Annotated in this window: 218 protein-coding genes, 1 tRNA gene, 3 pseudogenes and 1 other annotated feature (2 of these 223 running past the window's edge); of the genes and pseudogenes, 108 read left to right on the top strand and 114 right to left on the bottom strand. The window is 69.1% G+C overall.

Annotated elements, in window-relative coordinates; all coding sequences use genetic code 11:
• The 3 genes from ASD21_RS08685 to ASD21_RS08675 all read right to left on the bottom strand — a co-directional run.
• A protein-coding gene (locus ASD21_RS08685) for a fatty acid--CoA ligase (RefSeq protein ID WP_082554678.1) crosses the window boundary here: on the bottom strand, positions 1–1,419 show its 5' portion. The gene continues 186 nt to the left of window position 1, outside the view; only the first 1,419 of its 1,605 coding nucleotides appear in the window; the start codon lies at positions 1,417–1,419; its stop codon lies off the left edge, out of view.
• A gap of 137 nt (positions 1,420–1,556) precedes the next feature.
• Positions 1,557–2,015 carry a hypothetical protein gene (locus ASD21_RS08680; RefSeq protein ID WP_056439608.1) on the bottom strand — a complete coding sequence of 153 codons (459 nt, stop codon included), beginning with the start codon at positions 2,013–2,015 and terminating at the stop codon, positions 1,557–1,559.
• A 213-nt stretch (positions 2,016–2,228) separates the two neighbouring features.
• Positions 2,229–2,531: a hypothetical protein gene (locus tag ASD21_RS08675; protein ID WP_056439605.1), complete on the bottom strand. Its 303-nt coding sequence runs from the start codon at positions 2,529–2,531 to the stop codon at positions 2,229–2,231.
• A 256-nt stretch (positions 2,532–2,787) separates the two neighbouring features.
• On the opposite strand from ASD21_RS08675, the gene ASD21_RS08670 reads away from it, so the two are divergent.
• The 5 genes from ASD21_RS08670 to rutA all read left to right on the top strand — a co-directional run bounded on the left by ASD21_RS08670 (position 2,788) and on the right by rutA (position 7,724).
• Entirely contained in the window at positions 2,788–4,437 is a 1,650-nt protein-coding gene (locus tag ASD21_RS08670) for an HWE histidine kinase domain-containing protein (protein WP_082554689.1), read from the top strand.
• Between the two features lie 147 nt (positions 4,438–4,584).
• Positions 4,585–5,286 carry a pyrimidine utilization protein B gene (rutB, locus tag ASD21_RS08665; RefSeq protein WP_056439600.1) on the top strand — a complete coding sequence of 234 codons (702 nt, stop codon included), beginning with the start codon at positions 4,585–4,587 and terminating at the stop codon, positions 5,284–5,286.
• A gap of 140 nt (positions 5,287–5,426) precedes the next feature.
• A complete protein-coding gene (rutC, locus tag ASD21_RS08660) occupies positions 5,427–5,831 on the top strand; it encodes a pyrimidine utilization protein C (RefSeq protein WP_056439597.1) in 405 nt (134 codons plus the stop codon).
• Between the two features lie 3 nt (positions 5,832–5,834).
• Positions 5,835–6,650, top strand: a complete 816-nt coding sequence (gene rutD, locus ASD21_RS08655) for a pyrimidine utilization protein D (protein ID WP_056439592.1) — start codon at positions 5,835–5,837, stop codon at positions 6,648–6,650.
• Between the two features lie 3 nt (positions 6,651–6,653).
• Positions 6,654–7,724, top strand: coding sequence for a pyrimidine utilization protein A (gene rutA, locus ASD21_RS08650; RefSeq protein WP_056439589.1), 1,071 nt, complete (start codon positions 6,654–6,656; stop codon positions 7,722–7,724).
• A gap of 143 nt (positions 7,725–7,867) precedes the next feature.
• Here rutA and ASD21_RS08645 read toward each other — a convergent pair whose 3' ends face one another.
• Together ASD21_RS08645 and ASD21_RS08640 are read right to left on the bottom strand one after the other, a co-directional pair.
• A complete protein-coding gene (locus tag ASD21_RS08645; protein ID WP_056439586.1) occupies positions 7,868–8,374 on the bottom strand; it encodes an FKBP-type peptidyl-prolyl cis-trans isomerase in 507 nt (168 codons plus the stop codon).
• Positions 8,375–8,493: 119 nt separating this feature from the next.
• Positions 8,494–9,021: a MarR family winged helix-turn-helix transcriptional regulator gene (locus tag ASD21_RS08640; protein WP_056439583.1), complete on the bottom strand. Its 528-nt coding sequence runs from the start codon at positions 9,019–9,021 to the stop codon at positions 8,494–8,496.
• Between the two features lie 68 nt (positions 9,022–9,089).
• Between ASD21_RS08640 and ASD21_RS08635 the strand changes: the two genes are divergently transcribed.
• Positions 9,090–9,506, top strand: coding sequence for a VOC family protein (locus ASD21_RS08635; protein WP_056439580.1), 417 nt, complete (start codon positions 9,090–9,092; stop codon positions 9,504–9,506).
• A 66-nt stretch (positions 9,507–9,572) separates the two neighbouring features.
• On the opposite strand, the gene ASD21_RS08630 is transcribed toward ASD21_RS08635, so the two are convergent.
• On the bottom strand, positions 9,573–11,507 hold the full coding sequence (locus tag ASD21_RS08630; protein ID WP_056439577.1) for a M61 family metallopeptidase: 1,935 nt from the start codon (positions 11,505–11,507) through the stop codon (positions 9,573–9,575).
• A gap of 195 nt (positions 11,508–11,702) precedes the next feature.
• The gene (locus ASD21_RS08625) at positions 11,703–12,071 is read right to left on the bottom strand and encodes a response regulator transcription factor (RefSeq protein ID WP_056439574.1); all 369 of its coding nucleotides are present in this window, start codon (positions 12,069–12,071) and stop codon (positions 11,703–11,705) included.
• Positions 12,072–12,259: 188 nt separating this feature from the next.
• Between ASD21_RS08625 and ASD21_RS08620 the strand changes: the two genes are divergently transcribed.
• The 5 genes from ASD21_RS08620 (at position 12,260) to ASD21_RS08600 (ending at position 16,997) form a co-directional block, all read left to right on the top strand.
• On the top strand, positions 12,260–12,928 hold the full coding sequence (locus tag ASD21_RS08620) for a PepSY-associated TM helix domain-containing protein (RefSeq protein ID WP_442856954.1): 669 nt from the start codon (positions 12,260–12,262) through the stop codon (positions 12,926–12,928).
• Between the two features lie 11 nt (positions 12,929–12,939).
• Positions 12,940–13,473 (top strand): DUF2271 domain-containing protein, encoded by a 534-nt coding sequence (locus tag ASD21_RS08615; protein WP_056439571.1) that lies wholly within the window; start codon positions 12,940–12,942, stop codon positions 13,471–13,473.
• Between the two features lie 17 nt (positions 13,474–13,490).
• The gene (locus ASD21_RS08610) at positions 13,491–14,372 is read left to right on the top strand and encodes a DUF4198 domain-containing protein (protein WP_056439568.1); all 882 of its coding nucleotides are present in this window, start codon (positions 13,491–13,493) and stop codon (positions 14,370–14,372) included.
• Positions 14,373–14,445: 73 nt separating this feature from the next.
• Entirely contained in the window at positions 14,446–15,438 is a 993-nt protein-coding gene (locus tag ASD21_RS08605) for an FAD:protein FMN transferase (RefSeq protein WP_056439565.1), read from the top strand.
• Positions 15,435–16,997 (top strand): flavodoxin domain-containing protein, encoded by a 1,563-nt coding sequence (locus ASD21_RS08600; protein ID WP_056439562.1) that lies wholly within the window; start codon positions 15,435–15,437, stop codon positions 16,995–16,997. Before ASD21_RS08605 ends, ASD21_RS08600 begins: the two co-directional genes overlap by 4 nt.
• Before the next feature lie 94 nt (positions 16,998–17,091).
• Here the strand turns inward: ASD21_RS08600 and ASD21_RS08595 are convergent, their stop codons facing one another.
• Positions 17,092–17,634 carry an NTP transferase domain-containing protein gene (locus ASD21_RS08595; RefSeq protein WP_056439561.1) on the bottom strand — a complete coding sequence of 181 codons (543 nt, stop codon included), beginning with the start codon at positions 17,632–17,634 and terminating at the stop codon, positions 17,092–17,094.
• 200 nt (positions 17,635–17,834) lie between these two features.
• Between ASD21_RS08595 and ASD21_RS08590 the strand changes: the two genes are divergently transcribed.
• From ASD21_RS08590 to ASD21_RS08560, 7 genes and pseudogenes are all read left to right on the top strand, one after another.
• A complete protein-coding gene (locus ASD21_RS08590; protein WP_056439558.1) occupies positions 17,835–18,896 on the top strand; it encodes a LacI family DNA-binding transcriptional regulator in 1,062 nt (353 codons plus the stop codon).
• 182 nt (positions 18,897–19,078) lie between these two features.
• Positions 19,079–20,230 carry a fumarylacetoacetate hydrolase family protein gene (locus ASD21_RS08585; RefSeq protein WP_056439556.1) on the top strand — a complete coding sequence of 384 codons (1,152 nt, stop codon included), beginning with the start codon at positions 19,079–19,081 and terminating at the stop codon, positions 20,228–20,230.
• Positions 20,231–20,253: 23 nt separating this feature from the next.
• Positions 20,254–21,006 carry a D-xylose 1-dehydrogenase gene (xylB, locus tag ASD21_RS08580; RefSeq protein WP_056439548.1) on the top strand — a complete coding sequence of 251 codons (753 nt, stop codon included), beginning with the start codon at positions 20,254–20,256 and terminating at the stop codon, positions 21,004–21,006.
• 143 nt (positions 21,007–21,149) lie between these two features.
• The gene (gene xylC, locus ASD21_RS08575) at positions 21,150–22,031 is read left to right on the top strand and encodes a D-xylonolactone lactonase (protein WP_056439545.1); all 882 of its coding nucleotides are present in this window, start codon (positions 21,150–21,152) and stop codon (positions 22,029–22,031) included.
• Positions 22,018–23,799: a xylonate dehydratase XylD gene (gene xylD / locus ASD21_RS08570; protein ID WP_056439542.1), complete on the top strand. Its 1,782-nt coding sequence runs from the start codon at positions 22,018–22,020 to the stop codon at positions 23,797–23,799. Before xylC ends, xylD begins: the two co-directional genes overlap by 14 nt.
• A gap of 243 nt (positions 23,800–24,042) precedes the next feature.
• A pseudogene (locus ASD21_RS08565) lies at positions 24,043–24,489 on the top strand (GNAT family N-acetyltransferase); the annotation flags it as partial.
• 220 nt (positions 24,490–24,709) lie between these two features.
• Positions 24,710–25,126 (top strand): hypothetical protein, encoded by a 417-nt coding sequence (locus ASD21_RS08560; RefSeq protein ID WP_156390747.1) that lies wholly within the window; start codon positions 24,710–24,712, stop codon positions 25,124–25,126.
• 12 nt (positions 25,127–25,138) lie between these two features.
• Here the strand turns inward: ASD21_RS08560 and ASD21_RS08555 are convergent, their stop codons facing one another.
• Complete coding sequence (locus ASD21_RS08555) at positions 25,139–27,325, bottom strand: TonB-dependent receptor domain-containing protein (protein ID WP_056439533.1); 2,187 nt, start codon at positions 27,323–27,325, stop codon at positions 25,139–25,141.
• Positions 27,326–27,632: 307 nt separating this feature from the next.
• Here ASD21_RS08555 and ASD21_RS08550 point away from each other — a divergent pair, with 307 nt between their 5' ends.
• From ASD21_RS08550 to ASD21_RS24670, 4 genes and pseudogenes are all read left to right on the top strand, one after another.
• Positions 27,633–29,075, top strand: coding sequence for a sugar porter family MFS transporter (locus ASD21_RS08550; protein WP_056439530.1), 1,443 nt, complete (start codon positions 27,633–27,635; stop codon positions 29,073–29,075).
• Positions 29,076–29,315: 240 nt separating this feature from the next.
• Positions 29,316–30,941, top strand: coding sequence for a family 43 glycosylhydrolase (locus tag ASD21_RS08545; RefSeq protein WP_056439528.1), 1,626 nt, complete (start codon positions 29,316–29,318; stop codon positions 30,939–30,941).
• 162 nt (positions 30,942–31,103) lie between these two features.
• On the top strand, positions 31,104–31,949 hold the full coding sequence (locus tag ASD21_RS08540; protein WP_056439525.1) for a rhamnogalacturonan acetylesterase: 846 nt from the start codon (positions 31,104–31,106) through the stop codon (positions 31,947–31,949).
• Between the two features lies 1 nt (position 31,950).
• Positions 31,951–32,013 (top strand): annotated as a pseudogene (locus ASD21_RS24670) (hypothetical protein); the annotation flags it as partial.
• 70 nt (positions 32,014–32,083) lie between these two features.
• Here the strand turns inward: ASD21_RS24670 and ASD21_RS08535 are convergent.
• Positions 32,084–32,833: a YceI family protein gene (locus ASD21_RS08535; RefSeq protein ID WP_056439522.1), complete on the bottom strand. Its 750-nt coding sequence runs from the start codon at positions 32,831–32,833 to the stop codon at positions 32,084–32,086.
• 239 nt (positions 32,834–33,072) lie between these two features.
• Positions 33,073–33,672, bottom strand: a complete 600-nt coding sequence (locus tag ASD21_RS08530; RefSeq protein ID WP_056439519.1) for a TetR/AcrR family transcriptional regulator — start codon at positions 33,670–33,672, stop codon at positions 33,073–33,075.
• Between the two features lie 188 nt (positions 33,673–33,860).
• On the opposite strand from ASD21_RS08530, the gene ASD21_RS08525 reads away from it, so the two are divergent.
• The 4 genes from ASD21_RS08525 to ASD21_RS08510 all read left to right on the top strand — a co-directional run bounded on the left by ASD21_RS08525 (position 33,861) and on the right by ASD21_RS08510 (position 40,794).
• On the top strand, positions 33,861–35,021 hold the full coding sequence (locus ASD21_RS08525) for an efflux RND transporter periplasmic adaptor subunit (RefSeq protein WP_056439518.1): 1,161 nt from the start codon (positions 33,861–33,863) through the stop codon (positions 35,019–35,021).
• Positions 35,022–35,033: 12 nt separating this feature from the next.
• On the top strand, positions 35,034–38,228 hold the full coding sequence (locus ASD21_RS08520) for an efflux RND transporter permease subunit (RefSeq protein ID WP_056439514.1): 3,195 nt from the start codon (positions 35,034–35,036) through the stop codon (positions 38,226–38,228).
• Between the two features lies 1 nt (position 38,229).
• Complete coding sequence (locus tag ASD21_RS08515) at positions 38,230–39,651, top strand: efflux transporter outer membrane subunit (protein WP_056439512.1); 1,422 nt, start codon at positions 38,230–38,232, stop codon at positions 39,649–39,651.
• A 243-nt stretch (positions 39,652–39,894) separates the two neighbouring features.
• Positions 39,895–40,794 carry an aspartyl protease family protein gene (locus ASD21_RS08510; RefSeq protein WP_056439509.1) on the top strand — a complete coding sequence of 300 codons (900 nt, stop codon included), beginning with the start codon at positions 39,895–39,897 and terminating at the stop codon, positions 40,792–40,794.
• A 30-nt stretch (positions 40,795–40,824) separates the two neighbouring features.
• Here ASD21_RS08510 and ASD21_RS08505 read toward each other — a convergent pair whose 3' ends face one another.
• Positions 40,825–41,328: a lipocalin-like domain-containing protein gene (locus ASD21_RS08505; RefSeq protein WP_056439506.1), complete on the bottom strand. Its 504-nt coding sequence runs from the start codon at positions 41,326–41,328 to the stop codon at positions 40,825–40,827.
• An 89-nt stretch (positions 41,329–41,417) separates the two neighbouring features.
• Here ASD21_RS08505 and ASD21_RS08500 point away from each other — a divergent pair, with 89 nt between their 5' ends.
• Together ASD21_RS08500 and ASD21_RS24665 are read left to right on the top strand one after the other, a co-directional pair.
• Entirely contained in the window at positions 41,418–41,987 is a 570-nt protein-coding gene (locus ASD21_RS08500) for a CGNR zinc finger domain-containing protein (protein ID WP_056439503.1), read from the top strand.
• 5 nt (positions 41,988–41,992) lie between these two features.
• A pseudogene (locus ASD21_RS24665) lies at positions 41,993–42,142 on the top strand (hypothetical protein).
• On the opposite strand, the gene ASD21_RS08495 reads toward ASD21_RS24665, so the two are convergent.
• Positions 42,094–42,561 (bottom strand): Lrp/AsnC ligand binding domain-containing protein, encoded by a 468-nt coding sequence (locus tag ASD21_RS08495; RefSeq protein ID WP_082554687.1) that lies wholly within the window; start codon positions 42,559–42,561, stop codon positions 42,094–42,096. The pseudogene ASD21_RS24665 and the gene ASD21_RS08495 sit on opposite strands and share 49 nt — an antisense overlap.
• Positions 42,562–43,129: 568 nt before the next feature.
• Between ASD21_RS08495 and putA the strand changes: the two genes are divergently transcribed.
• The 5 genes from putA (at position 43,130) to ASD21_RS08470 (ending at position 51,360) form a co-directional block, all read left to right on the top strand.
• Complete coding sequence (putA, locus tag ASD21_RS08490; protein WP_056439498.1) at positions 43,130–46,234, top strand: bifunctional proline dehydrogenase/L-glutamate gamma-semialdehyde dehydrogenase PutA; 3,105 nt, start codon at positions 43,130–43,132, stop codon at positions 46,232–46,234.
• A gap of 100 nt (positions 46,235–46,334) precedes the next feature.
• Positions 46,335–46,769, top strand: a complete 435-nt coding sequence (locus ASD21_RS08485) for a YciI family protein (RefSeq protein ID WP_056439495.1) — start codon at positions 46,335–46,337, stop codon at positions 46,767–46,769.
• 44 nt (positions 46,770–46,813) lie between these two features.
• Positions 46,814–48,106: an RNA polymerase sigma factor gene (locus tag ASD21_RS08480; RefSeq protein WP_056439490.1), complete on the top strand. Its 1,293-nt coding sequence runs from the start codon at positions 46,814–46,816 to the stop codon at positions 48,104–48,106.
• A gap of 101 nt (positions 48,107–48,207) precedes the next feature.
• Positions 48,208–49,533, top strand: coding sequence for a glycoside hydrolase 5 family protein (locus ASD21_RS08475; protein WP_056439487.1), 1,326 nt, complete (start codon positions 48,208–48,210; stop codon positions 49,531–49,533).
• Between the two features lie 213 nt (positions 49,534–49,746).
• A complete protein-coding gene (locus tag ASD21_RS08470) occupies positions 49,747–51,360 on the top strand; it encodes a carboxylesterase/lipase family protein (protein WP_056439485.1) in 1,614 nt (537 codons plus the stop codon).
• Positions 51,361–51,548: 188 nt separating this feature from the next.
• On the opposite strand, the gene carA is transcribed toward ASD21_RS08470, so the two are convergent.
• Complete coding sequence (gene carA / locus ASD21_RS08465; protein ID WP_056439482.1) at positions 51,549–52,715, bottom strand: glutamine-hydrolyzing carbamoyl-phosphate synthase small subunit; 1,167 nt, start codon at positions 52,713–52,715, stop codon at positions 51,549–51,551.
• A 269-nt stretch (positions 52,716–52,984) separates the two neighbouring features.
• Here carA and ASD21_RS08460 point away from each other — a divergent pair, with 269 nt between their 5' ends.
• The 4 genes from ASD21_RS08460 to ASD21_RS08450 all read left to right on the top strand — a co-directional run bounded on the left by ASD21_RS08460 (position 52,985) and on the right by ASD21_RS08450 (position 54,591).
• Positions 52,985–53,281 (top strand): DUF1272 domain-containing protein, encoded by a 297-nt coding sequence (locus tag ASD21_RS08460; protein ID WP_056439480.1) that lies wholly within the window; start codon positions 52,985–52,987, stop codon positions 53,279–53,281.
• 120 nt (positions 53,282–53,401) lie between these two features.
• The gene (locus tag ASD21_RS25045; RefSeq protein ID WP_268761006.1) at positions 53,402–53,527 is read left to right on the top strand and encodes a hypothetical protein; all 126 of its coding nucleotides are present in this window, start codon (positions 53,402–53,404) and stop codon (positions 53,525–53,527) included.
• 99 nt (positions 53,528–53,626) lie between these two features.
• Complete coding sequence (locus tag ASD21_RS08455; RefSeq protein ID WP_056439477.1) at positions 53,627–53,806, top strand: hypothetical protein; 180 nt, start codon at positions 53,627–53,629, stop codon at positions 53,804–53,806.
• 71 nt (positions 53,807–53,877) lie between these two features.
• Positions 53,878–54,591 carry an HAD family hydrolase gene (locus ASD21_RS08450; RefSeq protein WP_056439474.1) on the top strand — a complete coding sequence of 238 codons (714 nt, stop codon included), beginning with the start codon at positions 53,878–53,880 and terminating at the stop codon, positions 54,589–54,591.
• A 131-nt stretch (positions 54,592–54,722) separates the two neighbouring features.
• On the opposite strand, the gene ASD21_RS08445 is transcribed toward ASD21_RS08450, so the two are convergent.
• Together ASD21_RS08445 and ASD21_RS08440 are read right to left on the bottom strand one after the other, a co-directional pair.
• Positions 54,723–55,838, bottom strand: a complete 1,116-nt coding sequence (locus ASD21_RS08445) for an acyltransferase family protein (RefSeq protein WP_056439471.1) — start codon at positions 55,836–55,838, stop codon at positions 54,723–54,725.
• A 37-nt stretch (positions 55,839–55,875) separates the two neighbouring features.
• Positions 55,876–57,378 (bottom strand): SulP family inorganic anion transporter, encoded by a 1,503-nt coding sequence (locus ASD21_RS08440; RefSeq protein ID WP_200941409.1) that lies wholly within the window; start codon positions 57,376–57,378, stop codon positions 55,876–55,878.
• A 21-nt stretch (positions 57,379–57,399) separates the two neighbouring features.
• Positions 57,400–57,452, bottom strand: a sequence feature (sul1 is cis-regulatory element that is thought to sense ions involved in sulfur or methionine metabolism; They are found in Alphaproteobacteria).
• Between the two features lie 100 nt (positions 57,453–57,552).
• Here ASD21_RS08440 and ASD21_RS08435 point away from each other — a divergent pair.
• The gene (locus ASD21_RS08435) at positions 57,553–57,930 is read left to right on the top strand and encodes a hypothetical protein (RefSeq protein ID WP_056439470.1); all 378 of its coding nucleotides are present in this window, start codon (positions 57,553–57,555) and stop codon (positions 57,928–57,930) included.
• A gap of 2 nt (positions 57,931–57,932) precedes the next feature.
• On the opposite strand, the gene ASD21_RS08430 is transcribed toward ASD21_RS08435, so the two are convergent.
• From ASD21_RS08430 to ASD21_RS08420, 3 genes are all read right to left on the bottom strand, one after another.
• Positions 57,933–59,315 carry a M23 family metallopeptidase gene (locus ASD21_RS08430; RefSeq protein WP_056439467.1) on the bottom strand — a complete coding sequence of 461 codons (1,383 nt, stop codon included), beginning with the start codon at positions 59,313–59,315 and terminating at the stop codon, positions 57,933–57,935.
• A 225-nt stretch (positions 59,316–59,540) separates the two neighbouring features.
• Positions 59,541–60,236, bottom strand: a complete 696-nt coding sequence (gene ctrA / locus ASD21_RS08425) for a response regulator transcription factor CtrA (RefSeq protein ID WP_056439464.1) — start codon at positions 60,234–60,236, stop codon at positions 59,541–59,543.
• Between the two features lie 433 nt (positions 60,237–60,669).
• Positions 60,670–61,443, bottom strand: coding sequence for a LytTR family DNA-binding domain-containing protein (locus ASD21_RS08420; RefSeq protein WP_056439462.1), 774 nt, complete (start codon positions 61,441–61,443; stop codon positions 60,670–60,672).
• 243 nt (positions 61,444–61,686) lie between these two features.
• Here ASD21_RS08420 and ASD21_RS08415 point away from each other — a divergent pair, with 243 nt between their 5' ends.
• The 3 genes from ASD21_RS08415 (at position 61,687) to ASD21_RS08405 (ending at position 64,509) form a co-directional block, all read left to right on the top strand.
• Positions 61,687–62,577: an alpha/beta hydrolase family protein gene (locus tag ASD21_RS08415; RefSeq protein ID WP_235524858.1), complete on the top strand. Its 891-nt coding sequence runs from the start codon at positions 61,687–61,689 to the stop codon at positions 62,575–62,577.
• Positions 62,578–62,752: 175 nt separating this feature from the next.
• The gene (gene fliI, locus ASD21_RS08410) at positions 62,753–64,090 is read left to right on the top strand and encodes a flagellar protein export ATPase FliI (RefSeq protein WP_056439456.1); all 1,338 of its coding nucleotides are present in this window, start codon (positions 62,753–62,755) and stop codon (positions 64,088–64,090) included.
• Positions 64,090–64,509: a hypothetical protein gene (locus tag ASD21_RS08405; protein WP_056439453.1), complete on the top strand. Its 420-nt coding sequence runs from the start codon at positions 64,090–64,092 to the stop codon at positions 64,507–64,509. The genes fliI and ASD21_RS08405 overlap by 1 nt, the downstream gene beginning before the upstream one ends.
• A gap of 3 nt (positions 64,510–64,512) precedes the next feature.
• On the opposite strand, the gene ASD21_RS23865 is transcribed toward ASD21_RS08405, so the two are convergent.
• Positions 64,513–64,665 (bottom strand): hypothetical protein, encoded by a 153-nt coding sequence (locus ASD21_RS23865; RefSeq protein ID WP_156390757.1) that lies wholly within the window; start codon positions 64,663–64,665, stop codon positions 64,513–64,515.
• On the opposite strand from ASD21_RS23865, the gene ASD21_RS08400 reads away from it, so the two are divergent.
• The gene (locus ASD21_RS08400; RefSeq protein ID WP_200941410.1) at positions 64,664–65,707 is read left to right on the top strand and encodes an endo-1,4-beta-xylanase; all 1,044 of its coding nucleotides are present in this window, start codon (positions 64,664–64,666) and stop codon (positions 65,705–65,707) included. The two genes, ASD21_RS23865 and ASD21_RS08400, sit on opposite strands and share 2 nt — an antisense overlap.
• On the opposite strand, the gene ASD21_RS08395 is transcribed toward ASD21_RS08400, so the two are convergent.
• From ASD21_RS08395 to fliK, 13 genes are all read right to left on the bottom strand, one after another.
• A complete protein-coding gene (locus ASD21_RS08395) occupies positions 65,704–66,117 on the bottom strand; it encodes a helix-turn-helix domain-containing protein (protein ID WP_056439450.1) in 414 nt (137 codons plus the stop codon). The two genes, ASD21_RS08400 and ASD21_RS08395, sit on opposite strands and share 4 nt — an antisense overlap.
• Before the next feature lie 124 nt (positions 66,118–66,241).
• Positions 66,242–66,640 (bottom strand): DUF4282 domain-containing protein, encoded by a 399-nt coding sequence (locus ASD21_RS08390; RefSeq protein WP_056439448.1) that lies wholly within the window; start codon positions 66,638–66,640, stop codon positions 66,242–66,244.
• Between the two features lie 138 nt (positions 66,641–66,778).
• Positions 66,779–67,318 (bottom strand): hypothetical protein, encoded by a 540-nt coding sequence (locus ASD21_RS08385; protein WP_056439445.1) that lies wholly within the window; start codon positions 67,316–67,318, stop codon positions 66,779–66,781.
• Between the two features lie 151 nt (positions 67,319–67,469).
• Positions 67,470–69,578 (bottom strand): flagellar biosynthesis protein FlhA, encoded by a 2,109-nt coding sequence (flhA, locus tag ASD21_RS08380; RefSeq protein WP_056439442.1) that lies wholly within the window; start codon positions 69,576–69,578, stop codon positions 67,470–67,472.
• A gap of 128 nt (positions 69,579–69,706) precedes the next feature.
• Positions 69,707–71,071, bottom strand: coding sequence for a sigma-54-dependent transcriptional regulator FlbD (gene flbD / locus ASD21_RS08375; RefSeq protein WP_056439439.1), 1,365 nt, complete (start codon positions 71,069–71,071; stop codon positions 69,707–69,709).
• An 85-nt stretch (positions 71,072–71,156) separates the two neighbouring features.
• Complete coding sequence (gene fliN / locus ASD21_RS08370) at positions 71,157–71,492, bottom strand: flagellar motor switch protein FliN (protein WP_035072446.1); 336 nt, start codon at positions 71,490–71,492, stop codon at positions 71,157–71,159.
• A gap of 5 nt (positions 71,493–71,497) precedes the next feature.
• Positions 71,498–72,145 (bottom strand): FliH/SctL family protein, encoded by a 648-nt coding sequence (locus ASD21_RS08365; RefSeq protein ID WP_056439436.1) that lies wholly within the window; start codon positions 72,143–72,145, stop codon positions 71,498–71,500.
• Positions 72,146–72,157: 12 nt separating this feature from the next.
• On the bottom strand, positions 72,158–73,174 hold the full coding sequence (fliG, locus tag ASD21_RS08360) for a flagellar motor switch protein FliG (protein WP_056439433.1): 1,017 nt from the start codon (positions 73,172–73,174) through the stop codon (positions 72,158–72,160).
• A 3-nt stretch (positions 73,175–73,177) separates the two neighbouring features.
• Positions 73,178–74,824: a flagellar basal-body MS-ring/collar protein FliF gene (fliF, locus tag ASD21_RS08355; protein ID WP_056439430.1), complete on the bottom strand. Its 1,647-nt coding sequence runs from the start codon at positions 74,822–74,824 to the stop codon at positions 73,178–73,180.
• Positions 74,825–75,071: 247 nt separating this feature from the next.
• Positions 75,072–75,353, bottom strand: a complete 282-nt coding sequence (sciP, locus tag ASD21_RS08350) for a CtrA inhibitor SciP (protein WP_056439427.1) — start codon at positions 75,351–75,353, stop codon at positions 75,072–75,074.
• A 169-nt stretch (positions 75,354–75,522) separates the two neighbouring features.
• Positions 75,523–77,220 (bottom strand): flagellar hook protein FlgE, encoded by a 1,698-nt coding sequence (gene flgE / locus ASD21_RS08345; RefSeq protein WP_056439424.1) that lies wholly within the window; start codon positions 77,218–77,220, stop codon positions 75,523–75,525.
• A 126-nt stretch (positions 77,221–77,346) separates the two neighbouring features.
• Entirely contained in the window at positions 77,347–78,027 is a 681-nt protein-coding gene (locus tag ASD21_RS08340; protein WP_056439421.1) for a flagellar hook assembly protein FlgD, read from the bottom strand.
• Between the two features lie 11 nt (positions 78,028–78,038).
• A complete protein-coding gene (fliK, locus tag ASD21_RS08335) occupies positions 78,039–79,739 on the bottom strand; it encodes a flagellar hook-length control protein FliK (RefSeq protein WP_056439418.1) in 1,701 nt (566 codons plus the stop codon).
• Positions 79,740–80,142: 403 nt separating this feature from the next.
• Here fliK and flgK point away from each other — a divergent pair, with 403 nt between their 5' ends.
• Positions 80,143–82,257, top strand: coding sequence for a flagellar hook-associated protein FlgK (flgK, locus tag ASD21_RS08330; protein ID WP_056439414.1), 2,115 nt, complete (start codon positions 80,143–80,145; stop codon positions 82,255–82,257).
• 9 nt (positions 82,258–82,266) lie between these two features.
• Positions 82,267–83,208, top strand: a complete 942-nt coding sequence (locus ASD21_RS08325) for a flagellin (protein WP_056439411.1) — start codon at positions 82,267–82,269, stop codon at positions 83,206–83,208.
• 12 nt (positions 83,209–83,220) lie between these two features.
• On the opposite strand, the gene ASD21_RS08320 is transcribed toward ASD21_RS08325, so the two are convergent.
• Entirely contained in the window at positions 83,221–84,240 is a 1,020-nt protein-coding gene (locus ASD21_RS08320) for a DUF1254 domain-containing protein (RefSeq protein ID WP_056439408.1), read from the bottom strand.
• Positions 84,237–85,181 (bottom strand): subclass B3 metallo-beta-lactamase, encoded by a 945-nt coding sequence (gene bla / locus ASD21_RS08315; protein ID WP_056439405.1) that lies wholly within the window; start codon positions 85,179–85,181, stop codon positions 84,237–84,239. The genes ASD21_RS08320 and bla (ASD21_RS08315) overlap by 4 nt, the downstream gene beginning before the upstream one ends.
• A 158-nt stretch (positions 85,182–85,339) precedes the next feature.
• On the opposite strand from bla (ASD21_RS08315), the gene mnmA reads away from it, so the two are divergent.
• Positions 85,340–86,563 carry a tRNA 2-thiouridine(34) synthase MnmA gene (gene mnmA, locus ASD21_RS08310; RefSeq protein ID WP_056439402.1) on the top strand — a complete coding sequence of 408 codons (1,224 nt, stop codon included), beginning with the start codon at positions 85,340–85,342 and terminating at the stop codon, positions 86,561–86,563.
• A gap of 308 nt (positions 86,564–86,871) precedes the next feature.
• Positions 86,872–87,003, top strand: coding sequence for a hypothetical protein (locus tag ASD21_RS25040; protein ID WP_268761004.1), 132 nt, complete (start codon positions 86,872–86,874; stop codon positions 87,001–87,003).
• Between the two features lie 36 nt (positions 87,004–87,039).
• On the opposite strand, the gene ASD21_RS08305 is transcribed toward ASD21_RS25040, so the two are convergent.
• Positions 87,040–87,267, bottom strand: coding sequence for a hypothetical protein (locus ASD21_RS08305; protein WP_056439399.1), 228 nt, complete (start codon positions 87,265–87,267; stop codon positions 87,040–87,042).
• Positions 87,264–87,767, bottom strand: a complete 504-nt coding sequence (locus ASD21_RS08300; RefSeq protein ID WP_056439396.1) for a winged helix-turn-helix transcriptional regulator — start codon at positions 87,765–87,767, stop codon at positions 87,264–87,266. Before ASD21_RS08300 ends, ASD21_RS08305 begins: the two co-directional genes overlap by 4 nt.
• A gap of 220 nt (positions 87,768–87,987) precedes the next feature.
• On the opposite strand from ASD21_RS08300, the gene ASD21_RS08295 reads away from it, so the two are divergent.
• On the top strand, positions 87,988–89,175 hold the full coding sequence (locus ASD21_RS08295) for an acetyl-CoA C-acyltransferase (protein ID WP_056439393.1): 1,188 nt from the start codon (positions 87,988–87,990) through the stop codon (positions 89,173–89,175).
• Positions 89,176–89,327: 152 nt separating this feature from the next.
• Here ASD21_RS08295 and ASD21_RS08290 read toward each other — a convergent pair whose 3' ends face one another.
• Positions 89,328–89,957: a DUF3617 domain-containing protein gene (locus tag ASD21_RS08290; protein WP_056439390.1), complete on the bottom strand. Its 630-nt coding sequence runs from the start codon at positions 89,955–89,957 to the stop codon at positions 89,328–89,330.
• A gap of 78 nt (positions 89,958–90,035) precedes the next feature.
• Between ASD21_RS08290 and ASD21_RS08285 the strand changes: the two genes are divergently transcribed.
• A complete protein-coding gene (locus tag ASD21_RS08285; RefSeq protein WP_056439387.1) occupies positions 90,036–90,305 on the top strand; it encodes a GNAT family N-acetyltransferase in 270 nt (89 codons plus the stop codon).
• A gap of 87 nt (positions 90,306–90,392) precedes the next feature.
• On the opposite strand, the gene ASD21_RS08280 is transcribed toward ASD21_RS08285, so the two are convergent.
• Positions 90,393–91,256, bottom strand: coding sequence for a LysR family transcriptional regulator (locus tag ASD21_RS08280; protein ID WP_056439383.1), 864 nt, complete (start codon positions 91,254–91,256; stop codon positions 90,393–90,395).
• Positions 91,257–91,365: 109 nt separating this feature from the next.
• Here ASD21_RS08280 and bla (ASD21_RS08275) point away from each other — a divergent pair, with 109 nt between their 5' ends.
• The 3 genes from bla (ASD21_RS08275) (at position 91,366) to ASD21_RS08265 (ending at position 95,718) form a co-directional block, all read left to right on the top strand.
• Positions 91,366–92,265 carry a class A beta-lactamase gene (bla, locus tag ASD21_RS08275; protein WP_056439381.1) on the top strand — a complete coding sequence of 300 codons (900 nt, stop codon included), beginning with the start codon at positions 91,366–91,368 and terminating at the stop codon, positions 92,263–92,265.
• A gap of 134 nt (positions 92,266–92,399) precedes the next feature.
• The gene (locus ASD21_RS08270) at positions 92,400–94,910 is read left to right on the top strand and encodes an MASE1 domain-containing protein (RefSeq protein ID WP_056439377.1); all 2,511 of its coding nucleotides are present in this window, start codon (positions 92,400–92,402) and stop codon (positions 94,908–94,910) included.
• A gap of 166 nt (positions 94,911–95,076) precedes the next feature.
• Positions 95,077–95,718, top strand: a complete 642-nt coding sequence (locus ASD21_RS08265; RefSeq protein WP_056439373.1) for a glutathione S-transferase family protein — start codon at positions 95,077–95,079, stop codon at positions 95,716–95,718.
• A gap of 108 nt (positions 95,719–95,826) precedes the next feature.
• On the opposite strand, the gene ASD21_RS08260 is transcribed toward ASD21_RS08265, so the two are convergent.
• The 7 genes from ASD21_RS08260 to ASD21_RS08230 form a co-directional block, all read right to left on the bottom strand.
• Complete coding sequence (locus ASD21_RS08260; protein ID WP_056439370.1) at positions 95,827–96,396, bottom strand: OmpA family protein; 570 nt, start codon at positions 96,394–96,396, stop codon at positions 95,827–95,829.
• A 328-nt stretch (positions 96,397–96,724) separates the two neighbouring features.
• Entirely contained in the window at positions 96,725–99,319 is a 2,595-nt protein-coding gene (gene clpB / locus ASD21_RS08255) for an ATP-dependent chaperone ClpB (RefSeq protein WP_056439367.1), read from the bottom strand.
• A gap of 95 nt (positions 99,320–99,414) precedes the next feature.
• Positions 99,415–100,152, bottom strand: coding sequence for a M48 family metallopeptidase (locus tag ASD21_RS08250; protein ID WP_056439363.1), 738 nt, complete (start codon positions 100,150–100,152; stop codon positions 99,415–99,417).
• 93 nt (positions 100,153–100,245) lie between these two features.
• The gene (locus ASD21_RS08245) at positions 100,246–101,676 is read right to left on the bottom strand and encodes a M20/M25/M40 family metallo-hydrolase (protein WP_056439360.1); all 1,431 of its coding nucleotides are present in this window, start codon (positions 101,674–101,676) and stop codon (positions 100,246–100,248) included.
• Positions 101,677–101,809: 133 nt separating this feature from the next.
• Positions 101,810–102,931 carry a DUF4167 domain-containing protein gene (locus ASD21_RS08240; RefSeq protein ID WP_056439357.1) on the bottom strand — a complete coding sequence of 374 codons (1,122 nt, stop codon included), beginning with the start codon at positions 102,929–102,931 and terminating at the stop codon, positions 101,810–101,812.
• A gap of 296 nt (positions 102,932–103,227) precedes the next feature.
• A complete protein-coding gene (prmC, locus tag ASD21_RS08235) occupies positions 103,228–104,076 on the bottom strand; it encodes a peptide chain release factor N(5)-glutamine methyltransferase (protein ID WP_056439354.1) in 849 nt (282 codons plus the stop codon).
• Positions 104,077–104,133: 57 nt separating this feature from the next.
• Positions 104,134–104,895, bottom strand: coding sequence for an MOSC domain-containing protein (locus tag ASD21_RS08230; RefSeq protein WP_156398326.1), 762 nt, complete (start codon positions 104,893–104,895; stop codon positions 104,134–104,136).
• Between the two features lie 103 nt (positions 104,896–104,998).
• Here ASD21_RS08230 and ASD21_RS08225 point away from each other — a divergent pair, with 103 nt between their 5' ends.
• Positions 104,999–106,264: a YihY/virulence factor BrkB family protein gene (locus ASD21_RS08225; RefSeq protein WP_056439347.1), complete on the top strand. Its 1,266-nt coding sequence runs from the start codon at positions 104,999–105,001 to the stop codon at positions 106,262–106,264.
• Positions 106,265–106,276: 12 nt separating this feature from the next.
• Here the strand turns inward: ASD21_RS08225 and ASD21_RS23860 are convergent, their stop codons facing one another.
• Positions 106,277–106,453: a hypothetical protein gene (locus ASD21_RS23860; RefSeq protein ID WP_156398317.1), complete on the bottom strand. Its 177-nt coding sequence runs from the start codon at positions 106,451–106,453 to the stop codon at positions 106,277–106,279.
• A 52-nt stretch (positions 106,454–106,505) separates the two neighbouring features.
• Here ASD21_RS23860 and ASD21_RS08220 point away from each other — a divergent pair, with 52 nt between their 5' ends.
• The 3 genes from ASD21_RS08220 to ASD21_RS08210 all read left to right on the top strand — a co-directional run bounded on the left by ASD21_RS08220 (position 106,506) and on the right by ASD21_RS08210 (position 111,068).
• Positions 106,506–107,546, top strand: coding sequence for a hypothetical protein (locus ASD21_RS08220; RefSeq protein WP_156398316.1), 1,041 nt, complete (start codon positions 106,506–106,508; stop codon positions 107,544–107,546).
• A gap of 25 nt (positions 107,547–107,571) precedes the next feature.
• A complete protein-coding gene (locus tag ASD21_RS08215) occupies positions 107,572–108,102 on the top strand; it encodes a GNAT family N-acetyltransferase (RefSeq protein ID WP_056439342.1) in 531 nt (176 codons plus the stop codon).
• 233 nt (positions 108,103–108,335) lie between these two features.
• The gene (locus ASD21_RS08210; RefSeq protein WP_056439341.1) at positions 108,336–111,068 is read left to right on the top strand and encodes a hypothetical protein; all 2,733 of its coding nucleotides are present in this window, start codon (positions 108,336–108,338) and stop codon (positions 111,066–111,068) included.
• Positions 111,069–111,203: 135 nt separating this feature from the next.
• On the opposite strand, the gene prfA is transcribed toward ASD21_RS08210, so the two are convergent.
• Positions 111,204–112,271: a peptide chain release factor 1 gene (gene prfA / locus ASD21_RS08205; RefSeq protein ID WP_056439338.1), complete on the bottom strand. Its 1,068-nt coding sequence runs from the start codon at positions 112,269–112,271 to the stop codon at positions 111,204–111,206.
• Positions 112,272–112,444: 173 nt separating this feature from the next.
• On the opposite strand from prfA, the gene ASD21_RS08200 reads away from it, so the two are divergent.
• Positions 112,445–112,957 carry a DUF1993 domain-containing protein gene (locus ASD21_RS08200; protein ID WP_056439335.1) on the top strand — a complete coding sequence of 171 codons (513 nt, stop codon included), beginning with the start codon at positions 112,445–112,447 and terminating at the stop codon, positions 112,955–112,957.
• 92 nt (positions 112,958–113,049) lie between these two features.
• Here the strand turns inward: ASD21_RS08200 and ASD21_RS08195 are convergent, their stop codons facing one another.
• From ASD21_RS08195 to ASD21_RS08185, 3 genes are all read right to left on the bottom strand, one after another.
• Positions 113,050–113,430 carry a molybdopterin-dependent oxidoreductase gene (locus ASD21_RS08195; protein ID WP_235524857.1) on the bottom strand — a complete coding sequence of 127 codons (381 nt, stop codon included), beginning with the start codon at positions 113,428–113,430 and terminating at the stop codon, positions 113,050–113,052.
• A gap of 219 nt (positions 113,431–113,649) precedes the next feature.
• Positions 113,650–114,438, bottom strand: coding sequence for a DUF3108 domain-containing protein (locus tag ASD21_RS08190; RefSeq protein WP_056439332.1), 789 nt, complete (start codon positions 114,436–114,438; stop codon positions 113,650–113,652).
• Between the two features lie 71 nt (positions 114,439–114,509).
• Positions 114,510–115,199 (bottom strand): LysE family translocator, encoded by a 690-nt coding sequence (locus ASD21_RS08185; protein WP_056439329.1) that lies wholly within the window; start codon positions 115,197–115,199, stop codon positions 114,510–114,512.
• A gap of 96 nt (positions 115,200–115,295) precedes the next feature.
• Between ASD21_RS08185 and ASD21_RS08180 the strand changes: the two genes are divergently transcribed.
• Both ASD21_RS08180 and ASD21_RS08175 read left to right on the top strand, forming a co-directional pair.
• Positions 115,296–116,678 (top strand): aminotransferase-like domain-containing protein, encoded by a 1,383-nt coding sequence (locus ASD21_RS08180; protein ID WP_056439326.1) that lies wholly within the window; start codon positions 115,296–115,298, stop codon positions 116,676–116,678.
• Positions 116,679–116,766: 88 nt separating this feature from the next.
• A complete protein-coding gene (locus tag ASD21_RS08175; RefSeq protein WP_056439738.1) occupies positions 116,767–117,153 on the top strand; it encodes an OsmC family protein in 387 nt (128 codons plus the stop codon).
• Positions 117,154–117,178: 25 nt separating this feature from the next.
• Here ASD21_RS08175 and ispG read toward each other — a convergent pair whose 3' ends face one another.
• Positions 117,179–118,318: a flavodoxin-dependent (E)-4-hydroxy-3-methylbut-2-enyl-diphosphate synthase gene (gene ispG / locus ASD21_RS08170; RefSeq protein WP_056439324.1), complete on the bottom strand. Its 1,140-nt coding sequence runs from the start codon at positions 118,316–118,318 to the stop codon at positions 117,179–117,181.
• A 132-nt stretch (positions 118,319–118,450) separates the two neighbouring features.
• Between ispG and ASD21_RS08165 the strand changes: the two genes are divergently transcribed.
• Positions 118,451–119,254: a hypothetical protein gene (locus ASD21_RS08165; protein ID WP_056439321.1), complete on the top strand. Its 804-nt coding sequence runs from the start codon at positions 118,451–118,453 to the stop codon at positions 119,252–119,254.
• 175 nt (positions 119,255–119,429) lie between these two features.
• On the opposite strand, the gene ASD21_RS08160 is transcribed toward ASD21_RS08165, so the two are convergent.
• The 7 genes from ASD21_RS08160 to ASD21_RS08130 form a co-directional block, all read right to left on the bottom strand.
• Entirely contained in the window at positions 119,430–120,524 is a 1,095-nt protein-coding gene (locus ASD21_RS08160; RefSeq protein ID WP_156398315.1) for a helix-turn-helix domain-containing protein, read from the bottom strand.
• Between the two features lie 180 nt (positions 120,525–120,704).
• Positions 120,705–122,969: a phosphoenolpyruvate--protein phosphotransferase gene (gene ptsP / locus ASD21_RS08155; protein WP_056439316.1), complete on the bottom strand. Its 2,265-nt coding sequence runs from the start codon at positions 122,967–122,969 to the stop codon at positions 120,705–120,707.
• Positions 122,970–123,170: 201 nt separating this feature from the next.
• The gene (locus ASD21_RS08150; protein ID WP_056439313.1) at positions 123,171–123,653 is read right to left on the bottom strand and encodes a glycine zipper 2TM domain-containing protein; all 483 of its coding nucleotides are present in this window, start codon (positions 123,651–123,653) and stop codon (positions 123,171–123,173) included.
• Positions 123,654–123,811: 158 nt separating this feature from the next.
• Entirely contained in the window at positions 123,812–124,768 is a 957-nt protein-coding gene (locus tag ASD21_RS08145) for a DMT family transporter (protein WP_056439310.1), read from the bottom strand.
• A 213-nt stretch (positions 124,769–124,981) separates the two neighbouring features.
• Positions 124,982–125,635 (bottom strand): glutathione S-transferase family protein, encoded by a 654-nt coding sequence (locus ASD21_RS08140; protein WP_056439737.1) that lies wholly within the window; start codon positions 125,633–125,635, stop codon positions 124,982–124,984.
• Positions 125,636–125,731: 96 nt separating this feature from the next.
• Entirely contained in the window at positions 125,732–126,193 is a 462-nt protein-coding gene (locus ASD21_RS08135; RefSeq protein WP_056439305.1) for a hypothetical protein, read from the bottom strand.
• Between the two features lie 213 nt (positions 126,194–126,406).
• On the bottom strand, positions 126,407–127,654 hold the full coding sequence (locus ASD21_RS08130) for an aspartate kinase (protein ID WP_056439302.1): 1,248 nt from the start codon (positions 127,652–127,654) through the stop codon (positions 126,407–126,409).
• Positions 127,655–127,836: 182 nt separating this feature from the next.
• Here ASD21_RS08130 and ubiG point away from each other — a divergent pair, with 182 nt between their 5' ends.
• From ubiG to ASD21_RS08115, 3 genes are all read left to right on the top strand, one after another.
• A complete protein-coding gene (ubiG, locus tag ASD21_RS08125) occupies positions 127,837–128,613 on the top strand; it encodes a bifunctional 2-polyprenyl-6-hydroxyphenol methylase/3-demethylubiquinol 3-O-methyltransferase UbiG (RefSeq protein WP_056439299.1) in 777 nt (258 codons plus the stop codon).
• 141 nt (positions 128,614–128,754) lie between these two features.
• Positions 128,755–129,792 carry a glycine zipper 2TM domain-containing protein gene (locus ASD21_RS08120; protein ID WP_056439296.1) on the top strand — a complete coding sequence of 346 codons (1,038 nt, stop codon included), beginning with the start codon at positions 128,755–128,757 and terminating at the stop codon, positions 129,790–129,792.
• 138 nt (positions 129,793–129,930) lie between these two features.
• Positions 129,931–130,242: a glycine zipper 2TM domain-containing protein gene (locus tag ASD21_RS08115; protein ID WP_056439293.1), complete on the top strand. Its 312-nt coding sequence runs from the start codon at positions 129,931–129,933 to the stop codon at positions 130,240–130,242.
• Between the two features lie 78 nt (positions 130,243–130,320).
• Here ASD21_RS08115 and ASD21_RS08110 read toward each other — a convergent pair whose 3' ends face one another.
• From ASD21_RS08110 to ASD21_RS08095, 4 genes are read right to left on the bottom strand one after another with little or no spacing between them, the layout of a single operon-like run.
• Complete coding sequence (locus ASD21_RS08110; protein ID WP_056439290.1) at positions 130,321–130,755, bottom strand: DUF1178 family protein; 435 nt, start codon at positions 130,753–130,755, stop codon at positions 130,321–130,323.
• 15 nt (positions 130,756–130,770) lie between these two features.
• Complete coding sequence (locus tag ASD21_RS08105; protein WP_056439287.1) at positions 130,771–131,604, bottom strand: carbon-nitrogen hydrolase family protein; 834 nt, start codon at positions 131,602–131,604, stop codon at positions 130,771–130,773.
• Positions 131,601–131,855, bottom strand: a complete 255-nt coding sequence (gene grxC / locus ASD21_RS08100) for a glutaredoxin 3 (protein ID WP_056439284.1) — start codon at positions 131,853–131,855, stop codon at positions 131,601–131,603. Before grxC ends, ASD21_RS08105 begins: the two co-directional genes overlap by 4 nt.
• A gap of 32 nt (positions 131,856–131,887) precedes the next feature.
• A complete protein-coding gene (locus ASD21_RS08095; RefSeq protein WP_082554677.1) occupies positions 131,888–132,691 on the bottom strand; it encodes a ComF family protein in 804 nt (267 codons plus the stop codon).
• On the opposite strand from ASD21_RS08095, the gene ASD21_RS08090 reads away from it, so the two are divergent.
• Complete coding sequence (locus tag ASD21_RS08090; protein ID WP_056439282.1) at positions 132,690–133,604, top strand: methyltransferase domain-containing protein; 915 nt, start codon at positions 132,690–132,692, stop codon at positions 133,602–133,604. The two genes, ASD21_RS08095 and ASD21_RS08090, sit on opposite strands and share 2 nt — an antisense overlap.
• Positions 133,605–133,619: 15 nt before the next feature.
• Here the strand turns inward: ASD21_RS08090 and ASD21_RS08085 are convergent, their stop codons facing one another.
• The 4 genes from ASD21_RS08085 to ASD21_RS08070 form a co-directional block, all read right to left on the bottom strand.
• The gene (locus ASD21_RS08085) at positions 133,620–133,790 is read right to left on the bottom strand and encodes a Flp family type IVb pilin (RefSeq protein ID WP_268761010.1); all 171 of its coding nucleotides are present in this window, start codon (positions 133,788–133,790) and stop codon (positions 133,620–133,622) included.
• Positions 133,787–134,191 (bottom strand): 8-oxo-dGTP diphosphatase MutT, encoded by a 405-nt coding sequence (gene mutT / locus ASD21_RS08080; RefSeq protein ID WP_056439276.1) that lies wholly within the window; start codon positions 134,189–134,191, stop codon positions 133,787–133,789. The genes ASD21_RS08085 and mutT overlap by 4 nt, the downstream gene beginning before the upstream one ends.
• Before the next feature lie 227 nt (positions 134,192–134,418).
• Positions 134,419–136,059 (bottom strand): glycoside hydrolase family 43 protein, encoded by a 1,641-nt coding sequence (locus ASD21_RS08075; protein WP_056439273.1) that lies wholly within the window; start codon positions 136,057–136,059, stop codon positions 134,419–134,421.
• A 7-nt stretch (positions 136,060–136,066) separates the two neighbouring features.
• Positions 136,067–137,350 carry an MFS transporter gene (locus tag ASD21_RS08070; protein ID WP_056439270.1) on the bottom strand — a complete coding sequence of 428 codons (1,284 nt, stop codon included), beginning with the start codon at positions 137,348–137,350 and terminating at the stop codon, positions 136,067–136,069.
• A gap of 169 nt (positions 137,351–137,519) precedes the next feature.
• Here ASD21_RS08070 and ASD21_RS24265 point away from each other — a divergent pair, with 169 nt between their 5' ends.
• The gene (locus ASD21_RS24265; RefSeq protein ID WP_056439267.1) at positions 137,520–137,870 is read left to right on the top strand and encodes a PRC-barrel domain-containing protein; all 351 of its coding nucleotides are present in this window, start codon (positions 137,520–137,522) and stop codon (positions 137,868–137,870) included.
• Here the strand turns inward: ASD21_RS24265 and ASD21_RS08060 are convergent.
• A complete protein-coding gene (locus ASD21_RS08060) occupies positions 137,867–141,028 on the bottom strand; it encodes a P-loop NTPase fold protein (protein WP_056439264.1) in 3,162 nt (1,053 codons plus the stop codon). The genes ASD21_RS24265 and ASD21_RS08060 overlap by 4 nt on opposite strands.
• Positions 141,029–141,342: 314 nt before the next feature.
• Between ASD21_RS08060 and ASD21_RS08055 the strand changes: the two genes are divergently transcribed.
• Complete coding sequence (locus ASD21_RS08055; RefSeq protein WP_056439261.1) at positions 141,343–142,782, top strand: DEAD/DEAH box helicase; 1,440 nt, start codon at positions 141,343–141,345, stop codon at positions 142,780–142,782.
• 298 nt (positions 142,783–143,080) lie between these two features.
• Here the strand turns inward: ASD21_RS08055 and secA are convergent, their stop codons facing one another.
• Positions 143,081–145,930, bottom strand: a complete 2,850-nt coding sequence (gene secA / locus ASD21_RS08050; protein WP_056439258.1) for a preprotein translocase subunit SecA — start codon at positions 145,928–145,930, stop codon at positions 143,081–143,083.
• A gap of 288 nt (positions 145,931–146,218) precedes the next feature.
• Between secA and ASD21_RS08045 the strand changes: the two genes are divergently transcribed.
• From ASD21_RS08045 to ASD21_RS08035, 3 genes are all read left to right on the top strand, one after another.
• Positions 146,219–147,244 (top strand): peptidylprolyl isomerase, encoded by a 1,026-nt coding sequence (locus ASD21_RS08045; RefSeq protein ID WP_082554674.1) that lies wholly within the window; start codon positions 146,219–146,221, stop codon positions 147,242–147,244.
• On the top strand, positions 147,241–148,746 hold the full coding sequence (gene argJ, locus ASD21_RS08040; RefSeq protein WP_056439255.1) for a bifunctional glutamate N-acetyltransferase/amino-acid acetyltransferase ArgJ: 1,506 nt from the start codon (positions 147,241–147,243) through the stop codon (positions 148,744–148,746). The genes ASD21_RS08045 and argJ overlap by 4 nt, the downstream gene beginning before the upstream one ends.
• Before the next feature lie 79 nt (positions 148,747–148,825).
• Positions 148,826–149,293 (top strand): hypothetical protein, encoded by a 468-nt coding sequence (locus tag ASD21_RS08035; RefSeq protein WP_056439251.1) that lies wholly within the window; start codon positions 148,826–148,828, stop codon positions 149,291–149,293.
• 14 nt (positions 149,294–149,307) lie between these two features.
• Here the strand turns inward: ASD21_RS08035 and ASD21_RS08030 are convergent, their stop codons facing one another.
• Both ASD21_RS08030 and ASD21_RS08025 read right to left on the bottom strand, forming a co-directional pair.
• Positions 149,308–149,715, bottom strand: a complete 408-nt coding sequence (locus ASD21_RS08030; protein ID WP_056439248.1) for a c-type cytochrome — start codon at positions 149,713–149,715, stop codon at positions 149,308–149,310.
• A complete protein-coding gene (locus ASD21_RS08025) occupies positions 149,712–150,152 on the bottom strand; it encodes a DUF2267 domain-containing protein (protein ID WP_056439733.1) in 441 nt (146 codons plus the stop codon). Before ASD21_RS08025 ends, ASD21_RS08030 begins: the two co-directional genes overlap by 4 nt.
• Before the next feature lie 242 nt (positions 150,153–150,394).
• On the opposite strand from ASD21_RS08025, the gene ASD21_RS08020 reads away from it, so the two are divergent.
• Positions 150,395–150,907, top strand: coding sequence for a hypothetical protein (locus ASD21_RS08020; RefSeq protein WP_156398314.1), 513 nt, complete (start codon positions 150,395–150,397; stop codon positions 150,905–150,907).
• Positions 150,908–150,923: 16 nt separating this feature from the next.
• Entirely contained in the window at positions 150,924–151,445 is a 522-nt protein-coding gene (locus ASD21_RS08015) for a hypothetical protein (RefSeq protein ID WP_056439242.1), read from the top strand.
• A gap of 1 nt (position 151,446) precedes the next feature.
• On the opposite strand, the gene ASD21_RS08010 is transcribed toward ASD21_RS08015, so the two are convergent.
• Positions 151,447–152,049: a hypothetical protein gene (locus ASD21_RS08010; RefSeq protein ID WP_156390744.1), complete on the bottom strand. Its 603-nt coding sequence runs from the start codon at positions 152,047–152,049 to the stop codon at positions 151,447–151,449.
• Positions 152,050–152,244: 195 nt separating this feature from the next.
• On the opposite strand from ASD21_RS08010, the gene ASD21_RS23855 reads away from it, so the two are divergent.
• The 4 genes from ASD21_RS23855 to ASD21_RS07995 all read left to right on the top strand — a co-directional run bounded on the left by ASD21_RS23855 (position 152,245) and on the right by ASD21_RS07995 (position 155,272).
• Entirely contained in the window at positions 152,245–152,421 is a 177-nt protein-coding gene (locus ASD21_RS23855) for a hypothetical protein (protein WP_156390743.1), read from the top strand.
• 273 nt (positions 152,422–152,694) lie between these two features.
• A complete protein-coding gene (locus tag ASD21_RS08005) occupies positions 152,695–153,408 on the top strand; it encodes an ABC transporter ATP-binding protein (protein WP_235523871.1) in 714 nt (237 codons plus the stop codon).
• Entirely contained in the window at positions 153,405–154,958 is a 1,554-nt protein-coding gene (locus tag ASD21_RS08000; protein ID WP_056439235.1) for a hypothetical protein, read from the top strand. The genes ASD21_RS08005 and ASD21_RS08000 overlap by 4 nt, the downstream gene beginning before the upstream one ends.
• A 95-nt stretch (positions 154,959–155,053) precedes the next feature.
• Positions 155,054–155,272: a hypothetical protein gene (locus ASD21_RS07995; RefSeq protein ID WP_056439232.1), complete on the top strand. Its 219-nt coding sequence runs from the start codon at positions 155,054–155,056 to the stop codon at positions 155,270–155,272.
• 151 nt (positions 155,273–155,423) lie between these two features.
• Here the strand turns inward: ASD21_RS07995 and ASD21_RS07990 are convergent, their stop codons facing one another.
• Together ASD21_RS07990 and ASD21_RS07985 are read right to left on the bottom strand one after the other, a co-directional pair.
• Complete coding sequence (locus ASD21_RS07990) at positions 155,424–157,691, bottom strand: PAS domain-containing sensor histidine kinase (protein ID WP_056439227.1); 2,268 nt, start codon at positions 157,689–157,691, stop codon at positions 155,424–155,426.
• 167 nt (positions 157,692–157,858) lie between these two features.
• Positions 157,859–159,253, bottom strand: a complete 1,395-nt coding sequence (locus tag ASD21_RS07985; protein WP_056439224.1) for an MFS transporter — start codon at positions 159,251–159,253, stop codon at positions 157,859–157,861.
• An 83-nt stretch (positions 159,254–159,336) separates the two neighbouring features.
• Between ASD21_RS07985 and ASD21_RS07980 the strand changes: the two genes are divergently transcribed.
• Both ASD21_RS07980 and ASD21_RS07975 read left to right on the top strand, forming a co-directional pair.
• Positions 159,337–160,041 carry an ArsR/SmtB family transcription factor gene (locus ASD21_RS07980; RefSeq protein WP_056439221.1) on the top strand — a complete coding sequence of 235 codons (705 nt, stop codon included), beginning with the start codon at positions 159,337–159,339 and terminating at the stop codon, positions 160,039–160,041.
• Positions 160,042–160,182: 141 nt separating this feature from the next.
• Positions 160,183–160,530, top strand: a complete 348-nt coding sequence (locus tag ASD21_RS07975) for a hypothetical protein (protein WP_056439217.1) — start codon at positions 160,183–160,185, stop codon at positions 160,528–160,530.
• On the opposite strand, the gene ASD21_RS07970 is transcribed toward ASD21_RS07975, so the two are convergent.
• Positions 160,527–162,380, bottom strand: a complete 1,854-nt coding sequence (locus tag ASD21_RS07970) for an ABC transporter transmembrane domain-containing protein (protein WP_162250219.1) — start codon at positions 162,378–162,380, stop codon at positions 160,527–160,529. The two genes, ASD21_RS07975 and ASD21_RS07970, sit on opposite strands and share 4 nt — an antisense overlap.
• Before the next feature lie 114 nt (positions 162,381–162,494).
• On the opposite strand from ASD21_RS07970, the gene rpmE reads away from it, so the two are divergent.
• Complete coding sequence (gene rpmE / locus ASD21_RS07965; protein ID WP_056439210.1) at positions 162,495–162,722, top strand: 50S ribosomal protein L31; 228 nt, start codon at positions 162,495–162,497, stop codon at positions 162,720–162,722.
• A 231-nt stretch (positions 162,723–162,953) separates the two neighbouring features.
• Here rpmE and rcdA read toward each other — a convergent pair whose 3' ends face one another.
• Positions 162,954–163,463: a protease adaptor protein RcdA gene (gene rcdA / locus ASD21_RS07960; RefSeq protein ID WP_056439207.1), complete on the bottom strand. Its 510-nt coding sequence runs from the start codon at positions 163,461–163,463 to the stop codon at positions 162,954–162,956.
• Positions 163,464–163,639: 176 nt separating this feature from the next.
• A complete protein-coding gene (locus ASD21_RS07955) occupies positions 163,640–163,846 on the bottom strand; it encodes a DUF1192 domain-containing protein (RefSeq protein WP_056439204.1) in 207 nt (68 codons plus the stop codon).
• An 88-nt stretch (positions 163,847–163,934) separates the two neighbouring features.
• On the opposite strand from ASD21_RS07955, the gene ASD21_RS07950 reads away from it, so the two are divergent.
• The 4 genes from ASD21_RS07950 to ASD21_RS07935 all read left to right on the top strand — a co-directional run bounded on the left by ASD21_RS07950 (position 163,935) and on the right by ASD21_RS07935 (position 166,937).
• Positions 163,935–164,909 (top strand): NAD(P)H-quinone oxidoreductase, encoded by a 975-nt coding sequence (locus ASD21_RS07950; RefSeq protein WP_056439201.1) that lies wholly within the window; start codon positions 163,935–163,937, stop codon positions 164,907–164,909.
• A 39-nt stretch (positions 164,910–164,948) separates the two neighbouring features.
• Positions 164,949–165,677 (top strand): DUF72 domain-containing protein, encoded by a 729-nt coding sequence (locus ASD21_RS07945; protein ID WP_056439198.1) that lies wholly within the window; start codon positions 164,949–164,951, stop codon positions 165,675–165,677.
• A gap of 80 nt (positions 165,678–165,757) precedes the next feature.
• Entirely contained in the window at positions 165,758–166,123 is a 366-nt protein-coding gene (locus ASD21_RS07940; protein WP_056439195.1) for a hypothetical protein, read from the top strand.
• 94 nt (positions 166,124–166,217) lie between these two features.
• Positions 166,218–166,937, top strand: coding sequence for a DUF1013 domain-containing protein (locus ASD21_RS07935; RefSeq protein ID WP_056439192.1), 720 nt, complete (start codon positions 166,218–166,220; stop codon positions 166,935–166,937).
• 138 nt (positions 166,938–167,075) lie between these two features.
• Here ASD21_RS07935 and ASD21_RS07930 read toward each other — a convergent pair whose 3' ends face one another.
• Positions 167,076–167,249, bottom strand: a complete 174-nt coding sequence (locus tag ASD21_RS07930) for a YdcH family protein (RefSeq protein ID WP_035072566.1) — start codon at positions 167,247–167,249, stop codon at positions 167,076–167,078.
• Between the two features lie 130 nt (positions 167,250–167,379).
• Here ASD21_RS07930 and ASD21_RS07925 point away from each other — a divergent pair, with 130 nt between their 5' ends.
• From ASD21_RS07925 to ASD21_RS07915, 3 genes are all read left to right on the top strand, one after another.
• Positions 167,380–167,991: a UbiX family flavin prenyltransferase gene (locus ASD21_RS07925; RefSeq protein WP_056439189.1), complete on the top strand. Its 612-nt coding sequence runs from the start codon at positions 167,380–167,382 to the stop codon at positions 167,989–167,991.
• 22 nt (positions 167,992–168,013) lie between these two features.
• Complete coding sequence (locus ASD21_RS07920) at positions 168,014–168,463, top strand: TIGR02444 family protein (protein WP_056439186.1); 450 nt, start codon at positions 168,014–168,016, stop codon at positions 168,461–168,463.
• A 79-nt stretch (positions 168,464–168,542) separates the two neighbouring features.
• Complete coding sequence (locus ASD21_RS07915; protein ID WP_056439183.1) at positions 168,543–168,764, top strand: YdcH family protein; 222 nt, start codon at positions 168,543–168,545, stop codon at positions 168,762–168,764.
• Here the strand turns inward: ASD21_RS07915 and ASD21_RS07910 are convergent.
• The gene (locus tag ASD21_RS07910; RefSeq protein ID WP_056439180.1) at positions 168,754–169,242 is read right to left on the bottom strand and encodes an OsmC family protein; all 489 of its coding nucleotides are present in this window, start codon (positions 169,240–169,242) and stop codon (positions 168,754–168,756) included. The genes ASD21_RS07915 and ASD21_RS07910 overlap by 11 nt on opposite strands.
• A gap of 74 nt (positions 169,243–169,316) precedes the next feature.
• Positions 169,317–170,036, bottom strand: coding sequence for a GGDEF domain-containing protein (locus tag ASD21_RS07905; RefSeq protein WP_056439177.1), 720 nt, complete (start codon positions 170,034–170,036; stop codon positions 169,317–169,319).
• A 283-nt stretch (positions 170,037–170,319) separates the two neighbouring features.
• Here ASD21_RS07905 and purE point away from each other — a divergent pair, with 283 nt between their 5' ends.
• Positions 170,320–170,823: a 5-(carboxyamino)imidazole ribonucleotide mutase gene (gene purE, locus ASD21_RS07900; RefSeq protein WP_056439175.1), complete on the top strand. Its 504-nt coding sequence runs from the start codon at positions 170,320–170,322 to the stop codon at positions 170,821–170,823.
• The gene (locus tag ASD21_RS07895) at positions 170,823–171,920 is read left to right on the top strand and encodes a 5-(carboxyamino)imidazole ribonucleotide synthase (protein ID WP_056439172.1); all 1,098 of its coding nucleotides are present in this window, start codon (positions 170,823–170,825) and stop codon (positions 171,918–171,920) included. The genes purE and ASD21_RS07895 overlap by 1 nt, the downstream gene beginning before the upstream one ends.
• On the opposite strand, the gene ASD21_RS07890 is transcribed toward ASD21_RS07895, so the two are convergent.
• Complete coding sequence (locus ASD21_RS07890; RefSeq protein ID WP_056439169.1) at positions 171,917–172,552, bottom strand: hypothetical protein; 636 nt, start codon at positions 172,550–172,552, stop codon at positions 171,917–171,919. The genes ASD21_RS07895 and ASD21_RS07890 overlap by 4 nt on opposite strands.
• Positions 172,553–172,776: 224 nt before the next feature.
• Here ASD21_RS07890 and ASD21_RS07885 point away from each other — a divergent pair, with 224 nt between their 5' ends.
• Positions 172,777–173,163, top strand: coding sequence for a VOC family protein (locus ASD21_RS07885; protein WP_200941408.1), 387 nt, complete (start codon positions 172,777–172,779; stop codon positions 173,161–173,163).
• 132 nt (positions 173,164–173,295) lie between these two features.
• Here the strand turns inward: ASD21_RS07885 and ASD21_RS07880 are convergent, their stop codons facing one another.
• On the bottom strand, positions 173,296–173,682 hold the full coding sequence (locus ASD21_RS07880; protein WP_056439166.1) for a RidA family protein: 387 nt from the start codon (positions 173,680–173,682) through the stop codon (positions 173,296–173,298).
• A 93-nt stretch (positions 173,683–173,775) separates the two neighbouring features.
• Between ASD21_RS07880 and ASD21_RS07875 the strand changes: the two genes are divergently transcribed.
• On the top strand, positions 173,776–174,483 hold the full coding sequence (locus ASD21_RS07875) for an aspartate/glutamate racemase family protein (protein WP_056439163.1): 708 nt from the start codon (positions 173,776–173,778) through the stop codon (positions 174,481–174,483).
• Here ASD21_RS07875 and ASD21_RS07870 read toward each other — a convergent pair.
• On the bottom strand, positions 174,480–175,148 hold the full coding sequence (locus ASD21_RS07870; RefSeq protein WP_056439160.1) for a COQ9 family protein: 669 nt from the start codon (positions 175,146–175,148) through the stop codon (positions 174,480–174,482). The genes ASD21_RS07875 and ASD21_RS07870 overlap by 4 nt on opposite strands.
• 180 nt (positions 175,149–175,328) lie before the next feature.
• Between ASD21_RS07870 and rpsU the strand changes: the two genes are divergently transcribed.
• Entirely contained in the window at positions 175,329–175,568 is a 240-nt protein-coding gene (gene rpsU / locus ASD21_RS07865; RefSeq protein ID WP_155856916.1) for a 30S ribosomal protein S21, read from the top strand.
• Positions 175,569–175,765: 197 nt separating this feature from the next.
• Here the strand turns inward: rpsU and ASD21_RS07860 are convergent, their stop codons facing one another.
• Together ASD21_RS07860 and ASD21_RS07855 are read right to left on the bottom strand one after the other, a co-directional pair.
• Positions 175,766–176,707, bottom strand: a complete 942-nt coding sequence (locus tag ASD21_RS07860) for an alpha/beta fold hydrolase (RefSeq protein WP_056439155.1) — start codon at positions 176,705–176,707, stop codon at positions 175,766–175,768.
• A gap of 68 nt (positions 176,708–176,775) precedes the next feature.
• Positions 176,776–177,564: a M23 family metallopeptidase gene (locus tag ASD21_RS07855; protein WP_056439152.1), complete on the bottom strand. Its 789-nt coding sequence runs from the start codon at positions 177,562–177,564 to the stop codon at positions 176,776–176,778.
• Between the two features lie 328 nt (positions 177,565–177,892).
• Here ASD21_RS07855 and ASD21_RS07850 point away from each other — a divergent pair, with 328 nt between their 5' ends.
• The 4 genes from ASD21_RS07850 (at position 177,893) to ASD21_RS07835 (ending at position 179,334) form a co-directional block, all read left to right on the top strand.
• Positions 177,893–178,243 carry a UrcA family protein gene (locus ASD21_RS07850; RefSeq protein WP_056439149.1) on the top strand — a complete coding sequence of 117 codons (351 nt, stop codon included), beginning with the start codon at positions 177,893–177,895 and terminating at the stop codon, positions 178,241–178,243.
• Positions 178,244–178,291: 48 nt separating this feature from the next.
• Positions 178,292–178,642: a UrcA family protein gene (locus ASD21_RS07845; protein WP_056439146.1), complete on the top strand. Its 351-nt coding sequence runs from the start codon at positions 178,292–178,294 to the stop codon at positions 178,640–178,642.
• Positions 178,643–178,789: 147 nt separating this feature from the next.
• Entirely contained in the window at positions 178,790–179,056 is a 267-nt protein-coding gene (locus ASD21_RS07840) for a DUF4160 domain-containing protein (RefSeq protein ID WP_056439143.1), read from the top strand.
• Positions 179,053–179,334, top strand: a complete 282-nt coding sequence (locus tag ASD21_RS07835) for a DUF2442 domain-containing protein (RefSeq protein WP_056439140.1) — start codon at positions 179,053–179,055, stop codon at positions 179,332–179,334. Before ASD21_RS07840 ends, ASD21_RS07835 begins: the two co-directional genes overlap by 4 nt.
• An 84-nt stretch (positions 179,335–179,418) precedes the next feature.
• Here the strand turns inward: ASD21_RS07835 and ASD21_RS07830 are convergent, their stop codons facing one another.
• The 8 genes from ASD21_RS07830 to ASD21_RS07795 all read right to left on the bottom strand — a co-directional run bounded on the left by ASD21_RS07830 (position 179,419) and on the right by ASD21_RS07795 (position 186,413).
• On the bottom strand, positions 179,419–180,837 hold the full coding sequence (locus ASD21_RS07830) for an NAD(P)(+) transhydrogenase (Re/Si-specific) subunit beta (RefSeq protein ID WP_056439137.1): 1,419 nt from the start codon (positions 180,835–180,837) through the stop codon (positions 179,419–179,421).
• A 1-nt stretch (position 180,838) separates the two neighbouring features.
• Entirely contained in the window at positions 180,839–181,729 is an 891-nt protein-coding gene (locus ASD21_RS07825) for a hypothetical protein (RefSeq protein ID WP_056439134.1), read from the bottom strand.
• Positions 181,730–181,756: 27 nt separating this feature from the next.
• Positions 181,757–182,092: an NAD(P) transhydrogenase subunit alpha gene (locus ASD21_RS07820; protein ID WP_056439131.1), complete on the bottom strand. Its 336-nt coding sequence runs from the start codon at positions 182,090–182,092 to the stop codon at positions 181,757–181,759.
• A gap of 132 nt (positions 182,093–182,224) precedes the next feature.
• Positions 182,225–183,367 carry a Re/Si-specific NAD(P)(+) transhydrogenase subunit alpha gene (locus tag ASD21_RS07815; RefSeq protein ID WP_162250218.1) on the bottom strand — a complete coding sequence of 381 codons (1,143 nt, stop codon included), beginning with the start codon at positions 183,365–183,367 and terminating at the stop codon, positions 182,225–182,227.
• 120 nt (positions 183,368–183,487) lie between these two features.
• Positions 183,488–183,718, bottom strand: a complete 231-nt coding sequence (locus tag ASD21_RS07810) for an aa3-type cytochrome c oxidase subunit IV (RefSeq protein WP_056439128.1) — start codon at positions 183,716–183,718, stop codon at positions 183,488–183,490.
• A 59-nt stretch (positions 183,719–183,777) separates the two neighbouring features.
• On the bottom strand, positions 183,778–184,797 hold the full coding sequence (locus ASD21_RS07805) for a glycosyltransferase family 9 protein (RefSeq protein WP_056439125.1): 1,020 nt from the start codon (positions 184,795–184,797) through the stop codon (positions 183,778–183,780).
• A 215-nt stretch (positions 184,798–185,012) separates the two neighbouring features.
• Positions 185,013–185,936: an alpha/beta fold hydrolase gene (locus ASD21_RS07800; RefSeq protein WP_056439122.1), complete on the bottom strand. Its 924-nt coding sequence runs from the start codon at positions 185,934–185,936 to the stop codon at positions 185,013–185,015.
• Positions 185,937–185,939: 3 nt separating this feature from the next.
• Complete coding sequence (locus tag ASD21_RS07795; protein WP_056439119.1) at positions 185,940–186,413, bottom strand: PaaI family thioesterase; 474 nt, start codon at positions 186,411–186,413, stop codon at positions 185,940–185,942.
• A gap of 142 nt (positions 186,414–186,555) precedes the next feature.
• Here ASD21_RS07795 and ASD21_RS07790 point away from each other — a divergent pair, with 142 nt between their 5' ends.
• Together ASD21_RS07790 and ASD21_RS07785 are read left to right on the top strand one after the other, a co-directional pair.
• A complete protein-coding gene (locus ASD21_RS07790) occupies positions 186,556–187,068 on the top strand; it encodes an RNA polymerase sigma factor (RefSeq protein ID WP_056439115.1) in 513 nt (170 codons plus the stop codon).
• Entirely contained in the window at positions 187,058–187,642 is a 585-nt protein-coding gene (locus tag ASD21_RS07785; RefSeq protein ID WP_056439112.1) for a hypothetical protein, read from the top strand. Before ASD21_RS07790 ends, ASD21_RS07785 begins: the two co-directional genes overlap by 11 nt.
• 4 nt (positions 187,643–187,646) lie before the next feature.
• Here ASD21_RS07785 and ASD21_RS07780 read toward each other — a convergent pair whose 3' ends face one another.
• The 5 genes from ASD21_RS07780 to ASD21_RS07760 all read right to left on the bottom strand — a co-directional run bounded on the left by ASD21_RS07780 (position 187,647) and on the right by ASD21_RS07760 (position 192,904).
• Positions 187,647–188,501: a pirin family protein gene (locus ASD21_RS07780; protein WP_056439727.1), complete on the bottom strand. Its 855-nt coding sequence runs from the start codon at positions 188,499–188,501 to the stop codon at positions 187,647–187,649.
• Between the two features lie 129 nt (positions 188,502–188,630).
• Entirely contained in the window at positions 188,631–190,013 is a 1,383-nt protein-coding gene (locus ASD21_RS07775; RefSeq protein ID WP_056439110.1) for an ABC1 kinase family protein, read from the bottom strand.
• Between the two features lie 3 nt (positions 190,014–190,016).
• On the bottom strand, positions 190,017–190,379 hold the full coding sequence (locus ASD21_RS07770) for a nuclear transport factor 2 family protein (protein ID WP_056439107.1): 363 nt from the start codon (positions 190,377–190,379) through the stop codon (positions 190,017–190,019).
• Between the two features lie 13 nt (positions 190,380–190,392).
• The gene (locus tag ASD21_RS07765; RefSeq protein ID WP_056439104.1) at positions 190,393–192,183 is read right to left on the bottom strand and encodes a M3 family oligoendopeptidase; all 1,791 of its coding nucleotides are present in this window, start codon (positions 192,181–192,183) and stop codon (positions 190,393–190,395) included.
• A gap of 70 nt (positions 192,184–192,253) precedes the next feature.
• On the bottom strand, positions 192,254–192,904 hold the full coding sequence (locus tag ASD21_RS07760; RefSeq protein WP_056439726.1) for a hypothetical protein: 651 nt from the start codon (positions 192,902–192,904) through the stop codon (positions 192,254–192,256).
• A 173-nt stretch (positions 192,905–193,077) separates the two neighbouring features.
• Between ASD21_RS07760 and ASD21_RS07755 the strand changes: the two genes are divergently transcribed.
• Positions 193,078–193,482 carry a hypothetical protein gene (locus tag ASD21_RS07755; protein WP_056439100.1) on the top strand — a complete coding sequence of 135 codons (405 nt, stop codon included), beginning with the start codon at positions 193,078–193,080 and terminating at the stop codon, positions 193,480–193,482.
• A gap of 6 nt (positions 193,483–193,488) precedes the next feature.
• On the opposite strand, the gene ASD21_RS07750 is transcribed toward ASD21_RS07755, so the two are convergent.
• On the bottom strand, positions 193,489–193,701 hold the full coding sequence (locus tag ASD21_RS07750) for a hypothetical protein (RefSeq protein ID WP_056439097.1): 213 nt from the start codon (positions 193,699–193,701) through the stop codon (positions 193,489–193,491).
• 188 nt (positions 193,702–193,889) lie between these two features.
• On the opposite strand from ASD21_RS07750, the gene ASD21_RS07745 reads away from it, so the two are divergent.
• Complete coding sequence (locus ASD21_RS07745; RefSeq protein WP_056439094.1) at positions 193,890–195,365, top strand: sigma-54-dependent transcriptional regulator; 1,476 nt, start codon at positions 193,890–193,892, stop codon at positions 195,363–195,365.
• A 13-nt stretch (positions 195,366–195,378) separates the two neighbouring features.
• Here the strand turns inward: ASD21_RS07745 and ASD21_RS25035 are convergent, their stop codons facing one another.
• The 6 genes from ASD21_RS25035 to ykgO all read right to left on the bottom strand — a co-directional run bounded on the left by ASD21_RS25035 (position 195,379) and on the right by ykgO (position 198,683).
• The gene (locus tag ASD21_RS25035; protein ID WP_056439091.1) at positions 195,379–195,873 is read right to left on the bottom strand and encodes a winged-helix domain-containing protein; all 495 of its coding nucleotides are present in this window, start codon (positions 195,871–195,873) and stop codon (positions 195,379–195,381) included.
• Positions 195,874–196,136: 263 nt separating this feature from the next.
• Positions 196,137–196,496: a hypothetical protein gene (locus tag ASD21_RS07735; RefSeq protein ID WP_056439088.1), complete on the bottom strand. Its 360-nt coding sequence runs from the start codon at positions 196,494–196,496 to the stop codon at positions 196,137–196,139.
• 145 nt (positions 196,497–196,641) lie between these two features.
• Positions 196,642–196,911: a DUF2312 domain-containing protein gene (locus tag ASD21_RS07730; protein WP_018112952.1), complete on the bottom strand. Its 270-nt coding sequence runs from the start codon at positions 196,909–196,911 to the stop codon at positions 196,642–196,644.
• Between the two features lie 74 nt (positions 196,912–196,985).
• A complete protein-coding gene (locus ASD21_RS07725) occupies positions 196,986–197,861 on the bottom strand; it encodes an NAD(P)-dependent oxidoreductase (protein WP_056439086.1) in 876 nt (291 codons plus the stop codon).
• 79 nt (positions 197,862–197,940) lie between these two features.
• Positions 197,941–198,558 (bottom strand): HAD family hydrolase, encoded by a 618-nt coding sequence (locus tag ASD21_RS07720; protein ID WP_056439083.1) that lies wholly within the window; start codon positions 198,556–198,558, stop codon positions 197,941–197,943.
• Positions 198,558–198,683 carry a type B 50S ribosomal protein L36 gene (gene ykgO / locus ASD21_RS07715; protein WP_018061125.1) on the bottom strand — a complete coding sequence of 42 codons (126 nt, stop codon included), beginning with the start codon at positions 198,681–198,683 and terminating at the stop codon, positions 198,558–198,560. The genes ASD21_RS07720 and ykgO overlap by 1 nt, the downstream gene beginning before the upstream one ends.
• 249 nt (positions 198,684–198,932) lie before the next feature.
• On the opposite strand from ykgO, the gene ASD21_RS07710 reads away from it, so the two are divergent.
• Positions 198,933–200,219 (top strand): lytic murein transglycosylase, encoded by a 1,287-nt coding sequence (locus ASD21_RS07710; protein WP_056439078.1) that lies wholly within the window; start codon positions 198,933–198,935, stop codon positions 200,217–200,219.
• 125 nt (positions 200,220–200,344) lie between these two features.
• Positions 200,345–201,361 (top strand): SphA family protein, encoded by a 1,017-nt coding sequence (locus ASD21_RS07705; RefSeq protein WP_082554673.1) that lies wholly within the window; start codon positions 200,345–200,347, stop codon positions 201,359–201,361.
• A gap of 4 nt (positions 201,362–201,365) precedes the next feature.
• On the opposite strand, the gene ASD21_RS07700 is transcribed toward ASD21_RS07705, so the two are convergent.
• Complete coding sequence (locus tag ASD21_RS07700) at positions 201,366–202,724, bottom strand: MFS transporter (protein WP_056439075.1); 1,359 nt, start codon at positions 202,722–202,724, stop codon at positions 201,366–201,368.
• Positions 202,725–202,912: 188 nt separating this feature from the next.
• On the opposite strand from ASD21_RS07700, the gene motA reads away from it, so the two are divergent.
• The 4 genes from motA (at position 202,913) to ASD21_RS07680 (ending at position 206,571) form a co-directional block, all read left to right on the top strand.
• Positions 202,913–203,782: a flagellar motor stator protein MotA gene (gene motA, locus ASD21_RS07695; RefSeq protein WP_056439073.1), complete on the top strand. Its 870-nt coding sequence runs from the start codon at positions 202,913–202,915 to the stop codon at positions 203,780–203,782.
• Between the two features lie 135 nt (positions 203,783–203,917).
• Complete coding sequence (locus ASD21_RS07690) at positions 203,918–204,238, top strand: hypothetical protein (RefSeq protein ID WP_056439070.1); 321 nt, start codon at positions 203,918–203,920, stop codon at positions 204,236–204,238.
• An 86-nt stretch (positions 204,239–204,324) separates the two neighbouring features.
• Entirely contained in the window at positions 204,325–206,145 is a 1,821-nt protein-coding gene (gene mnmD / locus ASD21_RS07685; protein WP_056439068.1) for a tRNA (5-methylaminomethyl-2-thiouridine)(34)-methyltransferase MnmD, read from the top strand.
• A gap of 30 nt (positions 206,146–206,175) precedes the next feature.
• Positions 206,176–206,571 (top strand): DUF6491 family protein, encoded by a 396-nt coding sequence (locus ASD21_RS07680; protein WP_056439066.1) that lies wholly within the window; start codon positions 206,176–206,178, stop codon positions 206,569–206,571.
• Between the two features lie 261 nt (positions 206,572–206,832).
• Here ASD21_RS07680 and ASD21_RS25030 read toward each other — a convergent pair whose 3' ends face one another.
• From ASD21_RS25030 to cpdR, 3 genes are all read right to left on the bottom strand, one after another.
• Positions 206,833–208,032 carry an OmpA family protein gene (locus ASD21_RS25030; RefSeq protein ID WP_056439064.1) on the bottom strand — a complete coding sequence of 400 codons (1,200 nt, stop codon included), beginning with the start codon at positions 208,030–208,032 and terminating at the stop codon, positions 206,833–206,835.
• Between the two features lie 387 nt (positions 208,033–208,419).
• Positions 208,420–208,494: transfer RNA gene (locus tag ASD21_RS07670), tRNA-Val, on the bottom strand.
• 111 nt (positions 208,495–208,605) lie between these two features.
• Positions 208,606–208,962 (bottom strand): cell cycle two-component system response regulator CpdR, encoded by a 357-nt coding sequence (gene cpdR, locus ASD21_RS07665; protein WP_012284930.1) that lies wholly within the window; start codon positions 208,960–208,962, stop codon positions 208,606–208,608.
• A gap of 178 nt (positions 208,963–209,140) precedes the next feature.
• On the opposite strand from cpdR, the gene ASD21_RS07660 reads away from it, so the two are divergent.
• Both ASD21_RS07660 and typA read left to right on the top strand, forming a co-directional pair.
• Positions 209,141–210,073 carry an N-formylglutamate amidohydrolase gene (locus ASD21_RS07660; RefSeq protein ID WP_056439063.1) on the top strand — a complete coding sequence of 311 codons (933 nt, stop codon included), beginning with the start codon at positions 209,141–209,143 and terminating at the stop codon, positions 210,071–210,073.
• A gap of 566 nt (positions 210,074–210,639) precedes the next feature.
• Positions 210,640–212,475 (top strand): translational GTPase TypA, encoded by a 1,836-nt coding sequence (gene typA / locus ASD21_RS07655; protein ID WP_056439060.1) that lies wholly within the window; start codon positions 210,640–210,642, stop codon positions 212,473–212,475.
• A gap of 75 nt (positions 212,476–212,550) precedes the next feature.
• On the opposite strand, the gene ASD21_RS07650 is transcribed toward typA, so the two are convergent.
• Positions 212,551–212,808, bottom strand: a complete 258-nt coding sequence (locus tag ASD21_RS07650; protein WP_056439057.1) for a GlsB/YeaQ/YmgE family stress response membrane protein — start codon at positions 212,806–212,808, stop codon at positions 212,551–212,553.
• A gap of 155 nt (positions 212,809–212,963) precedes the next feature.
• Here ASD21_RS07650 and ASD21_RS07645 point away from each other — a divergent pair, with 155 nt between their 5' ends.
• Positions 212,964–214,115: an aminotransferase gene (locus ASD21_RS07645; protein ID WP_056439055.1), complete on the top strand. Its 1,152-nt coding sequence runs from the start codon at positions 212,964–212,966 to the stop codon at positions 214,113–214,115.
• A 108-nt stretch (positions 214,116–214,223) separates the two neighbouring features.
• On the opposite strand, the gene hmpA is transcribed toward ASD21_RS07645, so the two are convergent.
• Complete coding sequence (hmpA, locus tag ASD21_RS07640) at positions 214,224–215,447, bottom strand: NO-inducible flavohemoprotein (RefSeq protein ID WP_056439052.1); 1,224 nt, start codon at positions 215,445–215,447, stop codon at positions 214,224–214,226.
• A 32-nt stretch (positions 215,448–215,479) separates the two neighbouring features.
• On the bottom strand, positions 215,480–215,887 hold the full coding sequence (locus ASD21_RS07635) for a group III truncated hemoglobin (RefSeq protein WP_056439049.1): 408 nt from the start codon (positions 215,885–215,887) through the stop codon (positions 215,480–215,482).
• Between the two features lie 113 nt (positions 215,888–216,000).
• Between ASD21_RS07635 and ASD21_RS07630 the strand changes: the two genes are divergently transcribed.
• Entirely contained in the window at positions 216,001–216,441 is a 441-nt protein-coding gene (locus ASD21_RS07630) for an RrF2 family transcriptional regulator (RefSeq protein ID WP_056439046.1), read from the top strand.
• A gap of 90 nt (positions 216,442–216,531) precedes the next feature.
• Here the strand turns inward: ASD21_RS07630 and ASD21_RS07625 are convergent, their stop codons facing one another.
• Entirely contained in the window at positions 216,532–217,293 is a 762-nt protein-coding gene (locus ASD21_RS07625) for a LytTR family DNA-binding domain-containing protein (protein WP_056439721.1), read from the bottom strand.
• Between the two features lie 136 nt (positions 217,294–217,429).
• Here ASD21_RS07625 and ASD21_RS07620 point away from each other — a divergent pair, with 136 nt between their 5' ends.
• The gene (locus ASD21_RS07620; protein ID WP_056439043.1) at positions 217,430–218,056 is read left to right on the top strand and encodes a DUF2306 domain-containing protein; all 627 of its coding nucleotides are present in this window, start codon (positions 217,430–217,432) and stop codon (positions 218,054–218,056) included.
• Here the strand turns inward: ASD21_RS07620 and ASD21_RS07615 are convergent.
• Positions 218,053–219,284 carry the final stretch of a response regulator gene (locus ASD21_RS07615; protein WP_082554672.1) on the bottom strand. Its footprint extends 1,333 nt past the window's final position, so only the last 1,232 of its 2,565 coding nucleotides appear in the window; the start codon falls outside the window, past its right edge — the gene reads right to left on this strand; its stop codon occupies positions 218,053–218,055. The two genes, ASD21_RS07620 and ASD21_RS07615, sit on opposite strands and share 4 nt — an antisense overlap.

Raw genomic sequence — 219,284 nt, 5'->3', positions numbered from 1 at the left:
GGCCACCACCGCCTTGACCGCCTCGCCCCAGGTGTCGTCGGGCACGCCGATCACCGCCACCTCGGCCACGTGCGGATGGCCGTAGACGGCGCTCTCGACCTCGGCCGGATAGATGTTCTCGCCGCCGCTGATGATCATGTCCTTCACGCGATCGTGGATGAACAGGTAGCCGTCTTCGTCGAGGTAGCCCGCGTCGCCGGTGCGCAACCAGCCATCGGAGCCGATGGTGTCGGCCGTCGCCTGGGGCAGCTTCCAGTAACCGGCCATGTTGGCGGGCGAGCGGACCGCCACCTCGCCCACCGCGCCCGGCGGCAGGGTTTCGCCGTTCTCGCCGAGGATCTTCAGCTCCGCGCCCGGCATGGGCAGGCCGGCCGAGCGCATGCGGGCGTTGCCCGCCGGGTCGTGGTCCTGCGGCGGCAGATAGACCACCGTGCCGGTCGTCTCGGTCATGCCGTACTGCTGGACGAAGCCGCAGCCGAACACCTCGATGCACTCGCGCAGCAGGTCCAGCGGGATGGGCGCGGCGCCGTAGAGGATGTGGGTCAGGCGGCTGTAGTCGACCTGGCGCGCCCGGGGCAGGCGCACCACGATCTGCAGGGCGGCCGGCACCATGAACATCTTGGAGACCCGGTCCTTCTCGATGAAGTCCAGCACCTTGGTCGGGTCGAACTCGCGCGCCACCACGCCCTTGGCGCCGTTGACCAACCCGACCACGCCCCAGCCGGTGCCGCCGATATGGGCCACGGGCATGGCCACGAGGCTGACGTCGTCGGGGCCCCAGCGGTTCCAGTCCATGTCGGCCAGGGCCGCCAGTTTGCGGGTGGCCAGGATGTTGGAATGGGTCAGCATCGCGCCCTTGGGCCGGCCGGTGGTGCCCGAGGTGTAGAGCTGGACGGCTATGTCGGCCGGAGTGACCACGCTCGTCGGCGGATCGCAGGCGGCGGCGTCGCGCCAGTCCTCGAACTCCGGATGGCCGTAGTCGTTGGCCTCCATGGCGATCAGCGTGGGCTGGTCGAGGATCAGCTCGGCCACGTCGCGGACATGGGCCAGAAGCTCGGGGCCGACGAACACCATGCGGGCTTCGGCGTCGCCCAGGATGTAGGCGATCTCGCGCGGGGCCAGCCGCCAGCCGATCGGGGCCAGCACCACCCCGGCCTTGGCCGCGCCGAACAGCAGCTCGAAATAGTGGTCGCTGTTCTTGCCGACATAGGCGATGCGGTCGCCCTTGGTCAGGCCCTCGGCCAGCAGGGCGTTGGCCACGCGGTCGGTATCGCGGTCGAAGTCGGCGAAGGTCGTCGAGCGGCCTTCGAACACCAGGGCCGTCGCGCCCGGCCGGACCTCGTGGTGGTAGCGGGCGACGTCGCCCAAGGTCGTCATGCGATCGAAATCGACGGCGGGTCCAGGGGCGGGTCCGGGCATGGTCGACGTGTCTCCTCGCGCTGTCCGAGGCGGTCTGGCGCCGCCTTCGGCTGGGTGGAACGTCAGGATGAGGGGCATTCCCGCCGCGCGGCTAGGGAAAAACGCGCTTTCCGTCGCGGCGGACACGGTCCTTCCGGTCAAGCCTTGGCGTCGAGGCGACGGGCGTTGGCCGTCGCGGCGGCGTGCACCGGGGCCAGCATCGCCGACTGCCAGGCCACGCCCAGCGACATCATCCGCCCCCAGAACGCCACCGCGCCGAGCGAGGCGGTCATGGCCGGCGCGACGCCGTAGCTGGGCGTCTTCCAAACCTGGGCGAGATAGCGGTTGGACTCCGCCGCCATGGCCAGCCAGGCCGGTCCGCCCGCCGCCGCGCCCTGGGCGAACGCCAGGGGCTTTTCCGAGACCATGCGCGTCAGCTCGGCGTAGTTCCCGCGCATCGGGTCGTTCAACGCCTGGGCGATCATCGGCGTGCGGGCGTTGACCACGCGAAGCGAGGCCAGGGCCAGTTCGGCGCCGGCCGTCGCCAGGGCGAAGGCGTCGGAAGAGGTCGCCGCCTTGCGGCGGGTGCGGGGGGTCGTCTTGCGGGGTTTGGCCATGCGGGGACAACGCGCCCGAGGAGGCCTTCGCTCCGCTTCCATGAAAAAGAGCCGGCTTCGGAGGCGAAAACCTCGTCCTTCGACAAGCTCACGATGAGGTTTTCTACTGCCGCCTCAGATGATGCCCTCTACCGCCACGGCCCGTGGAATGGTCCTCATCCTGAGCTTGTCGAAGGACGAGGACCACGCACCAGACTTGAAGGTTGATCGCGCCTAGTGCGCCGCGTCCTTGGCCTTGTCGCCGGCCTTTTCGGCCTGATCGCCGGCCTTCTCGGCCTGGTCGCCCGCGGCGGCGGCCTGGTCGCCGGCGGCCTTCTGCGTGGCTTCGTCGCCGGTGGAGGCGGCCGTGGCGCTGGCCTGGGCGGCGGTCTCGGCGGCGTCGGCGGCCTGTTTGCTCGAGGCGGCGGCGGCGTCGCTGGCGGCGGCGGCTTCCTGGGCCTTCTGGGCCTTGTTTTCACCGCAGGCGGCGGCGGTCAGGGCGAGAGCGGCGACGGCCGCGATGGTGACGATACGCATGCTGTGAAGTCTCCCAAAATCCCCGACATCTTTGCCGTGGGCTGAGCAAGAGAACCCGGAGGCGCGTCGAAGGTTGCCCCGCCGTCGGACGCCCGCCCCGGTCGGCCTAAGCGCTTGACCCGGCGCGGCGGTCGCCGTCTCTTGAGGCCGATCCGCAGGATGAGCCCGTCCCCCCTTGCCCAACCCGGTCACCCCCGACCCCGCATCGAACCCGCCCTCGCCCGCCGCCGGCACCGTGCGCCGGCGCCTGCTGCTGATGGCCCTGAGCCTGGTCGTTCCGGCCACGATCTTCATGGCCCTGCTGGCCCGCGCCGAGTTCGGCGAGAGCCGGGCGCGCTACGAGCGGCAGCTGATGGCCACCACCCGGGCCCTGGTGCTGGCCACCGACCGCCAGATCGGCCAGGGCCAGAGCGTGCTGCAGACCCTGGCGGTCTCCCCCGCCCTGATCTCCGGCGACATCCCCGCCTTCGAGCGCCAGGCCCGGGCGGTCGTGCAGGGAACCGACGGCTGGATCGTGCTGCTCGACAACGAGCGGCAGCTGGTCAACACCCGGCGCCCGGCCGGCGCGCGCCCGCCCAAGGTCGGCCTGTCGGACCTTCGCTGGCAGACCATCCGCGCCGGCCGCGCGTCGGTGTCGAACCTGGTGCTGCCCAAGCAGGCCGACCCGGTCCCGCCCTTCGTGTCGATCGACATGCCGGTCATCGTCGACGGCAAGCTGTACGACCTGGCCTATCAGCAGTCGCCCAAGGCCTTCTCGTCGATCTTCGCCGCCCAGACCATTCCGCCCAGCTGGACGGCCAGCATCGTCGACCGCGAGGCCTCGATCGTGGCGCGCTCGAAGAATGTCGACCGCTTCCTGGGCCGCAAGGTCACCGAGGACATCCGCAAGGTCATGGCGCACGGCAATGAAGGGGTCACGCTGAGCCACACCCTGGACGGCACGCCCAGCCTCTCGGCCTTCAGCCGGTCGTCGACCAGCGGCTGGTCGTTCATCGTCGGCGTGCCGCGAACCGAGCTGAGCCGGGCCAACTGGTCGTCGGTGGGCTGGCTGACCGCGGCCAGCCTGTTGCTGCTGGTCATCGGCGCGGCGGTCGCCCTGGCGGTCTCGCGCGACATCTCGGCCTCGGTGCGCGGGCTGGGCGCCGACGCCAAGGCCATGGCGGCGGGCGAGGAGATCGCCCTGTTCCCGGACCGTTTCCGCGAGATCGCCGAGGTGCGCGCGGCCCTGCAGGACGCCGCCGCCCAGCTGCGGGCCCGCGAGGCCGAGGAGCAGCGCGCCCACCAGCGCCAGCAGCTGATGATCAACGAGCTGAACCACCGGGTGAAGAACACCCTGTTCACGGTGCAGTCCCTGGCCCGCCAGAGCCTGGGCCGTCCCGCCGACACGCCCGGCCTGCACGCCTTCAACGAGCGCCTGATGGCCCTGGCCCGCGCCCATGACCTGCTGACCCAGAGCGTCTGGGAAGGCGCGGACCTCAAGGAGATCCTGGAGGAGACGCTCGAACCCTATCTGGACCGGACGGTGCTGGCCGGGCCGCGGGTGGCCCTGACGCCCAACGCCGCCCTGGCCCTGTCGATGGTGTTCCACGAGCTGGGCACCAACGCGGTCAAGTACGGCGCCCTGTCGCTGCCCGAGGGCACGGTGACGGTGGTCTGGCACGTCGATCCCGGCGCGCCGCATCGCCTGACCCTGCACTGGGAGGAACGCGGCGGCCCCACCGTGTCGCCGCCGGCCCGCAAGGGCTTCGGCTCGCGCCTGATCGCCGCCAGCTTGAAGGCCGACGTGGCCGGCGAGGCCCGTGTCGACTATCGCCCCAGCGGCCTGGTCTGCGTCCTGACCCTGTCGCTGCCCCAGACCGGCAAGGAAGAGGCCGAGGGACAGAGCGCGGGGCCGGACGCTATTTAGTAAGTCGTTTCTGAATTAGCTCAAGACTTAGGCGCCGCTCGGGGCAATCGCGGTTCAACGACCATCGATCGATTGCGCCCCGCTTCGCGATGGTCTTACCTGCGTCGCTCACCCCTCCGGGCCACGCCCGGCAAGAGATCGAGCCCGATGACGACACCCGACACCCTGATGCTGCCGGCCCGGCCCGAGCCGATCGCGCTCCCCGTCGACAAGACAGCCGTGATCGTCATCGACATGCAGAACGCCTACGCCTCGCCCGGCGGCTATCTGGACCTGGCCGGCTTCGACATCAGCGGCGCGGCGGCGGTGATCGACAAGATCAAGGGCGTGTTGGACGTGGCCCGCGGCGCGGGCATGCCGGTGATCTATTTCCAGAACGGCTGGGACAGCGACTATGTCGAGGCCGGCGGCCCCGGCTCGCCCAACTGGCACAAGTCCAACGCCCTGAAGACCATGCGCGCCCGGCCCGAGCTGCAGGGTAAGCTGCTGGCCAGGGGCGGCTGGGACTACGAACTGGTCGACGAGCTCAAGCCCGTCCCCGGCGACATCGTCCTGCACAAGACCCGCTACAGCGGCTTCTTCAACAGCCAGCTGGACAGCGTGCTGCGCTCGCGCGGCGTGCGCCACCTGGTGTTCGTGGGCATCGCCACCAATGTCTGCGTGGAGTCGACGCTGCGCGACGGCTTCTTCCTGGAATATTTCGGCACGGTGCTGGAGGACGCCACCCATCAGGCCGGCCCCGACTTCGTGCAGCAGGCGGCGCTCTACAACATCGAGAAGTTCTTCGGCTGGGTCTCGACCACGGCGGACTTCAAGGGGGCGGTGGGGCAGCGGGAAGCAAGCGCGTGAGCGGCGCCCTGCGTCCTTCGAGGCTCGGCTGCGCCTCGCACCTCAGGATGAGGACCTTTTGAGCCAGCTGAATTCCTCATCCTGAGGCGCCGCGAAGCGGCCTCGAAGGACGCAAGGCCTCGCAACCAAGGAGACCACACATGCCCAAGACCGTCATCCTCCCGCCCGGCACGGGCACGCCCATCGCGCCGTTCTCGCCGGGAACCCTGGCCGACGGCGTGGTCTATGTCTCGGGCACCCTGGCCTTCGACAAGGACAACAACGTCGCCTTCCCCGAGGACGCCGAGGCCCAGACCCGCCAGGTGCTGGAGACCATCAAGTCGGTCATCGAGACCGCCGGCGGCACGATGGACGACGTGACCATGAACCACATCTTCCTGACCGACTGGTCCAATTACCAGACGATCAACAAGGTCTATGCCGAGTACTTCCCCGGCGACAAACCGGCCCGCTACTGCATCCAGTGCGGCCTGGTGAAGCCCGGCTTCGTGGTCGAGATCGCGTCCGTCGCCCACATCGGCCAAAAAGACGGGGGCAAGAAGTAGACGATGCACAGCGGAACCGTCGACGGCCTGTACTACGAGGTCCATGGCGGGCCGGCGGCCGATCGCGGGACGGTGATCCTGTCGGCCGGCCTGGGCGGTTCCGGCGCCTTCTGGGCCCCGCAGATGGCGGCGCTGACCAGCCGCTTCCGCGTGGTGCTGTACGACCATCGCGGCACGGGCCGCAGCGTTCGGACCCTGACCAACCCGCATTCGGTGGCGGCGATGGGCGACGACATCGTCCAGGTGATGGACGCCCTGGGCCTGGAGCGCGCCCACGTGGTGGGCCACGCGGCCGGCGGCAACGCGGGCCTGGCCCTGGCGCTGGACCATCCGGACCGCATCGACCGGCTGGTGGTGGTCAACGGCTGGTCGCGTCCCGACCCGCACATCAAGCGCTGCTTCGACACCCGCCTGGCCCTGCTGAACAACACCGGCATCGCCGCCTATGTCCACGCCCAGCCGCTGTTCCTGTATCCGGCCGACTGGCTGAGCGCCAACAACGCCCGCCTCGAGGCCGAGGAGGTCCACCACATCCAGGGCTTCCCGGACCCGGACGTCATGCGGGCCCGCATCCAGGCCCTGCTCGCGTTCGACATCGACGACGCCCTGGAAAGAATTCGATGCCCGGTGCTGGTCAGCGCCAGCGCCGACGACATGCTGGTGCCGTCGGCCTGCTCGCGCCGCCTGGCCGAGCGCCTGCCCAATGCGGTGCTCGACATCGCGCCCTGGGGCGGCCACGGCTTCACCGTCACCGCGCCTGAGGCCTTCAATTCACGCCTGCTGAGCTTCCTCGGCGGCGACCTTCAAGAGGGGGAATAACCCATGGAAATCGGCGTCTTCATTCCGATCGGCAACAACGGCTGGCTGATCTCCGAGGCGGCTCCGCAGTACATGCCGAGCTTCGCGCTGAACAAGGAGATCGTGCAGAAGGCCGAGAAGTACGGCTTCGACTTCGCGCTCTCGATGATCAAGTTGCGCGGCTTCGGCGGCAAGACCCAGTTCTGGGAGCACAATCTCGAGAGCTTCACCCTGATGGCCGGCCTGGCGGCCGTGACCGACAAGATCAAGATCTTCGCCACCGCCGCCACCCTGACCATCCCGCCGGCCATCGTGGCCCGCATGGCCTCGACCATCGACTCCATCGCCCCGGGCCGCTTCGGCATCAACCTGGTGACCGGCTGGCAGAAGGCCGAATACGACCAGATGGGCCTGTGGCCGGGCGAGCAGCACTACACCGACCGCTACAACTACCTGGCCGAATACGCGACCGTGCTGCGCGAGCTGCTCGACACCGGCGTCAGCGACTTCAAGGGCAAGTACTTCCAGATGACCGACTGCCGGGTCAGCCCGCACCCGGAAGACACCAAGCTGATCTGCGCCGGCTCGTCCAACGAGGGCCTGGCGTTCACGGCCCAGTACGCCGACTACAGCTTCGCCCTGGGCAAGGGCGTCAACACCCCGACCGCCTTCGGCGGGGTCAACGACCGCCTGAAGGCCGCCGCCGACAAGACCGGCCGGGACGTGGCCTCCTACATCCTGTTCATGATCATCGCCGACGAGACCGACGAGGCGGCCATGGCCAAGTGGCTGGCCTACCGGGCCGGCGCCGACCAGGAAGCCCTGGCCTGGCTGACCAACCAGGCCGCGCCGAACGCCGCCGCCGGCTCGACCACCAACACCGCCCAGCTGGCCGCGCCGGAATCGGCGGTGAACCTGAACATGGGCACCCTGGTGGGCTCGTTCGAAAGCGTCGCGCGGATGCTGGACGAGGTGGCGGCCGTGGAGGGCACGGCGGGCGTGCTGCTGGTGTTCGACGACTTCGTGGCCGGGGTCGAGAACTTCGGGACGAGGATCCAGCCGCTGATGACGAGGCGGAAGGGCCTAGGGGGCTAACACTTGCCCCCACCTGGCGGCTTCGCCGCCTGTCCGCCCCCACAGGGGGCGGAGGACGAGAACGCGGCGCCCTCTTCCCCCTTTGGGGGAGGAGCGCCGAAGGCGCGGAGGGGGCAAGTGTTCGCCCGCTCCGCGCCTTCAATTCAATCCACCGCCAGCATCCCGATCAGCCGCAGCCTGAACACCAGCACGCTGTTGGCCGGGATGGGGCCCGTGCTGCGTTCGCCGTAGGCCAGCTCGGCCGGGATCCACAGGGTCCATTCGTCGCCGACGTGCATCATCGGCAGGACCTTCAGCCAGCCCGGGATCAGACCCTCGGCCGGCATGATCGCCGCCTGGCCGCGCTGGAACGAGCTGTCGAACACCGTGCCGTCCAGCAGCTTGCCCTCGTAATGCACCTTGACGATGTCGCCGATCTTCGGCGAGGGGCCGGTCTTCGGACCCGAGGTCGTCACCTTGTACTGCAGGCCCGAGGCCGTGGTGACGACGCCGGACGCCTTGGCGTTCTTGGCCAGGAAGGCCTGGCCCTCGGCCAAGGTCTTGGCGGTGTCGACGGCGGCCGACAGCTGGGGCGGGCTCGAAGCCTCCTGCGCCAGGACGGGGCTCGACAGCAGGGAAAGGCCCAGGATCAGGCCGGCGATGCGATTCATGCGGACACTCACAGCGGAATTTGAGACAGAAGACATCCGAGCGGACGTCTGGATGGGCGCAAGCGTGAAGCTTGGATCGTCTTCCACGGAACCCGTGGCGGCATCAAGACCGGACGCGCTCAGGCGGGCGGAATGATGTCGTCTTCGAGCGACCGGGCCAGCTTGCGAAGCAAGGTCGCGAGCCTTGCACGTTCCTCGTCATCGAGCACGTCCAGGATCCGGGCTTCCACCTCCATGTCCCGCCGAAACGCCGCCTCGGCCACACGGCGACCTTCCGGCGTAAGCTCGACGAGCAAGCCGCGGCCGTCCGCTTCGTCCGGTGGACGACGAATGAGGCCGGCCTTGGTCAATCGCTTCAGTCTGTCGGTGAGCCCTCCGGACGAGATCATCAGCGAGCGGTAGAGTTCGGTGGGGCGAAGACGATAGGGCTGTCCCGATCGCAGCAGGGTCGCGACCACGTCGAATTCGCCGGTGTCCAGGCCATGTTCGGCGAACACGGCTTCGATGGCCGGCCGCGCTTGGGTCGCGATAAGACGCGCGCGGCCCAAGATCGCCATCCCGACCGTATCAACGTCGGGCAGTTCAATGGCCCATTGGGCCCGACGGGTGTCGATGCGATCCAGCCGCCCGTCCACATGTCTTGACATCAAGATATCTAACCCGCATTTATCTCGACATCGAGATACATCCGTTTCGACGCTTTTGGAAAGACCCGATGCCCAAGATGCTTTTCGTGAACCTGCCGGTACGGGACCTGGCGGCGGCGACCCGGTTCTATCAAGCGATCGGCTTTGAGAAGAACGCCCAGTTCAGCAACGAGCAGGCGTCTTCCATGGTCTGGTCCGACGCCATCACCTTCCAGCTGATGGTCCACGACTACTACGCGACATTCACCACCAAGCCGATCGCCGACGCCCACCAGACCAGCGCGGCCCTCTTCGCCCTGTCGCGCGACAGTCGCCAGGACGTCGACGCCATCGTCGAGGCCGCCGCCAAGTCCGGCGGCAAGGCGGACGTCCGCGAGGCCCAGGACCTGGGCTTCATGTACATCCGGACCTTCGCCGACCCGGACGGCAATGTGTTCGAGCCAGCGTGGATGGACATGTCGTCCATGACCGGCGGGCAGGCGTAGCGTCGCCAAGGAAAAGGGCCGCCGGCGTCTCCGCCGGCGGCCCCTTCACTGTCTCCGCACCAGCGCCTATTTGCGCGCGGTGTAGATGTCGTCCAGCCGCGCGGGCGTGCCTTCGATGCGCTCCAGGCGCGGGTAGCGCAGGCCGCCGTGATAGTCGATCTTGACCGTCCGGTAGCGCTCGCCGTCCTTGACCAGCAGCTCGACCGCCGGGGCGTCGGCCTTGGCCGTGGCCTTGACCGCGTCCTTGATCAGGTCGTCGGAATAGGCCGTGCCGTTGATCGCCACGATGGTCTCGCCGGCCGTCAGGCCCGCCTTGAAGGCCGGGGTGTCCCAGTTGACCGCCGACAGCACGCCTTCCTTGCCGATCGTCACGCCCAGCGAGTAGCTGAGATTGACGACCTTGCCCCGGGTTTCCGCCGCCTTGTAGAACTCGGTCGGGGTGTCGGTATAGACCAGCTTGTAGCCGCCGCGGGTCAGGCCATCGAGCGGCGCGTGCTCCGAAAGCCCCTCGATCCGGGTCTTCAGGAAGGTGGCCCAGTCGTTGGCCACCACGCCGTTCAGCGTCTGGACCACGGTGTCGAAGTCGTAGGTCAGCGGCACGTAGGAGCCGTTCTCGACGCCGAAGAAGGCCTTGGCGAAATCGTCGAGCGACTTCTTGCCGCCGGTCTTCTCGCGGATCAGCGTATCGGCGTCGAGCCAGACCAGCTGGCCTTCCGAATAGTAGTCCTCGCTACGCTGCCAGCTGGTCCACGAGGCCGGCTTGCGGTTGGCGATGATCGGGTCGTTGGTGGTGTCGAGCACGTTGCGCCAGTTGCGGCCGGCGCGGGTGTCGTAGAGCGCGGCGGTCATGGCCAGGGAGTCCAGGCCCTGCTGCTTGGTCTGCAGGCCCGAGCGGGCGGCCAGCACATTGCCCCAGTACTGGGTCTGGCCCTCGTAGACCCACATCAGGCTGTCGCGCATCGGCTCGTTCAGCGTGGGGGTGTAGAGGTCGGCGGCGCGGCGGAACTTGCCGTTCCACGAGTGGGTGTATTCGTGCGCCAGCAGGTCGCGGCCGACATAGGTCTTGTCCCAGTCGGTGAAGTATTTGGGCACGACGCCGTTTTCGCTGGAGCGGTGATGCTCCAGGCCGATGCCGCCCATCTTGTCGGTCAGGGCCAGCAGGAAGTCGTAGTGGTCGTAGTGGTGCGCGCCGTACAGCTTGTAGGCCTGCTGCACCAGGTTGCGGTGGATCTGCAGCTGCTCGGGCTTGATCTCCAGCAGCTCGGGCTTGTCGGCGACGATGTTCAGGCGCACCGGCGTGGCCGCGCCCGGATCCAGGTCGACCTGCTTGTAGTAGCGGCCGGCGAACATCGGCGAGTCGACCAGGGTCTCGAAGGTGGTGGTCTTGAAGGTGGTGGTCGAACCGCTGGTCGAGGCCTTCTCCAGCGCGGTGCCGAAGCTCCAGCCTTCCGGCAGCTTGACGGTCGGCTCGATCTGGATGCGGCGCGTGTAGTAGCCGGCCGGGTAGAAGCCCAGCTGCAGCCATTGCACGTTCAGCATGTCGTCGGTCACCAGGATGCGGCCGACGTCGGCCTTCACCGGGGTGAGGAACTGGAAGCTGACCTGAACCTCGGTCGCGCCTTCGGGCACGTCGAAGTGGAAGGCGTGGACGGCGACCGGGTCGCGGGTCCACGGCAGGGGCTTGCCGTTGGCGGTGATCACCAGACCGGCCATCTTGTCCAGGTCGTTGCGCGGCGAGTGGCCGCCGGGAACCCACTGCGGATAGAGGATGGTCATCGGGCCGGACTTGGCGACCGGGATCGTCTCGCGGACCTGGAAGATCTTGCGGTCCAGGTCGGTGGCGTCGACCGACAGCTTCAGCACGCCCGGATAGGCGACGTCCTGGGCGGCGGCGATCGCCGGGGTCGGCGGCGCCTGGACCGGAACGCGCTCCTGGGCGAAGGCGCCGGAGAAGCTGAGCGAAAGAGCGAGGGCGGAGGCGGTAAAGAACAGCGTTTTCAAGAAACGACCCCAATGCGACGCGCAGGCATGCTCCCGCGACGAAAGGCGGCATACTTCTCCTCTAAAGCGGTGCTTGTCGAGGTCGCCTGTCGCATCGACGGATCGATTGGTCGAGTTTTTGGGTCAAGCCTGCCGGGCAGGCGCCCCGTGACTCCGACCGAACCGCGTTCGCCGGCCTGTTTTCAGGCCGCCCCTTCAGGCCGCGTGCGGCCAGCGCGCCTCCAGCGCCCGCACCGCGCCCAACAGGCGGGCCGGCGAGATCGGCTTTTCGAGGCGGGCGTCGCCGCGCTCGTCTTCGGTCAGCAGGCGGTCGTCGCGGGCCGAGGCCAACAGCACGGCCGTGCGCGCGCCCCGACGACGGCGCGTGGCCTTGATCAGCTCGCCGCCGGTCATGCGCGGCATCCAGAAATCGGTGATCAGCAGATCGGGATCGAAGGCGTCCATGGCCGCCAGGGCCTGCTCGCCGTCGCGGCAGACCAGCACCTCGAAACCCGCCTCGCTGAGGGTGATCTCGTGGATGGTGGCCAGGAGGATATCGTCCTCCGCGACTAGGATCCTGCGCAACGCTCGCCCCCGACGTGCTTAACAACTGGTAAACAGAACTAGCCGCCCCCGAGGCGCGCGTCCCCGTGCGCTATCGTCGCACTCGGCATTGTCGCACTGGCCGATCCAGAATTCCTTAATCGCGGAAGAAAGCCCGAACGGGCGCCGCGTCGCGCGGGAAGGCTTGCTTTTGCAAGTCGTTCTCAAGTATGGCCTTGGCTCAGCTCAAGCCCTCGCCCCCGGATTCCGTGAAAACCGCACCCGTCCAGCAAAGCCGCTCGTTCTGGCTCAAGCAGTTGCACCAGTGGCACTGGATCAGCGCCGCGCTGAGCCTGATCGGCCTGCTGCTGTTCGCGATCACCGGCTTCACCCTGAACCACGCCGGCCAGATCGAGGCCAAGCCCAAGATCGTGAGCCGCAAGGCGACCGTGCCCCCCGAACTTCTGTACCTGCTGGCCTCGGGCCCGGTGGAGGGCAAACGCCCCCTGCCGATGGAGCTCGAGACCTGGCTGGACAAGGCCGTCGACGCCGACATCGCCCGCCGCGAGGGCGAGTGGTCGGAGGAAGAGGTCTATATCGCCCTGGCCCGTCCCGGCGGCGACGCCTGGATCAGCATCGACCGCCAAACCGGCGCCGTGGAGCACGAGAAGACCACGCGCGGCGCGATCTCGCTGCTCAACGACCTGCACAAGGGCCGCAACGCAGGCAAGGCCTGGGGCTGGTTCATCGACATCTTCGCCGCCGCCTGCGTGATCTTCGCGGTCACCGGCCTGATCCTCCTGCAATTCCACGCCCGGGCCCGTCCCCTGACCTGGCCCCTGGTGGCCGGAGGCCTGGTGATCCCGCTGCTGCTCGTCATCCTTTTCGTCCACCTGTGAGGCGTCCCGTCATGAAGCGCTCCCCCCCGAAGCTGTCGCTGTCCTTGCTGACCTTCTCGGCCCTCGGCGCCGGCGCGGCGACGCCCGCCCTGGCCGCCGATCTCAACGTCACCGTCGAGGTCCCGCGCCTGACGGTGGCCGAGTACCACAAGCCCTATGTCGCCATCTGGGTGGAGGCCCCCGACGCCTCGACCGCCGCGACCCTGGCGGTCTGGTACGACGCCGACTCCAAGGAAAACCACGGAACCAAGTGGCTGAAGGACATGCGCCAGTGGTGGCGCAAGGCCGGCCGCGCGATGAGCTTCCCCGCCGACGGGATCAGCGGCGCGACCCGCGCCCCCGGCCCGCAGAAGCTGGTGTTCAGCGGGGCCAAGGGTCCGCTGAAGGACCTCAAGCCCGGCCAGTACAACCTGGTCGTCGAGGCCGCCCGCGAGGTCGGCGGCCACGAAGCCGTCCGCGTGCCGTTCACCTGGGGCAAGCCGGGCGCGCCCGCCACCGCCAAGGGGACGGCCGAAGTCGGCGCCGTCACCGTCGCCGTCAAATAGATCGAGAGAGAAACGCCATGACCTTCAAGAAGCGCCTTCTCGCCGTCGCCGCCCCCCTGGCCATTGGCGTCGCCCTGTTCCTGCCCTCGGCCGCCAGCGCCCACCGCGGCTGGATCGTGCCGTCGTTCACGGTGCTGTCGGGCGACGGCGCCTGGGTGACGCTCGACGCGGCGATCTCCAACGAGCTGTTCTACGCCGACCACAATCCGATGCGGCTGGACGCCGTGGTGGTCACCGCGCCGGACGGCTCGGTCGACAAGATCCAGAACGCCCTGACCGGCAAGTACCGTTCGACCTTCGACGTCCAGCTGGCCAAGCCGGGCACTTACAGGATCGGCTCGGCCACCAGCTCGATCATGGCCAGCTGGACGCAAGACGGCCAGGTCAAGCGCTTCCGCGGCACGCCGGAAGAGTTCGCCAAGCAGGTCCCGGCCGGCGCCGCCGACCTGAAGACCATCAAGAGCTTCAACCGCAACGAAACCTTCGTCACCCGCGACGCGCCGACCACCACGGTGTTCGCGCCGACCGGCAAGGGCCTGGAGCTGGTCCCGGTCACCCATCCCAACGACCTGGTGGCCGGCGAGGCGGCGACGTTCAAGTTCCTGCTCGACGGCAAGCCGGCGGCGGACCTGGACGTGACCCTGGCCCCCGGCAATTCGCGCTACCGCGCCACCCCCGGCGACTTCAAGGTCAAGACCGGCGCCGACGGGTCGTTCAAGGTGACCTTCCCGGAGGCCGGGATGTACTGGCTGAACGCCGTGGTGCGCACCGGCGAGACCGGCCGCGGTCCCGGCGGCGGCATGGGCGGCCCCGGCGGCGCTCCGGCGCCCGCCACGCCCCTGGCCGGCGACGGCATGAGCGCCAGCTACACCGCCACGCTCGAAGCCCTGCGGCCGTAGAACTCAAAACGTTGTCATCCCGGACAGCGCTCCGCGCTTCCGGGATGACAACCTCATTTGATTTGCGCCCCCCATGACCCGCGTCCTCGTCCCCCAACTCGCAGAACCGCCCGCCCGCCCGATCGGCGGCGCGGTGCTGGCGCTCGCCGGCCAGACGATGGGCACGACGTGGTCGGTCAAGCTGGTCGCGCCGCCGACCGCGAACGCCGACGCCCTGACCGCCATGGCCCAGCGCGAGCTGGACGGCGTCGTCCGGGAAATGAGCCCGTGGGAGCCGCTGTCGGACCTGTCGCGCTACAACCGCGCCGCCGCCGGACGCTGGATCGCCCTGCCCCCGGCCTTCGCCCAGGTGCTGCGCTGCGCCCTGGAGGTCGCCGAGGCCACGGACGGCGCGTTCGACCCGACCCTGGGCGCGCTGGTCGACCTGTGGGGCTTCGGCCCGCGTCCGTTCTCGGGTTCGCCGCCGCCGGCCGACGCCGCCGCCAGGGCCCGCGACGCGGCCGGCTGGCGCCGCCTGACCTTGGACGGCGACAGCCTGTTCCAGCCGGGCGGCCTGCGCCTGGACCTCAACGGCGTCGCCAAGGGCTTCGCGGTCGACCAGGTCGCCGCCGCCCTCGACCGGGCCGGGGCGCGCTCGTACCTGATCGAGGTCGGCGGCGAGCTGCGCGGGACCGGGGCCAAGCCCGACGGCCAGCCCTGGTGGGTCGAGCTGGAACGCCCGCCCACGGCCAATGACGGCTTGCGCACCCTGGTCGCCCTGCACGGCCTGTCGGTGGCCACCTCCGGCGACTACCGCCGGTTCTTCGAGCACGACGGCCGCCGCTACGCCCACACCCTGGACCCGGCCACCGCCGCCCCCGTCGCCAACCCCACGGTCAGCGTCACCGTGCTGGATGAAAGCTGCATGCGCGCCGACGCCTACGCCACGGCCCTGACCGTGATGGCGCCCGACGCCGCCCTGGCGTTCGCCGACGCGCACGGCCTGGCCGCGATGATCCTGGCGCGCGGCCCGACTGGCCTGGAGGAGCGCCTGTCGCCGGCCCTGTCGGCGATGCTCGACGCATGAGCCTCCTGAATCCGTTTTGGGAAAGCCTGACGCCCGAGGCCCGCCGCCTGTGCGCCGCCGGCCTGGTGCTGGCGGCCTATGCCCTGTTCTGCCTGGCCGTCGCCGTGCGCGAGGCCCAGCGCCGCCGCGCCGCCAGCCGCGCGGCCCAGGCCCTGTCGACCGGGACCGGCGCCGGCGTGCTGGTCGTCCACGCCAGCCAGACCGGCTTCGCCGAGGAACTGGCCCTGGCCACCGCCAAGCTGCTGGGCGACGGCGCGCGGGTGACGCTGAAGAGCCTGGCGGACGTCACCGCGCCCGATCTCGCCGCCGCCAAAAATCCCGAGAGGGCCCGCGCCCTGTTCGTGGTCAGCACCACCGGCGAGGGCGACGCCCCCGACGACGCCCGCCGCTTCATTCGCGACGTGATGAGCGGCGAGCCCGCCTTGCACGGCCTGAGCTACGGCGTGCTGGCCCTGGGCGACAGCACGTACACGCACTTCTGCGCTTTCGGCCGCACCTTGGACGCCTGGCTGGCCCGGCATGGCGCCGCGCCGCTGTTCGACCGGGTCGAGGTCGACGACGGCGACCCGGCCGCCTTGCGCCACTGGCAGTCGCATGTCGGCGTGCTGGCCGGCGTCACGGACGCCCCCGACTGGACCCGGCCGCGCTACGGCCGCTGGCGGCTGGCCGAGCGCCGGCGACTGAACCCGGGCAGCCCGGGCGACGCGGCGTTCCATATCCGGCTCGAGGCGCTGGAGGCCGCGACCTGGGAGGCCGGCGACATTCTCGAGGTCGGGCCGCGCAACGATCCGGCCGAGACCGCGGCCCTGCTGGCGCGGCTGGGCCTGGACCCCGCCGCCCCGGTCGTCGCCGAGGACGGCGCAACCCTGGCCCAGGCCCTGTCCTGGCGGCGCCTGCCGCACGACGACGGCCTGGCCTCCGCGACGCCCCAGGCCCTGGTCGACCCCCTGCCGCCCCTGCCCCACCGCGAATACTCGATCGCCTCGCTGCCGGCCGACGGCGGCGTCGAGCTGCTGGTCCGGGCGATGAAGCGGGCCGACGGCAAGCCGGGGCTGGGCTCGGGCTGGCTGACCGCCCACGCCGCCGAGGGCGCCGAGATCGCCGCGCGGGTGCGGACCAACCGCGCCTTCCACGGCCCCGAGGACGACCGGCCGCTGATCCTGATCGGCAACGGCACCGGCCTGTCCGGCCTGCGCGCTCACCTCAAGGCCCGCGCGGCCGCCGGCCATCACCGCAACTGGCTGGTGTTCGGCGAGCGCATGGCGGCCCACGACTACTTCCACCGGGACGAGATCGAGGCCTGGTTGGCCGACGGGGTGCTGGCCCGCCTGGACCTGGCCTTCTCACGCGACCAGGACCGCAAGATCTATGTCCAGCACCGCCTGATGGAAGCCGCCGAGCCCCTGCGCGCCTGGGTGGCCGACGGGGCGGCGATCTATGTCTGCGGTTCGCTGGAGGGGATGTCGGGCGACGTCCACGCGGCGCTGACGGCCGTGCTGGGGGCCGGGACGATGGAACGGCTGGCGGATGAGGGGCGGTATCGGCGGGACGTGTACTGACGATCTCCGTGGATGAAGGTGGGGACACACACTCACGGCAAGACCCTGCCCAATGATCCGAGACCATGGGGTTGAGTGTGTGTCCCCCTCTTGATCAGCGGTCTGACAACGCCGCCCGCTCCTCCGGCGTATTAGCCCCGCGCAGCCGCGCGGCCACCGCCTCATCGCAAGCCAGCGCCACAAGCCTCGCCCGCTCGACTAGCCGCCGCAGCGGCCAGCTGTCCTCGGCCTCAACCGGCAAGGCGGCCAGGGTCAGAACCATCGGCACCGGCAGCCCCTCGTAGAACGCCCCGGGCCCCTCCACCGCCAGCAGCGGCGCCAGGTCCTCGGCCGTCACGGTCGGCGCGTCGACCGCCAGCACCAGGACCCGCGCCAGGCCGTGCGCCGCCAGGGCCCGCGCGCCGGCCAGCACACCGCCGACCGGTCCCCCGCCGGGCGCCGGATCGTCGACATGCTCCAGCCCATGATCGCTTCCCGCCGTCAGCACGCGGACGGCGCCGACCGCCGTCGCCAGGGCCGCCACGCGATCGACCGCCCTGCGGCCGCTCCACTCCAGCACGGCCTTGTCGGCGCCCATGCGACGCGAGGCGCCGCCGGTCAGGATGATCGCCCCGAACGGGGTCGTGCATGGGGTCATGGCGCCAATCTAGGTCAGACAAAGTTCGCCGTCTGCATCGCGTTGGCCGCAACGCGTTCGGACGAAAGCCTGAAAGGACAGGAGACGGCGGGCCGTGATCGCGCTGCCGGACCCTGTGCTCCATCAAAGACTTGCGGCTCGTCTTCCAAGACACGACCAAAACGGTCTAGTGTCCGCCGCGATTAAGGGACGGAACATCGATGAACGACCGCAACGAGCGTCAACGCCGCCGCACGACCCAGAGCGCGACCATCCGCGACGTGGCGGCCCTGGCCGGGGTGTCGCCCATGACGGTGTCGCGGGTCATCAACCGCGAGACGACGGTCAAGACCGAGACCAAGGCCCTGGTCGAGGCCGCGATCAGCGAGCTGAACTACGCGCCCAACCCCGCCGCCCGCAGCCTGGCCGGCTCGGCCCCGTTCCGCATCGGCCTGCTCTACGACAACCCCTCGACCGGCTATCTGTCCGAGTTCCTGGTCGGGGCGCTGGACGAAAGCAGCCGCACGGGCGCGCAGGTGGTGATCGAGAAGTGCGCCGAACCGGAGCTGGCCGGCGCCACCCTGACCCGCCTTCTGAAGACCGGCGTCGACGGCCTGATCCTGCCCGCGCCGCTGTGCGAGAGCGCCCAGGTCCTGGCCGAGGTCAAGGCGGCCGGCGCCGCCGCCGTCGCCGTGGCGCCCGGCATGCCCAGCGCCGACATGGCCACCATCCGCATCGACAACGAGGCGGCCGCCTTCGAGCTGGCCCAGCACCTGCTGGCCCTGGGCCACAAGCGGTTCGGCGTCATCAAGGGCCACCCCAACCAAACGGTCAGCCAGCAGCGCCTGGACGGCTTTCTCTCGGCCTTGAAGGGCGCCGGCATCCCGGACGAGAACGTCCGCGTCGAGCAGGGCTATTTCACCTACCGCTCGGGCCTGGAGGCGGCCGAACGGCTGCTGGGCGAGGACGACCGCCCCACCGCCATCTTCGCCGGCAACGACGACATGGCCGCCGCCACCGCGGGCGTCGCCCACCGCATGGGACTGGACGTGCCCGAGGACCTGTCGATCGTCGGCTTCGACGACACCTCGATCGCCGCCAACATCTGGCCGGCCCTGACCACCGTCCACCAGCCGATCGCCGCCATGGCCCGCGCCGCCGTCGACCTGGTGCTGGAGGAAATCCGCCGCAAGCGCGGCAAGGCCGGCGAGCCCAGGCAGCTGATGCACCCGCACACCCTGATCGTGCGCGATTCGACGGGGCCGGCGCCCAGCGAAGGCTGAGCGCGATCTACCGGGATTCCGGCCGCCTTTGACGCATGGCGCGCCCAATCGCTCGCAATTCCGTCAATTGTATTATCAAATCACCGACTTGCGCGACCATGCATGTTAGCGCTAACAGATGTGCCGACGTGAACGAGCGTGACCGTGGTTTGGTCGTAAAGCTCGGCTAGGGAGAAGACGTGGTGGGCATTGTGGAGTTCCTTCCCGAGGATTGGCGCGAGGCGACCCTGCTGGGCCGCATCGACTTCGGACAAGGTCCGACGCCCGTCCTGATCCGCGACGGGCGGATCGAGGATGTCAGCAAGATCGCGCCCACCACCTCCGACCTGATGAACGCCTTCGCCCCGGGCGCGGCGATCCCGCGGGGCGAGGACCTGGGTCCGCTGGACGCGCTGGACGTCCGCCCCGTCTGGGCCGATCCCGAAGGCGCGGCCGCCAAGCTGCTGGCTCCGGTGGACCTGCAGGTGCTGAAGGCCGCCGGCGTCACCTTCGCCGTCTCGACCCTGGAGCGGGTGATCGAGGAACGCGCGCGCGGCGACGCCGCCGCCGCCCTGAAGATTCGCGAGCAGCTGTCGGCCAGCATGGGCGGCGACCTGCGCAGCGTGAACCCGGGTTCGGACGGCGCCGCGCGCCTGAAGGCCACCCTGATCGCCGACGGCCTGTGGTCGCAGTATCTGGAAGTCGCCATCGGCCCCGACGCCGAGATCTTCACAAAGGGTCCCACGCTGTCCTCGATGGGCTGGGGCGACCACGTGGGCGTGCGCAGCGACAGCCACTGGAACAATCCCGAGCCGGAAGTTGTGCTGCTGTGCGACGGCCAGGGCCGGATCCGCGGCGCCTCGCTGGGCAACGACGTCAATCTGCGCGACTTCGAAGGCCGCTCGGCCCTGCTGCTCAGCAAGGCCAAGGACAACAACGCCTCGTGCTCGATCGGCCCGTTCTTCCGCCTGTTCGACGACGGCTTCTCGCTGGATGACGTCCGCTCGGCCGAGGTGACGCTGAACATCACCGGCCGCGACAACTTCGTGCTCGACGGCCACAGCAACATGAGCCTGATCAGCCGGGACCCCGCCGTTCTGGCGGGTCAGGCGTTCGGCAAGCAGCACCAGTATCCCGACGGTTTCGCCCTGTTCCTGGGCACGATGTTCGCCCCGATCCAGGATCGCGACGCCGCGGGCCAGGGCTTCACCCACAAGGTCGGCGACCGCGTGCGCGTGGCCACCCCGAAGCTGGGCGTTCTGGAGAACGAGGTGACCACCTGCGATCTCGCCGCCCCGTGGACGTTCGGCGTCTCCGCCCTGATCCGCAACCTGGCTGGCCGAGGCCTCCTGTGAATTTTGAAGTAAAGCGCCCGCAAGTGAGCACCTCCTCCGCCATCTATCCCAGCCTCAGGGGCAAACGCGTCGTCATCACCGGCGGCGGCTCAGGCATCGGGGCCGGCATCGTCGCCGGCTTCGTGCGCCAGGGCTCCGAGGTGATCTTCCTCGACGTCGCCGACGAGGACTCCAAGGTCCTGGCCCAGCAGCTGTCGGGCGCGGACATCGCGCCGGTCTATATCCGCTGCGACCTAACCGACCTGGAAGCGGTGGCCAAGACCTTCGCCCAGATCGGTCCCATCGACGTGCTGGTCAACAACGCCGGCAACGACGACCGCCACAAGCTGGCCGAGGTGACGCCCGCCTACTGGGACGAGCGCATGAACGTGAACCTGCGCCACATGCTGTTCTGCACCCAGGCCGTGGCCCCGGGCATGAAGGCGCGCGGCGGCGGGGCGGTGATCAACTTCGGTTCGATCAGCTGGCACCTGGGCCTGGAGGACCTGGTCCTCTACGAGACCGCCAAGGCCGGCATCGAGGGCATGACCCGCGCCCTGGCCCGCGAGCTGGGCCCCGACGACATCCGCGTCACCTGCGTGGTGCCCGGCAACGTCAAGACCAAGCGCCAGGAGAAGTGGTACACGCCCGAGGGCGAGGCCGAGATCGTCAAGGCCCAGGCCCTGAAGGGCCGCCTGGTCCCCGACCATGTTGCCTCGCTGGTGATGTTCCTGGCCTCGGACGACGCGTCCCTGTGCACCGGCCACGAATACTGGATCGACGCCGGCTGGCGTTGATCGGCGCGTAGAGTCCCCTCCCGCCCTTCGGGCCCGCCCCAGGACGGGGAAAGATCCGGCGTCGCGCCGATCCTCGACCTTTGGAGGAGCTGTCGCGAGGCGATGGAGGGGATATACCGCTGTGAACTGAGAGGACGTCGCGCATGCCCGAACCCACCTGCGTCTGGGATCTGAAGGCCACCCTCGGCGAGGGGCCGATCTGGTCCGCCGAGGAACAGGCCGTGTGGTTCGTCGACATCAAGGGCCACAAGGTCCACCGCTTCCATCCGGCCAGCGGCGAGACCAAGAGCTTCGACGCCCCCGACCAGGTCACCTTCCTGGCGCCGCACGCCGGCGGAGGCGGGTTCGTGGCCGGCCTGAAGAGCGGCCTGCACCGCTTCGATCCGACGACCGGCGCCTTCGTCTTCCTGGCGCGGATCGAGCCGCCGGAACTGAACAACCGTCCCAACGACGCCACGGTCGACGCCGAGGGCCGCCTGTGGTTCGGCACGATGCACGACGGCGAGGAGACCCCGACCGGCGCGCTCTACCGCCTGAGCGCCGACGGCAGGCTGGTCCAGCAGGACGAAGGCGTCTGCATCACCAACGGCCCCTGCGTGTCGCCCGACGGCAAGACGTTCTACCACACCGACACTCTGGAAAAGGTCATCTGGGCCTACGACCTGGGCGCGGACGGCGCGCTCTCCAACAAGCGCCTGTTCTTCAAGCTCGAGATCGCCGACGCCTGGCCCGACGGCTCGGTGGTCGACAGCGAGGGCTTCGTCTGGACGGCCCTGTGGGGCGGCCATGGCGCCCTGCGGATCTCGCCGCGAGGCGAGGTCGTCGACCGGATCATCCTGCCCGCCGTCAACGTCACCAAGCCCTGCTTCGGCGGGCCCGACCTGAAAACCGTCTATTTCACCACCGCCCGCAAGGGCCTGAGCGACGAGCAACTCGCCGCCAATCCCCTGTGCGGCGGCCTGTTCGCCCTGCCCGTCGCCGTCGCCGGCCAGCCCCAATACGAGGTGCGTCTTGACCTCCCCTAACAGAACTCCCCGCCGCTTCCGCTCGCGCGACTGGTTCGACAATCCGGACCACATCGACATGACCGCCCTCTATCTGGAGCGGTTCATGAACTACGGGATCACCCCGGAGGAGCTGCGCAGCGGCAAGCCGATCATCGGCATCGCCCAGACCGGCAGCGACATCTCGCCGTGCAACCGCATCCACCTGGACCTGGTCACCCGGATCCGCGACGGCATCCGCGACGCCGGCGGCATCCCGATGGAGTTCCCGGTCCACCCGATCTTCGAGAACTGCCGTCGCCCGACGGCGGCCCTGGACCGCAACCTGTCGTATCTGGGCCTGGTCGAGACCCTGCACGGCTATCCGATCGACGCCGTGGTCCTGACCACCGGCTGCGACAAGACCACCCCGGCCGGCATCATGGCCGCCACCACGGTCAACATCCCGGCCATCGTGCTGTCGGGCGGGCCGATGCTGGACGGCTGGCACGACGGCGAGCTGGTCGGCTCGGGCACGGTGATCTGGCGCTCGCGCCGCAAGCTGGCGGCCGGCGAGATCAACGAGGACGAGTTCATCCAGCGCGCCGCCGACAGCGCCCCCTCGGCCGGCCACTGCAACACCATGGGCACGGCCTCGACCATGAACGCCGTGGCCGAGGCCCTGGGCCTGTCGCTGACCGGCTGCGCGGCGATCCCCGCCCCCTATCGCGAGCGCGGCCAGATGGCCTATCGCACGGGCCAGCGGATCGTCGACCTGGCCTATGAGGACATCAAGCCCAAGGACATCCTGACCAAGCAGGCGTTCGAGAACGCCATCGCCCTGGTCGCGGCGGCCGGCGGCTCGACCAACGCCCAGCCGCACATCGCGGCCATGGCGCGGCACGCGGGCCTGGAGATCACCGCCGACGACTGGCGCGCGGCCTACGACATCCCGTTGATCGTCAACATGCAGCCGGCCGGCAAGTATCTGGGCGAGCGCTTCCACCGGGCCGGCGGCGCGCCGGCGGTGCTGTGGGAGCTGCTGCAGCAGGGCCGCCTGCACGGCGACGTCCTGACGGTCACCGGCAAGACGATGGCCGAGAACCTGGAAGGCCGCGAGACCAAGGACCGCGAGGTGATCTTCCCCTACGCCCAGCCGCTGGCCGAGAAGGCCGGGTTCCTGGTGCTGAAGGGCAACCTGTTCGACTTCGCGATCATGAAGTCCAGCGTGATCGGCGCCGACTTCCGCGCCCGCTATCTGAGCAAGCCCGGCCAGGAAGACATCTTCGAGGCCCGGGCCATCGTGTTCGACGGTTCGGACGACTATCACGCCCGGATCAACGACCCGGCCCTGAACATCGACGAGCACTGCATCCTGGTGATCCGCGGCGCGGGTCCGATCGGCTGGCCCGGCTCGGCCGAGGTGGTCAACATGCAGCCGCCGGACGCCCTGCTGAAGCGCGGCATCATGAGCCTGCCCACCCTGGGCGACGGCCGCCAGTCGGGCACCGCCGACAGCCCCTCGATCCTCAACGCCTCGCCCGAAAGCGCGATCGGAGGAGGTTTGTCCTGGCTCAGGACCGGTGACGCCATCCGCATCGACCTGAACACCGGCCGCTGCGACGCCCTGGTGGACGAGGCGACGATCAGCGAGCGCCGCAAGGAAGGCATCCCGGCCGTCCCCGCGACCATGACCCCCTGGCAGGAAATCTACCGCGCCCACACGGGCCAGCTGGAAACCGGCGGGGTGCTGGAGTTCGCGGTCAAGTACCAGGACCTGGCCAGCAAGCTGCCCAGGCACAATCACTGATCTGGAAGGCCCTCGGAGCGATCCGAGGGCCTTTTTGGTTTAGGGATCGGCGGCTAACGCTTGCCCCCTACGGACCGCTTCGCGGTCGTCTTCCCCCAGAGGGGGAAGAGGAGTCGCGCTTTCGTCCTCCGCCCCCCTATGGGGGCGGACAGACCGCGAAGCGGTCAGGTGGGGGCAAGCGAGTGTGATCCCACGCGACGGAGCGACGCGATGACAGCTGTGCGAGACGCCGAACCCGCCGACCTCAAGCCCCTGGCCCACCTGTGGTGGACCGGCTGGCGGGACGGCCATGAGGGGCTGCTGCCCGATGCCTTGAAGCGTCTGCGCACGCTCGAAAGCTTCGAGGACCGGATGGCCGCCGCCCTGCCGAAAGTGCGGACCCTGGGCCCGGTCGGCGCGCCGCTGGGCTTCCACCTGCTGAAGGACGACGAGCTCTATCAGTTCTACCTGGCCGCCGAGGCGCGCGGGACCGGCGCGGCGGCGGTGCTGATGGCCGACGCCGAGGCGCGGCTGGCCCAGGCCGGGGTCGCCACCGCCTGGCTGGCCTGCGCCATCGGCAACGCCCGCGCCGCGCGGTTCTACGAGAAGTCCGGCTGGACGATGGCGCGGATCGAGACCGTGCCGACCGAAACCTCCGAAGGCCTCTTCCCGCTGGAGGTCTGGCGCTACGAGAAGCACCTGGCCGGTTAGGCGACTAGGGTCGACCAACCTCAAGCCTGGTGTGTGATCCTCGTCCTTCGACGAGGTTTTCGCTTCTGAAGCCGAACGTCGATCAACACTAGGGGATTTGCTCGGGGCGCCCTGCGGCTTCCCCCCGATGGCGGCGGCCCCAAGCGACGCGCAAAGCTGCCTCTCACCTGGCTCGGCCCGCCGCGACGGCGGGCGCGGGCCTCATGATGGGAGGCGTTCCATGGCGGCCAGGATTCGAGCGACCTTGGCGATCGTGCTGCTGGTCGGCGAGCTTGCGGCGGCCGGTTCGGCCTTCGCCCAGACGCAGGACGAGGTCGAGTGTTCGCGGCAGGCGACCCAGCAGACCGGCTACGACCCGATGAACCCGCCCGTTCCCGCCCAGGCCACCGCCGCCGGCGCGACGGGCAGCGGGGCCAGGGTCAAGGGCGCGGCGGTCGGCGCGACCATCGGCGCGGTCTCGGGCGGCGACGTGGGCGACGCGGCCGTGGCGGGCGCGGTGGCAGGCGGGGTCGCCAGGCGGTCGAAGAACCGGCGCGCGGCCCGCTCTCAGAACGAGGCCAACGCCCAGGCCGTGGCGGCCGGCCAGGCCGCCTACGAGCAGGCGCGCGCCGCCTGTCTGGCGAGCCGCGGCCACTGAAATCGTCCGCCGCTAGCCGCCGACGGCGCCCGAGCCGAAGTCGAACTGTTCCGGCCGCGCCTTGCCGCCGCCGAGCGCGTAGGTGAAGCCGAAGAACACCGCCCGCACCTTGGCCCGGCGCTCGACGCGCTGTTGCAGGGTCGGCGTGTCCAGAACCATGTCGTCCTGGAACGAGTTCAGCACGTCGTTGGCCGTGACCACGAAGTTCAGCTTGTCGTTGACCTTGCGGCGATAGCCCAGGTTCAGCAGCGAGATCGGCTCGCGATAGCCCTGCGGCGCCAGGCGCTTGCCCGAGGTGAAGCCGTTCAGCTGGAAGAAGTCCTTGGGCGTGGCCTGCCAGCTGAGGCTCCCGCGCCCCGTCAAGGTCGTGCCCGAACGCGTGCCCGCCGCGCCCAGGGTTGTCGACTGGATCTCGTTCCAGAAGGCGTTGCCGCTGACATTGTAGCTGAGCTTGGGCGTCAGCTTGCCGTTGGCCACCAGCTCCAGCCCGCCGTTGCGGCTCTTGGCCAGGTTCTCGCGGGTGGTCAGGAAGACGCCGTCGCCCAGATTTCGCACCACGTCGACCACGCCGTCGTGGCTTTCACGATAATAGGCCGTGGCCAGGTATGACGCCGGTCCCTTCCGGTACTGCCAGCCCAGCTCATAGGAGTCGGTGACCTGGGGCTTCAGGTCGGGATTGCCGGCCCGGTAGTTCTTCGGGTCCTGGTAGATCGGATAGGGATTGAGGTCCTGGGCCTGCGGGCGCTGGACCCGCTTGCTGTAGTTGGCGGTCAGCGTCTGGGTCTGGCTCAGGGTGTAGCCCATGTGCAGCGACGGATAGACGTGGAAATAGGCGTTGTCGTCCTTCTGGCCGGTCGTCACCTGGTTGGTGCGGATCTCGACCTGCTCGGCGCGCAGGCCGCCCAGCACCGTGAAGTCGCCGAACGGCCGCTCGTAGGTGGCGTAGCCGGCATAGACGTCCTGGCTGTAGAGGAAGCGGTTGGTCCGACGCGGATCGACGGTCTGGTCGGCGGCCGTCGGGCCGGTCGAGCCGTGGTTGTCGTAGTCGTTGTCGACGACCTCGAAATCCAGCCCAGTCTTCAGCTTGGCCTCGTCGGGCATCGGGCGGGTGTAGTCCAGCTTGAAGTTCAGGCGGTCCTGGTCGGAGCCGAAGCCGAACGACTCGTGGACGTCCGCCCCGGAGGTGTTGTCGATGAAGGCCTTGCCGTCGCGCGCGAAGTCGGTGACCTCGTATTCCAGGTGAGCGTCCAGTTCGTGCTCGGAGCCCTTGAACTGGTGGCGCCAGGCGCCGCTGACCGCGCCGTTGTCGCGGCTCATCGTGGCGCTGGAGGTGCGCAGATAGACGGGCCCGGCCGGCGTGGCGCCGAGGTCGGTGAAGCGCTCCTCGCCGTCGGTGTCGTAGTCCATGCCCCGGAAGCGGACCTCGGCGCTGAGCCTGTCCTTCGGGGTCAGGTTGTAGTCGAGGCCGCCGCGCAGGTTCATCGCGGCGCCGGCGTTGGTGAACGCCCCTTCCTGCAGGGTGTGGGCCGGCGCGCCGACGACGGGCAGGGTCTCGCGCTCGTCGGTCGTCCAGAACTTCTGGCGGTCGTAGCGGTAGCCGGCGTCGCCCGACAGGGTCAGCTTGCCCCTGACCAGGTTGCCGGTGACGCCGGTGTTGTAGCGGCTGTCGGGGCCGACGTTCAGCTTGATCGAACCGGTCGCCCCCGGCTTGTGGGTCCTCTTGGTGATCAGATTGATGATCCCGGCCGTGCCGTCGGGACGGTAGGCGGCGGAGGGGTTGGTCATCACCTCGACGCGGTCGATCTGGTCGGCCGGCATCTGCTGCAGGGCGTCGGCCTTGCCGTCGCCGTTGAACATGCTGGACGGCTTGCCGTCGATCATGATCGTGACGTTTGGATCGCCGCGCAGGCTGACATTGCCCTGCACGTCGACCTCGACGGAGGGGATGTTGCGTAGGGCGTCGGCGATCGAGCCGGTCTTGGCCGACAGGTCGTTGGCGACGCTGTAGCTGCGGCGGTCGATCGAGGTGCGCATGGCCGTGGAGTCGCTGGTCACCGTCACGCCCTCGACGGCGGTCGGGGCGTCGGCCGGCTTGGCCGGCTTGGCCGGCTGGGTCGCCGGCGCGGGCTTCGTCTGGGCCTGAACAATGTTCGACGAGAGAAGCGCCGTGGCGGCGACCAACAGAACTTTGAAACGCAAGGACGTCCCCCGACGGATACTTGTGCGGCAAGGTGAAGCTTGCCCATGACTTAGAGGCGCGAAAGAGGCCAAGTCGCGAGCCGAGGCAAATGTCTTTTCGGCAATGTTTCGCGGATCGACGGTTGCGGCGTCATGACAGCGTTGACATGATCCCCTCGCGTCGGCCGATCGGGGAGGCGGGCGGGGGTCTCGAACCGCCGCTTGCGCGCTGATACCGGTAACACTAAGGTCAGGCCAACCAAAGCCCCGCTTCAGGGGCTCGTTAGGGATCAAACGCGGCCTTCGGGCCTCATGGGGAAGACAGACAGTGGCATCTGTAGCAAACGCCGGACCGAGTCCGGGGATGAGCGCCGACGGCGCCAAGGTCAACATGGCCTTCATCGCCGCCATCGTGGCCGTCGCCACCATCGGCGGCTTCATGTTCGGCTATGACAGCGGGGTCATCAACGGCACCCAGGAGGGCCTGGAGAAGGCTTTCAGCCTGAGCAAGCTGGGCACCGGCCTGAACGTCGGCGCCATCCTGATCGGCTGCGCCGTCGGCGCCTTCGCCGCCGGCCGCCTGGCCGACGTCTGGGGTCGCCGCACGGTGATGATCATCGCCGCCCTGCTGTTCCTGGTCAGCGCCATCGGCACCGGCGCCTCGGACACCTCGCTGGTGTTCATCGCCTTCCGCCTGCTGGGCGGCCTGGGCGTGGGCGCGGCCAGCGTGCTGTGCCCGGTCTACATCTCGGAAGTCACGCCCGCGAACATCCGCGGCCGCCTGTCGTCCGTGCAGCAGATCATGATCATCACCGGCCTGACCGGCGCGTTCGTGGCCAACTACATCCTGGCCCACACCGCCGGCAGCTCGACCGCCATCTTCTGGCTGGGCTTCCCGGCCTGGCGCTGGATGTTCTGGATGCAGACCATTCCCGCGGCGGTCTTCTTCTTCAGCCTGCTGTCGATCCCGGAAAGCCCGCGCTACCTGGTGGCCAAGGGCAAGGACGCCGACGCCGAAAAGGTGCTCTCGCGCCTGTTCGGCGAGGGTGAAGGCGCCAAGAAGGTGGCCGAGATCCGCGCTTCGCTGGCCGCCGACCACCACAAGCCCAAGATGAGCGACCTGATCGACCCGATCACCAAGAAGCTGCGTCCGATCGTCTGGACCGGCATCGGCTTGGCCGTCTTCCAGCAGCTGGTCGGCATCAACATCGTCTTCTACTACGGCTCGGTGCTGTGGCAGTCGGTGGGCTTCTCGGAGGACGACTCCCTGAAGATCAACATCCTGTCGGGGTCGCTCTCGATCCTGGCCTGCCTGCTGGCCATCGCCCTGATCGACAAGCTGGGCCGCAAGCCGCTGCTGCTGATCGGTTCGGCCGGCATGGCCATCACCCTGGGCACCGTGGGCTACTGCTTCTTCCGCGGTTCGATGATCGACGGCGCCCTGCATCTGCCGGGCAATTTCGGCCTGATCGCCCTGATCGCGGCCAACGCCTATGTGGTGTTCTTCAACCTCAGCTGGGGCCCGGTGATGTGGGTCATGCTGGGCGAGATGTTCCCCAACCAGATCCGCGGTTCGGGCCTGGCCGTCGCCGGCTTCGCTCAGTGGATCGCCAACTTCGGCATCTCGGTCAGCTTCCCGGCCATGGCCGCGGGCCTGGGCCTGCCGGTCACCTACGGCTTCTACGCGGCCAGCGCCCTGGTCTCGTTCTTCTTCGTCCAGAAGATGGTCCGCGAGACCCGCGGCCAGGAGCTGGAAGACATGCAGGGCTAACGAGCTTCTTTCCCTCCCCCTCGCGGGGAGGGACGAGCGACTATGAGAACGCCCGGGAGGTTCCGCCTCCCGGGCGTTTTCTTGTGCGGTTTTGCCTTTGCCGGACGTCGCTTTCGGCGCCAGTTTCAGACCGGCCTCCGGCCCCGAAAACCGCAAATGACACCGGTGGACAAGGCCGTATCCTTGCCGCTAAGTGGCCGGCAACAAGCGTACGACGCTTAGGGTCGGGAGGAGTTTTTCATGGTCGATGTCAGCCGTCGCGGCGCCCTGGGCTCCCTGCTGACCGGAGCCGCCGTCGCCGCTGTTCCCGCCGCTTCGCAAGCCGCCCAAATGGGGGCGCTGCCCAGCGCGCCGGCCGCCGGCGCCGGGCCGACTTGGGCCAAGGGGATCGAAGGCCAGCGCAAAGCCGACCTGGGCGACGGAACCTTCCTCAATCCCATCCTGGCCGGCGACCATCCCGACCCGTCGATCCTCAAGGACGGCGACGACTACTACATGACCCACTCGTCGTTCGACGCCTATCCGGGCCTGCTGATCTGGCGCAGCCGCGACCTGGTGAACTGGACGCCGGTCGGCCCGGCCCTGAAGACCAACGTCGGCTCGATCTGGGCCCCCGAGCTCTGCAAGCACAAGGGCCGCTACTATATCTACCTGCCGGCCAAGTTCCCGGACAACAACACCAGCTACGTGATCTGGGCCGACAAGATCGAAGGGCCGTGGAGCGAGCCGGTCGACCTGAAGCTGACCCGCTATATCGACCCCGGCCACGTGGTCGACGAGAAGGGCGTGCGCTGGCTGTTCCTGTCGGGCGGCGACCGCATCCAGCTGGCCCCCGACGGCCTGTCGACGGTCGGCCAGCCCGAGCACGTCTACAATCCGTGGCGCTATCCGGACGACTGGGACGTCGAGGGCTTCTCGCCCGAGGGCCCCAAGGTGATGAAGCGCGGCGAGTACTACTATCTGGTCACCGCCGTGGGCGGCACGGCCGGCCCGCCGACCGGCCACATGGTCATCGTCGCCCGCGCCAAGTCGCTGGCCGGCCCTTGGGAGGACGATCCCAGGAATCCGGTCGTGCGCACGACCAACAACAGCGAGAAATGGTGGTCGCGCGGCCACGCCACCCTGGTCGAGGGCCCGACCGGCGACTGGTGGACCGTCTATCACGGCTACGAAAACGGCTTCTACACCCTGGGTCGCCAGACCCTGCTGGCCCCGGTCACCTGGACCAAGGACGGCTGGTTCGAGGTCGGCGGCGGCGATCTCTCGAAGCCGCTCGCCAAACCCAACGGCGGCAAGGCCGTGCCGCACGGCATGGCGCTGTCGGACGACTTCACGACCGACAAGCTGGGCGTGCAGTGGAGCTTCTTCGACCCCAAGCCGGGCGAGCGCGACCGGATCAAGCGCGAGGGCGGCGTCCTGACCCTGAAGGGCGCGGGCGAGGCCCCCTCGACCGGCGCGCCGCTGATCTTCGTCAACGGCGACCAGGCCTACGAGATCGAATGCGAGATCGAGATCGATCCCGACACCCGCGCCGGTCTGATCCTGTTCTATGACCGCCAGCTCTATTGCGGCCTGGGCTTCGACGAGAAGAACTTCGTCACCCACCAGTACGGCATCGAACGCGGGCGGCCGCCCAATCCGCATGGCGCGAAGATGCTGATGCGGCTGCGCAACGACCGCCACATCGTGGCCTTCCACACCAGCGGCGACGGCGGGGCGACCTGGAAGCGGTTCGACCGCGGCATGGAAGTCTCGGGCTACCACCACAATGTGCGCGGCGGCTTCCTGATGCTGAAGCCGGGCCTCTACGCGGCGGGCAAGGGCTCGGCGCGGTTCAAGGGGTTCAAGTACCGGGCGCTGGCTTAGTCTCGTTCACGCGCACCCAACAGTTGTCATCCCGGAAGCCTCGTAGAGGCTGTCCGGGACCCACGTGAGTGGGCTGATACGGTGCGGCCGCCCTGGGTCCCGGACAAGCGCTGCGCGCTTTCCGGGATGACAACGAAATAGGTTGGGAAGATCAGGCACGACATGCTCAAACCCCTCCTCCTCGCAGCCCTGTTCGCGACGCCGGCCCTCGCCCAGGCCTCCGCCGATCCGCCGCCGTTCAAGGCGACCAAGATCGTGCTGGTCGGCGACTCCACCACCGCCGTGAACAGCGGCTGGGGCGGGGCGTTCTGCGGCGTGCGGGTGACCTCGAACGTGGCCTGCGTGAACCTGGGGCGCGGCGGGCGCAGCACCAAGACCTATCGCGGCGAAGGCTCCTGGACCCTGGCCCTGGGCGAGATGAAGGGCGGCCCGTTCGCCGACACCTATGTGCTGATCCAGTTCGGCCACAACGACGCCTATGGCCGCGCCGAACGGATGACCGACCTGAAGACCCAGTTCCCGGCCAATCTGAAACGCTATGTCGAGGAGGCCCGCGCGGCCGGCGCCCATCCGGTGCTGGTCACGCCGCTGTCGCGCCGCCAGTTCAAGGACGGCGAGCTGATCGACGACCTGATCCCGTGGGCGGAAGCCGTCCGCGCCGTCGCCGCCGAGACCGGGACGCCGCTGGTCGATCTGAACGCCCGCAGCGCCGCGGCCGTCCAGACGATGGGTCCGCTGAAGGCCGCCGATTGGGCCGAAGGACCGCCCTCGCCCGCGCTGGCCCAGGCCCTCGCCGGCGGCACGACGGTGGGGGTCAAGTTCTACGAACCGCCGATCCCGGGGGCCGCGGCCGTGCCGATGGACCCGCCGGGCCAGCCGCCCGCCACGCCGCCGTCGAAGTTCGACTACACCCACCTGGGCTCGACGGGCGCGGCGGCGTGCTCGGAGATCGTCGCCGAGGAACTGATGAAGGCGGTTCCGGCCTTGGCCCGGAATTTGGTCCCGTAGGACGCCCCCTCCGTCACGCCGCGTATTCGCGGCGCGCCACCTCCCCCGCTGCGCGGGTGAGGAGGAAGCGGCGTCCCTTCTCCTCCCCCATGAAACGGGGGAGGTGGCCGCGAAGCGGACGGAGGGGCGTTCCGCTACTGCGCCGCCGGAGCCGTCTTCGGCAGGGCCGGACCGCTGAACTCGGCGTCGATCTGGACGTCCACCTGGTCGCCGACGCCCATGGTCGAGCCGGGCGCCGGAACGCCGGCGCCGATGCCGAACTCCGAACGCTTGAACGCGCCGTGGGCCGAGAAGCCGATGCGAGCGTGCGGGTCCATCGGGTGGCCGGCATAGCCGCCGTTGAACGTCGTCTCCAGCACCACCGGCTTGGTCACGCCGTGCAGGGTGAAGTCGCCGGTGATGTTGGCGGTGTTGGGGCCGGTGACCTCGACCTTGGTCGAGCGGAAGGTGATGGTCGGATACTGGCCCGCGTCCAGCCAGACCTTGCCGGTCAGCTCGTCCTTGAAGCCGGCCGGCGGCCTGTTCAAGGTCAGCGACCTGGGATCGACGGTCGCCTCGACGGTCGAGGCCGAGGGATTGGCCGGATCGAAGTGCAGCTTGGCGTCGAAGTCGCTGAACCGCGCGGTGTAGTGCGAGAAGCCCAGGTGGTTGACCCTGAACTCGAGGTTGGCGTGGTACGGGTCCAGCTTGTAGTCGCCGGCCGGAACCTGCGGCATCACGAACTTGTCGGCCGCGGCTCCCGGCGCGGCGGCCGAGGGCGCGGCGGCGGGGGCCTCGGCCTTCTTGACGGCCGGCGGCGCGCAGGCCGCCAGGGCCAGGACGGCGGACGCCGCCAGCCAGGAAGCCGTGCGAAGGGCGTGCGGAGGAACGGTCGAATAGGTCATGGCGTCTTCCCTGCTGTGTCGGCGGCCTCCAGCGGCCGTCCGCGCCGTTCCCGGTTAAATCCGAGGCGTGCGATCCCACGAAGGACGCAGGACGGCGCCAGGTTCCGACATCGGGCCGGCCATTTTCTCGTCTCGACTTGACGTTACGGAAGGCGCGGTGATGCTGTCCACCGCTACCTCGGCCCAGTCACGCCCCCTGGCCCGCCCCTTGGAGACGGTTCTTGAGCAGTCTCGCGACCTCAGCTCAGCAGTTGCCGGATCGTCGCGATCAGCACGCGGGCCAGGGGCTCGCGATCGGTGTCGGGGTGATTGACCGCCCGGATGATCATGCCGTCGAACAGCAGCCCCACGACCTCGCAGCGGGCCTGGAATTCGGCGTCGCTCCACTCGGGCTTGCGGCTGCGGTTGAGCATGGCCTGGGCGTAGACCCGCTCCTGCGCGTCGGCGGCCTGCAGGATCGCGGCGACCTTGGGATTGCGGCTGGCCTCGGCCAGGACCTCCAGCGTCAGGGACGCGCGGCCCAGGTCGAAGCACTTGTCGACGGCCTCGGGCAGGTGGTCGGTCATGGCGTCCAGCAGGTCGCCCGGCCGGCTTTCCATCTCGGCGAACTTCTCGCGCATCTCGGCCAGGTCCTGGGCGACGATGGCGGCGATGATCGCCTCCTTGTTCTCGAAGTAGCGGTAGATCTGGCCCACGCTCAGGCCCGCGGCCTTGGCGATCTCGGCCATGCTGGCCCCGTGGAACCCCGCCTGCCGCACGCAGTCGCACGCGGCGTCCAGGATCTGCTGCCGCCGCGCCTCGGGCGTCGGCCGGCACGCCGTGTTGGCCTCATCGCTCATCGAAAGCTTCGCTTCCCAATTAAATTTCCGTCACGTCAAGCTGGACGGAACCCCCGAGGTTGACTTGCGACAACCTCGGACCTATGTCCAGCCCCGTTGAGAATGAACGTTCATTCTCATGTTGGTCACCAACAGGGCGTCGTCAAGGCTGAAGGCCTGCGACGCCCTGTCGCTCCTGGGGTTTCCGTATGTTTTTCGACCGTTCTCGCGCCGTCCTGTCGGCGGCCTCCCTGGCGGCCATCGCTCTGACCCTGGGAGCCTGCGGCCAAGGCAAGGGCGGCGCCGGCGGCATGGGCCCCGGCGGTCCGACTCCGGTCGGAGTCATCGTCGCCAGGACCGAGCCGGTCACCCTGACCACCGAACTGACCGGCCGCACCTCGGCCTATCTGGTCTCGGAAGTGCGCCCGCAGGTCGGCGGCATCATCAAGGCCCGCCTGTTCCAGGAAGGCGGCTATGTCCGCGCCGGCCAGCCGCTGTACCAGATCGATCCCGCCACCTATCAGGCCGCCTACAACAGCGCCGCGGCCGGACTGGCCCAGGCCCAGGCCACCGCCACGGCCGCCCAGCTGAAGGCCGAGCGCTACAAGGGCCTGGTCGAGATCAACGCCGTCTCCAAGCAGGACAACGACGACGCCCGGGCCGCCGCCCTGCAGGCCGTCGCCAATGTCGCCGCCCAGAAGGCCGCCCTGGACAGCGCCCGCATCAACCTGGGCTGGACCAAGGTCGTCTCGCCGATCTCGGGCCGCATCGGCAAGAGCTCGGTCACCCCGGGCGCCCTGGTCACCGCCAGCCAGGCCAACGCCCTGGCCACGGTCCAGGACCTGTCCAGGATCTATGTCGACCTGACCCAGTCCTCGTCCGACATGCTCAAGCTGCAGTCGGCGCTGAACAGCGGCCAACTGGGCCGCTCCGGCTCGGCCCAGGTGACTTTGAAGCTGGAGGACGGCTCGACCTATCCGATCTCGGGCCGCCTGGAGTTCTCGGACGTCACCGTCGATCCGACCACCGGTTCGGTCGGCTTGCGCGCCACCTTCGACAACCCCAACGGCGTGCTGCTGCCGGGCATGTACGTCCGCGCCGTGCTCGGCAAGGGCGTCGCCAACGGCGGCATGCTGATCCCGCAGGCGGCCGTCAGCCGCGATCCCAAGGGCAACGCCACCGTGATGGTGGTCGGCGCCAAGGGCGCGGCCGAGCCCCGCGTGATCGTCACCACCCAGACGGTGGGCGACAAATGGCTGGTGACCTCGGGCCTGAAGCCCGGCGACCAGGTCATCGTCGAGGGCCTGCTGAAGGTCCGCCCCGGCGCTCCGGTGAAGCCGGCCGTCATCACCGCCACCGCTGCTCAGTAAGGCCGGCCCGTCATGCTTTCCCGCTTCTTCATCGACCGGCCGATCTTCGCGTGGGTCGTCGCGATCGTCGTCATGCTGGCCGGGGCCCTGGCCATCCGCACCCTGCCGATCGCCCAGTATCCCAACATCGCCCTGCCCCAGGTCTCGATCAACGCCAACTATCCCGGCGCCTCGGCAAAGACCGTCGAGGACAGCGTCACCCAGGTCATCGAACAGAAGATGAAGGGCCTGGACGGCCTGAACTACATGTCGTCGACCAGCGACAGCTCGGGTTCGGCCACCACCACCCTGACCTTCAAGGCCGGCACCAACATCGACATCGCCCAGGTGCAGGTGCAGAACAAGCTGCAGACGGCCACCGCGCTGCTGCCCCAGGAAGTCCAGCAGCAGGGCCTGACGGTCGCCAAGTCGGCCCGCAACTTCCTGCTGATCGTCGGCATGTATTCGGATGATCCGACGACCACCAACACCGACCTGGCCGACTACATCGCCAGCAACCTGCAAGACCCCCTGAGCCGTGTCGACGGTGTCGGCGAGGTCCAGCTGTTCGGCGCGCAATACGCCATGCGCATCTGGCTGAATCCGACCAAGCTGGCCAGCTACAGCCTGACCCCCGCCGACGTGATCGCCGCCATCCGGGCCCAGAACGCCCAGGTCTCGGCCGGCCAGCTGGGCGGCGTGCCCAACCTGCCCGGCATCGGCCTGAACGCCACGATCACCGCCCAGTCGCGTCTGACCACCCCGGCCCAGTTCCAGGAGATCATCGTCAAGAACAGCCCCGGCGGCGCCATCGTGCACCTGCGCGACGTCGCGCGCGTGGAGCTGGGCGCGGACAGCTACGGCTTCGGCGCGAAGTTCAACGGCAAGCCGGCCGCCGGCCTGGCCATCCGGCTGGCCCCCGGCGCCAACGCGCTGGACACCGCCGACGCCATCAAGGCGCGGATGGCCCAGCTGGAGAAGAACTTCCCGGCCAGCTTCAAGTACGTCATCCCCTACGACTCCACGCCGTTCGTGAAGCTGTCGATCGAGGAAGTGGTCAAGACGCTGATCGAGGCCATCGTCCTGGTCTTCGTCGTGATGTTCCTGTTCCTGCAGAACTGGCGCGCGACCCTGATCCCGACCATCGCCGTGCCGGTCGTCCTTCTGGGCACCTTCGGGGTGCTGGCGGCCTTTGGCTATTCGATCAACACCCTGACCATGTTCGGCCTGGTGCTGGCCATCGGCCTGCTGGTCGACGACGCCATCGTCGTGGTCGAGAACGTCGAACGGGTGATGAGCGAGGAAGGCTTGTCGCCGCTCGAGGCCACCCGCAAGTCGATGAACGAGATCACCGGCGCCCTGATCGGCATCGCCCTGGTCCTGGCCGCGGTGTTCGTGCCGATGGCCTTCTTCGGCGGCTCGCAGGGCGTGATCTACCGCCAGTTCTCGATCACCATCGTTTCGGCCATGGCCTTGTCGGTGATGGTCGCCCTGATCCTGACGCCGGCCCTGTGCGCCACGCTGCTCAAGCCGGCCGCTCATGGCCAGGGCCACCTCCGCAGGACCGATCACCAGGGCCCGCTGGGCGCGGTGGCGAACCTCGCCAACCGCTTCTTCAACTGGTTCAACCGCAACTTCACCGACGTCAGCCAACGCTACCAGGGGACCGTCCGCGGCCTGCTGGGCAAGAGCGGCCGCTGGATGGTGGCCTACGGCGTGATCATCCTGGTGATGGGATTCCTGTTCATCCGCCTGCCCAGCGCCTTCCTGCCGGAAGAGGACCAGGGGATCATGATCACCCTCGTCCAGCTGCCGCCCGGCGCGCCGGAACACCGCACCCAGGCCGTGCTCGACCAGGTCCGCTCGCACTTCCTGGTCGACGAGAAGGACGCGGTGAAGTCGGTCTTCACCGTCGCCGGCTTCAGCTTCAGCGGCGCCGGCCAGAACGCCGGCCTGGCCTTCGTCCGCCTCAAGGACTTCGACGAGCGCAAGGCCGCCAACCTCAAGGCCAAGGCCGTGGCCGGTCGGGCCATGGGCAAGTTCATGCAGATCCGCGACGCCATGGTCTTCGCGGTCGTGCCGCCGGCCGTGCCGGAACTGGGCACGTCCTCGGGCTTCGACTTCCAGCTGCAGGACACCGGCGGCGTGGGCCACGACGCCCTGACCGCGGCGCGCAACCAGGTGCTGGGCATGGCCGCCCAGGATCCGACCCTGGCCGGCGTGCGTCCCAACGGCCAGGACGACACCCCGCAGCTGAAGATCGAGATCGACCAGGCCAAGGCCGGGGCGATGGGTCTGACCACGGCCGACATCAACGCCGCGCTCAGCGCCGCGTGGGGCGGCGCCTACGTCAACGACTTCATCGATCGCGGCCGGATCAAGAAGGTCTATGTCCAGGCCGACGCCCCCTACCGCATGCGTCCGGAAGACCTGGACAGCTGGTACGTCCGCACCAGCAGCGGCACGATGGCGCCGTTCAGTTCGTTCGCCACCAGCCACTGGATCTACGGCTCGCCGCGTCTGGAGCGCTACAACGGCCTGTCGTCGATGGACATCCAGGGCGCCCCGGCGCCGGGCAAGAGCTCGGGCCAGGCCATGGCCGCCATGGAGAAGATCGCCGCCAAGCTGCCGCCGGGCATCGGCTTCGAATGGACCGGCCTGTCGGCCCAGGAGCGCGAATCCGGCAACCAGGCGCCCGCCCTGTACGCCATCTCGATCCTGGTGGTGTTCCTGTTGCTGGCGGCCCTCTACGAAAGCTGGTCGATCCCGCTGTCGGTGATCATGGTCATCCCGCTGGGCATCGTCGGCGCCTTGCTGGCCACCTTCCTGCGAGGCCTGTCCAACGACATCTACTTCCAGGTGGGTCTGCTGACGACCATGGGCCTGGCGTCCAAGAACGCCATCCTGATCGTCGAGTTCGCCAAGGACCTGCACGAGAAGGGCCTGGATCTGGTCGAAGCGACGGTGGAAGCGGTCCGCATCCGTCTGCGCCCGATCATCATGACCTCGCTGGCCTTCGTGTTCGGCGTGCTGCCCCTGGCGATCTCCAACGGGGCCGGATCCGGGAGCCAGCACGCGATCGGCACCGGCGTGATCGGCGGCATGATCTCGGCGACCATCCTGGCGATCTTCTTCGTTCCGCTGTTCTTCGTGATCGTCGAACGGATCTTCAAACCCAAGCCGCGTCGACACGATGATGTCGTCACGACTCCGGCCGAGAGCCACTGAGATGCTTGCGCGTAACCTGACCCTCACCCTGCTCGCGGCCTCGGCGCTGGGCGCCTGCACCCTGGCGCCCAAGACCGAGCGCCCGGTCCTGCCGGTGGCCAACGCCTGGCCGATCGCGCAGTACAACACGGCTGGCAACACCGGCTCGACGGTCACCGCCGCCGACCTGGGCTGGCGCGAGGTTTTCATCGATCCGCGCCTGCAGGGCGTGATCGACCTGGCGCTGACCAACAACCGCGACCTGCGCGTGGCGATGCTCAACATCGAGCAGTCCCGCGCCCAGTACCGCATCCAGCGGGCGGCGCTCGCCCCGCGGATCGACGCCGCGGCGGCCGGGACGAGGGGCGAGAGCTCGTCGGCCCAGGTCGTCACGGGCGGCGACCGCTCGGTCGAGCTCTACACCGCCAGCGTCGGGATCACCGCCTGGGAGATCGACCTGTTCGGGCGCATCCGCAGCCTGAAGGACGCGGCCCTGCAGAACTATCTGGCCACGCGCGAGATCAGCCGCTCGGTGCAGATCAGCCTGATCGCCCAGACCGCCGGCGCCTGGCTGAACCTGGCCGCCGACCAGGACCTGCTGGCCCTGTCGCAGGAGACCCTGCGCACCCGCCAGGAGACCATGAACCTGGTGCGCCGGCGCTTCGAGGCGGGCGCCATCTCGCAGCTGGAGGTCAGCCAGGCCCAGACCCTGGTCGAAAGCGCCCGCAGCGACGTGGCCACCGCGATCGCCCTGCTCGAGCAGGACAAGAACGCCCTGCGCCTGGCGGTCGGCGCCGACGTGCCGGCCGACCTGCTGCCGGCCGGCGGCCTGGTCACCGCCCAGATCCTGCGCGACCTGCCGGCGGGCCTGCCGTCCGACGTGCTGACGCGCCGTCCCGACGTGCTGGCCGCCGAGCACCAGCTGGCCGGGGCCAACGCCAATATCGGCGCGGCCCGCGCGGCCTTCTTCCCGACCATCAGCCTGACGGGCCAGACCGGGGTCGCCAGCAACAGCCTGGGCAGCCTGTTCGACAGCGGCAACGGCGCCTGGACCTTCACGCCGCGCATCAGCCTGCCGATCTTCGCCGGCGGGGCGAACCTGGCCAATCTCGACAGCGCCAAGACCGGCCGCGACATCGCCGTGGCCAATTACGAGAAGGCGGTCCAGAGCGCCTTCCGCGAGGTCTCCGACGGCCTGGCCGTGCAGTCGACGATCCAGGAACGGGTCGGCTCGCAGGAACGGCTGGTCGCCGCCGCCAACGACACGGTCCGCCTGTCGCAGGCCCGCTACGGCGCGGGGATCGACAGCTCCCTGGCCGTGCTGGACGCCCAGCGCACGCTCTACACGTCGCAAAAGACCCTGATCGTCGCCCGCCTGGCGCGGGAGACCAATCTGGCCACGCTCTACAAGGCGCTCGGCGGCGGGGCTCCCCCCGCTCGCTGAGCCCACCAGATCCCCCGTCCCCAGCGGGGGAGTGCTAGCGGCGTCGCCCCCCGACGCCGCCAAGCCGGAAGGGGCGCGCTCCCCCAATCCCGCGCGCCCCTTCCAACCTGGGGATGGCCGCTCGTCGCGCGCCGCGCGCGGTTCGCCGCGAACGACCGCGAGTTCACTTTACCGCGACCCGCGGAACAGCGACCAAAAGCTCGGAAGGCGCGGCGGCGCGCCCACATCAGAGGGGGTGGCGACATGCCGGCGATCTTGCGTTCCTTGGGCGGCTTCGCCGCGTTCGGTTGGGCCGCGTTCGGTTGGGCCGCGATCGGCCTGGCCCTGGCGGCGGCGCCAGCCCTTGCCGTGACCCCGCGCCCCGCGCCGCCGGCCCAGCCGGTGACCATCCCGCTGGAGCCCTATCTGGGCGTGCTGTGGTCGTTCCAGGCCGAGGTCGACGGCAAGCCGCGCCGCTTCCTGCTCGACACCGCCGGCGGCATCACCGTGATCTCGCAGCCGTTCGCCGACTCCATCGGCTGCAAGCCCTGGGGACGGGTCACCGGCTTCCGGATGCGCGGCGACCGGGTGGACGCGCCCCGCTGCGACGACGTCGGCCTGACGGCGGCGGGCGTGCCGCTGAAGGCCCCGACCGCCGGGGTCATCGACTTCTCGACCCTGCTGCCCAAGGACGCTCCGCCGCTGGACGGCTCGGTGGCGATGGACGCCTTCGCCGGCCGCGCGGTCACCCTGGACCTGTCCGGCCGCCGGCTGATCGTCGAAACGCCCGACAGCCTGAAGGCCCGGGCCCGGGAGGGCGTCGAGGTGCCCGTCCGCTTCAGCCGCGAGGCCATGGGCCTGGCCCTGACGCCGTTCGTGGCCGCCCCGACCGCCAAGGGCCGGATTTGGCTGGAGCTGGACTGTGGCAGCACCGGCGCCCTGGTGATCGGCAAGCACGTCGCCGACCTGCTGGGGCTGGATCCGGCGGTCCAGAAGGGCCAGACCGTGGAGATGACCCTGGTCGGCGGCCCGAAGATCAGCGGAAAGGTCCTTGTCGACGACATGATCCTGGACGGCAATATCGGCGTCCCGGCCCTGTCGGCCTGGATCGTGACGCTGGATCTGGCCAACGAGCGGGCGTGGATCGCGCCGGCGAAGCCTTAGACTCACGGGGACATGTCCCCCGCTTCTTCCCTAACGCTCGCGCCGCCACTCCGAGATCGGGATCGAGCCGTCGGGACGCGGCGTGGGCACCTGATAGCTGAGGCTGTCGGCGGTCAGGACGTATTTGCGCCGCTGCTCCGTCCCTTCCCAGTTGGCGAACGACGCGCCCTCGATCCGGAACACCAGCGCGTGGGCGGCCGCGTCGATGGCGACGGTCCCGTAGTGGGTGGACGATCCGAGCACCGCGCCGGCGTTCTCCTCCGGGGTGGCGGTGCGCTTGTCGCCCGAGGCGACGCGGGGGCGGTCGCCGTCGAAGATCTGCAAGCTGTAGCGCCCCTGGGCGTCGATGATCAGCCGCCCCTTGGGGTGCTCGCCGTAGTCGCGGGCCCGCGCGCCGTCCGGCTTGAGGCGGTCGGCCGCCGTCAGGGTCCAGGTCCCGGCCAGGGCGGGCTCGGCCGCCGTCGCGACGGTCGTCGACAGCGCGCTCGCCAGCGCCAGGCCGGCGCCTAGACAGGCTTTCAGGGTCAATCTCATCTCACGCTCCTATATGTAACCTGTTTATCAGGTTAGCTTGCTAAGCATCGGCGAGGCATTGTAACCTGTCAATCCAGTTTGGAGGACGCATGACGGCGAAGGCGGAGGTCCGCGACGGTTTCAAGTTTCGCGGCGGCAGTCCGGCCCTGGACCTGGCGGCGACGGTCGTCGGGCGGCTGGGCTCGGCCCCGCGCGACCTGCTGGCGACGCCGGCCGACCTCGACCGCTGGCTGGTGGCGGCGGAGTTGGTCCAGGCCCCGCCGGGCGCCACCGACGGCAACCTGGTCCAGGCCCGGTCGCTGCGCGAGGCGCTCTACCGCCTGGCCCTGTCGCGGGCCGAGGGCGCCGCCCTGCCCGACGCCGACCGCGACCTGCTCAACGGCTACGCCGCCCTGCCCGCCGCGCCGCTGCAGCTGGGCGCCGACGGCCGCGCCCACCTGTCCGGCGACGTGCGGGGCCTGCTGGCGGAACTGGCCCGCGAGGGCGTGTCGCTGCTGGGCGGCGACTTCGGCGACCGCATCCGCCAATGCGAGGGCCCGCCCTGCGCGGTGCTGTTCGTCGACACCTCGCGCAAGGGCGACCGCCGCTGGTGCTCGATGAGCGCCTGCGGAAACAAGGCCAAGGTGGCGGAATATCGGAAGCGGGAGAAGGGCGGCTAAGCCGTGTGTCCTTCGAGGCTCGCCTGCGGCTCGCACCTCAGGATGGAGGTAAGTGAGTTCCTCATCCTGAGGCGCCCGCGCAGCGGGCCTCGAAGGACGCACCGCGCTACAACGGCAGCTGCACCGTGCTCTTGACCTCTTCCAGCACCGCGTAGGTCCGCGTCTCGCGCACGCCCGGCATCTTGACGAGGATGTCGCCGAGGAAGTTGCGATAGGCCTCCATGTCGCGCACCCGAGCCTTGATCAGATAGTCGAAGCCGCCGGCCACCATGTGGCATTCCAGGATCTCGGGGGCGCGGCGCACGGCCGCCCCGAACTCCTCGAACACGTCGCCGGTCGTGCGGTCCAGCACCACCTCGACGAAGATCAGCAGGGCGCGGTCGACCTTGGCCGGATCGAGCAGCGCCGCGTAGCCGGTGATGAACCCCCGCTCGCGCAGTCGCCGCACGCGGTCGAAAGTGGCGGCCGGCGACAGGTTGCAGCGCTTGGCCAGTTCGGCGTTGGTGATGCGCCCATCGGCCTGCAGAACCCGCAAAAGCCGGCGATCGGTTTCATCCAGAGCAGACATGGCGATTCCCAAGCTTCACCGAAGATAATTCGGAAATTTGTACCAACAAACAAAGCACCTTCACAAGAACCAGGATTATACCCCCCATCGTTCTAGCGAGCTCGGCCGCCACCTCCCCCCTCGGCGCCCCGGCGGACTTCGACCAGCCTCCGCCATTCCCCCCGGCGGAGCGCAGGCGCGGCGCCCTCTCCCCCGTAGGCGCCGCGTGAGAGCGGAAGGGACGCGCGACCTCCCCCCGTATCGCGTCCCTTCCCACCTCTCCCCTTCCCCATCATTGTTCTGATTTGAGGTTGGCGCCCGGTGCGTGGCCCTCGTCCTTCGACAGGCTCAGGATGAGGACCATTTACAGGCCCGATTACCTGCTCGAGCCGTAGAAAAACCTCATCCTGAGCTTGTCGAAGGACGAGGTTTTCGCCACTGGGCCGAATGTCATCGCGACAGGGTGACGCAGCCGTGGAGCGAACAACGAAATCTGGCGCTTTCGCCGAAGATCATCCTGCCTGAGCACTCAACAAACGAAGCACCTTCGAACAAGCCGGCGATATAGCGACGATATACCTATAGCGAGGCGACCATGACCGATTGGGACTCCCTGGACGACGGCAAGTATCGCGACGAGGCGACGGTGATCGCCGACCTGCTGGCCGCCCAGGCCCTGAGCAGCGAAGACCGCGCCGCGGTCCGCGCCGAGGCCGAGGCCCTGGTCCGCGGCGCCCGCCGCAGCGTCCGCAAGCAGGGCGTGGTCGAAAGCTTCCTGCAGGAGTTCAGCCTGGGCACCCGCGAGGGCCTGGCCCTGATGTGCCTGGCCGAGGCCCTGCTGCGCACCCCCGACGACGACACCCGCGACAAGCTGATCGCCGAGAAGATCGGCTCGGCCGACTGGGCGTCCCACCTGGGCGGCAGCGACAGCCTGTTCGTCAACGCCTCGACCTGGGGCCTGATGCTGACCGGCAAGATCGTCGAGCCCGACGATCAGGCGCAGAAGGACCTGCCGGCCTTCATCAAGAAGGTCGCCGGGCGCCTGGGCGAACCGGTGATCCGCGCCGCCGTCGGCCAGGCCATCCGCATCATGGGCGAGCAGTTCGTGCTGGGCCGCACCATCGAGGCGGCCATCAAGCGCGCCGCCAACGACGGCGACATCTGCAGCTTCGACATGCTGGGCGAAGGCGCCCGCACCGCCGCCGACGCCGCCCGCTACGAAAGGGCCTATGCCGACGCGATCGAAACCGTCGGCAAGCTGTCGAGGGCCAACGGTTCTTGGGCCGGCCCCGAAACCGGCCACGGCGTGTCGGTCAAGCTGTCGGCCCTGACCCCGCGCTACGAGGCCACGCAAGAGGCCCGCGTCTGGGACGAGCTCTATCCGCGCATCCTCCGCCTGGCCCTGATCGCCGCCAGGCACGACCTGAACTTCACCATCGACGCCGAGGAAGCCGACCGCCTGGCCCTGTCGCTGAAGCTGCTGGACCGGCTGTGCCGCGAACCCGAGCTGGGCGCGTGGCGGGGCCTGGGTCTGGCCGTCCAGGCCTATCAGAAGCGCTGCCCCGAGGTGATCGCCCGCCTGACGGCCCTGTCGCAGGAAACCGGCCGCCGCCTGATGGTCCGCCTGGTCAAGGGCGCCTACTGGGACAGCGAGATCAAGCGCGCCCAGGTCGCCGGCCGCCCGGACTATCCGGTCTACACCACCAAGCCGGCCACCGACCTGTCGTACCTGGTCTGCGCCAAGGCCCTGATCGCGGCCGCCCCGCACCTCTACGCCCAGTTCGCCACCCACAACGCCCACACCCTGGCCGCCGTGGTCCGGATGGCCAAGAACGCCGGCGTCAAGATCGAGCACCAGCGCCTGCACGGCATGGGCGAGGCCCTCTACAAGGCCGCCGACGACCTCTATGACGGCGTCACGCTGCGGGCCTACGCCCCGGTGGGCGGCCACGAGGACCTGCTGCCCTATCTGGTTCGCCGCCTGCTGGAGAACGGCGCCAACACCTCGTTCGTCCACGCCCTGCTCGACGAGCGGGTGCCGGTCGAGAAGGTGGTGGTCGACCCGATCACGGCCGTCGAGGCCCATCCCGACCGCCACGCCAAGATCCCGACGCCGACCCATGTCTACGGCCCCCGCCGCCAGAACAGCGCGGGCCTGGACCTGTCGGTGAAGGCCGACCGCGACCGCCTGGCCGCCCACGTGGTCGAGCTGGACGGCCTGACCCTGGCGGCCGGCCCGCTGATCGGCGGCAAGCTGACGGCCGGCGCCCCGCCGACGCCGGTGCGGAGTCCGACCGACCACGACCGCGTGGTCGGCGAGGTGTCCGAAGCCCAGCTGCCGCAGATCGATCAGGCCTTCCGTCTGGCCCGCGCCGCCCAGCCCGCCTGGGACCAGGCCGGCGGCCCCGCACGCGCTGAAGTTCTCCGCGCCATGGGCGACGCCCTGGAGGCCAATCTCGAGCGTCTTTGCGCCCTGCTCTCGCGCGAAGCCGGCAAGACCTTGCCCGACGCCATCGCCGAGGTGCGCGAGGCCGTCGACTTCTGCCGCTACTACGCCAAGCTCGCCGAAGAGCAGTTCGGCCTGGCCGGCGAGGTCCTGACCGGACCGGTCGGCGAGACCAACACCCTGCGCCTGGCCGGGCGCGGCGTCTTTGTCTGCATCAGCCCGTGGAACTTCCCGCTGGCCATCTTCACCGGCCAGATCGCCGCCGCCCTGGCGGCCGGCAACGCGGTGCTGGCCAAGCCGGCCGAGCAGACCCCGCTGATCGCCTTCGAGGCCGTGAAGCTGTATCACGCCGCTGGCCTGGACCACCGCCTGCTGGCCCTGCTGCCGGGTCGCGGCGAGACGGTCGGCGCGGCCCTGACCGCCCATGAGGGCGTGGACGGCGTGGCCTTCACCGGCGGCACCGACACCGCCTGGCGGATCAACCAGACGCTCGCCCAGCGCCAGGGTCCGATCGTGCCGTTCATCGCCGAGACCGGCGGGCTGAACGGCATGTTCGTCGACACGACGGCGCAACGCGAGCAGGTGATCGACGACGTGATCCTGTCGGCCTTCGGCTCGGCCGGCCAGCGCTGCTCGGCCCTGCGCCTGCTGTTCCTGCCGCAGGACACCGCCGACCACATCATCGACGGCCTGAAGGGCGCGATGGACGCCCTGGTCATCGGCGACCCGGCCCTGGCCGTCACCGACGTCGGCCCGGTGATCGACCCCGACGCCAAGGCGGCGCTGGACAAGCACCTGAAGCGCCTCAAGCACGAGGCCAAGGTTCTCCACACCCTGCCCGCGCCGGAGACCGGCACCTTCTTCGCCCCGGTCCTGGCCGAGATCCCCGCCGCCGACTTCCTGGAGCGCGAGGTGTTCGGCCCGGTGCTGCACGTGGTGCGCTACCAGCCCGAGGATCTCGAGCAGGTGGCCGGCGCCCTGGCGGCCCGCCGCTACGGCCTGACCCTGGGCGTCCACTCGCGGATCGAGAGCTTCGCGGCCGACGTCCAGCGCCTGGTCCCGGCCGGCAACTGCTACGTCAACCGCTCGATGACCGGCGCCGTGGTCGGCGTCCAGCCGTTCGGCGGCGAGGGCCTGTCGGGCACCGGTCCCAAGGCCGGCGGCCCCCACGCCCTGCTGCGCTACGCGGTGGAGCGGGCGCTGAGCATCAACATCACCGCCCAGGGCGGAGATCCCACGCTGCTGAATCTGTAAACTCGGGCAAACTCGCGGGGCCATGTCGATTTCCGACGAGCTCGTTCGTCGTCCTGACGGAGACGCCATAGGGGTCGGCTCAAAACGAGGAGACAGGACCATGCGGGTTATGGTGTTCGTGAAGGCCGCCGAGAACGTGGACATGGACGCGGCGCCCACGCCCGAGCAGCTGGAGGCCTTCGCGGCGATGGACCGGTTCACCGAGGAGCTGGTCCAGGCCGGCGTCTTCATCGCCGCCGCCGGCCTCAAGGCCGGCGCCGAGGCCAAGCGCGTCGTTTTCGACGGTCCCGCCCGCACGGTCACCGACGGGCCGTTCGCCGAGAGCCGCGAGCTGGTCGTCGGCTTCTCGATCTGGGAGGTCAAGGACATGGACGAGGCCGTGGCCTGGGCCAAGCGCAGCCCCAATTGCATGCCCGGCCGCAGCGAGGTCGAGATCCGGCCGTTCTACGAGGCCGAGGACCTGGCGGCGTTCATGCCCCCCGAGGAGCTCGCCGCGCCCCGTGACGGCGCGCGCGGCAAGCTCGGCGTCGCCTGACGCCGGCGGCTTGTCTCCTCCGCGGCCTTGGTCGAAAAGGCCGTATGACCGCGGGCGAGACGCACACTTCGGGCGAGACGCATCGGGCGATCGAGGCGACCTTTCGCATTGAACGGGCCCGACTGATCGCGGGCCTGGCCCGCATGGTGCGGGATGTCGGCCTCGCCGAGGAGCTGGCGCAGGACGCGCTGGTTGTCGCCCTGTCCGAATGGCCCAGGACCGGCGTTCCGGCCAATCCGGGCGCCTGGCTGATGGCCGTCGCCAAGCGGCGCGCCATCGACGCCCTCCGGCGCGACAAGATGCGCGATCGCAAGCACGAGGAGATCGCGCGGACGCTGGACGAGATGTCCCACGGCGCGGTCGAGTCGATCGAGGCGGCCATGGACGACGATCTCGGCGACGAATTGCTGGGCCTGATCTTCACGGCCTGCCACCCCATCCTGTCGCCCGACGCCCGGGCGTCGCTGACCCTGAAGGTCATAGGCGGCCTGACGACCGACGAGATCGCCCGCGCCTTCCTGTCGAACGAGGCGACGATTGCCCAGCGCATCGGTCGCGCGAAGAAGACGATCGCCAAGGCGGGACTGAACTTCGAGGCGCCGCGCGAGGCCGAACGGGCGGCGCGGCTGCCCTCCGTGCTGGAGGTCGTCTATCTGATCTTCAACGAAGGCTACGCCGCCACGGCGGGCGATGATCTGGTCCGGCCCGGCCTGTGCCTGGAGGCGCAGCGGCTGGGCCGCATCCTGGCGGGGCTGATGCCGCGGGACGCCGAGGTGCTGGGCCTGCTGGCCCTGATGGAGATCCAGGCGTCGCGCATCGCGGCGCGCGCCGGGCCGGACGGCGGCGTCGTGCCGCTGACCGAGCAGAACCGGGCCCGCTGGGACCATCTGCTGATCCGCAGAGGCCTTGACGCCCTGGCCCGCGCCGAGGCCCTGGCCAAGGCGGTCGGCGGCGATGGTCCCTACGTCCTGCAAGCCGCGCTCGCGGCCTGCCATGCGCGGGCGCGCGGCGCGGCCGACACCGACTGGCCCCGCATCGCCGCGCTCTACGATCGGCTGCGCGCGGCGATGCCCTCGCCGGTGGTCGATCTCAATCGGGCGATCGCCCACAGCATGGCCTTCGGGCCCGAGACGGGCCTGCGGCTGGTCGACGAGATCGCCGGCGACGCCTTGCCGAACTACGCGCCGCTGCCGGCGGCGAGGGGCGATTTCCTGTTTCGGGCCGGCCGACTGGCCGAGGCCCGCTCGCAATTCGAGGCGGCGGCCAAGCTCACCCGTAACGGACGGGAACGGACCTTTCTCCTCGCACGGGCGGAGGCCTGCGGCCGCGAGCCCTGAAACCTGTTTCCGAGCGTCCCATTCTGAAAACAAATTTATTTAATCCCTTCCCCCGCGCCCTCGCCGTCCGCTAGGCTGCGTCAAAACACGGGGAGGCAAACATGCTGTCGAGACGCCATCTGCTGGTCGCGGGCGCCGCCGCCATGGTCGCCGGCCAGGCCCAGGCCGACATCACGCCCTCTTCCGCCTTCGTGACCGTCAAGGACGGCCGCCTCAGCCTGGACGGCAAGCCCTATCGCTTCGTCGGCGCGAACCTCTGGTACGGGGCCTGGCTGGGCTCACCGGGGGTGTCGGGCGACACCGCGCGGCTGGAGCGCGAACTGGACCGGCTGAAGGCCCTGGGCGTCACCAACCTGCGCATCCTGGGCGCGGGCGAGAAGTCCCCGGCCAAGGTGGCCATCGACCCCACCTTCCGCGGCCCCGGCGAGGACTACGACCAGGACCTGCTCAAGGGCCTGGACGTGGTGTTGGCGCAGATGGCCAAGCGCGACATGAAGGCGGTGATCTACGTCAACAACTTCTGGGACTGGTCGGGCGGCATGCCGGCCTATCTGCGCTGGACCGGCAACGGCGAATGGTTCCAGCAGGGCGACCCCGCCCATCCTTGGCCGGAATTCGCCGACTACTCCGCCCGCTTCTACGGCGACGCCAAGGCGCAGGACCTGTTCCGCCACTATCTGCGCGCCCTGGTCGGCCGGGTCAGCAGCGTCACCGGCCAGCCCTATCGCGACGACCCGACGATCATGGCCTGGCAGCTGGCCAACGAGCCGCGTCCGGGCGGCAGCGAGGCGTTCGGCGTTGCGAACCTGCCGACCTATTATCGCTGGATCGCCGAGACCTCGGCGCTGATCAAGGCGCTGGATCCGCGCCATCTGGTCACCACCGGCAGCGAGGGCGCCATGGGCTGCTTGGAGCGCGAGTCCTGCGTGGTCGAGGCCCACAGGCCGGCCAGCATCGACTACATGACCCTGCACGTCTGGCCCAACAACTGGGGCTGGATCGACCCCAAGAACCAGCCGGCGACCTATGCGGCCGGCGAGGCCAAGTGCCGCGACTACGTCACCCGCCACATCGCCATCGCCAAGCGCCTGGGCAAGCCGCTGGTGATCGAGGAGTTCGGCCTGGTCCGCGACGGCCGCGCCTTCGCGCCCGGCGGTCCCACCACCGACCGCGACCGCTTCTACCGCATGATCTACGGCCTGGTCCTGGCCGACATGAAGGCCCGCGGGCCGCTGGCGGGGACCAACTTCTGGGCCTGGAACGGCGAGGGCCGCGGCCAGCACGCCGACGCCTGGTTCAAGATGGGCGACCGCGCCTATGTCGGCGATCCGCCGCAGGAGGAGCAGGGGCTGTTCGGCCTGTTCGACGCCGACGCCTCGACCCTGGCGGTGGTGCGGGCGCACGCCACGGCGGTGAGCGCGCTTTAACTCCTCCCCCCGTGGGGGAGGCGGCGCGAAGGCGCCGGTGGGGGGAGCAGACCCACCTCGGCAAACTCCCCCCTCCGTCGGCTTCGCCGACACCTCCCCCACAGGGGGAGGAACTCAGGCCCATCGCACGGCCCAAAAAGTGGATGTCACCGGTGTCATGATCCGTGGTAGCGATTCCACCGAACGCGAGCCCAACCGCGTCGGAGGAAGCTCATGGATCACCCTCACGTCGATCGTCGCGGCCTGATCGCCGGCGCGGGCGCGGCCCTCGCCCTGGCCTCCACCCCCGCCCTCGCCGCCAAACCCGGCCCGGTCGTGGCCACCACCCACGGCAAGGTGCGCGGCGCCGGCGGCGACGGCGCCCAGGTGTTCAAGGGCCTGCGTTACGGGGCCGACACCGGTGGAGCGGGACGCTTCATGCCGCCCCAGCCGCCCAAGCCCTGGACCGGCGTCGCCGACGCCCTGGCCTACGGCGCGGCCTGCCCGCAGGGCAAGGGCGAGGACGGCGAGGCGCAAAGCGAGGACTGCCTGTTCCTGAACGTCTGGACGCCCGCCAAGGCCGGCAAGACGGGCGGGCTGGCCGACGGCGTGAAGCGGCCGGTGATGTTCTACATCCACGGCGGCGCCTATAACACCGGCTCGGGCGCCAGCCCCTGGTACGACGGGACCAAGCTGGCCAAGCGCGGCGACGTGGTGGTGGTCACGGTCAACCACCGGCTCAACGCCTTCGGCTACCTCTATCTGCCCCGCCTGTTCGACGATCCGTCGGTGGCCGACAGCGGCAATGCCGGCCAGATGGACCTGGTCCTGGCCCTGCGATGGGTGCGCGACAACATCGCCGCGTTCGGCGGGGATCCGGGCAACGTCATGCTGTTCGGCCAGTCGGGCGGCGGCGCGAAGATCGCCACCCTGATGGCCATGCCGACCGCCAAGGGCCTGTTCCACCGCGCCGCCACCATGAGCGGCCAGCAGGTCACCGCCGCCGGTCCGTTCAACGCCACCAAGCGCGCCAAGGGCTTCATCGACAAGCTGGGGATCAAGGACCTGGCCGCCCTGCGCGCCCTGCCCGCCGAGACCTTCCTGGGCGGCCTGAAGGCGGTCGACCCGATCGCCGGCGGCGGCGGGGTCTATATGGGCCCGGTGCTGGACGAGCGGACCCTGACCCGCCACCCGTTCTTCCCGGACGCCTCGCCGGTGGGCCTGTCGGTGCCGATGATGTGCGGCAACACCCATGACGAGGTGCGCGGCTTCGTGGGTTACGACAAGAGCCTGCTGGACCTGACCTGGGAACAGGTGATCGCCAAGCTGCCCAGCCAGTTCAACGCCCGCGTCGACATCGACCCGGCCACGGTGGTGGCGGCCTACCGCAAGATCTATCCGAACTACTCGCCGTCGGACGTCTATTTCGCGGCGGCGACCGCTGGCCGCTCGTGGAAGGCGGCGATCATCCAGGACGAGGAACGCGCCAAGGCCGGCGTCCCCGCCTGGGCCTACCAGCTGAACTGGCGCGCGCCCAAGGACGGCGGCGTCTGGGGCGCGCCCCACACGCTGGACATGCAGCTGGTGTTCGGCAATTTCGACGCGCCCGGCGTGATCACCGGCTCGGGTCCGGACGCGGTGGCCATGCACGAGCGCCTGGCCGACGCCTTCATCGCCTTCGCGCGGACGGGCAACCCCAACACCTCGTCGCTGCCCAACTGGCAGCCCTATGAGCTGCCGAGACGGCAGACCATGGTGTTCGACAATGTCTCGCGCCTGGAGGACGACCCGCGCGGCGCCGAGCGCGAGCTGTTCAACAAGGTCCCGTTCATCCAGTTCGGGACTTAAAAGAAAACCCTCTCCCAGAGGGAGAGGGCGGGGCCCGCCGCGCAGCGGTGGGAGGGTGAGGGGCTACGCCCTCACCGATTTCCCGCGAACGCCCTGCCGGCACGCCGTCGGACGGTTTACCCCCTCACCCTCCCAAGCTTCGCTTGGGTCCCTCCCTCTCCCCATGGGAGAGGGTGAGAAGAGACGTCCTACTTCGCCGCGTCCATCAGGCCGGCGAAGCGCTCGAACAGGTACAGGCTGTCCGTCGGCCCGGGCGAAGCCTCCGGGTGGTGCTGGACGCTGAACACCGGCTTGTCGGTCAGGGCGATGCCGGCGTTGGTGCCGTCGAACAGCGAGACGTGGGTCTCGGTGACCGCTTTCGGCAGCGAAGCGCTGTCGACGGTGAAGCCGTGGTTCATCGAGACGATCTCGACCTTGCCGGTCGTCAGGTCCTTCACGGGGTGGTTGGCCCCATGGTGCCCCTGCTCCATCTTCACGGTCTTGGCGCCCACCGCCAGGGCCAGCATCTGGTGTCCCAGGCAGATGCCGAACACCGGCTTGCCGCTGGCGACCAGTTTCTGGATTTCGGGCACCGCGTATTCGCCGGTCGCGGCCGGATCGCCCGGGCCGTTGGACAGCAGCACGCCGTCAGGATTGCGGGCCAGGATGTCCTCGGCCGAGGTGTTGGCCGGCACCACCGTGGCGCGGGCGCCGACATGGGCCAAGGCGCGCAGGATGTTGCGCTTGACGCCGTAGTCCAGGACCACGACCTCGTACTTGGGCTTGTCCAGCTTTGCGTAGCCTTCCGGCCACGACCACAGGCCCTCGTCCCAGGTGAAGGTCTGGGTGGTCGAAGCGTCCTTGGCCAGGTCCAGGCCTTCCAGCCCGGCCCAGGCCTTGGCCTTGGCGACCAGGGCGTCGAGGTCGAACTTGCCCTCCGGCGAGTGGGCGATCACGCCGTGCGGCATACCGGTCTCGCGGATCTTGCGGGTGAGGGCGCGGGTGTCGACGCCGGCCAGGCCGATCATGTTGCGACGCTTCATCCAGCCGTCGAAGTCACTGTCGGCGCGCCAGTTGGCCTGGTCGGTCGGGGCGTCGCGGAAGATCGCGCCGCGGGCGGCCGTCTCGGCGCCGCCGGCCATCTGCTCCAGGTCCTCGACGTTCGTGCCGACATTGCCCACGTGCGGGAAGGTGAAGGCGACGATCTGGGCCATGTAGGAGGGATCGGTCAGGATCTCCTGGTAGCCGGTCATGGCGGTGTTGAAGCACACCTCGCCGACCGCGTCGCCGACCGCGCCGCAGCCGACGCCTTGCAGGATCGTGCCGTCGGCCAGGGCCAGAACACCAGTGACGCCGGGGAGAAGGTCTTGGGACATCTCGGAAAGCGCCTCCAGAAACGCGGGGCCGGAATAGGCCGATCATTGTCGCAAAAAGGCGGGCTGGGAGTAACCCCCACCCGCCGCGCAAACGGCGGCGTGTCTAGGGGTCTAAAGGTGGGGGGTCAACCCCTTCGATCACGGGAGTCGGGGCGCCCGCCCACATTCCCGTGATCGGTGAAAGAGTCCCCTCGCGCGGGAAGCCCCGGAGCCCTTATGCTGGAAGGGTTAAGCGCCACAATAAGCATTAGAACACGGGAGGACGGCCCATGCTCGAACTGCGCCCCAATTGCGAGTGCTGCGATCGCGACCTGCCGCCCGACAGCCCGGACGCGCGGATCTGCACCTTCGAATGCACCTTCTGCGCCGACTGCGTGGAGACGCGATTCTCCGGGGTCTGCCCCAACTGCGGCGGCGACCTCTCGGCCCGGCCCATCCGCCCCGCCGCCGCCCTGCACCGGTTCCCCGCCTCGCTGAAGCGCGTCTACAAGGCCCATCCGGCCTGCGCCAGCGTGCGGCCGCCGCCGTCCAGGCCCTCGCAGCCCGCGCCGCCCTCCTGGGCCTGAGGGGCGCTTAGTCTCTTCGGCGCCCCGGCTGGAACAACTTGTCGCAGGGCCGCATCCATCGGCGTCGGCGGCGCGTTAATTCCTTGAAGCTCATGGTCAAGCTTCAAAGGAGTCGATCCCATGAGCACCCGCGCCGCCCGCATCGCCGCCGCCCGCTGGCCCGGCCTGGCCGAGACGAGCCTGCGCGTCCTGCTTGTGGTCACCGCGTCGGTCGCCGCGGCGATCTTCGTCGCGCAAAGCTTCTAGGCCCGCAAAAACCTATCTTGGCCTTAGGAACGTCGGGAAGCCGACGCCGTTAGGACGGTGTGGGGAGGGGGCGCTTTCCAACTGTGCCTGTACCTTTGAATGTCCAATTCCTTTGATGATCCCGCCGAAGAACCGGCCACGACCGTTTCGGCGAACCTGACCGAGCAGATGCTCCACCTGACCAACCGGTTCGAGGAGGAGCGCCTCAAGCTCGAGGAGCGCACGTTCCGAACCGACACCGAAGACGAGGAGCAGAGCGAAGGCGGCAAGAAGGACTGAGCGCCTTCCCTCGAGCCTTTGCCTAGGGCCGCGACGCGGCGTATCACCCGGCCGAGACCGGAGAGCCTTTCATGCCCGTCACCACTGTCGGCCCCGTCACCACCGTTGGTGTCGACGCCGACGACACCCTTTGGCACAACGAGACCATCTTCCGCCTGACCCACAAGCGGTTCGTCGAGCTGCTGGCGCCCTATGGCGACGCCGAACAGATCGACGCCAAGCTGGCCGAGACCGAGAAGCGCAACCTGCGGCTCTACGGCTACGGGGCCAAGGGCTTCACCCTGTCGATGATCGAGACGGCGATGGACCTGACCGACAGCCAGGTCAGCATCGGGGTGATCCGCCAGATCCTGGCGGCCGGCCGCGAGATGCTGACCGAGCCGGTCGAGCCGCTGCCCGGCGTCGAAAAGGCTTTGGCCACGCTGTCGGAACGCTATCGCCTGGTGCTGATCACCAAGGGCGACCTGCTGCACCAGGAGCAGAAGCTGGCCGCCTCGGGCCTGGGCGACCTGTTCGCCGCCGTCGAAATCGTCTCGGAAAAGGACGCCGACACCTATCGCCGGGTCTTCGCCCGCCACGGCTCGGGACCGGAGCGGGCGGTGATGGCCGGCAATTCGGTGAAGTCCGACATCATCCCGGCCCTGGAGGCCGGCGCCTGGGCGGCCCTGATCCCCTACCCGCTGGTCTGGGCCCACGAGGCGGCGACCGCGCCCAAGGACCACGGGCGGTATGTGGAGCTGGGGTCGATCGGGGAGTTGCCGGCGTGGGTGGACAGCCTGAGCTGAAACCCTCTCCCGTGGCGAGAGGGAGGGGCCCGAGCGAAGCTTGGGAGGGTGAGGGGGTTCTGCGTTCGACGGCGTGCCGGCAGAGCGCCCGTGTGAAATCGGTGAGGGTGTAACCCCTCACCCTCCCCCGACTACGCGGCGGGCCCCTCCCTCTCCCTCTGGGAGAGGGTTTTCTTCGCGCCCAACCCCGAGATCCAGTCCCGCGCCGGCCGCTCGAACAGCACCAGCGACAGATAGGCCGCCGGGATCAGCGCCAGCACCCAGAGCAGCACCCACAGCCGCAGGGCATCGCCGTTCAGGTGCAGGCGGGCCACGCCGACCCAGTTGATCCCCATCTTCAGGGCGATGGGATGCAGCAGATAGAGGCTGAAGCTCAGCTGGGCCCACGGCGCCAGGCGGCGGCTGACCCCGCCTTGCGAACCGGCCGCGTCGGCGGCGACCCCGGCCAGGCCCAGGGCGTAGACGATCAGCAGCAGCAGGGTCCGCTCGATCCGGAAGGTCGAGGCGACCAGGAAGACCGCCAGCAGACCCCACATCCAGACCCGCGCGAACGGCAGCCGGCCCAGCGGCGCGCGCAGCTGGAAGGCCAGCATGCCCAGCAGGAAGCCCGGCACGGCGCGCAGCACCCCGAAGTTCCAGGTCCACTGGTGGAAGGGCATCTGGCCGTCCGGGTTCAGCAGCAGGATCACGAAGCTGGCGACCGCGACCAGGGCCGTGACGACCCGCCCGCGCCCGGTGATCCAGAACAGCAGCGGCAGGGCCAAGTACATCCCCATCTCGGCGCTGATCGCCCAGCTGACGAAGTTCCAGGTCTGGGCGTGGCAGACGCGCCAGGCGTGGACGAACAGCACGTTCGGGGCGATGCACGACAGGTCGTAGCGCTTGGGATCGACGTCGCCGCCCCAGCCCATCACCCCGGCCGCCCAGACGCCGACGAACACCAGCATGGTCGCCCAGTGCAGCGGCCCCAGCCGGGCCACCCGCTTCTTCAGGAAGGTCCCGTACTTGTCCCAGCCGGTCAGCCGGCCGGTGTAGATCGCGGCCATGACGTAGCCGGAGATCAGGAAGAACAGGTCCACGATCAGGCTGAAGCCCTTGATCATGTCGTCCGCCACCTGCCAGCGCCCATCCAGGTTGATGTAACGGTTGAAGTGGAAGACCACGATCATCAGCGCCCCGACGATGCGCAGGGCGTCGAGGTGCAGCATCTCGTCGGAATCGGGCTTGAGGGCGGGCAGCGCTTTCATCGCCCAGGGATGGGACGGGCGACGGCGATGGTCAAGCTCAGGCCGAGTGCCCCGCGCCCTCCGGCAGGTGGGTCTTGTCGTGGCGGCCCACCCGCTCGACCAGGGTGGCGGCGGCCTGGTTCATGCCGATGACCTCTACCTCGGCGCCCTGGCGGCGGTAGCGGAACACGACCTTGTCGACCGCCGCGACGGCGGTCAGGTCCCAGAGGTGGGCGCCTGTCAGGTCGATCTCGACCCGGCGCGGCTTGCCGTGAAATTCGAACGCGGCGGCGAACAGGTCGGCCGAGACGAAGAAGATCTGGCCAGTGACCACATAGCGTCGCACCGCCCCTTCTTCCTCTGAGGATGGGCCGGCGTCGATCTCGCGCACGGCTAGCACCTTGCCGACCTTGCGGGCGAAGAAGATCACGCTGAGCACCACGCCCAGAACGACGCCCTTGGACAGGTCGTGGGTGGCCAGCACGGTCAGGGTGACGGCCAACATGACGATCGTGGACTGCGCGGGGGTCGAGCGGATGTTCGTCACCGAACCCCAGTCAAAGGTCTTGATCGACACCATGATCATCACCGCCACCAGGGCGGCCATCGGGATCCGGGCCACCCAGTCGCGCAGCACCAGGATCAGAATCAGCAGGAACAGGCCGGCCCAGAAGGTCGACAACCGCCCGCGTCCGCCGGAGGTGACGTTGATCATCGATTGGCCGATCATCGCGCAGCCGGCCATCCCGCCCAGCAGAGGCGAGACGATGTTGGCGATCCCCTGGCCGCGCGTCTCGCGGTCCTTGTCCGACGGGGTGTCGGTGATGTCGTCCAGCAGGTTGGCGGTCAGCAGGCTCTCCAACAGGCCGACGAAGGCCAGGGTCAGCGAAACCGGGGCGATGAGCCTCAGAGTCTCCCAGGTCAGGGGCACGGCGGGGAGGTGGAACACCGGCAGGGTGGTCGGCAGCTTGCCCATGTCGCCGACGGTGCGGACGTCGACGTGGAAGGCGATCGCCACGGCGCTGAGCGCCAGGATGGCCACGAGGGGCGAGGGCACTGCCTTGGTCAGACGCGGAAACAGATAGATGACCGCAAGGCCCGCTCCGACCATGGCGAAGGTCTGCCAGTTGCCGTGCAGCAGCTGCGGCGTCTGGGCCAGGAAGATCAGGATGCCCAGCGAATTGACGAAGCCGCTCATCACCGACTTCGACACGAACCGCACGTAGCGGCCCAGGCGCAGCACGCCGATCGCCACCTGGATCAGGCCGGTCAGCAGGCTAGCGGCGAACAGGAACTCGATCCCGTGGTCGCGCACCAGGCCGCCCATCAGCAGCGACATCGCCCCCGTGGCGGCCGAGATCATCGCCGGCCGGCCGCCGACCACGGCGATGGTCATGGCGATCACGAACGAGGCGTACAGGCCCACGGCCGGGTCCACGCCCGCGATGAACGAGAAGGCCAGGGCCTCGGGGATCAGGGCCAGGGCCACGACCGTGCCCGACAACAGGTCGGCGCGCGGCTGGCCCAGCCACTCGCGACGTAGGGTGGTCAGGAAGGTCATGGTGTTTGAGCGCGGTCTCTGGAGTTTCCGAGGGATAGGCGCCCGGACGAGCCACCCGGAAGACCGGGTCCGACGAAGGCCGCCCTTGTGCCGTCCAGCCTTCGTTCGGGCAAGGAGGAACTCATATCGGGCTCGACCACTTGGCGTCGTGAAGCTGCGCCCTATGCTGCCGAAATGATCTACGCCTATCTCGCTCTGTCGATCCTATTGGCCGTCGCACTGATCACGCGCCTTGCCTGGCCGCGTCTTGCCCGAACTCTTGGCCGCATCCCGTCGGACGACAAGGCCGCCATCGACCTCTTCCTGGCCAACCGCGACGAAGCGGCGGTGACGATCAAGAAGGAAATCCTGCGCGGCGGCTTCGAGGGACGCTTCGGCGAGGCCAACATCTACGGCGTGCCGAACCGGGGACGCTTCTACGCCGTCCTGGCCTCGGACGCCGACGGGCGGCGATATCGCCACACGTTGGCCGTGGCGGGCGACAGGGGGCGGCATGATTTCACGCTGCTCCAGCAAGGCCCCGAAGGTTATTGGACGCGCGTCCTTCAGTAGCGCTACCGCAGCGTCGGGCCTTTGCCCTTGTCCAGCGAGGCCAGCGCCATCTTCGGCGCCGACGGATCGGCCGGCGCGTCGCCGCCGGCGGCCAGCATCTGGTCGATGTGGTTGCGCTGGGCCTTGAAGCGCGACAGCTCGCCGCCGGCCAGGATCGTGCCCTGGGGCACCTTGGCGCCGATCGGGTTGACCCGCTGACCGTTCAGCCAGACCTCGTAGTGCAGGTGCGGGCCGGTCGCCAGGCCCGTGGAGCCGACATAGGCCACCACCTGGCCCTGGCGCACGCGCACGCCCGGCTTGATGCCCTTGGCGTAGCGCGAGATGTGGCCGTAGCCGGTGTCCCACTGGCCCGAATGGCGGATGCGCAGCCAGTTGCCGTAGCCGCTCCAGCGGCGGGCCTCCAGCACCACGCCGTCGCCGGCCGCCAGGATCGGGGTGCCGGTGCCGGCCCCGAAGTCGACGCCCTTGTGGCCGCGGGTGTAGCCTAGCACCGGGTGCTTGCGCATGCCGAACGTGGAGGTGATGCGGGCGCCGTCGACCGGCGTGCGCAGCAGGAAGCCTTTGATGTTCTTGCCCAGCTCGTCGAAGAACTGCGGCTTGCCGTCCTCGCCCGGCCGTTCGAAGGCGTAGAACTTCTGGCCCTTGACCTCGGCGTATTCCAGGTCGCCGGCCTCGACCGTGCGGCCGCTCTCGGTGACCTTGCGGCCGAACACCAGGCAGAACTTGTCGCCCTCGTGGATGTCGCGCGAGAAGTCGATCTTGTGCGAGAACAGCTTGGCCGCCTGGCTGATCACCGCCGGGGTGCCGCCCACGTCGGCCACGCTCTCGTAGAACGACCCCTTCATCTCGCCGCAGGCGACCTTGGTCTCGTCGGTGACCTTTTCCTCGAGCTCGCGCAGCTTCATCGCGCCGTCGAAGGTGCGCGAGACGGTCAGGGTCGAGGATGGGCTGGTGCGCATCGACAGGCCGATCAGGCGGGCCGAGCCGGCGCGGCCGTTGCGGCGCTCGGCGACAGCGGCCTCGAAAGCCATGCCGGCCTTGATGTTGACGGTGTCGATCGCGCCTTGCAGGGCGGCCACCACCTGATGGGCGTCATTGGGAGCGATGCCGGTGCGCAGCACCGCGCCTTCCAGGGTCTCGCCTGGACGCACCTTGACGGGGATCGATTCCGGACGCTCGAAGCCGGGCTGGGCCTCGGCGCTGGCGAAGGCCGCGTGCTGCAGGGCGGCCAGGGCGCCGGCGTCCAGCGGCGCGCTGACCACCTGCACCGGCGCGTCCAGCGCGGTCAGCTTCCAGCCCAGGCCAAGAGCGGCCAGACCGGCGATCGCGGTGAAGATTTTCGGGGCCAGACGCAAGGTCGGCCGTCTCGGATCGAATTCCTGCATCAAGCCCCCGACTGGTAGCGATGCCGCGTATGTTCAAAATGACACGGCTGGGATGCCCCCCAGCAAACCTCGCGCCGGAAAATGGCGGATGACGCCACCTTCGGGCAAGGACTATTCGGTGCTTCGGGCGATTTGTCACGGACAGGGTTAAGTCCTTGTCCGTAAAAAAGAAAACGCCCGCCTCCTTCGAGGCGGGCGCTCTGATTTCGGGCTTCCAGCCGGCGATTAGGCCGCGGCGACCTGCTCGTTCGGGTCGCGCAGCACGTAGCCGCGACCCCAGACCGTTTCAATGTGGTGCTTGCCCTGGGCCGAGGCCGCCAGCTTCTTGCGCAGCTTGCAGATGAAGACGTCGATGATCTTCAGCTCGGGCTCGTCCATGCCGCCGTACAGGTGGTTGAGGAACATCTCCTTGGTCAGGGTCGTGCCCTTGCGCAGGGAGAGCAGCTCCAGCATCTGGTATTCCTTGCCGGTCAGATGCACGCGGTTGCCGTTCACTTCGACGGTCTTGGCGTCGAGGTTGACGACGATGTCGCCGGTCTTGATCACCGACTGGGCGTGACCCTTCGAACGACGGACCACCGCGTGGATGCGGGCGATCATCTCGTCCTTGTGGAACGGCTTGGTCATGTAGTCGTCGGCGCCGCCCGAGAAGGTCTTGACCTTCGTGTCGATCTCGGCGCTGCCCGAGAGGATCATGATCGGCGTGTTCACCTTCGCCACCCGCAGGGTGCGCAGAACGTCCAGCCCGCTCATGTCCGGCAGATTCAGGTCCAGCAGGATCAGGTCGTAGTCATAGATCTTGCCCAGATCCACGCCCTCTTCGCCAAGATCCGTCGTGTAGACGTTGAAGCCTTCAGACTTCAGCATCAGCTCGATGGTCTGCGCGGTGGCGCTGTCATCCTCGATCAACAGTACGCGCATGCAGCCCTCCCCGCCCTTAGGCGGCAATATTCGACAGCTAGGCGGAATCCGCCGGTGAAACCCGTCCTGCACTCTGCCGGACAGTTAATTTAAGACAGGTTAATGGTGAATGATCTCGTCGAAGAAATGGTTAATCTGATTTGCGAATCGGGCGCAAGCGGTCTGCGACTCATTTGGCGCAATGGTCGCAGGCGCCTGTGGACAGTTCGTCAAGCCGATTCCTTTTGGCCCAGAGGCCCGGAATTGCGGGTCCGTAGAGGCCAGATCGCCCACCCGAAGACGCCTTCAGGCGGCTCGCCATTCATCTTTGAGGCGCGATTGCGGCGTTCTGTCGCGAGAAATTTACAGCCTTGACCGTACGCCCGAAGCCCTGTCGGCGAGCCCGCGCCGCTCAAGGTCCGCGACGTCCGGTCGCGGCGGATTCAGCTCGGACCTAGCCGTCGGATTCCGGCGGCAGCCAGCCGGCTTCCCGAAGCTTGGCCACGGAGGCGCGGGAAACCGGCGCGGTGAGGTCGCCGCGCAGGGTCAGACGCAGGTTGCGGCCGTCGGCGACCACCCCGATCACGGCCGCCCGGGCCACCCACCACGAGCGGTGCACGCGCATCCCCTCCTGGGTCATGCCGGCGATCACCCGCTCGAACGGTCCGGCGACCAGGCGCGAGCCGTTCAGGGTGTGGACCCGCACATAGTGATCCTCCATCCGCAGGCACAGGACCGGACCGGCCTCGGCCTCCCCGGCGGGGCCGGAACGTGTGATCGGCGTCGCAACCGCGGGCTCGCCGACCGGTCCCTGCAGGCGCGGCCGCATCAGCAGATAGGCGCTGACCAGCGGGATCGAGATCGCCAGGCACTGGCTGTACCAGATGAGCGGCGTGAAGCTCGCCAGTTGGGGCCACAGCGCCACCGCTATCCAGGCGACGATCACCGCCTGCACCGCCGCGCCCAGCAGGGCCGCCACCCCCGCCATGAACCACGGCGGCATGCCCAGGCGTCGACCCGCCGCCAGCGACAGCCGCACGATCACGCCGAAGATCGCCGTGCTGATCCAGATGACCCCGATCCAGTAGGCCAGGCGGACGCCGAGCGGACCGTTGAAGAAGCTGCCATACGGGCCAACCACGCCCAGGAACGCGCCCACCCCGGTCGCCACGGCGAAATCGATCGCCCAGTCGCGCGGTGAACCCAGAAGTGCGGCCTTGGAGGTCATGGCTCTCGTATAGCGGCGGTTCGCCGGTTCGCGAACCCGTTCGCCCGTTCGCGCAACAGCACTGGAAGATCGGCGTTCGCCGCGTCATCGCCGGACATCCTTCATTCCAGGAGCTCGCTGATGCGACCACGGTTTTCGATCCTTTCCCTCGTTCTGGCGCTCCTCGCCGTCCTGAGCTTGGCCCCGGCGTCCGCCTTGGCTCGGGCGCCTGGCCCGGCGACCGACGTCGGGTTCCGAGTCGTCATGGCGCCCGACCCGAAGGGGCCGCCGATCACGGTCGGGATCTGGTATCCGACCATGACTCCCGCCACCGCGCCGGAACGCGGCATGGACGACCTGCCCGTGGCCTCCAACGCGCCGATCGTCGGCGACCGCCTGCCGCTGGTGGTGATGTCGCACGGCAACGGCGGCTGGTTCGGCGGCCACTACGACACCGCGATCGCCCTGGCCAAGGCCGGCTTCGTCGTCGCCGCCCTGACCCACACCGGCGACAACTACCAGGACCAAAGCCGCGCCACCGACATGGCCAACCGCCCCCGGCAGCTTCACGTCCTGATCGACTACATGCTGAAGGACTGGGACGATCACGGTCGCCTGGACCCTGACCGCGTCGGCGCCTTCGGGTTCTCGTCCGGCGGTTTCACGGTGCTGACGGCGGCCGGCGGCGAGCTGGACGGAACCCGCATCCAGCCCCATTGCCGGGACTATCCCACCCACTACGACTGCCAGCTGATGCTGCGCGTGTCCCCGCCGCCGGGCGGGCTGGCCAACTGGGTCCACGACGACCGGATCAAGGCCGTGGTCTCGGCCGCCCCCGCCCTCGGTTACGCCTTCAAGGCCGAGACGCTGAAGGGCCTGCGTCAGCCCATCCAACTGTGGCGCGCCGAAGACGACGAGATCCTGCCCGATCCCTTCCACGCGACCGCCGTCCGCGCGTCCCTGCCGAACGCCGACTATCACGTGGTGGCCAAGGCCCGGCATTTCGACTTCCTGACGCCTTGCAACGACTACACGCGCAAGACCCTGGCCTTCCTGTGCAACAGCGATCCCAGCTTCGACCGGGCGGCTTTCCACCGCGATTTCGACGCCTCGGTGACGGCCTTCTTCAAGGCCAATCTGGCGGCCAAGCCCTAACGTCCAGGTCCGCTCATCCCGAAGGCCGGGATGAGCGGAAACGGGGGATGGTCATAAGGACGCAGGCGGCGACGTTAAGGCCAATCCTCAAGAGCCGATTAACCATGTCGGTCTACTTCACTCCCCATTAACGCACGGGGTTCAAAGCTTGACCTCGAGCCGTCGGGAGTTGTGCTTGCGTAGCCTGATCGCCGCCGTCGAACGTATCGATCCGCTGACCGTCTTCGGTCGCGTCGCCGCCGTGAACGGCCTCCTGATCGAGGCGCGCGGCGGCCTGACCCGTCTTGCGGTCGGCGCGCGGGTCGAGATCGAGCGGCTGGGCCTGCCGGTCCTGCCGGCCGAGGTGGTCGGCTTCCGCGAAACCCGCGCCCTGCTGATGCCGTTCGGCCCCGTCGAGGGCGTGGCCCCCGGCGCCGTGATCCGCATCATGCCCGAAGGCGCCGTGGTCCGCCCGACCAAGGCGTGGCTGGGCCGCATCATCAACGCCTTCGGCGAACCGATCGACGGCCTGGGTCCGCTGCCGCAGGGCGAGGTCCCTTACCCCCTGAAGACCGCCCCGCCGCCGGCCCACGCCCGCGGCCGGGTGGGCGAGCGCCTGGACCTGGGCGTGCGGTCGATGAACGTCTTCACCACCACCTGCCGCGGCCAGCGCCTGGGCATCTTCGCCGGCTCGGGCGTGGGCAAGTCGGTGCTGCTGTCGATGCTGGCGAAAGAAGCCACCTGCGACGCCGTCGTGGTCGGCCTGATCGGCGAACGGGGCCGCGAGGTCCGCGAGTTCATCGAGGAGACCCTGGGCGAGGAAGGCCTCAAGCGCGCCATCGTGGTGGTCGCCACCTCGGACGAGCCGGCCCTGACCCGCCGCCAGGCCGCCTACATGACGCTGGCGATCTGCGAGTACCTGCGCGACCAGGATCAAGAAGTCCTCTGCCTGATGGACTCGGTGACCCGCTTCGCCATGGCCCAGCGCGAGATCGGCCTGGCCGCCGGCGAGCCGCCGACCACCAAGGGCTACACCCCCACCGTCTTCACCGAGCTGCCCAAGCTGCTCGAGCGCGCCGGCCCCGGTCCGATCCGCGCCGACGGCACCACCGCCGGCCCGATCACCGCCCTGTTCACGGTGCTGGTTGACGGCGACGACCACAACGAGCCGATCGCCGACGCCACCCGAGGCATCCTAGACGGTCACATCGTCATGGAACGGTCCATCGCCGAGCGCGGGCGCTTTCCGGCGATCAACGTCCTCAAGTCCATCAGCCGGACCATGCCCGGCTGCCAGACCCCGGAAGAGCGCGAGGTCGTCAAGATGGCCCGCCAGACCATGGCCGCCTATTCCAACATGGAAGAGCTGATCCGCATCGGCGCCTATCGCGCCGGGGCCGACCCGGTCATCGACCGCGCCATCCGGCTCAATCCCGCCGTCGAGGCCTTCCTCGGCCAGGACAAGGACGAGGCCACCAGCCTCGACGACAGCTTCGGTTATCTCGCCCACATCTTGCAGAGCGACGCCGCCTAATGACCAAGTGGGCCGACTCCCTGATCCGCATCTCGAACCACGAGGTCGAGACCCTGCAGAAGCGCCTGGCCGAGATCGTCGAGCGTCGCCAGACCGCCGAGATGAAGGTCGCGACCCTGGACGCGCAGTCCGAGCTGGAGGCGATGCAGGCTCAGGGCGACGTCGAGGCCGGCTGGTACATGATCGGCTTCCGCCAGGGCTCGAAAATCCGCCGCGACCAGGCCCTGCTCGAGATCGACCAGATCCTGATCGAAGAGGCCGGCGCCCGCGACGCCCTGGCCCAGGCCTTCGAGAACCTCAAGAAGTACGAGCACGTGGCCGAGGCGGCCAAGGTCGCCAGGACCAAGCTGATCGGCAAGCTGGAGACGGCGGCCCTGGACGAGCTGGGCCTGCGCCGGGCGGCGGTCGGTGGACGGTAGTCTCTACTCCTCACCCGTGAAACGGGGGAGGTGGCGCGATGCGAATACGCATCGTGACGGAGGGGGCGTCCTGCCGACACCTTGCCCTTCCGACGCCCCCTCCACCGCTTCGCGGTCCCCCTCCCCCGTTACGCTTCGCTCCACGGGGGAGGAGATATCCCGTCGCGCCGTCGTCGCCTCGGCCCTCGCCCTGACCGCCTGCGGCCCCAAGACCGCCCAGAGCCAGCCCGCCGACCTGCCGCCGCTGAAGAGCCTCGCGCCGTTCCGGATCGGAAGCTGCGTCCAGGCGCTCCATCTGGACGATCCGGCCCTGACCGCCGTGCTCGCCCGCGAGGCCAGCCAGCTGACCCCCGAGTGGGAAATGAAGATGGAGTACATCGTCCGGCCGGACGGCTCCTTCCGCTTCGACGCTCCGGACCGCATCGCCGCCTTCGCCCGCGCCCACGGCATGGGCCTGCTGGGTCACACCCTGATCTGGTACGCCCAGGTCCCGCCAGCCTTCGAGCGGCTTGACGAGAGCCGCATCGGTTTCGCCGACGCCTATCGCAACTACATCCTGGCCGTCGCGGGCCGCTATGCGGGCCAGGTGGTCGGCTGGGACGTGGTCAACGAGGCGGTGGCCGAGGACGGCGCCGGCTGGCGCGACAGCCTGTGGTCCCGCCGCCTGGGCGACTTCGAGCACATCGCCCTGGCCTATCGCACGGCGCGCGAAGCCGATCCGCACGCGACCCTGCTGCTGAACGACTACAATCTCGAATACAACCCGACCAAGCGCGCCACCTTCCTGAAGCTGGCCGAGCGCCTGCTGGCCTCGGGCGCGCCGCTGACCGGCCTGGGAACCCAGATGCACGTGGCGGCTGACATCGCGCCGGGCCAGATCACCCGGATGATCCGCGACCTGGCCAGCCTGGGCCTGCCGATCCACGTCTCCGAGCTCGACGTCTCGCTGGTCCGGTCGGAAAACAAGCTCCTGTCCGGCGCCGAACTGCGACGCCGCCAGACGGCCGTCTACGCCGAAACCGCCGAGGCCTTCATGGCCCTGCCCGAACGCCAGCGCTTCGCCTTCACCCTGTGGGGCCTGCGCGACCAGGACTCCTGGCTGAAGAAGGAGAACGCGGCCGATGCTCCGGCGCCGTTCGACGACGCCGGACGGCCCAAGACCGGTGCGGCGGCCCTGGCCAGGGCGTTCAGGACCTAGCCCGCGGCCCGCTCCGCCTCGTCGTCCATGCTCAGCGTCTTGGCCAGGGCCAGGATCTGCAGGCGCTGAGCCATCGGCAGCTGCGGCACCAGCGAGGCCAGCTCCACGCCCTCCTTGGTGGCCATGAAGCGAAAGACGGCCTGGGTCCGCGGGTCGCTCTCGCCCGAGTCCTCCAACGACGCCATCCCTTCGAAGAACCAGGCCACCGAGATCTGCAACGTCACGGCCATGCCGTAGAGCTTGGACGCGCTGACGCGATTGGCCCCGCGTTCGTACTTCTGCAGTTGCTGAAAGGTGATGCCCACGCTGTTGGCCAGCTGGGTCTGCGTCAGCCCCATGGCCTTGCGACGCAAACGGATGCGCGCGCCCACGTGGATGTCGACGAGGTGAGGTTCATGATCGGCGGTCAACAGGCGTCTCCGGCAGGAGACTCGACACGCCTCCTGCGGCTTAGACGCCGACAACGACCTCCGCCCTCAAGGCTCGTGGTGAATTTTCGTGGACCGCGCTATTTGGTCACAGAGGACGCGGGGCTCAGTCGAGCGGCTTGGGCGCCTGAGTCGGCGGGCGGGTGACGGCGGCCACGGCGTGGTCGGCGTCGCTGGCCTGGCGCAGGGCGCGCAGATCCTCGCTGATCCGGAAGATGGCGACGTAGAACTCGCAGAAGGCGCGCCACAGCAGCACCATGGCGGCGGCGACCAGCAGGCCCGCGACCAGCACCGGGAAGGCCAGCAGCAGCGACTGGAGACCGGGCTCCTTCAGCGCCAAGCCCACGGCGGCGCCGACCACCGAGAAAGCGAACAGCGCCACGACGCCGAGACCCGCCCAGTAGATCAGGTGAATCACCGGCCCCGTGACGAGACGGTCGAACGTCAGCAGGTCCCAGAACAGACCGCTCGCGCCGCTCGCCTTGGAATTTCTGGCCGGAGCCATCCGACACCCCTCATGTCAGCGGGAGCTCCGCCGGGTACTGGCCCATCGCTAGCAGCGCGAAGCCCGCTCGGCAATGCCGAGCGGGCTTGCGGATCGCCAGAGAACTGTCAGGCGGACGATCGTTGGTTACGTCGCCCGTTACTGGGGCTTGGCGCCGGCCAGGGTGGCGTCGATCTGCGCCTTGGTGGCCGTGGTCTGCAGGCCGCCGGTGGTGGCGGCGCTGAAGCTGGCCTTGGGCAGGGCGAACTTCTTCTCGCCGCTGGTCACGACCACGTTGGTCGAACCGTCGGCGCCCGTCGTGGTGCCGGCGATCGTGCCGACCACGGCGCCCGAAGGATCCTTGACCTCGGAGCCGACCTTCAGGTCCAGGGCAACATTGGCCGAGGACGGGGTGCCCGCCGCGTCGGCGTCAGCCGCCGTGCTGGTGGTGCTGGTCGTGCTGCTGGTGGTCGACTGGGTCGGCGCGCCCGGCAGGGCGCTGGTCGGCGCGGCCGGGGTGGTGGCCGGAGCCGCCGTCGACGGCATCGTCTGAGCCGGCGCGGTGGTCGTGGTGGTCGTCGACGAGGTCGTCGCCGGGGTTTGAGTCGGCTTGGCGGCCGGAGCCGTCGATTGGGCGAAAGCCGCGCCCGTCAGGGAAAGAGTCGCGGCGGCCGCGAACATGGCGATCTTGGTTTTCATCAGTAGCGCTCCGTCGTGAAGGCCCCCGCCTTGCAAACCGAACGCGACCTATCGGCAACGGTTCCGAAATAGTCGGTAACAACCCGTGACCATTTCGGGGCGTTTCCAGGCTTTTTCTGGGCGGAAGCCCTGAGCGCGCCCTGGTCGAAGCCTAGACCATCCCCACGGTGCGCAGGCGCGCGCGCGGATGGATTTCGTTCTGGCTCATCACCACGGTCTGGCCGCGGAAGCGCTCGATGATCGAGCGGACATAGGGCCGCACGCCGGGGCTGGTCAGCAGGACGGCGCTGTCGCCGGCCATGGCGGCCTGGTCGAAGGCGTCGCGCACGCCGCGGATGAAGTCCTGCAGGCGCGAGGGCGCCAGGGCCAGCTGCTTGTCCTCGCCCGGACCCACCAGGGCCTCGGCGAACGCCTGCTCCCACTCGGCCGACAGGGTGATGATCGGCAGCGAGCCGTCCTCGCCGCGGTTGGCCCAGCACAGCTGGCGGCCCAGACGGGCGCGGACCTGCTCGGTCAGCTGGATGACCGAAGCGGTGTGCGGCGCGGCCTCGCCCATGCCTTCCAGGATCTGCGGCAGGTCGCGGATCGAGACCCGTTCCTTGAGCAGGGCCTGCAGCACGCGCTGGATGGTGGCGGCGCTGACCACCGACGGGATCAGGTCGTCGACCAGCTTCTTCTGGCCCTCGGGCAGGTCCTTCAGCAGCTTCTGCACCTCGGCGTAGGAGAGCAGGTCGGCCATGTTCTCCTTGAGGATCTCGGTCAGGTGCGTGGTCAGCACGGTGGCCGGATCGACGATGGTGTAGCCGCGGAAGGTGGCCTCCTCGCGCATGGCTTCCTCGACCCAGGTGGCGGGCAAGCCGAAGGCGGGTTCGCGCACGTGCTCGCCGGGCAGTTCGACCTGGCCGCCGCGCGGGTCCATGGCCATCAGGCAGCCCAGGCGAACCTCGCCGGCCCCGGCCTCCATCTCCTTGATGCGGATCGCGTAGCCCTGGTTGGCCAGGCGCATGTTGTCGAGGATCCTGACCGGCGGCATGACGAAGCCGAACTCGGTGGCAAGGGTCTTGCGCAGGGCGCGGATCTGGTCGGTCAGCTTGCGGCCGTCCAGGTCGTTGATCAGGGTCAGCAGGCCGTAGCCCAGCTCGATCTTGACGTCGTCTATGGCCAGCGAGGCGCTGATCGGCTCCTCTTCGGGCTCGGCGGCGGCCGCGGCGGCCTCCAGGGCGGCGGCGCTCAGCGGCTCCGGCTCCTTGGCCTTGGTGGCGCGGCGATAAGCCAGGTATCCCGAGCCCACCGCAAGCGCGGCGAAGGGGATGATCGGCATGCCCGGGATCAGGGCGATGACGCCGGCCGAGGCCGAGACCATGCCCAGGGCGACCGGGTTCATGGCCAGCTGAGTGGTCAGGGCCTTGTTGGCGCTGCCTTCGACGCCGGCCTTGGACACCACCATGCCGGCCGCGATCGAGATGATCAGGGCCGGGATCTGGCTGACCAGGCCGTCGCCGATGGTCATCAGGGTGTAGGAGGCCGAGGCCTCGCCGAGCGGCATCTTGTGCTGGACGACGCCGATCAGGATGCCGCCGATGATGTTGATCGCGGTGATGATCAGGCCGGCGACCGCGTCGCCCTTCACGAACTTGCTGGCGCCGTCCATGGCTCCGAAGAAGGTGCTTTCCTGCTCCAGGTCCTTGCGGCGCTGCTTGGCGGTGTCCTGGTCGATCAGGCCGGTCGACAGGTCGGCGTCGATGGCCATCTGCTTGCCGGGCATGGCGTCCAGGGTGAAGCGGGCGGCGACTTCGGCGATCCGGCCCGAACCCTTGGTGACGACCATGAAGTTCACCACCACCAGGATGATGAAGACGATCACCCCGATGACGAAATTGCCCTGCATCATCAGGTTGCCGAAGGCGGCGATGACCGCGCCGGCCCCGTGCGAGCCCTCCTGGCCGTGGCCGAGGATCAGGCGCGTGGAGGCCACGTTCAGGCCCAGGCGATAGAGGGTTGCGACCAGCAGGACGGTCGGGAACGAGGTGAATTCCAGCGGCTTCTTGATCAGGATCGCCGTCATCAGGATCAGCACGGCGCCGGTCAGCGAGATGGCCAGCAGCAGGTCCAGCATGATCGCCGGAACCGGGATGATCAGCAGGACGATGATCCCGACGACGCCCAGGGCCAGGCCCATTTCGCCGCGCAGGATCCCTTCCCACAGCGACTTGGCGCTGGGGACCGAGGAGGCGGTCTTGGGGACGGCGGCGTCAGTCATTCAAATCTTCGATCCCGTAGCCTGGCTTTCGGATGGAGCGATTTGCGCGCCGTCACCAGGGTCTTAATCGAAATTAGCCATGTCCGGCGCCGGACCGATGGTCGCGGGCGCCGGTGCACAAGACGGTCCTAGGCCGCGGCCACCCCGCCCTGCGGCGGCGGCACCGAGACGCCCGCGTCGGAATATTCCTTCAGCTTGTTGCGCAGGGTGCGGATCGAGATGCCCAGGATGTTGGCCGCGTGGGTGCGGTTGCCCAGGCAGTGCTCCAGGGTGTCGATGATCAGCTGCTGCTCGACCTCGGCCACCGTCGAGCCGACGAAGGTGCGCGAGACGGCGTCGGCCGCCATCTGGGCGCCGCGGGCCACCGCGACGTCCGGAGCCGGGGCCAGGGGCTGGCCGTCGGGCAGGCGGATGGCGAATTCCTCGATCTCCGCGCCCGGCGACAGCAGCACCGCGCGGTGCATGGCGTTTTCCAGCTCGCGGACGTTGCCCGGCCAGCGGTGGGCGATCAGGCGGCGCTTGGCCTCGGCCGAGATCGGCTTTTCAGCGACGCCGTTGGCGGCCGAGTACTTCTTCACGAAGTGCTCGCACAGGGTGAGCACGTCGCCCGGACGTTCGCGCAGCGGCGGCAGGCGCAGGTTCACGACGTTCAGGCGGTAGAGCAGATCCTCGCGGAACGTCCCGTCCTTCACGGCCTGGACCAGGTCGCGGTTGGAGGTGGCCAGGATGCGGATGTCGACCTTGACCGGTGTGCCGCCGCCGACACGGTCGATCTCGCGTTCCTGGATGGCGCGCAGCAGTTTGGCCTGCAGGCGGGTGTCCATCTCGCTGATTTCGTCCAGCAGCAGGGTGCCGCCGTTGGCTTCCTCGAACTTGCCGACCCGGCGGGCCACGGCGCCGGTGAAGGCGCCCTTCTCGTGGCCGAACAGTTCGCTTTCCAGCAGGTTCTCGGGGATGGCGGCGCAGTTGACGCTGATGAACGGCGCCTTGGCCCGACGCGACTTGGCGTGGACGTAGCGAGCCATCACTTCCTTGCCCGAGCCGCTCTCGCCGGTGATCAGGATCGAGGCTTCCGACGCCGCGACCTGGTCGGCCAGGCGGATGACGCCTTCCATCGCCGGATCGCGGACGATCATCGGTCGGTTGTCGTCGGTGACGGCGGCCAGGACGGCGGCGATCAGCTCGGCGTCCGGCGGCAGCGGGATGAATTCCTTGGCTCCGGCCTTGATCGCCGCGGCGGCCCGCATCGGGTCGGCGTCGACGCCGCAGGCCACCACCGGCACCCGGATCCGCTCGGACTCGTTGGCGGCGATCAGGCCCGCGATGTCGAGCGTGTACTCGACCATCATCAGGTCGGCCCCCTGCCCGGCCCGCAGCGCGTGGGTCGCCGCTTCGCACGTTTCGACGTGCGAGACCTTGGCCCCGGTGTTCATCGCCATTTTCACGGCGACCGAGAGCTGTCCGTTCAGTTTTCCGACGACCAGGAGGCGCATCGTTCTATCTCCGTTGGGGCTGTTTTACCCCGGCAGTTCAACTGGTTAAGCTTTACTCGACGCCCGAAAGCGCCACTTGGGGCGGTTAGCCGGCGGCGTCGCCGTCCTTGATGATTTCCGTCATGGTCACGCCCAGCCGCTCGTCGACGACGACGACCTCGCCGCGCGCCACCAGGCGGTTGTTCACATAGATGTCGATCGCCTCGCCGACCTTGCGGTCGAGTTCGAGGATCGATCCGGCCGACAGCTGCAGCAGCTGGGCCACCGACATGTGGGCCCGGCCCAGCACGGCGGAGATGTTGACGGGGACGTCGAACACCGGCGCCAGGTCGGAGGCGATCTTGTCGCTGAGCTCGACCGGCATCTCGGAGGCCAGCATCGAGCCGCCGAATTCGTCGAGGGTGAGATTGTCTTCGGACATGACGATCAGCTTTCGCTAGCGGGCAGCAGGGGTTCGGCGTGGAGACCCTCGGCCGCGATGGCGGCTTCGAGGGCTTGAGCGACGCGGGCGGCCGCGTCGGTCGGGTCGAAGGCCGCGCGGCCGTCGCCCCAGTCGAGGAGGAAGGCGGCGGCCGGCAGTTGGGCGTCGGCGCGGGCCAGGATCTGGCCGGGAAAGCCGATGGCTTGCGCCGTCTGCTCCAGGGCGGCCTGGGTGCGCTCGACCAGATGCGGCGCGACCCGGACGCTCAGCTTGGGGCTGGCCTCGACCTCGCGGGCCAGGGCGACCAGGGCCGCCTGGGCCGGAGCCTCGGGAAATTGGTCCAGGGCCGCGTCGGCGATGGCCCGGCCGCAGGCCAAGGCCAGCATCGCCGAGCCCTCGCGATGCGCGTGGGCCACCGCGGTCAGGGTCGAGAAGGCGCCGTGGATCGCCTGGCCGATCGTGTTCAGGGCCATGGCGGCCTCGCGCTCGGCCTGGGCGACAGCCGATTGCTCGCCGGCGGCGTAGGCCTCGGCCTTGACGGCCTCCACCTCTTCGGCCGTGAAATTCTTCTTCGCGCGCGGCGGCGCGCTCACGCCGCCGTGGTCGTCGAACACGGTGTCGAAGGTGAAGCGCTTGGGGGTCATGTCGGTCATTCAGCCATCCCCCTAGTAGATCAGTTCGTCTTCGGCGCCGGCGCCGGCCAGCATGATCTCGCCCTTGGCGGCCAGGTCCTTGGCGACCTGCACCATGGCGACCTGGGCCTGGTCGACGTCCTTCAGACGGACCGGACCCATGCTCTCCATGTCCTCGCGCATGATCTTCGAGGCGCGCTCGGACATGTTCGAGAAGAACATCTCGCGCAGCTTGTCCGAGGCCCCCTTCAGGGCCAGGGCCAGCTGTTCCTTGCCGGTGGCGCGCAGCAGGGTCTGGACGCCGCCCGGATCCAGCTTGGCCAGGTCCTCGAACACGAACATCAGGGCGCGGATGCGCTCGGCGGCCTCGCGGTTGCGCTCTTCCAGCGCCGCGATGAAGCGGGCCTCGGTCTGGCGGTCGAAGTTGTTGAAGATCTCGGCCATCATCTCGTGGCTGTCGCGCTTGGACGTGCGCGCCAGGTTCGACATGAATTCGGTGCGCAGGGTCTGCTCGATCTTGTCGAGGATCTCGCGCTGCACCGGCTCCATCCGCAGCATGCGGGTGACGCATTCCAGGGCGAAGTCCTCCGGCAGCGAGGCCAGCACGCGCGCGGCGTGGTCGGACTTCACCTTGGACAGCACCACGGCGACGGTCTGGGGGTATTCGTTCTTCAGATAGTTGGCGAGCACCGCCTCGTTCACGTTGCCCAGCTTGTCCCACATGGTGCGACCCGCGGGACCGCGGATCTCCTCCATCAGCTGGTCGACCTTGTCCTGCGGCATGAACGACGCCAGCAGGCGCTGGGTCTGCTCGTAGGAGCCCATGATCGCGCCGGTCGAGCTCATGCCCGAGACGAACTCGACCAGCAGCTCTTCCACGACCGAGGCCGAGACCGTGCCCAGGCCGGCCATGGCCTGGGAGACTTCCTTGATTTCCTCGTCGTCCAGGGCTTGCCAGATCGCGGTGTGCTCTTCGCCCAGGGCGAGCAGCACGATCGCGGCCTTCTCGGGCCCGGCCAGCTTTTTGACGTCGTTGACGGAGGTCTTCATCACCTACTCCGACTCATGCAGCCAGGAGCGGAGGATCGCGACCGATTCCTCGGGATGCCGGTCGACGAACTCGGAGACGCGCTTGATCGACGAGGCCTTCACCTGGCCTTCGATCTTGGCGATGTCGATGCGCTGGTCCATGTCGCTGCCCGGACCGGCGATCGCCATGGTCTCGCCCATCTGGTCGACGACCACTTCCTGGGTCGTGCCGTCCGACAGCGTGACCATGCGCGTCACCGGGGTCGCCAGCGCCAGGCCCAGCGGGGTCGGCGGCGGGCTCATCAGGCTCTTCAGGAACGGACGGACCGCGAACAGCAGGATCAACAGGGCGACGACGGCCAGCACGGCCAGTTCGGCGAAGCGCATGATGTCGTTCTTGTCCATGCCGTCCAGCAGGCCGGCCTTGCCCAGGCCCTGGTCCTCGGGCTGCGGGAAGCGGACATTGACCACCGAGACCTGGTCGCCGCGCGTGGCGTCGAAGCCGACCGCGGTCTTCACCATCTGCTCCAGCTGGGCCAGTTCGGCGGCGGAGCGCGGGGTGTAGGCGCCCGGCTTGCCGTCCTTGCCCGGAGGGGCGGTGACGCCGTCGATGGCCACCGAGACGTCCTGGCGGATCACCGAGCCGGGCTCCTGGACGGTGGTCTTGGTGCTTTCCGAGATCTCGTAGTTGGTGACGCTCTCGTTGCTGTCCTGCTTGGAGCCCAGGGGCTGGAAGCCGTTCGGGGTCTGGCCCGGGATGTTCTGGGTCGAGGTGACCCCGCCGGTATCGTCGTTCCGGGTCTCGCTGGCGTTGTTGGCGTTGGTGCTTTCCGAGCGGATGACCTGGCCGTCCGGGTCGAACTTGCGCTCCTGGACCGTGACGCGGTTCAGGTCGAGCTTGGCGTTGACGGTGACGCGCGCCTTGCCCGGGCCGAGCACGCCGTCGAGCATTTCCTTGACGGTCTTGGCGACGCGGGCCTCGGCCTCGCTCTTGGCGTCCTGGGCCAGCTTGCCGGCCAGGCTCGCGTCATTGCCGGCGGACAGCGTCTTGCCGTGCTGGTCGATGACATTGACGGCCTCGGGCTTCATGCCGGCGACCGAACCGGCCACCAGGTTCTGGACGGCGCGGACCATGTCGCTCGACGGTTCGCGGCCGGTGCTGATGGTGACGGCGGCGGTCGGCTTGTCGGCGTCTTCCTCGAACAGCTGACGCTTGGGGATCACCAGGTGGACGCGGGCGGCGCGCACGCCGTCCCAGCCCTGGATGGTGCGCTCGAGCTCGCCCTGCAGGGCGCGCTGGCGGTTCAGCTGCTGGACGAAATCGGTCTGGCCCAGCGCGCTGCTGGTGTCGAAAATCTCGTAGCCGACCGAACCGGAGGTCACCAGACCCTTGGTGAAGATCAGCTGGCGGGCGGCGTTGACCTTGTCGCGGGCGACATAGATCGTCGAGCCGTCGCTCTTGGTCTCGTATTTGATGCCGGCGGTGTCGAGCGCCTGGGTGGCGGCGGCGGATTCCTTGGGGTCGACATTGGACAGCAGCAGCTCGTTGGGCTGCTTGCTCATCATCATCATCACGGCGGCGATCACGGCGATCCCGCCGACGACAACGCCCACGAGGGCGGCCAGACGGCCGACGCCAAACCTCTGAATCGCGCTGAGGAACTTATCCAACCGACGCCCTACCCCCTGAACGACGTTCCCGACAGAACGCCAGCCGCTGCGCGCCGAAGCACGCCTTCGCTAGGCAGGATTTACCCAGTGCAAGGTAAACGGGTCGTTTACAAAAGGCCCCTGCAAGGGGAGGCCAGGGGCGCCAAAAGGTCGCGGCCGCGTCCCTGGGGACGCGGCCGCCGATCTGTACAAATTGGGCCGGTCAGGGGTCGAAACCCTTGCGTCCCTACGCTTTGCGTCCCGCGAACTAGCGGTACTGCTGAAGCCGCGTGGTCCGAAGACCCGCCAGGCCGTGGCGTTCGATCGATTGCTGCCAGGCGAGGAATTCCTCGTTGGTCAACTTGTACCGATCGCACGCCTCGTCGAGCGAGAGGAGACCACCGCGGACGGCGGCCACCACCTCGGCCTTGCGCCGGATCACCCAACGCTGGGTTTCCGGAGGCGGCAAGTCGGAGAGAGTCAGCGGCGCGCCGGTCGGACCGATCACGTACTTCTCACCCCGGCTGTTCGTGCGCTGCTGCTGCAACATGGCTTTACGCCTTTCCCACAACCATCACTGTTGGAGAGGAATATACGCACCGGGAAATAACAGGCGCTTAATTCCAATAGTAAAGAAAGACTGAAACACGAGGCTTTCTCCCCACTCCAGTGATGTATCAATGTGACACAGGGTAATTAAGGTCAGTTAAGACCTGTAATTACCGCTTAATGCTCAGAAGCTCTTCTAGCATCTGGTCAGCGGTGGTGATGATCTTCGACGAAGCCGAATAGGCTCTCTGTGTCGTGATCAACCCCGTGAACTCGGTCGAAAGGTCGACCGTCGAAGCTTCCAGCGTGGACGGAGCAATCGAGCCCGCGCCGCCTTGTCCCGGAGTCTTCAAGCTATAGGTGCCGCTTTCATTGGTGACGCGATATGCATTTCCGTTCACCCCCTTCAATCCGTTGGGGTTCGAGAAGGTGGCGATCGCAACCTGTGCGATGCGGCGGGTCACGCCGTTGTCGAAGATCGCCGAAACATAACCTTCGTCGTCGACTTCGATGTTGGTCAGGTTGCCGAAGGCCGTGCCGTTGGTGTTGACCGACTGGACCACCGATTGGCTGTTGTACTGGGTCAGACCGCCGGCGGCGCTGGCCAGGTCGATCTGGATGTCCTGGTTGTCGATGCCCAGGCCGTCGGCCCAGCGCGGCGGAGTCACGGCCGGCGGAGGCAGGTTGGCCACGGTCGGGTCCGACGCGCCGATGTTGATCGCGGTCGGGGTGATGCCGCCGAACAGGTTGCCGACCGAGCTCAGCTTGCCGTCGGTGGTGAAGGTCACCTTGCCCGTGCTGATCAGGCCGTTGGTGTTGTTGTCCAGGTCGCCCGGCTTGGCGCGCAGTTCGGCGAACCACTCGTTGGGGCCCGGGCCCTTCAGCAGCGACAGGGTGACGGTGCGCTGGCCGCCCTTGGAATCCGAAACCGGGATCTGGATCTCGAAGTCCGGCTTGACGCCGGTGGTCGGGTCTTCGGCGTAGTCCGACATCGAGCGGGTCGTCGGATCATAGGCGCCGCTGGCGATGGCGTCGGCCTTGGTGTTCAGGCCCAGCTGGGTCTGGGTCAGGGTGACGGCGGGCGGACCGGCGGCGATCTGCACGTTCGGGGCCGTGCCCGGCAGGGTGGTGGCCGTCAGGAGGCCGGTGGCCGGGTTGTAGGTGTTGACGCCGGTGGCGACGGTGACGCCGGCCTGGCGGATCTCGACGGCGTACTCGTTGCCGTTGCCGGTCGGGCTGTAATAGACCGAGTAGCTGTTGGTCGCGCCGCTGCTGTCGAGCAGGGGGCCCTTGACCGCCACGGCGTTGGCCGCGGCCGAGACGGGCTGCTCGGAGCGCAGGTTGGCGTTGACGCCGACCCGGGTGGTCTTCTCGGCGGTGCCGCCGACCGTGCCGACATTGATCGACGACAGCTGGGTCAGGTCCGACGGATCGGGGGTGATCGTGCCGGTCACCGGATCGGCCAGCCAGCCCTGCAGATAGAGGCCCGCGTCGTTGCGCAGGTAGCCCAGGTTGTCGAGCTGGAACGAGCCGGCGCGGGTGAACGAGCGGCTGTCGGTGGCGGTCAGGCCTTCCGGCTTCTGGGTGCCCACGAAGAAGCCCGAGCCGGCGATCGACAGGTCCAGGTTCGAGGTCGTGGCCTGGGTCAGGCCCTGCTGGCTGACGAACTGGTGGGTCTGGGCCTTCACGCCGCCGGCGCTGTAGGTGGCGTTCTTGCTCTGCGAAGTGACCAGCGTCGAGAAGTTGGCCGAGCTGCGCTTGTAGCCGACCGTGTTGACGTTGGCGATGTTGTCCGAAATCGCGGCCAGGGCCGACGAGTTGGAGATCAGGCCGGAGACCCCGGCGAGCATGGCGCTGTTGATGCTCATGACTGCGATCCTGCGATGAAGTTCAAAAACGAAAGGGTTCGAGGGTTCAGCGCGGTTTGCGTTTGGGTCTCCGAAGAGACCGCGACGGCGTCATTCTGACGCCCGTTCATCGGGTGGTGACGGCCGTTACGTGGTCGTCGAGGGGGCGTTGGTGACGCCGATCACGGAGTCGAGCGGGACCTTGGTGTCGCCGATCCAGACCATGTTGACGCCGCTCTCGTTGGTGACCTTGGTGACGACGCCGTCGACGCGTCCCTTGGCCGTCGTGGTGATGTTCGAACCTTGGGAGTCGGTCGCGGTCACCTTGATGGTGTACTCGCCGCCGGCGGGCTGCTGGGTGCCGTTGGCGCTCTTGCCGTCCCACTTGAAGGTGTGGTCGCCGCCCGACATGTCGTCGGGCAGGACCGTGGCGATCGTGGCGCCGAACTTGTCGATGACCTCGACCTTGACCGCGGTGGCCGAGCGGCTCTGGGTGTAGCTCCAGGTCGCCTCGTTGTTCTTGAGCACCGACTTATCGGTCTCGGCGGTGACCTGCTTGCCCATCAGGTTGACGCCCTCGCTGATGCCGCCGCTGGTGTTCATGCCCACCAGGGCCGTCAGCAGATCGTTGGTGACCAGCTGCTGCTCGACGCCGGTCATCTGGGTGATCTGGCTGGTCATCTGGGTCGTGTCGGTGGGCGCCAGCGGATCCTGGTTCTTCAGCTGGGTGGTCAGCAGCTTCAGGAACGTCTGCTCGTTGTTGGCGAGCGAGTTCCGGGAGTTGTTGATCTTGTCGATGGTGGCGTTGCTGGTCGCGGCGACAGCCATGGCGGTATCTCCTAGATTCTGACGTCGACGCCGCTGCTGTCGGCGGCGCGGAGGCCGGGCAGCAGGACGGACGGAGACAGGGTGGGGATTTCCTCGCCCAGCGCCGATCGGAAGGCGCGGCCTTGGAAAGCCTGACGGCCGTTCTCGCCGTCCTGGAAGTTGAAAAAGGCGTTCTGGTTCTGGCCGCCGTTCTGCGAGTTCTGGCTGTCGAAGCTCAGGGCGCTGTCGGCGACGTTGAAGCCGGCGGCCGCCAGGGCCTGGCGCAGCTCGCCCGACTTGCCGCGAAGCTCGGCGGCGGCGGCCGGGTTGTCGAAGTTCAGGGCGGCGGTCAGCTTGCCGTCCTTGCCGATTTCGATGCGCACGTCGACGCGGCCCAGGCCTTCCGGCTGCAGGACGACGTCGAAGCGGCTGGTCTTGCCGACCACCGCCTTGCTGGCGATCTCGGTCGTCAGATGGCTGACCGTTTCGGGGCCGGCCTTGGGCAATTGGGCGGCGACGATCGGGGCCGGGGCGGCCGCGGTGCCGGGCGCGACCAGGGTCGGGGCGGTCGAGCCGGCGTCGGCGGCGGTCGCCACGGACGCGGCGTCCTTGAAGGCCGGGCCCTGGGCGTCGGCCTGATCCTGGGCGCCGCCCTCGGCCGAGCCTTCGCCAGTCGTCGCGGTGTGGGCCGCGGCGGGAACCTGGCCGTGAGCCGGCTCGGCGGCGTCGGCCACGGCGGCCGCGACGGCGGTCGCGGCGGCGGAGGCGGCTTTCGGTTCGACGGTCTTGGCGACCTTGCCGGTCACCGAGACGACTTCCGGCGCGGCGGCCTGGGCGGCGACGGTCTGAACGGCGGCGGGCTCGACGGCGTCGGTCGTCGGCGCGGCGGCGGCCACGGCGGCCACCGCGGCGGCATCGGCGGTCGACGGAGCCGCCGTCGGCGCGACCGGCGCGGTCACGGCGGCTTCGGCCTTGGCGACCGGAGCGTCGGAAGCGACGGGGGCGGTCTTGGTCTTGGCGGCGGCCGCGGCGGCGACAGCGAGTTCAGCGGCCGAGACCGCCGGCGTTCCCGGCAGGTCGAGGGCCGGGGCGGTCTCGGCGGCGTCCGTCGCCAGGGCGGCGGCGGGCAGGGCGGCGGCGGGAACGGCGTGGTCCAGGGACGGCGCGGCCTGGGCGACGACCGGCTCGAAGACGGTCTCGGTCGAAGCGGACTGGGCGGGGGCCGCGGCGGTCGCGTCGGCGTCCTCGGCGGTCTTCGGCGTCTCGACCGTCGGCGCCTGCATGGCGGCGATCAGGGCGGCCGCGGCCAGGGCGGCGGCGTCGGCCTGACCGGTGGTCGCGTCGGCGGCCTGGTCGTCGGTGGCGACGGTCGCGTCGGCGGCCTGGTCCTTGCTGTCGGTCTCGCCGGCGGCGGAGACGTCCGACGTCTTGTCCGTCTGGGCGGCGTCGGCGACCTTGGCGGGCGTCTTGGCGTCGGCGACCTTGTCCGGAGCGTCGGCGGCCTTGTCGGCCTTGGCGCTGGAGGCCTTGTTGTCCTGCGCTCGGTCGGCCGACTTGTCGGCGACCTTGCCGGCGTCCCGGGCCTCTCGCGTGGAGGCTTTGTCGTTCGAGGCGTTGGCGCTTCCGGTCTGGGCCAGCAGCGCGCCGAAGCCTTCGGCCGCGTCCTTGTCGTAACCACCGGCGAGCGCCGGGGTCGAGGGCAGGACGGAAGCGGGAGCGGCGATCGCGGTCATGCGTCGATGAGGTCCACGGAGGATGGCGGCCCAGAGAGGACACGCCTTGATCCGGACTTCCCTGAGCAACCGTCGGGCCAACTCGAATTTTTCAGCTAAGCGTTTGTTTTATTGGACATTAATCTTGCGTTTACGACTTCGGATAGGCCGACCACGGCGCTTTTTGCCGGGCTGAACCGGGCGAAAAGGGCCAGGCTTGCCGCGTCGTCGCGCCCCACCCCCAGTTGGCGCCCTCCTTGCGCATAGGTTTCTGTCGCTCGCTCGACGTCAGGAACGAATCGCCATGATTTTCAATGGCTTGCACATCGCCGATGGGGTCGAACCCCGCAACGCCCGGCAGTTTTCGCCGGGCAAGGTCGCGTCGTGCCGTTCCGGGTTTGCCGAGCTGGCCGGAGAATAGATCATGTCGTTGAACACCATCTTGAACGTTGCGACCTCGGGGATGATGGCGGCCCAGACGGGCCTGCGCGTCGTTTCCGACAACATCGCCAACATCAACACCGCCGGCTATGTCCGCAAGTCGATCGCCCAGTCGAACCTGGTGTCGAACGGCATGGGCGTGGGCGTCAACATCGACGCCATCAAGCGCGCCACCGACAAGTTCATGGCCGCCGCCAGCCTGAACGGCGCCGCCGACTCCGGCCGCACCGGCGCGATCGCCACGGCCATGGACAACGCCCAGAAGCTGTTCGGCGACCCGACCTCGACGACCAACTATTTCTCCACCCTGGACGATGTCTACGCCGCCTTCTCCATGGCGGTGGACGATCCGTCCTCGACCCTGCTGCGCAGCAGCGCCGTGACCAAGGTCGAGGACTTCCTCAGCGAGAGCAAGCGCATCACCTCGTCGCTGTCGAGCCAGATCACCGACACCGACAACCGCATCGGCGCCGACGTCGCCCGGGTCAACGACCTGCTCAAGCAGATCGACGCCCTGAACGTCGACATCACCCGCGCCAAGATGTCGGGCGCCGACGGCACCGGCTCCGAGAACGTTCAGAGCGGACTGATCAACGAGCTGTCGACCTATATGAACGTCCAGGTCAGCGACCGCGCCAACGGCGGCGTCACGGTGCGCTCGGCCGAGGGCGTCACCCTGGCGGGCAACGGCCCCGCCACGATCACCTATAATCAGTCGGGCCCGGCCAACGGCTACCTGACCGTCGTCACCGCCAACAGCGGCGGCCAGGTCATGCCCTTCTACGTCTCCAACGGCGAGATCCAGGGCCTGCTGGAGCTGCGCAACCAGGAACTGCCGAGCCTCTCCGACCAGCTGGGCGAGTTCGTCAGCCGCGCGGCCGAGGAACTGAACCGCGCGTCCAACGCCGCCAGCGCGGTGCCCGCGCCGAACCGCATGACCGGCAAGGACACCGGCCTGGACGCCAACACCGCCTTCGCCAACTTCACCGGCAAGACGACGATCGCCGTCACCAACGGGTCCAGCGCGATCGTCCAGCGCGTCGACATCGACTTCGGCGCCGGGACGATGACCGTCAACGGTGTCCCCGGCCCGGCCTTCACCAACACGAACTTCCTGACCCAGCTGAACACCGCCCTGGGCGGCACGGCCACCGCGGGCTTCGCCAACGGCGAGCTGAGCCTGAGCGCCACGGCGGCGACCGGCGGCGTCGCCATCGTCGACGACGCCACCACGCCCTCGAGCAAGGCCGGCAAGGGCTTCAGCCAGTTCTTCGGCCTCAACGACGTCATCCGCTCGGACGGCTATTCGCCCTACGAGACGGGCATGGTCGCCACCGACCCCAGCGGCTTCACCCCCGGCCAGACCATCACCCTGCGCCTGACCGACACCGAAGGCAGCCGCATCCGCGACGTCCAGGTGGCCATCCCGACCGGGACCGGCTCGATGCAGGAAACCATCGACGCCCTGAACTCGCGCAATTCGGGCGTGGGCCTGTACGGCTCGTTCTCCCTGGGCGCGAAGGGCGAGCTGAGCTTCACGCCCAACGGCGCCACGCCGGTCACCCTGTCGGTGGTCGAGGACCTGACCCAGCGCGGCGTGGGCGGCCCGTCGCTCAGCCAGCTGTTCGGCGTGGGCATGAGCGAGCGCAGCACGCGCGGCGGCCTCTACAAGATGGATCCGGCCATGGAGGCCGATCCCTCCAAGCTGCCGTTCGCCAAGCTGGACCTGACCGTGGCGGCCGGCGTTCCGGCCCTGGCGGTCGGCGACGGCCGCGGCGCCCTGGCCCTGGCCAAGGCCGGCGACAGCATCACCGCCTTCGCCAACGCCGGCGACACCGCCGGCTCCAGGAAGAGCGTGCTGACCTATGGCGCGGACTTCAGCGGCGCCATCGCCCGCAAGGCCGACTCCGCCACCAGCCGCAAGGAAGCGGCCGACTCCGTCAAGACCGAGGTCGACGCCCAGCGCCAGTCGCAGGAGGGCGTCAACCTCGATGAGGAACTGGTCAACCTGACCACCTATCAACAGGCGTTCAACGCCTCCGCCCGCCTGATCCAGGCGACCAAGGACATGTTCGATGTCCTCACCGGCATCATCTGAGGTTAAGCCATGACCCGCGTCTCCACCTCCGGCAATTTCGGCGTGATGACCAGCAACCTGATGCGCGCCCAGGTGCTGCAGAACCTCGCCGGCGAACAGGTCTCCAGCCAGAAGAACGCCACCGACCTGAAGGGCTACGCCAAGAACGCCGAGGTCCTGACGGCCATGAAGACCGCCCAGGCCAAGGTCACCGGCTTCCTGGACCAGACGAGCTTGGTCGCCAACCGCCTGGACGTTCAGGACATCGGCATCGGCCAGGTCGCCGACGCCACCCAGGACGCCCGCGACGCCGTCGCCAACGCCGTCGCGGCGGGCAGCGCCGAGACCCTGATGCAGCAGCTGACCGGCGCGTTCGGCGACGTGGTCCAAGGGCTCAACAGCCGGTTCAACGGCCGCTACGTGTTCGCCGGCGCCAAGTCCGACGTCCAGCCCACCACCGCCACCAGCATGACCGACCTGACCGCCGGCCCGCCGAGCGGTACGGCGGTGTCGATCCCCACGCTGTTCCAGAACGATCAGTACATCAGCAGCAACCGCATCGACGACACCACCTCGGTCGACACCGGCCAGTTGGCCGACCAGTTGGGCACGGGCGTCTATGGCGTCTTCCAGCAGGTCCAGGCCTATGTCGATGTCAACGGCCCGTTCACCGGCAAGCTGACCCAGGTCCAGAGCGACTTCCTCAAGAGCCTTCTGCCGACCTTCGACTCGGTCAAGACCGGCCTGATCACGGCCCAGGCCCAGAACGGCCTGAACCAGAAGCGCTTCGAGACCGCCCGGACCGACCTCTCGAACCAGGCCGACACCCTGACCACCATGGTGGGCGGCATCACCGACGTCGACATGGCCGAGGCGATCACCCGCCTGGAGTCCGCCAAGCTGGCCGTCCAGGCCTCGGCCCAGGTGTTCGCGAGCCTGCAGAACTCGTCGCTGCTGAACGTGCTGAAGTAGGACCGGCCGGCCTCAGCCCACGGGCTGGGCGACCGGGAAGGTCCACGATCCGTCCAGGATCGCCTTGCGCGGCCGATAGAGGCGCACCGTGTAGTTCCAGCCGGGCATGATCGCCAGGCAGTTGGCGACGCCCGCCCCGCAACCGCCGAACTGCACCCGGAACGACCCGTCGGCCTCTGGCTTGGCGGTCAGGTTGTTCAGCGAATAGCCGCCCCGCGCCCCTTGCTCCCCACCGGCTTCGAAGAAGCCCTTGGCGTTGTAGACGCTGATCGACCAGAAGCCGTCCACCGGCACGTCCTTGACGGTCAGGACGTGGACGGTCTTGCCGTCGTTGCGCGGCGGATCGACGCCGTTGTAGATCGCGGCCTCCCGCGGATTGCCGCCCCAGCCGAACGCCGTTCCGATCAGGTGGTCGATCGGATCGACCTGCGCCTTGCTTCCGAACATCTTCGGATGGCCGCCCAGCGCCGCCAGGACGGCCAGGGCGTCGCGGGCCTTGGTCTGCGAGACCGGATCCCAGGCCGGGCTTTCGAACACGCCGACCGCCGCCTGCCGGACCGCGACGCGATCCTGCGCCGCGTTGGCCGCCTTGAGATCCGCCGGATCGGCCGGATCGGCCAGGGTGCGGATGATCAGGAATAGATAGCGCGTCCCGACGGCGGCCTGGTCGTAGGTGTGGCGCCCCGGCCCGTAGACCACCTCGACCGTGTAGTGATCCTCGGACAACGCCTGCATCGACATGAAGCGCTTGCCGACGTCGGGCAGATCGATCGTCACCGGTCCCGCCGCCAGGTCGAACACCCCCGACGAATAGAGCGTGTCGCGGTTCATGCGCACGACGGTCTGGGCGTCGATCGGGGTCGGTCGCCGCGTGTGCTCCAGCTTGCCGAACGCCCCCGCGGCCGCCGTCTTGGCGAAATAGGTGTCGGTCTCGGCGCGGACGAAATTGTTGGCCGTCACGGGGATCGGATCACCCGTCGACGGCGCGGCGGCGAGCAGTCCCAGGGCGGCCAGGACGGCGGGCGTGCTCATTTGACGGCTCCCTCCACGCCCAGCTCCCGGTTCATTTCGTCCTCGAAGGCCTGGCGCTGGGCCGCGATGTAGCGACGGTAGCCTTCCGGATCGACCCATGCCGCGACGCCCTGAGTCTTGGCGCGGGTCCGCTTGCCCTCGATGTCGAAGCGCTCGGTGTGCGAGACCAGCCAGATGTCGGGCTTGAGCAGTTCCAGCCGGGCGGCGGTGCGGCGAAAGTCGTCGGCGATGCCGGGATAGGAGGGATGGCCGGCCAGCGCGTAGCCGGGATTGACGCTCATCCCGTCGGGCCAGACCACGACATAGGCCTTGCCGCCGTCGACGATCGTCGTGGTCCAGGTGGTGTCGCCCCGGGTGTGGCCGGGCGTCGCCAGGGCCGTCAACACGATGTCGCCCAGCTTGACCGTGTCGCCGTCGCGCAGCACGCGGTCGACCTTGGCGGCCGGAAAGCCCATCACCTTCCAATCGGTCCCGTAGTGGAAGTCGCTCTTGCCGCCGTCTTCCATCGAGGCGATGTCAGCCTCCATCATCGCCAGCTTTCCGCCCGACAAGTCCTTCAGATAGGCGATGCCTCCGGCGTGGTCGGCGTGGGCGTGCGACGTCACCAGCACCTTGATGTCCTCGGGCTTGAACCCGAGCTTGCGGATCGAGGCGGCGATCATCGGGCCCGACGACGGCATGCCGGTGTTGATCAGGACAAGGCCGTCCGAGGTCGTGATCAGATAGACGCCCAGCCCCTGGGTGCCGACGAAATACAGCGGCCCGGCGATCCGGACGGGCTCGGCCGGCTCCTCCCATTTCAGGGTCTTGCTGGCCAGGGTGATAAACAGCTTGTTGTCCTTGGCCAACTGGTCGCGCGTGGGCGCCTGGGTCTGGGCGCGCGGCGGGGCCGGCGCCGCCAGCAGCAAGAGAACGAGACCCAATGAGGGAAGGAGCTTCATCGCCACGTCCGCCGGATGACGCCCCTAGTGAAGCCCCGGGCGCCGGAGCCATCAATCGGTGGAATCACTAGGGTCGGGCGCGGACTTTCCCCTAATCCGACCGCCGGGCGGACGCCCGCGACACCCGCAACCTCGCAAAACCGGCCCTGAACCGCTATATGGCCGCGATGGACGCCGACACCGCTCTCTTCGCCCCCGCCGCCATTGCCCTCGCCCCCCCTTCCCTGGAGAGGGCCGTCGAGCAGGCGCGCGAGGCCGTGGGCCTGCCGGTCGGGACGCGGATCGTCGCGGCAATGTCCGGCGGCGTGGACTCCACCGTCACCGCCGCCCTGCTGGCCAAGGCCGGCTACGACGTGGTGGGCGTCACCCTGCAGCTCTACGACCACGGCGCGGCCATCGCCAAGAAGGGCGCCTGCTGCGCGGGCCAGGACATCATGGACGCCCGCATGGCGGCCGAGCGGATCGGCATCCCGCACTACGTCCTGGACTACGAAAGCCGCTTCAAGGAGCAGGTGATCGAGGACTTCGCCGACGCCTACCTGCGCGGCGAGACGCCGATCCCCTGCGTGCGCTGCAACCAGACGGTCAAGTTCCGCGACCTTCTGGACGTGGCCCGCGACCTGGGCGCCGAGGCCATGGCCACCGGCCACTACGTGCAGCGCAGCTTCGCTGCGGGGGCTAATCGACCCCAAATGCGCAGAGCCGCCGACCCGGCCAAGGACCAGAGCTATTTCCTGTTCGCCACCACGGCCGAGCAGCTGGACTTCCTGCGCTTCCCGCTGGGCGGCATGGACAAGCCGACCGTGCGCCAGGTGGCCGCCGAGCTGGGCCTGGCCATCGCCGACAAGCCGGACAGCCAGGACATCTGCTTCGTGCCCGAGGGCAAGTACACCACGGTGATCGACCGGATCCGGCCGCAGGGCGCCCTGCCCGGCGACCTGGTGCACATGGACGGCCGCGTGCTGGGCCGCCACGAGGGCGTCACCCGCTACACCATCGGCCAGCGCCGGGGCCTGAACATCGCCGTCGGCGACCCGCTGTTCGTCGTCAGGATCGACGCCGACAAGCGCCAGGTCATCGTCGGACCGCGCGAGGCCCTGCTGACCCAGGCCCTGTCGCTGAAGGAAGGCAATTGGCTGGGCGCCGAGGACAGCCTGGAAGCCGCCGCCGCCGCCGGCGCGCCGGTGCTGGCCCGCGTGCGCTCGACCCGCGAACCCGTCCCGGGCCGTCTGGCCCTGGTGGAGGGCGAACCGCGCCTGGTGTTCGACGTGCTGGAAGAAGGCGTCGCCCCCGGCCAGGCCTGCGTGCTGTACGACCCGGCCGATCCCGAGCGCGTGCTGGGCGGCGGCTTCATCGTGGCGACCGAGCGGGCCGCGCTCTAGGGCTGCTCGGCGCTTCGGCCGCTCGACTAGGCTCCGAACCCCTCTTGTCCGTCGTTGGGGGCGCGCCCGAGAACCCGGCAGGTCGAACGCCTCAAAAAGGGGCAGAATTTCCCTTTAGGTTGGGATATTTGGCGCTTCTGTCAAAAACTGATCCACATCACGTCGCATTTCGAAAAATAATTGCTCCGCGGGCCGAAAAATCACACGCCAAGCGCGTGACAACCGAAACCTTTGTGGCATGTAGGCGTATCTACTTTACGTGCGCGTCAAGTTTTTGACGCGGGCGTAGAATTCGGAGCAGAAAGCCCATGGCCACCGCCGCCTGCACCTACAAGCACCGCCCGGCCCGCCACGTGTCGCTGACCAGGCTGACCGTGATCCTGGCCAATCTCGCTGTGTGGGCCGGCCTGATTGTCGGCCTCGCGGTCATCGCGCGCTGATCTCGCCGACGTCCCGCTCCGCGTGGAACGGTCGGATCAGACGATCTCTTCGAAATCCATGCCGATCTTGAACAGGCAGTAGCCGGTCTCGTCGACCAGCCGCGCCACGTCGGGATTGGTGTCGGCACGGTCGCGGACGCGGGTGAAGCGCCAGTCTCGCGGATCGGCTCCGGCCGGAAACCCCGCCCCGTCCTCTGCCCCCATGTCCGCCGTCACCAGCCGGTAGGCCGGCTTGGCGCGATGGACGTGGAAGCGGTAGCTCACTCGGCGGCGATTTTAACCGAAGCCTCCAGGGCCTCGCCGACCGTCAGGGCCTGCTCCTCGTGCACCACACGCCCCAGGTCGCGGCCGTCGACGATCTCGCCGCAGGCCTCGCAGGCCAGCTTGGGATGGAAGTCGCAGCCGCAGGTCTTGTGCACGAAATGCACCGGTCCCTTGCCCACGCCGTAGACGTGCTGATCGCCCCATTCGGCCATGGTCAGCAGCACCGGCGACAGGGCCCGGCCTTTCGGCGTCAGCACGTATTCCTGGCGCGGCGGACGTTCCGAATAGCGGCGCGGCTCCAGCACCCCGTTGGCCACCAGGCTCTTGAGGCGGGCGGCCAGGACGTTGCGGGCCACGCCCAGGCGCTCCTGCCACTGCTCGAACCGTTTCACGCCCTGGAAGGCGTCGCGGAGGATCAGCAGGGTCCACGGATCACCGACGACCTCGAGGGTGGCGGCGATGGCGCAGCGTTCGTTGGTGTAGTCGGCGGTACGGCCCATCACGCGAAGGTGAAGCCTTCCGCCGGGGAATGCAAGGGTTGCTTTTGCAGACCGACAGCAGTAGGTTTTTTATAGCAATTGACTCTCTCGGTTGCGCACTGCGGCCCGGCGACAGCAACATCCGCATTCTGTCGTCGGCCGCTTTTTGCGCGAAAGGCTTGCGCCCGACGCGCCGGAGGGGGTTTATTCCGCCACGATTTTCCAAGGCCGGAGCTTATCCATGTCCAACGCCGATCCCGTCGTCATCGTCTCGTTCGCCCGCACGCCGATGGGCGGCTTCCAGGGGGCGCTGTCCGGGGCCAAGGCCACCGAGCTGGGGGCGACGGCGGTGAAGGCGGCGATCGAGCGGGCCGGCGTCTCGGGCGAGCTGGTCGAGCAGATCTTCATGGGCTGCGTCCTGCCCGCCGGTTTGGGCCAGGCCCCCGCCCGCCAGGCGGCGGTCGGCGCCGGCCTGCCCCTCTCGGTCGAGGCCACCACGGTCAACAAGATGTGCGGCAGCGGCATGCAGGCCGCGATCATGGCTCACGACGCCCTGGCGGCCGGCAGCGCGCAGATCATCGTGGCCGGCGGCATGGAGAGCATGACCAACGCGCCCTACCTGCTGACCAAGCACCGCTCGGGCGCCCGCATCGGCCACGACCAGATGATGGACTCCATGTACCTGGACGGGCTGGAGGACGCCTACACCCCCGGCAAGCTGATGGGGGCCTTCGCCGAGGACAGCGCCGCGACCTACCAGTTCGGCCGCGAGGCCATGGACGCCTACGCCGTGGCGGGCCTGGCCAAGGCCCAGAAGGCGGTCACGTCAGGCGCCTTCGAGGCCGAGATCACCCCGGTGACCATCACCACCCGCAAGGGCGTCGAAACGGTCAGCCAGGACGAGCAGCCGCTGAAGGCCGACGCCGCCAAGATCCCGACCCTGCGCCCGGCCTTCAGCCGCGACGGCGGCATCACCGCGGCCAATTCCAGCTCGATCAGCGACGGCGCCGCCGCCCTGGTCATGACCCGCGAGAGCGTCGCCAAGCGCCTGGGCCTGCCGATCGTCGCCCGGGTGGCCGCCCACGCCGCCCACGCCCACGAGCCGGGCCTGTTCACCACCGCCCCCGTGCCGGCCATGCGCAAGGCGCTGAAGAAGGCCGGCTGGGAGGTCGCCGACGTCGACCTGTTCGAGGTCAACGAGGCCTTCGCCGTGGTCGCGATGATCGCCCAGCAGGAGCTGGGCATCGATCCGGACAAGCTGAACGTCAACGGCGGCGCCTGCGCCCTGGGCCACCCGATCGGCGCGTCGGGCGCGCGCATCCTGTGCACCCTGATCGCGGCCCTGCAGGCGCGTGGCGGCAAGAAGGGCCTAGCGTCCCTGTGCATCGGCGGCGGCGAGGCCACGGCGATGGCGGTGGAGCTGGTCTAGAGCGCATCGACGTTCAGCGTCCGAGACGAAAACCTCGTCCTTCGACAAGCTCGGAATGAGGTTTTTCTACCGCCGCGGCCGGCAAAAAGGTCCTCATCCTGAGCTTGTCGAAAGACGAGGACCTCGCACCGAGCGTCAAATGTCGCCCGCTCCTACCCCGCCGAAACCGTCTTGGTCAGCAGATTCATCCGCCGGCCGCCCGGCATCTCGACGTCGCCGCCGCTCCACCCGGCGGGACAGGCCCCCGACCACTCGGCGGTCATGTTCATCTTGTGCTCGCCGTTCATCGCCGGCTGAGCCGCGCCCGTCGTGGTGCTGGTGACGTCCATCACGTAGCGGGTGTTGAAATCGCCCGCGACGTGAATGGTGCTGTCGGTCTTGCCGGCCGCGCCCATGTCGCAGGCCGAGACCACCGTCCAGCCGCCGTCCATTCCGCGCGTCATCGACTTGCGCTGGCAGCGCTTGTCGTCGCCCTGGCTATCCAATCCCATCTTCTCGTCGCTGGTCTCGTCGACGCAGAAGCGGAAGCTGCGCGTGAAGCCCTGCGCCTTGAGGGTCATGGTCTGGGTCCACAGGCCCGGCTTGCGCTTGGGCCAGGACGGCATGGTCGGGGCGGGCGCGGCCGGCGCGGTCGCGGCGGCCTCCCCCGTCACCGTCGACGGCGCCGGCGATGTCGCCGTCGCGGCCTTGGGCGTCTCCGCCGTCTTGGTCCCGGACTTCTGGCCGCAGGCGGCCACGGCCGCCAAGGTTCCGAACGCCACAAACACCGCTAGAGCCCGCATCGCCCACCTCTTTCGTGCGTTAGCCCCCAGGCCCATAACAACCTTGGCGCGCCGCGCCGTCCAGCCCATATGCGAGTCATGACAGACGCCTTCAGCCACAACCCCGCCAAGAGCCGCTACGAACTGGAGGTCGACGGGCGCATCGCCTTCGCCGACTACCAGCGCAGCGGCCATCGCCTGGTGATCCCCCACGTCGAGGCCGATCCCGCCCTGCGCGGCACGGGCGCGGCTGGCCGCCTGATGGGCAAGGTCGCCGAAACCGCCCGCAGCGAGGGCATGAAGATCGTGCCGCTGTGCAGCTACGCGGCGGCGTGGCTGAAGCGGAACGATCCGGAGATCATCGCTTAGGCCGACCGGGGACATGCCCTCGCGGCGTGTCCCCATCAGCATCCACGGCGCCAAGACAGGGGACACGCCGCAAGGGCATGTCCCCGGCTAAACCTGCTCGGCCAGCCAATCCCTGAACGCCGCCAGCGCCGGCGTGACCGCTCGCGACTTCAGCCAGGTCAGCCAGTACATCCCCGACCCGACCTCCAGGGCGAACGGCCGCACCAGCCGGCCCTGCTCCAGGTCGCGGGCGAACATCATCGACGGGGCCAGGGCCACGCCCGCCCCCTGCATCGCCGCCTCGACCATCACCCAGGAGCTGTCGAACACCGGCCCGCGGATCGGCGGCGGGGTCAGGCCGGCGGCGGCGAACCAGTCGGGCCAGTCGTCGGCGCGGTAGCTGCGCAGCAGAACCTCCGACTTCAACGCCTCGGGCGTCCTGAGCCGCTCGGCCACGGCCGGGGCGCACAGCGGCGTCATCGGGGCGGCGAACAGCGGCACGGCCTGGGTGCCGTGCCAGGCCCCGTCGCCGAACCGCACGGCGCAGTCCAGCCCCTCGCCGGCGATGTCGATGCGGTTGTTGTTGGTGAACAGACGCAGGTCGACGAACGGGTGGGCCTCGCGGAAGGCGGGCAGGCGCGGCAGCAGCCAGCCCACCGCGAAGGTGCCCACCACCCCGACGCTGAGCACCTCCATCACCCGGCCGGCCGAGAACCGCTCCAGCACCTCGCCCATGCGGTCGAAGCTGTCGCGCACCGTCGGCAGCAGGGCCAGGCCCTCGTCGGTCAGGGCCAGGCCGCGCGGCAGGCGGCGGAACAGGGTCGCGCCCAGCCGCTGTTCCAGACCCTTGACCTGGTGGCTGACGGCGGCCTGGGTCACGCACAGTTCGATGGCCGCCCGCGTGAAGCTCAGATGCCGGGCCGAGGCCTCGAAGGCGCGCAGGGCGTTCAGGGGCAGTTGCGCGCGGCTCATCTCGACACTCAGAATTTCTAGGGCCAAAATTTTCTAGGGCCTGCGCCGAAGTATCATCGTTTGATCCGGGGGTCACTCGTCGCTCATCCTGCGGGCCATGGAGAACCCGATGATCGACAGACGCCAAGTATTAACGGCTCTTTCCGCCGTCCCCGCCCTTTCCCTCGCCGGTCCGGCCGCCTCGGCCACGACGGCGCGACTGACCAGCGGCATTAGCCGGGGTATCGTCGCCCTGGAGGCTCGCGGCGGCGGCCGGCTGGGCGTGTCCGTGCTGGATACGGCTGACGGCAAGACCTTCGCCTATCGCGGCGACGAGCGTTTCGCCATGTGCAGCACCTTCAAGGCCCTGGTCGCGGGCCTGGTGCTCCGGCGGGTGGACCAGGGCCTTGAGCGGCTGGATCGGCGGATCGTCTACGGCAAGAGCGTGCTGCTGGCCCATTCGCCGGCCACCGAAAAGCATGTCGGCGAGGGCATGACGGTCGGAGCCCTCTGCGAGGCGACGGTCACCCTCAGCGACAACGCCGCCGCCAACGTGCTGCTCTACACTTTCGGCGGGCCGCCGGCTCTCACCGCCTTCCTCCGCGGCCTGGGCGACAAGGTCACCCGCCTGGACGGCTACGAGCCCGAGCTGAACGTGGTCCGCCCCGGCGAGATCCACGACACCACCTCGCCCAACGCCATGTTGGCCACCCTGCGCGCCCTGACCCTCGGCTCGACCCTGTCGCCGGCCTCGCGCCGGCAGCTGATCGCCTGGCTGGTCGCCAACCAGACCGGCGACGCGCGTCTGCGGGGCGGCCTGCCCGCCGGCTGGAAGGTCGGCGACAAGACCGGCAGTTGGGGCGACGACAAGATCGGGACCACCAACGACATCGCCGTGATCTGGCCGCCAGGTCGTTCGCCCCTGCTGATCACCGCCTATCTGAGCCGCTCGACGCTGGGTAACGACGGCCGCAACGCCGTGATCGCCGAGGTCGCGCGCCTGGTCACGGCGGCGGGCTTCGGGTCGTAGGCCCTCAAATACAACCTCAGGGGCGCGGCGATGAGCCACGTCGCAAGCCACTGTTCTTTAAGCCCTTTGCCCTAGTCGTGTCTGACGGTTCGCCTTAGCTTGGATGGAGCTGGGCAACCCGCGAAAGCAGGGTGATGACAGAGACGACCTTTTCGGCCTCCACCGGGCCAATCTGGAAGTGGACAGGCGGCGACTTCCTGAAGACCGCGGCCCTCGCCGTGATCGCGGCGACCGGCTACGCCCTGCTGGCCTATCTCTGCGTCGAGTTCCCCCGCAACTACGATCAGGTGGCGCCGATCTGGCTGTCCAACGGCTTCGGCGTGGCCTGCCTGCTGTCGTGCCGCAACCGCCACTGGCCGGCCGTGCTGCTGGGCTGCCTGGTCGGCGGTCTGGCGGCCGGGGCCCATGTGGGTGACCTCGCGACCGTCAACATCGTGCTGGTCAGCTGCAACATCATGCAGATCTTCGCCTGCGCCTGGGGCATGCGCCGAATCTGCGGCCCGGAAATCGACCTGGGCCGGGCCCGCGACATGATCGCCTTCGCCCTGATCTGCGGCCTGGCCGCTCCGATCGCCACCGGAGTGGTCGCCGCCACGATCCACACCGCCATGCGCGGCGGCGCGTTGCTGGCCAATATCGGCGTCTGGTCGCTGGGCGACATTCTAGGCCTGATGACCATCACCCCCTGTCTGCTGGCCCTGGTGCGCGTGCGCCGCTACCTGCGCGAGCGGCCGCTGTCGATCTCGGGCGTCGGCAGCCTGGTGCTGCTGCTGGCGGTGACCGTCTACGTCTTCACCCAATCCCGCCCCCTGCTGTTCATCGTGCCGCCGGTGATGCTGGTGGTCGCCTGGCGCCTGGAAGTGCTGGGCGCGGCGTTGAGCGCGACCCTCGTGGCGGTCGTGGCGGTGATCTTCACCATGGCCGGTCACGGCCCGATCACCCTGCTCCGGACCGGATCGTCCGACCAGGCGATCGTGCTGCAGCTGTTCCTGGCCACGGCGATCTTCATCAGCCTGCCCGTGGCTTCGATCCAGCGGCACCGTCGCCAGATGCTGCAGAGCATGACCGAGGCCAACGCCGCGATGGTCCGCAGCGAGGCGCGCTTCCGCCAGCTGGCCGAGAACGCCCAGGACATGATCATCCACAGCAACATGCGCGGGATCATCCAGTATGCTTCGCCGGGCTGCCTGCAGATGACCGGCTTCGCGGCCGAGGAGCTGGTCGGCCGCGAGGGCATGTTCATCGTCCACCAGGACGATCGCGACGCCGTGCGCGCCATTGTCGTCGAGCAGTTGGCCCAGTTGGCCGACCATCACGACGCCGGCCCCCGTCGCATCGAGTACCGCGCGCTCCGCAAGGACGGCCAGATGATCTGGCTGGAATCGCGCCCTGGCCTGCAGCACGATCCGCTGACCGGAAAGGCCACCGGCATCACCGACATCGTTCGCGACGTCACCGAGCAGAAGGCCATGGAGCGCCAGCTGCGCGAGGCCCGCAACGAGGCCGAGGCCGCCGCCGCGGTGAAGGGCGAGTTCCTGGCCAATATGAGCCACGAGCTGCGCACGCCCCTGACCTCGGTGCTGGGCTTCGCCCGTCTGGTCGACGACGAGCCGGACCTGTCGCCCGACGCGCGCCGCTTCATCGGCCGGGTCCTGAGCGGCGGCAAGGCGCTGCTGACCACCATCAACGACATCCTCGACTTCTCGAAGCTGGAGGCCGGTCAGCTGGAGCTGAAGCTGGAGCCCGTCGCCCCCGCCTCGCTGATCGAGGAGGCGCTGGACCTGTTCTCGCTGGAGACCGAGGCCCGAGGCGTGGCCCTGCGCACCGAGGGCCTTGAGGACCTGCCCGCCGACCTGCTGATCGACGGCGGCCGGCTGCGCCAGGTGCTGCTGAACCTGATCGGCAACGCGGCGAAGTTCACCGAGGCCGGGTCGATCACCGTCACGGCCGCCTATGACGACGCCGCCGAACGGCTCAGCGTCTCGGTGCTCGACACCGGCCCGGGCATCGCCACCGAGGACGTCGACCTGCTGTTCCGCCGCTTCTCCCAGGTCGACGCCGGCCTGACCCGCAAGCATGGCGGCACGGGCCTGGGCCTGGCGATCTGCAAGGGCCTGGTCGAGGCCATGGGCGGCCAGATCGGCGTCGTCAGCGTTCCCGGCCATGGGGCCTGCTTCAGCTTCGACGTCGTCGCCCCCTCGACGGCCCAGGCCGAGGCCAGCTCGGCCCAGGAGGCCGCCCCGCCGCTGCTGCCGCCCGCCTGCCGGGTGCTGGTCGTCGACGACAATCCGGCCAATCGCGAACTGGTCAACGCCATCCTGACCGCCATGGGGGCCGAGGTGGCCGAGGCCGTGGACGGCGAGGAAGGCGTGGCCGCCGCGGCCGCCCGTCCGTTCGACGCCATCCTGATGGACCTGCGCATGCCGCGCCTGGACGGCGCCCAGGCCGCCCTGCGCATCCGCGGCGAAGGCGGACCCAACGCCGCGACCCCGATCATCGCCTTCTCGGCCGACGCCCGCCCAGGCGGTCCAGGCGGGATCTTCGACGGCGCGGTGTCCAAGCCGATGACCGTCGCCGGCCTGATCGACGCGCTCAACACCGCCATGGCTTCGACGCCGGCCAGGACGCTCGAAGCCTCGGCCTGAACACCCTCGAAGAACATCGATCGTCGAGATTGCGCGAGAGGCCGCGCGCGCTAGGATCGCCACCCCGGAGCGTGACAGCCGAAGGTGGATGCCGGTTTCGGCGCCCGTCACGCTCCAGATGTTTGGACGAGCCTGTCCTTCGGACTGGCTCTTGGAGGCCATCCCCATGAGCGACGAACTCGTCTTCTACACCAACCCGATGTCGCGCGGCCGCATTGTCCGCTGGATGCTCGAGGAAGTCGGCGCCCCCTACCGCACGGTGGTGCTGGACTACGCGTCCACGATGAAGGCGCCGGAATATCTGGCGATCAATCCGATGGGCAAGGTGCCGGCGATCACCCATCGCGGCGTGACGGTCACCGAGGGCGCGGCGATCTGCGCCTATCTGGCCGACGCCTTTCCCGAAGCGGGCCTGGCCCCGCCGACCACCTCGCCCGCGCGCGGGACCTATTATCGGTGGCTGATGTTCGCCTGCGGGCCGGTCGAGGCGGCGGTGACCAACAAGTCCCTGGGCTTCGTCGTGCCGGACGACCGCAAGCCCATGGCCGGCTACGGCTGCCTGGAGGACACCCTGAACGCGCTCGAACAGGCGGTCAGCGGCAAGACCTACATCGCCGGCGACAAGTTCTCGGCCGCCGATGTCTATGTCGGCGCGCAGATCGGCTGGGGCATGATGTTCGGGTCGATCGAGAAGCGCCCGGCCTTCGAGGCCTACTGGGCCGGCATCAGCCAGCGCCCGGCGGCCAAGCGGGCCGCCGAGATCGACGACGCGCTGATCGCGGCGGCGAAGGAAGCGGCGGACGCCTGACCCGATCGCGGCCCGACAAAAAAATCCGCTCATCCCGGCCAACGTCGGGTGAGCGGACAAGGAAGCGGTGATCGCCCGGCGTCAGTCCGGCCGGGCGATGATCGCGTTCTAGGCCAGGACCTGGATCACCACGCGGCGGTTCTGGGCGCGGCCGTCGGGGGTGTCGTTCGGGGCCACCGGATCTTCCTCGCCGTACGAGATCGTCGCCATTCGGTTCAGCGGCACGCCCTGCTTGCTGAGGAACTTGCGCACCGTCTCGGCCCGCTCGTTGCCCAGGGTCTCGTTGTACTTCGGATCGCCGGAGGCGTCGGTGAAGCCCTGGATTTCGAGATAGACGTTCTTGTTGTCGCCCTTCAGCTTCGAGGCGAAGTCGGCCAGGCGCTGCTCGGCTTCCGGCGACAGTTCATGCCGGTCGAGCGGGAACTTCACCGAGTCGTCGCTCAGCACCACCGAGTACAGGAACTTGCCCTCGGCCAGCTTGTGGGCGTCGGTCGCGCGCTTCAGCGCTTCCTGGCTGGTGCGGTCGACCTCGGCCACCTTGGCGTCGGTGGCGTCGACCCGCGTGTTCACCGCGCCGACCTGTTCGTTGACGAAGCCCTTGGTCGCGCAGCCGCTGACCGACAGCCCGCCAGCCACCAGAGCGCTCACCATCATCATCTTATAATTTACGCTAATCATGGGACACCCTTCCACCTTTGCTTCAACACCGAGCACCAAGCTGGACCGTCAGACAGTCCAGCAGCGGCGCTTCGTCAGTTGAAAATCGACATTCGAAAGAGGCGAATTCTGGGCCTGTTCTGGACAGACTTGGCCATTCCCACGAACATCTCTACGCCGCTTCTTAGTAACGCGCGCGTACGCAAAACCCGGCCAAAGGTTCCCGAGAAATATTTGCGATATGTGAGGGGCGAGAGGTCATCCTGAACCTCTTTTTCGCGCTCCGCCAGACCCAAAAACGGGCGCGTCCGTGGGACGCGCCCGTATGGGATTCGCCGGCGGGCGACGCTTACTGCAGCGTCGCCTTGCCGATCGCCAGGCCGTCGGAGCCGGCGCCGACGGCGATCACTCCGCCGTCCTCCAGCTCGCCGGCCAGCAGACGCTTGGCGATCGGGTCGACCAGGTCCTTCTGGATCACCCGCTTGAGCGGGCGCGCGCCATAGACCGGGTCGTAGCCCTTGTCGGCCAGCCACTGCAGAGCCTCGGCGTCGAGCGCCAGGGTCATGCGGCGCTCGGCCAGCATCTTCTCCACCCGCTGCAGCTGGATGCGGACGATGTCGCCCATGTTCGCGCGGCTCAGCCGCTTGAACAGGATGATCTCGTCGACCCGGTTGAGGAACTCGGGGCGGAAATGACCGCGCACCATCTTCATCACCATCGGCCGCACGGCCTCCACATCCTCGCCGTCCTCCTGGTTGGCCAGGAACTCGGCGCCGAGGTTGGAGGTCATGATGATCAGGGTGTTCCTGAAATCGACCGTCCGGCCTTGCCCGTCCGTGAGACGGCCATCGTCCAACACTTGAAGCAGAACGTTGAAGACGTCCGGGTGGGCCTTCTCGATCTCGTCGAACAGCACCACCTGGTACGGACGCCGGCGCACCGCTTCCGTCAGCGCCCCGCCCTCGTCGTAGCCGACATAGCCGGGAGGCGCGCCGATCAGCCGGCTGACCGAGTGCTTTTCCATGTATTCCGACATGTCCATGCGGGTGATCGCATGCTCGTCGGCGAACATGAACTCGGCCAGGGCCTTGGTCAGCTCGGTCTTGCCCACGCCCGTCGGGCCCAGGAACAGGAACGAGCCGATCGGCTTGGACGGGTCGTGCAGGCCGGCCCGCGCGCGGCGCACCGCGTCGGACACCGCTTCCAGCGCCTCATCCTGGCCGACGACGCGGCCGCGCAGGGCGTCCTCCATCTTCAGCAGCTTCTCGCGCTCGCCTTCCAGCATCTTCTCGACCGGCACCCCGGTCCAGCGGCTGACCACGGCAGCGATCTGCTCGGCGTCGACGACTTCCGGCGTCAGGGCCTTCTGGGCCCCGGCCCCGGTCTCGCCGGCCTCGGCGTCGGCCAGACGCTTCTCCAGCGCCGGGATCTCGCCGTACTGCAGCTGGCCGGCGCGGGCGAAGTCGCCGGCCCGTTGGGCGGCGGCCAGGTCGGCGCGCAAGCGATCCAGGGCCTCGCGGGCCTGGGCGGCGCCGCCGACCTTGTCCTTCTCGGCTTTCCAGCGCGCGGTCATCTCGTCGGACTCGATCTGCAACTCGTCGATCTCGTCCTCGAGCTTCTCCAGCCGCTGCTTGGACGCCGCGTCGGTCTCCTTGGACAGGGCCTCGCGCTCGATCTTCAGCTGCACCAGGCGGCGGTCGATCTCATCGAGTTCTTCCGGCTTGGAGTCGATCTGCATCCGCACCCGGCTGGCGGCCTCGTCGACCAGGTCGATGGCCTTGTCGGGCAGGAAGCGGTCGGCGATGTAGCGGTTGGAGAGCGTGGCGGCGGCGACGATGGCGGAGTCCGAGATCCGCACGCCATGGTGCACCTCGTACTTCTCCTTCAGGCCGCGCAAGATCGAGACGGTGTCCTCCACCGTCGGCTCGCTGACGAACACCGGCTGGAAGCGACGGGCCAGGGCCGCGTCCTTCTCGACGTGCTTGCGGTACTCGTCCAGCGTGGTGGCGCCCACGCAGTGCAGCTCGCCGCGGGCCAGGGCCGGCTTGAGCAGGTTGGAGGCGTCCATCGCCCCGTCGCTCTTCCCGGCGCCCACCAGTGTGTGCATCTCGTCGATGAACAGGATGATCGAGCCCTCGGCCGCCGTGACCTCGCCGAGCACGGCCTTCAGCCGCTCCTCGAACTCGCCGCGATACTTCGCGCCGGCGATCAGGCTGCCCATGTCCAGCGACAGGAGCTTCTTGTCCTTCAGGCTCTCGGGCACGTCGCCGTTGACGATGCGCTGGGCCAGGCCTTCGACGATGGCGGTCTTGCCGACCCCGGGCTCGCCGATCAGGACGGGGTTGTTCTTGGTGCGGCGCGACAGGACCTGGATCGTACGGCGGATCTCCTCGTCGCGGCCGATCACCGGATCGATCTTGCCGTCGCGGGCCGCCTGGGTCAGGTCGCGGGCGTAGCGCTTGAGGGCGTCATAGCCTTCCTCGGCCGACGCGCTGTCGGCGGTCCGGCCCTTGCGGACGGCGGCTGCGGCGGTCTCCAGACCCTGGGCGGTGGCCCCGGCGTCCTTGAGGATCTTGGCCGCGTCGCCGCCTTCCTTGGCGAGGGCGATCAGCAGGCGCTCGGTGGTGACGAAGGCGTCGCCGGCCTTCTTGGCGCCCTCCTCGGCCGCGGCGAACACCCGGGCGGTGTCGGGCTTCATGTAGAGCTGGCCGCCGGCGCCGTCGACGCGGGGGGTCTTGGCCAACAGGGCGTCGGTCGCCGCGTCGGCCGCGTCGGGCCGGCCGCCGGCGCTCTGGATCAGGGCGCGGCCCAGGCCGTCCTTCTCCTCGAGCAGGACCTTGAGCAGGTGTTCGGGGCCGAGCTGCTGGTGCCCCTTGGCCAGGGCCAGGCTCTGCGCCGACTGGACCGCGGACTTGGCGCGGTCGGAATAGAGGTCGATCTTCATGGTATCCCCAGTTCAGGCGGATTTGACCCAGTCGCCTTGATCAAGCGCAACTCGGTCCACGGGGATTTAGGTGTGGCCGATCAGCCACACAAGGCTCACCAGCCCCGTTGGGCGATATAGTTTTCCAGGGCCGCGATCCGAGTGGCGTCCGAAGGGTGGGTCGAGGTGAATTGCGGGGCGCTGGATCCGCCCTGGGCCTGCATGTGCAGCCACAGGACCACCGCCTCGCGCGGGCGGTAGCCGGCCCGCTGCATGAAGTCGACGCCCAGGCGGTCGGCCTCCAGCTCCTGCTTGCGCGAAAACGGCAGCAGGAAGCCGTACTTGGCCGCGTCGCCGCCGTAGCTGGAGATGGCCCGGGCGGTGTCGCCGCCGGTGGCCGCGCCCAGCACGCCCAGCAACAGGCTGGAGGCCACGGTCTGCGACTGGCGCTCGGCGGCGTGATGGGCGATGACATGGCCGGTCTCGTGGCCGATCACGGCGGCCAGCTGGTCGTCGTTGTCGACGATCGTGAGCAGGCCGGTGGTGACGCCGACATGGCCGCCGGGCAGCACGAAGGCGTTGGGCGCGGTGTTCTCGAACACCGCATAGTCCCAGGGCTGCTGGCCCAGGCCGGCGGCGTCGACCACCCGTTGCCCCACGGCGCGCACGCGGGCGTTGGCCCGCCGGTCCGTACTGACCTTGCTCTTGGCCAGGGCCTGGTTCCAGGCCTGCTCGCCGGCCTGGGTCAGGCTGTCGTCGTTGACGATGGTCATCTGCTGACGACCGAGTTCGGGGTTGTAGGCGCAGGCGGACAGGGCCAGGGCGGCGGTGAGGACAGGCAGGATCGGGCGCATGACGGAGTTCCGACGGGCTATCGGGAAAACTTAGGTGCAACACCTACCATTGTCATCCTGAACGGCGCCTGTCCGAGACAACCACCGAAAGGCTCACTTCCCGTCGGCGTACAGCTTGACCACCTCGTAGAGGAACTGGCGGCCGTTCATCAGCGCCTTGACCTGGATGCGCTCGTTCAGGCCGTGGATGTGGTCGCCGTCGACGCCCGCCATCAGGCCCGACAGGCCGTAGGTCGGCACGCCGGCGGCGTTGGTGAAGCGGCCGTCGGTGGCGCCGGTCAGCATGGCCGGGACGAACGGCACCCCCGGCCAGATCTTGGCCGCGACCTTGGTGGCCGGAGCCATGATCCGCGGGGTCAACGGCGGCGGCGGGCTGACCGGGTCGGGTTCGTCCGCCAGGGTGATCTTGATGGCCGGGTCGGCGACGATCTTTTCCAGCTGGTCGCGGATGACCGCGGGATCGTTGCCCGGCAGGATGCGGCAGTTGACGTTGGCCTTGGCGCGCTGCGGCAGGGCGTTGGGCGCATGGCCGGCCTCGACCATGGTGGCCACGCAGGTGGTGCGCATCATGCTGTTGCGCCCCGGGTCGCGGGCCAGGATGGCGGCGGCCGCCGCGTCGTTCGGATCCTTGACCATGGCCCGCATGGCGTCGGCCACCTCGGGATCGGGCTCGATCTTTGCGTTCTGCTCGTAATAGCCCTTGGTGGCGTCGTTCAGGGCGATCGGGAAGTCATAGGCCCCCAGCCGCGCCAGGCCGCCCGCCAGGTGGTAGATCGCGTTGTCCTTGATCGGGCGCGAGGAGTGGCCGCCCGCGTTGGTCACTTCGAGATTGTAGTCCATGTAGACCTTCTCGCCGACCTGGATGCCCAGCAGCCGGGGCTGGCCCTTCTCGTCCAGCTGGCTGTCGTCGCCTTCGTTGAGGGCGAAGTCGGCCTTCAGGGTCTCGGGATGGTTCTCCAGCAGCCAGGGCACGCTGTTGAACGGGTCGCCGCCTTCCTCGCCGCAGGTCAGGGCCAGCTTGATGTCGCGCTTGGGCTGAAAGCCCTCTTTCTTGTAGCGCACCAGGCTGTCGGTGAAGATCGCCGCCATGGCTTTGTCGTCGCTGGCGCCGCGGGCGTAGAAATAGCCGTCCTCCTCGACCAGCTTGAACGGGTCGCGCACCCAGTCCTCGCGCTTGGCCTCGACCACGTCGATATGGGCCAGGAGCAGGATGGCCCCGGCCTTGGGGTCCTTGCCGCGCAGGGTGGCGACCAGGGCGCCGAACTTGGGATGCTCGGGCGGGAACAGCACGCGCACGTCGCTGTCGGGGAAGCCCGCCGCCTTCAGCCGCGCGCCCATCGCCTCGGCGGCCGCCGTGCAGCTGCCCACCGAGGCCGTGGTGTTGATCTCGACCAGCTCCTTGTAGAGCCCGCGGAAGGCGGCTTCGCCAGAGTCCTTGGGAGCGGACTGAGCTCTGGCCCCGGTCGCGACCAGGGCCGACAGGGCGGCCGCCGTCAGGAGAAAGGTCTTGGTCTTGCCGCGCATGGTCGCCCCCGAACTGTGAGGAGGCGAGGCTAGGCGGGGTTCGGCGCCGAGCGCAATGGGGGCGGAGCCAAAACGACGTCAGCCCCCGACAAGGTCGGGGGCTGACTGAAGATCAGTCGATGCTTGAAGAAGTCTAGACCTCTTCGGACTCCGGCGCGGCGCTGCCTTCGAAGCTGCGCGGGGCGCGGCGACGCTTGGGCTTGGCCGGAGCAGCTTCCGCGTCGGCCGCCAGCACCGACGAGGTCGAGACCGGACCGGTGTCCACGGCGCTCTCGGCGCGGGTCGACTTGCGGCCCAGGAAGGCCGGGGCGTGGCTGACGTCGCCGTCCTGGCCCCGCAGCAGCGGCGAGGCCTGGGCCTCGCTGGTCAGCGGCGTGGCCTGGGGCTCGATCACCGCCATCGGATCGCGGTCGCGCGGCGCGCGGTCGCGGCGCGGACGCTCGCGGCGGCCTTCGCCCCCTTGGTTGTCACGAGCTTGAACCTCGACGCCTTCGGCGGCGGCGGGACGATCCTCGCGCGGACGCTCGTCGCGGAAGCGGTCTTCCCGCGGGCGGTCGTCACGGGGGCGGTCGTCACGGGGACGGTCTTCCCTCGGACGGTCGTCGCGCGGGCGATCATCGCGAGGACGGTCATCCCGGGGGCGATCGTCGCGGGGCCGGTCGTCGCGGGGCCGGTCCTCGCGGTCGCGCCAACGGTCGCGGCGGCCTTGGCCCTGACCCGGCTGGCCGTCGAAGCGGTCGCGGCTTTGGTTGTTGTCGCGGGGACGGTCGTCGCGCTGTCCGTCACGGGGACGATCGTCGCGGGGACGGTTCTCGAACCGGTCGCGGCGCTGCTCGCCGCCCTGGCCGTCGCCGCCCTCGCCCTCGGCCGGAGCCTCGGTCTGGGTCGCTTCGGGGGTTTCGGGCTGCTCTTCCGGTTCGGCCTCGAAATCGATCTCGTAAGCCGAATAGGCGTCCTTGCCGATGATGTCGCTGACCGGGCGATTCGGCTGGATGGCTCGCAGGACGCGGAAATAGTGCTCAGCGTGCTGCAGATAGTTCTCGGCCAGCACCCGGTCGCCGGACGACGTCGCGTCGCGAGCCAGCTGCTGGTACTTCTCGTAGACGCTCTGGGCCGCGCCGCGCACCTTGACGCCTTCGGGGCCGTTCGAATCGAAGGCCCGGTTGGCGTTGTGCTGCTGAGGCTTGCCGCCGCTACCCGCTCCGCCGCGATTGTTGCGGCCGCGCTGGCGCTTCATGCCCTTGAAATCTCTCATCTTCTCTTCTGAACCTGTCCGGCGGCGATCTGCGCGTCCGGTGTTTGGCCTCTGGAGCGGGGTGGAACCCTGTTAGGTTCTGCCTTCGATGTTCTAGAGACGTTGGTTTCCGTAGAGCCTCCGCCCGGTTCGGGCGCGGCGATCAGCCGGGTCGGCCGTTCGCGCCTGCCGGGGGAGCCTCGCGGTCATCTAGACGACCGCTTTTCCCTTCACCCGGCGTTTTGGAAGGAGACGTTACTCGTCTACCGCCTCACGTCAGGGTTTCCAAGGAATTTTTCAATCAGGGACTTTGGCGGCTATTTGGTACCGGTGACAACGCGGTCGTTGACGGACAGATCCTTGATGGTCCGCACGTTCTGGGCGCCGGCCTGCTTGAACAGGGTCTCGACGTCCTCGGACTGGTCGTAGCCGATCTCGACGGCGAACATCGCGCCGGGCTTGAGCACCCGCAGGATCTCGCCGGCCAGGAACCGGTAAGCGTCCAGGCCGTCCGGACCGCCGTCCAGGGCCAGGCGCGGCTCGTGGTCGCGGACCTCGGGCTCCAGGGTCTCGATCACGTGGGTGGCGATGTAGGGCGGGTTGGAGACCACCAGGTCGAAGCTGTCGTCGCCCAGGCCGTTGGTCCAGTCGCCGCGCAGCAGGGCCACGCGGCCGGCCAGGTCGAGATTGGCGGCGTTCTCGCGGGCCACGGCCAGGGCCTCTTCCGAGACGTCGACGCCCAGGCCCTTGGCGGCCGGACGCTCGGCCAGCACCGCCAGCAGGATCGTGCCCGAACCGACGCCCAGATCGAGCATGTTGAAGCTCATCTGCTCGGGAAAGGCCTTGAGCACCTCGTCGACGATGACCTCGGTCTCGGGGCGCGGGGTCAGGACGTTCTTGTTGACCTGCAGCAGGATCTTCCAGAACCCCTTGCGGCCGATGATGTGGCTGACCGGCTCGCGACGCGCGCGGCGGTTCAGGAAATCATCCAGCGTCGCCATCTGCGCCTCGGTCAGCACGCGGTAGGGGTCGGTGATGATGTCGGTGCGGGTGACGTTGGCGGCCACTTCCAGCAGCAGGCGAGCGTCGATGGCCGGCTGATCGATCTGAACGTTCTTCAGACGATCCTTGGCGGCGTTCCAGGCTTTGACGAGGGTCAGGGTCATGGGCGGCGTCTTACTCCGCCTCGCGCGCGGAGGCGACCTTTTCGGGCTCAAATTTCCTCAATCGAGATTGATCTCGTCCCCCTCGGCCACCGCCCCGCCCTCTTCCACCTTCAGATAAACGCCGCACAGCATGTGGCCGTAGTGGTCGAACAGGGCCTTCACCAGGTCGATGTCGCGCTCGGCGGTGATCGGGTCGACCTGGGTGGCGGCGCAGCGGACGATCGGCTTGAGAACCTCCGCCCTCGCCTCGCCCACCCGCATCGTCCGCCCAGCCCAGTCGTTCTCGACCCAGGCCGGCCAGCCCTCGACATAAAGGTTGGCGCGGAAGCGCAGGGGATCGACCGGCCGGCCCAGCCGAGCCTCCAGGTCGCGGACGCTGGCCAGGTTGACGATGGAGACGTAGCCGCTGCGGCTGTCCATGAATCGATGGTCGCCCGGCCCCTCGACCACGCGCAGCGGCCCCTGGACCGCCTCGCCCAGCAGGTCGGCCAGCCAGACCTCGAAGCCGCGCCGCCCCTCGGCCCCGCGCAGGTCGTCGGCGAAGTCCGGCCGGCCCTCGGCCCGGGCGGTGAACACGCCGGTCGCCGCATCATAGGCGGTGCGGGCCTTGGCGACCTGCGGGATCTTGGCCAGCACCGTGAACTTCATCTTCGAGACGTGGGCCGGGGCGGCGGGATCGAAGCCGCTGGGCCCGTCCTCGACGGCGTAGAGCCGGTCGCAGGGAAAGCACCGGCCGGCCGTCAGTTCGGCCCCGTCCAGGCGCTCGGGCGTGAACCCCTTGACGGGATGGCGATAGAGGCTGGCGATCCGGGCGTGCATGGCGCGCAAGGTCGGCGACGACTCAGCGCTTGGCAAGCCAAGCTCACTGGGGCGCGCGGAACGGAGCGGCGAGCGGCGTGTTCCTCCAGCGGAGGGCCCGACCATGACCGACAACGTTCCGCGACGCCCGTTCCGGTCGTGGATCGCCTCGCGGCCCTATCACCTGGCGCCCTGGATCGCCCTGCTGGCCCTGGTCCCCTTCGTCCTGCCCAAGCCGAGACCCGGCCACGCGCCGAACGAGACGCCGCTCGACCACCCGCCCGGCCTGTCCGAGGACCGGGCCATGCCGCCGCACGACTTCGACAAGGCCGAGCCGATGCGCGGCCGCGCCGCCCGGCATCCGCACCGCATTCCCGTCCTGGGCTGGCGCGACATCCTGTGGCGCACCTTCCGCGAAATCAGCGTCGACCGCCTGCCCGCGGTGGCAGGCGGCGTGACCTTCTACACCCTGCTGGCCATCTTCCCGGCCATCGGCGCGTTCGTCTCGCTGTACGGCTTGTTCGCCGACATCGGAGCGGTCGAGAAGCAACTGCAGGAGATGTCGGGCGTCTTCCCCGCCAGCGTCGTCAACATCATCGGCGAGCAGATGCTGCGCCTGGCCAGCCAGGAGCAGGCCAAGTTGGGCGTGGCCTTCGTGCTCAGCCTGCTGCTGTCGATCTGGTCGGCCAACGCCAGCATGAAAGCGCTCTTCGACGGCCTGAACGTCGCCTATGACGAGGACGAGAAGCGCAACTTCGTCACCAAGACGGCCTGGACCTACGTCTTCACCCTCTGCGCCCTGCTATACGCCGTGGTGTTGGCCGGCGTGCTGATCGCCGCGCCGATCCTGCTGGAGCGGGTGGGCCTGAGCGCCGCGGCGGTGATCTGGATCCCGCTGCGGTGGCTGATCGTGCTGGGGGTGACGGCCCTGGCCTTCGCGATGCTCTATCGCTTCGCCCCCTGCCGCGCCCGACCGCGCTGGCGCTGGGTGATCTGGGGTTCGATCTTCGGCGCCGCGGCCTGGCTGCTGGGCTCGCTGGGCTTCTCGGTCTACGTCAACCGCGTGGCCCACTACGACGCCACCTACGGCCCCCTGGGCGCGGTGATCGCCTTCATGGTCTGGATGTGGTTCTCGATCATGACCGTCCTGGTCGGCGCCGAGCTGAACGCCGAGATCGAGCACCAGACCGCCATCGACTCCACGACGGGTCCGGAAAAGCCGATGGGCGAGCGCGGCGCGGCCATGGCCGACACCGTGGGCTTGGCCTTCCACCCCTGGGAGTTCATCCAGCGCGAGGCCGGTACGGTCAAACGGGTGTCCGGCCGCTACTGGGGCCGCGCGCTGGGGCTGGGGCGTGGCGAGACAGGAACCAAGCCGCCGCCAAGCTGAACCGTGGGGCTTTTACCGCGCCCCGGCCTCGCCTATGTCGAAAGGCGCGAACCGGGGGGAAAGCATGGCGAGCACGGGATCGAAGGTCGCGGTTGCGGACGGCGAGGTCAGGACGCCGACCAGAAGCGTCTGGACAACGACGATCGGCGGCGGAGCCCTGGCCGCGTTCATGATTTTCGGCGTGGTCATGAACCTTCTATGGCCCATGGTCCATGGCCCGTGGCTGTTTAGCGCGCTCGCGGTGATCCTCGCGCTTGGCGCCGTCTATGCGATTGTCGATGCGTGGACCAGCCGGTGGCGGCTGTTGCCCGATCGGGTCGAAGCCAAGGGGCTGTTTGGGGTGGAAAGCCTCTCGCGCGCCAAGATTGTCGGCTTTCGCGTCGAGCCGCAGGACCACATCCGCCTGGAGTCGGTCGACGGTCGTAAACACGGCCTGAGCGTCCCGATGCACGTCGCCAAGAATCCGGTCTGGGCGGCTTGGTTCGAGACCCTGGAGAACCTGGACGCCGTGGCGTTCAACCAGGAGCTGGCGATCCTGGAAAAAGACCCGCGCCTGGGCGCCAATCCGACCGCCCGCCTGGAGACCCTGGGCTCGCTGCGCAAGCTGACCGGCCGCGCCTCCCTGGTCGGCATAGGCCTGGCCTGCTGGCTGCTCTTCTATCCGCACCCCTACGGGCCGGCGGTGGCGATCAACGTCGTCACTCCCCTCATAGCCCTGGCCGTCGCCAACCGCTGGCGCGGCCTGGTGAGCCTGATGGGGGATCAGGGCGAGGAGCCGACCATCAGCCTCATGGCCTTCTGGTTCATGCCCAGCCTGATCCTGGCCCTGCGCGCCTTGCTCGACATCGACAAGATCGACTGGATCCAGCCGCTTTGCGCCGGGCTCGGCCTGGCCGCCATCCCGTTCCTCTTCGCCCTGCGGGCCCAGCGGGTGTCGCCGAAATCCTGGGCGACGCTGTTCCTCGCGCTGTTCCTGGCGGTCGTCACCTTCTGCTGGGGCTGGGGAACGATCAGCCTGGCCAACTGGTGGTTCGACAAGGCGCCGCCGGCGATCCAGCGGGCCGTGGTCGTCCACAAGGGCGGGTCGGCCGACGACGATCCGACCCTCAGCCTCCGCGCGGTCGACGCCGGGGCGAACCTCCCGCTGATCGAGGACCTCAAGGTCTCGAAAGCCCGTTTCGAGGCCTCGCGGGTTGGCGGCGTCGCCTGCGTCGCCATCTATCCGGGATGGCTGGGCTGGCGCTATGTCGCGATGGCCCGCTGTCCCGCCGCCGCCCATTGACGCCCCTCCCCTCCCAGGACCCCGCATGATCTTCGCCCCCGCCGTCGAATCCGAATTCCCCGCCATCGTCGACCTGGTCAATTCGGCCTATCGCGGCCAAGGCGCCCAGGCGGGCTGGACCACCGAGGCCGGCTATATCGACGGCCAGCGCATCGACCTGGAGAGCCTCAAGCAAGACCTGGCCGAGGCGCCCAGCGCCACGTTGCTGACCCTGCGCGACGAGCCCGACGGCCCGTTGCTGGGCTGCGTCTGGATCGAGCCCGACGCCGAGGTTCCGGAAGGCGACGCCTGGTACCTGGGCATGCTGACCATCCGCCCCGACCAGCAGGACCGCCAGCTGGGCCGCGCCCTGCTGGCCCACGGCGAGACTTACGCTCACGGGCTAGGCGCGAAGCGGGTGCGCATGACCGTGGTCCACCTGCGCGACACCCTGATCGCCTGGTACCAGCGCCGGGGCTACGCCCTGACCGGCGAAACCAAGCCGTTCCCGGTCGGCGACCGGTTCGGCAAGCCGCAACGCGAGCTGTCGTTCGTGGTGCTGGAAAAAACGCTCTAGGGCCGCCTCGGCGCGACCAGACTCCAAACCGATTGACCGCTCAACCCTGGCAAGCATAGTCTTTATCTGGGGTTGAGCTTAGGGCGCATTTCCCGCCATGACGGAAGGCCGACGCGTCGCGATCCCGCGACCGCGATCTGTCGCGCCGGTCAGGCCGCCGAACCCTCCGCCGAACCTCCACCGGAAGACCCTCGAGCACGCGATCCATCCCCAGGACACAGAGGAGCAGCGCCATGAAAACGGGCGTCACGATCAGCAAGGTCATTCTCTGCACGACGCCCCATCTGGACTGGGACTGGATCCTGCCCTTCACCGCCCTCTGCTCGAACATCCCGCCGTACCGCATCGGCGAGTACAGCTACTTCAGCTCCACGGGCGGCGACGCCTTCACCATCTTCAGCCAGGCGACAGACCTGCTGGCGCCGAACGGGACGCCCGACCCCGCCTACTTCTATTCGATCTGCGAGATGGGTTTCCTGAAGGCGTTCACCGACGCCAATCCGCAGATCGCCGGCGTGCTGAAGCAGGCGGCCAGCAACCTCGAGATCCTGGGCGGCGGGATCACCTCGCCCGACAGCCTGCTGCCGCACGGCGAGGCCTTCATCCGCAACTATCTGACGGGCACGAGCTGGGTGCAGCAGGCCTACGGCCTGTTCCCCAAGCACGCCTATGTGCCCGACGACTTCGGCCACGACTCGCAGCTGCCGGTCATGCTGGCCGCCATGGGCTTGCAGGGCGTGGCCTTCGAGCGGGTGCCCGGCGGCCAGCCCACCAACATCCCGCCCCTGAAGGGCCAGGGTCCGTCGCCCGCCCAGTGGATGACGGACAACGGCACCGAGTTCGTCTGGGGCGCGCGCGACGGCTCCACGGCGATCGCCCACTGGCTGATGGCCGGCTACGGCCAGGGCTCCGGGCTCGACCCGAGCAACGCGCTCACCCAGATCCAGCTCTATATCGACGCCAACGCGCCGTCGTCGGTGACCCCGACCCTGTACGTGCCCGTGGGCACCGACTTCGCCCTGCCGACCGACACCGCCAGCTGCGTCGAGATCTGGAACCAGCAGAGCGGCTCGGCGGTGACGGCGGTCGCCGGCACCTTCGACGACTACATCCAGGCCATCGTCGGCAGCGGCCTGCTCGGCGCGCCGCAGGCTTTCCGCCCCCAGCCGTACTATTCGGGCTGCTACCAGACCCGGCCCCGCCTGAAGCGGCTGCACTATGACGCCACGCGCGCCCTGCTGGGGGCAGAGATCTTCGGCGTCATCGCCGGGGCGCGCAACGCCCAGACCTGCGGCGGCGCGTGGACGGTCGAGCTGCAGGCGCGCACCTCGGCCTTGCGGGAAGCCTGGCTGGGCCTGGTTCCCAGCACCCACCACGACTTCATCACCGGCACCGCGGCCGACTACGTCTATCGCGGCGAGCAGCTGCCGCGGCTGACCGCCGCCCGCACCGGCGCCAACGGCCTGCGCCGCGATGCGATGCGGGAAATCGCCGCCCAGGTCACGGCCGCGCCCCAGTCCGGAGAGCAGCCGGTCGTGGTGTTCAATCAGCTGGGCTTTGCGCGGACCGGCCTGGTCGAGCTGGCGGTTCCGCCGACCCAGAACCTCGCCGCCTTCTCCAGCGTGCGCACCCCGAACGGGAGCGTCCCGTTCCAGGCCGACGCCGACGGCGGCCTGCTGTTTCCGGCGACCTGCGACAGCCTGGGCTACACGACCTGCTACCTGTCCACCGACACCGTGCAGCCGACCACCCAGGCGACGATCACCACATCGGACGACGGGGCTTCCTACACGCTGGCCAACGCCCTGATCTCGGTGGACGTCAGCGCGGCCTCGATGTGGGCGATCGACACGATCCTGGATCTGCGGTCGGCCAATCCCCAGGCCAATGTGCTGGGCGGGACCTCCAACCAGGTCGGCTTCTACCTGGACGCCGACGGCAACAACTACCGCTACAGCTGCGAACAGGGGGCCTCGTATCCGCCCCTGAAGCTCGACACCAGCGTGACCACCGTCGTGACCGGGGTCCAGGTGCTGGAGACGGGGCCGCTGCGCGTGCGCCTGCAGGCCCAGCTCACCTGCACGGTGGCCGGCGCGGACTATCCCTATCAGCTGGAGTACCTGCTGGCCGCCGACGAGCCTTTCGTGCGCATGCGCACCACCGGCAATTGCCCGTTCGGCTATTCGGCGATGACGATGTTCGACCTGAGCGCCGAGGTCGACGTGATCGCCCAGGGCACGCCCTACCACTGGGACGACGCCCGCCAGGTCCGCTACTGGACGGGCCCGTCGATGCAGGCGACCCACGATTTCCTGATCCCGGAAAACACCTCGGGCGCGCCGCTCTGCGCGATCTATCACGGCGCCATGCCGGCCTGGGGCCAGGGCGACCAGAACAGCACGCTGCTGGTGGGGGGCCTGGCCCGCAATCCGGGCGAAAACTATTTCGGCTGGTGCCCCATCCCCGCGCCGCCCGGCGGCATCGATCCCGACGTCCATACGCTGGAGTATGCGTTCCGCGTGCCCACCGGGATCACGGTGGACAGCGACGGCAAGGCCGATCCCAGCGACGGCGCCCAACTGATCGAGGCCCTGGCCTACACCACGCCGCTGACGGCGCTGATCGCCCCGCCCAATTCGACCACCGCCCTCCCCGCGTCGATCTCCCTGGCCTCGGTGAGCGCCGCTTCAGGGACGTCCACGCCGATCCTGACGGTCGCCAAGCCCTCGGAAGCCGATCCGGCCAGCTTGATCCTGCGCGCCTACCAGCCTTCGAACGCCAGCATGGACGTGACGGTGTCGCTGGCCGGGCTGCAGACCCTGGGTGGAACCGTCAACGACGCCAGCCTGGTCACGGCGCTCGAACAGTCGATCAGCGGGGGCCAGACCCCGACCGTGACGGGGGCCGACATCGCCTTCACCGCCGAGCTGGCGCTGGCGACGCTGAAGGTGGGGTGGTCGGCGTGAGATCACACCCACTTGCCCCCACCTGACCGCTTCGCGGTCTGTCCGCCCCCATAGGGGGCGGAGGACGAACGCGGCTCCTCTTCCCCCTAAGGGGGAAGACGGTCGCGAAGCGACCCGTAGGGGGCAAGTGGTCTCCTAGTAGCCCTCTTCCAGGCTCGCCAGCCGCGCGGCCTGATCTTCGGCGATCAGCGGCTTGATGATGTCGTCCAGGGCGTCGCCCTCCATCACCTTGGGCAGGTTGTAGACCGTCAGGTTGATGCGGTGGTCGGTGACCCGGCCCTGGGGGTAGTTGTAGGTGCGGATGCGCTCGGAGCGGTCGCCGCTGCCGACCTGGCTCTTGCGGGCGTCGGAGCGGGCGGTGTCGAGGGCCTCGCGCTGCATGTCGTACAGGCGCGCCTTCAGGTTCTTCATGGCCCGCGCGCGGTTCTGGTGCTGGCTCTTTTCCGACGAGGTCACCACCACGCCGGTCGGCAAGTGGGTGATGCGCACGGCCGAGTCGGTCTTGTTGACGTGCTGGCCGCCGGCCCCCGACGAGCGGTAGGTGTCGATGCGCAGGTCGCTGTCGTTGATCTCGATCTCGACGTCCTCGGCCTCGGGCAACACCGCGACGGTGGCGGCCGAGGTGTGGATGCGGCCTTGCGCCTCGGTGGCCGGCACGCGCTGGACGCGGTGCACGCCGCTTTCGAACTTCCAGCGGCCGAACACGCCGTCGCCGGTGACCGAGGCGATGATTTCCTTGTAGCCGCCCATCTCGCCCTCGGAGACGCTGTCGATCTCGACCTTCCAGCCCTGCAGCTGGGCGTAGCGCTGGTACATGCGGAACAGGTCGCCGGCGAACAGAGCCGCCTCGTCGCCCCCCGTGCCGGCCCGCACTTCGAGAATGGCCGAGGCGTTCTCGTCCTTGTCGCGCGGGGCCAGCATCAGGGCCAGCTCGCGCTCCATGACCGGCAGCTTCTCGTCCAGCGCCTGGATCTCGTCGGCGACCATGGCCGCCATCTCCGGATCGCCGGCCATCTCCTCCAGCTCGGCGCGCTCGGCGCTCAGCTTGGCCAGGGCCTGGACGGACTCGGCCACCGGGCGCAGCTCGGCGTGCTCCTTGGAGAGCTTGACGATCTCGGCGCCGTCGGTGGCCGCGCCCATGCGGGCTTCGACTTCACGGAAGCGGTCGAGAACTTGGTCGAGGCGGGCCTGGGGCAGTCGCAAGGGGGAACGTCACGCTGTGGGAGAACGGGCGGTCTCTCTACCGCTCCGGACGCGCCGCGTCACCCCTTGGCGGGCGCGGCGGGGCGGAGGACCTGTAAAGCGTCGCCTTGCGCCCCCATCTCCCGGTCGCGGCGATCTCATCCCCCGCGCCGCGCTTTCCCTCGGAGCTCTCCATGCCCCTGTCGATGCACCGCGCCTCCGTTCCCGTCTTCGTCCGCGCCCTGAAGGTGCTGGCCACCCTGCTCGAGAAGGGCGAGGCCCACGCCAAGGCCCAGGGCCAGAACCCGGACGACCTGGTCGGCGCCCGCCTGGCCGACGACATGCTGCCGCTGTCAGGCCAGGTCCAGCGCGCCTCGGACGCCTCCAAGGGCGCGGTGTCGCGGCTGACCGGCGTCGACGCGCCGGCCATGGCCGACGAGGAAACCACCCTGGCCCAGCTGAAGACGCGCGTCGCCGACACCCTGGCCTATATCGAAAGCGTCGATCCCAAGGCGTTCGAGGGCAGCGAGGAGCGCACCGTCGAGCTGAAGCTGCCCGGCGGGACCCTGACCTTCACGGGCGAGGACTATCTGCTGACCTTCGCCCTGCCGAACTTCTTCTTCCACGTGGTCACCGCCTACGACGTGCTGCGCCACAAGGGCGTGCAGATCGGCAAGCTGGACTATATGGGCCCGGTGCGGAGCTAGGGTTCAGCCCAAAGCCCACCCACCGTTGTCATCCCGGAAGCCTCGCAGAGGCTGTCCGGGATGACAACAGATTGGGCGCTCCGACTGCTCCCCTACGGAACCGCCTTGACCTCCACCGACACCAGCGCCCGGGGCGAACGTCCCGGCCGCAGGTCGCCGTCGACGACCAGGCGGTAGGGCCCTTCCTTGGCGTCCAGCGGCTGGCCGTCCTTGCTGTCGGCGATGATCACCGGATTGGCGCGATAGATCGGGTCGGTCTCGCCCAGCGAATAGGTGCTGGTGAAGCCGTCCGCGCCCTTGGCGACCACGATCTGGTTCAGGTAGCGGCCCATCAGCCGGTCGCCCGACACCACCCCGGCCTGGCGCAGGGCCGCGTTCAGCAGCGCGCCCTCGTAGGTGATCTGTTTGCCGTGGGCGGTGAACGTCGCCTTGGCGCGCGGCAGGGCCTTCAGGTCGGCCGGCGTCAGCACCACGGAGTCGCGCCCCTCGACGGCGACCTTCAGGTCCTGGGCCAGGGCGGGCGTCGCGGCTCAGACGGCCATTGGGGCGATCAGGGCGGCGAGCAGAAGCGGCGGACGCATTTGGGGGGACCTCGTGTGGAGGCCCGATCTGGGGCCGATGCGCCCCATCGCACAACCCCCTCCCTTCCGCTCATCCCGGCGAATGCCGGGATGAGCGAATTTCAAAGGGACTCAATACAGCAGGGTTTTCCCGATCACCCCCGAGCCGTCCGGCAGCGGCGAGATCTGCTTGATCATCACCTGGCTGCCCTTGGCGAACCAGAAGCGGGTCACCGGCATTTCCGGGCGGTTGTAGTCGGCGGTGACCAGCCAGCAGTCGACCTTGCCGCCGCCCGGCAGGTCCAGGGTCTCCGATCCGGCCACCTTGAACACATAGGCCGCCGGCGGGCCGCCGCCCGGGTGGGTGAAGACGATGCTGGCCTCGTAGCCCGCCGCCAGCGGCAGGGCCTGGATGAACTCCATGTCGGTCTCGAAATTGAAGCTGGGCTGCGGCGAGGCGACCTCGAAGTCCTTGGCCGCGTTGTCGGCCAGGTCCTTCAGGCCGACGATCTTGTCGGGTTGGAAAACGAAGCCCTCGACCTTGGTCACGCCGTCCTTCTGCGAGCGGCGGACATGGGTCAGGGGTCGGAAGGTGCCGACCTCGAACCAGCTGTCCAGCTGACGGTCCGACGGCGTGGCGCCCGCCCCGTCCCAGTGCTGGACGATGTGCATCCGGCGCTGGCCGTCCAGGTCCTCGAAGCGGACTTCGCGGGTCCAGACGTCGGCGACGCGGATCGTGTCGCCGGTCTGCTTGTAGCGCAGATAGCGGTGCACGCCGGGCTTGAGATTGGCGAAACGGGCCAGCGGCTGGCCGACCGGCACCGGGGTGACGGCGGCCTGCGCGGCGGTGGCGACGCCGCCGGCCACAAGCAGGACGGCGACCAGGGAGGCGGAAAGCGCGGTACGAACGGCGAGGGACATGGAAGGCTCCGGATAAGGTGGCCGCACCAGAGCTCAACCGTCCGCCGACGCCTACTTAAGTTTCCGCAATCCTAGCCGTGCGACGACCAGCGCGGCGTGGACGGCAGGTCGGCCAGCAGGCGCGGGGCCTCCTTCGACGCGCCGGACTTCGACGCCTCAGTCGGCCGGGTCTCGACCACCAGCGGGTAGAGCGAGACCACCAGCAAGGCGGCCATGGTCAGGTTGAAGGCCCGCAGCACCGGCGGCCGGTCCAGGAAGCGCCGCATGCCCTGGCCGAACCCGGCCCAGGCGGCGCTGCACGGCGCGCCGACCAGCATGAAGGTCCCCGCCACGAAGAACACCCCGATCGTCGACCCCTCGGGCGTGTAGGTGGTCGCGGCGGTCAGGGCCATGGCCCAGGCCTTGGGATTGACCCACTGGAAGGCGGCGGCTTGCAGGAAGGTCATCGGGCGCGAGCTGGCGCCCTTGTCGGCGACGCCCTTGGCCGTGGCGATCTTCCAGGCCAGCCACAGCATGTAGGCGCCGCCCACCCACTTCAGCCCCTCGTGCAGCGCCGGCCAGGCCCTGAACACCCCGCCCAGGCCCAACCCCATGGCCATCACCATCACGCCCAGACCGGCGCTGATGCCCAGGATGTGCAGCACCGTGCGGCGGAAGCCGAAGTTCGCGCCCGAGGCCAGCAGCATCATGTTGTTGGGGCCGGGCGTGCCGGCGGTGGCGAAGGCGAACAGGACGAAGGCAAGCAGCAGTTGAGCGGTCATGACGGACACTCCAGACGTGGAATGTCACGGTCATCTTGTCAATTGCATCATGAGTCAAAACCTATATTGTTCCAGTGACAATTTTGGAGAACGCCGTTGGCCGGCTGGACCCCCACCCTCTCGCCCGGCGACACGCCGCTGTATGAGCGCCTGCTGGACGCCCTGCGGGCCGACATCGCCTCGGGGGTCCTGGGGGACGGCGAGCGCCTGCCGCCGCAGCGCGACCTGGCCCATCGCCTGGGCCTGGGCCTGGGCACGGTGACCCGGGCCTATGTCGAGGCCGAGAAGGTCGGGCTGGTGCAGGCCCATGTCGGGCGCGGCAGCTTCGTGCGGGGGGCGACGGCGGCGAAGCCCGATCGAACCGGCGACGGCGGCCCGATCAACCTGTTCCACAACATCGCGCCCAGCGGCCCGGCGGACGCGCGTCTGGCCGATACGCTGACGCGTCTGCGCCGGCGGCCCGACCTGATCGAGCATCTGGGCTATTCGCCCTCGGCCGGGCTGGAGGTCCAGCGGCGGGCCGGCGCGGCCTGGCTGGAGCGCAGCGGCGGCCTGACCGGCGCGGACTGGACCCGGCTGGCCTGCACGGCCGGCGCCCAGCAGGCCCTGGCCCTGGCTTTCGGGGCGGTGGCGCGGCCCGGCGACACGGTGCTGTGCGAGGCCTCGACCTTCTACGGCGTCAAGGCGCTGGCCGAGCACGCCGGCTACCGACTGAAAGGCCTGGCCATGGACGCCGAGGGCCTGCGGCCCGACGCCCTGGACGAGGCCGCCGCGACCGGCGCGTCCAGAGTCGTCGCCATCCAGCCCACCCTGCAGAACCCCACCGGCCGGATCATGAGCGCCGACCGTCGCGCCCAGATCGTCGCCGTGGCCCGCAAGCGCGACCTGCTGCTGATCGAGGACGACATCTACGCCGTCTATGCGCCCAACGCCCCGCCGCCGTTCGCGGTGCTGGCGCCGGAGCGGACCTTCCACGTTTCGGCGGTGTCGAAGTCGCTGGCCCCGGGCCTGCGGCACGGCTTCCTGATCGCCCCGCCCGGCGACCACATGGACCGGGTGCTGCGCGCGGTCCGCGCCCTGGCCTACGCGCCGCCGGCCTTCGGCGGCCTGATCGCCACCCAGTGGATCGAGGACGGCACGGCCGACGCCATCGTCGCCGAGGTGCGCGAGGAAATGACCGCCCGTCTGGTCCTGGCCCGCCAGATCCTGGGCGACGCCATCGAGACGCCGATGTCGGCCAGCGCCCCGCACGTCTGGCTGCCGATGTCGGAACTGGACGCCGAGCGCCTGGCCGGCCGGGCCCTGCGCGGCGGCGTCGAGCTGACCCCGCCGTCTGCCCCGGTCGTCGAGCCCGGCGCGACCACCGGCCTGCGGCTGTGCCTGGGCGCGGCGCGAGACCGCGAAGAGTTGGAACGGGGCCTGAGGATCGTCGCGGCGGCGGTGTCGGACGTGGACGAGCGTTCGCGTGCGGTGATCTGAAGGTTTCCGCCGATTTGTTCTAGCGCCTTCCGTGGAAGCGCCCGACACCATCGGGATCTGTTTCAAGACCCCAGCCAAGGAGCCGCCCATGGCGACCGCCACCGCCCGCATCGGCGACGCCCGCTACGCCACCGCCATCACCACCGGCCGCCACGCCCTGACGGCCGACGAGCCCGAACGCAACGGCGGCGCCGACGTGGGTCCCGCCCCGTTCGACCTGCTGCTGGCCTCGCTGGGAGCCTGCACGGCCATGACCCTGAAGATGTACGCCGAGCACAAGCAATGGCCGCTGGAGTCGCTGGAGGTCCGGCTGCATTACCATGGCGGCGAGACCCCGCCCCGGATCGAGCGCGTGCTGGTCCCGGCGGGATCGCTGGACCCGGCTCAGCGGGCGCGGCTGGCGGATGTGGCGGAGCGGACGCCCGTGACCCTGGCCATCAAGGGCGGAGTCCCGATCCAGACGTCGCTGGGATGATCCTCCCCCCTTGGGGAGGATCTAGTCATTCGGCCGCGATCGCCTCGGCGTCGGCCGCCGCCTTCAGCTGGGCCGCGCGCTGTTCGACCAGTTCGACGATGTGGTCGATCATGCCTTCGTTGGACTGTTTGTGGTCGGGCTTGCCGGCCATGTAGACCATGCCCGAACCGGCCCCGCCGCCGGTGAAGCCCAGGTCGGTCATCAGCGCCTCGCCCGGGCCGTTGACCACGCAGCCGATGATCGACAGCGACATCGGCTGGGAGATGTGGGCCAGCCGCGCCTCCAGCGCCTCCACCGTCTTGATCACGTTGAAGCCCTGACGGGCGCAGGACGGGCAGGCGATGATGTTGACGCCGCGGTGGCGCAGGCCCAGCGACTTGAGGATGTCGAAGCCGACCTTGATCTCCTCGACCGGGTCGGCGGCCAGGGACACCCGGATGGTGTCGCCGATGCCGGCCCACAGCATCGAGCCGATGCCGATCGACGACTTGACCGTGCCGGTGCGCAGGGCGCCCGCCTCGGTGACGCCCAGGTGCAGCGGGCAGTCGATGCGCTCGGCCAACTGGTAGTACGCCGCCACCGTCATGAACGGGTCCGAAGCCTTCACCGAGATCTTGAACTCGTGGAAGTCGTGGTCCTGCAGGATGCGGGCGTGGTTCAGCGCGCTCTCGACCATCGCGTCGGGACAGGGCTCGCCGTACTTCTCCAGCAGGTCGCGCTCCAGCGAGCCGGCGTTGACCCCGATCCGCATCGAGCAGCCGTGGTCGCGGGCCGCCTGGATCACGTCGCGCACCCGGTCGGGCGAACCGATGTTGCCCGGATTGATCCGCAGGCACGCCGCGCCGGCCTGCGCCGCCTCGATGCCGCGCTTGTAGTGGAAGTGGATGTCGGCCACGAGCGGGACCTTGGCCTCGCGGACGATGGTCTTGAAGGCCGTGGTCGAGTCGACGTCGGGGCACGAGACCCGGACGATGTCGGCGCCGGCCTCCTCCAGCTGACGGATCTGCTCCAGCGTCGCCTTGGCGTCGCTGGTCAGGGTGTTGGTCATCGACTGGACGGTGATCGGCGCGTCGCCGCCGACCTCGACATTGCCGACGCGGATCTTGCGCGACTGCCGGCGCTCGATCTGGCGCCAGGGGCGGAGGTGGGTGTGGTCTGCGGACATGCGCCCAATCTAAGGGGTTTGGCGCCAGAACCCAAGAGGTCCCCAAGAGCGTCACGTAAATGTCGCGGGCGCCACGATCCTGACGCGGGCGGGTGGTCTCTAGACCCATCCCGGGACGACCTTGGAGTTTCAATGAGCGGGCGACCGCAGCCGTACGACCCCCTGGTCCCGACGCCGGTCCGCCGTCGGCGAGCGAGGGTGGACGGCTTCATCGCCGGGCTGATCAGCGTCGCGGCCCATGGCGCGCTGCTGCTGGCCCTGTGGGCGGTGCGCATCCAGCCGCCGATGACCCCCGAGCCCGATCCGATCGTCGTGGCGCTGTACGAGCCGCCCCCTCCCCCGCCCGAACCGCCGAAGCTCGCGCCCGAACCGGCCGGCGATCCGGCTCCGGCCAAGCGCTCGCCGCCCAAGCTGCCCGTCCGCCCGCCGCGCCTGGTCCCGCCGCGGGAGGTCGAGACCCTGCCCGCCAAGCCGGCCCCGGCGCCCGTGGTGGTGGCCGAACTCGGCGAGGCCGACCTGATCGGCGCCGCGACCGCCGGCAGCGGATCCGGAGCCGGCGGCGCCGGGAACGGCCCGGGCGGCGGCGGTTGCGACATGGTGCGGCTGCTGCAGGACGCCCTGCGCAAGAACCCGCGCGTCCGCGCCGCCCTCGTCCAGGTCCACCCCGAGGCGGCGGCCAAGGGCAAGGCGGTGCTGGTCTGGAACGGCGACTGGGTGCAGAGCCCGGGCCAGGAGGGCAAGGGCCTGGCCGGAGTGCGCGAGCTGATCATGCTGGAGGTGGCGTTCGCGCCGAAGGCCTGCCGCGACGACCCGATGCGGGGACTGGTCCTGATCTCGCTCAGCGACGCCCCGGGGGCGCCGCGCCTGGCCCTGGGGTCACGCCGGTGGAACTGGTCGGACCTGCTGTTCGCGAAATCGGGCGGGCGACGGGGTTAGGGCGCGCCGCAAACCTAACCATCCACCCCTCTAACTCGCCGTCATCCCGGGCCTTGTGCCCGGGACCCCTGGTTCAGCTGACGGTGAAGCGAAATGCCGCGCAAGCGCGCCACACCCCTGCCTTTGCGCGGACAGAGGGGTCCCGGGCACAAGGCCCGGGTGACGGTTGGTGGGATTAGCCCTGCGGCTTCGGCGGTTGCGTCGCGACCGGAGCAGCCGGCGCCGCCGGGGCGGTCGTCAGCTTGCCCAGCGAGGCCGTCGGGCCGGGCATGCGGCTGGTCAGGGCGCCGGCGTTGTAGACCTCGAAGGCGCCGGGGTCGGAGACCTCGGCGATCAGGCCGCTGTTGCGCGGGGCGCGGAACGCCTCGCCGGCCGCCATCCAGCGGCTGAAATAGATCGCGCCGCCGGCGTCGTGGACGGTCAGCGAGCCCGGCTTGCGGGCCTGCAGGATCAGGCCGGAGGCCTCGGCCGGGGCCGCGCCGTACATCGGGCCCTTGGCCCGGAACGGGGCGCCGACATTGAACACCTGGTTGGGATCGACGCCGCTCTTGGCCGCCTCGGACGCACGAGCCTTGGAGGCGGCGCTGACGGCGTCGGCCGAACCGCCGTTGGCGGCGGCGTCGTCGAGGCCGGGGGTCTTGTAAGGCTCGGGCGTGGTCGACTCGACCGGCGCCGGCAGCGGCGCGCCCAGCGAGACCGAGCCGGGCGCGGCGTTGGGATCGACCGGAACGGCGGCCGGCGTGTTGACGGCGGCGGTCGCCTGGGCCTCGGCCACCAGAACCGGCGGGGCGTCCTTGGCGATGGCGCGCTGGGCGACGTTCCACAGCACGATGGCGGCCACGATCAGCACGCCCAGCGCCAGGATCAGGCCCAGGCGCGGGTCGCGCTCGTGGCGCACGCCGACCGGGGCGCGCAGCGGCTCGCTGTCGTCGGGCACGTCCACCTTGAAGCGGGCCACGGCGGCGTCGCCGTCCAGGCCCAGCATCTTGGCGTAGGATTTCACGTAGCCGATGGTGAACGGGCGCGAGGGCAGCTCGTCCAGGCGCAGGTCCTCCAGCGCCTCGATATAGCTCAGGCGGATGCGGGTGGCGTCGGCGACGTCCTGCAGGGTCAGGCCGCGGAATTCACGCGCCGCGCGCAGGGCCGAACCGATGTCGACGCCGTGGTCGATCGAAGGCTGGTGCGCGGCCACGGGAGCGTCTTCACGCTCGCCGTCGGCGACCAGATGCAAGTGCGGAACCCTGCCCGTATCCAGCGGCATGGCTGCCATGAGACCCCAAATTTCGCGTCACCGGAGAATTCGACCCCACTAAGGAGAAGAACCCAGCAACCGCCCCACCCGTCCTAGCCGGGATTTGTTAATACTTTATGGTCGATATCAAAGTAAGTCGCCGGATTCAATACACTATAAAGCCGCGCTTGGTTAACCCCGCCATGTGTAGGCGGGGGTCTATATGGCGACGTAAAGCTTGCGCGCCAGGGTCTCGATCTCGCCACGGAGCGATCCGGCCGAGGTCTTGAGCAGGGCCTCGACGTTGCGCCGAGCGGCTTCACGGTCGCACGACAGCACCATCTGCTTGACCGGTCCGATGCCGGCCGGCGGCATCGACAGACGGTCGAAACCCAAGGCCAGCAAGGCGAAAGCCTCCAGCGGGCGCCCCGCCATCTCGCCGCAGACCGAGACCGGCGTGCCGGTGTCGGCGCAGGCCTGCTGGATGGTCTTCAGGGCGCGCAGGGCGGCGGGGGACAACGGATCGTAGCGGTCCGAAACCCTTGGATTGCCCCGATCGGCGGCGAACAAGTACTGCATCAGGTCGTTGGTGCCGACCGAAACGAAGTCGGTCATCGGCAACAGCGCGTCGAGATGCCACAGCAGCGAGGGCGCCTCGATCATCGCCCCGACGTCCAGGCGGGCCGGTTCTGGGCGGCCGCGCTTCAACGCCCAGGCGACTTCCTGGTCGACGAAGGCGCGAGCGGCGCGGAACTCGTCCACATTGGCCACCAGCGGGAACATGATCCGCAGCTCGCGTCCGCGCGCGGCCTTGATCAGAGCGCGGATCTGCATGCGCAGCAGGGCCGGGCGGTCCAGGCCCATCCGAATGGCGCGCCAGCCCAGGGCCGGATTGTCCTCGCGCTCCAGCTCCATGTACGGCAGCAGCTTGTCGCCGCCCAGATCCAGGGTCCGGAAGGTCACCGGCATGCCGTCGGCGGCCTCCAGCACCTTTTCGTAGAGCGCGGTCTGGGCCTCGAGCCGGGGCATCTCCTCGGCCACCATGAACTGGAACTCGGTGCGGAACAGGCCGATGCCCTCGGCCCCGGTCTCGCCCAGGATGTCCAGATCGACGGCCAGGCCGGCGTTCATCAGCAGGGTGACCTTGTCGCCGTCCTTGGTGACGGCCGGCGTGTCGCGGATCCGGACGAACTCGGCCTTGCGTTGGGCGCGGACCTCCATCCGGGCCTTCAGCGCCTTGACCACGTCGGAGCGCGGCCGCAGCCAAGCCTCGGCGGTCTCGGCGTCGACCACCACCGGATCGCCCTCGCTGACCCGGTCGCGCAGACCGGCCAGGCGGCCGACGCAGGGGATGTCCAGGGCCCGGGCGACGATGCCGGCGTGGCTGGCGGCCGAGCCTTCCTCCAGCAGGATGCCCTTGAGCTTGGTGCGGTCGTACTCCAGCAGGTCGGCCGGCCCCAGGTTCCGGGCGATCAGGATCGCGTCCTCGGGCAGCACGCGCACGGCGTGGACGTCGCCCGACAGGTGGCGCAGCAGCCGGTCGTTGAGGTCTTCCAGGTCGTGCAGGCGTTCGCGCAGATAGGGGTCGCGGGCCTGGCCCAGGCGGGCGCGGTGCTCGGAGCGCACGCGCTCCACCGCAGCCTCGGCGGTCAGACCCGAACGCACGGCTTCCTGCAAGCTGCGGTTCCAGCCCCGGTCGTGGGCGAACATCCGGTAGGTCTCGAGCACCTCGTAGGAGGCGCCGACCAGGCCGTGCTGGCCTTCCAGCATCTCGTCGATCTGGGTCTGCAGCGCCTCGATCGCCCATTTCAGCCGAGCCTCCTCGGCCAGGGCGTCGTCGGACAGCAGCTGCTCGGGGGCCACCGGCTGCTCGTGCAGCACGGCCACCCCATAGGCCAGCCCCTCGGCGAAGCGCGTGCCCTTCAGCCGCTCGGGCTTGTGCGGCGCGATCTCGACGTCCTTGAGTTCGGTCAGGCCCAAGAGCTCGCCGGCGCTGACCATCTCGGCCAGGACCATGGCGATGATCTGCAGATCCTCGACCTCCTCCTCGTCATAGACCCGCTCGGTGCGGTTCTGGACGACCAGCACGCCGATCGTCCGGCCGCCGCGCAGCAGCGGCACGGCCAGGAAGGCGTGGTAGGGATCTTCGCCGGTTTCCGGGCGGTACGAGAAGGCCGGGTGGCTGGCGGCGTCCGACAGGTTCAGCGGCCGGCCCAGGCGCATGGTCTCGCCGACCAGGCCCTCGCCCGGCTTCATGCGGGTGACGTGGACGGCGTCGCGCGACAGGCCTTCGGTGGCGAACAGCTCCAGGTCGCCCGAGGCGCGGCGCAGATAGATCGAGCAGACCTCGGCGACCATCGAGATGGCGATGGTGCGCACCACCATGTCGAGCTTGGCCTGGGCGGGGCCGCCTCCGGCCATGGCCTCGCGAATCTGCCGAAGCAGGCTGCGTGGTCCCCGAACAGCGATCCCGGACGCCGCCATGTTTGCGCGCGCACTCCCCTATGTCCGATACGGCTTAGCCTGACAGAACGCGTCAGGGGTTAAAGAAGCCGAACGTCCTCAGGCGGGCTATAGCAGATTTCGCGCGGCGCACAGCGTTCGCTCGCGGTCAAATCGTGGTTCGCGCACGAAAAAGGCGCCGCCCCCGAAGGGACGGCGCCGGTCGTTCAGGCCGGAAGGCGGTTAGCGGCGCTGGCCGTAGTAGCCGTCGCCATACTGGCCGCCGTTGGAGCGGTAGCTGGTGTTGTAGCGGTCGCTGCGTTGGTCTCGGCCGTAGCGGCTGTCGTAGCCCGTGCGGCCGTAGGCGTTGCTGTACGACTGGCCATGGCTGTTGTTGTAGCCATAGCCGTTGCCGCCGTAGCCGCTGTTGTAGCTCGAACCGTAGCCGTGGCGGGTGTCGCGATAGCCGCTGGAATAGCGGTGATCGTGGTTGTTGCCGCCCGTCGAGGCGCCGAGGGCGGCCCCGGCGACGGCGCCGATGGCGATGCCGCCCTTGTCGCCGTCCGACAGCGCCGCGCCGGCGACGGCGCCGATCAGGGCGCCGATGACGGCGCGTTCGGTCTTGTTGCTCTTGTCGCCGGCGAAGGCGGCCGAGGCGGGCAGGACCAGGGCGCCGGTGACGGCCGCGGCGGCGGCGATCTTCGTGAACTTACCAAAGGTCTTCATGGCGTTGCTCCTTGCGAGCGTCAGGCCGGAAGAAGTCCGGTGCGGCGCTGTTGGAGCCTTTGTCGCATTCCGGCTTTGAACCCGATCTGAACGCTGATGTTCAGATTACAGTCATGTTTGCGGAACGGGTTTGGGACATGCCCACCGGCATGTCCCCGTCAGTGCACGCCGCTCTCGTCCGGTCGATGCAGATGCACCGACCACAGCACCCCGGCCAGCATCAGGACGATCGCCGTCGCCTCCAGCGGTAGGGGCCAGCGGGCTTCGTGCAGGAAGCCGTAGATCAGGGCGAACAGGGTCTCGAAGACGATCAGCTGGCCCGACAGGCTGAGCGGCAGCAGGCGGCTGGCGGCGTTCCACAGGCCGTTGCCGATCACCGAGGCGCCCAGGGCCACGGCCAGGCTGACGCTCCAGAACAACACCCAGGCGTTCGGGACGTGCGGCGCGCCGCCGAAGAAGAAGGCCGGAACGATCAGCAGCAGGGACAGCAGGCCGGTGACCACCCCGGTCAGCAGCGACCATTCGTGACTGTTGAAGCGCGGCGTGGCGGCCAGGCGGCGGGCGTTCCAGACGGCGTAGGCGGTCCACATCACCAGCGCCCCGACCGCCGCCAGCAGGCCCAGCACCAGCCGCCCGACGCCCACGCCGCTGGCGGTCTGGAAGGCGGCGATGTTGATGCAGACCACGCCCGCCCCGACCATCAGCAGCGGCGCGGCCAGCCGGCGCAAGGCGACGCCTTCGCCCGGCCCCTTTTTGCTTTGTTGGGCGCCCACCAGGGTGATCGTGACCGGCAGCAGGCCGATGATCAGCGAGGCCGGGGCGACGCCGGCGATCTGCACCGACACCGCCAGGCAGACGTAATAGACGATGTTGCCCAGCAGGCTCAGGCCCGCCAGGTCGCGCCAGTCGGCCAGGGTCAGCCGCCCCAGCACCTTGCGCGCGCTCGGCGCCAGCAGCACCGCCGAGGCCAGGCCGTAGCAGAGATAGCGCCCGGCGGTCATCTGCAGCGGAGTGAAGGCGTGGAGCAGCTTGGGCGCCAGGAACACCCCGCCCCAGAACGCTCCCGCGACGAGGCCGCAGAGAAGTCCGATCGCGAGGCGCTGCTGTTGGCTCATGCCTGGGAGGTAGCGCTCCGGAAGGCTCGGCGAAAGGTCCCGGAGCCTTGGCGGGGATCCGGAGGCCTATCGACATTCAAGTTCGGTGAGTGGTCCTCGTCCTTCGACAGGCTCAGGATGAGAACCATTGTGCGGGACGCAGCGGTAGAAAACCTCATCCTGAGCCTGTCGAAGGACGAGGTTTTCGCTTCCGAAGCCGAAGGTCGGTTCGCCCTACGCCGGGACCAGCGCCTCATCGTACGACACTGCCTGAGCCGCCAGGGCGCGATGGAAGGCCGGCCGGGCCTCGCAGCGGCGGACATAGGCGTCCAGCACCGGCATCGAGGTCACCAGGTCGGTGGTGCGCGGGATGCGCAGCACGGTGGTCATCATCAGGTCGGCGGCCGTGAAGCGGTCGTCCTCCAGATATTCGCGGCCGTCCAGCCAGGCGGCCAGGCCCTCCAGGCGCTTGGCCGCGAAGGCCAGGGCGCCGGGGCGGCGTTCCTTGGCCCAGGCCTCGTCGGCGAAGAACAGGTCGATGTGGAGCAGGTTCTCCAGGGCCGGCTCGACCGAGTTGAGGGCCGCGAACAGCCAGGTGTTCATCCGCAGTCGTCCCTGAGGATCCACGGGCGCCAGGGCCAGGGAACGGTCGGCGATGTGCTGCACGATCGCGCCGGTCTCGAACATCACGAAGTCGCCGTCCTGGAAGATCGGCACCTGGCCGAACGGCTGCAGGGCGCGATAGGCGGCGGTGTCCTTGTCGGTCAGCTGCAGCAGCCGCGCGGTGTAGGGAATGCCCGCCTCTTCCAGCGCCCACCGCACGCGCAGATCGCGCACCAGACCTCGGGCGAAGGGCGGAACCCAGGCGAAAGCACTGACCGTGATCATCTTCATGCTCCTCGTGACGAGGCCCCCGCGGGGCCTTCGAGGAGAAGTCGCGCCAGGCGGCGCGATTTCGACAGGGAGCGTGGAAAATTCCGGAGGTCAGCCGTGGCCCGGCAGCGCCAGCGGCTCGCTGATCGCCTCGACCAGTTGCTTGGCCTGCTCGACCGCGCCGTCGATGTCGCGCTCGATGAACGCGACCTCGGCGTCCGTCAGCGGATGCGGGGCGGCGATGACCTCGCGCAGATAGGCGCGCTTCTCGGGTTCGGTCATGGTCCACCAGCCGACGGTGTGGCCTTCCTCGATCACCGCGTCGCCCATGGCCAGCAGGTCGTCCTCGTCGAAGATCGGCCGGCCGGGCTGCTCGGGGAACCACTGGCCGTCGTCGGGCAGGAACTGGTCCAACTGCTTGAGCAGGGCGGCCAGCCAGGGGCTGACCAGCAGGGGCTTTTCGTAGCCGTCGCCGAACTTGGCGCGCAGCAGCAGGTCGTACAGCAGATCCAGCCCGGCATCGCCCTCGAAGGTGACGGACTTCTTCTCGGGATCGAAATGGAAGACCGACATGGAGGCTCCTGGAGGGGGGACGCTTCGACGTCATAACGTCCGAAGGCGACGTTTTGCTTACGGCGTAACGCCCCCTCCGTCACGCTGCGTATTCGCAGCGCGCCACCTCCCCCGCGTTGCGGGTGAGGAGGAACAAGGCGATCTTCTCCTCCCCCGTGCAACGGGGAGGTGGCCGCGAAGCGGACGGAGGGGGCGTTCCTCCGACAGAAAATCCTACAGCTGATCCAGCCCGTAAGCCGCGTGCAGCGCCCGCACGGCCAGTTCGGTGTAGGCCGCGTCGATCAGCACGCTGATCTTGATCTCCGAGGTCGAGATGACCTGGATGTTGATGTTCTTCTCGGCCAGGGCCTGGAACATCGACTGGGCGACGCCGGCGTGGCTGCGCATGCCCACGCCGATCACCGACACCTTGGCCACGTCCTCGTTGACGGCCACGTCCTCGAAGCCGATTTCCTTCTGGGCGGCGCGGACGATCTCGACGGCGCGGGCGGCGTCGCGCTTGCCGACCGTGAACTCCATGTTGGCGGTGTCGGCGCTGCGGGCGCGCGACTGCACGATCATGTCGACGTTCACATTGGCGTCGGCCAGGCGGCCGAAGATCTGCGACGACACGCCCGGATGGTCGGGCAGGCCCAGCAGGGTGATCTTGGCCTCGTCGCGGCTATAGGCGACGCCCGAGACGATGCGCTTTTCCATGATTTCTTCCTCGTCGCAGACGATCGTACCTTGGCCGGGAGCTTCCCCGGGTTCGACGAAACTCGACAGCACCCGCACCGGGACGCGATGGGCCATGGCCATCTCGACCGAACGGGTCTGCAGCACCTTGGCCCCCAACGAGGCCATTTCCAGCATTTCCTCGTAGCTGATCTTGGCCAGGCGCTTGGCCTTGCTCTCGATCCGAGGGTCGGTCGTGTAGACGCCGTCGACGTCGGTATAGATGTCGCAGTCGCCCTTCAGGGCCGCGGCGATGGCCACGGCGCTGGTGTCCGAGCCGCCCCGGCCCAGGGTGGTGATGCGCTGGTCGGACGTCACGCCCTGGAAACCGGCGATCACGGCGATCTGGCCGGCCGCGAGACAGGCCTCCAGATTGGCCGGCGGGATCTCCTCGATGCGGGCGCGGCCGTGGGCGTCGTCGGTCAGGATCGGCACCTGCCAGCCCAGGAACGAGCGGGCGTTGAGGCCCATGTTGCGCAGGGTCATGGCCAGCAGGCCGGCCGTGACCTGCTCGCCGGACGCCACGACGGCGTCGTACTCGTCGTCCGACTCCGGCAAGCCTTGCGCCGCGCGGCCCGAACCGTCCGTCCAGGCCACCAGTTCGTTGGTCTTGCCCGACATGGCCGAGACCACCACCGCCACCTGCTTGCCCGTGGCCACTTCAGCCGCGACCAGCCGCGCCACCCGGCGGATGCGCTCCAGGTCGGCCACCGAGGTGCCGCCGAACTTCATCACCAGACGTGACACGCCCTACCCCGTAAAAACCTAAGGTCAATTCTTGCGCCGGGAGCGGACGAACCCCGCCGCTCGCGCAAGCCGCGGTCTTCTAGCGGCGCTGGGGCGCAACGGCAATGTCGCTGAGGTGTCTTTTTCGTCGAGTGTGACGCCATGCCCTGTGCCGCCCGCCGTGTCATTGCTACATGAGAGGCATGAGCCAGTCCGCCGACGCGCCCCCCTCCGCCGGAAACGCCCCCTCCTGGAGCATCGACCCCGCCGACGTGGCGCGGTTCTCGGCCATCGCGGCGGAGTGGTGGAACCCGCACGGCAAGTTCGCGCCGCTGCACGTGTTCAACCCCTGCCGGCTGGGCTTCATTCGGGAGCAGGCCCTGGCGCGGTTCGACCGCGACGGCAATGCGCGCGCCCCGTTCGAAGGCCTGTCCCTGCTGGACATCGGCTGCGGCGGCGGACTGCTCAGCGAGCCGATGGCGCGGCTGGGCTTCACGGTGACCGCCGTCGACGCCTCGGAGAACAACATCAAGACCGCCGCCGCCCACGCCGCCGAGCAGGGACTGGAGATCGGCTATCGCCCGGCCACCGCCGAGCAGTTGCTGGCCGAGGGCGCGGGACCATTCGACGTGGTGCTGACCATGGAGGTCATCGAGCACGTCGCCGATCCGGGGGAATTTCTTCGGACTTGCTCGCGCTTGCTCGCCCCGGGCGGCCTGATGATCGTCGCCACCCTGAACCGCACCTTCAAGGCCCTGGCCCTGGCCAAGATCGGCGCCGAATACGTGCTGCGCTGGGTGCCGCCGGGCACCCACGACTGGAAGCAGTTCCTGAAACCCGACGAGCTGCGCGCCTTCCTGGCCGGCGAGCCTGTGCAGGTCCACGGGCCGTTCGGCGTGGCCTACAACCCGCTGACCGGACGCTGGAGCCGCTCGGCCGATTGCGACATCAACTACATGATGACCGTGACCAAGGACTAGGCTGGACCGGGCGCTGAGCGCCCAAACGGAACCTGTACCGCTGTCGCGCCTTCTATTGGCCAGGGACACCCTACCAAAGGATTGGCGGCTCGTTTTCGGGGGCCAGACGTCGATCCGTTCGTCGGAACGGAGAGAGCTATCATGACTTCCAAGACCACTGTGTGGCTGATGGCCTCGGCCGTCGCCCTGAGCACGGCCGCGCCTGTACTGGCCCAGTCGGCGGACGCCGCCTACCAGCAGCGCCTGCAAACCTATGGCGACCAGCGCGCCGCCTATGACGAGCGCTCGGCCGACTATCGCGCCCAGCAGAAGGCCTACCAGGCCGAACGCGCCAAGTACGAGCGGGCCCGCGCCAACTACGACCGTCGCTACGGTTCGGGCGCCTATGATCGTCGCTATCCGCAATACGCGACCCGCTTCGACAGCCCCGGCTATCAGAACAGCTCGGACTATTATCGCGAGCAGACCGCGTTCGATCGCGACCGCCAGTCCTATGAGGACGCGCGCCGCGACTACGACCGTCGCAACGGCTACGGCGCCTATGACCGCCGCCATCCCGACCAGGCGCGACGCTTCAGCGTCAACGGCGGGAACTACACCACCAGCAACAGCGATTATCTGAGCCAGCGCGCCCAGTACGACCGCGATCGCGCCGATTACGAGCGGGCCCGCGTCGACTACGACCGTCGCTATGGTTCGGGTTCGTATGACCGCCGCTATCCCGACTACGCCACCCGCTACAGCGCGCCCTCTGCCGGCGGCTACGGCGACAACGTCTCGTACAACGAGCCCTGCCGGACCGACGCCAAGAAGAACGCCGTCGCCGGCGGCGTGATCGGGGCCCTGGTCGGGGCCGTGGCCGGGTCGAACATCGCCGCCCGCAACGCCAAGCCCGAAGGCACGGTGCTGGGCGCCCTGGTCGGGGCGGGCGTCGGCGCCAGCATCGGCAACGCCTCGGCCAAGGGCCGCTGCGACGCCAGCGGCCAGTACTGGACCTATGACGACACGGTCGCCTATCGCGAAAGCGACCGCTATCGCGCCAGCTCCAACACCGCCTACGGCGACTACAGCCGCCGCTGCCGCCTGGCCCCGGCCGACGCCGACTATAACGGCCGCGTCGAGACCCGCTACGTCCGCGTCTGCCCCGACAGCGAGGGCCGCTATCGCGTCCAGGGCTAGCGCCTGAACGGGGATGAACGGAGCCGTCGGAGCCGCTTCATCCCCCATTCAGGTCGGAAAGGCGACACTCGTCGAACCCAATCTTCGCCTGGGCGTTCATTGCGCTCAGGGATCACAAACCAAAGAACGGAGCTCGCCATGCGCGCCCAACTCAAGACTCTCGCCGTCGTCGTCGCTCTCGGCTTCACGGCCTCCACCGTCGCGGTGACCGCGGCTGAAGCCCAGACCCGCCACAAGGTCTGGGTCTGCAAGAGCACCAAGAGCGCTCGCAACAAGGGCACCCTGATCGGCGGCCTGACGGGCGGCACGCTCGGCGCCGTGGTCGCCGGCAACGGCGCCAAGACCGAGGGCGCGGTGCTCGGCGGCGTGGTCGGCGCGGTCGCCGGCAACCAGATCGCCAAGAAGAATTCCAAGAAGAAAAACTGCCACTACGAGTACCGCTACTACTAAGCGACTCGGCCAGGCAGGTCGGGAAGGGGACGGGAAACCGTCCCCTTTTTCACGCCCCTTTTCGGGGGTGTAGGGGGCCTAGTTGACCTCGGTCTTCTTCGGCGCGGCCGGCGGCAGGGGCGCGATCTTGATGCCGTCCTCGACCAGGGCCTTGACCTCCTGGGGCGAGGCCTCGCCGTAGATGCCGCGCTCCTCGGACTTGCCGTCGTGGATGTCGCGCGCCTCCTTGGCGAAGCTGTCGCCGACATAGTCGAAGTTCTCCTCGACCCGGCGACGCACCTCGCCCATGGCGGTCATCATCATCTCGCGCATCTGGGCGCTGGGCTCGGGCGTGGACGCCTGGGCCTTGGTCCCGGCGATGGCGGGGGCCATGATCTGCTTGCGCACCGTCTTGGAGCCGCAAAGCGGGCAGTCGAGCAGCCCGCGCGCGGCCTGGTCGTCATAGTCTGACGACGAGCCGAACCAGCCTTCGAAGGCGTGGTCGTGGTCGCAGCTGAGCGCGTACTTGATCATCTTGGATATATGGGGTCAGGGACCCGTGAAAGCACGGGCGTTCTTCAGGGCCGGGATCGCCGCGCGGGCCTTGTCGACGGCCGCCAGGTCGAGGTCGGCGATCAACACGCCCGGCTCGTCGTGGTCAAGTTTCCCAATCACCTCGCCCCACGGCCCGACCACGATCGAGCGGCCCCAGGTGCCGCGGCCGTCCTCGTGGAAGCCGCCCTGGGCCGCCGCGATCACGAACGAGCCGGTCTCGATGGCCCGGGCCCGCAGCAGGATGTCCCAGTGCGCCTCGCCGGTGGGCCGGGTGAAGGCGGCGGGCACGGTCAGGATCTTGGCCCCGCCCAGCGCCAGGGCCCGATGCAGGGCCGGGAAGCGCATGTCGTAGCAGATGGTCAGGCCGAAGGTTCCCAGCGGCGTCTCGACCACGGCGGCGCGCTCGCCCGGCTCGTAGGTCGCCGATTCCCGCGCCGTCTCGCCGGTCGGCAGGTCGACGTCGAACATGTGCAGCTTGTCGTAGGTGGCGACGATCGCGCCCGTCGGGTCGATCACCGCCTGGCGGTTCGCCGCCTTGCCGTCCTCGCGCTTGACCAGGGCCGAACCCACGTCGATCCAGACGCCGAGCTCGCGGGCCAGGTCGCGCAGGCCGCGCACCACGAAGTCGTCCTCCAGCGACACCAGGGTCGGCAGCAGCTTGGCCCGGTCCTTCTGCAGGATGTTGACGCCCTCGGGCGTCAGGATGAACTGAGCGCCCCGCGCGGCGGCCTCGCGCACCAGCGGCGCGACGTGCTCCAGCGCGGCCGCGTGCGTCGCGGGGGTGCGGGTCTGGATCAGGCCGACTCGAAGAGGCGCGTACGGGCTCATGCCGCTAGGAGAGCATCCAGCTTGCCCTCGCGTTCCAGCGCGAACATGTCGTCGCAGCCGCCGATGTGCTGCTCGCCGACGAAGATCTGCGGGAAGGTGGTGCGGCCCGAACGGTCCATCATCTCCTTGCGCAGCGCCGGGTCCATGCCCGCCTCGATCTCGGTGAAGTCGGCGCCCTTGTCGTTGAGCAGCTTCAGGGCGCGGGCGCAGTAGCCGCAGAACGGACGGGTGTAGATAGTGACCTTGGCCATGGGGAATCCGTAACAGAAGTCGTTTCCGGTCCTCATATAGGACGCGCTTGCATTTCTGTAACGCGCGCAACGACGGCGAGTGACACCTGCGCGGCGCCGGCGGCCAGCAAGGCCCGGGCGCAGCCCTCGGCGGTGGCCCCGGTGGTCAGCACGTCGTCGATCAGCAGCACCTTGCGGCCGATCACCCGACGGCGGCGGGCCTCTGGCACGATGAAGGCCGCCGCGACGTTGCGGCGGCGGCCGTCGGCCGACTTGCCGCCCTGGCTGTCGGTGTCGCGCCGACGGACCAGCGCGTCGGCCAGGTAGGTCCGCCCCGCCGCGGCGCACAGCGGCCGGGCGATCTCGGCGGCCTGGTTGTAGCGCCGTCGCAGCAGGCGCGAGCGGTGCATCGGCACGGGAACCACGGCCTCGGCCTCTTCCAGCAGGTCGGCGGCGCTCCGCGACAGCCAGCGGGCGAACAGGCCCGACAGGTCGGTGCGGTCGGCATGCTTGAGCTTGAGGATCAGGTCGCGCGAGTGCTCATCGTACAGGCAGGCGGCCCGCGCTCGTGCAAAGGCACGGGGTCTTGCTTGGCATAAGGCGCAGCGGAGTTCGCCGATGTCATAGGCGAACGGCGCGCCGCAGCCGTCGCAGACCGGACCGTCCAGGAAGGTGATCCGGTTCCAGGCGTCGGCCGACAGGCCCGAGGTCAGGGCCGCCCCGCCGTCGAAGGCGCGCGGCGGCAGGATCAGGTCCAGCAGTCCCTGAGCGAACGCCGTGACGCGAGCGGGCGGTTTCCCAAAAGGTTTCCCCAAAGCTTTCCAGGCGGCGCGAGAAGTCCCATCTTGCGCGGACATGACCACCGCTCCCCTGCTCTTCGACCGCGCCCTGCTGCGCGCCCGCCTGAACCGCGCCGCCCCCGGCTTCGACGCCGCCGCCTTCCTGAAGGCGCGCGCCGCCGAGGACGCGGTGATCCGCCTGGAGGCGATCCTGCGGGAGTTTCCGATCGCGGTCGATCTCGGAAGCCGAAACGGCGCTTTCTCCAAGGCGCTGGAGGGCAGCGACGCGCGCGCCAAGATCGGCGTGCTGATCGAGACCGACCTGTCGACGAGGATGCTGGGCGATCGTCAAGGGGTGCGGATCGTCGCCGACGAGGAGCGCCTGCCGTTCGGCGACGAGACGATCGACCTCCTGGTCTCGACCCTGGCCCTGCACTGGACCAACGACCTGGTCGGGGCCCTGATCCAGATTCGCCGCGCCCTGAAGCCCGACGGCCTGTTCGTCGGAGCCCTGTTCGGCGGGGCCACCCTGACCGAGCTGCGCCAGGTTCTGCTGGCCGCCGAGGACGAGGTCACCGGCGGGGCCTTCCCGCGCGTCTCGCCGTTCGCCGACACGGTCGACGCCGCCGGCCTGCTGCAGCGCGCCGGCTTCGCCCTGCCCGTGGCCGACAAGGACCGGGTCAAGGTGCGCTACGCCCACCCGATCGCTCTGCTCAAGGATCTGCGGGCCATGGGCGAGACCAGCGTGCTGATCGACCGTTCGAGGAAGCCCTTGGGCCGCAAGGTTCTGCTGCGGGCGATGGAGCTCTACCAGGAGCGCTTCGCCGAGCCCGACGGCCGCGTGCCGGCCACGTTCGAGATCATCACCGTCACCGGCTGGGCGCCGCACGAACGCCAGCAGAAGCCCCTGCGCCCGGGCTCGGCCAAGATGCGGCTGGCCGACGCCCTGGGCACGATCGAGCAATCGGCGGGCGACAAGGCCGGCGGCTAGGCCGGGCCACGCGCCTCAGTTGGCGCTGTTGGAGGCTTCCAGGGTCGAGGCGATCTTGCCGAACGAGATCGCCATATTGCCCTGCAGCGCGGTCAGGATGCCGACCAGGGCCAGGCTGATCATGGCGACCAGGATGCCGACCTCGACCGCCGTCACGCCGCGCTGATCATGCCAGAAACGGCTCAGAGCAGATCGCGCAGCCAGGCGATCAACGGCAGGTCGGCCGGCGGCATCGGATAGTCCGCCAACTGGTCCGGCTTCACCCATTTCAGCGCCTCGTGCTCCTTGGCGGTCACCAGTCCTTCCCAGCGCCGCAGCAGGTACAGTGGCATGAGTAGGTGAAAGGACTCGTAACTGTGCGAGGCAAAAACGAACGGGGCCAGGCAGGCCTGGGCGACCTTGATGTCCAGCTCCTCGTGGAGCTCGCGGATCAGGCACTGTTCGGGCGTCTCGCCGGGCTCGACCTTGCCGCCGGGAAACTCCCACAGCCCGGCCAGTTGCTTGCCCTGGGGGCGCTGGCAGATCAGCACGCGGCCGTCGACATCGATCAGGGCGGCGGCGGCGACGAGGACGGTGGGCTTGGTCATGGAGGCGTTAGTCGGATGCGGCGGGCGAGTTTGCAACGGCTTTGGTTGTTACCCTTCCCCTTTTTCAGCCGTCATCCCGGGCCTCGTGCCCGGGACCCCTGGTTCAGCTGAACTATGAGGCGCAAGCGGTTCGCCAGCGAACCGCCCCCACTGCACCTGCGGCCGACAGAGGGGTCCCGGGCACCAGGCCCGGGATGACGGTGTCGAGGGAAAGCGTCAGAGAGCGCTCACCCTACGCTCGCCTGATACGCCCGCTCCACATAGCCGAACCCGTCGAAATCGGCCGGCAGGGCCGCGCCCGACAGGTCCTGGCAGGCCATGCCGACGAAGGCGCCGGTGAAGTTGGGCGCGCCGGGGGCCGTGGCCTCGTCCGACAGGATCGAAGCGTCGAACACCTGCGGCAGCCAGGTCCAGGCCTGTCCGTCCACGCTGAAGGCGAAGCGCAGGCGCTCGAAATCGACCTCGACCCGCAGGTGGACCAGGCCCGTATCGGGCAGCGGGATCGGCGCGGTGAAGGCGTCGGCCTGGGCGCTGTCGGGCAGGGCCGACATCACCTGGATGTGCCGCCCGTTCTCCTCGTCGCGCGAAACGAACAGATAGTGGAACTTGCTGGCGCCGTAGTAGCAGACCAGCCCCGCCGCCTGCTGGAAGTGCTGGGGCGTGAAATCCAGAACCGTGCGGGCGCTGTAGCACATGGCCTGCTGACGGCGGGCGACCAGGGCCTGGCGGTGCTGGCTGCCGATCGTCTCGCGGCCGTGCAGGCGCAGCCAGCCGGGGCGCGCGGTCAGGCTGAACAGCTCCTCGGGGAACGGCGAGCGCAGCCACTGGAAGTCGATCGGCAGGTCGGGGCCGTCGAAATCGGTCCAGTCCGGCGTCGGGGGGAACGGGGCGGGCGGCAGGCCGGGCGACGGCGGGCTCAGCTCCGGTTCGCCGGACCCGTCGCGGGTGCGCAGCCAGCCGTCGTCGCCCCAGATCATGGGCTGGATCGCCGTCTCGCGGCCCAGCACGCAGCGCCCGCGATTGGGCAGGGGGCGACCGCAGAGATAGGCCATCCAGGTCGTTCCGTCGGGCGTCTCGACCAAGTCGGCGTGGCCGGCCCGCTGCAGCGCCGCGTGCGGCCGGTCGCGGGCGGTCAGGACCGGGCCGTCGGGGTGAAGCTCGTACGGGCCTTCAAGGGTCCGCGAGCGGGCCATGGTCGCCGCGTGGCCAAAGCCCGTGCCGCCCTCGGCGGTGATCAGGTGGTACCAGCCGTCCCGCTTGTAGAGATGCGGCGCCTCGGTCAGGCCCAGGGGCGTGCCGGGGAAGATGTTTTCGCGTTCACCCACCAGCGCCTGGGCGGCGGGGTCGTATTCCTGGGCCACGATGCCGGCGAAGCGGTTGCGGCCCGGCCGGTGGTCCCACAGCTGGTTCAGCAGCCACTTCTTGCCGTCGTCGTCATGGAACAGCGAGGGGTCGAAGCCGCTGCTGTTGAGGTAGACCGGGTCCGACCACGGCCCCTCGATGTCGTCGGCGGTGACCAGATAGTTGTGGAAGTCGCGCAGGGACGCGCCCGACGCCCCGCCCGTCGTGGTGCGGCCGTAGCGCTTCACGTCGGTGTAGATCAGCCAGAACTTGCCCTCGGCATGGGTCAGGCACGGAGCCCAGACCCCGCAGCTGTCGGGCGCGCCCAGCATGTTCAGCTGGCTGGGCCGGGTCAGGGGCCGGGTCAGCAGCCGCCAGTTCACCAGGTCGCGCGAATGGTGGATCTGCACGCCCGGAAACCACTCGAAGGTCGAGACGGCGACGTAATAGTCCTCGCCGACGCGGATGATCGACGGGTCGGGATTGAAGCCCCGCAGGATCGGGTTCTGGATCGTGTCTTGCGGCATGGAGACTCTACAGGGCGGGAACGGTGACGGGCTTGGCGGCCGGCGGAATAGCGGGGTCGCGGACCAGGGTCCACAGCAGGACGGCCCCGGCCAGGTCCAGCACGCCCAGGGCGACGAAGAACGGATCGTAGCCGACCGTGGCGACAAATCCGCCGATCAGCAGCGAGAAGATCAGCACCCCGAGATTGCCGAAGAACCCGCCCATCCCGGCCACGGTCGCCACCTCGTTGCGACGGAAAAGGTCCGACGACATGGTGATCACCGTCACCGACAGAGTCTGGTGCGCGAAGCCGCCCACGCACAGCAGGGCGATGGCCAGGTAGGGGCTCTCGACCCGGCCGACGAACATCATGCCGGTCATCAGCACCGCCCCCAGCGTGAAGGCCCAGCGACGGGCGTCGATCAGGCTGACGCCGCGCTTCTGCAGGAACAGCACCACGGCCGGGCCGAACAGGCAGCCGATGTCGGCGGCCACGAACGGCAGCCAGGCGAACATGGCGATCTGCTTCAGATCGAAATGGCGGACCGTGGTCAGGTACAGCGGCACCCAGAACGACAGCGTGCCCCAGGTGGGATCGGCCAGGAACCTGGGCAGGGCGATGCCCCAGAAGTTTCGCCGCCCCAGCAGGCTGAGCATCGAGGGCCGCGCACCGGCGTCCTCCAGGTGGGTCTCCTGGCCCGAGACGATCAGGTCGCGCTCGCTGTCGGACAAGGCCTTGTGCTTGTCGGGCGACTGGTAGGCGAACAGCCAGAGCACCACCCACACCAAACCCAAGCCGCCGGCCACCATGAAGGCAGCCCGCCAGTTCCAGAGCAGGATCGACCAGGCCACCAGCGGCGGCGCGAGGACGGCCCCCATGGAGGCGCCGATGTTGAAGAACCCGCCGGCGAAGCCGCGCTCCTTGGCGGGGAACCAGGTCGACACCGCCTTCATCCCGGCCGGCTGGGCGCAGCCCTCGGCCGCGCCCAAGGCCCCGCGCAGCCCCAGCAAGACCTGCCAGTTTCCAGCAAACCCGTGGGCCATGGTGATCAGCGACCAGGCGGTGGCGAACAGGGCGAAGCCCAGCTTCAGCCCGATCGAGTCCAGCACGTAGCCGCATAGGGGCTGCAACATGACTCCCAGCTGGAAGGCGCCGGTGATCCAGGAATATTCCTTGGGGCCGATATGCAGGTCGGCCAGCACGGTCGGGGCCGCGACGCCCAGGGTGCTGCGGGTCAGGTAGTTGAGAATCGCGCCCAACATCACCAGGCCGATGATCCACCAGCGCAGGGCCCGGATCTTGCCGTTCATGCGTCTCTCCCCGCTCCGTCTTTGTGGCTCGGTTGGGGGGCCGATGACGGTAGCGGTAACACGCATAGACCGCCCCGCCGCGCGTCGCAAACGTCCAAGGGTCGTAGTCCATCGTGGATCGATCCGCCACGCGGCGGCGTTTGTTTGCGGCAAGCCCGAGGAGAGCCTGATGAGCGTCGAAGACCGCCTGGTGAAGAGCGCCACCCTGATCGGCGTGAAGATCAACGACGCCGGCGGCCACAAGCTGGGTTCGATCCGCGAGGTGTTCATCGACCGCGACGCCGGCATCGCCCGCTACGTGGCCGTCGAGCCCGCGGGCCTGTTCGCGGCCGGCGGCAAGTTCCGCCCCCTGCCCTGGCGTCTGCTGACCTGGGACGACAAGGACGAGGTCTATGTCGCCGACCTGACCAAGGACCGCTTCAAGGAAGCCCCGGCCTACGACCGCGACCAGTTGGGCAGCAGCACCTATGCCTGGGCAGCCCAGGTGGAGAAGTTCTTCGAGGCGCCGCCGCCCGTTTAGCGGTAGCGATTGAACGAATAGCGGCGGACCAGACGGGCGGCCTTGAGGAGGTCGTCGGCGGTCAGGTCTTCATCACCCCGACCCGCCGCCGCGGCTCCGCAAGCGGCGTACAGAGCACCCAGCACCTCGCTCGACAGGTCCGTGTCAGGGCGGGGATTCGGATCCACGGGATCCGGCGCCATGAAATCAAGGAGCACGCTCAAGACGGACTTGTTCTGGCTGATCTTCAACAGGTCGTAGAACCACTCGGCGATCTTGAAGCTTTGTCCGGTCTCCACCGCCGCCATCAGGGCGATCAGGGGATATTCCGGCGCCCTCTCGCCGCTGTCGCCGAGCACCGCGTCGCGATCCTCCTGACCGCGCCGGGCTCGGGCGATCCGGTAGACGTTCACCAACCGCTTGACCCCGCGCGGCGCCGTGGCCGCCAGGGCGGCGATCTGGGGCGAGCTCAGGAAGGTGATCTCGGCCTCGGTCAGTTGCAGCTTACGCCGCGCCTCGACCAGTTTGGCGCCGCCCTCGCCGCCTAGAATACCCGAGGGATCGCCTTCCTCGCCCATCGCGCCCTTTTGCGGCTTGGCGTCGGCGCCGCCCTGGCCGCCCGCCGCGCCGCCGACAGTGGGGATCTTGCCCCCCTGACGTTGCTCAGCCAGTTCGCGGGACCGCTCGGCCGCGGCCTGCTTGTCCCGCGCCGTCTCGACGGACTCGCCGGCCAGCATCTCGATGAAGGGTCGGAAGGTGCCCTCGTCGCCGCTGCTGAGCGGCCGCAGCCAGAACGGGATCTGGAAGATCTTTTCCAGGTAGTGCATGGCGCGCTCGTTGCGCTGCTGCTCGCTGGCCGCATCGGCCTGGGCGTCGCCCGTCTCGAACTGCTGGGCCAGCGCCGCCTGCACCCATTTGACGTCGACGCCCACCACCACCACGAACAGGTCGAAGGCCAGCAGCAGGTGGATGGCCTGCAGCACCTCGTAGACCTTGTCCTCGTGGCAGCGATCCAGGTCGTCGATGTAGATGATGATCCGCTCGGGGGTCTCCTTGTCCGGATGATCGGGCAGGTCTTCGCCCGGGCGTTCGACCTGGGCCTTCCGGGCCGCTTCACGCTCGTCGCGGACCTGGCGGGCGATGGTGTCCACGGCCTGGAACAGCCGCCGGGTGCGACCGATCAGGCCGATGTCCTTCTCCAGGGCCTTGGTGTCGGGATCGTCCTCCAGGACATAACGCAGCAGTCTCGGCGGATTGGCCTTGCCCGTCGGGTCGACATAGCGGGCCAGGGCCTTGGCCGAGGCAAGTTCGGCCTCCTCCAGCGCCTTGGCCTCGGCCAGGGCGCTCTGCAGCTTGGCTTCCTGTGTCAGCAGCAGGCCAACCGCGTCCTGGTCGGCCTTGTCGACCTCGGCGGCGATGGCCGCGCCGCGCTCGGCCACGCCGTTGACCAGCCTGAGCACCGGGGCGACGGCCCGCGCCAGGGCGCCCGTCGCGGCCAGCAGCCCCGCCAGGGCCGTCCATTTCTCCGGGGCGCTCACCGCCTTCCAGGGACCGAACAGGATCGCCCAGCCCGCCGCCACGCAGGCGAGCAGCACCAGCGCCAGGCCGCCCGCGATCGCCGCGCGCAGCGGCGTCCTGAACAGCACCCGCCGCACCGCCTTCAACTTGCCGAAGGTCGAGGCCAGGTCCTTGACCACGCCGACGACGATCTCCGCCCCCTGCCCGGCCTTGTCGGGGGCCTTGTCGTCCTTCGGATCCGTCGCGACGTCTGGGAGGCTCGTGGCGCGCTCGCGCGTCAGGCCCAGGGTCGTCATCAGGCCCTTCTGGTCGGCCAGGACCTGGGACAGCACGTCCAGGGTCGCCTGGCCCAGCGCCTTGCCCGACGCCTTGCGCGCGCCTTCCGCCGCCGAGTCGCGAGCCTGCTGGGCCTCCAGCACCGCCTTGCCGTTCTTGGCCATGGCCTTGCGGTTGGCCGACAGGGTGTCGGACAGGGCGTGGACGTGCTGGTTGACCCGCTGGACCAGCTGGGCGTGCCGCGCCTGCCCCGAGCGGTCGTAGCCGCCGGCCCGCAGTTGGTCGAAGAACTCGGCGGTCAGGCTGGCCCACAGGTTGGCGTCGGCGAAGTGCCAGGCGTTGAAGCGGATCTGGACGATCGGATGCACGAACCGGGCGGCGTTGGCCTCCTCGACCAGGGGCAGGGCCTGGCCGGCCTCGCGCCCCGGCATTTCGCGCACCGCCTGTTCCAGCTTGGCCATGAAGGTCGACTTGCCCGAGCCCCAGTCGCCGAAGATCGCCACGGCCAGCGGCGTGACGCGGTCCAGGCAGACCAGCTGCGCCAGGGCCTCGACGTCGCGCTCGGTGTCCAGCACGTCGTTGTCGTCGGCGGTGGGGGTGTCGCCGTTGAACGGCGAGACGGCGTCGTCGGGCGGCGGGGGCGGCGGCGCGGGCTCCGGGGGCGAAACCGCCTGGGCGGCTTGCCCCACGCCTTGGGCTGTGGCTTTCCCCGCGGCCTTCCCCGCAGCTTGGGCGGCGGGCGGAGGCGGCGGCTTCAAGCGCAACGTCTGGAACCAGGCATCCTGCGTCTCGCCTCGCTGCGGCGAACGCATGATGTGCTCGACGAGATCGCGCTTGAGGTCGTCGATATCCTCGTTCGTCAGCGACACCTTGAAGACCCGCTGGGTCATGTCGGTGATCGCCCCGCGCTCGATCATCGCGGCGAACAGGTGCCGCGCGTCGAAGGCCCCGCGCGTGACCGTGCTCAGGGCGTAGCTTCTGGCCAGTTCCTGCAGGTCGCCGACCGAGATCGACGGCACGGCCATGAAGCCCGAGCTCAGCAGGCGCCCCGCCAGGGCCAGGTCGGTGCTCTGGCCCACGGCCGAGACGATCGCCGCCTCGCCGACCTTTTCGGCCAGCCAGTCCTGAAACCACCGCGCGGTGTTGCCGACGTTTCCCTTCTGGGGATGCAGGCCCGCGGCCAGGAAGCCCAGATAGAGGGCGCGCATGTCGAAGACGATCTCGCGCTTGGCTTCGTCGAGCACGACGTGCCGGCACCCCGACGCCACCACGTCGTCCAGCGTCGCCGACTTGCTGGCCAGCTTCAGCCGGTCGGAGATCGCGCCCGCCAGTTCGCGGACGACCTCGCCGTCGTCGCTGTCCGCAGCTGTCTGGCTTGGTTCCATGTTCCTGGCCCCTCGAAACTCGATCATGGGTTGCCGAACGGCGTGATGCAACACGGCGCGAAATGTCGCAAGGCCTTGCGATTCAAGGCCTGCCCTTGACTTCGCACCTGCAATAAACGACATAGCCCGTACGCCATCTGGCGTTATCGGCGCTCCAGCTGCGTGAAGGACCGTTTTCGGTTCAGCCTGTCGAGCGCCCTAAAGCTTCTCATCAGACCGCCCGTGTCACGCGGGGCGCTCCCCACCGACCCGCCGCCAGGCGAGCCGTGCGAGGATCGCATGCGCCGTCTCGTGGCTGCACGAAAGCATTCGACTTGACTCAATTTACCGATCTCGGCCTCGCCAAACCGCTTCTCAAGGCGCTGACCGACAAGGGCTACACCACCCCCACCCCGATCCAGGCGCAAGCCATCCCGACCGTGCTGTCGGGCCGCGACCTGCTGGGCATCGCCCAGACCGGCACCGGCAAGACCGCCGCCTTCGCCCTGCCGATCCTGCACCGCCTGGCCGAGGACAAGAAGCCGGCCCCGCGCCGCGGCTTCCGCTGCCTGGTCCTGTCCCCGACCCGCGAACTGGCGACTCAGATCGCCGAAAGCTTCCGTGACTACGGCAAACACATGGGCCTGACCGTCGCCACCATCTTCGGCGGCGTGAAGTACGGCCCGCAGATGAAGGCCCTGGCGGCCGGCGTCGACGTGGTCGTGGCCACTCCGGGCCGCCTGATGGACCACCTGGGCGAAAAGTCCGCCCACCTGAACGGCGTCGAGATCTTCGTGCTCGACGAAGCCGACCAGATGCTCGACCTGGGCTTCGTGGTGCCGATCCGCAAGATCGCCAGCCAGCTGCCCAAGGAACGCCAGAACCTGTTCTTCTCGGCCACCATGCCCAGCGAGATCGGCAAGCTGGCCGGCGAGCTGCTGAAGAACCCGGCCCAGGTGGCGATCACCCCCTCGGCCACCACGGTCGAGCGCATCGACCAGTCGCTGATCTACATCGAAGCCCAGCGCAAGCGTCCGCTGCTGGCCGAACTGCTGGCCGACAAGGCCGTCGAGCGCTCGATCGTCTTCACCCGCACCAAGCGCGGCGCCGACCGGGTGGCCAAGTATCTGGTCGCCAGCGGCATCGAAGCCGCGGCCATCCACGGCGACAAGACCCAGGGCCAGCGCGAGCGCGCCCTGGCGGCGTTCAAGGCCGGTCAGGTCAAGGCGCTGATCGCCACCGACATCGCCGCGCGCGGCATCGACGTCAACGACGTCAGCCACGTGTTCAACTACGAGCTGCCCAACGTGCCGGAGTCCTATGTCCACCGGATCGGGCGGACCGCGCGCAAGGGCAAGGAAGGCGTCGCCATCAGCTTCTGCGCCGATGACGAGCGTCCGCTGCTGAAGGACATCCAGAAGGCCACGCGTCAGGTCATCCCGACCTTCGACCGTCGCAACGACAAGAACCTGGCGGCCGCCGCGGCCGTGGCCGACAAGCTGGCGCCGCCGGAGAAGTACGTCGATCCGCGCCGCGCCGACCCGCGCAACAACGTCCCGTCGGAGCTGCGCCGCCAGCGCAACCGTCCGGCCAAGGGCGGCGGCAATGGCCAGGCTCACGGCAAGCCCGGCGGCCAGCCGAACCGCGGCCGCAACGGCGGCGGCCAGGGTAACGGCCAGGCGCAAGCCCAGGGCCAAGCCCGCTCGGGCGGCGGCGACTTCCGCGGCCCCAAGCGCGCGGCCGCCCCGTCGGAACGCTGGAACCCGATCGACTAAGGTTCGGCGGTCCTAATCGCACTGAGCAAAGCGCCCACTCCGGTTATCCGGGGTGGGCGTTTTTCGTTTAGGTTCTTCCCTCCCCCTCGTGGGGAGGGTGGCCCTGGCAGCGCCAGGGTCGGGTGGGGGGCTGCTGAGTCCGCAGACCGCCCCCGTCCAACACCCTGCACCGCTCCCCACCCGACCCGCTACGCGGGCCACCCTCCCCGCAAGGGGGAGGGAAGGCCAGAGGTGGAAAAGCAAGACGCCCGCCCCGGTTTCCCGGGGCGGGCGCTTCATTTCGTCAAGCGCTCAGGCCTTAAACCAGCGCGCCGTGGCAGTGCTTGAACTTCTTGCCCGACCCGCAGGGGCAGGCGCCGTTGCGGGCGGTGTATTCCCAGCCTTCCGGCAGCACCGAGACCGGCAGGGCCTCGCGCTGCTGCGGCGACAGCCCCTCGGGCAGGGCGCCGGCCGTGGCGACGTTCTCGCCGCTCAGCGGGTCCAGGTGCACCTCGGTCAGGCCCTCGGGCGAATGCAGCGGTTCGGGCTCGGCATAGGCGATCTCGACCGTCATCAGCCAGCGGGTGGTGTTGGTGCGCAGATCGCCCAGCAGCTTCTCGAACAGCGAGAAGGCCTCGGTCTTGTACTCGTTCAGCGGGTCGCGCTGGCCGTAGCCGCGCAGGCCGATGACGTTGCGCAGGTGGTCCAGGTGCATCAGGTGCTCGCGCCACTGCAGATCGATCATCTGCAGCAGGAAGTTCTTCTCCACCGAGCGCATCTGCTCGGGGGTGATGATCACCTCGCGTTCGGCGGCGTAGGCGTCGGCGGCCTTGGTGATGCGCTCGCGCATCTCCTCGTCGCCGATGCCTTCCTCGGCGGCCCATTCCTTCAGCGGCAGGGTCAGGCCCAGGATCGCCTGGACGCGCTCGTCCAGCCCTTCGATGTCCCACTGCTCGGCATAGGCCTTGGGCGGCATGTAGCGGGCGACGAAGTCGTCGACCACGTCATGGCGCATCTCGGTGATGATGTCCGAGAGGTCGGTCGCCTCCATGAACTCCTGGCGCTGCTCGAACACGGCCTTGCGCTGGTCGTTGACGACATCGTCGTACTTCAGGAGGTTCTTACGGATCTCGTAGTTGCGCTGCTCGACGCGCTTCTGGGCGGTGGCGATGGCGTTGTTCAGCCACTTGTGGGTGATCGCCTCGCCTTCCTGGACGCCGAAGGTGCGCATGATCGCGTCCAGGCGCTCGCCGGCGAAGATGCGCAGCAGGTCGTCCTCGCACGACAGGAAGAACTTCGAACGGCCCGGGTCGCCCTGACGGCCGGTGCGGCCGCGCAGCTGGTTGTCGATGCGGCGGCTTTCGTGGCGCTCGGTGCCCAGCACGAACAGACCGCCGGCGGCCAGGGCCTGGGCCTTGGCGGCGCCGATCTCGACTTCCAGCTCGGCCCGCTGGGCCAGCTCGTCCTCGTGGGTCGGGGTGATGCCCAGGCCCTTCTGCTGCTGGCGCCAGTTGGCCAGCCGCATGTCCATGTTGCCGCCCAACTGGATGTCGGTGCCGCGGCCGGCCATGTTGGTGGCGATGGTCACCGCGCCGGGCACGCCCGCGTCGGCGACGATGCCGGCTTCCTGCTCGTGGAAGCGGGCGTTCAGCACCTGGTGCGGAATGCCCTTGCCAGTCTTGTAGACGATGTCGAAGGCGTCATCGCCGATCTTGGCCAGTTCCTTGTCGTCCTTGCCGGCGTGCTCGGCCTTCGGGGTCCGCGACATCTCGACCTTGTAGGGATAGGTCGACAGCAGCTTGGACAGCTCTTCCGACTTCTCGATCGACACGGTGCCGACCAGGATCGGCTGGCCGCGGGCGTGGCAGTCGGCGATCTGCCGGAGGATCGAGTCGTTCTTCTCGCGCTCGGTGCGATAGACCTCGTCGTCGTCGTCGATGCGCAGGACCGGGCGGTTGGTCGGGATCTCGCTGACGCCCATCTTGTAGATGTCGTCGAACTCCTGGGCCTCGGTCGCGGCCGTGCCGGTCATGCCGGCCAGCTTCTTGTAGAGACGGAAGTAGTTCTGGATGGTCACCGAGGCCAGGGTCTGGTTCTCGGGCTGGATGTTGGCGCCTTCCTTGGCCTCGATGGCCTGGTGCAGGCCTTCCGAGAGGCGGCGGCCGGTCATCATGCGGCCGGTGAACTCGTCGATCAGGATCACCTCGCCGTCCTTGACGATGTAGTCCTTGTCGAACGTGTACAGCACGTTGGCGCGCAGGGCCTGGTTGACGTGGTGCACGACCGAGATGTTGGCGGCGTCGTAGAGGCCGGCGGTGTCCTCGGCCAGGTGGCCGCCTTCCATCAGGATCTCTTCGATGCGCTCCTGGCCTTCCTCGGTGAGGATGACCTGCTTCTGCTTCTCGTCGTGATCGTAGTTGGTCTTGTCCTTGATGAGCTCCTTCACCAGGACGTCGATGGTCTTGTAGAACTCGCTGCGGTCCTCGGTCGGGCCCGAGATGATCAGCGGCGTGCGGGCCTCGTCGATCAGGATCGAGTCCACTTCGTCGACGATCACGTAGTGGTGGCCGCGCTGGACCATTTCCTCGACGCTGTAGACGAGGTTGTCGCGCAGGTAGTCGAAGCCGAATTCGTTGTTGGTGCCGTAGGTGATGTCGCTGCGATAGGCGCGCTGACGCTCACCTTGGCTGAGGCCGTTGACGATCACGCCGTACGACAGGCCCAGGAAGTTGTGGATCTGGCCCATCCACTCGGCGTCGCGCTTGGCCAGGTAGTCGTTCACGGTGATGACGTGGACGCCCTTGCCCTCCAGCGCGTTGAGGTAGGTGGGCAGGGTAGCGACCAGGGTCTTGCCCTCGCCGGTGCGCATTTCCGAGATGCCGCCGCCGTGCAGCACCATGCCGCCGACCATCTGGACGTCGAAGTGGCGCATGCCCAGCACGCGCTTGGAGGCCTCGCGCACGGTGGCGAAGGCTTCGACCAGCAGATCCTCAAGGGTCTCGCCCTTTTCCAGGCGGGCCTTGAACTCGGCGGTCTTGGCCTTGAGGGCCTCGTCCGACAGCGCGGCGTAGTCCGGCTCCAGGGCGTTGATCTTCGCCACCTTGGCGGACATCGCCTTGACTTTGCGTTCGTTGGAAGAGCCGAAGAACTTTTTGGCGAAGCCGAGCATGAAGTGAGGGTTCCGGAGCGGTGTCTGTGAGGCCGGCGCTAGGGCTTGAGGGCCTTCACTACGGTAAACTGGAGGCGTCGAGGCTAGCGGGATTTCCACTTCTTGTACGCGCGCGGAGACTTAAGCACCGGCCTAGCGGGTGTCAACGCGAGGCGGGGGCGTGTGGTGACGGTTTGCGCCGGGTTTAACCGCTTCGCGCGTTTTCCGATCCATATCGCGAAGCTGTTTCCTCTTGGCGATAAACCGCGCTAGAGCGCTGAAGGAGAGTCAGCCGGAGATCGGCCCCAGATGAATATTGTCCAGTCTCGCTTTTCCCAGTCCCGTTTTTCCCAGGCCCGTTTTTCCAAGCCTCGCGTGTCGGCCATCGTCGCCGTCGCCGTCCTCAGCCTGTTGATCGCCGCCTGCGGCCGAAACAAGGCCGACGAGCGCCCGCCCGAGCCCGGCGACACCGCGGTCGCCCGGGTCGACGGCCACACGGTCTGGGCCTCCGACGTCAAGCGCGAGGCCGTGGCCCAGGGGCTGATCAGCGAGGGCGAACCGCTGGACATCGGTTCCGACCTGTTCCGCCAGCGCCTGGACGAGGTGGTCGACCAGAAGCTGCTGGCCGCCGAGGCGCTGAAGCAGAAGCTGGACAAGGATCCGGTGGCCCAGCGCCGCCTGGCCGCCGCGCGCGAGCGCATCCTGGGCGACATGCTGGTCGAGAGCGTCGTCGAGAAGGCCGTCAACGAGAACGCCATCCGCGGCCTCTACGCCGAGCAGCAGAAGCTGTCCAAGCGCAGCGAAGAGATCCGCGCCCGCCAGATCCTGGTCGCCAGCCAGGCCGACGCCGAGGCGGTCAAGAAGCTGCTGACCGCCGGCGCCTCGTTCGACGCCCTGGCCATGGAGCGCTCGACCGACCCGGCCACCCGCTTCAACGGCGGCGACCTGGGCTATTTCACCGTCGACGTCATGCCGCCGGCCTACGCCGTGGCCCTTCAGGGCGCCGAGAAGGGCGCCCTGGTCGGCCCGTTCCAGACCGAGGGCGGCTGGGCCGTGCTGCGCGTCGAGGACAAGCGCCTGGAAGAACCGATCACCCTGGAAGCCGCCCGGCCGCAGATCGTGCGCTTCCTGACCTATGACCAGGTCCGCGACCTGCTGGAAAAGCTGCGCGGCGGCGCCAAGGTCGAGATGCTGACCGGCAAGCCGCAGGACGTCCCCGGCGCCCCGCAGGAGCCGGCCTCGGCCCCGCCGGGCTCGGCCGACCAAGCCCCCTCCTCCGATCTCGACGACGCCCCGCCGGCGTCCGCCCCCGCTCAAGTTCCGGCCAAGAAATGACCAAGTCCCCCAAGCCCGCCGCCGCAGCGAAGAAGGCCAAGGCGGCTCCGAAGGCCGCCGCCGCGCCCTCGCCCACCCCGGCCGAGATCGTCGGCCAGGTCGGCGCCAGCGTCGGCCACACCCTGGAGCGGGCGCTGGACCCGCTGACCGCCGCCCTCAAGCGCGCCGGCCTGCGCCGCGCCCAGAAGGACGCCGACCAAGGCGTTCCGGAAGCGATCCAGGCCGCCAAGCCCGCCGCCGCCCCCGCCGGAACGCCGGGCAAGCCGGGCTTGGCCGTCTCGCCCCTGGCCGTGCCGTTCCCGACCATCCCGCCGATCGCCGGGGTCGAGATCGCCACCGGCCGCGCCGGCTTCTACAAGCACGCCCGCGAGGACATGCTGCTGATGCGCTTCGCCGAGGGCACCAGCTGCGCCGGGGTGTTCACCCGTCACGGCGTCGGCTCGGCTCCGGTCGACTGGTGCAAGCGCCAGCTGGCCGCCAGCAAGGGCGAGGACGTCCGCGCCCTGGTGGTCAACGCCGGCTGCGCTAACAGCTTCACGGGCAAGCCCGGCGCCGACGCGGTGCGCCGGGTGGCCACGGCCGTGGGCAAGCGCTTCGACTGCCGCCAGCGCGACGTGATGATGGCCTCTACCGGGGTGATCGGCGTCATCCTCGACGACAGCAAGATCATCTCGAACCTGCGCGAGGTGGAGACCCGCCTGACCGAGGACGCCTGGGCCGGCGCCGCGGCGGCGATCATGACCACCGACACCTTCCCGAAGGGCGCCTACGCCACCGCCCTGATCGACGGGCGCGAGGTGCGGATCGCCGGCATCACCAAGGGCTCGGGCATGATCGCGCCCGACATGGCCACCATGCTGGCCTTCGTGGCCACCGACGCGGCCATCGCCCCGGCCGCCCTGCAGACCCTGGTCAGCCTCTACACCCGCACCACGTTCAACTGCGTGACCGTGGACGGCGATCGCTCGACCAACGACACCCTGCTGCTGTTCGCCACCGGCAAGTCCGGCGCGCCCAAGATCCACCGCGCCGGCGACCGCCGCCTGGCCGACTTCCGCGAGAAGCTGGAGGCCGTGCTGCTGGACCTGGCCCTGCAACTGGTCCGCGACGGCGAGGGCGCCAGCAAGTTCGTCAAGATCACCGTCAACGGCGCCGAAAGCCCGCTGTCGGCCCGCAAGATCGCCCGCACCATCGCCGAGAGCCCGCTGGTCAAGACCGCCTTCGCCGGCGAGGACGCCAACTGGGGCCGCATCGTCATGGCCGTGGGCCGCGCCGACGAGCCGGTCAACCGCGAGAAGATCAGCGTCAGGTTCGGCGACCTCTACGCCGCCCGCGACGGCCTGGTCTCGGCCGAATACGACGAGGCGGCGATGAGCAAGTACGTCAAGAAGCAGGAGTTCGAGGTCTCGGTGGACGTCGGCGTCGGCAAGGGTTCGGCCACGGTCTGGACCTGCGACCTGACCAAGCAGTACGTGGCGATCAACGGGGACTATCGGAGCTAGGGCTCCGCCCCTGATCCCCCATAAAGAACCGCTCATACCGGCGAACGCCGGGATGAGCGGATTTAAGAAGGGCAGGCCCATGGCCGAAGACACCCCCATCAGCCTCCAAGACATCGCCGAGGCCTGCCTCGAGGCCGGCTACCTGGTCGCCGAGATCGACCGCGGCCTGGAGGTCTCCGGATCCGAGGACGGCGGGGCCTTCTACCTGTTCCCCGAGGGCGACTGGCTGCAGGTGCGCTGCCAGGTGTTCGACCAGGCCGATCTCGACCAGGCCCGCAGCCTGGACGCCCTGTTCGAGACCATCGCCCGCGCCCAGTTCCGGCTGATCGGCTGCCGGTTCGGCTTCGACGTGCTGACCGGCCTGTGGCTGGTCGCCGACCTCTATCCGGGCTTCGAGCCCGAACGCCTGCCCGCCGTGCTGGAACAGCTGGCCTTCGTCTGGAGCTCGCTGGGCGAGGTGCTGGACGCCGCCTTGAAGGGAACCGTCGTCGACGAGGTCACCCTGGACGCGGCCTTCGAGCTGGAGCCCGACGGGCGGCCGAACTGAGGCGCGACGCGAATCTAGGAAGGCGGCGGCGTCGAGGCCCCGGAGGGTTTGCCGCTGTCGAGCGTGCGGATATAGGCCGACAGGGCGCTGATTTCCGGGGAGGTCAGCATCTTGGGCCGCATCTGGTAGTGACCGACCTGCGAAATGGTCTCCAGCTCCCAGTCCAGCCGGTAGTTGCGATAGCGTTCGGCGACGCTCGCGAAAGAGGGCGCGCCGGTGGCCGGAGAACCGCCGCCGGCCCCCACCGCGTGGCAGGACGAGCATTCGCTGACGGCGAGCGCGCGCCCCGTTTCGACAAGGGGGATCTCGGGCCCAGGATGCATAGGCTCCAGGGCGGCGCAGCCCGCCGCGACGCCGGAGACCACCACCGCGAGGCCCCAAAGGATCCGGCCGGGCCGCGCAACGCCAGCGAGCGGGCTCATAGCGTCGCCAGGGTTTGGGGCCAGAGCGCGCGCAGGGGCAGAGGCAGCTGCCGCAGCACCTTGACCAGCAGGTCGGGGTCCATTCGCGTCGAAAGGCCTCGAAGGACGCCGCGCGCCAGGCTCTCGGTCTCGATCGGGTAGTCGGGCGGCAGGGCGGCCTCGATCCGGGCCAGGAACGCATCGACGTCCCGCTCCTGGGTCGGCGTCTGGCTGGGCCGCCAACCTTCCGTGAAGACGCCTCGCAGCAGCATCGGCAGCTGGGCGGCGAAGTTCATCGCGGAGTCTGGGGCCAGCCGATCACGCAGCACGTGCAGCGTCGCGCGGGCCCCGAGATAGGCCTGGTGGCGATCACAGGGACCAAGCTCGCTGGCGATGTCTTTCAACCAGGCGTTGGTCTCCTGGATGGTGGTGTCGAAAACCGGAAGACTGCTGGACATGGGACCCTCCAGGATCATGCGCCCAGCCTGTCCGATCGGGAGCCATGCCGTGTTGACGAGGATCAATCCTGTCGCTCGCCATGCGGACAATTCCGCTTTCCGACGCCTGCCCACCGCGCGCGAGGGCCGCATCCTCGCTCTTCGCCAGACCAGGTCGACAGGGGCCCCGTCTCGACAGGTCGGTCGCGCGACGGTAGTTTCCAGCCAAGGTTCGGCAAAGCCGGGTTTGGGCGGGGGATCGCTTGTTTGGTAAGACTGTCGCGACGGCCATCGTCGCCTTGATTTGCGTCGCCGGTCCCGCCGCCGCCCAGGAGCAGACCCCGGAGAACGCCCAGAAGTTCGTCGCCCAGATCGCCGGCCTGGGTCAGCTCGTCTACGCCTGGCGCTCCACAGGCAGCGGGGGGTTCGAGCAAGGCGTCTATCGGGATGAGACGGGAAACCAGCGCTATTTCGACAAGGCGGTCGCGCCGCTCTGGGATGTGAGCGCGACAGGCTCGTGCCTGACCAAATTCCACTATCAACGCACGACCTATGGCCGGACGGTCGGCACGGCGGACGCCGACGGGACGATCATCTGGCGGAATGTCGCCGCGGTGAAGGCCGAGAACGCCTACGTCTATGTCGACGAGAGCGCGGGGGGCTACCAGCTCTTCCACCGCTTCACCCTGCCGAACGCGGCCCTGGCCACGCGCATCGCCTACGCCATGGAGTTCCTGCGGGTGTCGTGCGACGCCACCCAGGGCACGGGTTTCTAATCCTGAGGAAGATCTAATGCTTGCCCGCACGGCCGCTACGGTCGCCACCGCCCTCTTCGCGTTCGCAGCGCCCGCCGCCGCCCAGGAGCAGACCCCCGAGAACGCCCAGAAGTTCATCGCTCAGATCGCCGGGCTGGGACAGATCAACTATACTGACCGGAGCGGCAGCCAAACCTTCACTCAGGGCTCTTACCAAGACAACTCCGGCAGCCAGACCGTCGTTCGCTACTACGACAAGGCCGTCGCGCCGATCTGGGACGTCACCTCGCCGTCGCGCTGCGAAACCCAGTTCAAGCGCAAGCTGGTCTGGTCGCGGGGCGGCGAAATCGTGACCTCCAATGAGAACGGCTACATGAACTGGAAAAGAGTCATGTCGGTCACGGTCTCCGGCGCCAACATCGTGGTGGCCGACGCGACCCAGTGGAGCGACTACTTCCACCGCTTCAGCCTGCCCACCGAGGACATGGCCAAGCGGGTGGCCTACGCCATGGAGTTCCTGCGGGTGTCGTGCGACGCCACCCAGGGCACGGGCTTTTAGCCTACTGAGCCGCGCCGCCCACGCAGGCCTCGACCGTCTTGCCGGTCTTCCGTTTGCCGACGCACTGCCAGCCGAAGTCGTTGCCGGAACACCGGGCGTCATAGACGCCGGGGTTGGACGACAGCGAGGCCATGGCCAGCGCTTGCGTCGGCTGCCGCAGGCCGGTGACCTGCACGATCTCCTCGGACGAGCGGCGGTTGGGGCAGAACTTGTCGTCGGGCTTCGGTGTCGAGGCCTGCGCCAGGCCGCCCGGCGGCTTGGGCATGGCGGCCTGGGCGGCCTGGCGCATCTCGTACAGCCGTCGCGCGTCGGCCTCCTGGGCCGGCGACAGGTTCATCGACTTCATGATGGCCTTGATGTCGGCCTCGCGCTTGAGGCGCGCGGCCTCCGCCGCCCTGGCCTGGGCCTCTTGCCGGGCTTGCCGGTCCTTGGCCCTTTGCTCGTATCGGGCCCGCTCGGCGGGGTCCTTGCACAGGTAGGGCTGGTCGACGCCGCAGGTCGGACCGACGATGACGTATTCGTCGCGCGCCTGGGCGCTCACGGTCGGCAGGGCCAGCAGCGCGCCCGCGACGAGGGCGATCGATACGGCGATGGTCTTGGGCATGCGGCTTCCGTCGAATTGGTCGGCGACAATCATAGCGCCGCCGTGGCCGAGGAAAAGATCACGCGTCGCCGCGGCTGCGGACGATGGCCCCCGGTCCTCCACAATCACGTTCACATGACGCGGCTGGACCAGCCTTCGTTGGCCTCGCGGCCCGGGCGGGCGTAGCCTGGCGCGGTCGAACGCGCGGAGGACGTGATGGGCGACAAAAGCTCCCTGGCCGCCCTGGGGTTTCGGCCGTCCGCGCTGGGCATGGCCCTGGGCCTCGACGCCGCCGACCTGGACACGCGCCTGCGCGCTCTGGGCGCGACGCTCGGCCCGCCGTGGAACGAGGATTACCGGCTGGCGGCCCAGGCGGCGTGGCTGTGTCTGTAAGCAAGGTCAGGTGGCTCACCCACTTGCCCCCACCTGGCGGCTGCGCCGCCTGTCCGCCCCCACAGGGGGCGGAGGACGCGCGTTTCGCGACGGCTCCTCTTCCCCCTGTGGGGGAAGACGACCGCGCAGCGGTCCGCAGGGGGCAAGTGGTCGCCGCTTGAACCTCGCCGCCAATCCAGTTCACATGCGCTGACACGCTGACCCGGGGACCTGCCGTTGACCGAAGCTCTGATCGTTCGCGGCCTCGACAAGACTTTCACCAAGCCGGCGGTCATGGACCTGGACCTCACCGTCCACGCCGGCGAGCTGTACGCCCTGCTGGGGCCGAACGGCGCGGGCAAGACCACCACCCTGCGGATGGTCGCCGGCCTGACCAAGCCCGACAAGGGCGAGATCAGCGTCTTCGGAATCGACGCGCGGGCCGATCCGGCCGCCGCCAAGGCGATCACCGCCTGGGCCCCGGACGAGGCCATGGTCTACGACCGGCTGACCCCGCTGGAGTATCTGGAATTCGTCGCCGGCCTCTGGAACGTCGAGCCCAAGGCCGCCAAGGCTCGGGCCGAGGACCTGCTGGCCAAGCTGGGCCTGGCCGCCGAGGCCCGCACGCGCTGCGAGGGCTTCTCGCGCGGCATGAAACAGAAGGTGGCCCTGGCCGGGGCCCTGATCCACGACCCCCGACTGCTGATCCTCGACGAGCCCCTGACCGGCCTGGACGCCGCCGCCGCCCGCCTGGTCAAGGACATGCTGCAGGAGCGGGTCGACGCCGGCGGGACGGTGATCCTGACCACCCACATCCTGGAAGTGGCCGAGCGGATGGCCGACCGCATCGGCATCATCGCCGGCGGCCGCCTGCTGGCCGAGGGCACGCTGGACGCCCTGCGCGCCCAGACGCGCAAAGGAGGGGCGGGCGAAGGCAAGGACGGCTCCAGCCTGGAGGACGTCTTCCTGCAGCTGACCGCCGCCGACGCCAACGGAGGCGCGGCGTGACCCTGACCGCGCCGGGCTCCATCCTCTGGCTGCTGGCCCACGAAATGCGGATCTACTGGCGCAACTTCCGCGCCGGCCGGGCCGGCAAGGGCGCGCGGGGGCTGATCAGCCTGGTCGTCGTCGCGACGATGCTGGTGGGCGGCGGCGTCCTGGCGGCGCTGGGCCTGCACGCGGTCGAGGTTCCGATCAACCCGATCTCGATCAGCCTGGCGGCCCTGGTCAGCGCCGTGGTCTTCACCCTGATGCTGTCCCAGACCCTGAGCGCCTCGAGCGAGGCCCTGTACGACCGGGGCGACCTGGACCTGCTGTTCTCGTCGCCGATCGGACCGGCCAAGGTGTTGTTCGTGCGCTCGCTGGGCGTGGCGGGCGGGGTGCTGACCATCTTCGCGCTGATCCTCACGCCCCTGCTGCTGCCGTCGGTGATCTGGGGCCATCCGGGCTGGATCGGGGTGTTCGGGGTGCTGGGCGCCCTGGCCCTGGCCTCGACCGCCGTCGGCCTGCTGCTGGCGATGGCCCTGTTCGCCCTGATCGGCCCGCGCCGCACCCGCACGGTGGCCCAGGTGATGGCCGCCCTGGTCGGCGCGGCCTTCTTCCTGGTCAGCCAGACCCGCACCATCCTGGGCGTGCAGAAGAGCAACAGCCTGTTCGCCGAGATCACCCGCCAGGCCCAGGAGGGGCGGCTGCATCCAGCGCCGATCGTCGGCCTGCCGCTGCGGGCCATGCTGGGAGAGCCCTTGCCGCTGCTGGCCCTGCTGGCCGGATCGGCGGCGTTGTTCGCCCTGGCCGCCCTGACCTTGGGCCGGCGGTTCTCGGACGCGGCGGCCGCCACCCAGGGCAAGACCGGGGCGCGTCCGGCCAAGGCGACCCGCGGCGACGCCCGGCGCGCCTTCGCCTCCGGGCCGTTCCTGGCCACCCTGCGCAAGGAGCTGCTGCTGATCGGCCGCGACGCGGCCCTGCTGTCGCAGGTGCTGCTGCGGGTGCTGTACCTGATCCCCACCGCCCTGCTGCTCAGCCGCAACGCCGGCCACGGCACGGGCGCGGCCCTGGCGGGCGGCGCCGGGGTGGTGGCGTTCCTGGCCGGACAGGTGGCCGGCAGCCTGGCCTGGATCACCCTGTCGGCCGAGGAGGCGCCCGATCTGCTGGCGGTGTCGCCGGCCAGGATCCGCACCCTGCGCCGCGCCAAGCTTACCGCCGCGCTCGTCCCGGTGGCGCTGCTCCTGGTCCTGCCGATCGCCGCCCTGACCTGGTTCCTGCCGGCCGTCGGCGCCTGGACGGCCCTGGGCGCGGCCCTGGCGGCGTGGAGCAGCGGCCTGATCAACATCTGGCACCAGCGGCCGGGCAAGCGGTCGGACTTCAAGCGGCGCGGCGGCGCCTCGTGGATGGCCACGATCGCCGAAATGCTGGTCTCGGCCCTGGTGGCCGGGGCGACGGGCCTCGCCGTGGCCGGCTTGTGGCCGTGGGCGCTGATTCCCCTGGGCCTGGCGGGCGCGTCCCTGCTGAGCCTGCGGCGCAGCGACGCCCAGATCGCCCGCAACCTTCGAACACGGTAAAGCTAAGATTAGGGTTTTACCTGATTGCGCGGCATTCCGACGCATCTAGGCTCTGAAACCACGTCGGGGGACGTTGAGTCGAGTCGGAGTACCTCATGCCCGCCGTGCACGCCACGTTCCGATCCCAGAGCCACCGAGGACACCGTCAGGAGTCCAAGGCTCTGGTCGTCGCGATCAGCGTGCTGCAACTGGCCGTGATCGTCCTCGTCTGGCTGCTGGCCCTGGTTCCGGTGGCCCTGATGGCTCTGGGCGCCATGGTGATCCAGGCCCTGAAACCCGCCGCCGCGAAGACCCCGGCGCCGGTGGATTCCTGAACCGGGCTAAGCCCTCAATCCCCCAATCTCCAATTCCGTTGTCATCCCGGAAGCCTCGCAGAGGCTGTCCGGCCGATGCGTTGCGGTTCCCCTGGGTCCCGGACAGCGCTACGCGCTTCCGGGATGACAACCTTTGAGGGGCGTGCGCCCACTACCCGTCCAGCGCCGCCTCGATCCGGCAGACCACCCCCTCCGGCCTGAAGTCGATGTGCGCCTCGCCCGACAGCTCCGAGGCCAGGCCGCGCTCGATCAGCCGCGAACCGAAGCCGCGTCGGGTGGGCGGCGACACCGGCGGGCCGCCGCTCTCGGTCCAGGTCAACGCCAGACGGGGATGGACGGGGCCCGGAACCACGGTCCAGGCGATCCGCACCTGGCCCTTTTGCGTCGACAGCGCCCCGTACTTGACCGCGTTGGTCGCCAGCTCGTGCAGGGCCATCGACAACGACAGGGCCATGCGCGGCGACAGTCGTACCGATCCGCCCTCGGTCGTGAAACGCCCCGGCCCGCCGTGCAGGTCCTCCAGCCGGCCCAGCAGGTCCAGCAGGTCCGCCCCCTCCCAGTTCTCGCGGGTCAGCAGGTCGTGGGCCTCGGCCAGGGCGACGATGCGGGCCGAGAAGGCCTCCTGGGCCTGGGGCAGCGAGCGGGCGGCGTGGAAGGTCTGGGCGGCGATGGCCTGGATCGTGGCCAGCGAGTTCTTGACCCGATGATTCAGCTCGTTGACCAGCAGCCGCAGGTGCAGTTCGGCCCGCTTGCGGTCGGTGATGTCGACGGTGGCGCCGACCACGCGCGTCGGCTTGCCGGCCTCGTCGAAGAAGCCCCGCCCCTTGGCCGAAATCCAGCGCTCCTGGCGGTCGTCGCGGCCGATCGTGCGATATTCGACGTCGATATAGGCGCGGCGGACCGGATCCATCGCCCCCAGCAAGGCCTTGCGCGTGGGCTCGCGGTCTTCGGGGTGCATGGCGGCGAAGAAGTCGTCCAGACCGGCGTCCGCGCCCGGCGTCATGCCGAACATGTCGTAGCCGCGTTCGGACCAGCGCAGCTGGCGCTTGCGGACGTCGTAGTCCCAGGTGCCGACATTGCCGGCGTCCAGGGCCAGGGCCATGGTGGCCTCGCGCAGCACCTGGTCGGCTTCGGCCTCCTTGCGCTCGGTGACGTCGGAGACCACGCCGACGAAGCGTATGCAGCGGTCGTCGTCGAAGAAGGCCTGGCCGAAGGTCTCGAGCCAGCGCAGCGCGCCGTCGCCGTCGCGCCGGATGCGGTATTCGCGGTTGATCGTGTTGTCGTTCGCCGGGTCCATGGCGGCCCGGATGGCGTCCATCAGCGACGGCAGGTCGTCGGGGTGGACCAGGCGCTCGAGGATGTCGAGCGGGTTCTCGATCATGTTGTCCGGCAGGCCGTAGATCTCGCGGCAGCGCTTGTCCCAAAGGCGTTCGCCGGTCTGCGGATTGTGATCCCAGCGGCCCAGGCCGGCGGCGTCGACGGCGATGCGCAGGTCCGCCTGGGCGGCCTCCAGGGCCTGTTCGATGCGCTTGCGCTCGGTGATGTCGACCATCACCCCGCGATGGCGGACGGCCCAACCCTGGGCGTTCCGCTCGACCCGGCCGCGGGTCTGCACCCATCGAATCGAGCCGTCGGCCTGGATCAGCCGGTACTCCTCGTCGAAATCGCCGGTGGTCTTCAGGTCGGCGCGGCCGGACTTGAGCAGCCGCGCGAAGTCGTCTGGATGCACGGCCTTCCTATAGTCCGCGAACGGAAGCCCGCCGGCCGCTCTCTCCGGATCGACACTGTGGAACACCGCATAGCGCGGATCGGCATAGATCCTGTCGCCGACGATGTCCCAGTCCCAGGTGCCCACGCCGCTGGCCGCCTGCAGCGCCAGTTCGTAACGCTCCTCGCTGGAGCGCAGGGCCTGCTCGGCCTGCACCCTTCGCGTGACGTCGTTCAAGGCGATCAGCACGCCGCCCACCCCGGACGGCGCGGCGGCGTCGGGCATCGGGCTCAGGCGGATGGTGAAATAGCCGTCGGTGACCGAGCCGTCCGGGTGGATCGTGGTCAGGAACAGGTCCTCGATGACCGTGCCGCCGCTGACTCCCGTCAGGATGGCCCGTTCAGGCCCTTCGGCGTCGGCGGCGGAGGTCGGCGGCGCCTCGACGAAGCTCTTGCCCAGCACGCGCGGATGGCGCTCGCCGAGCATGGGCGCATAGGCGTCGTTGTAGATCAGCACCAGCTCGGAGCCCCAGCGCAGGGCGCTGGGAAACCGGCTGGCGACAATCATGTCGACAGCGAAATTCAGGCTGGGCGACCAGGTCTCGCGCAGTCCGAGCGGCGTCGCCGCCCAGTCGTACGCCTCGATCCGCGCGCGCATGTCGCCGGGCGCGAACGTCTCAAGGGCGAGCCCCTGATCACGGGTGTCCACCATGCCCGTGTTCCTTCCCGGCCGTGGTTAACGGCCAAGATGCAGCAGACCTCATGGCAGGCGGGGTTTCAAGCCGCGGCGCTGAAAGCTGGGATTTTCAGCCAACGAAAAACGGGCCGTTCCCGCCTCCGAGGGCAAAAACGGCCGATAGTTCATCCAGTTGCGGTCGGCTAACCGACACTCGCGACCGGCCGCCCCTCGCTGCGCCAGGCCACCCAGGCCGCGCCGAGCAGCACGACGGCGGCGATCGCGCCCGAAATCCGCAGACCGCCGGCGATCCGCTCGGGGCCGCCGGCCGCCAGGGCGCCCATCACCGCCACACCCGCCGCGCCCGCCGCCTGGCGGCAGGCGTTCAGCACGCCGGACGCCGTGCCCGAGAAGTGACGGTCGACGCTGGCCAACAGGGCGCTGGTCATCGCCGGCACGGCCGTGCCCATTCCGCCGGGGATCAGCAGGAAGCCGGGAATCATCGCCCAGAAGGGGCTGTGCGCCGACAGCCGGCTGGTCAGGGCGTAGCCGACCGCCGCCGCCAACACCCCGCCGGCCATGGTCCGCGCCGAGCCGAAGCGATGGGCGATCCGCCCGCTCAGCAGGTTGGAGACGATGAAGGTCGCCGTCAGCGGCAGAAAGGCCAGGCCGGCCTGCACCACGCTGTAGCCCGCCGACCGCTGCAGGAAGAGGCCCAGCACGAAGATCACGCCGTAATAGGTGAAGTTGACGCTGACCCCGATGACCACCGCCGACCACACCCTGCGGCTCTTGAACACGTCCAAAGGTACGGCTGGATGCGCGCTGCGCATCTCGACCGCCAGGAAGGCCGCCGCCGCCGCGAAGCCGCCGACGAGCGCGCCTAGCACCAGCGGATCGCTCCAGCCCCGGTGACCGCCCTCGATCACCGCCCCGACCAGACCGGCCAGGGCGAGGAAGCCCAGGAGCTGACCGGGAAGGTCCAGCGGCCGCTTCTCTCGCGGCGCGGCCTCGGGCACGAAGGCCAGGGTCAGGGCCGCGCCCAGTAGGCAGAGCGGCACATTGACCAGGAACACCCAGCGCCAGCCCAGGGCGCCGATCAGCAGGCCGCCGATCACCGGTCCGGCGGCGATCGACACCCCGCCGGCCGCCGTCCACCAGCCCACGGCCCAGGCCCGCGCCTTGTCGTCGCCGGCCGCGGCGTGGGTGATCAGGGCCAGGGACGGCGGCACCAGCAGGGCGGCGGCCGCGCCCTGGACGGCGCGCGACAGGATCAGCTGCAAGGCGTCGCGCGCCAGGCCGCAGGCCGCCGACGAGATCGCGAACAGCACCAAGCCCGTCAGAAAGGCTCGCCGCGGTCCGAAACGGTCGCCCAGCGCCCCGGCCGACAGCAACAGCGCCGCCAGCAGCAGGGTGTAGGCGTCGACCACCCATTGCAGGCTGGCGGTCGGCGCTCCGAACTCGCGGCCTATGGCGTCCAGGGCCACATTGACGATGGTCACGTCCAGCTGGACGATCGTGAAGCCGAAGCTGGCGGCCGCCAGGATCAGCGGCAGGCCGGCGGGGCGGGCGGTGGTCGCGACTCGGACATTGGTCATGGCCCGATCTTCGCCGAGGACGCGGCCGGATGTTACACGCGAGGGTGAAGCATCCGGCGCGATCCTCCCCTATATTTCCCAGCATGGAAGCCAACATCGCCTCCCCCGCCGCCCTGATCGGCGATCCCAGCCGGGCGGCCATGCTGCAGGCCCTGCAGGACGGCCGGGCCCATCCGGCCGGCGCCCTGGCCTGGGCCGCCGGACTTACCGCCCAGGCCGCCAGCAACCACCTGGCCAAGCTTGTCGACGGCGGGCTGGTCAGCGTCGAGCGCGAGGGCCGCCACCGCTACTACCGCCTGGCCAACGCCGAGGTCGCCCACGTGCTGGAGACCCTGGCCCTGCTGGCCGCCCCGATCCGTTCGCTGGAGCAGCCCCGGTCGCCCCTGGCCCGCGCCCTTCGCGACGGTCGCTGCTGCTACGGCCATCTGGCCGGCCGGCTGGGCATCGCCGTGACCGACGCCCTGGCGGCGCGCGGCTTGATCTGCCCGGTCGACGGCAAGCTCTACGACGTCCCGCCGGCCGGCCGCGCGTGGTTCGAGGACCTGGGCCTGGATCTCGACGCCCTGCGCTCCAAGCGCGGCGCCCGCCAGTGCCTGGACTGGACCGAGCGCCGCCACCACCTGGCCGGCCCGCTGGGCGTGACCCTGCTGAGCCGCATGGTCGCCCTGGGCTGGATCGAAACCGTCGCCGGCAGCCGCGCGGCCAGGCTGACCCCGCTGGGCCGCGACGAGCTGCGCCGGCGGCTGGGGGTGGATCTGGAGACGATCGAGGGACGGGCGGCGGCGTAAAAATCTCCCCCAATCCCTCCCCCTTGCGGGGGGAAGGCGCCTAAGAGTTGGGCGCGAACATGATTGTCGCTCAATCCCGGAAGATGAACCGCGCCGAGACACATCTCAGCGTTGATGTTGCGTCATCCCCGGAGCGCCGCCATGCCCGACTTCAAGCTCGCCCTCGCCCCCAGTCAGCTGACCCAGACGATCAATCCGTGGTCCTGGACCTTCGGCAACGCCAGCCTGTTCACCATCAACCTGGGAACCTCCGGCGCGCCTGGCGTCGAGACCCGCGTGCTCGGCGAGGTCGGCAGCTACGGCCGCCAACTGGGCCGGATCGGCGAGGCCCTGGCCGCCGTCGTCGCCTGGGCCGAAAGCCAGGGCATGCCCGACACCCAGGCCATCCAGGACCTGCGGCTGCAACTGGAGCACATCGACATCATCCGTCGCGAGGAAGGGCTGGGCGCCGCCCTGCCCGCCGCGACCAAGGCGGCGGTGCAGGCCTAGGCGGCCTCCACCCCGAACTGCAGCCGGGCCAACTTCGCATACAGCCCGCCCTGGGCCGAAAGCTCGGCGTGGGTGCCTTGCTCGACCACCCGGCCGTCCTCCATGACCACGATGCGGTCGGCCTTGAGCACGGTGGCCAGGCGGTGGGCGATGACCAGGGTGGTGCGCTGGCTCATGGCGTCGTGCAGGGCCTTCTGGACCAGGCGCTCGTTCTCGGCGTCCAGCGCGCTGGTGGCCTCGTCGAGCAGCAGGATCGGCGCGTTGCGCACCAGGGCCCGGGCGATGGCCAGGCGCTGGCGCTGACCGCCGGACAGGGTCTTGGCCCGCTCGCCGACCGGGGTGTCGAAGCCCTGCGGCAGGGCGTTGATGAAAGGCGTGGCCTGGGCCGCGTCGGCGGCGGCGCGGGCCTGCGCCTCGGTGGCGTCCTCGCGGCCGAAGCGGATGTTGTCCAGGGCCGAGCCGGAGAACAGCGGCGAGTCCTGGGCGACCAGGGCCATGCGGTCGCGAACCTGGGCGGGATCGGCCGCCCGCAGGTCGACGCCGTCCAGCCGCACCACGCCCGTCTGCGGGTCGTAGAAGCGCAGCAGCAGCCGCAGGACGGTGCTCTTGCCCGCCCCCGAGGGTCCGACCAGGGCCACGGTCTCGCCGGGCTTCACCACCAGGTCGAAGCCCTTCAGGGCCGGCAGGTCCGGGCGGCCGGGATAGGCGAAGGTCACGCCCTCGAAGGCGATCGCGCCCCGGGCCGGGACCGGCAGGGTCTGGGGTTTCGCGGGCGCGGCGATGCCGGGCTCGGAATTGAGCAGGTCGGAGATCCGCTCCATGGCGCCGGCCGCCTTCTGGACGTCGCCCCAGACCTCGCCCAGGGCGCCGACCGAGCCGGCGGCGAAGATCGCCAGCAGGGCGAACTGGGCCAGGGTGCCGGCCGTCATCTCGCCCGACAGCACCAGGTGGGCGCCGACCCACAGCAGCAGGGTGACCCCGCCGAACGCCAGGGCCATGACCACCGCGGTCATGGCCGCCCGGGCGTTGATGCGCTTGACCGAGGCCTTGTAGGCCATCTCGACGGCGCCGCCGAACCGGTTGTCGGCCGCGCTCTCGCGACCGAAGGCCTGGACGGTGTCCAGGGCGTCCAGACTCTCGCCGGCGTAGCCGACCGCGTCGGCGAACTTGTCCTGGGCGCTGACCGACAGCTTTCGCACGTTGCGGCCCAGCAGGAAGATCGGCGCCAGGATCACCGGCACCATCAGCACGATGAAGCCCGCCAGCTTGGGACTGACCACGGCCATGTAGCCCAGTCCGCCGATCAGGCTGAGGGTGTTGCGCAGGGCGACCGAGACGCTGGTTCCCACCAGTTGCTCGATGATGGTGATGTCGGTCGTCATCCGCGACAGCACCTCGCCGGTGCGGGTCTTGAGGAAGAAGGCCGGGTCCAGCTTCAGGGTGTGGCCATACAGCGCACGCCGCAGGTCGGCGACCACGCGCTCGCCCAGACGGGTGACGAAGAAGAACCGCAGGGCGGTGGCCACGGCCAGCAGCAGCGCCACCGCCGCCAGGCCGATGAAGGCGCTGTTGACCGCATCGCTCGAACCCTTGGTGAAGCCCTTGTCGATGACGCCCTTGAACGCCCCCGTCAGGCCCAGGGTGGCGCCGGTCGAGAACAGCAGGAAGAAGCCGGCGGCCAGGGCGTCGCCCACGTGGCGGCGCACGAAGGGCAGCAGATGGGCCAGCGGACGGATGTCCTTGCGGCGAGGACGGCGATCGGCCGCCTCGGCCAGGGTCTGGACCAGCTCCGCGCCCGCGCCCGGCCTGCCCTCGGCCGAAATCTCGCCCGCGTTCACGTCACTCATCAACTGTCCCTTGCCAAATTCGCGCGCTTTCTTTATAGCCGCGCGTCTCCGAGAGCCACCCGCAAGGTTTGGCGCCCGCCCACATTACACGCCGCCTCAAGTCGGTTGGATCGCCCGATGAAACAAGACATTCACCCCGACTACCACTTCATCACCGTCACCATGACCGACGGCACGTCCTATCAGACCCGTTCGACCTACGGGAAAGAAGGCGCGACCCTGGCGCTGGACATCGATCCGCGCGTGCACCCGGCCTGGACCGGCGGCAACGCCCAGATGATGGACCGCGGCGGCCGCGTTTCGCGCTTCAACGCGAAGTTCGCCGGCTTCACCGCCAAGAAATAAGCGTTTCACGCTTCTCGCCGTATGGGCGACGAAAGGCCGGCTCCGCGTTCGCGGGCCGGCCTTTTCTGTTTCTGGAGCTCCTCCGCCCCCTATGGGGGCGGACAGGCGACGAAGTCGCCAGGTGGGCAAGTGGGAAGCGGCAAGGCGGACAGAGGTTAGCGACAGCGCGGCTAACACTTGCCCCCTACGGACCGCTTCGCGGTCGTCTTCCCCCAGAGGGGGAAGAGGCGCCTAAGCCGCGCCGAACGCCGCGCTGAGTCGATCAAAGTGGGCCTGCACCGGGCGCGGGGCTTCCTCGTCGGCGGCGGCCTCGACGTACATGCGCTTGTCCAGGTGGCGGACGCGCTCATAGAGCCGTTCGGAACGCTGCAGCAGATTGACCAGGCCGAAGGGCAGGTCCTCGACGGGAGCGGGCTCGCCGCTCTCCAGGCCGAGGCGATAGTTCTCGGCGCAGGCGGCCTGGGCCTCCATCTCGCCTTCCTTGACCGCGCGCTGGACCAGCAGCCACGAGGCCACCTGCATCAGGCGCGTGGTCAGGCGCATGCTTTCGCTGGCGTAGGCCAGGGCGGCGTTGCGCGAGAGAATCTTGCTGTCGTGGCGGCCCGCCCCGTCGAGATAGGCGGCGGTCTCCTCGACCAGCGTCATGCCCTCCTCGAACGTCCGGTCAAACAGCTCGGAGCGAGCGAAATCCTGGATCACGCCAGCACGCCAGGGGGGCGCGGCCACGTTCAACTCGGTCATAGCTACTCAATGCCCCTTCGAAAGGCCGCGAGACCGTCTCGCCAGACAGGGGGACTGCAACCCCCGTGCCAGACGTCGTCGTCCCGTTTCGCGACCGCCCCTCCCCCAAGTTCGACCGAAGGCCGATATTCCGAGTCAGGCGGGCCCGAGAGTCCGCCTGTAGCGTAAACCGATCGTTAGTCCAGGCGACCAAAGATCGCATTGGCCGCGTCGCGTCCCGCCTTTTTCTTGGTGAGCTGGGCGCGGGTGCGGGCGATCTCCGCTTCCAGCGCCTCGATGCGTTCTTCCAGCTCGGCCACCCCGTAGGTGTCCAGATCCTCATGTGTGGTGGCGTTCAGCGCGTCGCCGCGGAAAGCGCGCGGCTCGACCGGCTCTTCCATCATCGGATCGGTCTCCTTTGCTCGACCCCTTTTCGATCCGGCATCTGACGCCTACCAAGGGCCCGACGCAAGCCTCACGGGATGTTCCACCATGTCCGAGACCATGACCGCCATCGCCATCGAGGGCGGCAAGGGGACGGCCGACGCGCTCCCTCCGGTGATCGTGGACCGCCCCGAGCCGGGCCCCGGCCAGATCCTGATCCGCGTGCGGGCGGCCGGCGTGAACCGTCCGGACCTGTTGCAGCGCCTGGGCTTCTACCCGCCCCCGCCCGGCGCGCCGACCACCCTGGGGCTGGAGGTCGCAGGCGAGGTCGTGGTCGGATCTGGACGCTGGAAGGCCGGCGACAAGGTCTGCGCCCTGCTGGGCGGCGGCGGCTACGCCCAATACGCCGTGGTCGACGCCCGCCACGCCCTGCCGATTCCAGACGGTTTCGACTTCGCCCATGCCGCGGCCCTGCCCGAGACCGTGTTCACGGTGTTCGCCAATGTGTTCGAACATGGCGCGCTCAAGCTTGGTGAAACGCTTCTGATTCATGGTGGGACGTCCGGTATCGGGACAACGGCGATCGCCATGGCCAAGGCGCACGGCGCGCGAGTGATCGCCACAGGCCGCGGGGCCGACAAGAAGGCCCAGGCCCTGGCCCTGGGCGCCGACATCACCGTCGACGCCAAGACCGAGGACTTCGCCGCCGTCGCCAAGGCGGCCGGCGGGGTCGACGTGGTGCTCGACATGGTCGGGGCCAGCTATTTCGACAAGAACCTCGACGCCCTGAACACCGGCGGCCGCATCGTCTACATCGCCGCCCTGGCCGGGCCGATACTGGAGGTTCCGGTGATGAAGATCATGCAGAAGCGCGCGGTGATCACCGGCTCGACCCTGCGCCCCCGTTCGGCCGACGAGAAGGCCCGCCTGGCCGCCGAGATCGAGCGCGTGGTCTGGCCGTGGATCGCCGCGGGCAAGCTCAAGCCAGTGATCGACGCCACTTTCCCCCTGGAGGAAGCCGCCAAGGCCCACGCCCACCTGGAGGCGGGCGAGCACGTGGGCAAGGTGGTGTTGCTGGCCTGATCGCGAGAACCCGCGCGGGACCGACGGCGTTGGTCCCGCATGCGCCATCCTCGTCCCCGCATCGGCTGTTCCGGCTGGACCTATGACGACTGGAAGGGACCGTTCTATCCCGAGACGGTCAAGCTGAAGGACCGGCTGCGCTATTACGCCAGCCGGTTCGACACGACCGAGATCAACGGCAGCTTCTATCGCCTGCCCACCGAGAAGGCCGTCGCCGCCTGGGCCGAACAGGTTCCCGCCGGCTTCTGCTTCGCCTGGAAGGTCTCGCGCTACATCACCCACAATAAGAAGCTGAAGGATTGCCGCGACAGCGTCGATCTGGTGTTCGGCCGGATGAAGCCGCTGGGCGACAAGGCCGGTCCCGCCCTGGTGCAATTGCCGCCGATGCTTCACCGCGCCGACGAGCGGCTGAAGCGGTTCCTCGGATGGCTGCCAAAAGGCCAACGCGTCACCGTCGAATTCCGCCACGCCAGTTGGTACGAGGACGCGGTCTTCGACATCCTGCGCGACCACGGCGTCGCCTTCTGCGTCTCCGACCACCACGACGCCCCCTCGCCCTGGCTGACCACCGCCGACTTCGCCTATGTGCGCGGCCACGGCCCGGGCGGGCGCTATCACGGACGGTATTCCGACGCCGAGCTGAAGGCCTGGGCCAAGCAGGTCGACGGCTGGCGCGCCGAGGGCAGGACGGTGTTCAACTATTTCGACAACGACGTGAAGAGCGCCGCGCCGGCCGACGCCGACAAGCTGATTTCGCTCGTTGATTGAAAGCTTCGCCGGCCGCGCGCACCGGCTTGGCGCGCGACAACCCTGGGTTAGGATCGCGCATCGAACCCCGGGGGACCTCCATGAGCCTGAATGGAAGCCTGAAAGGACTGCGCCTGATCCTCGCCAATCCGCATCACGTGGAGCTCGGCGTGCTGGCGGTGATCTTCCTGATCGCGATGATCTGGATCGAGCTGCGCAAATCCGAGCCCTGGATCGAGTGGCTGGCCTGGTCGGTGCTCGTGCCGCCCTTCATGCTGTACATGTTCGACATGCGCGGCGAAGGGCTGGACACCTCGCCGATCGCGCTGGGCGTCGCCCTGCTCACCGGGGTGGGCGGCGGCGGGCTGGTCGCGCTGCGCGGCGCGGCCCGACGCCGGCGCCTCGACGGCCTTCGGGAAATCCCCGCGCCAAACCGCCACATGCCGCTGAATCTGGGGAATGGTTGATCCCCGTTCCCTTTCTTCGAGAACCGCATTATAGGTCCAGACTGAACATCCCGCCCGGCCGCAAGGTCGGGCGCCGTCATTTCTGGAGCCCCTCATGGCCGACATCCTGATGCCCAAGGCGACCGCCGTCTGGCTCGTGGAAAACACGTCGCTCACCTTTGAACAGATCGCCGACTTCTGCGGTCTGCACCCGCTGGAAGTCAGCGGCATCGCCGACGGCGAAGTGGCGCGCGACATCCGCGGCGCCGATCCGATGGGCAACGGCCAGCTGACCCGCGAAGAACTGGACAAGGCCCAGGCCAACGACGCCTACCGCATGAAGGCCCAGGTCAGCCGCCACGCCGAGCTGCTGAAGCCGCAGAAGAAGGCCCCGCGCTACACCCCCGTGTCGCGCCGCCAGGATCGCCCGGACGCCATCGCCTGGTTCCTGCGCCACCACCCCGAGGTGACCGACGCGCAGATCTCCAAGCTCCTGGGCACCACCAAGTCGACCATCGAGCAGGTCCGCGCCCGCACCCACTGGAACGCGGCCAACATCAAGCCGGTCGATCCGGTGACCCTGGGCCTGGTCGGCCAGCTGGAACTGGACGCCTTGGTCAAGAAGGCCGCCGAGAAGAAGGCCAAGGACGACCTGAAGAAGGGCATCCTGCCGGAAGACCCGACCCTGCGTCCGGCCTCGGAAACCAGCATCCTGCCGGACGACCACGACGAGGAAGAGGCCGCGATCCGCAAGGGCCGCATCGAGCCCAAGGCCGAGGACGTGTTCGGCAAGTCGACCTATGTGGCCGACGACGAAGAAGACGACGAGGACTGATCAGCGATCGGGGACAGACGCATGCGCCTGTCCCCGTCCGAATCAAAAGGCCCGCCCCGTCTGAACGGAGCGGGCCTTTCTGTTTTCGGCCTCCTCGATCCGTCACCGCCGTCTCACGACGCGGGACTTTGGAGGGGGCTAATGAAGTCGCGCCCTAAGGCCTTCGATTTCCTCCTTGAGCCTGAGCTTCTGCCGCTTCAACTCCCTGAGCAGGGTGGTGTCACTGACGGGACGACGGGTCTCCTCCTGGATCGTGCGGTCGAGGTTCTCGTGACGGGACCCAAGCTCGCGGATACGGGATTCGATGGCCATGGCTGTCGGCTCCTTGCTGGTGGAAGGTCGAAGTCAACACCCGCTGTTCGAAGCTGTCAGATCACATATGATTGCAGTCGGCGGCGCTTGACCTGGCGCAGCTTGCTCCCAAGACGGACGAAAATTCACCATGTCGGACCCGCTGGCCTCGCCGGAAAAGCCTCGTCTTGTCGTCGGAATCTCTGGCGCGTCAGGGGTTGTCTACGGCCTGCGGGCGCTGGACGCCTGTCGTGCACTGGGCGTCGAAAGCCATCTGGTCCTGTCGAAATCCGCCATCCTGACCCTATCGCAGGAGACCGGATTTTCCGTCGGGGAGGTCAATGAGAAGGCGGACGTCGTCCATCGCGTGGGCGACATCGGGGCGGCGATCGCCTCAGGGTCGTATCGCACGCTGGGCATGATCGTCGCGCCCTGCTCGGTGCGCACCATGAGCGAAATCGCCACGGGCGTAACGGCTTCGCTGCTGACCCGCGCCGCGGACGTGACGCTGAAGGAGCGCCGCCCGCTGGTGCTGATGGTCCGCGAGACGCCGCTGCACCTGGGCCATCTGCGCACCCTGACCAAGCTGGCCGAAATGGGCGCGGTGATCGCTCCGCCGCTTCCCGCGTTCTATGCCAAGCCGCAGTCGATCGCCGAGATGGTCGACCAGTCGGTGGGCCGCGCGTTCGACCTGTTCGGCCTGTCCTGGCGGCCGGTCAAACGCTGGGGCGAGGACCTGGCGACGATCACTGGTGAAGCCTGAAAAGGCCGAGGGGTTAACGAAGATGCGGCTTTGGCAGTGGGCCCTGGAGGTCTATGCGCGACCGTCTGTCGCACAGGCGTGCCTGTCGCTGCAGGACGGACACGGCCAGAACGTGCCCTATCTGCTGTGGGCCGCCTGGCGGGCCAGCGAGGGCCGCGCCGCCGACGTCCTGGAAGCCGCCCGGCTGGTCAAGCGCTGGGACGCCGAGGTCGGCTCGCCCTTGCGGGCCATCCGCCGGACGGTCAAGCCGGCCTGGCCGGGGATCGAGGACGGCGCGCGCGAGGATTTCCGCAACGCCGTGAAGGGGGTCGAGCTGCACGGCGAGAAGGTGCTGATGGAAAGCCTGGAGGCCCTCAGCGGCGAACCGGGCGCGAAGCTGGACGTGTTCGACGCCCTGCTGGAGGCCGCCCGGGCGTCCGGCGATCCGCCGCGCGAGACCGCTCTGCGCGCCCTTTCCGACGCCCTTTCGTGATACCCTTTACCCACTGTCAGGCTTTGCTATCTATCACCGCCCCCATGGGGATCATCGGGGCACGACAGCAGGGGCGTCCATGAACGACGACGACGCTTCAGACGACAGCGACATCGCCCTCGAGCGGCGCCTGGCGACATTGCGCGAGGAACACCAGGACCTCGGCGACGCGGTCGCGGCCCTTGAGGAACGCCCCCTGCCCGACATGCTGCAGATCGCCCGCCTCAAGCGCCGCAAGCTGGCCCTGAAGGACGAGATCGTGCGGCTCGAAGATCAGCTGATGCCGGACATCATCGCGTAGGCGGCTGGACCGCGACCGTCACCGTCGCCTCGTGCCCCACCGGGAAGTTCAGCGAGTTGGCCACGAAACACTTGGCGTTGGCCTCGTGGTGCAGGGCCATGGCCTTGGCCGGGTCGGAGCCGGCCGCGATCGTCACGTGGGGCCGCAGGGTGGCGCTCTCGAAGCGGCCGCCGCCGGTCTCGTCCTCGACCATCACCGCGTTGGCTTCGTCGCGATAGGCGATGACGACCACGCCGTTCACCGCGCACAGGTGCAGGTACCACAGCTGGTGGCACGAACTGATCGAGGCCAGCAGCAGCTCCTCGGGGTTCCAGCGGGCCGGATCGCCCCGGAAACTGGGATCGGACGAGCCGAGCAGCACCGGCTTGCCCTCCGCGGCGATCTCGTAGGCGCGCTCATAGGACCGGTAGTTGGCCGTGCCCTCGCCGATGTCGCCCGTCCAGGTCAGGGTCGTGGCGTAGCGGTGCGACTTGGACATGAGCGAGCCTCCTGATCGACGGGAAGGCCAGATATAGTCAGGCTCGGCGAACGAAACAGCGTCGTCCGGCTGAACTATGCTTCCTTGCGCACGCGTTTCTTGAGGAACATCGCCGCGTCGGCCTCGGCCAGGGCGACTTCGGGGTCGGCGCCGGCCTCGATCTCGCGCACGCCCCAGGAGAGGCGCAGCGGCGCCGACCATTCGCCCAACTGCACCGGCATGCCGCAGACGGCGGCGGCCAGGGTCTCGGCCTTGGAGGTGGCGGTCTGCTGGTCAGCCTGGACCAGCAGCACGGCGAACTCGTCGCCGCCGATCCGGCCCACCACGTCGCTCTCGCGGACATTGGCCTGCAGGCGTTGGGCGACGGCCTTCAGGGCCTCGTCGCCGGCGGCGTGGCCGAAGCGGTCGTTGACGGCCTTGAAGCCGTCCAGGTCGAAGAACACCAGGCTGGCGGGCGAGCCGTAGCGCTGGGCGAAGGCGGCGACCCGCTTGATCTCGCGCAGGAAGGCCCGGCGGTTCAGCACCGGGGCCAGCACGTCCATGTCGGCCAGGCCTTGAGCCTCGCCCAGCTTGAACTTCAGTCGGGCGACCTCGTTGCGCAGATCGTCGATCTCGACCATCAGGGTCTTCAGGGCCGCCTGCACCTGCGGGGTCAGGTCGGCTTCCGACAGCCCCAGGAACCCGGCCGTATCGGCGGCGACCACGGCCCGCGCCACCGCCGGCCCGGCGGCCTCGGTCAGCGCCCGGCGACGGATCGCGGAGAAGGATTCGGTGCGAACGCTGGTGATCTTCATGGGATGACGGACGCCACTCGGAGAATCACTTGTGGTGAAGCTTCAGTATTTCTGCGTTCTTTCATTAACCATGACAATGGCGACGACCATGTGTCGCAGCGTCGCGGCGGCGGACTATCTGTCGGGATCGGCTGTGGTTTTCGCCGGGACCTTTGGGTGAGAACGGGCTTTGGAGCCTGGGCGCCAGCGGCTATAAGGCCCGCGATTCACGGCCGTCAGGTCACGGAGCGCCCTAAGAACCCTAGGGTCGCTCCACCGCCGCTTTCTGGGGAAATCGTCGCCGATGCCCACCGCCACGCCACCCGTCGCCCCCAAAGTGGTCATTGTCATGGGCAGCCGCTCGGACTGGCCGACCATGAAGAAGGCGGCCGACGCGCTCGACGCCCTGGGCGTGGCCTACGAGGCCAAGGTGGTTTCCGCCCATCGCACGCCCCAGCGCCTGGTCGAGTTTTCGACGGGGGCCCAGGCCGCCGGCCACAAGGTGATCATCGCCGGAGCCGGCGGCGCGGCGCACTTGCCGGGCATGGTCGCCTCGATGACCATCCTGCCGGTGCTGGGCGTGCCGGTGCAGTCCAAGGCCCTGAACGGTCTGGATTCCCTGCTGTCCATCGTCCAGATGCCGGGCGGGATCCCCGTGGCCACCCTGGCGATCGGCGAGGCGGGCGCCCGGAACGCCGGTCTGCTGGCCGCCCAGATCCTGGCGCTCTCGGACGCCGACCTGGCTCAGCGCCTGGCGGCCTTCCGGACGCAGCAGACCGACAGCGTCGTCGAGAGCGTTGAAGACTGATGAGCCTTTCCCCGCCCGCCTTTCCCCTGCCCCCCGGCTCCACGATCGGCATCCTCGGCGGGGGACAGCTGGGCCGCATGCTGGCCCTGGCCGCCGCCCGCCTGGGCTTCGACGTGGTGATCCTCGACCCGGAGGAGAACAGCCCCGCCGGCCGCGTGGCCTCGCGCCAGATCGTCGCCCCCTATGACGACCGCTGGGCGCTCCGCCGCCTGGCCGAGGTCTGTCACGTCGTCACCTACGAGTTCGAGAACGTGCCGGCCGCCACGGTGGCCGAGCTGACCGCCCAGGGCGTGCTGGTCGCGCCCGGCGCCAAGGCCCTGGCCGCCGCCCAGGACCGGGTCGTCGAAAAGAGCTTCCTGGCCGAGATCGGCGTGCCGACCGTGGCCTTCGCCGCCGTCGACGACGCCCAGGGCCTGGCCGCCGCCGTCGCCAAGATCGGCGCACCGTCGCTGCTGAAGACCCGCCGCGAAGGCTATGACGGCAAGGGCCAGGCCTGGATCCAGCGGCCGGCCGACGCCGCCTCCGCCTTCGCCAAGATCGCCGGCCAGCCCGCCATCCTCGAGGCCCCCGCCGACTTCGTGCGCGAGCTGTCGGTGATCGCCGCCCGCGGCCGCGACGGCGAGATCGCCTGCTACCCGCTGTCGGACAACCACCACGAGGGCGGCGTCCTGCGCCGCACCAGCGCGCCGGCCGTCGTCGGCGCCGCCACCCGCGACCAGGCCGAGGCCATCGTCGCCAAGATCCTGACCGCTCTGGAATATGTCGGGGTGATCGGGGTGGAGCTGTTCGAGCTGGCCGGCGGCAAGCTGCTGGTCAACGAGTTCGCGCCCCGGGTGCATAACACCGGCCACTGGACCCAGGACGGCTGCGAGGTCGACCAGTTCGAGCAGCACATCCGCGCCGTCGCCGGCTGGCCCCTGGGCCCCACCGCCCCGCGCGCCCATGTCGAGATGACCAACTTGCTGGGCCCCGAGGTCGAGGCCTGGGCCAAGCTGGCCGCCGAGCCCGAGACCCGCGTCCACCTCTACGGCAAGGGCGAAGCTCGGCCGGGGCGGAAGATGGGGCACGTCAACCGGCTGCGGGGACTGAAGGACTAGGCGCGGCGAGGCCTTCCGGAGGGCCGGAGCTTGGTCAGTTGTCGGGCTCGACGCCAGATCGCCCGGATCGCGGCGACGGCGAGAGCGACGCCCGCGAGCGCCATCGCAACCCTCGACCCCTTGTCGCTGTTGTCGATTTTCCGGTCGACGATGAGCTCGCCGTCCATGCGCAAATTGTAGATTCGGCTGCCAAAGACCTCCATCTCGACATGCTGGGGCTCCGGCCAGCGGGGCAGCGCTCGCCATTTGGCCAAAGCCGGGCAGTCGTAGCGCCGATGCCCGCTCGTTCCGCATGTGAACCGAAAGCTTCGTCCATCCGGCATGATGACCAGACCGGACGCCGATCTGACCTCTATCGGCTTGCCGGACACCAGGCTGGTCCGCTCGATCGAGGGTTGGAAGGCCAGGGCGACGAGGATCACGGAGAGCGGCAGGGCCGCGCTCCAGGAGGCGAGTTCCGCGCGCACCCGGCTTGAGCGCGCCGCATGGCTTCGCAGGGGCTGATCGCCGTAACGGCGATGGAGAAGGATCGCGATCATCGCCAAGGCGACCGTGAGCAGGCCAAACACCGCCAGGACCGCGAACTCCGTCCACAGCCCAAGGACCGCGGCGCCTCCGCCGAGCATCGCCATGCCCGCGGCGGCCTCGATCCAACGCCTGCTATCGTGGATGGTGCGCGAAATTGACTTTTCACCCCGGCAGCCGCCTGGTCCGGAAATCGAATGGCCAAGGGCGGGAACTCAGCCTTTCAAGATCAAGCTATCGGGTGTGGCCTCATGGAGGAAGCGCGGGCTCTTGCCACCGTCACGTCGCCGGAGCAGCCTCCCCGCACCCGAAACGGGCGGAGACAATCGGCATGGCGGTTCCCGACGGCGCGGAGGCGATGCGTCCTTTCCTTCCGGCCAAGGACTTCGCGGTCAGCAAGGCGTTCTACCAGGCCCTGGGTTTCAAGACGCTCCTCGACGGCGAAGTGGCGATCTTCGGCCTAGGGGCCAGCGCCTTCATCCTGCAGCGCTATTACGAGAAGACCTGGGCCGAGAACTTCATGATGCAGCTGATGGTCGACGACCTGGACGCCTGGTGGGCGCACATCCAGGCGCTGGACCTGCCGGGCCGGTTCGGCGTCCAGCCGGCCAAGCCTCCGGCGATGCAGCCGTGGGGCCTGCGCGTGGCCTATGTCTACGATCCGTGCGGCGTGCTCTGGCATGTTTGCCAGCGGCGACCGGGCGCGCCGCAGGACTAGGCCTGTCGACATTCAAGCATCGTGCTTGGTCGTCGTCCTTCGACAAGCTCAGGATGAGGACCATTGTGCAGGCCGTGAAAGTAGAAAACCTCATCCTGAGCCCGTCGAAGGACGAGGTTTTCGCTCCAGCCCTCACGCCATGGCGATGATCTCAAGCTCGATCAGCCAGTCGTCGGCCAGGGTCTGGACGATGATCGCCGTGGTCGGGATGCGCCGGTCGCCCAGGGCCGCCACCCGGGCCGCGCCGTTGGCCTCGACATAGGCCGGATCGCGCAGGTAGCTGGTCAGGCGCACGATGTTGTCGACGGTCATGCCGGCGCTGGCCAGGATGGTCCGCAGATTCGACCAGACCAGCTCCAGCTGCCGCTCCAGGCTGGCGCCCGCCACGCCCTGGGCGTCCAGCCCCATGGTGCCCGCGACGAACAGCATGCGGGCCGGATCACGCACTTCCAGGGCATGCACATAGTCGTCGGTGGCGGCGTAGATCCCGTCGGTGGGATTGTGGATCACGGTCTCCATGGCGGCGTCTCCCGGGCGTTTGTCTTTCGAGGCTTCGTATCTAAGCTTAGCGGAAAGAGCGCCGTCGGTGTGACGCCCTTCCCGGAGTCCTGCATGGCCGAGCAAGCACTGATAGGCCTGATCGGCGGCATGAGCTGGGAAAGCTCGGCCCAGTACTATCGGCTAATCAACGAAGGGGTCCGCGACCGGGTCGGCGGCGTGGCCTCGGCCCGAACCCTGATGTGGTCGTTCGATTTCGCCCGGATCGAGGCCCTGCAGCACGCCGGCGACTGGGACGCCCTGGCCGGAGAGCTGGTCACCGCCGCCAAGGCGCTGCAGAAGGGCGGGGCCGACTTTCTGGTCCTGTGCACCAACACCATGCACCGCTGCGCCTGGGCCATCGACGCGGCGGTGAAGATCCCCCTGTTGCACATCGCCGACCCGACGGCGGCGGCGATCCAGGCGGCGGGTCTCACCCGGGTCGGCCTGCTGGGCACGGCCTTCACCATGGAGCAGGACTTCTATCGCGGCCGGCTGGAGGCGAAATTCGGCCTGGAGGTGCTGATCCCGGAGGCGCGGGACCGCGCGGCGGTGCACGAGATCATCTATCGTGAGCTGGTGACCGGCCAGGTGCTGGACGTCTCGCGCGAGGTCTATCGCGGCGTGATCGCGCGGCTGGTCGCGCGTGGAGCGCAGGGGATCATCCTGGGCTGCACCGAGATCATGCTGCTGATCGGCCGTGAGGACAGCCCCGTGCCCGTGTTCGACACCACGACGCTGCACGCGATGGCGGCGGTGGATCGGGCTTTGGCGGGACCCTAGGACCGCCCGTACCGCATCCGCGCCAGCGCCGCGGCCACCTCCGCCGCCAGGTTCATCGGCTTGATCCCGGCCTTCCATTTCTCGAAGGCCATGACGTTGTCGATGCGGCCGTCCAGGTGCTTGAGCGCCGACTCGCGGCCCGAGGCCATGTCAACGGCCAGGGTCGAGACCAGGATCCCCGACAGGATCGCCCGCTTGGAATAGTGATTCTCGTCGGTCGCCGTATCGCCGGCCCAGCGCCACAGGACGTCGGCGCTTTCCCAGATCAGGGTCAGGGCCAGCGGCATGTTGGTCGGGAAGGCCAGGAAGGCCGCCAGCTTGCGCAGGGCCTCGGCGTCGCGTTGGGCGGCGTCCAGGCGGGCGACCACACCGGCTCGGATCTTGTCGCGAATCTTGATCGGGGGCGGATCCAGGGCCTTCAGGGACGCCAGGGCGGCCTTGTCGTGGCGGCGCGACAGCAGGGCGGCCAGGTCGCGCGGGCCTTGCGGCAACAGCAGTTGCGCCTCGCCGGCGTTGAGCCCCGCGGCCACCGCGGCGGCGCGGGCCATCCCGGGGTTCCATCCCAGGCGCGGGGCCAGGCGCAGGGCCTCGTCCAGCACCCGTTGCTCGGTCGTGTCGGCCCAATCGCCCGGGTCTCGAGAGGCATCGGCGGTTTTGTCGCTCATGAATCCGAGTCTACACGGGAGTTTAGGCCGCGTCGCCATGGACAGAGGCCCCCGCCTCTGCTATCAGCCGCCCCTCGTCGCCCGGGAGATCCCTTTCCGGGCTTATCAGGTTTTGTTCGCCCGCCCGGCCCCTGAGAGGGACTCGGGAAGATGGTCGGGCCGTCGAATGGAGAGAGACCCCTGGTCCAGATTTTCGTCCGCGACAACAACGTCGATCAGGCCCTCAAGGCCCTGAAGAAGAAGATGCAACGCGAAGGCTCGTTCCGCGAAATGAAGCGGCACGTGCACTATGAAAAGCCGTCGGAAAAGCGCGCCCGTCAAAAGGCCGAAGCTGTCCGCCGCGCCCGCAAGCTGGCCCGCAAGCGCGCTCAGCGCGAAGGCCTGCTGCCGATGCCGAAGAAGCCGGTCGGCGCGCGTTAAGCGACGCTTTCCGAGATTTCGGAAACACCAAGCCCGCGTGGAGCGATCCACGCGGGCTTTGTTTATTCCTCCCCCTGTGGGGGAGGCGGCCGAAGGCCGGTGGGGGGAGTCTTAGGGTCGTGGATCCTGGGTGTGGCGACGCCCGATCACTCCCCCCTCCGTCGGCTACGCCGACACCTCCCCCACAGGGGGAGGACCTAGTTCCCCACGAACTCCACCGCCTTGACGATATGCCCGGCGAACGTCTCCCCCAGCAGCCGGGTGTGAGACGCGGCCTCGACGTGGTCGACATAGCCGCGCCTGGAGCGTTCGGCCGGCGCGGCCTGCATCGCCTTGCGCTTCTCGCGCCCCTTGACCGGTCCCGCCGTGACCACCGCCACCGGCCAGTTCGGGTCATAGGCGGGCACGGCGACGGCCTGCTCCGCCGACTGGGACCACGCGGCCACCTCGGCGGCGGCGGTGCGGTTGTGGGGACCGTTGGCGAAGGCCCAGCGCTTCTCGGCCTTGGCGGCCGGCGGCAGACCGATCTTGTCGCCCAGGCTGGTATAGACCAGCGGCTTGTAGAGCCCGATCGAAGCCCCGCGCGCCGCCCAGCGCGACGCCGTGGTGAAGACCCGGATGAAAGGCTTGAACGCTTCGGTTTCCGAGGCGTCGGCCGTGGCGGCGTCGACCAGGACCAGACCCGCCACCTTGTCCGGATTGCGTCCGGCGTACTGGCGCAGGCGCAGGCCGGCCATCGAGTGGCCGACCAGGATGAACGGTCCCGGCTCGCCCGAGGCGGCGACCAGCTTCTCGAAGTCGGTGACGATGGCCAGGCCGTCGCGCGGCGGCGGGCCGGGCGGCGAGAAGCCCATGCCCGCCCGGTCATAGGCGCAGGACCGCCAGCCGGCGGCGCTCAGGGCCTCCTGGGTGGCGCCCCAGTCGGCGGCGAAGCCGAAGGCTCCCGCCTCCAGCCAGACCACCGGACGGTCGCCGCGCGGCCCCTCGCAGACCAGGCGGAGGCTTCGCCCTTCGCCGATGTCGACCATCGTCCCGCGCGGCACGGGATGGCCCGCCGCCGACATCAGGCCGCCCACGGCGATGAACGACACGATGAGAAGAGCGAATCCGGCAAGGGCGCGTCCGACGTGTCTTAGCATGCGGCCACTCTAGCCGAGCGTCAGTGTCCGTCGAGTGACAGAACACCTCCTAGATCCGCGGCGTTTTTCTAACCGTCGACGACGTTGATCCGCACGCGGACGCGGCCGCCCTTGACGCGGGTGACCCCGCCCTCGCCGTTCGCCGCCATCTTGCCCGGGGCCTTCACGCCCTCGGGCCAGCGCGAGACCTGGGCCAGGCGCACCTTGCGGCCCACCCTGGCGGCGGCCTTCAGCGGCAGGTCATCCTTCTCGGCGAAGGTCTTGCCCATGAACAGCGCCGGATTCAGCGGCTTACCGGCCTTGTTGCGCAGTTCGAAGTGCAGGTGCGAGCCGGTCGAGCGGCCGCTGCTGCCCACATAGGCCACGGTGGTCCCGCGCTTGACGAAGGTCCCGCGCTTGAGGCCCGCGTCGCGGCCCAGGTGGGCGTAGAAGGTGTGGAAGCCGTCCTTGTGGCCCACCTCGACAAACCGGCCGTAGGTCGACGACACGCCGCTGCGCATGATGACGCCGTCGGTGGCGACATGGACGGGCGCGCCGGCCGGGGCGGCGATGTCGACGCCCTCGTGCAGGCGGCCGTTCTCTTCCCACGGCATCTGGCGCAGACCGAACGGCGAATTGACGACATGGCCCGGCAGCGGGGCGTCGAACACGAAGGCGGGGGGCGGCGGGGGCGGCGGCTCGGGCGCCGTGACGGGCGTGACCACCGGGGCCGGCGCGGGCGGCTGCAAGCCGGCGTTCATCGCGCCGACGGCCGAAACGGCGTTGATCATGCCCCAGATCACGATCGCGCCGCCGACGGCGGCGAACGCGGCGCGCGAATAGGGAGACGAGGTTGCGGCCAGGACTCGTGACGCCAAGAGTGATCCTCACAGACGATCGGTCGCCCCAAAGAGACCGCGCCAAAGCGCGTTCCCATCCCACGGGCGACCTTTCGGGATGATGAAGGCGGGCTCTATGCCGCGCCCATGAGGCGAAAAGGCGGCGCAGCTTAACCATTGATCAAGCATGACCATAGTCAGGCGACAGATGACCGGTTGCCACATTACAGGAATTTTAGAACATTACTTTCAGTACACTTCTTTAATTACACGTCATGAATGAGACGTAACGAGTATTCACGAGAAGTCGCGAGTATACCTTTGGACATGGAGCGCAGGGACGCGCCCAGACAGAGGGACAACTCAAATGCGCAAGTTCATGACCAGCCTGACCGCCGTGGCCACCTTCACCCTGGCCGCCGTGCCGGCCCTGGGCCTGCTGCAAAACGCCCACGCCGCCGAGCCCACCGCCCGCATCCTGGTCGGCGACCTGAACCTGAGCGACCCGGCCCAGGCGGCCGTCCTCAGGACCCGTGTCGACACCCAAGGCCAGGCGCTGTGCCGCCAGGTCATCGGCCGCGAGATCCGCTCGAACATCCGCGAGGCCGACTGCCTGGCCCAGATCCGCCTGGACGTCCGCCGTCAGCTGACCGCCGCCCAGCGCGCCGACCTGCGCCGCTCGGCCGCCCCGTCGTCGCTGCAAGTGGCCAGCCGCTAACCCCATCAACCACCGGCGCGAGAGCGCCCTTCAGAAAGGAAGACTTCGATGCGTAAGTTCATGACCCGTCTGACCGCCGCGGCCACCGTCGCCCTGGCCGCCGTGCCCGCCCTGGGCCTGCTGCAGAACGCCCACGCCGCCGAGCCGACCGCCACCATCTCCCTGGTCGGCCTGAACCTCTCCAACCCCGCCCAGGCCGCCGAATTCGCCGCCCGGGTCGAAGCCGCCGGCGAACAGGTCTGCAGCGCCAAGGCCCGCACCAATCCAGGCACGGACTTCACCATGGCCGGCTGCAAGGTCGCTGTCCGCGAACAGGCGGCCCGGCAACTGTCCAAGTCGCAACGCCAAGGCCTGCGCGTCGCCATCCGCTCCACCCCGCTGGCCATCGCCACCCGCTGAGCCGCCGCATGACCCTGACAAGCAAAAGGCCTCGGACGGGAACGTCCGGGGCCTCTTCTTTTGGGCGACGCTCCAACTTGCATCGCGCGAACAAATGAAGAACATTGTTTCGGGCCGCGCGGCCGCGCCAGAGAGGTCGCACGGACCATGCCGATTATTTCCATCTTCTTCGGGATCGTGATCCGGATTAATTTTCGGGATCACAATCCACCTCATCTTCACGCGGAGCATCAGGGCCGGGAAGCGCTGTTCGACATCCGCACGGGCCGGGTGATCGCCGGCGGCCTGCCGCGCGCCACGGCGCGTCTCGTCAGCGATTGGATCGCCCTGAACCAGGCCGCGTTGGCGGAAAACTGGGATCGGGCTTATGCTGATCAGCCAACTTTCAGGATCCCAGGATTGGATCAGGAATGACCATCAAGCTCGTCAAGGCGGTCAAGGTGAAGGCCCTCTCAGGCCATCGCCTGGACGTCACTTTCTCCGACGGCAGCAGCGGCGTCATCGACCTCAGCGATGTCTTGCGATCTCAGGGCGAAATGGCTCGCCCCCTAGCGGACGAGGCGTTCTTCGCGCGGGTGTTCCTGGAGATGGGCACGCCGACCTGGCCAAACGGCTACGATGCCGATCCGACCAATATGCGCTTGAAACTGGAAGCGGCGGGCGAATTGCGAGCCGACGGCGCGGTCGCCTAGCCGGCGCGCGGCGCGCGGCGCGGAAAAAGCAAGGCCCCGGACGGGAACGTCCGGGGCCTCTTCTTTTGGCGAAGGATCGAGGCCCTAGAGCCCCTTCACGATCCCCTCGACCATCTTCTTGGCGTCGCCGAACAGCATCATGGTGTTGTCGCGGAAGAACAGCTCGTTCTCGACGCCGGCGTAGCCCGAGGACATGCCGCGCTTGAGGAACAGCACGGTGCGGGCCTTTTCGACGTCCAGGATCGGCATGCCGAAGATCGGGCTCTGCGGGTCGGTCTTGGCGGCCGGGTTGGTGACGTCGTTGGCGCCGATCACGAAGGCCACGTCGGCGGTCGAGAACTCGCTGTTGATGTCCTCCAGCTCGAACACCTCGTCATAGGGGACGTTGGCTTCCGCAAGCAGCACGTTCATGTGGCCGGGCATGCGGCCGGCGACGGGGTGGATGGCGTACTTCACCTCCACGCCCTCTTCCTTCAGCTTGTCGGCCATTTCGCGCAGGATGTGCTGGGCCTGGGAGACGGCCATGCCGTAGCCGGGGACGATGATCACCTTGCTGGCGTTCTTCATGATGAAGGCCGCGTCGTCGGCCGAGCCCTGCTTGACGGGACGCGCCTCGACCTTGCCGCCGGGACCGGCCGCCGCGGCGTCGGCGCCGAAGCCGCCCAGGATCACCGAGATGAAGCTGCGGTTCATGCCCTTGCACATGATGTAGGACAGGATCGCGCCCGACGAACCGACCAGGGCGCCGGTGATGATCAGGGTGGTGTTTTCCAGGGTGAAGCCCAGGGCCGCCGCGGCCCAGCCCGAATAGCTGTTGAGCATCGAGACCACGACCGGCATGTCGGCGCCGCCGATCGGGATGATCAGAGTGACGCCGATCAGCAGGCTCAGCGCGAAGATCGCCCAGAACGCCCAGATCGCCGAGCCGCCGGAGATCACCAGCACCACCACCATGGCCACGATGGCCAGGGCGATGACGATGTTCAGCAGGTGGCGGGCCGGCAGCAGGATCGGTGCGCCGCCCATGTTGCCGTTCAGCTTGGCGAAGGCGATGACCGAACCGGTGAAGGTGACCGCGCCGATGGCCAGGCCCAGCGACAGCTCGATCAGGCTGTTGAGGTGCACGTGGCCGTCGGGGCCGACGATGCCGTAGGCCGCCGGGGTGTAGATCGCCGCCACCGCCACCATGCAGGCGGCCATGCCGACCAGGCTGTGGAAGGCCGCCACCAGTTGCGGCATCGAGGTCATGGCCACCTTGCGGGCGATCACCGCCCCGACCGTGCCGCCGACCGCGATCCCGCCCAGGATCAGCCCGATGGTCACGGGATCCAGCGCGCCCTGTTTCCAGAGCGTGGCCAGGGTGGTCAGCACGGCGATGCCCATGCCGATCATGCCGTTGCGGTTGCCCGACTGGCTGGTCACCGGGCTGGACAGCCCGCGCAGCGCCAGGATGAAGAGCACCCCCGAGACGATGTAGAGGATGGCGGCGAGATTGGCGTTCATGTCAGGTCTTGGCCCCCAAGAGCGGCGACGAGGAAAGCGGCGGCGCGGCGTTGACGCCGAACCGTGGCGGATGGCCCGAAGGCAGGCCGGAGAGGTCGTAGCGCGGCGGCTCGTAGTGGTTGGCCGCCGTGTAAGGCGCGGCGAAGCGAGGCTGGCCGTCGGCGCCGGTCAGTTCGTCCTCGCGCACGAAGAAGGCGTTGGCGCCGGAGAGATTGCAGCCGACCAGGGCGTAGCCCTTGGCGCGGCCCAGGGCCTCCAGGCTGGTCAGGCTGGCGCTGTGATAGTTGCCGCCGTCCCAGACCCGGTCGGCCTTGTACGCGGCGACGAAGGCGACGGGCGGCGGATAGGCGGCGTTGTATTCGATGATCACGACGCGCGGCCGCACGGCGGTGATCGCCTCCCAGATCCAGTAGTCGTTGCCGTCGATGTCGATCGACAGCAGGTCGATGGACGCGGGTTTGGCGGCGGTCCCGCCGGCCCAGGGGCCCAGCAGGCCGTCGATGTTCTCGGACGTGACGAAGGCCTTCTGCACCGTCAGCCGGCCCTGCTCCACGGCCACGGCCTGATGCCCCTTGGCGGCCTCGACATACTTGTCCGAGCCGTCCAGCCACAGGCCGCTCCAGCCGGCCATCAGCAGCAGGGCGGTGTTGCACTCCACCCCGGCCTGGACGCCGAACTCGATGAACCGCCGGTCGCCCTCGCCGATGCGGTTGAAGATCTCCAGGACGATGCCGTCCTCGTCGTTCTGGCTGTAGGTCTTGCGGCCATGGGCGATCAGCCGCCCGGGCTCTCGGGCCCGGGGCGATCCGCGCAGCTCGTCCCACCACCGCTCCAGCGCGATGCGCCGCAGGGCGTCGGTCCGATTGGCCATGCGCTTGATGGCGCTGAACATGCCCGAAGGCTCCCGCTGCCTTCGCGCCTATTTCTTCTCTTTCTTCTTGTACATGGCCAGCATGCGCTGGGTGACCAGGAAGCCGCCGAAGATGTTGACCGCGGCGAAGGCGGCGGCGACGCCGCCGGCCCCCTTGGAGATCCAGGTCGAGGCGGCGACCGTGCCGCCGTCCAGGTCGGCGTTGGCGCCGTGCGCGGCGGCCGCCAGCAGGGCGCCGACGATGATCACCGACGAGATGGCGTTGGTCACGGCCATCAGCGGGGTGTGCAGGGCGGGCGTCACGCTCCAGACGACGTAGTAGCCCACGAAGATGGCGAGCACGAAGATCGCCAGGCGGAACACGGTGGGGTCGACGGCTTCCATCTTAGTCCCTCTTTGAGGCGGTGCGACCGCCCTCGTCCTTCGACAAGCTCAGGATGAGGGCGGAATGATCCCGCCCTCTCCTTGAACACCTCATCCTGAGCTTGTCGAAGGACGAGGTGTTCACGCAGTGAGTTAGCCGGCCAGCAGCGACGGGTGCACCACCGCGCCGCCCTGGGTGACCAGGGCCGCCTTGAGGATCTCGTCCTCGAAGTCGGGGGCGAAGGCGCCTTCCTTGTTCAGGAACAGGCTCGACAGGGCGAACAGGTTGCGGGCGTACAGCGCCGAGGCGTCGGTGGCGATGCGGCCGGGCAGGTTCGGGATGCCCAGGATCTTGACGCCGTTGGCGGTGACCGCCGCCTCGCCCAGCTTTGCGCCCTCGACGTTGCCGCCGGCCTCGATGGCCAGGTCGACCAGCACCGAGCCGGGCTTCATCGACGCCACCTGGGCGGCCGAGACCAGCTTGGGCGCCGGGCGGCCGGGGATCAGGGCCGTGGTGATGACGATGTCCTGCTTGGCGATGTGCGAGGAGACCAGCTCGGCCTGTTTGGCCTGGTATTCCTTCGACATTTCCTTGGCGTAGCCGCCGGCGGTCTGGGCGTTCTTGAACTCGTCGTCCTCGACGGCCAGGAACTTGGCGCCCAGCGACTCGACCTGCTCCTTGGTGGCGGGACGCACGTCGGTGGCGGTGACCACCGCGCCCAGGCGGCGGGCGGTGGCGATGGCCTGCAGGCCGGCCACGCCCACGCCCATCACGAAGACCTTGGCCGCGGCGATCGTGCCGGCGGCGGTCATCATCATCGGCAGGGCCTTGCCATAGGCCTCGGCCGCCTCGATCACGGCGCGGTAGCCGGCCAGGTTGGCCTGGGAGGACAGCATGTCCATCACCTGGGCCCGGGTGATGCGCGGGATGAACTCCATGGCCAGGGCGCTGGCGCCGGCCTTGGCCAGGGCGTTCAGCGTGTCCTTGTCCTGGTGCGGATTGAGCGCGGCCGCGACGATCGCGCCCGTCTTCAGGGACGCAATCTCGGCGGCTTCGGGCGCGCGGACCTTGAACAGGACGTCGGCGTCCTTCAGGGCCTCTTTCGCCGTCTTGGCCAGCTTGGCCCCGGCCGCCTCGTAGTCGGCGTCCGGATACGAGGCCGCGATCCCCGCCCCGGCCTGCACGACAACCGAGAAGCCGGCCGCGGCCAGTTTCTTGACGGTCTCGGGCGTGGCCGCGACCCGGGTTTCCCCACCGCGGGTCTCTTTCGTGACGGCGATAACGGCCATCGGCATACCCCTCCCAAGGACGCTGCTTGCTCCGACGAGCTTGCGCGTCTCTCTAGGGGATGTTCTTGCCCGATGTCGAGCCTTACGCTCGCGTCAGGGGCAAAAAAATACCGATGTCCACCGGTGTCAGTGGGCGGAGGCGGGCTTTTCGCGCAGGAACACAACGCCCACGATCGCGAGCACGATTCCCGGGATCACGCCGCCGATGAAGCCGGCCGCGGTGCAGAACCACAGGGTGATGGTCAGCAACAGGACGGCGACGGCCAACGAGCCCCACTTGGTCATCTTGCCAAAGGCTTCGAAGGTCGCGGACTGTTCGTGGATGTCCATTTCACCGCGTTGATAGTCGCCGGCCATGTGTGTGTCCTAGGTGGAATTGAAAACGCCCCGCCGCTTACAACGTGCGGGGCGCGGGCTCAAGCCGTCGGGATGTCGCGGGCGCCCCAGGCTTCTTCGGTGAAACGCGTTCGAACAGCCAAGACGGCCTCGTCGACCGAAATATCGGCGATTCGCCCTTCCCCGCCGTCGAGGCGCGAGAGCCAGCGCGAATAGGCCGGCACGGGGCTGGTGCCCATCAGGCCGACGGCCGGGCGGCCGACCGAGGCGGCGACGTTCAGCGGCCCCGAGTCGTTGCCCAGGAACCCCGCCGACAGGGCGATCAGGGCGGCGGCCTGGTCCAGCGGCAGGTCGCAAGCCAGGATGTCACGCCCGGCCACGGGCTGAGCCTCGATCGCGGGCTTGACGCGGGGAGCGTCGCCGGGGCCGCCCAGCCAGTACACCGTCGGGAACAGATCGGCCAGAGCCGTCGATACGGCGGCGAAGCGCTCGGCGGGCCAGGTGCGGGCCGGCTCGCTGGCCCCGACGCCCAGCACCAGCCAGGGACCGGGCCGATCAGCGAACCGCGCCTTGACCGAGGCGACGGCCTTGGGGTCCAGCAGCAGACCGGGCTCGCGGCTGTCGACCTTCAGGCCGTGCAAGGCCTCGAAGGCCGCCAGCTTGTCCAGTCGATGGTCCGGCCGCATGGCCTTGGGCAGGAACGGCCCCTGCAGCCATTGCTCCTGGCTCTTGTGACCCAGGCCAAAGCCGTGCCGCTCGGGCACCCCGGCCAGCCAGGCGGCCTGGGCGGGACGGCCGATCTTCTCCAGGATCCACACCGCCCGAGGCTTCACCTCGCGGCAGATCCGCCAGAAGTCGAGAACCTCCCGCACGCCCTTCAGCGATCCGGAGAAATGGCGGGCATAGACCACGCCGGCGATCGACGGCTCGACCGCCAGCACCTCGGCCGCCCGGCTCGACGGCCGCGCGACCAGCAACACCTGGCCCTCGGGCGTCCGGGCGGCGATGGCCCGGAAGGTCGGCAGATGCCACATCAGGTCGCCGATCCCCCGATCGGGGGCATAGACGAGGACGGGGCCGGCTTTCTGGGCGGTGCTCATGAAACGGACTTAGCGGGCGGTCGGGAGGATGTCATCTGGCCCTCCCCTTTCAGCCGTCATTCCGGGCCTTGTGCCCGGAACCCCTCTAGCCGCCGCACGTGCGGAGGTGTGGCGCGCCAGCGCGCCAAGGCGCTTCACCGTCGGCTGAGCCAGGGGTTCCGGGCACAAGGCCCGGAATGACGGTGCTATTTATTGGAGGCGTCGAGGACGCCCCTCTAAGCCCACCCCGCCAGAAGCCCGCGCAGCCCCGCCACGAAGGCCAGCGGCTGGTCGACCATCACGTGGTGGTCGGCGTCGGGGATGGCGACGCGCAGGACAGTGTCGGGCATCTCGCCGAACATGTAGTCCAGCGTCTCCTCGCGCATCAGGGCCGAGCGTTCGCCCCACATCACCGCCGCCGGGCAGGCGATGCGCGGCAGCAGCAGGCCCAGATCCGGCATCGAGAACCGCTGCCAGATGGCTGGGTCGAACTTCCAGGTCCAGCCGCCCTCGACCTGCTTCAGCGAGCCGCGGGCGATATGGTCGGCGATGTAGAGGTTCTCGCAGCCCTGCGGCGGCGCGAGCCGGAAGCGGGCCAGCGCCTCCTCCAGCGTCGGATAGACCCGGTTGGCAGCGTCGGGGCGCGGAGGCGGGCCGCGCCAGCGCTTCTCCGGCGGCTGGATGCTGCTGTCGACCATGACGATCCCGCGCAGCCGGTCGGCGTGCTCGACACCGCAATAGAGGGTCGGGAAGCCGCCGAACGAGTGGCCCACCAGGATCGGCTTGGTCCCGCCCGCCTCCAGCCCGGCCGCCTCGACCGCCGCGAAGATCTCGGCCGCGAAGGACTGCGCCGAATAGGCCGGCCGCCAGTCCGAGCCGCCCATGCCCGACCACGAGATCGCGGCGCATCGCCAGTCCGCCGCGAAGAACGGGGCGATGAAGCTCCACCAGTCGGCATGGGCGCCGTTGCCGTGCAGGAACAGCAGGCCCGGCTTGCCGACCTCGCCCCAGGTCAGCAGCTCGATCTGAGCCCCCTCGACCGGGATGCGCGAGCGTTCGGGTTCGACGGCGACGGCGGCCTCGAACCAGGCCGGAGCCGGCGGCTTCGCGCCGTTGAACGGACCCAGCGGCGAGGTGGGCGCGGGACGGTCGTCGGCCATGGCTTAAGCTTTTTCCGTAAAGGCGATTTCGCCGGGTCTTGGCGCCCGAGGCGACAGGGCCTTGAAGATCCCCGTGCCGGTCATCAGCGTCCGCTCGCCGGCCCAGATGCGGCCGCGCACGGTGAACACCAGATCCTGCTCGGAGATCAGCTCGCCCCGGCCTTCCACGAAGTCGCCCAGCTGGGCGCCCGACAGGAAGTCGCAGTTCAGCCGCACCGTGACCCAGCTGTAGGACTTCTGCAGCGAGATGATCCGGCCCCAGGCCATGTCGGCGAAGCTCATCAGCATGCCGCCGTGGCAGTTGCCCAGGCCGTTGGTGTGGTGCTCCTCGACTCGGAAGCCCAGGGTCGCCTCGCCCGGCCCCGCCCGCTGCTCGTACAGCGGTCCGATCTGCCGGCCGAAGCCGCGCGACCAGTTCAATTGGCTGTAGCCCTCGGGAATGGCGGCGGCCTGGGCGTCTGTGAGATCGTCGGACATGGGCGAAGTCTAACAAGCGTTTGAAGCGTGGCAAGCATTACGCGCGCGAAGTTTCATCGCGCCCCGCGAGCGTCCTTGTAAGGACGGCGCGTCCACCGGCGTCTAACCTTCTGAAAACGGGCCTTTTGAACACGGGTGGGCCATGGGCGCCGGACGGCAGGAGGACGAGGCTTTCGCGGCGTGGCTGACGCCGCACCTGGGCGCCCTGCGCCGGGTGGCCCGCGCCTTCGCCGAGTCCGCCGACCAGCACGACCTGATGCAGGAGCTGACCGTGGCGCTGTGGAAGGCCCGGCCGCGCTTTCGAGGCGAGAGCGCCGACGCCACCTTCGTCCACCGCGTGGCCCACAACGCCGCCCTGACCTGGCGGCGCGGCGAGACCCGGCGGCGGCGGCGCCAGGAAGGGGTGGCGGCCGAGCTGGCCCTGCGGCCGGCCCCTCCGGACACGCCCGAGGCGGGCCTGCTGGAGCGGCTCTACGCGGCGATCCGCACCCTGTCGCCGGTGGACCGGTCGCTGATCCTGCTGTCGCTGGACGGCTTGGCCTACGAGGCGATCGCCGGCCTGCACGGCCTGACTCAAACCAATGTCGGCGCGCGGCTGACCCGCATCCGCGCCCGACTGACGATCCTGGTGAAGGAGGACGGCGATGGAGTTTGACCGTCTCGAACAGGCCTGGCGCTCGGAGGCCAACACCCCCGGGGTCGAACTTCGGACCATTTTGAAGGAGCAACTGATGGAAACGCTGAAGACCCGTCGTCGCACGGAGCTGCTGCTGGCCGGCATTCCGATCGCGGCCCTGACCCTGTTCACCGTCGTCGCCCTGGCGGCCGTGTTGCGGTCGCAGACCGGCGCGGGCTGGCCCGGGATCGCCATGCTCGGCGTGTGCTGGGTGGTGGCCGGCGGGGTGATGCTGCGCTGCTTCCGCCGCCGCCGCGACACCGGCGCGCCCTTGCGCGACACCGTGGCGGCGCTGCTGGCCGCCAACCGCGCCGCCCGCAAGAATTTCCAGCTGTTCTGGATCATGCTGCCGGTGTTCATGTTTCCGCTGGCCATGGCCATCCAGAAGCTGATCGAGGACGGCCGGATGAACACCTCGGCCGGCTGGCAAGCCGGGTTGGTCTGCGGCGTGGCGTTGGCGGCCAGCACCGGCTGGAACACCCTGCGCTACTTCCTGGTGATGAAGCCCGAGCAGCGGCGGCTGGAGCGGTTGCTGGCGGAGTATGGAGAGTAGGCGCCTACCCCGGCACGTTCCCGAACTTGCCCGCGTTGTAGTCGTCGATCGCCTGGATGATCTCCTCGCGGGTGTTCATCACGAACGGCCCGTGGGCGAAGACCGGTTCGCCGATCGGCTCGGCATGGCCCAGCAGGACCACCGCGCCGGTCGGCGCATCGAAGGCCACCGCGTCGCCGTCGTCGTTCAGCTCGACCAGGTTCCAGCGCGGCGCGGTCTGGCCGCCGACCACGATCTCGCCCGAGACCACGTACAGGAACACCGCCCGGCCCCGCGCCACCGGCAGGTTGACGGCGCCGCCGGGCGCCAGGCGCACGACGCTCATCTCGATGCCGATCAGCGACGGGAACGGGCCGGTCACGCCCCCGACCTGGCCGGAGACGACCTCGATCGTCGCCCCACCCGTCTCGACCTTGGGAATCTCCGCGCCCTGCAGGCCCAGATAGTTCGGCGCGGTCATCTTCAGCCGGCTGGGCAGGTTCACCCACAGCTGCAGGATCTCCAGCGGCCCGCCCGCCTGCTTGAAGCTGGCCGGCGACAGCTCGGCGTGGACCAGGCCGCTGCCGGCCGTCATCCATTGCACCCCGCCCGGGCCGATGACGCTCTCATGGCCGCCGCTGTCGAGGTGCGACAGCTCGCCGTCCAGGATGAAGGTCACGGTCTCGAAACCGCGATGCGGATGCGGCCCGAACGGCAGGCCGTGGTTGTTGGGCGGATAGACCTGCGGGCCGTGGTGGTTGAGGAACAGGAACGGATCCAGCTGCGGGATCGCCGGACCGGGCAGCGGGCGGCGGGTGGTCAAGTCGCCGATGTCGTCGCGCTGGGCGGGGTGGAGGCGCTTGAGAGTGCGAGGGGTCATGATCATTCTTTCTTGGCCCGGAAACCTCGTCCTTCGACAAGCTCAGGATGAGGTTTCCTAAACAGCCGATTTTCAATTGATCCTCATCCTGAGCTTGTCGAAGGACGAGGACCACGCGGAGAGTCGCCGCTAGGAAACCCCGGCCGCGCTGAGCACAGCCGCCTGCCGCGTCGCCAGCCCCTCCTCCGAGAAGCCCTCCAGCGACTTTTCGAACAGCGCCTTCCAGTTATGCCGCGCGCCCAGGTGCAGGAAGGCCGCGCCCAGGCCGATGGCGGCGCGGTCCATGAACACGAACTCGCGGGGGATGGTGATCGGTCCCTTGGCTTTCAGGGCCTGGCGCACCTTGAAGGCCTCGCGGCGGCCGTACTCGCCGGGCGGCACGTCGTCGGCGACGCTGCGCACCCGGTCGTCCAGCAGCGGGCCGTAGATGAAGCGGGCCCAGACGTTCAGCACGTCGACCAGCTCGTCGTTCAGATTGGCGAAGCCCCAACTGCGATAGGCCTCGGTCTGCTCGGCGCGGTCGTCGTTGGACAGGGCGCGATACAGCCGCACCACCCCAGCGACGAAGCGCGGCGGGAAGATGCGGATGCAGCCGAAGTCCAGCAGGTTCAGATGCGCCGCTCCATCGCCGCCCTCTGGGCCGCCGAAGGTGTAGTTGCCCAGGTGCGGGTCGCCGTGGATGATCCCCAGCTTGGTCATCGGGCTCCACCAGGCCTCGAACAGCAGGGCGGCGATGCGGTCGCGGGTTTCCTGCGGGGCGTCCTTGAAGGCCAGCAGCCCTCGCCCCTCCAGCCAGGTCATGCTCAGCAGCCGCTTGGTCGACAGGGCGGCCACGGGCTGGGGCACCTGGATCTCGGCGCGCCCGGTGAAGAAGCCGCCATAGACGGCCATCAGCTTGGCCTCGCGCTCGTAGTCCAGCTCCTCGCGCAGCCGGTCGCCGATCTCGACGATCATCTCCGACGGGTCGATCGAGCCGTCCATGCGCTTGAACAGGCCAAACAGGCTGCGCAGTTGGCCGAGATCGCTTTCGACCGCGCTCTGCATGTCGGGATACTGCAGCTTCACCGCCAGGGCGCGGCCGTCGGGGCCGACGGCGCGGTGCACCTGCCCCAGGGACGCGGCGGCGGCGGCCTCGTGCTCGAAGCTCTGGAACCTGGAGGCCCAGTCAGGCCCCAGTTCGGCGGCCATCCGTCGGCGGACGAACGGCCAGCCCATGGCCGGGGCGTTGGTCTGCAGCTCGGCCAGCTCGGCGGCGAACTCGGGCGGCAGCAGGTCCGGCACGGTGGCGAACATCTGCGCCGCCTTCATCAGCGGCCCTTTCAGGCCACCGAGCGCGGCCCTCAAGGCCTTGGCGTTGCGGGCGTCGGCGCTGTCACCGCCGAACAGGCTGTTGGCGCCGTAGCTGACCGCCGCGCCCGACAGGCCCGCCCCGACCTTGGCGAAACGGGTCAGCCGACCGGAGAACCGGTCGCGCTCAGGGTCTTTGATCGGGTCGCGCGGATCGCTGGCCATCGCCTAGCCGAACTGCCGGGAGTCGTAGAAGAACCGCTCGCGGACGATCCTGTCGCCGTCCCACACCTGATGGGTCAGCTCCTCGAACCGCAGGGTCTCACCGTTCTTGTTGGTCATCAGGAAGACCCACTGGATCACGACGTTGTCGCCGTCGTGCAGCACCATGACCGCCGGCTGGGTGTCCATCTTGGACAGCCGCGCCAGGGCCGCCGCCTCGTGCGCCACCAGGACGTCGCGGCCGACGCGCGGCGGGGCGTTGTTCTCCTGCATCGAGGCGTCCGGCGCATAGAAGCGTTCGATCGCCTCGACGTGCGCGTTACGTTCGACGGTGGCGATGAACTCCGCCAGGCGTTCCTTGGTGGGCATCGCGCTTGCTCCGTCAGACCAGGGCTTCGAACTCGTCGACCAGCCGTTCCAGCTGGGCGCAGCCCGCGGTCCAGAAGGCCTTTTCGCGCGGGTTCAGGCCGAAGGGCTTGAGCGCCTCCACATAGGTCCGCGTGCCGCCGGCCGCCAGCAGGTCCTCGTACAGCGGCGCGAAGGTCTCCGGATCCTCGCGGCGCTTCTCCATCAGGCCGCGCACCAGCAGGTCGCCGAACGCGTAGGCGTAGACGTAGAACGGCGCGTGCACGAAGTGGCTGACATAGGCCCAGTAGTGCTCGTAGCCCGCGTTCAGGGTCACGGCCGGGCCCAGGCTCTCGGCCATCACCTCCAGCCACAGCCGGCCGATCTGGTCGGGCGACAGCTCGCCGTCCTTGCGGGCCTCGTGGAAGCGGCGCTCGAAGCGGTGGAAGGCGATCTGGCGCACGACGGTGTTGAGCCCGTCCTCGATCTTGCCGGCCAGCAGGCCCATGCGGTCCTTCGGAGTCGCCTCGGCCAGCAGGCGGTCGAACACCAGGCCCTCGCCGAAGATCGAGGCGGTCTCGGCCAGGGTCAGGGGCGTGTCGGCCAGCAGGGTGCCCAGCGGCGCGCACAGGGTCTGGTGCACGGCGTGGCCCAGCTCGTGGGCCAGGGTCAGCACGTCGCGCCGCTCGCCCATGTAGTTCATGAACACATAGGGGTGCCGCTCGGCGGTGACCGGGTGCGAATAGGCCCCCGACTGCTTGCCCGCGCGCGGCCGGGCGTCGATCCACGGCTTGTCGAAGAAGGTCTGGGCGGTGTCGGCGAACTTGGGGGCCAGGGTCTGGAAGCTTTCCAGCACGATGCCCTGGGCCTCGGTCCAGTCGTAGCTCCTGGGCGCGGCGGCGGTCAGGGGGGCGTTGCGGTCCCAGTAGTCGAGGGTCTCGCGGCCCATGACCTTGGCCTTCAGGGCGTAGTAGCGGTGCGACAGGCGCGGATACGCCTCGACCACGGCCTGCTCCAGGGCGTCGACCGCGTCGCCGTCGACCTCGTTGGCCAGGTGGCGCGACTGGGCCGGGCTGTCGAACCGCCGCCAGCGATCCTCGACCTGCTTTTCGAAGGCCAGGGTGTTCATGACCAGGCCCTGGGTCGAGGCGCGTTCCTCCAGGGCCTTGGCCAGGCCGTCGGCGGCGGCCTTGCGGCGCTTGCCGTCCGGGTCCGACAGGCGGTTCAACGCCTCGGGCAGGGTCAGGCTTTCCTTGCCGACCTGGGCGGTCAGCTTGGCCAGGGTCTCGTCGTACAGCCGCACCCAGTTGGCCACGGCCGGGCCGCGATCGACGATGTAGCGCTCCAGGTCCGGCGTCAGTTCGTGCGGACGCGACAGGCGCAGGCGGCGCAGCCATGGCGTCCAGCGGACGGCGGCCGGATGGGCCTTCAGCGCCGCCTCCAGCTCGCTGTCCTCCAGCTGGTTCAGCTCCAGCGAGAAGAACAGGCTCTCCGAGGCGATCTGCGACGAACGCGCCCGCAGGTCGGCCTCGAACTTGGCCCAGGCGGGGTCGTCGCGGGCGGTGGAGGCGGCCAGGCCGGCATAGGCGCCCACGGCCCACAGGCCGTTGGTCGCCTGCTCGTACAGCTTGATCCCGCGATCCAGCAGCACGCCCAGGCGCTCGGGCTCGCCACGCGCCTGCAGGAACAGCCCCTCCAGCGAGGCCAGTTCGTCATTGGCGGCCTTTGCGGCGGCCAGGTCGGTCTCGATCCTCGGATCGTCGCGACCGGCATAAAGGTCGGCGAGATTCCATTCGGGCGGGGCGTCGGTCTTGAAGGGCGCGTTCATGGCCTCGGATATGGCCCCGTCGAAAGAGACGCGCAATCGTGGCCTTGGGCTTTCCGTCGATCCGACGGCTTCAGCGACCGCGCCGTTCGGTCTGGTCCATCAGCCACGCGAACAGCGTCACCAGCAGATAGGCCGACAGCGAGGCGATCACCATCTGCGGCGCGCCGCCGGTCGGCGGGGCCAGGATGCTGATCAGCTGCAGGCTCGCCAGCAGCACGATGAACAACGGCGTGGTCCAACCGCTATGGCCCTGCAGGCCGCGCCGCCAGCCCCAGGCCGTGGCGGCCACCGCCAGCAGGCCCATCTCCAACGCCTGTTCGGGCGCGGGATGGTTCCACCAGCCCAGCCCCACCTTGGGCCCGCCGAACCCCAGCGGCAGGTCGGGCCGATGGACCAGGAAATCCAGCCCCCAGTGCGACAGCACCACCAGCCCCACGGTGATCGCGGCCAAACGCGGCAGGTTCAGCAGGAGCCGCGAGGCCAGGCCCGCCGCCAGCGCCCAGGCCGCGGCGGCGGGCAGGCTGTGGGTGTAGGGCATGAACGACAGCACCAGCGGACTGCCGGGCAGATGCGGATCCAGGCTCATCTTCTCGACCCCGGCCAGGACGAGGCCGGCCCAGGCCACGTCGACCAGCTGGGCGCCCAGCACATAGGTCCAGAACGGCGCCTTGGGCTGGACGGCCTTCGCCGCCAGGGCGGCCGCGTAATGGCCAACGAACATCATCCCCTCCACGCCACGCTGGAAGGCGAGGCTAGGTCGGATCGCGATCCCTGAACAGTCGCCGCTTGGGGGCCGACCAGGGCCGTCCGCATTACCGCGAATTAAAGGGCGCGCCGGCGAGTCGCGCCTTAGGATATCGCCGGTCGACCAGGGGCGTCGGCGAGGGCAAATCGATGATCAGGGTCGCCGCTTCCGTCGTTCTGGCCGTGGGCCTTCTCGCCTCGCCGGCGACGGCCGCCGACAAGCCCCCCGCCCGGCAGATGGGCTGGCTGTCCCAGACCGTCCGCACCGTGGTGGTGTTCAACAGCTGCACCGCGCGCCTCAAGGAGAAATTCAAGATCGGGCCGCTGAACGGCATCGAGGTCACCCACATGGACGCCAACGGCGGGGACCCGTCGGGCGCGATGGACGTCAATTTCGAGGCCGTCACCACCGAGAAGAAGACCCAGCGCAGGAGCCGCTTCGTCGGCGTCTGCCACATCGGCGCCGAGGGCGAGACCCGCATCGACGCGCGTCTGGTCAGCCAGAACAGCGGCGGCGTGGTCCGTCGCGTGCCCGCCGGCAAGGTGGCGGGCTGAGGGTTTCTAGGCCGCCGTCAGGGCCGAGGCGATCCGCTCGAACATTGCCGCGTTTTCCGTCTGATGGGTGACGACGCTCGAGGTGATCTCCTGCGTCGAGCCATCCGGCATCTGAAGAACGGCCTTCACGCCGCCGGCGCCGAACAGATCGATCTGGCGCAGGGCCTCGGCCCGTTGTCGCTGGCACCACTCGGCCAGGTCGTGTGCTTCCGAACTCATGCGCCCTACCCCTCCACCCTGTCGCGGTCGCCGTTCGCGCCGCGCCCGATGGTCATACCTCGTTAAGCGCGCCGGTTAACGCCTGACTCACGTCTCCGAAACCCGGTCTTTACTCCGCGCCTGTATCACTCTGAGCCAACAAGAGCCCTGTCCCATGTCGGACGCGGCCGGTTCAACGGGTGTCTGCAATGACCAAGACGGTTCTCGTCGTCGACGACGATCCGACTCAACGACGGCTGATCCAGGCCGTCCTGGAGCGCGAAAGCTTCGCGGTCTCGCACGCCGAGAACGGCGACGCGGCCATGGCCCATCTGGCCAGCGGCGCGCCCGTCGACGTCGTCCTGCTGGACCTGGTCATGCCGGGCCTGTCGGGCCAGGACACCCTCAAGGAAATGCGCGCGCGCGGCTTCGTGCAGCCCGTGATCGTCCTGACCGCCTCGGGCGGCGTCGACACCGTGGTCAAGGCCATGCAGGCCGGCGCCACCGACTTCTTCATCAAGCCCGCCAGTCCCGAGCGGATCACCGTGTCGATCCGCAACGCCCTGTCGATGGGCGACCTGAAGGGCGAGGTCGAGCGCCTGACCAAGCGCGCCGGCAACCGCACCACCTTCGCCGACCTAATCGGAACCTCGCCGGCCATGACCCTGGTCAAGCGCATGGGCGAGCGCGCGGCCAAAAGCTCCATCCCCATCCTGATCACCGGCGAGAGCGGGGTCGGCAAGGAGCTGATCGCCCGCGCCGTGCACGGCGGGTCCGAGCGCGCCGGCAAGCCGTTCGTGGCCGTCAACTGCGGCGCCATCCCGGAGAACCTGGTCGAGTCGATCCTGTTCGGCCACGAGAAGGGCAGCTTCACCGGCGCCACCGACAAGCACCTGGGCAAGTTCAAGGAGGCCGACGGCGGCACCCTGTTCCTCGACGAGGTCGGCGAGCTGCCGCTGGACATGCAGGTCAAGCTGCTGCGCGCGCTGCAGGAGGGCGAGATCGACCCGATCGGCTCCAAGCGCTCGCAGAAGGTGGACGTGCGCATCGTCTCGGCCACCAACCGCGACGTCGCCCACGCCGTCGAGCAGGGCCGGTTCCGCGAGGACCTCTACTACCGCCTGAACGTCTTCCCGATCGAGGCCCCGTCCCTGCGCGAACGCCGCGAGGACATCCCGGCCCTGGTCGAAGCCTTCGTGCGCCGCTTCAATGTCGAGGAGGGCAAGCGGGTGGTCGGCGCCGCGCCGGAAACCCTGCAATGCCTGACCGCCTTCGACTGGCCCGGCAACGTGCGCCAGCTGGAGAACGCGGTCTATCGCGCCATCATCCTGGCCGACGCCCCCTATCTGCAGCCCTACGACTTCCCGGCCATTTCGGGGATCGTGGCCCCGCTTCCGGAGCCCGTCGCCTCGGGCGGCTCCAAGCCCGACCTGCCGTCCGTGCTGCAGGCCGCCCACGCCGCCATGGCCCGCGCCCCGGCCCAGGAAGCGCCCGTGCGCATCCTCGACGACCGCGGCCACCTGCGGACCCTGGAGGAGATCGAACGCGACCTGATCCAGCACGCCATCGAGGTCTATGCCGGACACATGTCGGAAGTGGCCCGACGCCTGGGCATCGGCCGCTCGACCCTCTATCGCAAGGTCCGCGAGCAAGGCATCGAGGTCGACTTCAAGGAAGCGTCGTAACCGGTGGTTTCGGTCAGGCGCTGATCGCCAGCGGCGAGGCCTCGGCCTCGACCGGTTCGTCGACCCGGACCCATTCGTCCTTGGACCGGCGGACCAGACCCGCCTGTTCCAGGCCCTGAAGCTCCAGCATCACAGCCGCCAGCGGGATGGCGCGGCCCCACCGCCGCGTCAGCTTGCGCGAAATCTCCGACGCCGCGATCGCCGCGTCGCCGTTGCCCAGCACCAGCAGGATCATCTCGCGGGCCGAGCGCGGCTTGCGGCCGCGCCGCGACGCGCCGCTGGCGAAGCTGGCGGGTTCGCCCTCCACCACGCCCCCCTGGGCGCCGGCGTGGGCGCTGGCGGCCAGGCCGCCGCGTTCGATCGCGCCGAGCGCCAGGCTGATCGCGCGCAGCTCGTCCTCGAACGGCGCCTGGGCGCGGCGCTGGGCCTCGAGCATGCGTACTTCCAGGTCGGCTTTCCGTCGCAGCAGATAGTCGTAGATCGTGGTCGCCATCTTTGGGCTGCCCATGAAGGCGTGAGACTCCCCACCGCGGTCACGCTGTCGCGGCGTCAGTCGCAGCCATTTTCTACGGCGCGGACGGACGATAAAATCGATTAAAAGCAATACTTTACGCGGGGTCCAAATGTCGGCCCGTTTCGTTACCGAAAACCTAACGCCGTTCTCCCAAGTCGCGAGTTTGGTGAGAAACGGTGACCATTTTCGCAGGGTTCGGGCATTTACCGCGCACTTTGTGCGGGATTCACCCTAGGCCAAAGCTTGGCCTTGGCCGGTCATTCGTCGTCGGACTCTTCCGTCGAGGGTTCGGGCGACCGCCCATGTCGCGTCGAGTCGCGACGGCCGAATCCCTTGCCGCGGGACATCGGCTTGCGCTCGCCTTTCGCCTTGGCGGCGATTTCCTTCAGCTTGATGGTCTGGTTGACCGACATGGCCTGGCCGGCGCCGCCCTTTTCGGGATCGCCGAACGCCCGGCCGTAGGTCTCGATGCGCTGGGCGACCGAACCCAGGAACTCGCCTTCCCATTCGGACAGCGCGATCCCGGCCTTGTCGGCCGTGCGCTGGGCGCGCTTGAGGGCGTTCAGGGCGGCCTTGCGCGCTTGGGCTCGGGGATCGGGCGGCTTCTTGGCGCGCATGCGGGCAGACTAGCGGGCGTCGGCGACGCGACGCACGCGGAAAAATGCAGGCTTCAGTCGTGGAACGAGGTGGGGACACACACTCGCGGCACGGCCACGGCAGGATTTCCATGCCGCGGGGCGAGTGTGTGTCCCCGCCTAAGTCCTAGATCTCGCCGATGGCCGACAGGTACAGGTCCAGGATCGCGTCCTCTTCCTGGCGCTTGGCGCGGTCGGTCTTGCGCAGGCGGACCACCTTGCGCAGGATCTTGACGTCGAAGCCGTTGCCCTTGGCCTCGGCGTAGACTTCCTTGATCTGCTCGGCGATCTCGGTCTTTTCGACCTCGAGGCGCTCCACCCGGTCGATGATGCTCTTGAGCTGGCCCTGAGCGGTGGAGTTGAGCACGTCGGCGTGCGGCGCGGCGTCGTCGGCCATGAAGAATTCTCGCGAAAGTCCGGAAACGGGAGGCGCGGAACCTAGTGGCAACGGGCCGCGAGTGGAAGGTGGATTCAGCGCCCTTCCACACGTCCGCGCGAGACTTCGGCCAGGGCGGCCAGGTCCGGGGTTTCGCCCTCGCCCGACAGCAGGGTCTCCAGCCCGCCCTCGACCAGATCGGCCAGCGGCAGGGCCAGGCCCTTCTCGTCGCCGGCGGCCTGGGCCAGGCGGACGTCCTTCAGCGCCAGGTCGGCGGCGAAGCCCGGCGGGTGGTAGCGCCCCTCGGCGATCATGGCGCCGTAGATCTTGTAGATCGGGGCGGCGAAGATCGTGTTGGTCAGCATGTCCAGCAGGTCGGCTGCGGGCACGCCATGGGCCGCGCCCAGGGCCGTCGCCTCGCCCATGGCCTCGACGGCCGAGACGATCATCAGGTTGCCGGCGATCTTGACGGCGGTGGCGCGAACCGGGTCCTCGCCCATCGGCCAGACCTTGGTCGCCAGGGCCTCCAGCACCGGCATGGCCGTGGCCACCGCCTGGGGCGCGCCGGCCGCCAGCACGTTCAGCCCGCCGGCCCGGGCCACCGGCGGTCGGCCGAACACCGGCGCGGCCACATAGCCCAGTCCCAGCGCCGCGTGCGTCTCGGCCATTTCCCGCGCCAGGGCGGTGGAGATGGTGGCCAGGTTCACGTGGACCAGGCTCCTGGGCGCCTCGGCCAGGGCTCCGCTGTCCAGCAGAACGTCGCGGACCGCCTGGTCGTGGGCCAGCATGGACAGGACGATGTCGACCCGCAGCGCCGCCCCGACGTCTTCGGCGGCGTTCGCGCCCAGGGCGACAAGCTCGGCGACCGGGCCCGGCGAGCGGTTCCACACCGTCACGGCGTGACCCTTGTCCAGCAGGTTGGCGGCCATAGCCGCGCCCATGGCGCCCAGGCCGATGAAACCGATGTGCATGGGAAGCTCCCGAAAAGGCCCTGCGCGGAGCAGGCGCTCCGCCTCATCCAGACTGAGGGCTACTTAAGCGCCGTCGCGTCTAGAGCAAGCCGAACTTCTCGATCGCCGGCCGCAGCGTCGCCGGATCGGTGAAGTGGTGGGTGTGGAAGCCCAGGGCGGCGGCTGCGGCGATATTGGCGGCGCTGTCGTCGACGAACAACAGGTCGGCGGCCTCCAGCCCGGTGCGCTCCAGCACGATCTCGTAGATGCGCGGCTCGGGCTTGATGACCCGTTCTTCGGCGGAGACCACCGCGGCGCGGAAATGACGGAAAACCGGGCTCATGGCCTTCACGTCGGGCCAGGTCTCGGTCGACATGTTGGTCAGGGCGAACTGGGGCACGTCGCGCTCGGCCAGGGCCTCGATGACCGCTTCGGTCTCGGGAATCGCCCCGGAGAACATCTCGAGCCAGCGGTCCCACCAGGCGGCGATGGACTCGGCATGGTGCGGGTGCTGGGCGCTCAGGGCGGCGATGTTGTCCGCGAAGGTCACGCCGCGGTCGGTCGCCGAATGCCAATCCAGGGTCCCGACATGCGAAAGGAACCGGTCGAGATCGGCCGGTTCCTTGAAGATCTTCGCGTAGAGCGTGCGCGGATTCCAGCGCACGATGACGTTGCCGACGTCCCAGAGCAGCGCCCTGGGAGGCCGTGCGGGCGTCATTAGCCTTGCTTGGCTTTGAAGCGCGGGTCGGTCTTGTTGATGATGTAGATGACGCCCTTGCGGCGAACCATCTTGCAGTCGCGGTGACGCGACTTCAGCGACTTCAGCGAGCTACGAACCTTCATGACCGTCTCTATACTCAGCGGAGAGGTTCGCGGCCGCCATGAGGGCGAAAGGAACATCCGGGATGTTTCGGAGGGCGTGCGTATAAGCAGGACAAGCGCGGGAGTCAATGTGCGCCCTGGCCGGAAAGCGCGCATCCACCCCACGGAGGCGATAAAAGCTCCACAGCTCAAGCTCGACCACGCGGGAACTTAACCGGTCTGTCGCCCTTGTGATTGCAGCCCTGTCACGAACCTCGGTAGCCTGCCGCCATGGATAGACGCGTTTTCCTCGTTCTGCTGTTGGCCGGTTGCGCCGACACCTCGGCCAACGCGCCCCTGGCGCCGTCGGTCTCGCCGCCGGCCCCGCCCGCGCCGCCGCCGGGCCCCGCCACGCCGGTCCCCGCCCCGCCGGCCGCCGGTCAGGTGGTCGGCTTCGACACGTGGCTGGCCGCCTTCAAGCAGAAGGCCCTGGCCGCCGGCCTGACGCAGCAGTTGCTCGACCGCGAGCTGGACGGCGTGACGCCCGATCCCAAGGTGATCTCGCTGGACGGCCGCCAGCCGGAATTCTCCAAGCCGGTCGGCGACTACATCAAGGGCGTGATCAGCGACGATCGCGTGGCCGTCGGCCGCGACAAGCGCGACACCCTGACCTTCCTGCCGGACGTCGAGAGCCGCTACGGCGTGCCGCGCGACATCCTGCTGGCCGTCTGGGCCATGGAATCGGCGTTCGGCAAGATCCAGGGCAATTTCGACGTCGTGCGCTCGATGGCCAGCCTGGCCGCCGACGGCCGCCGCCGCAATTGGGCCGAGGGCGAGCTGATCGCCGCCCTGAAGATCATCGCCTCGGGCGAGGTCACGCGCGCCCAGCTGAGGGGCTCGTGGGCCGGGGCCATGGGCCAGACCCAGTTCCTGCCCTCCAACTACCTGTCCACCGCCGTCGATAACGACGGCGACGGCCGCCGCGACATCTGGGGCAGCGACAGCGACAGCCTGGCCTCGGCCGCCAACCTGCTGAAGAAGGGCAATTGGAAGCCGGGCGTCGGCTGGGCCAAGGAAGTGATCCTGCCGGCCGGCTTTGACTACGGCCTGGCCGAGGGTCCGCGCGAGCTCCCGTCGTGGTGGGAAGCCAAGGGCGTGCGCCGCGCCGACGGCCTGCCCTGGACGCCCGCCGACGCCGCCTCGCCCGCCGGCCTGATCCTGCCGGCCGGCTGGTCGGGCCCGGCCTTCCTGGCCCTGCCCAACCACTTCGCGATCCGCACCTACAACAACTCCACGTCCTACGCCCTGGGGATCGGCCTGCTGGCCGACCGCTTCGCCGGCGGCGGGCCGCTGGTCGCGACCTGGCCGGTCGAGGCGCCGCTGGGCCTGGCCGACCGCATGGCCGCCCAGATCGCTCTGGGTCGTCTGGGCTTCGATCCCGGCCCCGCGGACGGGGTGATCGGCGCCGGCACCCGCAAGGCCCTGCGCGCCTGGCAGGCCGACCGCAGACTGCCCGCCGACGGCTACCTGTCGTCCGACATGGTGGCGCGGCTGAAGGCCCAGGCGGGGATCAGCTAGCGGTTCAGGGATATTCCGGGGTCTGGATTACCGTCGCGCCGCAAGGACGACTCAGCAATCCGCCCTATGGCCGCTCGGATCGCGCCCGACCACTCTTCGAGGCCTAAGCCACGGAGACCGGGATCATGGGCCAGGAGCCGAACGTCCGATCCGCCGCCCGCCGCCTCGTCCAGGGACTGGGCGTCGGCCTCAGCCTCGCCCTTGCCGCGGGAGCCCACCAGGCCCAAGCGTCCGAAAGCGGCGCCAGTCTCTATCTGCTCGGTTCGGGAGGACCGGGAAACGCCGTCATGCCGCCGCTGCGGGGCGTCTTCTTCGACAACGAGCTCTACTATTACAAGGGCAGCCTCAGCGGCGCCAAGCAACTGCCCCTGGGCGGTAACGTGGTGGCGGGCGTGGACGCCGATATCCTGGCCGACTTCGCCACCGTGCTGTGGGTGCCGACCACCGACCTGCACGGCGTGACCGTGGGCCTGGGCGCGGCCTTGCCGGTCGGCAACGTCGATGTCGACGCGGACGTCTTCCTCACCGGCCCGCGCGGCGCCCAGGTCGGCGGCGGGGTCGGCGACTCCGCCACCGTGATCGGCGATCCGATCGCCACCGCCATGCTGGGCTGGAGCAAGGGGAACGTCCACTATCAGGTCTCGACCATGCTCAATGTCCCGATCGGCGATTATCGCAAGGACGAGCTGGCCAACCTGGCATTCCACCGTTGGGCGCTCGACTCCTCGTTCGCGGTCAGCTGGCATGACCCCAAGAGCGGCTGGGACGTCAGCGGCAAGGCCGGCCTGACCCTCAACGGCGAGAACCCCCACACCGACTACACGACCGGGACCGAGATGCACCTGGAGGCGGCGATCGAGAAGACCTTCTCGCCCCGGTGGTCGGCCGGGCTGCAGAGCTACTACTTCAAGCAGGTCAGCACCGACCGGGGTCCAGGCGCGGTGCTCGGCCCGTTCCAGGGCGAGGTCACCGGCGTGGGCGCCACGGCGGCCTACACCTTCAAGATCGGCCACATGCCCGCCACCTTGCGGGCCCGGGCCTTCACCGAGTTCAACGCCACCAACCGGATGGAGGGCGACTCGTTCTGGCTGGGCCTGACCGTGCCGCTGAGCCTGAAGATGCCGGCCGCGCCGCCGCCCTAGGATTCTAGTGCGGCCCCGTCGCGTCGATCGAGCTGGCGTCGACGACCTGGGCCTCGTCGCGGGCCTCGCGCGGGGCGGTCGCGTCGCCGACCCGGCGCATGACCGGGTCGATCAGGGCGTAGGCGACCAGGCCGGCCAAGACCGCGACGTTCATCAGGTAGGGCGACGGGTGCGCCCACTTGTACAGCGCCACGCCCAGCACCGGGGCGATGATCACCGAGGCGCCGTTGATGGCGCTGATCGCCCCGGCCACCGCGCCTTGCTCCTCATGCCCCACCGACAGCGAGGCGCCGGCCGTGAAGCCGGGCCTGGCGAAGCCGTAGCCCAGGCTGCACAGGGCGAAACCGACGACCAGGGTGTGGTAGTCGGGCGAGAAGGCGACCGCCAGATTGCCCAGGGCCGCGCAGCCGGCGCCCAGCCACAACAGCTGGCGCGGGGTCAGCCGCAACATGCGGATCAGGCCCCATTGGGCCAGCAGGCTGGCCACCGCCCCGGCCATCATCGCGACCCCCGCGAAGGCGGCGGCCTTGGCCGGGGAGATGTTCAGCTTGTCGATGACCATGAAGCCCAGGGTCTGCTGGTTCACCGTCTGGGCGCTGGCCAGCAGGAAGCCGTAGACGATGAAGGGCATGATCCGCCGGTCGTTCCAGCGCACGCGGGCCCGCGGCTTGCCGCCCCCCCTCACGGTCTGGCTGTCGTCCGGGCGCTCGGGGATCTCGTCCTGGGTTTCCGGCAAGCCGCGCATAACCAGGATCAGGACGACGCCGGCGATGACCGCGAACGAGAACATCGGCCCCGACAGGGTCAGCAGCGGGAAGACCAGGAACGGCGCGACGGCCGGACCCAGGATCGTGCCCAGGCCGCTGGCCGAGGCCATGGTGGCCAGGGCGTTGGTGCGCTCGGCCGGCGCGGTGCGATCGGCGACATAGGCCTGGGCCGCCGGGTTGGAGGCGCTGCCGACCAGGCCGAAGATCGCCCGCGACAGGGCCGCCCCGGCGAACACCGCCAGCGGGACCATCAGTCCCTTCAGTCCCATCAGGATGAAGAAGCCGAAGCCCAGCATCGACACCGCGAAGCCGGCCATGCCCAGGACCACCATCGGCTTGCGGCCGCGCTTGTCGGACATCCGCGCCCACACCGGCGACATCACGCCCCAGAGCAGGGCCGACAGCGAGAAGATCGAGCTGATCAGCACGTCGGGAATGCCGACCTGGCGGCCGATGGCCGGCAGCACGGTCTGCAGGGCGGTGTTGCCGGCGGCGCTGGACAGCAGGACGGCGAACAGGATGGCGAAGGCGCGGGCCTTGGCGCGGTCATCAAGACGCCCAGGAAGAAGATTGGCATCCGGGTTCGCCATGCTCATGCCTTCCCTCCCAACCCGGACAATCTCCACGGGGGCGTCGGCCGGTCCGGCCGGCCCCGCGAGGCGACGTCAAACATCTGTTAGGCGGGTGCGGCGAAAGGCGCAACCGGGCCGGAAGGCCCCGCTCACCTTGGATTAAGCATTAAAAGCGATGATCCCGGCTGAAGTTACCCGGGGCTCTCTTCATCATGTTCCAGATCATCGGCATCGTCCTGCTGTTCGCGCTCGTGTTCGGCAGCTTCATCATGTCCGGCGGCAAGATGGACGTGATCATCGAGGCCGCTCCGCATGAGCTGATGTGCATTCTCGGCGCGGGCATCGCCTCGTTCCTGGTCTCGAACTCGATGACGGTGATCAAGGCCACCGGCGCCGGTTTCGGCAAGATCTTCGCGGGTCCCAAGTGGAAGACCCCGGACTACCGCGACCTGCTCAGCCTGTTGTTCCTGCTGACCAAGACGATGAAGTCCAAGGGCGTCATCGCCCTGGAAAGCCACATCGAGCGGCCGCACGAGAGCGGGATCTTTCTGCGCTATCCCAGGATCATGAAGGACCATTTCGCCGTCGACTTCATCTGCGACACCCTGCGGATGATGACCATGAATCTGGAGGATCCCCACCAGGTCGAGGACGCGATGGAGAAGCAGCTCGAAAAGCACCATCACGAAGGCCTGGCCCCGGCCCACGCCCTGCAAAGCCTGGCCGACGCCCTGCCCGCGCTCGGCATCGTCGCCGCCGTGCTGGGCGTCATCAAGACCATGGGCTCGATCACCGAGCCGCCGGCCGTGCTGGGCGCGATGATCGGCGGCGCCCTGGTCGGCACCTTCCTCGGCGTGTTCCTGGCCTACGGCCTGGTCGGACCGTTCGCCACGCGCCTGACCGCCGTGGTCGACGAGGAGGGCTCGTTCTACAAGATCATCCAGTCGGTCCTGGTCGCCCACCTTCACGGCAACGCCGCCCAGATCAGCGTCGAGATCGGCCGCGGCAGCGTCCCGAGCGAGGCTCAACCCAGCTTCCTGGAGCTGGAAGAAGCCCTGCAGGCCATCCCCGCGGAGCCTTGATCGGCACGATCACGGACCGATCACGGATCCGTGAACAATTGTCTTGCCCCTGCTCCCGAACTGATGTTCTGTGACCTTGCGACGCGACCCAGACGGGTCGCGATCGCCAGAAAAGCAGTCGCAAGGGAAGCCCCTATGACCACCAAGATTCTCCGCTCGATCCTGATCGCCGGCGTGGCCGTCTCGGCCCTGTCGCTCGCCGCCTGCGGTCCGAAGACCGACACCGCCGCCGACGCCAACTCGAAGGCCGCCCAAGACGCCGCCGCCTCGGCCAGCACCGCCACGGACGCGGCTCAGAACGCCACCACCGCCGCCGCCGACGCCAACAAAGCCGCCGCCGACGCCGCCGCGGCTCCGGCCGCCCCGGACGCCACGACCGCCGCCGAAGCGCCCGGCACGACCACCACCACGACCACCACCACCGAAAAGAAGACCGAGCCGGCGCCCGCCCACTAAGGCCGGCCTGGTTTTCGAACGATCGGAAGGGCCGTCCGCGAGGGCGGCCCTTCTTCTATGGGTGCGTCGCGCCCTATAAGCGGCCCATGAGCGATCCCGCCGCCCCTCCCGACGCACCGCCGGCCGACTCTCCGCTGGTTTGGCGCGACGACGGCATGCCCCAGTCGGCCCTGTACGGCGACGTCTATTTCTCCAGCGCCGACGGCCTGGCCGAGACCCGCGCGGTGTTCCTGACCGGCTGCGGCCTGCCGGCCGCCTGGCGGGGCCGCGACCACTTCACCGTCGGTGAACTGGGCTTCGGGACCGGCCTGAACATCGCCGCCCTGCTGGACCTGTGGCGGCGGGAAAAGGCCCCGGGTCAACGCCTGCACCTCTTCTCGATCGAAGCCCACCCGATCACCCGCGACGAGGCGGCCCGGGCCCTGGCGGTCTGGCCGGAGCTGGGCGAGGCGGCGGAGGTGCTGCTCGACCACTGGCCGGGTCGGGCGCGGGGTTTTCACCGCATCGACCTGCCCGGCTTCGAGGCGACCTTCGACCTGGCGGTGATGGACGTCGAGGACGCCCTGGCCGCCTGGGATGGCCAGGCCGACGCCTGGTTTCTGGACGGTTTTTCCCCCGCCCTGAACCCGGCCATGTGGCGCGAGGAGATCCTGGCCGCCGTGGCCGCCCGCAGCGCGCCCGGCGCGCGGGCCGCCACCTTCACCGTGGCCGGCGCGGTGCGGCGCGGCTTGGCGGCCGCCGGCTTCCAGGTCGACAAGCGCCCGGGCTTCGGCCGCAAGAAGGAACGGCTGGAGGCGGTTTTTCCGGGCGCGCCGGCCGCCCCCGCCCGTCCGCGCCGCCTGGCGGTGATCGGTGGCGGGATCGCCGGCGCCGCCATGGCCCGCGCCGCCCGCGCCGAGGGCCTGGAGGTCGCGGTGTTCGACGACGGCCAGGCCCCGGCTTCGGGCAATCCCGCCGCCCTGGTCACCCCGGCCCTGGACGCCGGCGGCGGCCCGCGCGCCGCCCTGGCGGCCCAGGCCTTCGCCCGCGCCGTCGCCCTCTATGCCCGACTACCCGAGGCGGTGATCACCCGGGGCGTTCTGAAGCTGGCGGTCGCCCCGCGCGACGCCGAGCGCCACGCCGCCGTCGCGGCCCAGGATCTGTTCGAACCGGACGCGATGAGCGTGCTCGGGGCCGACGCCGCCACGGCGCGGCTGGGCGAGCCGGTCGAGGCCGCCCTGGATATGGCCCACGCCCTGGTGGTGGAGCCGGCGCGGGTGATCGAGGCCTGGCGGGGACCGGCGACCTCGGCGCGGGTGGCGCGGCTGACCCACGAAGACGGCGTCTGGCGCCTGCATGACCCGGAGGATCGCCTGCTGGCCGAGGTCGACGCGGTGGTGCTGGCCGGCGGCGCGGACCAGGCCCTGCTGTGGCCTTCCGCCCCGATCCGGCCCGTGCGCGGCCAGACGACCTGGACCGACCGTCCGGCGCAAGCCCCCGCCGCCTTCGGCGCCTATGTGGTCCCCACCCGCGACGGGCTGCTGTTCGGGGCCACCCACGACCGCGACGTCGTCGAGACCGAGGCTCGCCCGGCCGACGATCGCCGCAACCTTCAGGCCCTGGCCAAGGGGTTGCCCGACCTGGCCGCCCGGCTCGCCGACGCGCCGTTGCGAGGCCGCGCCGCCCTGCGCGCGGCGACCGCCGACCACCTGCCGCTGGCCGGCGCGGTCCCCGACGCGGCCAGTGGAGCCATCGGGGGTTTGTTCGTCCTGGGCGGCCTGGGCGGGCGCGGCTTTTGCCTGGCGCCCCTTCTGGCCGAGCACCTGACGGCGCGGATTCTCGCCCTGCCCTCGCCCCTGCCCCGCGCCCTGTCGGACCTGGTCCAGCCCGCGCGATTTTCGTCGCGCACCGAACCTAGAGCGGTATAATCGGCCTGAACGGGGAAACAGGAGAACGCCATGCAGCGCATGTTCCTCGTCCTCGCCGCCTCGGCGGTCGCGCTCGCCGGTTTCGCGATGACCGACGTTCAGGCCTCCGCCGCGGACGCCAAATCCAAACGACAATGCTTCCGCACCGAGCGCATCCAGAAATGGGCCACCGACAAGGATCGTCTGGTCTATGTGAGGCTCAATACGGGCGCGGTGTTCGAAGTGACGGTGGCCAACAAGTGTCCGGGCCTGGGCATGTACCAGACCATCGCCTTCGCCACGGACTTCAGCAGCCAGATCTGCGAAGGCCAGCACGCCACGATCATCACCCGCACCGGCGCGGGGCCTCTGCGCTGTCCCGTGGGGTCGATACGGGCCCTGACGGCCGAGGAGGCCGCCGCCCTGCCGGACAACATGCGCCCCTGACGCGCGGACGCTCGCCAAAAGAGCCGACGCCCGCAGAATGTCGGCCTGACCGGTCCCCGACGCCCTCTCGGGAATCCGGACGATGACGCTCCCGATCCCCTCGGGGGCGTCTTTCTTTTTGGGGGAATGACCGGCCGCGCTAGCCCCCTCCGTCACGGCGCGTATTTCGCGCCGCGCCACCTCCCCCGCTTCGCGGGGGAGGAATAGAAAAAGGGCCCGGCGTCGCCGCCGGGCCCTTCTCATTCGTCTGGATCGCGATCTTTAGAAGTTGATCGAGATCGTGGAACGGCGGTTCAGCGGTTCCTTCACACCATCGCCGGTGGCGACGGCCGGTTCGCTTTCGCCCTTCCAATCCACGGCCAGGGTGGTGGCCGGGACGCCGGCTCCGACCAGACCGTCGGCGACGGCCTTGGCACGGCGCTCGGAGAGCTTGGCGTTGTACTTCGGAGATCCCGAGGTGTCGGTGTGGCCGACCACGGTGATCTTCGTCGCGTTGCCGCCCTTGGCGTAGTCAGCCGCTTGCGAGACCACGGCCTGGGCTTCCGGCGTCAGCACGTACTGATCGAACGGGAAGTAGACCACGAACTCACGCGCCTCGTAGGCCGGCGGCGGCGGGGGCGGCGGGGGAGCCGGTTCCGGCGGGGGCGGCGGCGGGGGCGGCGGGGGCGGCGGGGGCGGCGGGGGCGGCGGCGAGCCGAAGGTGTAACGGACGCCCAGCGTCAGCGAGGTGTCCTTGTACTTGCCTTCGAAGGTGCCGACGTCGGTCACCGCGCCGAAGTGGCCGGGGCCGCCGACATTGGTCGTCACCGAACCCCATTGCAGGTCGTCCGTCTCCAGATAGCGGCCGGTCAGATCCAGCGACCAGTTCGGCGCGAAGTCCCAGGAGACGCCCAGGATGCCTTGCCAGGCCAGGGCCTGGTCGACGTCGTCGATGCTGGTGTTTTGGAACTGGGCCGCGCCGGCCGGAACGTTCGACAGCTGACCGTAGACCTTGTTGTGGACCCAGGCCGTGCCCAGACCAGCGCCGATGAACGGACGCCAGCTTGATTCCGGCATGAAGTCATAAATGACGTTGGCCATCAGGGTGGAGGCCAGCAGTTCGCCATCCACGCCACCGCAGGTCGGCGCGGCGGCGGTGCGTTGGACGCCTGGGGTGCAGAGACCCGACGGCGTGCCCGAGCCATGGACGCCCGACTGGTCGCCGGGGCGATAGCCGTATTCGCCTTCGACGCGCCAATTGGGGGTCAGCTTGTAGCCGATACGGCCAAAGCCCGCCCAATCGTCATCGGGGGAGAAGCTCCACTCCGAATTAGTGGTGGACGACGTGGCCTTGACGCCGGCGGGCCAATGGTACCCGACGTCGCCGGCGACGTACCATCCGCTCAACGTCATTTGGGCGGAGGCGCCCGACGCGGCGCAGAGCGCAAGCGTCGCAACACCAGCCAGCAACCGGATTTTCATGATGTGAACCCTCTACGTGAATGTCTTGAGGCCAGCCCGGAGAGCAACCTCACGACGACAACGCGTCAGGATTGAATTCAGGTGTGGCCAAGGCGCCACATTCGCGCCATTTCGTCGAAATAACGACGCAACCTCCCGGGAACCGGGGAACGGCCGCTCAAGAATAGCGGCGTTCATTCCGGAACCGCCCCGGTTGTGGTCTCCGCGCGCCGCCGCCCGTGCCGGAGCGATTGGCGTCACCGCCGGGCGCCCTGGCCGGCGAACGCCTCGGCTTGGGCGCGACGCGGCCGAGCCGGCGAGGCGGATCCGAGGACCTGGGAGGCGACAGTCCGGCGTTATGATAACGCCTGAGCCGACGACAGGTTGATCTGAATGGGGAGAAGGGAATGGTGGACGCGACAGGGATTGAACCTGTGACCCCTACGATGTCAACGTAGTGCTCTCCCGCTGAGCTACGCGTCCGCCAAAGCGGCCTGGAAGCGCTTTTAAAAAGCGTCCCGGGCGGGAAGGTGTGGGGGTATAGCGGCGGCTTAGCCGTCGCGCAACCCAGGTTTCCGGCCGCCTGAAAACTTTTTACGCGGCCATCATCTTTTCGACCTCGGAGACGAGGTCGCGCAGGTGGACGGGCTTGGACAGCACCTTGGCGCCGGCCGGGGCGCGGTCCTGGGCCGACAGGGCAACGGCGGCGAAGCCGGTGATGAACATGATGCGCAGGCTGGGGTCGCGGGCGGCGGCCTGGCGGGCCACCTCGATGCCGTCCATGCCGGGCATGACGATGTCGGTCAGCAGCAGATCCCAGGGGGTGTCCAGATGCTGGACCGCCTCTTCGCCGTCGGCGCAGGCGGTGACCTCGAAGCCGGCGCGCTCGAGCGCCCGCGCCAGGAACCCGCGGAGGGAGTCATCGTCTTCGGCGAGGAGGATGCGGGCCATGCGGTCAGTTTCCAGGCGATAGGCGGAATTGGAAAGCGAGATTCTAGACAAGGACGGTAAATCGCGGATGAACCGGACCCGCGCTGTCCACAGCTAACGCTTCGGCGCCGGCTTCCGCCTCCTATACAGCGAGCCGTTGGCGTTTGACCCGGAACCGTCGGACCGCGACAATAAGCCCATGACCGCATGGGAGCCGATCGCTTCGGAAACGCCGGCGACGACGGAGCACGGCTTCTCGCCGGCCTTCGAGGTCGCGCGGGCTCAAATCGCCGGTTCCGAGGCGGGTCAGCCGCCCCCCACGCCGCTGGTGTTCGCCTCGCCCCACTCCGGACGGCTGTATCCGCCCGACATGATGGCCGCGGCGCGCCTGACCGCCCAGGATTTGCGCGGCTCGGAGGACGCCTTCGTCGACGACCTGATCGCCGACGCGCCCGCCCTGGGGGTCTGCGTGATCCGCGCCAGGCTGGCCCGCGCCTATATCGACCTCAACCGCGACGCCTGGGAGCTGGATCCGGCGATGTTCGAGGACGCCCTGCCCGACTTCGCCCAGGCCCGCACGGCGCGCGTGGCGGCGGGGTTGGGCGCGATCGCCAGGGTGGCCGGCGAGGGCCGCCCGATCTACGCCCGCAAGCTGACCTTCGCCGAGGCCAAGGCCCGCATCGAAACCGCCCACCGGCCCTATCATGACACGCTGGACCGCCTGCTGGCCCAGGCGCGCAACGCCCACGGCCTGGCGATCCTGGTCGACTGGCACTCGATGCCGGCGGCGGCGGCGCGCGGTCATCGAGCGCGCGGCGGCGGCCCCTGCGACATCGTGCTGGGCGACCGCTTCGGCGCGGCCTGCGGCCCCAAGCTGACGGGATTGATGGAAAAGACCCTGGAGGGGCTGGGCTATCGCGTGGCCCGCAACGCCCCTTATGCCGGCGGCTACACCACCGAACACTATGGCCGCCCGACGCGGCGCACGCACGCCATCCAGGTCGAGATCAACCGCGCGCTCTATATGAACGAAACGACCCGCGAGCCGACCGAGGGCCTGGCGCGGCTGAAGGCGGACATCGAGTCGGTGACGGCGCGGCTGGTCGCGACCGACTGGGCCGAGCTGCTTTAAGACAGGGCGGACGCTAGCGGCGATCCACCCGCCTCGACAGTGCGGGTGAACGCGGGGCCCTCGGACCAAGTCCGAGGATGACGGGCTCAAATGGGCGAGGATCGCGCGGCTAGAACCCAGGCCAAAAAAAAGCCCGGCTCGAAAGCCGGGCAGTTCATTAGGGAGGAAACGCCCAGGAAGGGCAGAGGCGGCAGCGCCGCCTCACAGGTCGTTTATAGGGTGCGGTGCGAAATGCATCAAGCGAAATCGACAGACAGCGTTGTCTTTTTTCTCGCACCCACCTCGTGAAACCCTTTGTAACACAAGGGACAGAGAACGCCGATCTCCAAGCTTGGCCGATTCAGAGATCAATGCTGCGATGCACAATTAGTTGCCGAAGAAACGACATCCGTCCGCAACTTTCGCAAACCCCATGAATTTAAGGGGTTTGGCAGTGACACCGGTTTCCTAGCCAATCTGTCACGCAGGGGTGGGGTGGATAAACGTCGCGCAGTCGCGTAAAAGCCGCGCGCCTGACGCGCGCAGCGTCAAACCCATTTGTTCCTCCCCGAAAGTTCGCCTTCTCCATGTCCATGCGAAACATCGCCATCATCGCGCACGTCGATCATGGCAAGACCACTCTCGTCGATCAGCTTCTGGCCCAATCGGGCGTGTTCCGCGCCAACGAGGCGACGACCGAGCGCGCCATGGACTCCAACGACCAGGAGCGCGAGCGCGGCATCACCATTCTGGCCAAGTGCACCAGCGTCCTGTGGCACGGCGAGGCGGGCGAAACCCGCATCAACATCATCGACACCCCCGGCCACGCCGACTTCGGCGGCGAAGTCGAACGCATCCTGGGCATGGTCGACGGCTGCGTGCTGCTGGTCGACGCCGAGGAAGGCGTCATGCCGCAGACCAAGTTCGTGCTGACCAAGGCGCTGAAGATGGGCCTGCGCCCGATCCTCTGCATCAACAAGGTCGACCGCGCCCACGCCGATCCGGACAAGGTCCACAACGCCGCCTTCGATCTGTTCGCCGCCATCGGCGCCACGGACGAGCAACTGGACTTCCCGCACATCTACGCCTCGGGCCGCGCCGGCTGGGCCACGCTGGACATGAACGTGCCCAACGACAACCTGGCCCCGCTGTTCGACCTGATCGTGCGCCACGTGCCGGAACCCAAGCAGATCGCCAAGAAGGACGAGCCGTTCCAGATCCTGAACGTGCTGATCGAATCCGATCCGTTCCTGGGCCGCCTGCTGACGGGCCGCATCGAGAGCGGCAAGGCCGTTCCCGGCATGGCCATCCACGCCCTGGACCGCGACGGCAAGGAAATCGAGCGCGGCCGCATCACCAAGGTGCTGGCGTTCCGCGGTCTGAAGCGCTCGCCGGTCGACGAGGGCGCCGAAGCCGGTGACATCGTCGCCATCGCCGGCATGTCCAAGGCCACCGTGGCCGACACCCTGTGCGCCCTGGAAGTGACCGACGCCCTGCCGGCCCAGCCGATCGATCCGCCGACCATCTCGATGACCGTCTCGGTCAACGACAGCCCGCTGGCCGGCCGCGAAGGCGACAAGGTCCAGAGCCGCGTGATCCGCGACCGCCTGCTGAAGGAAGCCGAATCGAACGTGGCCATCAAGGTCACCGAGACCAGCGAGGGCGACGCCTATGAAGTGTCGGGCCGCGGCGAACTGCAGCTGGGCGTCCTGATCGAGAACATGCGTCGCGAAGGCTTCGAAGTGTCGATCAGCCGTCCGCGCGTGGTGTTCCAGACCGACCCGGAAACCGGCAAGCGCCTGGAGCCGATGGAAGACGTCATGATCGACGTCGACGACGAGTTCTCGGGCATCGTGATCGAGAAGCTGTCGCTCCGTAAGGCCGAGCTGAAGGACATGGGCCCGTCGGGCGCGGGCAAGACCCGCCTCCAGCTGACCGCGCCGTCGCGTTCGCTGATCGGCTATCAGGGCGAATTCCTGACCGACACCCGCGGTTCGGGCGTGCTGAACCGCGTGTTCAGCCACTACGAGCCCTACAAGGGCGCCTTCGACCAACAGCGCAAGGGCGTGCTGATCTCGAACTCTGACGGTGAAACCGCGGCCTACGCGCTGTGGAACCTGGAAGAGCGCGGCACCATGTTCGTCGGCGCCAACGAGAAGTGCTATCTGGGCATGATCATCGGCGAGAACGCCCGTCAGGACGACCTCGACGTCAACCCGATGAAGGCCAAGCAGCTGACCAACGTCCGCGCCTCGGGCAAGGACGAATCGATCCGCCTGACCCCGCCGCGCCGCATGACCCTCGAACAGGCCATCGCCTACATCGAGGAAGACGAGCTGGTGGAAGTGACTCCGAAGAGCATCCGCCTGCGCAAGCAGATCCTGAACCCGTCGTTCCGCAAGCGTCGCGTCAAGGAAGAATAGTCGGTTCCCGGAGCTTCCGGGCCGGACGATCGAGAAGCCCGCCGCCCCTTCCGGACGGCGGGCTTTTTCGTGGCGTCACACCCGGTTGCGGCCCCGGAACAGGCCCAGCAGGAACAGCAGCACGATCGCCCCGATCGTCGAGATGATCAGGCTGCCGATCCAGCCCATGAAGTGAATGCCCAGGGCGCTGGCCAGGAACGCCCCGATCAGGGCGCCGACCAGGCCGACGATCAGGTTGGTGATCAGGCCGTGATTGCGGCCCATGATCTGCTCGGCGATCCAGCCGGCGAAGATGCCGATGATGATCGCGCCAATGAAGCCCACGCCGTTCATGTCGTTTGTTTCCCGCAGCCAAGGTTGCCGGAGAAAATGCCCAAGCGCTCGGTTGGTTGCGGCTCGCGCCCGCCGACGGAACTTGAGCAAGCCCATGATCTCCAACCCATGCTAGGCAAGCTCTCCCGGTACGCGCGCTTTGGGAGACGCCCGCCATGGTCCACCCGGTCTATGCCGACCTGCCCACCACCGTCTTCGAGGAGATGAGCGGCCTGGCGCGCGACACGGGGGCGATCAACCTGGGGCAGGGCTTTCCCGACGACGCGGGCCCGATGGCGCTGCGCCGCAAGGCCGGCGAGGCCCTGCTGACCGGCACGAACCAGTATCCGCCGATGCGCGGCCTGCCCGCCCTGCGTCAGGCCGTGGCGACCCACTATGGCCGCGCCCAGGGGCTGGACCTGGACTGGGAGAGCGAGATCGTCGTCACCTCCGGCGCGACCGAAGCCCTGGCGGCGGCGTTCCTGAGCCTGATCTCGCCCGGCGACGAGGTGGTGCTGTTCCAGCCGCTCTACGACGCCTACCTGCCGATGGTGAAGCGGGCCGGCGGCACGCCCAAGCTCGTAAGACTTACGCCGCCGCACTGGCGGTTCGACCGGGCCATGCTGGAGGCGGCGTTCAGCGACAAGACGCGGATGGTGGTGCTGAACACCCCGCTCAATCCGGCCGGCGTCGTCACCCCCGACGAGGACCTGGCCCTGCTCGCGGAGTTCTGCGTTCGGCACGACGCCATCGCCGTCTGCGACGAGGTCTGGGAGGCCGTGGTGTTCGACGGTCGCCGACACCGGCCGCTGATCGGCTATCCCGGCATGCGCGAGCGCACGGTGAAGATCGGCTCGGCCGGCAAGATGTTCGGCATGACCGGCTGGAAGGTCGGCTTCCTCTGCGCCGCCCCCGCCCTGACCAAGGCCCTGGCCGGCGCCCACCAGTTCCTGACCTTCACCACCCCGCCCAACCTGCAGGAGGCCGTGGCCTTTGGACTTGGGGAGCCCGGCGACTGGTTCGAGGCCATGCCCGCCGGCCTGCAGCGCTCGCGCGACCGCCTGGCGGCGGGGCTGCGCGCCGCCGGCTTCGTGGTGCTCGACAGCGGCGGGACCTATTTCCTCAATGTCGACCTGAAGGCCTCGGGGATCGACGAGGACGACCGGGCCTTCGCCCTGCGGGCCGTGCGCGACCACGGCGTGGCCAGCATCCCGGTCTCGGCCTTCTATGCGGAGGATCCGGTGCGCCACATCCTTCGCCTGTGCTTCGCCAAGGCCGATGGGACGTTGGACGAGGCGGTGGCGCGGTTGGCGAGGGCGCGGGGCTAGCCGTTGCACGGGGGAGGAGAGGCTGATCCGTTTCCTCCTCACCCGCGAAGCGGGGGAGGTGGCGCGATGCGAATACGCATCGTGACGGAGGGGGCGTCGCGCAACGCCCTACGCCGCCAGCGCCTCGTCCGTCGGGCCGAAGAACTCGTAGTGGATCCGGTCGGCCGGCACGCCCGCCCCCGCCAAACCGTCGACGAAGGTCCGCAGGAACGGCTTGGGGCCGCACAGATAGAAGTCGGCCTGGTCGAACGGCGTGTTCGCCTTCAGCCAATCCAGGGTGATCAGCCCGTCGACGTCGTGGGTCTGGCCGGCCCGGTCGCCCGCCAGAGGCTCGCTGTAGAAGGTGGTGACCGAGACGCCGCCGTGGTCCTTGGCCAGGGTCCGGACGTGGCCGTCCAGGGCGTGGACGCGGCTGTTCAGCGCGCCGTGCACGAAGTGGGCTTCAAGCTCCGGATGGGCCTTGGCGATGTGCTCGACCATGCTGACCATCGGTGTCAGGCCGACCCCGCCGCTGAGCAGCACCACCGGACGGTCCGGCCGGTCGGCCAGGAAGAAGTCGCCGGCCGGCGGAGTGGCCTGCAGGATGTCGCCGATCCGGATCTGGTCGTGCAGGAACCGCGAGGCCGCGCCCAGGTCCTCGCGCTTGACCGAGATGCGGTAGCTCTCGTCGTTGGGGCCGGCCGAGATCGAATAGTTGCGCTTCTCGCCCTGCAGCGAGAATTGGGGCGCGTCGGGCAGGTCGAAGCGGAAGGTCAGGTACTGGCCCGGCTTGTGCGGGATCACCGGCCCGCCGTCCTTGGGCCGCAGCACGAACGAGGTGATCACCGCGCTTTCGCGGATCTTCTCGGCGACCACGAAGTCGCGCCAGCCGGTCCAGCCGCCGTCGACGGCCTCGATCTCGGCGCGGATCCTGGCTTCGCGATCGATCAGGATGTCGGCCAGGAACCAGAAGGCCTCGCCCCAGGCGGCCAGGATCTCGTCGGTGGCGGCGTCGCCCAGCACGTCCTTGATCGCGCCCAGCAGGGCCGTGGCGACGAACGGATAGTGTTCGGCCAGGATGTGGTAGCCGACATGCTTCTGAGCGATGCGCTCGACCGCCGGCAGCAGGACCCCGAGATTGTCGATGTTCTGGGCGTAGGCCAGCACCGCGCCGGCCAGAGCCTTGGGCTGGGCGCCGCTGCTCTGGTTGGCGTGGTTGAACAGGGCCTTGATGTGGTCGTCCTGGAACAGCCGGGCGTACATCGCCAGGGTGATCGCGACGCCATGCTCGGCCAGGGCCGGAGCCGTGGCCTTGACGCGCGTGATCGTGTCCGCGCTAAGCGCAGCCGCCATAGTGTTTCTCCGTGTTTGGGTAGTGGGCGCGGTCAGGAGACCGCGGGTTGGACAGGTTCGGCCTTGGGCAGGCGGAAGGTGATGGCCAGGTTCAGGCTCTGGGCGATGCGGGCGGCCTTGGCCTGCATGTCGGCGGCGACCGGCGGCGAGACCATCTCGTCGGTGGTCTCGGTCCAGATCGCCAGCCAGCGCTCGAACATCTCCGGGTGGATCCGGGCGCCGTGCCGCATGTGGGCCTGCATCGGATTGCCCTTGTAGCGGCCGCTGGCCAGCATCACCGACGACCAGAAGTCGGTCAGGACGCCCAGGTGATGATCCCAGTCGCCGATCGCATCATTGAACACCGGACCCAGTTCGGCGTCCTGACGCACGCGGGCGTAGAAGCGCTCCAACAGCGCCGGCAGCACGGCTTCGATCTCGGCGGATTGACGGGGGTCCATGGCGGGAGGCCTAATTGATGCTTATCAAGTGCATCTATGAGCCACCCTCAAAACATGCAATAGAAATACTTGTTATACGTAATCGCCCTTAGGCGGCGGCGGCTGGAGTTCCGATGCGCCTGACGCGCTACACCGACTACGCCATGCGGGTGCTGCTGCACCTGGCGGCGCGCGACGACGGCCTGTCGTCGATCGGCGAGATCGCTGGCCTCTACAAGATCTCGCAGAACCATCTGATGAAGGTGGTGCAGGACCTGGGCAAGGCCGGCTTCGTGCGCACCGTGCGCGGTCGGGGCGGCGGCGTCGCCCTGGCCCGGCCCGCCGACCAGATCAGCATCGGCCAGGTGGTGCGCCAGACCGAGGAGGGGTTCCAGCTGGTCGACTGCGACGGCTGCGTGATCGCGCCCGCCTGCACCCTGCCCCGCGTCCTGAACGAGGCGACGGCGGCCTTCATGGCGGTGCTCGACAAGTACAGCCTGGAAGACCTGCTGGATCAGCGTCACCAGATGCGGTCGCTGTTCGGGATCACCGACCCCGCGGCGCTGCCCGCCTAGAGCATCGCGCGGAAAAGTGGCGACCGGTTTTCCGCGAAAGCGATGCGAAAACGAAAACCTCGAGCGATCCGCGCGATCGCGCGGCTTGCTCTAGAACCAGCCGGCCGCCTTGACGGTGGCCGCGTGGCTCCGGCTGACCGGAGCGGTCAGGCCGCCGGCCAGGCGCAGCTCGCCGCCGCCGCGCCGCCAGCGCGCGCCCTCGATCGCCTCGGCCGCCACCCACCACGAACGATGGGTCTGAAAGCCGTGCGCGCCCGACAGCTCGTCCAGGGCGACGGCGAGGCGCAGGGTGATCATCTCCGACCCCGCGTCGGTGTGGACGCGCAGATAGTGGTCGTCGGCCTCGATGGCGATCAACCGCGCCGCCCTTCGCCGCGCCGACAGCCGGCGGCGGAAGGCCGCCTCGGCTTCCGGCAGGGGCGGCGTGACGACGACCCGGGTCTCGACCACGGGCGGCGGCCGCCGCCAGACCAGGGCCCGGATCGCCATGACCGGAATGGAGATCAGGAACACCTGCCACAGCAGCGGCCAATAGCGCGCCAGACTCAGCGCTCCACCCGCCACGACATGACCCGCCGCCATCACGAGCAGGGTGGTCGGCGGCGTCATCAGCACGGTGGTGGCCAGCAGCCGGCGCCAGAACCCCGGCGCCCGCCGCCCGATCGTCTCGTCGACGGCGACGCCGATCAGCCCGCCCCCGACGATGCACAGCAGCCAGTAGACATAGACTTGGCGCGGCGGCAGGCCGTCGGTGCCGTACGGCCCGACCGTGCCCATGAACAGGCCGATCGCCAGCAGCAGCGCCAGGTCCGCCGCCCCGCGCTTGACGGTCGCTCGTGGGTCAGCCCGCATCGTCACCCCGAAAATCGCCCCCAACCCAGCAAATGGCCGCCGCCGTCCCGTTCGCGCAGAATTGACGCCGCTCACGCAACCTCGCCTAGCGCCGGTCGGCGACCTTCGCAATCTCCGCCAAACCCTGGAGATCCGCATGACCCGACGCCTGACCTGGAGCCTCTGGACCCTGTATGCGCTGATGAGCGCGGCGGTGGCGCTGTTTTCCTACCGTTACCTGCCGCGCGTCGGGCTGCTGTCGCCCGACATCCTGGCCAACCTGTTCGCGCGGCCGTGGCTGGACGTGCATGTGGCCGGAGCGGCGACGGCGCTGCTGGTCGGGCCGATCCAGTTCCTGCCCTGGGTCCGGCGGCGCCTTCCCGCCCTGCATCGGACGTTGGGACGCGTCTACGTGGTCGGCTGCCTGGCCGGCGGGATCGGCGGCCTGGTCATGGCCTTCGGTACGACGGCCGGCCCCATCGCGACGGTCGGCTTCGCCAGCCTGGCCATCTGCTGGATCACGGCCAACCTCCAGGGCTGGCGCCTGGCGATGGCGCGCCGCTTCGACGACCACCGGGCCTGGATGCTGCGCTCCTTCGCCATGACCTTCGCCGCGGTCACCCTGCGGATCTACATCGTGGTGCTGCCGATGCTGGGGATGGCGCCGCTGGACGCCTATCGCGCCTCATCGTTCCTGGCGTGGATCCCGAACCTGATCCTGATCGAGCTCTATCTGCGCGGCGGCCTTGGCCGTCCGGCGCGATCAGGTCGGGAAAGGCTCTAGGCGCTGACGGTTTCGGCGGCGGCCTGGGTCGCGCCCTGCCTGTCCAGCACCTGGACCAGCACCGACAGCAGGTCGCGCAGGTCGATCGGCTTGGCGATGTGGGCGTCCATGCCGGCCTCGATGCAGGTGTCGATCTGGGTCCGCATGACGTCGGCGGTCAGGGCGATGACCGGCAAGGCGGCCCAGCGCGGATCGCGGCGCAGGCGGCGCGTGGCCTCCAGCCCGTCCATCACCGGCATGTTGACGTCCATCAGCACCAGGTCGAAGGGCTCGGCCTCCAACGCCTCCAGGGCCTGGCGGCCGTTCTCGACCTCGACCAGGTCGCAGTCGAACGGAGCCAGGAACAGCTTGATGACCCGGCGGTTGACCGGATGGTCGTCGACCACCAGCACCCGGCGGCCGTGCAGGGGCGAGAGCGCCTCGTCCTCGTCCGGAACGCCGAACGCCGCGGCGGCCGTCTCGGTCGCTCCCGCGCTCGAGACATCGACCTGGAAGCCGAGCGTGAAGGTCGAGCCCCCGCCCTCCCGGCTGTCGACCAGGATCTCGCCGTCCATCAGCTCGGCCAGCCGGCGGGTGATGTTCAGGCCCAGGCCCGTGCCGCCGAACGTGCGGGTGGTCGAGGCATCGGCCTGGGTGAAGGCCCCGAACAGCTTGGACAGGGTGGCCTGGCCCATGCCGATGCCGGTGTCGCTGACGGTCAAGGTCACCACCGTGCGCCCCGTCTGGGGATCGGGCGCCCAGGCCAGGGTCACGTCGACCCGACCGACCACCGTGAACTTCAGGGCGTTGGACAGCAGGTTGGCCAGGCACTGGCGAACCCGTACGGCGTCGAACAGCAACATCGGCGGCGGCTCGCCGGCCACGGTGAAGGTCAGATCGACGCCCTTCTCGCGCGCCGTAGGCTGATAGCCGCCCACCAGGCGGGCGCAGACCCCGACGAGGTCGCCGGCCGTGGGGGCGATCTCCAGCTTGCCGGCCTCGATCTTCGACAGGTCCAGAATGTCGTTGAGCAGCACCAACAGCGTGTCGCCGCTGTCGATCATCAGCTCCACCTGCTCGCGCTGGCGGGCGTTCAGGGTCTCGCCGCGCAGGGCCTGGGCCATGCCCAGCATGCCGTTCAGCGGCGTGCGCAGCTCGTGGCTCATCACGGCCAGGAAGGCGGACTTGGCCTCGTTGGCCGCCTCGGCCCGACCACGCGCCTCCTTCAACCGCTCCGAGGCCCGGCGCA

Origin of the sequence: Caulobacter sp. Root1455 (genome assembly GCF_001426905.1) — a bacterium.
Taxonomy (GTDB): Bacteria; Pseudomonadota; Alphaproteobacteria; order Caulobacterales; family Caulobacteraceae; genus Caulobacter.
This window is presented reverse-complemented; position numbering and strand designations above follow the sequence as displayed.

Bases quoted from the DNA above. Each gene is read 5' to 3' on its own strand.
- ASD21_RS08035 (WP_056439251.1), top strand. From the start codon at position 148,826: ATGGCCGAAGACACCCCCATCAGCCTCCAAGACATCGCCGAGGCCTGC.
- ASD21_RS08415 (WP_235524858.1), top strand. From the start codon at position 61,687: ATGGCGCCCGACCCGAAGGGGCCGCCGATCACGGTCGGGATCTGGTAT.
- ASD21_RS08500 (WP_056439503.1), top strand. From the start codon at position 41,418: ATGACGGCGAAGGCGGAGGTCCGCGACGGTTTCAAGTTTCGCGGCGGC.
- ASD21_RS07650 (WP_056439057.1), bottom strand. From the start codon at position 212,808: ATGAACGGCGTGGGCTTCATTGGCGCGATCATCATCGGCATCTTCGCC.
- ASD21_RS08530 (WP_056439519.1), bottom strand. From the start codon at position 33,672: ATGAGCGATGAGGCCAACACGGCGTGCCGGCCGACGCCCGAGGCGCGG.
- ASD21_RS08520 (WP_056439514.1), top strand. From the start codon at position 35,034: ATGCTTTCCCGCTTCTTCATCGACCGGCCGATCTTCGCGTGGGTCGTC.
- ykgO (WP_018061125.1), bottom strand. From the start codon at position 198,683: ATGAAGGTTCGTAGCTCGCTGAAGTCGCTGAAGTCGCGTCACCGCGAC.
- ASD21_RS07830 (WP_056439137.1), bottom strand. From the start codon at position 180,837: ATGAACGCCAATCTCGCCGCCATCCTCTACATCGTCTCGGGGGTGCTC.
- argJ (WP_056439255.1), top strand. From the start codon at position 147,241: ATGACCAAGTCCCCCAAGCCCGCCGCCGCAGCGAAGAAGGCCAAGGCG.
- ASD21_RS07750 (WP_056439097.1), bottom strand. From the start codon at position 193,701: ATGAGTTCGGAAGCACACGACCTGGCCGAGTGGTGCCAGCGACAACGG.
- ASD21_RS08385 (WP_056439445.1), bottom strand. From the start codon at position 67,318: ATGAAAACCAAGATCGCCATGTTCGCGGCCGCCGCGACTCTTTCCCTG.
- ASD21_RS08090 (WP_056439282.1), top strand. From the start codon at position 132,690: ATGACCACCGCTCCCCTGCTCTTCGACCGCGCCCTGCTGCGCGCCCGC.
- ASD21_RS08070 (WP_056439270.1), bottom strand. From the start codon at position 137,350: ATGAACGGCAAGATCCGGGCCCTGCGCTGGTGGATCATCGGCCTGGTG.
- ASD21_RS07690 (WP_056439070.1), top strand. From the start codon at position 203,918: ATGACCACCAAGATTCTCCGCTCGATCCTGATCGCCGGCGTGGCCGTC.
- rutA (WP_056439589.1), top strand. From the start codon at position 6,654: ATGGAAATCGGCGTCTTCATTCCGATCGGCAACAACGGCTGGCTGATC.
- ASD21_RS08250 (WP_056439363.1), bottom strand. From the start codon at position 100,152: ATGCGCCCGATCCTGCCTGTCCTCACCGCCGCCCTGGCCCTGTCCGCC.
- ASD21_RS07940 (WP_056439195.1), top strand. From the start codon at position 165,758: ATGAGCCTGAATGGAAGCCTGAAAGGACTGCGCCTGATCCTCGCCAAT.
- ASD21_RS07955 (WP_056439204.1), bottom strand. From the start codon at position 163,846: ATGATGGAAGAGCCGGTCGAGCCGCGCGCTTTCCGCGGCGACGCGCTG.
- ASD21_RS08485 (WP_056439495.1), top strand. From the start codon at position 46,335: ATGCGGGTTATGGTGTTCGTGAAGGCCGCCGAGAACGTGGACATGGAC.
- ASD21_RS07700 (WP_056439075.1), bottom strand. From the start codon at position 202,724: ATGAGCATGGCGAACCCGGATGCCAATCTTCTTCCTGGGCGTCTTGAT.
- ASD21_RS08615 (WP_056439571.1), top strand. From the start codon at position 12,940: ATGAAGCGCTCCCCCCCGAAGCTGTCGCTGTCCTTGCTGACCTTCTCG.
- ASD21_RS08120 (WP_056439296.1), top strand. From the start codon at position 128,755: ATGACTTCCAAGACCACTGTGTGGCTGATGGCCTCGGCCGTCGCCCTG.
- ASD21_RS07735 (WP_056439088.1), bottom strand. From the start codon at position 196,496: ATGCGCGCCAAGAAGCCGCCCGATCCCCGAGCCCAAGCGCGCAAGGCC.
- ASD21_RS08600 (WP_056439562.1), top strand. From the start codon at position 15,435: ATGAGCCTCCTGAATCCGTTTTGGGAAAGCCTGACGCCCGAGGCCCGC.
- ASD21_RS08610 (WP_056439568.1), top strand. From the start codon at position 13,491: ATGACCTTCAAGAAGCGCCTTCTCGCCGTCGCCGCCCCCCTGGCCATT.
- grxC (WP_056439284.1), bottom strand. From the start codon at position 131,855: ATGGCCAAGGTCACTATCTACACCCGTCCGTTCTGCGGCTACTGCGCC.
- ASD21_RS08455 (WP_056439477.1), top strand. From the start codon at position 53,627: ATGTCCAATTCCTTTGATGATCCCGCCGAAGAACCGGCCACGACCGTT.
- ispG (WP_056439324.1), bottom strand. From the start codon at position 118,318: ATGTCCGCAGACCACACCCACCTCCGCCCCTGGCGCCAGATCGAGCGC.
- ASD21_RS08200 (WP_056439335.1), top strand. From the start codon at position 112,445: ATGCCCCTGTCGATGCACCGCGCCTCCGTTCCCGTCTTCGTCCGCGCC.
- ASD21_RS08010 (WP_156390744.1), bottom strand. From the start codon at position 152,049: ATGCCCAAGACCATCGCCGTATCGATCGCCCTCGTCGCGGGCGCGCTG.
- ASD21_RS08045 (WP_082554674.1), top strand. From the start codon at position 146,219: ATGAATATTGTCCAGTCTCGCTTTTCCCAGTCCCGTTTTTCCCAGGCC.
- ASD21_RS08030 (WP_056439248.1), bottom strand. From the start codon at position 149,715: ATGAGCCCGCTCGCTGGCGTTGCGCGGCCCGGCCGGATCCTTTGGGGC.
- ASD21_RS07790 (WP_056439115.1), top strand. From the start codon at position 186,556: ATGGGCGCCGGACGGCAGGAGGACGAGGCTTTCGCGGCGTGGCTGACG.
- ASD21_RS07800 (WP_056439122.1), bottom strand. From the start codon at position 185,936: ATGGCCGACGACCGTCCCGCGCCCACCTCGCCGCTGGGTCCGTTCAAC.
- ASD21_RS08325 (WP_056439411.1), top strand. From the start codon at position 82,267: ATGACCCGCGTCTCCACCTCCGGCAATTTCGGCGTGATGACCAGCAAC.
- ASD21_RS08210 (WP_056439341.1), top strand. From the start codon at position 108,336: ATGAAAACGGGCGTCACGATCAGCAAGGTCATTCTCTGCACGACGCCC.
- ASD21_RS07935 (WP_056439192.1), top strand. From the start codon at position 166,218: ATGGCCGACATCCTGATGCCCAAGGCGACCGCCGTCTGGCTCGTGGAA.
- ASD21_RS08285 (WP_056439387.1), top strand. From the start codon at position 90,036: ATGACAGACGCCTTCAGCCACAACCCCGCCAAGAGCCGCTACGAACTG.
- secA (WP_056439258.1), bottom strand. From the start codon at position 145,930: ATGCTCGGCTTCGCCAAAAAGTTCTTCGGCTCTTCCAACGAACGCAAA.
- ASD21_RS07775 (WP_056439110.1), bottom strand. From the start codon at position 190,013: ATGGCCAGCGATCCGCGCGACCCGATCAAAGACCCTGAGCGCGACCGG.
- ASD21_RS08590 (WP_056439558.1), top strand. From the start codon at position 17,835: ATGAACGACCGCAACGAGCGTCAACGCCGCCGCACGACCCAGAGCGCG.
- ASD21_RS08135 (WP_056439305.1), bottom strand. From the start codon at position 126,193: ATGTCGGTCTTCCATTTCGATCCCGAGAAGAAGTCCGTCACCTTCGAG.
- ASD21_RS08260 (WP_056439370.1), bottom strand. From the start codon at position 96,396: ATGATTAGCGTAAATTATAAGATGATGATGGTGAGCGCTCTGGTGGCT.
- ASD21_RS08420 (WP_056439462.1), bottom strand. From the start codon at position 61,443: ATGACCTCCAAGGCCGCACTTCTGGGTTCACCGCGCGACTGGGCGATC.
- ASD21_RS08190 (WP_056439332.1), bottom strand. From the start codon at position 114,438: ATGTCCCTCGCCGTTCGTACCGCGCTTTCCGCCTCCCTGGTCGCCGTC.
- ASD21_RS07910 (WP_056439180.1), bottom strand. From the start codon at position 169,242: ATGTCCAAGTCGCACCGCTACGCCACGACCCTGACCTGGACGGGCGAC.
- purE (WP_056439175.1), top strand. From the start codon at position 170,320: ATGCCCACCGCCACGCCACCCGTCGCCCCCAAAGTGGTCATTGTCATG.
- typA (WP_056439060.1), top strand. From the start codon at position 210,640: ATGTCCATGCGAAACATCGCCATCATCGCGCACGTCGATCATGGCAAG.
- ASD21_RS08540 (WP_056439525.1), top strand. From the start codon at position 31,104: ATGCTCAAACCCCTCCTCCTCGCAGCCCTGTTCGCGACGCCGGCCCTC.
- ASD21_RS08075 (WP_056439273.1), bottom strand. From the start codon at position 136,059: ATGCCGCAAGACACGATCCAGAACCCGATCCTGCGGGGCTTCAATCCC.
- ASD21_RS08290 (WP_056439390.1), bottom strand. From the start codon at position 89,957: ATGCGGGCTCTAGCGGTGTTTGTGGCGTTCGGAACCTTGGCGGCCGTG.
- ASD21_RS08060 (WP_056439264.1), bottom strand. From the start codon at position 141,028: ATGGAACCAAGCCAGACAGCTGCGGACAGCGACGACGGCGAGGTCGTC.
- ASD21_RS08405 (WP_056439453.1), top strand. From the start codon at position 64,090: ATGACCAAGTGGGCCGACTCCCTGATCCGCATCTCGAACCACGAGGTC.
- ASD21_RS08505 (WP_056439506.1), bottom strand. From the start codon at position 41,328: ATGAGATTGACCCTGAAAGCCTGTCTAGGCGCCGGCCTGGCGCTGGCG.
- bla (WP_056439405.1), bottom strand. From the start codon at position 85,181: ATGAAGCTCCTTCCCTCATTGGGTCTCGTTCTCTTGCTGCTGGCGGCG.
- ASD21_RS08475 (WP_056439487.1), top strand. From the start codon at position 48,208: ATGCTGTCGAGACGCCATCTGCTGGTCGCGGGCGCCGCCGCCATGGTC.
- ASD21_RS07990 (WP_056439227.1), bottom strand. From the start codon at position 157,691: ATGGTGGACACCCGTGATCAGGGGCTCGCCCTTGAGACGTTCGCGCCC.
- carA (WP_056439482.1), bottom strand. From the start codon at position 52,715: ATGTCCCAAGACCTTCTCCCCGGCGTCACTGGTGTTCTGGCCCTGGCC.
- ASD21_RS08150 (WP_056439313.1), bottom strand. From the start codon at position 123,653: ATGAAGACCTTTGGTAAGTTCACGAAGATCGCCGCCGCCGCGGCCGTC.
- ASD21_RS08510 (WP_056439509.1), top strand. From the start codon at position 39,895: ATGCCGGCGATCTTGCGTTCCTTGGGCGGCTTCGCCGCGTTCGGTTGG.
- ASD21_RS07980 (WP_056439221.1), top strand. From the start codon at position 159,337: ATGGAAGCCAACATCGCCTCCCCCGCCGCCCTGATCGGCGATCCCAGC.
- ASD21_RS25035 (WP_056439091.1), bottom strand. From the start codon at position 195,873: ATGGGCAGCCCAAAGATGGCGACCACGATCTACGACTATCTGCTGCGA.
- ASD21_RS07845 (WP_056439146.1), top strand. From the start codon at position 178,292: ATGCGTAAGTTCATGACCCGTCTGACCGCCGCGGCCACCGTCGCCCTG.
- ASD21_RS07850 (WP_056439149.1), top strand. From the start codon at position 177,893: ATGCGCAAGTTCATGACCAGCCTGACCGCCGTGGCCACCTTCACCCTG.
- ASD21_RS08640 (WP_056439583.1), bottom strand. From the start codon at position 9,021: ATGTCAAGACATGTGGACGGGCGGCTGGATCGCATCGACACCCGTCGG.
- ASD21_RS08245 (WP_056439360.1), bottom strand. From the start codon at position 101,676: ATGCGCGGCAAGACCAAGACCTTTCTCCTGACGGCGGCCGCCCTGTCG.
- ASD21_RS07985 (WP_056439224.1), bottom strand. From the start codon at position 159,253: ATGACCAATGTCCGAGTCGCGACCACCGCCCGCCCCGCCGGCCTGCCG.
- ASD21_RS07975 (WP_056439217.1), top strand. From the start codon at position 160,183: ATGCCCGACTTCAAGCTCGCCCTCGCCCCCAGTCAGCTGACCCAGACG.
- sciP (WP_056439427.1), bottom strand. From the start codon at position 75,353: ATGTTGCAGCAGCAGCGCACGAACAGCCGGGGTGAGAAGTACGTGATC.
- ASD21_RS08160 (WP_156398315.1), bottom strand. From the start codon at position 120,524: ATGGCAGCCATGCCGCTGGATACGGGCAGGGTTCCGCACTTGCATCTG.
- flgK (WP_056439414.1), top strand. From the start codon at position 80,143: ATGTCGTTGAACACCATCTTGAACGTTGCGACCTCGGGGATGATGGCG.
- ASD21_RS08675 (WP_056439605.1), bottom strand. From the start codon at position 2,531: ATGCGTATCGTCACCATCGCGGCCGTCGCCGCTCTCGCCCTGACCGCC.
- clpB (WP_056439367.1), bottom strand. From the start codon at position 99,319: ATGAAGATCGACCTCTATTCCGACCGCGCCAAGTCCGCGGTCCAGTCG.
- ASD21_RS08620 (WP_442856954.1), top strand. From the start codon at position 12,260: ATGGCCTTGGCTCAGCTCAAGCCCTCGCCCCCGGATTCCGTGAAAACC.
- ASD21_RS08390 (WP_056439448.1), bottom strand. From the start codon at position 66,640: ATGGCTCCGGCCAGAAATTCCAAGGCGAGCGGCGCGAGCGGTCTGTTC.
- mnmD (WP_056439068.1), top strand. From the start codon at position 204,325: ATGAGCGATCCCGCCGCCCCTCCCGACGCACCGCCGGCCGACTCTCCG.
- ASD21_RS07805 (WP_056439125.1), bottom strand. From the start codon at position 184,797: ATGAGCACCGCCCAGAAAGCCGGCCCCGTCCTCGTCTATGCCCCCGAT.
- ASD21_RS07620 (WP_056439043.1), top strand. From the start codon at position 217,430: ATGACCCGACGCCTGACCTGGAGCCTCTGGACCCTGTATGCGCTGATG.
- ASD21_RS07705 (WP_082554673.1), top strand. From the start codon at position 200,345: ATGGGCCAGGAGCCGAACGTCCGATCCGCCGCCCGCCGCCTCGTCCAG.
- ASD21_RS07725 (WP_056439086.1), bottom strand. From the start codon at position 197,861: ATGCACATCGGTTTCATCGGCCTGGGCGCCATGGGCGCGGCTATGGCC.
- ASD21_RS08535 (WP_056439522.1), bottom strand. From the start codon at position 32,833: ATGACCTATTCGACCGTTCCTCCGCACGCCCTTCGCACGGCTTCCTGG.
- ASD21_RS07635 (WP_056439049.1), bottom strand. From the start codon at position 215,887: ATGGACCCCCGTCAATCCGCCGAGATCGAAGCCGTGCTGCCGGCGCTG.
- ASD21_RS07925 (WP_056439189.1), top strand. From the start codon at position 167,380: ATGTCGGACCCGCTGGCCTCGCCGGAAAAGCCTCGTCTTGTCGTCGGA.
- bla (WP_056439381.1), top strand. From the start codon at position 91,366: ATGATCGACAGACGCCAAGTATTAACGGCTCTTTCCGCCGTCCCCGCC.
- ASD21_RS23860 (WP_156398317.1), bottom strand. From the start codon at position 106,453: ATGACCACGCCGAAAATCATGAACGCGGCCAGGGCTCCGCCGCCGATC.
- ASD21_RS07895 (WP_056439172.1), top strand. From the start codon at position 170,823: ATGAGCCTTTCCCCGCCCGCCTTTCCCCTGCCCCCCGGCTCCACGATC.
- ASD21_RS08140 (WP_056439737.1), bottom strand. From the start codon at position 125,635: ATGATCACGGTCAGTGCTTTCGCCTGGGTTCCGCCCTTCGCCCGAGGT.
- ASD21_RS08175 (WP_056439738.1), top strand. From the start codon at position 116,767: ATGGCGACCGCCACCGCCCGCATCGGCGACGCCCGCTACGCCACCGCC.
- ASD21_RS08605 (WP_056439565.1), top strand. From the start codon at position 14,446: ATGACCCGCGTCCTCGTCCCCCAACTCGCAGAACCGCCCGCCCGCCCG.
- ASD21_RS07765 (WP_056439104.1), bottom strand. From the start codon at position 192,183: ATGAACGCGCCCTTCAAGACCGACGCCCCGCCCGAATGGAATCTCGCC.
- ASD21_RS07950 (WP_056439201.1), top strand. From the start codon at position 163,935: ATGTCCGAGACCATGACCGCCATCGCCATCGAGGGCGGCAAGGGGACG.
- mnmA (WP_056439402.1), top strand. From the start codon at position 85,340: ATGGCCGCGATGGACGCCGACACCGCTCTCTTCGCCCCCGCCGCCATT.
- ASD21_RS07870 (WP_056439160.1), bottom strand. From the start codon at position 175,148: ATGAGCGACAAAACCGCCGATGCCTCTCGAGACCCGGGCGATTGGGCC.
- ASD21_RS07930 (WP_035072566.1), bottom strand. From the start codon at position 167,249: ATGGCCATCGAATCCCGTATCCGCGAGCTTGGGTCCCGTCACGAGAAC.
- ASD21_RS07885 (WP_200941408.1), top strand. From the start codon at position 172,777: ATGGCGGTTCCCGACGGCGCGGAGGCGATGCGTCCTTTCCTTCCGGCC.
- ASD21_RS25045 (WP_268761006.1), top strand. From the start codon at position 53,402: ATGAGCACCCGCGCCGCCCGCATCGCCGCCGCCCGCTGGCCCGGCCTG.
- ASD21_RS23855 (WP_156390743.1), top strand. From the start codon at position 152,245: ATGGGCGACAAAAGCTCCCTGGCCGCCCTGGGGTTTCGGCCGTCCGCG.
- rcdA (WP_056439207.1), bottom strand. From the start codon at position 163,463: ATGACCGAGTTGAACGTGGCCGCGCCCCCCTGGCGTGCTGGCGTGATC.
- ASD21_RS08280 (WP_056439383.1), bottom strand. From the start codon at position 91,256: ATGAGCCGCGCGCAACTGCCCCTGAACGCCCTGCGCGCCTTCGAGGCC.
- ASD21_RS08115 (WP_056439293.1), top strand. From the start codon at position 129,931: ATGCGCGCCCAACTCAAGACTCTCGCCGTCGTCGTCGCTCTCGGCTTC.
- rutC (WP_056439597.1), top strand. From the start codon at position 5,427: ATGCCCAAGACCGTCATCCTCCCGCCCGGCACGGGCACGCCCATCGCG.
- ASD21_RS24265 (WP_056439267.1), top strand. From the start codon at position 137,520: ATGAGCGTCGAAGACCGCCTGGTGAAGAGCGCCACCCTGATCGGCGTG.
- ASD21_RS07720 (WP_056439083.1), bottom strand. From the start codon at position 198,558: ATGACGCCCGCACGGCCTCCCAGGGCGCTGCTCTGGGACGTCGGCAAC.
- ASD21_RS08645 (WP_056439586.1), bottom strand. From the start codon at position 8,374: ATGAATCGCATCGCCGGCCTGATCCTGGGCCTTTCCCTGCTGTCGAGC.
- ASD21_RS08470 (WP_056439485.1), top strand. From the start codon at position 49,747: ATGGATCACCCTCACGTCGATCGTCGCGGCCTGATCGCCGGCGCGGGC.
- ASD21_RS07680 (WP_056439066.1), top strand. From the start codon at position 206,176: ATGCAGCGCATGTTCCTCGTCCTCGCCGCCTCGGCGGTCGCGCTCGCC.
- ASD21_RS08270 (WP_056439377.1), top strand. From the start codon at position 92,400: ATGACAGAGACGACCTTTTCGGCCTCCACCGGGCCAATCTGGAAGTGG.
- ASD21_RS07745 (WP_056439094.1), top strand. From the start codon at position 193,890: ATGACCAAGACGGTTCTCGTCGTCGACGACGATCCGACTCAACGACGG.
- ASD21_RS08670 (WP_082554689.1), top strand. From the start codon at position 2,788: ATGGCCCTGAGCCTGGTCGTTCCGGCCACGATCTTCATGGCCCTGCTG.
- ASD21_RS07730 (WP_018112952.1), bottom strand. From the start codon at position 196,911: ATGGCCGACGACGCCGCGCCGCACGCCGACGTGCTCAACTCCACCGCT.
- ASD21_RS08095 (WP_082554677.1), bottom strand. From the start codon at position 132,691: ATGTCCGCGCAAGATGGGACTTCTCGCGCCGCCTGGAAAGCTTTGGGG.
- ASD21_RS25040 (WP_268761004.1), top strand. From the start codon at position 86,872: ATGGCCACCGCCGCCTGCACCTACAAGCACCGCCCGGCCCGCCACGTG.
- flhA (WP_056439442.1), bottom strand. From the start codon at position 69,578: ATGACTGACGCCGCCGTCCCCAAGACCGCCTCCTCGGTCCCCAGCGCC.
- ASD21_RS07625 (WP_056439721.1), bottom strand. From the start codon at position 217,293: ATGCGGGCTGACCCACGAGCGACCGTCAAGCGCGGGGCGGCGGACCTG.
- xylC (WP_056439545.1), top strand. From the start codon at position 21,150: ATGCCCGAACCCACCTGCGTCTGGGATCTGAAGGCCACCCTCGGCGAG.
- ASD21_RS08445 (WP_056439471.1), bottom strand. From the start codon at position 55,838: ATGAAAGCGCTGCCCGCCCTCAAGCCCGATTCCGACGAGATGCTGCAC.
- ASD21_RS25030 (WP_056439064.1), bottom strand. From the start codon at position 208,032: ATGAAAATCCGGTTGCTGGCTGGTGTTGCGACGCTTGCGCTCTGCGCC.
- flgE (WP_056439424.1), bottom strand. From the start codon at position 77,220: ATGAGCATCAACAGCGCCATGCTCGCCGGGGTCTCCGGCCTGATCTCC.
- motA (WP_056439073.1), top strand. From the start codon at position 202,913: ATGTTCCAGATCATCGGCATCGTCCTGCTGTTCGCGCTCGTGTTCGGC.
- ASD21_RS07710 (WP_056439078.1), top strand. From the start codon at position 198,933: ATGGATAGACGCGTTTTCCTCGTTCTGCTGTTGGCCGGTTGCGCCGAC.
- ASD21_RS08635 (WP_056439580.1), top strand. From the start codon at position 9,090: ATGCCCAAGATGCTTTTCGTGAACCTGCCGGTACGGGACCTGGCGGCG.
- ASD21_RS08165 (WP_056439321.1), top strand. From the start codon at position 118,451: ATGAGCGGGCGACCGCAGCCGTACGACCCCCTGGTCCCGACGCCGGTC.
- mutT (WP_056439276.1), bottom strand. From the start codon at position 134,191: ATGACCAAGCCCACCGTCCTCGTCGCCGCCGCCGCCCTGATCGATGTC.
- ASD21_RS07630 (WP_056439046.1), top strand. From the start codon at position 216,001: ATGCGCCTGACGCGCTACACCGACTACGCCATGCGGGTGCTGCTGCAC.
- ASD21_RS08025 (WP_056439733.1), bottom strand. From the start codon at position 150,152: ATGTCCAGCAGTCTTCCGGTTTTCGACACCACCATCCAGGAGACCAAC.
- ASD21_RS08460 (WP_056439480.1), top strand. From the start codon at position 52,985: ATGCTCGAACTGCGCCCCAATTGCGAGTGCTGCGATCGCGACCTGCCG.
- ASD21_RS07875 (WP_056439163.1), top strand. From the start codon at position 173,776: ATGGCCGAGCAAGCACTGATAGGCCTGATCGGCGGCATGAGCTGGGAA.
- ASD21_RS07755 (WP_056439100.1), top strand. From the start codon at position 193,078: ATGATCAGGGTCGCCGCTTCCGTCGTTCTGGCCGTGGGCCTTCTCGCC.
- ASD21_RS08515 (WP_056439512.1), top strand. From the start codon at position 38,230: ATGCTTGCGCGTAACCTGACCCTCACCCTGCTCGCGGCCTCGGCGCTG.
- ASD21_RS08545 (WP_056439528.1), top strand. From the start codon at position 29,316: ATGGTCGATGTCAGCCGTCGCGGCGCCCTGGGCTCCCTGCTGACCGGA.
- fliK (WP_056439418.1), bottom strand. From the start codon at position 79,739: ATGACCGCGATCGCCGCTCCCGCTTCCGTCCTGCCCTCGACCCCGGCG.
- flbD (WP_056439439.1), bottom strand. From the start codon at position 71,071: ATGCGCCTCCTGGTCGTCGGAAAACTGAACGGACAGCTCTCGGTCGCC.
- ASD21_RS07915 (WP_056439183.1), top strand. From the start codon at position 168,543: ATGAACGACGACGACGCTTCAGACGACAGCGACATCGCCCTCGAGCGG.
- ASD21_RS07890 (WP_056439169.1), bottom strand. From the start codon at position 172,552: ATGGCGATGCTCGGCGGAGGCGCCGCGGTCCTTGGGCTGTGGACGGAG.
- ASD21_RS07770 (WP_056439107.1), bottom strand. From the start codon at position 190,379: ATGCCCACCAAGGAACGCCTGGCGGAGTTCATCGCCACCGTCGAACGT.
- ASD21_RS08430 (WP_056439467.1), bottom strand. From the start codon at position 59,315: ATGCAGGAATTCGATCCGAGACGGCCGACCTTGCGTCTGGCCCCGAAA.
- ASD21_RS07880 (WP_056439166.1), bottom strand. From the start codon at position 173,682: ATGGAGACCGTGATCCACAATCCCACCGACGGGATCTACGCCGCCACC.
- ASD21_RS07835 (WP_056439140.1), top strand. From the start codon at position 179,053: ATGACCATCAAGCTCGTCAAGGCGGTCAAGGTGAAGGCCCTCTCAGGC.
- rutB (WP_056439600.1), top strand. From the start codon at position 4,585: ATGACGACACCCGACACCCTGATGCTGCCGGCCCGGCCCGAGCCGATC.
- hmpA (WP_056439052.1), bottom strand. From the start codon at position 215,447: ATGGCGGCTGCGCTTAGCGCGGACACGATCACGCGCGTCAAGGCCACG.
- ASD21_RS07780 (WP_056439727.1), bottom strand. From the start codon at position 188,501: ATGACCCCTCGCACTCTCAAGCGCCTCCACCCCGCCCAGCGCGACGAC.
- ASD21_RS07905 (WP_056439177.1), bottom strand. From the start codon at position 170,036: ATGAAGATCACCAGCGTTCGCACCGAATCCTTCTCCGCGATCCGTCGC.
- ctrA (WP_056439464.1), bottom strand. From the start codon at position 60,236: ATGCGCGTACTGTTGATCGAGGATGACAGCGCCACCGCGCAGACCATC.
- ASD21_RS08145 (WP_056439310.1), bottom strand. From the start codon at position 124,768: ATGAGCCAACAGCAGCGCCTCGCGATCGGACTTCTCTGCGGCCTCGTC.
- ASD21_RS08320 (WP_056439408.1), bottom strand. From the start codon at position 84,240: ATGAGCACGCCCGCCGTCCTGGCCGCCCTGGGACTGCTCGCCGCCGCG.
- ASD21_RS08015 (WP_056439242.1), top strand. From the start codon at position 150,924: ATGCTTGCCCGCACGGCCGCTACGGTCGCCACCGCCCTCTTCGCGTTC.
- fliN (WP_035072446.1), bottom strand. From the start codon at position 71,492: ATGTCCGAAGACAATCTCACCCTCGACGAATTCGGCGGCTCGATGCTG.
- ASD21_RS07825 (WP_056439134.1), bottom strand. From the start codon at position 181,729: ATGTTCAGCGCCATCAAGCGCATGGCCAATCGGACCGACGCCCTGCGG.
- ASD21_RS07760 (WP_056439726.1), bottom strand. From the start codon at position 192,904: ATGTTCGTTGGCCATTACGCGGCCGCCCTGGCGGCGAAGGCCGTCCAG.
- ASD21_RS07785 (WP_056439112.1), top strand. From the start codon at position 187,058: ATGGAGTTTGACCGTCTCGAACAGGCCTGGCGCTCGGAGGCCAACACC.
- ASD21_RS08005 (WP_235523871.1), top strand. From the start codon at position 152,695: ATGGACCTGGACCTCACCGTCCACGCCGGCGAGCTGTACGCCCTGCTG.
- ASD21_RS08215 (WP_056439342.1), top strand. From the start codon at position 107,572: ATGATCTTCGCCCCCGCCGTCGAATCCGAATTCCCCGCCATCGTCGAC.
- ASD21_RS08110 (WP_056439290.1), bottom strand. From the start codon at position 130,755: ATGATCAAGTACGCGCTCAGCTGCGACCACGACCACGCCTTCGAAGGC.
- ASD21_RS07815 (WP_162250218.1), bottom strand. From the start codon at position 183,367: ATGCCGATGGCCGTTATCGCCGTCACGAAAGAGACCCGCGGTGGGGAA.
- rpmE (WP_056439210.1), top strand. From the start codon at position 162,495: ATGAAACAAGACATTCACCCCGACTACCACTTCATCACCGTCACCATG.
- ASD21_RS08680 (WP_056439608.1), bottom strand. From the start codon at position 2,015: ATGGCCAAACCCCGCAAGACGACCCCCCGCACCCGCCGCAAGGCGGCG.
- ASD21_RS08225 (WP_056439347.1), top strand. From the start codon at position 104,999: ATGACCGACAACGTTCCGCGACGCCCGTTCCGGTCGTGGATCGCCTCG.
- ASD21_RS08440 (WP_200941409.1), bottom strand. From the start codon at position 57,378: ATGACCTTCCTGACCACCCTACGTCGCGAGTGGCTGGGCCAGCCGCGC.
- ASD21_RS07945 (WP_056439198.1), top strand. From the start codon at position 164,949: ATGCGCCATCCTCGTCCCCGCATCGGCTGTTCCGGCTGGACCTATGAC.
- ASD21_RS07795 (WP_056439119.1), bottom strand. From the start codon at position 186,413: ATGTCCGACGATCTCACAGACGCCCAGGCCGCCGCCATTCCCGAGGGC.
- rutD (WP_056439592.1), top strand. From the start codon at position 5,835: ATGCACAGCGGAACCGTCGACGGCCTGTACTACGAGGTCCATGGCGGG.
- ASD21_RS07820 (WP_056439131.1), bottom strand. From the start codon at position 182,092: ATGGAAGCCGTCGACCCCACCGTGTTCCGCCTGGCGATCTTCGTGCTC.
- ASD21_RS07645 (WP_056439055.1), top strand. From the start codon at position 212,964: ATGGTCCACCCGGTCTATGCCGACCTGCCCACCACCGTCTTCGAGGAG.
- ASD21_RS08230 (WP_156398326.1), bottom strand. From the start codon at position 104,895: ATGCACGCCCGGATCGCCAGCCTCTATCGCCATCCCGTCAAGGGGTTC.
- ASD21_RS08595 (WP_056439561.1), bottom strand. From the start codon at position 17,634: ATGACCCCATGCACGACCCCGTTCGGGGCGATCATCCTGACCGGCGGC.
- ptsP (WP_056439316.1), bottom strand. From the start codon at position 122,969: ATGGCGGCGTCCGGGATCGCTGTTCGGGGACCACGCAGCCTGCTTCGG.
- ASD21_RS07840 (WP_056439143.1), top strand. From the start codon at position 178,790: ATGCCGATTATTTCCATCTTCTTCGGGATCGTGATCCGGATTAATTTT.
- ASD21_RS08185 (WP_056439329.1), bottom strand. From the start codon at position 115,199: ATGACCGCTCAACTGCTGCTTGCCTTCGTCCTGTTCGCCTTCGCCACC.
- ASD21_RS08265 (WP_056439373.1), top strand. From the start codon at position 95,077: ATGAGCGACGAACTCGTCTTCTACACCAACCCGATGTCGCGCGGCCGC.
- ASD21_RS07995 (WP_056439232.1), top strand. From the start codon at position 155,054: ATGCCCGCCGTGCACGCCACGTTCCGATCCCAGAGCCACCGAGGACAC.
- cpdR (WP_012284930.1), bottom strand. From the start codon at position 208,962: ATGGCCCGCATCCTCCTCGCCGAAGACGATGACTCCCTCCGCGGGTTC.
- fliG (WP_056439433.1), bottom strand. From the start codon at position 73,174: ATGAAGACCTCCGTCAACGACGTCAAAAAGCTGGCCGGGCCCGAGAAG.
- ASD21_RS08295 (WP_056439393.1), top strand. From the start codon at position 87,988: ATGTCCAACGCCGATCCCGTCGTCATCGTCTCGTTCGCCCGCACGCCG.
- prmC (WP_056439354.1), bottom strand. From the start codon at position 104,076: ATGACCCTGACCCTCGTCAAAGCCTGGAACGCCGCCAAGGATCGTCTG.
- ASD21_RS08340 (WP_056439421.1), bottom strand. From the start codon at position 78,027: ATGGCTGTCGCCGCGACCAGCAACGCCACCATCGACAAGATCAACAAC.
- ASD21_RS07810 (WP_056439128.1), bottom strand. From the start codon at position 183,718: ATGGCCGGCGACTATCAACGCGGTGAAATGGACATCCACGAACAGTCC.
- ASD21_RS08450 (WP_056439474.1), top strand. From the start codon at position 53,878: ATGCCCGTCACCACTGTCGGCCCCGTCACCACCGTTGGTGTCGACGCC.
- ubiG (WP_056439299.1), top strand. From the start codon at position 127,837: ATGAGCCAGTCCGCCGACGCGCCCCCCTCCGCCGGAAACGCCCCCTCC.
- ASD21_RS08480 (WP_056439490.1), top strand. From the start codon at position 46,814: ATGACCGCGGGCGAGACGCACACTTCGGGCGAGACGCATCGGGCGATC.
- ASD21_RS08365 (WP_056439436.1), bottom strand. From the start codon at position 72,145: ATGACCGACATGACCCCCAAGCGCTTCACCTTCGACACCGTGTTCGAC.
- ASD21_RS07660 (WP_056439063.1), top strand. From the start codon at position 209,141: ATGACCGCATGGGAGCCGATCGCTTCGGAAACGCCGGCGACGACGGAG.
- ASD21_RS08240 (WP_056439357.1), bottom strand. From the start codon at position 102,931: ATGAGAGATTTCAAGGGCATGAAGCGCCAGCGCGGCCGCAACAATCGC.
- ASD21_RS08560 (WP_156390747.1), top strand. From the start codon at position 24,710: ATGGCGGCCAGGATTCGAGCGACCTTGGCGATCGTGCTGCTGGTCGGC.
- ASD21_RS08300 (WP_056439396.1), bottom strand. From the start codon at position 87,767: ATGGGCCGTACCGCCGACTACACCAACGAACGCTGCGCCATCGCCGCC.
- putA (WP_056439498.1), top strand. From the start codon at position 43,130: ATGACCGATTGGGACTCCCTGGACGACGGCAAGTATCGCGACGAGGCG.
- ASD21_RS08525 (WP_056439518.1), top strand. From the start codon at position 33,861: ATGTTTTTCGACCGTTCTCGCGCCGTCCTGTCGGCGGCCTCCCTGGCG.
- ASD21_RS08435 (WP_056439470.1), top strand. From the start codon at position 57,553: ATGATCTACGCCTATCTCGCTCTGTCGATCCTATTGGCCGTCGCACTG.
- ASD21_RS08105 (WP_056439287.1), bottom strand. From the start codon at position 131,604: ATGAGCCCGTACGCGCCTCTTCGAGTCGGCCTGATCCAGACCCGCACC.
- ASD21_RS07860 (WP_056439155.1), bottom strand. From the start codon at position 176,707: ATGCTAAGACACGTCGGACGCGCCCTTGCCGGATTCGCTCTTCTCATC.
- ASD21_RS07920 (WP_056439186.1), top strand. From the start codon at position 168,014: ATGCGGCTTTGGCAGTGGGCCCTGGAGGTCTATGCGCGACCGTCTGTC.